This window comes from Bacillus luti (assembly GCF_009739945.1).
In the GTDB taxonomy this organism is placed as follows: domain Bacteria; phylum Bacillota; class Bacilli; order Bacillales; family Bacillaceae_G; genus Bacillus_A; species Bacillus_A luti.
The window spans coordinates 4,855,001-5,027,500 of sequence record NZ_CP040336.1; the positions used below are offsets into that span (position 1 = coordinate 4,855,001).

General features: G+C 38.1%; 174 protein-coding genes, 23 tRNA genes, 8 rRNA genes, 3 pseudogenes, 5 riboswitches and 2 other annotated features (2 of these 215 only partly in view). Of the genes and pseudogenes, 32 read left to right on the forward strand and 176 right to left on the reverse strand.

Annotated features, from left to right (window positions below; all coding sequences use genetic code 11):
• From EUC40_RS24385 to groES, 5 genes are all read right to left on the reverse strand, one after another.
• Positions 1-508 carry the 5' portion of a response regulator transcription factor gene (locus tag EUC40_RS24385; RefSeq protein ID WP_156576808.1) on the reverse strand. 194 nt of this gene lie to the left of the window's left edge, so 508 of the gene's 702 nt are visible here — the first part of the coding sequence; the start codon lies at positions 506-508; its stop codon lies off the left edge, out of view.
• Between the two features lie 144 nt (positions 509-652).
• Positions 653-1,978, reverse strand: coding sequence for an NCS2 family permease (locus EUC40_RS24390; RefSeq protein ID WP_156576809.1), 1,326 nt, complete (start codon positions 1,976-1,978; stop codon positions 653-655).
• A gap of 127 nt (positions 1,979-2,105) precedes the next feature.
• Positions 2,106-2,207, reverse strand: a riboswitch (purine riboswitch).
• 153 nt (positions 2,208-2,360) lie between these two features.
• Positions 2,361-3,899 (reverse strand): glutamine-hydrolyzing GMP synthase, encoded by a 1,539-nt coding sequence (gene guaA, locus EUC40_RS24395; RefSeq protein WP_131800843.1) that lies wholly within the window; start codon positions 3,897-3,899, stop codon positions 2,361-2,363.
• Positions 3,900-4,063: 164 nt separating this feature from the next.
• A riboswitch (purine riboswitch) is annotated at positions 4,064-4,165 on the reverse strand.
• 140 nt (positions 4,166-4,305) lie between these two features.
• Complete coding sequence (gene groL / locus EUC40_RS24400) at positions 4,306-5,943, reverse strand: chaperonin GroEL (protein WP_071710570.1); 1,638 nt, start codon at positions 5,941-5,943, stop codon at positions 4,306-4,308.
• A 38-nt stretch (positions 5,944-5,981) separates the two neighbouring features.
• Positions 5,982-6,266: a co-chaperone GroES gene (groES, locus tag EUC40_RS24405; RefSeq protein ID WP_000917307.1), complete on the reverse strand. Its 285-nt coding sequence runs from the start codon at positions 6,264-6,266 to the stop codon at positions 5,982-5,984.
• 400 nt (positions 6,267-6,666) lie between these two features.
• Here groES and EUC40_RS24410 point away from each other — a divergent pair, with 400 nt between their 5' ends.
• Both EUC40_RS24410 and EUC40_RS24415 read left to right on the forward strand, forming a co-directional pair.
• Entirely contained in the window at positions 6,667-7,416 is a 750-nt protein-coding gene (locus EUC40_RS24410; protein ID WP_000745331.1) for a CPBP family intramembrane glutamic endopeptidase, read from the forward strand.
• Positions 7,413-7,601 carry a YdiK family protein gene (locus EUC40_RS24415; protein WP_001246202.1) on the forward strand — a complete coding sequence of 63 codons (189 nt, stop codon included), beginning with the start codon at positions 7,413-7,415 and terminating at the stop codon, positions 7,599-7,601. Before EUC40_RS24410 ends, EUC40_RS24415 begins: the two co-directional genes overlap by 4 nt.
• Before the next feature lie 29 nt (positions 7,602-7,630).
• Here the strand turns inward: EUC40_RS24415 and EUC40_RS24420 are convergent, their stop codons facing one another.
• Positions 7,631-8,260 (reverse strand): redox-sensing transcriptional repressor Rex, encoded by a 630-nt coding sequence (locus tag EUC40_RS24420; protein WP_000372704.1) that lies wholly within the window; start codon positions 8,258-8,260, stop codon positions 7,631-7,633.
• A 187-nt stretch (positions 8,261-8,447) separates the two neighbouring features.
• On the opposite strand from EUC40_RS24420, the gene EUC40_RS24425 reads away from it, so the two are divergent.
• Entirely contained in the window at positions 8,448-10,373 is a 1,926-nt protein-coding gene (locus tag EUC40_RS24425; RefSeq protein ID WP_208814632.1) for an ABC-F family ATP-binding cassette domain-containing protein, read from the forward strand.
• Positions 10,374-10,838: 465 nt separating this feature from the next.
• Here the strand turns inward: EUC40_RS24425 and tsaD are convergent, their stop codons facing one another.
• The 22 genes from tsaD to EUC40_RS24535 form a co-directional block, all read right to left on the reverse strand.
• The gene (gene tsaD / locus EUC40_RS24430; protein ID WP_071710568.1) at positions 10,839-11,855 is read right to left on the reverse strand and encodes a tRNA (adenosine(37)-N6)-threonylcarbamoyltransferase complex transferase subunit TsaD; all 1,017 of its coding nucleotides are present in this window, start codon (positions 11,853-11,855) and stop codon (positions 10,839-10,841) included.
• The gene (rimI, locus tag EUC40_RS24435; protein ID WP_156576811.1) at positions 11,855-12,298 is read right to left on the reverse strand and encodes a ribosomal protein S18-alanine N-acetyltransferase; all 444 of its coding nucleotides are present in this window, start codon (positions 12,296-12,298) and stop codon (positions 11,855-11,857) included. The genes tsaD and rimI overlap by 1 nt, the downstream gene beginning before the upstream one ends.
• 13 nt (positions 12,299-12,311) lie before the next feature.
• On the reverse strand, positions 12,312-13,004 hold the full coding sequence (gene tsaB, locus EUC40_RS24440; RefSeq protein WP_071710567.1) for a tRNA (adenosine(37)-N6)-threonylcarbamoyltransferase complex dimerization subunit type 1 TsaB: 693 nt from the start codon (positions 13,002-13,004) through the stop codon (positions 12,312-12,314).
• A complete protein-coding gene (tsaE, locus tag EUC40_RS24445) occupies positions 12,985-13,458 on the reverse strand; it encodes a tRNA (adenosine(37)-N6)-threonylcarbamoyltransferase complex ATPase subunit type 1 TsaE (RefSeq protein ID WP_156576812.1) in 474 nt (157 codons plus the stop codon). The genes tsaB and tsaE overlap by 20 nt, the downstream gene beginning before the upstream one ends.
• Before the next feature lie 174 nt (positions 13,459-13,632).
• Positions 13,633-13,708: transfer RNA gene (locus tag EUC40_RS24450), tRNA-Asp, on the reverse strand.
• Between the two features lie 2 nt (positions 13,709-13,710).
• Positions 13,711-13,787: transfer RNA gene (locus EUC40_RS24455), tRNA-Met, on the reverse strand.
• A gap of 12 nt (positions 13,788-13,799) precedes the next feature.
• A 5S ribosomal RNA gene (gene rrf / locus EUC40_RS24460) occupies positions 13,800-13,915 on the reverse strand.
• A 50-nt stretch (positions 13,916-13,965) separates the two neighbouring features.
• Positions 13,966-16,887 (reverse strand): 23S ribosomal RNA (locus EUC40_RS24465).
• A gap of 146 nt (positions 16,888-17,033) precedes the next feature.
• Positions 17,034-18,585: ribosomal RNA gene (locus EUC40_RS24470) — 16S ribosomal RNA — on the reverse strand.
• The 16S, 23S and 5S rRNA genes sit together here with 14 tRNA genes alongside, the layout of an rRNA operon.
• A gap of 77 nt (positions 18,586-18,662) precedes the next feature.
• A tRNA-Gly gene (locus tag EUC40_RS24475) sits at positions 18,663-18,733 on the reverse strand.
• A gap of 1 nt (position 18,734) precedes the next feature.
• Positions 18,735-18,811: transfer RNA gene (locus tag EUC40_RS24480), tRNA-Pro, on the reverse strand.
• Between the two features lie 4 nt (positions 18,812-18,815).
• Positions 18,816-18,892, reverse strand: a tRNA-Arg gene (locus EUC40_RS24485).
• Between the two features lie 98 nt (positions 18,893-18,990).
• A tRNA-Leu gene (locus tag EUC40_RS24490) sits at positions 18,991-19,073 on the reverse strand.
• Between the two features lie 16 nt (positions 19,074-19,089).
• Positions 19,090-19,162, reverse strand: a tRNA-Lys gene (locus EUC40_RS24495).
• Positions 19,163-19,167: 5 nt separating this feature from the next.
• Positions 19,168-19,242 (reverse strand) — tRNA-Gln (locus EUC40_RS24500).
• Positions 19,243-19,329: 87 nt separating this feature from the next.
• Positions 19,330-19,405: transfer RNA gene (locus tag EUC40_RS24505), tRNA-Asp, on the reverse strand.
• Positions 19,406-19,407: 2 nt separating this feature from the next.
• Positions 19,408-19,484: transfer RNA gene (locus EUC40_RS24510), tRNA-Met, on the reverse strand.
• Between the two features lie 24 nt (positions 19,485-19,508).
• A tRNA-Val gene (locus tag EUC40_RS24515) sits at positions 19,509-19,584 on the reverse strand.
• Positions 19,585-19,588: 4 nt separating this feature from the next.
• Positions 19,589-19,663 (reverse strand) — tRNA-Glu (locus tag EUC40_RS24520).
• A gap of 8 nt (positions 19,664-19,671) precedes the next feature.
• Positions 19,672-19,762, reverse strand: a tRNA-Ser gene (locus tag EUC40_RS24525).
• 3 nt (positions 19,763-19,765) lie between these two features.
• Positions 19,766-19,840 (reverse strand) — tRNA-Asn (locus tag EUC40_RS24530).
• A 114-nt stretch (positions 19,841-19,954) separates the two neighbouring features.
• The gene (locus EUC40_RS24535; protein ID WP_278248834.1) at positions 19,955-20,419 is read right to left on the reverse strand and encodes a SprT family protein; all 465 of its coding nucleotides are present in this window, start codon (positions 20,417-20,419) and stop codon (positions 19,955-19,957) included.
• A gap of 201 nt (positions 20,420-20,620) precedes the next feature.
• Between EUC40_RS24535 and cmpA the strand changes: the two genes are divergently transcribed.
• Positions 20,621-20,734 (forward strand): cortex morphogenetic protein CmpA, encoded by a 114-nt coding sequence (gene cmpA, locus EUC40_RS24540; RefSeq protein ID WP_001143641.1) that lies wholly within the window; start codon positions 20,621-20,623, stop codon positions 20,732-20,734.
• Between the two features lie 61 nt (positions 20,735-20,795).
• On the opposite strand, the gene EUC40_RS24545 is transcribed toward cmpA, so the two are convergent.
• From EUC40_RS24545 to acpS, 6 genes are all read right to left on the reverse strand, one after another.
• The gene (locus tag EUC40_RS24545) at positions 20,796-22,964 is read right to left on the reverse strand and encodes a Tex family protein (RefSeq protein WP_156576813.1); all 2,169 of its coding nucleotides are present in this window, start codon (positions 22,962-22,964) and stop codon (positions 20,796-20,798) included.
• 67 nt (positions 22,965-23,031) lie between these two features.
• Positions 23,032-23,382, reverse strand: coding sequence for a type II toxin-antitoxin system endoribonuclease NdoA (gene ndoA / locus EUC40_RS24550; protein ID WP_000635965.1), 351 nt, complete (start codon positions 23,380-23,382; stop codon positions 23,032-23,034).
• Between the two features lie 4 nt (positions 23,383-23,386).
• The gene (locus tag EUC40_RS24555; protein ID WP_000004570.1) at positions 23,387-23,674 is read right to left on the reverse strand and encodes an antitoxin EndoAI; all 288 of its coding nucleotides are present in this window, start codon (positions 23,672-23,674) and stop codon (positions 23,387-23,389) included.
• A 300-nt stretch (positions 23,675-23,974) separates the two neighbouring features.
• A complete protein-coding gene (gene alr, locus EUC40_RS24560) occupies positions 23,975-25,144 on the reverse strand; it encodes an alanine racemase (RefSeq protein ID WP_071712633.1) in 1,170 nt (389 codons plus the stop codon).
• A gap of 118 nt (positions 25,145-25,262) precedes the next feature.
• On the reverse strand, positions 25,263-26,213 hold the full coding sequence (locus EUC40_RS24565) for a LolA family protein (protein WP_071712636.1): 951 nt from the start codon (positions 26,211-26,213) through the stop codon (positions 25,263-25,265).
• Positions 26,214-26,369: 156 nt separating this feature from the next.
• Positions 26,370-26,729, reverse strand: a complete 360-nt coding sequence (acpS, locus tag EUC40_RS24570; protein ID WP_000635046.1) for a holo-ACP synthase — start codon at positions 26,727-26,729, stop codon at positions 26,370-26,372.
• 92 nt (positions 26,730-26,821) lie between these two features.
• Between acpS and EUC40_RS24575 the strand changes: the two genes are divergently transcribed.
• Positions 26,822-27,394 (forward strand): rhomboid family intramembrane serine protease, encoded by a 573-nt coding sequence (locus EUC40_RS24575; RefSeq protein ID WP_156576814.1) that lies wholly within the window; start codon positions 26,822-26,824, stop codon positions 27,392-27,394.
• Here the strand turns inward: EUC40_RS24575 and uvsE are convergent.
• The 14 genes from uvsE to EUC40_RS24645 form a co-directional block, all read right to left on the reverse strand.
• On the reverse strand, positions 27,387-28,349 hold the full coding sequence (gene uvsE / locus EUC40_RS24580) for a UV DNA damage repair endonuclease UvsE (RefSeq protein ID WP_156576815.1): 963 nt from the start codon (positions 28,347-28,349) through the stop codon (positions 27,387-27,389). The genes EUC40_RS24575 and uvsE overlap by 8 nt on opposite strands.
• A 96-nt stretch (positions 28,350-28,445) precedes the next feature.
• Positions 28,446-30,032, reverse strand: coding sequence for a degradosome RNA helicase CshA (gene cshA / locus EUC40_RS24585; protein ID WP_071712630.1), 1,587 nt, complete (start codon positions 30,030-30,032; stop codon positions 28,446-28,448).
• A gap of 305 nt (positions 30,033-30,337) precedes the next feature.
• On the reverse strand, positions 30,338-31,714 hold the full coding sequence (gene murF / locus EUC40_RS24590) for a UDP-N-acetylmuramoyl-tripeptide--D-alanyl-D-alanine ligase (protein ID WP_156576816.1): 1,377 nt from the start codon (positions 31,712-31,714) through the stop codon (positions 30,338-30,340).
• A 60-nt stretch (positions 31,715-31,774) separates the two neighbouring features.
• Positions 31,775-32,860 (reverse strand): D-alanine--D-alanine ligase, encoded by a 1,086-nt coding sequence (locus tag EUC40_RS24595; RefSeq protein ID WP_071712628.1) that lies wholly within the window; start codon positions 32,858-32,860, stop codon positions 31,775-31,777.
• Between the two features lie 251 nt (positions 32,861-33,111).
• Positions 33,112-34,383, reverse strand: a complete 1,272-nt coding sequence (locus EUC40_RS24600; RefSeq protein ID WP_000843523.1) for an MDR family MFS transporter — start codon at positions 34,381-34,383, stop codon at positions 33,112-33,114.
• 108 nt (positions 34,384-34,491) lie between these two features.
• Positions 34,492-35,907, reverse strand: a complete 1,416-nt coding sequence (gene bcaP, locus EUC40_RS24605; protein ID WP_156576817.1) for a branched-chain amino acid transporter BcaP — start codon at positions 35,905-35,907, stop codon at positions 34,492-34,494.
• Positions 35,908-36,138: 231 nt separating this feature from the next.
• Positions 36,139-37,311 (reverse strand): homogentisate 1,2-dioxygenase, encoded by a 1,173-nt coding sequence (locus EUC40_RS24610; protein WP_156576818.1) that lies wholly within the window; start codon positions 37,309-37,311, stop codon positions 36,139-36,141.
• Positions 37,277-38,233: a fumarylacetoacetate hydrolase family protein gene (locus EUC40_RS24615; protein ID WP_156576819.1), complete on the reverse strand. Its 957-nt coding sequence runs from the start codon at positions 38,231-38,233 to the stop codon at positions 37,277-37,279. Before EUC40_RS24615 ends, EUC40_RS24610 begins: the two co-directional genes overlap by 35 nt.
• A 66-nt stretch (positions 38,234-38,299) precedes the next feature.
• Positions 38,300-39,418, reverse strand: a complete 1,119-nt coding sequence (hppD, locus tag EUC40_RS24620; RefSeq protein ID WP_000810912.1) for a 4-hydroxyphenylpyruvate dioxygenase — start codon at positions 39,416-39,418, stop codon at positions 38,300-38,302.
• A 336-nt stretch (positions 39,419-39,754) separates the two neighbouring features.
• Positions 39,755-39,865: a DUF3948 family protein gene (locus tag EUC40_RS24625; RefSeq protein WP_001083682.1), complete on the reverse strand. Its 111-nt coding sequence runs from the start codon at positions 39,863-39,865 to the stop codon at positions 39,755-39,757.
• 49 nt (positions 39,866-39,914) lie between these two features.
• Positions 39,915-40,031: a DUF3948 family protein gene (locus tag EUC40_RS24630; protein ID WP_156576820.1), complete on the reverse strand. Its 117-nt coding sequence runs from the start codon at positions 40,029-40,031 to the stop codon at positions 39,915-39,917.
• 34 nt (positions 40,032-40,065) lie between these two features.
• A complete protein-coding gene (locus tag EUC40_RS24635) occupies positions 40,066-40,173 on the reverse strand; it encodes a DUF3948 family protein (protein ID WP_000664237.1) in 108 nt (35 codons plus the stop codon).
• Positions 40,174-40,216: 43 nt separating this feature from the next.
• The gene (locus EUC40_RS24640) at positions 40,217-40,333 is read right to left on the reverse strand and encodes a DUF3948 family protein (RefSeq protein ID WP_000654250.1); all 117 of its coding nucleotides are present in this window, start codon (positions 40,331-40,333) and stop codon (positions 40,217-40,219) included.
• A 34-nt stretch (positions 40,334-40,367) separates the two neighbouring features.
• Positions 40,368-40,475, reverse strand: a complete 108-nt coding sequence (locus tag EUC40_RS24645) for a DUF3948 family protein (RefSeq protein ID WP_000664237.1) — start codon at positions 40,473-40,475, stop codon at positions 40,368-40,370.
• A 451-nt stretch (positions 40,476-40,926) separates the two neighbouring features.
• Between EUC40_RS24645 and EUC40_RS24650 the strand changes: the two genes are divergently transcribed.
• Positions 40,927-41,799 carry a Cof-type HAD-IIB family hydrolase gene (locus EUC40_RS24650; RefSeq protein WP_156576821.1) on the forward strand — a complete coding sequence of 291 codons (873 nt, stop codon included), beginning with the start codon at positions 40,927-40,929 and terminating at the stop codon, positions 41,797-41,799.
• A gap of 39 nt (positions 41,800-41,838) precedes the next feature.
• Here EUC40_RS24650 and EUC40_RS24655 read toward each other — a convergent pair whose 3' ends face one another.
• The 6 genes from EUC40_RS24655 to EUC40_RS24680 all read right to left on the reverse strand — a co-directional run bounded on the left by EUC40_RS24655 (position 41,839) and on the right by EUC40_RS24680 (position 49,456).
• Entirely contained in the window at positions 41,839-42,804 is a 966-nt protein-coding gene (locus EUC40_RS24655; RefSeq protein WP_156576822.1) for an ABC transporter ATP-binding protein, read from the reverse strand.
• Positions 42,801-43,781: an ABC transporter ATP-binding protein gene (locus EUC40_RS24660; protein ID WP_156576823.1), complete on the reverse strand. Its 981-nt coding sequence runs from the start codon at positions 43,779-43,781 to the stop codon at positions 42,801-42,803. The genes EUC40_RS24655 and EUC40_RS24660 overlap by 4 nt, the downstream gene beginning before the upstream one ends.
• 10 nt (positions 43,782-43,791) lie before the next feature.
• The gene (gene opp4C / locus EUC40_RS24665) at positions 43,792-44,712 is read right to left on the reverse strand and encodes an oligopeptide ABC transporter permease (protein WP_071712779.1); all 921 of its coding nucleotides are present in this window, start codon (positions 44,710-44,712) and stop codon (positions 43,792-43,794) included.
• Between the two features lie 12 nt (positions 44,713-44,724).
• The gene (locus EUC40_RS24670; protein ID WP_156576824.1) at positions 44,725-45,681 is read right to left on the reverse strand and encodes an ABC transporter permease; all 957 of its coding nucleotides are present in this window, start codon (positions 45,679-45,681) and stop codon (positions 44,725-44,727) included.
• A gap of 103 nt (positions 45,682-45,784) precedes the next feature.
• A complete protein-coding gene (locus EUC40_RS24675) occupies positions 45,785-47,512 on the reverse strand; it encodes an ABC transporter substrate-binding protein (protein WP_156576825.1) in 1,728 nt (575 codons plus the stop codon).
• A gap of 240 nt (positions 47,513-47,752) precedes the next feature.
• On the reverse strand, positions 47,753-49,456 hold the full coding sequence (locus tag EUC40_RS24680) for an ABC transporter substrate-binding protein (RefSeq protein WP_156576826.1): 1,704 nt from the start codon (positions 49,454-49,456) through the stop codon (positions 47,753-47,755).
• A gap of 238 nt (positions 49,457-49,694) precedes the next feature.
• On the opposite strand from EUC40_RS24680, the gene EUC40_RS24685 reads away from it, so the two are divergent.
• Positions 49,695-49,892, forward strand: coding sequence for a hypothetical protein (locus EUC40_RS24685; RefSeq protein ID WP_000369257.1), 198 nt, complete (start codon positions 49,695-49,697; stop codon positions 49,890-49,892).
• A 243-nt stretch (positions 49,893-50,135) separates the two neighbouring features.
• On the opposite strand, the gene abc-f is transcribed toward EUC40_RS24685, so the two are convergent.
• Both abc-f and EUC40_RS27140 read right to left on the reverse strand, forming a co-directional pair.
• Complete coding sequence (gene abc-f, locus EUC40_RS24690) at positions 50,136-52,067, reverse strand: ribosomal protection-like ABC-F family protein (RefSeq protein WP_156576973.1); 1,932 nt, start codon at positions 52,065-52,067, stop codon at positions 50,136-50,138.
• 73 nt (positions 52,068-52,140) lie between these two features.
• Positions 52,141-52,275 (reverse strand): RAxF-45 family protein, encoded by a 135-nt coding sequence (locus EUC40_RS27140; RefSeq protein ID WP_278248848.1) that lies wholly within the window; start codon positions 52,273-52,275, stop codon positions 52,141-52,143.
• 420 nt (positions 52,276-52,695) lie between these two features.
• Here EUC40_RS27140 and EUC40_RS24695 point away from each other — a divergent pair, with 420 nt between their 5' ends.
• Both EUC40_RS24695 and EUC40_RS24700 read left to right on the forward strand, forming a co-directional pair.
• Positions 52,696-52,824 carry a hypothetical protein gene (locus EUC40_RS24695; RefSeq protein ID WP_002017273.1) on the forward strand — a complete coding sequence of 43 codons (129 nt, stop codon included), beginning with the start codon at positions 52,696-52,698 and terminating at the stop codon, positions 52,822-52,824.
• 135 nt (positions 52,825-52,959) lie between these two features.
• A complete protein-coding gene (locus EUC40_RS24700) occupies positions 52,960-53,754 on the forward strand; it encodes a DUF4931 domain-containing protein (protein ID WP_431181107.1) in 795 nt (264 codons plus the stop codon).
• Between the two features lie 104 nt (positions 53,755-53,858).
• Here EUC40_RS24700 and EUC40_RS24705 read toward each other — a convergent pair whose 3' ends face one another.
• The gene (locus tag EUC40_RS24705) at positions 53,859-54,389 is read right to left on the reverse strand and encodes a transglycosylase SLT domain-containing protein (RefSeq protein WP_098915748.1); all 531 of its coding nucleotides are present in this window, start codon (positions 54,387-54,389) and stop codon (positions 53,859-53,861) included.
• Between the two features lie 250 nt (positions 54,390-54,639).
• Here EUC40_RS24705 and EUC40_RS24710 point away from each other — a divergent pair, with 250 nt between their 5' ends.
• A complete protein-coding gene (locus EUC40_RS24710) occupies positions 54,640-56,289 on the forward strand; it encodes a DUF2334 domain-containing protein (protein WP_156576828.1) in 1,650 nt (549 codons plus the stop codon).
• A 139-nt stretch (positions 56,290-56,428) separates the two neighbouring features.
• Here the strand turns inward: EUC40_RS24710 and EUC40_RS24715 are convergent, their stop codons facing one another.
• From EUC40_RS24715 to EUC40_RS24735, 5 genes are all read right to left on the reverse strand, one after another.
• Complete coding sequence (locus EUC40_RS24715) at positions 56,429-57,193, reverse strand: TatD family hydrolase (protein ID WP_098915774.1); 765 nt, start codon at positions 57,191-57,193, stop codon at positions 56,429-56,431.
• A gap of 743 nt (positions 57,194-57,936) precedes the next feature.
• Complete coding sequence (locus EUC40_RS24720) at positions 57,937-58,293, reverse strand: YxeA family protein (protein WP_000728438.1); 357 nt, start codon at positions 58,291-58,293, stop codon at positions 57,937-57,939.
• A 135-nt stretch (positions 58,294-58,428) separates the two neighbouring features.
• Complete coding sequence (locus EUC40_RS24725) at positions 58,429-59,265, reverse strand: YitT family protein (RefSeq protein WP_000248058.1); 837 nt, start codon at positions 59,263-59,265, stop codon at positions 58,429-58,431.
• A 118-nt stretch (positions 59,266-59,383) separates the two neighbouring features.
• Positions 59,384-59,713 carry a PH domain-containing protein gene (locus EUC40_RS24730; protein WP_156576829.1) on the reverse strand — a complete coding sequence of 110 codons (330 nt, stop codon included), beginning with the start codon at positions 59,711-59,713 and terminating at the stop codon, positions 59,384-59,386.
• 161 nt (positions 59,714-59,874) lie between these two features.
• A complete protein-coding gene (locus EUC40_RS24735) occupies positions 59,875-60,852 on the reverse strand; it encodes a LacI family DNA-binding transcriptional regulator (protein ID WP_156576830.1) in 978 nt (325 codons plus the stop codon).
• Between the two features lie 305 nt (positions 60,853-61,157).
• On the opposite strand from EUC40_RS24735, the gene EUC40_RS24740 reads away from it, so the two are divergent.
• Positions 61,158-61,253 (forward strand): DUF3948 family protein, encoded by a 96-nt coding sequence (locus EUC40_RS24740; RefSeq protein WP_001059999.1) that lies wholly within the window; start codon positions 61,158-61,160, stop codon positions 61,251-61,253.
• Positions 61,254-61,315: 62 nt separating this feature from the next.
• On the opposite strand, the gene EUC40_RS24745 is transcribed toward EUC40_RS24740, so the two are convergent.
• Positions 61,316-61,921: a lysophospholipid acyltransferase family protein gene (locus EUC40_RS24745; protein ID WP_000277789.1), complete on the reverse strand. Its 606-nt coding sequence runs from the start codon at positions 61,919-61,921 to the stop codon at positions 61,316-61,318.
• Positions 61,922-62,132: 211 nt separating this feature from the next.
• On the opposite strand from EUC40_RS24745, the gene EUC40_RS24750 reads away from it, so the two are divergent.
• Entirely contained in the window at positions 62,133-62,228 is a 96-nt protein-coding gene (locus tag EUC40_RS24750; protein WP_156576831.1) for a DUF3948 family protein, read from the forward strand.
• 60 nt (positions 62,229-62,288) lie between these two features.
• On the opposite strand, the gene EUC40_RS24755 is transcribed toward EUC40_RS24750, so the two are convergent.
• Positions 62,289-62,429 carry a YrzO family protein gene (locus EUC40_RS24755; RefSeq protein WP_000894071.1) on the reverse strand — a complete coding sequence of 47 codons (141 nt, stop codon included), beginning with the start codon at positions 62,427-62,429 and terminating at the stop codon, positions 62,289-62,291.
• 21 nt (positions 62,430-62,450) lie between these two features.
• Positions 62,451-63,419: a DMT family transporter gene (locus EUC40_RS24760; protein ID WP_001252502.1), complete on the reverse strand. Its 969-nt coding sequence runs from the start codon at positions 63,417-63,419 to the stop codon at positions 62,451-62,453.
• Between the two features lie 127 nt (positions 63,420-63,546).
• Here EUC40_RS24760 and EUC40_RS24765 point away from each other — a divergent pair, with 127 nt between their 5' ends.
• On the forward strand, positions 63,547-64,413 hold the full coding sequence (locus EUC40_RS24765; RefSeq protein ID WP_000423067.1) for a LysR family transcriptional regulator: 867 nt from the start codon (positions 63,547-63,549) through the stop codon (positions 64,411-64,413).
• Between the two features lie 255 nt (positions 64,414-64,668).
• Positions 64,669-64,770, forward strand: coding sequence for a DUF3948 family protein (locus tag EUC40_RS24770; protein ID WP_001060013.1), 102 nt, complete (start codon positions 64,669-64,671; stop codon positions 64,768-64,770).
• Between the two features lie 65 nt (positions 64,771-64,835).
• On the opposite strand, the gene EUC40_RS24775 is transcribed toward EUC40_RS24770, so the two are convergent.
• Positions 64,836-65,783: a substrate-binding domain-containing protein gene (locus tag EUC40_RS24775; RefSeq protein WP_098663583.1), complete on the reverse strand. Its 948-nt coding sequence runs from the start codon at positions 65,781-65,783 to the stop codon at positions 64,836-64,838.
• Positions 65,784-65,917: 134 nt separating this feature from the next.
• Here EUC40_RS24775 and modA point away from each other — a divergent pair, with 134 nt between their 5' ends.
• From modA to EUC40_RS24810, 7 genes and pseudogenes are all read left to right on the forward strand, one after another.
• Positions 65,918-66,724 (forward strand): molybdate ABC transporter substrate-binding protein, encoded by an 807-nt coding sequence (gene modA, locus EUC40_RS24780; protein ID WP_156576832.1) that lies wholly within the window; start codon positions 65,918-65,920, stop codon positions 66,722-66,724.
• Between the two features lie 5 nt (positions 66,725-66,729).
• On the forward strand, positions 66,730-67,404 hold the full coding sequence (modB, locus tag EUC40_RS24785) for a molybdate ABC transporter permease subunit (RefSeq protein ID WP_156576833.1): 675 nt from the start codon (positions 66,730-66,732) through the stop codon (positions 67,402-67,404).
• A gap of 300 nt (positions 67,405-67,704) precedes the next feature.
• Complete coding sequence (locus tag EUC40_RS24790) at positions 67,705-68,556, forward strand: GRP family sugar transporter (RefSeq protein WP_000353549.1); 852 nt, start codon at positions 67,705-67,707, stop codon at positions 68,554-68,556.
• Between the two features lie 212 nt (positions 68,557-68,768).
• Positions 68,769-69,572, forward strand: a complete 804-nt coding sequence (gene proC / locus EUC40_RS24795; RefSeq protein ID WP_156576834.1) for a pyrroline-5-carboxylate reductase — start codon at positions 68,769-68,771, stop codon at positions 69,570-69,572.
• Between the two features lies 1 nt (position 69,573).
• Entirely contained in the window at positions 69,574-70,407 is an 834-nt protein-coding gene (locus EUC40_RS24800) for an aldo/keto reductase (RefSeq protein WP_156576835.1), read from the forward strand.
• Positions 70,408-70,559: 152 nt separating this feature from the next.
• Positions 70,560-70,665, forward strand: a riboswitch (SAM riboswitch).
• A 132-nt stretch (positions 70,666-70,797) separates the two neighbouring features.
• Positions 70,798-72,438, forward strand: a pseudogene (locus tag EUC40_RS24805) (peptide ABC transporter substrate-binding protein).
• A 381-nt stretch (positions 72,439-72,819) separates the two neighbouring features.
• On the forward strand, positions 72,820-74,460 hold the full coding sequence (locus tag EUC40_RS24810) for a peptide ABC transporter substrate-binding protein (RefSeq protein WP_156576836.1): 1,641 nt from the start codon (positions 72,820-72,822) through the stop codon (positions 74,458-74,460).
• Between the two features lie 40 nt (positions 74,461-74,500).
• On the opposite strand, the gene EUC40_RS24815 is transcribed toward EUC40_RS24810, so the two are convergent.
• The 3 genes from EUC40_RS24815 to EUC40_RS24825 are packed head-to-tail and all read right to left on the reverse strand — an operon-like array spanning position 74,501 to position 75,954.
• Positions 74,501-74,848, reverse strand: coding sequence for an ABC-2 transporter permease (locus tag EUC40_RS24815; RefSeq protein ID WP_156576837.1), 348 nt, complete (start codon positions 74,846-74,848; stop codon positions 74,501-74,503).
• Positions 74,845-75,036 carry a hypothetical protein gene (locus EUC40_RS24820; RefSeq protein WP_000922547.1) on the reverse strand — a complete coding sequence of 64 codons (192 nt, stop codon included), beginning with the start codon at positions 75,034-75,036 and terminating at the stop codon, positions 74,845-74,847. Before EUC40_RS24820 ends, EUC40_RS24815 begins: the two co-directional genes overlap by 4 nt.
• Before the next feature lie 18 nt (positions 75,037-75,054).
• Complete coding sequence (locus tag EUC40_RS24825; protein WP_156576838.1) at positions 75,055-75,954, reverse strand: helix-turn-helix transcriptional regulator; 900 nt, start codon at positions 75,952-75,954, stop codon at positions 75,055-75,057.
• Positions 75,955-76,126: 172 nt separating this feature from the next.
• Here EUC40_RS24825 and EUC40_RS24830 point away from each other — a divergent pair, with 172 nt between their 5' ends.
• Positions 76,127-76,594, forward strand: coding sequence for a YusW family protein (locus EUC40_RS24830; RefSeq protein WP_151626289.1), 468 nt, complete (start codon positions 76,127-76,129; stop codon positions 76,592-76,594).
• Between the two features lie 29 nt (positions 76,595-76,623).
• On the opposite strand, the gene EUC40_RS24835 is transcribed toward EUC40_RS24830, so the two are convergent.
• Genes EUC40_RS24835 through EUC40_RS24855 form a run of 5 tightly spaced genes read right to left on the reverse strand, consistent with a single transcriptional unit; the run spans position 76,624 to position 81,904 of the window.
• A complete protein-coding gene (locus EUC40_RS24835) occupies positions 76,624-78,213 on the reverse strand; it encodes a peptide ABC transporter substrate-binding protein (RefSeq protein WP_071712805.1) in 1,590 nt (529 codons plus the stop codon).
• Between the two features lie 13 nt (positions 78,214-78,226).
• Positions 78,227-79,000 (reverse strand): ABC transporter ATP-binding protein, encoded by a 774-nt coding sequence (locus EUC40_RS24840; RefSeq protein WP_071712806.1) that lies wholly within the window; start codon positions 78,998-79,000, stop codon positions 78,227-78,229.
• Complete coding sequence (locus tag EUC40_RS24845; protein ID WP_156576839.1) at positions 78,997-80,007, reverse strand: ABC transporter ATP-binding protein; 1,011 nt, start codon at positions 80,005-80,007, stop codon at positions 78,997-78,999. The genes EUC40_RS24840 and EUC40_RS24845 overlap by 4 nt, the downstream gene beginning before the upstream one ends.
• Positions 79,964-80,968 carry an ABC transporter permease gene (locus tag EUC40_RS24850; RefSeq protein WP_071712808.1) on the reverse strand — a complete coding sequence of 335 codons (1,005 nt, stop codon included), beginning with the start codon at positions 80,966-80,968 and terminating at the stop codon, positions 79,964-79,966. The genes EUC40_RS24845 and EUC40_RS24850 overlap by 44 nt, the downstream gene beginning before the upstream one ends.
• An 18-nt stretch (positions 80,969-80,986) precedes the next feature.
• Positions 80,987-81,904 (reverse strand): ABC transporter permease, encoded by a 918-nt coding sequence (locus tag EUC40_RS24855; protein WP_156576840.1) that lies wholly within the window; start codon positions 81,902-81,904, stop codon positions 80,987-80,989.
• A gap of 136 nt (positions 81,905-82,040) precedes the next feature.
• Positions 82,041-82,146, reverse strand: a riboswitch (SAM riboswitch).
• Between the two features lie 173 nt (positions 82,147-82,319).
• Here EUC40_RS24855 and EUC40_RS24860 point away from each other — a divergent pair.
• Positions 82,320-82,535 carry a DUF3951 domain-containing protein gene (locus EUC40_RS24860; protein ID WP_071712810.1) on the forward strand — a complete coding sequence of 72 codons (216 nt, stop codon included), beginning with the start codon at positions 82,320-82,322 and terminating at the stop codon, positions 82,533-82,535.
• 16 nt (positions 82,536-82,551) lie between these two features.
• On the opposite strand, the gene EUC40_RS24865 is transcribed toward EUC40_RS24860, so the two are convergent.
• From EUC40_RS24865 to EUC40_RS24890, 6 genes are all read right to left on the reverse strand, one after another.
• Positions 82,552-83,055, reverse strand: coding sequence for a hypothetical protein (locus EUC40_RS24865; RefSeq protein WP_156576841.1), 504 nt, complete (start codon positions 83,053-83,055; stop codon positions 82,552-82,554).
• Positions 83,056-83,315: 260 nt separating this feature from the next.
• Positions 83,316-84,566 (reverse strand): multidrug effflux MFS transporter, encoded by a 1,251-nt coding sequence (locus EUC40_RS24870; protein WP_084064994.1) that lies wholly within the window; start codon positions 84,564-84,566, stop codon positions 83,316-83,318.
• Between the two features lie 129 nt (positions 84,567-84,695).
• Positions 84,696-86,417: a DUF3981 domain-containing protein gene (locus tag EUC40_RS24875; RefSeq protein WP_000670919.1), complete on the reverse strand. Its 1,722-nt coding sequence runs from the start codon at positions 86,415-86,417 to the stop codon at positions 84,696-84,698.
• Positions 86,418-86,495: 78 nt separating this feature from the next.
• Positions 86,496-87,029 (reverse strand): MFS transporter, encoded by a 534-nt coding sequence (locus tag EUC40_RS24880; protein ID WP_156576842.1) that lies wholly within the window; start codon positions 87,027-87,029, stop codon positions 86,496-86,498.
• Complete coding sequence (locus EUC40_RS24885; RefSeq protein WP_156576843.1) at positions 87,026-88,462, reverse strand: FAD-binding oxidoreductase; 1,437 nt, start codon at positions 88,460-88,462, stop codon at positions 87,026-87,028. Before EUC40_RS24885 ends, EUC40_RS24880 begins: the two co-directional genes overlap by 4 nt.
• A 66-nt stretch (positions 88,463-88,528) precedes the next feature.
• Positions 88,529-89,293, reverse strand: coding sequence for a hypothetical protein (locus EUC40_RS24890; RefSeq protein WP_033665394.1), 765 nt, complete (start codon positions 89,291-89,293; stop codon positions 88,529-88,531).
• Between the two features lie 155 nt (positions 89,294-89,448).
• Between EUC40_RS24890 and EUC40_RS24895 the strand changes: the two genes are divergently transcribed.
• The 4 genes from EUC40_RS24895 to EUC40_RS24910 all read left to right on the forward strand — a co-directional run bounded on the left by EUC40_RS24895 (position 89,449) and on the right by EUC40_RS24910 (position 93,145).
• Complete coding sequence (locus EUC40_RS24895; protein ID WP_156576844.1) at positions 89,449-90,357, forward strand: NAD(P)-dependent alcohol dehydrogenase; 909 nt, start codon at positions 89,449-89,451, stop codon at positions 90,355-90,357.
• An 80-nt stretch (positions 90,358-90,437) separates the two neighbouring features.
• Positions 90,438-90,552, forward strand: a riboswitch (SAM riboswitch).
• 84 nt (positions 90,553-90,636) lie between these two features.
• A complete protein-coding gene (locus tag EUC40_RS24900; RefSeq protein WP_071712815.1) occupies positions 90,637-91,449 on the forward strand; it encodes a MetQ/NlpA family ABC transporter substrate-binding protein in 813 nt (270 codons plus the stop codon).
• Between the two features lie 12 nt (positions 91,450-91,461).
• Positions 91,462-92,502: a methionine ABC transporter ATP-binding protein gene (locus EUC40_RS24905; protein WP_156576845.1), complete on the forward strand. Its 1,041-nt coding sequence runs from the start codon at positions 91,462-91,464 to the stop codon at positions 92,500-92,502.
• Positions 92,477-93,145 (forward strand): methionine ABC transporter permease, encoded by a 669-nt coding sequence (locus EUC40_RS24910; protein WP_156576846.1) that lies wholly within the window; start codon positions 92,477-92,479, stop codon positions 93,143-93,145. The genes EUC40_RS24905 and EUC40_RS24910 overlap by 26 nt, the downstream gene beginning before the upstream one ends.
• A gap of 37 nt (positions 93,146-93,182) precedes the next feature.
• On the opposite strand, the gene EUC40_RS24915 is transcribed toward EUC40_RS24910, so the two are convergent.
• Complete coding sequence (locus tag EUC40_RS24915) at positions 93,183-93,959, reverse strand: SDR family oxidoreductase (RefSeq protein ID WP_156576847.1); 777 nt, start codon at positions 93,957-93,959, stop codon at positions 93,183-93,185.
• Positions 93,960-94,349: 390 nt separating this feature from the next.
• On the opposite strand from EUC40_RS24915, the gene EUC40_RS24920 reads away from it, so the two are divergent.
• The 3 genes from EUC40_RS24920 (at position 94,350) to EUC40_RS24930 (ending at position 96,503) form a co-directional block, all read left to right on the forward strand.
• A complete protein-coding gene (locus EUC40_RS24920; RefSeq protein WP_071712818.1) occupies positions 94,350-94,841 on the forward strand; it encodes an RNA polymerase sigma factor in 492 nt (163 codons plus the stop codon).
• A complete protein-coding gene (locus EUC40_RS24925; RefSeq protein WP_156576848.1) occupies positions 94,841-95,758 on the forward strand; it encodes a sigma factor regulator N-terminal domain-containing protein in 918 nt (305 codons plus the stop codon). The genes EUC40_RS24920 and EUC40_RS24925 overlap by 1 nt, the downstream gene beginning before the upstream one ends.
• Positions 95,759-95,996: 238 nt before the next feature.
• Positions 95,997-96,503 carry a DoxX family membrane protein gene (locus EUC40_RS24930; RefSeq protein WP_071712820.1) on the forward strand — a complete coding sequence of 169 codons (507 nt, stop codon included), beginning with the start codon at positions 95,997-95,999 and terminating at the stop codon, positions 96,501-96,503.
• Positions 96,504-96,575: 72 nt separating this feature from the next.
• Here EUC40_RS24930 and EUC40_RS24935 read toward each other — a convergent pair whose 3' ends face one another.
• From EUC40_RS24935 to EUC40_RS25040, 22 genes and pseudogenes are all read right to left on the reverse strand, one after another.
• Complete coding sequence (locus tag EUC40_RS24935; RefSeq protein ID WP_071712821.1) at positions 96,576-97,142, reverse strand: DUF4256 domain-containing protein; 567 nt, start codon at positions 97,140-97,142, stop codon at positions 96,576-96,578.
• A 136-nt stretch (positions 97,143-97,278) separates the two neighbouring features.
• Positions 97,279-99,234, reverse strand: coding sequence for a S9 family peptidase (locus EUC40_RS24940; protein ID WP_156576849.1), 1,956 nt, complete (start codon positions 99,232-99,234; stop codon positions 97,279-97,281).
• A gap of 247 nt (positions 99,235-99,481) precedes the next feature.
• Positions 99,482-101,284, reverse strand: a complete 1,803-nt coding sequence (gene glmS, locus EUC40_RS24945) for a glutamine--fructose-6-phosphate transaminase (isomerizing) (protein WP_000334147.1) — start codon at positions 101,282-101,284, stop codon at positions 99,482-99,484.
• 12 nt (positions 101,285-101,296) lie between these two features.
• Positions 101,297-101,484, reverse strand: a pseudogene (locus EUC40_RS24950) (hypothetical protein).
• Positions 101,485-101,770: 286 nt separating this feature from the next.
• Positions 101,771-103,117 carry a phosphoglucosamine mutase gene (gene glmM / locus EUC40_RS24955; RefSeq protein WP_000521488.1) on the reverse strand — a complete coding sequence of 449 codons (1,347 nt, stop codon included), beginning with the start codon at positions 103,115-103,117 and terminating at the stop codon, positions 101,771-101,773.
• A complete protein-coding gene (locus EUC40_RS24960; RefSeq protein WP_156576850.1) occupies positions 103,110-104,579 on the reverse strand; it encodes a CdaR family protein in 1,470 nt (489 codons plus the stop codon). The genes glmM and EUC40_RS24960 overlap by 8 nt, the downstream gene beginning before the upstream one ends.
• The gene (gene cdaA, locus EUC40_RS24965; RefSeq protein ID WP_071712824.1) at positions 104,572-105,393 is read right to left on the reverse strand and encodes a diadenylate cyclase CdaA; all 822 of its coding nucleotides are present in this window, start codon (positions 105,391-105,393) and stop codon (positions 104,572-104,574) included. The genes EUC40_RS24960 and cdaA overlap by 8 nt, the downstream gene beginning before the upstream one ends.
• 247 nt (positions 105,394-105,640) lie before the next feature.
• Entirely contained in the window at positions 105,641-106,534 is an 894-nt protein-coding gene (gene rocF, locus EUC40_RS24970) for an arginase (RefSeq protein ID WP_000711585.1), read from the reverse strand.
• Positions 106,535-106,743: 209 nt separating this feature from the next.
• Positions 106,744-107,890 (reverse strand): annotated as a pseudogene (locus tag EUC40_RS24975) (glycerate kinase).
• A gap of 117 nt (positions 107,891-108,007) precedes the next feature.
• A tRNA-Ala gene (locus tag EUC40_RS24980) sits at positions 108,008-108,080 on the reverse strand.
• Positions 108,081-108,090: 10 nt separating this feature from the next.
• Positions 108,091-108,162 (reverse strand) — tRNA-Gly (locus tag EUC40_RS24985).
• A 5-nt stretch (positions 108,163-108,167) separates the two neighbouring features.
• Positions 108,168-108,243: transfer RNA gene (locus tag EUC40_RS24990), tRNA-Lys, on the reverse strand.
• 5 nt (positions 108,244-108,248) lie between these two features.
• Positions 108,249-108,323: transfer RNA gene (locus tag EUC40_RS24995), tRNA-Gln, on the reverse strand.
• A gap of 65 nt (positions 108,324-108,388) precedes the next feature.
• Positions 108,389-108,472: transfer RNA gene (locus EUC40_RS25000), tRNA-Tyr, on the reverse strand.
• A 16-nt stretch (positions 108,473-108,488) separates the two neighbouring features.
• A tRNA-Val gene (locus EUC40_RS25005) sits at positions 108,489-108,564 on the reverse strand.
• 5 nt (positions 108,565-108,569) lie between these two features.
• Positions 108,570-108,644, reverse strand: a tRNA-Glu gene (locus EUC40_RS25010).
• Between the two features lie 24 nt (positions 108,645-108,668).
• Positions 108,669-108,741 (reverse strand) — tRNA-Thr (locus EUC40_RS25015).
• Between the two features lie 4 nt (positions 108,742-108,745).
• A tRNA-Asn gene (locus tag EUC40_RS25020) sits at positions 108,746-108,820 on the reverse strand.
• A 9-nt stretch (positions 108,821-108,829) separates the two neighbouring features.
• Positions 108,830-108,945: ribosomal RNA gene (rrf, locus tag EUC40_RS25025) — 5S ribosomal RNA — on the reverse strand.
• 91 nt (positions 108,946-109,036) lie between these two features.
• Positions 109,037-111,958: ribosomal RNA gene (locus EUC40_RS25030) — 23S ribosomal RNA — on the reverse strand.
• Between the two features lie 146 nt (positions 111,959-112,104).
• Positions 112,105-113,656, reverse strand: a 16S ribosomal RNA gene (locus EUC40_RS25035).
• A 225-nt stretch (positions 113,657-113,881) separates the two neighbouring features.
• The gene (locus EUC40_RS25040) at positions 113,882-114,100 is read right to left on the reverse strand and encodes a hypothetical protein (protein ID WP_000900684.1); all 219 of its coding nucleotides are present in this window, start codon (positions 114,098-114,100) and stop codon (positions 113,882-113,884) included.
• Between the two features lie 170 nt (positions 114,101-114,270).
• Here EUC40_RS25040 and pdaB point away from each other — a divergent pair, with 170 nt between their 5' ends.
• Positions 114,271-115,035 (forward strand): polysaccharide deacetylase family sporulation protein PdaB, encoded by a 765-nt coding sequence (gene pdaB / locus EUC40_RS25045; protein WP_000464715.1) that lies wholly within the window; start codon positions 114,271-114,273, stop codon positions 115,033-115,035.
• A 127-nt stretch (positions 115,036-115,162) separates the two neighbouring features.
• Here the strand turns inward: pdaB and kbaA are convergent, their stop codons facing one another.
• On the reverse strand, positions 115,163-115,774 hold the full coding sequence (gene kbaA / locus EUC40_RS25050; protein ID WP_001088521.1) for a KinB signaling pathway activation protein KbaA: 612 nt from the start codon (positions 115,772-115,774) through the stop codon (positions 115,163-115,165).
• A 138-nt stretch (positions 115,775-115,912) separates the two neighbouring features.
• On the opposite strand from kbaA, the gene gerD reads away from it, so the two are divergent.
• Positions 115,913-116,530: a spore germination protein GerD gene (gerD, locus tag EUC40_RS25055; protein WP_071711509.1), complete on the forward strand. Its 618-nt coding sequence runs from the start codon at positions 115,913-115,915 to the stop codon at positions 116,528-116,530.
• Between the two features lie 56 nt (positions 116,531-116,586).
• Here the strand turns inward: gerD and EUC40_RS25060 are convergent, their stop codons facing one another.
• The 72 genes from EUC40_RS25060 to EUC40_RS25415 all read right to left on the reverse strand — a co-directional run.
• Positions 116,587-117,654 carry an Mrp/NBP35 family ATP-binding protein gene (locus EUC40_RS25060; RefSeq protein ID WP_156576851.1) on the reverse strand — a complete coding sequence of 356 codons (1,068 nt, stop codon included), beginning with the start codon at positions 117,652-117,654 and terminating at the stop codon, positions 116,587-116,589.
• A 144-nt stretch (positions 117,655-117,798) separates the two neighbouring features.
• Complete coding sequence (cwlD, locus tag EUC40_RS25065) at positions 117,799-118,512, reverse strand: N-acetylmuramoyl-L-alanine amidase CwlD (protein WP_156576852.1); 714 nt, start codon at positions 118,510-118,512, stop codon at positions 117,799-117,801.
• Positions 118,513-118,578: 66 nt separating this feature from the next.
• A complete protein-coding gene (locus EUC40_RS25070; protein WP_001101006.1) occupies positions 118,579-119,007 on the reverse strand; it encodes a YbaK family protein in 429 nt (142 codons plus the stop codon).
• Between the two features lie 162 nt (positions 119,008-119,169).
• Positions 119,170-119,562 carry a 30S ribosomal protein S9 gene (rpsI, locus tag EUC40_RS25075; RefSeq protein WP_000079986.1) on the reverse strand — a complete coding sequence of 131 codons (393 nt, stop codon included), beginning with the start codon at positions 119,560-119,562 and terminating at the stop codon, positions 119,170-119,172.
• 21 nt (positions 119,563-119,583) lie between these two features.
• A complete protein-coding gene (rplM, locus tag EUC40_RS25080) occupies positions 119,584-120,021 on the reverse strand; it encodes a 50S ribosomal protein L13 (protein ID WP_001260795.1) in 438 nt (145 codons plus the stop codon).
• Positions 120,022-120,173: 152 nt separating this feature from the next.
• On the reverse strand, positions 120,174-120,917 hold the full coding sequence (truA, locus tag EUC40_RS25085) for a tRNA pseudouridine(38-40) synthase TruA (protein WP_060633077.1): 744 nt from the start codon (positions 120,915-120,917) through the stop codon (positions 120,174-120,176).
• Positions 120,918-120,931: 14 nt separating this feature from the next.
• On the reverse strand, positions 120,932-121,726 hold the full coding sequence (locus EUC40_RS25090) for an energy-coupling factor transporter transmembrane component T family protein (protein WP_001186522.1): 795 nt from the start codon (positions 121,724-121,726) through the stop codon (positions 120,932-120,934).
• Positions 121,714-122,595, reverse strand: a complete 882-nt coding sequence (locus tag EUC40_RS25095) for an energy-coupling factor ABC transporter ATP-binding protein (protein ID WP_156576853.1) — start codon at positions 122,593-122,595, stop codon at positions 121,714-121,716. Before EUC40_RS25095 ends, EUC40_RS25090 begins: the two co-directional genes overlap by 13 nt.
• Positions 122,571-123,413, reverse strand: coding sequence for an energy-coupling factor ABC transporter ATP-binding protein (locus EUC40_RS25100; protein WP_000711779.1), 843 nt, complete (start codon positions 123,411-123,413; stop codon positions 122,571-122,573). The genes EUC40_RS25095 and EUC40_RS25100 overlap by 25 nt, the downstream gene beginning before the upstream one ends.
• A 103-nt stretch (positions 123,414-123,516) precedes the next feature.
• Positions 123,517-123,879 (reverse strand): 50S ribosomal protein L17, encoded by a 363-nt coding sequence (rplQ, locus tag EUC40_RS25105; protein ID WP_000331490.1) that lies wholly within the window; start codon positions 123,877-123,879, stop codon positions 123,517-123,519.
• A 35-nt stretch (positions 123,880-123,914) separates the two neighbouring features.
• Positions 123,915-124,859 (reverse strand): DNA-directed RNA polymerase subunit alpha, encoded by a 945-nt coding sequence (locus EUC40_RS25110; RefSeq protein WP_000569643.1) that lies wholly within the window; start codon positions 124,857-124,859, stop codon positions 123,915-123,917.
• A 181-nt stretch (positions 124,860-125,040) separates the two neighbouring features.
• Complete coding sequence (gene rpsK, locus EUC40_RS25115; protein ID WP_000101798.1) at positions 125,041-125,430, reverse strand: 30S ribosomal protein S11; 390 nt, start codon at positions 125,428-125,430, stop codon at positions 125,041-125,043.
• A gap of 24 nt (positions 125,431-125,454) precedes the next feature.
• Positions 125,455-125,820, reverse strand: coding sequence for a 30S ribosomal protein S13 (gene rpsM / locus EUC40_RS25120; RefSeq protein ID WP_000090790.1), 366 nt, complete (start codon positions 125,818-125,820; stop codon positions 125,455-125,457).
• Between the two features lie 21 nt (positions 125,821-125,841).
• Complete coding sequence (rpmJ, locus tag EUC40_RS25125) at positions 125,842-125,955, reverse strand: 50S ribosomal protein L36 (RefSeq protein WP_000868344.1); 114 nt, start codon at positions 125,953-125,955, stop codon at positions 125,842-125,844.
• Between the two features lie 35 nt (positions 125,956-125,990).
• A complete protein-coding gene (gene infA / locus EUC40_RS25130; RefSeq protein ID WP_001029884.1) occupies positions 125,991-126,209 on the reverse strand; it encodes a translation initiation factor IF-1 in 219 nt (72 codons plus the stop codon).
• A 68-nt stretch (positions 126,210-126,277) separates the two neighbouring features.
• A complete protein-coding gene (map, locus tag EUC40_RS25135; RefSeq protein ID WP_000582539.1) occupies positions 126,278-127,024 on the reverse strand; it encodes a type I methionyl aminopeptidase in 747 nt (248 codons plus the stop codon).
• Entirely contained in the window at positions 127,024-127,674 is a 651-nt protein-coding gene (locus tag EUC40_RS25140; RefSeq protein WP_001048996.1) for an adenylate kinase, read from the reverse strand. Before EUC40_RS25140 ends, map begins: the two co-directional genes overlap by 1 nt.
• A 56-nt stretch (positions 127,675-127,730) precedes the next feature.
• Positions 127,731-129,032 (reverse strand): preprotein translocase subunit SecY, encoded by a 1,302-nt coding sequence (gene secY, locus EUC40_RS25145; RefSeq protein WP_000490116.1) that lies wholly within the window; start codon positions 129,030-129,032, stop codon positions 127,731-127,733.
• Positions 129,032-129,472, reverse strand: coding sequence for a 50S ribosomal protein L15 (gene rplO, locus EUC40_RS25150; protein ID WP_000766083.1), 441 nt, complete (start codon positions 129,470-129,472; stop codon positions 129,032-129,034). The genes secY and rplO overlap by 1 nt, the downstream gene beginning before the upstream one ends.
• Before the next feature lie 33 nt (positions 129,473-129,505).
• Entirely contained in the window at positions 129,506-129,688 is a 183-nt protein-coding gene (gene rpmD, locus EUC40_RS25155; RefSeq protein ID WP_001085231.1) for a 50S ribosomal protein L30, read from the reverse strand.
• 13 nt (positions 129,689-129,701) lie between these two features.
• Entirely contained in the window at positions 129,702-130,202 is a 501-nt protein-coding gene (gene rpsE / locus EUC40_RS25160; RefSeq protein WP_000554646.1) for a 30S ribosomal protein S5, read from the reverse strand.
• A gap of 21 nt (positions 130,203-130,223) precedes the next feature.
• Positions 130,224-130,586, reverse strand: a complete 363-nt coding sequence (gene rplR, locus EUC40_RS25165) for a 50S ribosomal protein L18 (protein ID WP_000628818.1) — start codon at positions 130,584-130,586, stop codon at positions 130,224-130,226.
• Positions 130,587-130,619: 33 nt separating this feature from the next.
• Complete coding sequence (rplF, locus tag EUC40_RS25170; RefSeq protein WP_000086557.1) at positions 130,620-131,159, reverse strand: 50S ribosomal protein L6; 540 nt, start codon at positions 131,157-131,159, stop codon at positions 130,620-130,622.
• 32 nt (positions 131,160-131,191) lie between these two features.
• Positions 131,192-131,590, reverse strand: a complete 399-nt coding sequence (rpsH, locus tag EUC40_RS25175; protein ID WP_000245511.1) for a 30S ribosomal protein S8 — start codon at positions 131,588-131,590, stop codon at positions 131,192-131,194.
• A 29-nt stretch (positions 131,591-131,619) separates the two neighbouring features.
• A complete protein-coding gene (gene rpsN / locus EUC40_RS25180; protein ID WP_001085700.1) occupies positions 131,620-131,805 on the reverse strand; it encodes a 30S ribosomal protein S14 in 186 nt (61 codons plus the stop codon).
• Between the two features lie 33 nt (positions 131,806-131,838).
• Positions 131,839-132,378, reverse strand: a complete 540-nt coding sequence (gene rplE, locus EUC40_RS25185) for a 50S ribosomal protein L5 (RefSeq protein WP_001080829.1) — start codon at positions 132,376-132,378, stop codon at positions 131,839-131,841.
• 26 nt (positions 132,379-132,404) lie between these two features.
• Complete coding sequence (gene rplX, locus EUC40_RS25190) at positions 132,405-132,716, reverse strand: 50S ribosomal protein L24 (protein WP_000558200.1); 312 nt, start codon at positions 132,714-132,716, stop codon at positions 132,405-132,407.
• A gap of 38 nt (positions 132,717-132,754) precedes the next feature.
• A complete protein-coding gene (gene rplN / locus EUC40_RS25195) occupies positions 132,755-133,123 on the reverse strand; it encodes a 50S ribosomal protein L14 (protein ID WP_000615912.1) in 369 nt (122 codons plus the stop codon).
• A gap of 43 nt (positions 133,124-133,166) precedes the next feature.
• Entirely contained in the window at positions 133,167-133,430 is a 264-nt protein-coding gene (rpsQ, locus tag EUC40_RS25200) for a 30S ribosomal protein S17 (protein ID WP_000004106.1), read from the reverse strand.
• A 20-nt stretch (positions 133,431-133,450) separates the two neighbouring features.
• Complete coding sequence (rpmC, locus tag EUC40_RS25205) at positions 133,451-133,651, reverse strand: 50S ribosomal protein L29 (RefSeq protein ID WP_000855718.1); 201 nt, start codon at positions 133,649-133,651, stop codon at positions 133,451-133,453.
• The gene (gene rplP / locus EUC40_RS25210) at positions 133,641-134,075 is read right to left on the reverse strand and encodes a 50S ribosomal protein L16 (protein ID WP_000928969.1); all 435 of its coding nucleotides are present in this window, start codon (positions 134,073-134,075) and stop codon (positions 133,641-133,643) included. The genes rpmC and rplP overlap by 11 nt, the downstream gene beginning before the upstream one ends.
• 1 nt (position 134,076) lies before the next feature.
• Positions 134,077-134,736: a 30S ribosomal protein S3 gene (rpsC, locus tag EUC40_RS25215; protein ID WP_000529956.1), complete on the reverse strand. Its 660-nt coding sequence runs from the start codon at positions 134,734-134,736 to the stop codon at positions 134,077-134,079.
• A 3-nt stretch (positions 134,737-134,739) separates the two neighbouring features.
• Positions 134,740-135,081 (reverse strand): 50S ribosomal protein L22, encoded by a 342-nt coding sequence (gene rplV / locus EUC40_RS25220; RefSeq protein WP_001148024.1) that lies wholly within the window; start codon positions 135,079-135,081, stop codon positions 134,740-134,742.
• A gap of 17 nt (positions 135,082-135,098) precedes the next feature.
• Entirely contained in the window at positions 135,099-135,377 is a 279-nt protein-coding gene (gene rpsS, locus EUC40_RS25225) for a 30S ribosomal protein S19 (RefSeq protein WP_000124454.1), read from the reverse strand.
• Between the two features lie 60 nt (positions 135,378-135,437).
• A complete protein-coding gene (gene rplB / locus EUC40_RS25230; protein ID WP_000511585.1) occupies positions 135,438-136,268 on the reverse strand; it encodes a 50S ribosomal protein L2 in 831 nt (276 codons plus the stop codon).
• 28 nt (positions 136,269-136,296) lie between these two features.
• Complete coding sequence (gene rplW / locus EUC40_RS25235) at positions 136,297-136,587, reverse strand: 50S ribosomal protein L23 (RefSeq protein ID WP_001205558.1); 291 nt, start codon at positions 136,585-136,587, stop codon at positions 136,297-136,299.
• Positions 136,587-137,210 carry a 50S ribosomal protein L4 gene (gene rplD, locus EUC40_RS25240; protein ID WP_001127258.1) on the reverse strand — a complete coding sequence of 208 codons (624 nt, stop codon included), beginning with the start codon at positions 137,208-137,210 and terminating at the stop codon, positions 136,587-136,589. The genes rplW and rplD overlap by 1 nt, the downstream gene beginning before the upstream one ends.
• 25 nt (positions 137,211-137,235) lie before the next feature.
• Positions 137,236-137,868 carry a 50S ribosomal protein L3 gene (gene rplC, locus EUC40_RS25245; protein ID WP_000160207.1) on the reverse strand — a complete coding sequence of 211 codons (633 nt, stop codon included), beginning with the start codon at positions 137,866-137,868 and terminating at the stop codon, positions 137,236-137,238.
• A 34-nt stretch (positions 137,869-137,902) separates the two neighbouring features.
• The gene (gene rpsJ, locus EUC40_RS25250; protein ID WP_001040596.1) at positions 137,903-138,211 is read right to left on the reverse strand and encodes a 30S ribosomal protein S10; all 309 of its coding nucleotides are present in this window, start codon (positions 138,209-138,211) and stop codon (positions 137,903-137,905) included.
• Positions 138,212-138,612: 401 nt separating this feature from the next.
• Positions 138,613-139,803, reverse strand: a complete 1,191-nt coding sequence (gene tuf / locus EUC40_RS25255; protein WP_001029613.1) for an elongation factor Tu — start codon at positions 139,801-139,803, stop codon at positions 138,613-138,615.
• 117 nt (positions 139,804-139,920) lie between these two features.
• Positions 139,921-141,999, reverse strand: coding sequence for an elongation factor G (gene fusA / locus EUC40_RS25260; RefSeq protein ID WP_071711513.1), 2,079 nt, complete (start codon positions 141,997-141,999; stop codon positions 139,921-139,923).
• 207 nt (positions 142,000-142,206) lie between these two features.
• Entirely contained in the window at positions 142,207-142,677 is a 471-nt protein-coding gene (gene rpsG, locus EUC40_RS25265; protein ID WP_001137492.1) for a 30S ribosomal protein S7, read from the reverse strand.
• Positions 142,678-142,706: 29 nt separating this feature from the next.
• Positions 142,707-143,129, reverse strand: coding sequence for a 30S ribosomal protein S12 (gene rpsL / locus EUC40_RS25270; protein WP_001142341.1), 423 nt, complete (start codon positions 143,127-143,129; stop codon positions 142,707-142,709).
• Positions 143,130-143,243: 114 nt separating this feature from the next.
• Entirely contained in the window at positions 143,244-143,492 is a 249-nt protein-coding gene (locus tag EUC40_RS25275; RefSeq protein ID WP_000121827.1) for a 50S ribosomal protein L7ae-like protein, read from the reverse strand.
• A gap of 113 nt (positions 143,493-143,605) precedes the next feature.
• Positions 143,606-147,217: a DNA-directed RNA polymerase subunit beta' gene (gene rpoC, locus EUC40_RS25280; protein ID WP_000567935.1), complete on the reverse strand. Its 3,612-nt coding sequence runs from the start codon at positions 147,215-147,217 to the stop codon at positions 143,606-143,608.
• A 37-nt stretch (positions 147,218-147,254) separates the two neighbouring features.
• On the reverse strand, positions 147,255-150,788 hold the full coding sequence (rpoB, locus tag EUC40_RS25285) for a DNA-directed RNA polymerase subunit beta (RefSeq protein ID WP_149176124.1): 3,534 nt from the start codon (positions 150,786-150,788) through the stop codon (positions 147,255-147,257).
• Positions 150,789-151,079: 291 nt separating this feature from the next.
• Positions 151,080-151,679 (reverse strand): class I SAM-dependent methyltransferase, encoded by a 600-nt coding sequence (locus EUC40_RS25290; protein WP_000763285.1) that lies wholly within the window; start codon positions 151,677-151,679, stop codon positions 151,080-151,082.
• Positions 151,680-151,755: 76 nt separating this feature from the next.
• On the reverse strand, positions 151,756-152,115 hold the full coding sequence (gene rplL / locus EUC40_RS25295; protein WP_000159737.1) for a 50S ribosomal protein L7/L12: 360 nt from the start codon (positions 152,113-152,115) through the stop codon (positions 151,756-151,758).
• 67 nt (positions 152,116-152,182) lie between these two features.
• On the reverse strand, positions 152,183-152,683 hold the full coding sequence (rplJ, locus tag EUC40_RS25300) for a 50S ribosomal protein L10 (RefSeq protein WP_000048723.1): 501 nt from the start codon (positions 152,681-152,683) through the stop codon (positions 152,183-152,185).
• Positions 152,684-152,722: 39 nt separating this feature from the next.
• Positions 152,723-152,866: a sequence feature (ribosomal protein L10 leader region), on the reverse strand.
• A gap of 49 nt (positions 152,867-152,915) precedes the next feature.
• The gene (rplA, locus tag EUC40_RS25305; protein ID WP_002020168.1) at positions 152,916-153,608 is read right to left on the reverse strand and encodes a 50S ribosomal protein L1; all 693 of its coding nucleotides are present in this window, start codon (positions 153,606-153,608) and stop codon (positions 152,916-152,918) included.
• Positions 153,609-153,785: 177 nt separating this feature from the next.
• Complete coding sequence (gene rplK, locus EUC40_RS25310) at positions 153,786-154,211, reverse strand: 50S ribosomal protein L11 (protein ID WP_001085872.1); 426 nt, start codon at positions 154,209-154,211, stop codon at positions 153,786-153,788.
• A 166-nt stretch (positions 154,212-154,377) separates the two neighbouring features.
• Positions 154,378-154,911: a transcription termination/antitermination protein NusG gene (gene nusG, locus EUC40_RS25315; RefSeq protein WP_000415794.1), complete on the reverse strand. Its 534-nt coding sequence runs from the start codon at positions 154,909-154,911 to the stop codon at positions 154,378-154,380.
• Between the two features lie 131 nt (positions 154,912-155,042).
• Positions 155,043-155,222 carry a preprotein translocase subunit SecE gene (secE, locus tag EUC40_RS25320; RefSeq protein WP_001241321.1) on the reverse strand — a complete coding sequence of 60 codons (180 nt, stop codon included), beginning with the start codon at positions 155,220-155,222 and terminating at the stop codon, positions 155,043-155,045.
• Between the two features lie 32 nt (positions 155,223-155,254).
• Entirely contained in the window at positions 155,255-155,401 is a 147-nt protein-coding gene (gene rpmG, locus EUC40_RS25325; protein WP_002070160.1) for a 50S ribosomal protein L33, read from the reverse strand.
• 130 nt (positions 155,402-155,531) lie between these two features.
• Complete coding sequence (locus tag EUC40_RS25330; RefSeq protein WP_000387198.1) at positions 155,532-156,191, reverse strand: RNA polymerase factor sigma-70; 660 nt, start codon at positions 156,189-156,191, stop codon at positions 155,532-155,534.
• A gap of 67 nt (positions 156,192-156,258) precedes the next feature.
• The gene (locus EUC40_RS25335; RefSeq protein WP_000997881.1) at positions 156,259-156,771 is read right to left on the reverse strand and encodes an NYN domain-containing protein; all 513 of its coding nucleotides are present in this window, start codon (positions 156,769-156,771) and stop codon (positions 156,259-156,261) included.
• A 3-nt stretch (positions 156,772-156,774) separates the two neighbouring features.
• Positions 156,775-157,518 carry a 23S rRNA (guanosine(2251)-2'-O)-methyltransferase RlmB gene (rlmB, locus tag EUC40_RS25340; protein ID WP_000093767.1) on the reverse strand — a complete coding sequence of 248 codons (744 nt, stop codon included), beginning with the start codon at positions 157,516-157,518 and terminating at the stop codon, positions 156,775-156,777.
• Positions 157,515-157,922: a Mini-ribonuclease 3 gene (locus EUC40_RS25345; RefSeq protein ID WP_000564261.1), complete on the reverse strand. Its 408-nt coding sequence runs from the start codon at positions 157,920-157,922 to the stop codon at positions 157,515-157,517. The genes rlmB and EUC40_RS25345 overlap by 4 nt, the downstream gene beginning before the upstream one ends.
• A gap of 2 nt (positions 157,923-157,924) precedes the next feature.
• Positions 157,925-159,322, reverse strand: coding sequence for a cysteine--tRNA ligase (gene cysS / locus EUC40_RS25350; RefSeq protein ID WP_071711515.1), 1,398 nt, complete (start codon positions 159,320-159,322; stop codon positions 157,925-157,927).
• A complete protein-coding gene (cysE, locus tag EUC40_RS25355; protein ID WP_000476499.1) occupies positions 159,303-159,968 on the reverse strand; it encodes a serine O-acetyltransferase in 666 nt (221 codons plus the stop codon). The genes cysS and cysE overlap by 20 nt, the downstream gene beginning before the upstream one ends.
• A 148-nt stretch (positions 159,969-160,116) precedes the next feature.
• Positions 160,117-160,364 (reverse strand) — a binding site (T-box leader).
• Positions 160,365-160,411: 47 nt separating this feature from the next.
• Complete coding sequence (gltX, locus tag EUC40_RS25360; RefSeq protein ID WP_071711517.1) at positions 160,412-161,869, reverse strand: glutamate--tRNA ligase; 1,458 nt, start codon at positions 161,867-161,869, stop codon at positions 160,412-160,414.
• 89 nt (positions 161,870-161,958) lie between these two features.
• Positions 161,959-162,435, reverse strand: a complete 477-nt coding sequence (gene ispF, locus EUC40_RS25365; RefSeq protein WP_156576854.1) for a 2-C-methyl-D-erythritol 2,4-cyclodiphosphate synthase — start codon at positions 162,433-162,435, stop codon at positions 161,959-161,961.
• Between the two features lie 116 nt (positions 162,436-162,551).
• Positions 162,552-163,232, reverse strand: coding sequence for a 2-C-methyl-D-erythritol 4-phosphate cytidylyltransferase (gene ispD, locus EUC40_RS25370; RefSeq protein ID WP_156576855.1), 681 nt, complete (start codon positions 163,230-163,232; stop codon positions 162,552-162,554).
• A gap of 16 nt (positions 163,233-163,248) precedes the next feature.
• Complete coding sequence (locus EUC40_RS25375; protein WP_000919690.1) at positions 163,249-164,358, reverse strand: PIN/TRAM domain-containing protein; 1,110 nt, start codon at positions 164,356-164,358, stop codon at positions 163,249-163,251.
• A gap of 160 nt (positions 164,359-164,518) precedes the next feature.
• Entirely contained in the window at positions 164,519-165,592 is a 1,074-nt protein-coding gene (disA, locus tag EUC40_RS25380) for a DNA integrity scanning diadenylate cyclase DisA (RefSeq protein ID WP_000392167.1), read from the reverse strand.
• Between the two features lie 3 nt (positions 165,593-165,595).
• On the reverse strand, positions 165,596-166,972 hold the full coding sequence (gene radA, locus EUC40_RS25385; RefSeq protein ID WP_060629200.1) for a DNA repair protein RadA: 1,377 nt from the start codon (positions 166,970-166,972) through the stop codon (positions 165,596-165,598).
• A gap of 96 nt (positions 166,973-167,068) precedes the next feature.
• Positions 167,069-169,504 (reverse strand): ATP-dependent protease ATP-binding subunit ClpC, encoded by a 2,436-nt coding sequence (clpC, locus tag EUC40_RS25390; RefSeq protein WP_000971178.1) that lies wholly within the window; start codon positions 169,502-169,504, stop codon positions 167,069-167,071.
• Positions 169,505-169,526: 22 nt separating this feature from the next.
• Positions 169,527-170,591, reverse strand: a complete 1,065-nt coding sequence (mcsB, locus tag EUC40_RS25395; RefSeq protein ID WP_071711520.1) for a protein-arginine kinase McsB — start codon at positions 170,589-170,591, stop codon at positions 169,527-169,529.
• 4 nt (positions 170,592-170,595) lie between these two features.
• On the reverse strand, positions 170,596-171,144 hold the full coding sequence (gene mcsA / locus EUC40_RS25400; RefSeq protein ID WP_156576856.1) for a protein-arginine kinase activator protein McsA: 549 nt from the start codon (positions 171,142-171,144) through the stop codon (positions 170,596-170,598).
• A gap of 170 nt (positions 171,145-171,314) precedes the next feature.
• Positions 171,315-171,776 (reverse strand): transcriptional regulator CtsR, encoded by a 462-nt coding sequence (ctsR, locus tag EUC40_RS25405; protein ID WP_001244562.1) that lies wholly within the window; start codon positions 171,774-171,776, stop codon positions 171,315-171,317.
• Between the two features lie 172 nt (positions 171,777-171,948).
• A 5S ribosomal RNA gene (gene rrf, locus EUC40_RS25410) occupies positions 171,949-172,064 on the reverse strand.
• Positions 172,065-172,112: 48 nt separating this feature from the next.
• Positions 172,113-172,500 (reverse strand): 23S ribosomal RNA (locus tag EUC40_RS25415); it runs 2,534 nt beyond the window's last position.

Below are 172,500 nucleotides of genomic sequence, written 5' to 3' on the forward strand. Positions count from 1 at the left end.
CTAGTAACTCTAAAATTGAAAATTCTCTCGGGGTCAATTTCACTTCTTCCCCATCCACAATAACTTTATGGGTTGAGATGTTTATTTTCATCTCTCCAATTTCTAACTCGTCCTCATTTTGAATAGCGAAACCATTCATTTTCATATAACGACGTAACTGGGATTTAATTCTTGCGATTAACTCTAACGGATTAAATGGTTTCGTTACGTAATCATCTGCACCTGTTGTTAATCCTAAAATTTTATCCATATCTTGCGTTTTTGCCGAAAGCATAATAATTGGCATTTCTTTCGATTCTCTTACTTTCATACACATATGAATACCATCTACTTTCGGCATCATAATATCTAATACGACTAAGTGCACTTCATTTTCTTCTAATAGACGTAACCCTTCTTCTCCGTCTCCTGCTTGCAATACTGTATATCCTTCATTCTTTAAATAGATTGTAATTAAATTTCGAATTTCTTTTTCATCATCTACGACTAGTATTGTTTCACGTGACACAATATCTCCCCCATCACTTTTTTAATCCCTAACTTCTATTATAGGAAAACTTCTGAAGAAAAACGTTCGGAAATCCTTAAGATTTTCTGAAGACGCAAAAAAGGTCTAGACTCCCCTTAAGTCTAGACCTTTCAAAAACCCCTTTTATTTACGAACGTAGATGAAATATAGTACGAATAAAACTCCCATAACATACATAACTGGATGAATCTCTTTACGACGACCACTCACAACCATTGTAATTGGATAGAAGATAAATCCGATTGCAATTCCTGTTGCGATACTATACGTAAGTGGCATTGAAATGATAGTAAAGAATGCTGGTACTGCAATCTCAAATTTCTTCCAATCAATCTCTCCTAAAGAAGAAACCATCAAAATCCCTACAATAATTAAAGCTGGCGCCGTTACTGCTGGTGTAACAACACTTAGTAATGGCGAGAAGAATAGTGCCAGTAAGAAGAATCCTGCTGTTACAACTGCTGTAAATCCAGAACGTCCTCCCGCTGCTACCCCTGCAGACGACTCAATGTAAGACGTTGTTGTTGATGTACCTAAGATCGCACCGATTACAGTTGCAATCGCATCCGCAAATAACGCTTTCCCTGCACGTGGTAATTTATTGTTCTTCATTAATCCTGCTTGATTCGCAACCGCCACAAGCGTACCTGCTGTATCAAAGAAATCAATAAAGAAGAACGTTATAATAACAATACCCATTTCAATAGTGAAAATGTCTCCGAAGTGAGTTAACGCCACCCCGAACGTTGGTTCTAGACTAGGAATTGCTCCCACTACAGCTTTCGGAGTATCAATTAATCCTGTTGCCACTCCTAAGATTGCTGTAAGAATCATACCGTAAAATACTGCACCGTTGATTTTCTTAATCATGAAGATAATTGTAGTAACAACTCCGAAAATCGCTAGTAACGTTGTGCCCTTTGTTAAATCCCCCAACCCAACAAGAACAGCATCATTTTTCACGATAATTCCGGCATTTTGGAATCCAAGGAAAGCAATGAATAATCCGATACCTGCCGCTACTGCAAACTTTAACTCCGATGGAATTGCATTAATGATTTTTTCACGAATACCTGAAGCTGTAAGAATGATAAAGATAATACCTGACATTAATGTTCCAGCAATCGCTGTTTGCCACGGAATACCCATCGTTAACACTGCTGTATAAGCAAAGAACGCGTTAATCCCCATACCTGGTGCTAAAGCAATTGGATACTTTGCGAAAATCCCCATAATTAACGAACCAATTGCTGCTGCTAATGCTGTAGCAACGAATACTGCGCCTGGATCCATTCCTGTACCTGCCGGTAACCCTTTAACATTACCAAGCGACAGCGTAGCAGGATTGACAAATAGTACGTAAGCCATAGATAGAAATGTCGTTAACCCTGCTATGAACTCTGTTTTATAATTTGTACCGAGTTCATCAAACTGAAAATAGCGTTTCATCTTACGTTTCCCCCGTTATATGATTACTCGCCGTATTTCCCCTAGCCCTCTTTTATCTATAAAAATAAAAAAGGCTTCCATTACATATACATGGAAGCGTTCTATAAATAAAGACAAGTTTCCCCTCATCTTTATACAAACGCCTCGTAGTCAAGCCATTTACGGTAGCTAGGTAGAAACTTTCGGGCCATATTCCCGATATTATACGACGGCATAATATTCACTTTTCGTTTGAATTACATACTCATATTAACTCGATGAAGTAGTTTTGTCAATTTAAAAACGAACATTTTTATAAAAATATATATTTTCGTTCGTATTAAGGTTGGAATTAAAAAATATCCATCTATGCATAAGCAATAGATGGATATTTTTCACAATACTATTCCCACTCAATCGTTGCTGGTGGCTTACTTGTTATATCATACACGATACGGTTAACGTGTTTTACTTCGTTTACGATACGTACAGAGATTTTCTCTAATACGTCCCAAGGGATACGTGCCCAGTCAGCTGTCATACCGTCGATAGATGTTACCGCGCGGATACCTACTGTGTAATCGTAAGTACGCTCGTCACCCATAACACCTACGCTACGCATACCAGGAAGCGCAGTGAAGTATTGCCAAACTTCGCGGTCTAAGCCCGCTTTAATAATTTCTTCACGTAAAATCGCATCAGATTCACGAACGATTTCTAATTTCTCTTCTGTGATTTCACCTAATACACGAATACCAAGACCAGGGCCTGGGAATGGTTGACGCCATACGATTTCATCAGGAATTCCTAGTTCAGATCCTAATACACGTACTTCATCTTTAAATAACGTGTTTAAAGGCTCAATTAATTTGAACTGCATGTCTTCTGGAAGTCCACCAACATTATGGTGAGATTTAATTGTTTGTGCAGTTGCTGTACCACTCTCAACGATGTCCGTGTAAAGTGTACCTTGTGCTAGGAAGTCCATTCCTTGTAATTTAGACGCTTCATCATCGAATACGTAAATAAATTCGTTACCGATGATTTTACGTTTTTGTTCTGGATCTTCTACACCTTTTAACTTGTTCATGAAGCGTTCTTGTGCATCCACTTTAATAACGTTCATGTGGAAGCCTTCGCTAAATGTTTTCATAACGCCTTCTGCTTCGCCTTTACGAAGTAAACCGTGATCAACGAAAATACATGTTAACTGGTCGCCGATTGCTTTATGAATTAATACCGCTACAACAGAAGAGTCTACACCGCCACTAAGTGCGCATAGTACTTTTTTGTCTCCAACAGTTTCACGGATTTTCTCTAATTCTACTTCGATAAAGTTCTCCATGTTCCATCCTTCAGAACAACCACATACGCCGAATACGAAGTTTTTAATTAAATCGTTACCATGCTCAGAGTGACGTACTTCTGGGTGGAATTGTACACCGTATAAGTTTTTCGCTTCATTGCTCATACCAGCAATTGGGCAAGACTCACTTGTTGCATCTACTACGAATCCTTCAGGTAAACCAGTTACTAAGTCGCCATGGCTCATCCATACAACTTGCTCTTCTGGAAGGTTCGCATATAATTTTGATTCGTTCTCTACTTTAAGAACAGCTTTTCCGTACTCACGGTGGTTTGCACGTTCTACTTTACCACCGAATTGTTGTGTCATAAGCTGCATACCGTAACAAATACCGAAAATCGGTAATCCTAGGTCAAAGATTTTTTCATCACAATGTAATGCACCTTCACCGTATACACTATTTGGTCCACCAGAGAAAATAATCCCTTTTGGATTCATTGCTTTAATTTCTTCTGCAGTAATTGTATGTGGATGAAGTTCACTGTATACACCGAACTCACGAATTCGACGTGCTATTAACTGATTGTACTGACTCCCAAAATCTAAAACGATAATTGTATCATGCTGCTTCTTCAAAATAATCACCCCAACGTTAGTTCTCGTATATAAATATTTTCACCAATTTGGCAAAAAGCATTACTAATATAATAAAAAAAGCCAGTCCTCCGCCTCTAGTCTCATAACAAAGAAAAGGCAGGGGTCTGGCTTTATAAAGAAAGATAGTCTCCGCTCTTTATAAATATAAGACACACTGCCTTCATAGTCAGGTTGTTTACGGTAACCCGGTAGAGACTCTCAAACCATATCATTGAGGATATATGAAGGATCGTTTTATATTATCTTCCTAGATTCTAACAATGAATTGTCGGTATGGTCAAGAGAGAAAGCGACAAAATTCTACAGAAATTAATTTCCTTCCCTCAAAAACATAAAAAAACATCCATTTCTATATAGAAATGGATGTTTTTTCGAGCAAACGGAATTACATCATTCCGCCCATACCGCCCATGCCCATGCCGCCCATGTCAGGCATTCCAGCAGCACCAGCTGGTTCTGGCTTGTCAGCTACTACAGCTTCAGTTGTTAAGAACATAGCTGCAACAGATGCTGCGTTTTGAAGTGCAGAGCGAGTTACTTTAGCTGGATCTACGATACCAGTTTCAAGCATGTTAACCCACTCGCCAGTAGCTGCGTTGAAACCAACGCCTACTTTTTCGCCTTTTAGACGCTCTACAACTACAGATCCTTCTAGACCAGCGTTGATTGCGATTTGACGAACTGGCTCTTCTAGTGCACGAAGTACGATGTTGATACCTGTTGCTTCGTCGCCTTCAGCTACGATAGAAGCTACTTTCGTGTATACGTTCATAAGTGAAGTACCACCACCTGCAACGATACCTTCTTCTACTGCTGCACGAGTTGAGTTAAGTGCATCTTCAATGCGAAGTTTGCGCTCTTTTAACTCAGTTTCAGTTGCTGCACCTACTTTAATTACTGCTACGCCACCTGCAAGTTTTGCAAGACGCTCTTGTAATTTTTCACGATCGAATTCAGAAGTTGTTTCTTCTAATTGCGCACGGATTTGACCGATGCGAGCTTCGATTTGTTGTGTATTTCCAATACCTTCAACTACAGTTGTGTTTTCTTTCGTTACAACGATTTTACCAGCGCGTCCTAAAGATTCAACTGTAGCAGATTTTAAGTCACGGCCTAATTCTTCAGTGATTACTTCGCCACCAGTTAAGATTGCGATATCTTCTAGCATTGCTTTACGACGGTCACCAAATCCAGGAGCTTTAACAGCTACTACATTGAATGTACCACGAAGTTTGTTCACTACTAATGTAGCTAAAGCTTCGCCTTCTACATCTTCAGCAATGATAAGAAGTGGTTTACCTTGTTGTACCACTTGCTCTAATACTGGTAAGATTTCTTGGATGTTAGAAATCTTTTTGTCAGTAATTAAGATGTATGGGTTATCAAGAACTGCTTCCATTTTGTCAGAATCAGTAATCATGTAAGGAGATGCATATCCACGGTCAAATTGCATACCTTCTACTACATCTAGCTCTGTTGTGAATCCTTTAGATTCTTCTAAAGTAATAACGCCGTCGTTACCAACGCGCTCCATTGCTTCAGCAATTAATTCACCTACTTCTTCGTCAGCAGCAGAAATAGCAGCTACTTGTGCGATTGAAGATTTACCTTCGATTGGTTTAGAAATCGTTTTTAATTCTTCAATTGCAGCAGTAACAGCTTTTTCGATCCCTTTACGAAGACCCATTGGATTAGCGCCAGCTGTTACGTTTTTAAGACCTTCACGAATCATAGCTTGTGCTAATACAGTTGCAGTTGTTGTTCCGTCACCAGCTACATCGTTTGTTTTGCTAGCAACTTCTGCTACTAATTTTGCACCCATGTTTTCGAATGCATCTTCTAATTCGATTTCTTTTGCGATCGTTACACCATCATTAGTAATAAGTGGTGAACCGAATTTTTTTTCAAGTACAACGTTACGACCTTTTGGTCCAAGCGTTACTTTTACTGCGTTTGCAAGAGTGTCGACACCGCGAAGCATCGAACGACGTGCTTCTTCACTAAATTTAATATCTTTTGCCATAATAATTGACCCCCTTGGATTGTTTAAGATTTATATAATTAACCGATAACCGCTAAAATGTCACTTTCACGTAAAATCAAGTACTCTTTACCTTCGTATTTCACTTCAGTACCTGCATATTTTGAGAAGATGATAAGATCACCTGCTGCTACCTCTAAAGCAACACGCTCACCATTTTCAAGCACTCGACCAGTACCTGCTGCAACAACTTTACCCTCTTGTGGTTTTTCCTTTGCAGTGTCTGGTAATACAATACCACTTGCTGTTTTTTCTTCTGCTTGAACAAGCTCAATTACAACGCGATCACCTAATGGCTTTAGCATGAACAATAACCTCCTCATTGTGTTATGTAAATTTTATTTATTAGCACTCAAGTCACCCGAGTGCTAACACACTTATAATAATAAATAATCTCAATTTCTTTTGCAAGTAAAAAAATCATAATTTTTTCGCAAATTACTATATATACTTTTCTATATAAAATCCTTCTTCTACTAGCTTTATCATATGAATCGTTGTTTCTACTCCTCGTATGTTACAATATGAAAGACACCCTAAGTTGTTTTCGCTATACACACAACTTTTTCCTGTCTTCTACTTTAATTTCCAATACAAATTTACAAAAAAATCATAATTCAAATGAAAGTTTATATCGTAGGTAGCATATTACATGTTATCCTGCCTTATCTCATACACTAGAGTTAGAAAGGATGGTTAAACCATTTGAAGAAACAATATTGGTGGATTATCGTTACATACATTTTAATGCAGTTATCATCAATTGCTGGATTACCACTTCTCCTAAAAACTGGACTTTATGATAACAGGGGATTTACTAGAGAGGAGAAATTCCAGCTCATAACTGGCCACTGGGCAATCATTAGCTTCTTTATTGCATTATGTATCGTACTTTGGTTACTTAGAACAGACATTCGCGACAGGCATTTAGATACGATGCGCTCTTCTGTTCCAGCTACAGTTGGATGGATTTTCATCGGGTTCTTCTTAGCCTTTTTCTCACAAAGTATCGCTGGTATGATTGAAATGTATTTACTAGGTATTAAACCTGGATCTGAAAATACAGCAAGGCTTATGGACATCGCAAGAACAACACCTTGGTTCCTTATTGTTGTATCTATTATAGGACCAATTTTAGAAGAAATCGTATTTAGAAAAATTTTATTTGGTACACTTTATAAGAAGTTTAACTTCTTTATTGCCGCTATCATTAGTTCTCTTGTATTTGCGGCGATTCATTTTGATTTTACTCACTTATTGGTATACACTGCTATGGGACTCGTATTCGCCTTTTTATATGTAAAAACGAAACGTATTATCGTTCCAATTGCAGCTCATGTTGCGATGAATACATTCGTCGCACTCGCTCAAATTGCAGTAAGCAATGAGCAAATTCAAGAAATGATTAAAGAAGCTGAAAAAATGCAAGGCTTTATCGGAGGATTTTTAGTATGAGAAACTCACCATTGTTCATGGCTGCATTGTACTTCCTTCTCGGATGTATCTTTACACGTTTCGCCATTACGAACGTAACAGATACAATCTGGAATATGTGGACAATACTATTTGCAGTTATGGCGACAATTGATTTTAATTTGGCGCTTCGCCTTATATTAGTTAAATTCACACAGAAGAAATAATAAAACGCAGAGGTCGCTTCCTCTGCGTTTTATTGTGGATAATTTTTCAAAAAGTAAACGAGTGTTTGTAACTCTACAGCTAAATCAATATGATGAATTCTTATATTCTCTGACACATTTAAGCGTGCTGGTGTAAAATTTAAAATACCGTGCACGTTTGTTTCTGCCAATCTATCTGCTACAGATTGCGCTACTGTAGCGGGTACTGTTAATATCGCCACTTGTATATCAGTTGATAAACGTTCTTCTAATTCATCTAAATGATATACAGGAATGCCTCCGATTTCTGTTCCAACTTTCTCTTCACTAACATCAAATGCCATTTCAATCTTTGTATTATTGTTTTTCGTGAAATTATAATGTAAGAAAGCGGTCCCTAAATTACCTACTCCAATAAGCGCTACACGTGTTATATCATCTTGATCGAGTGTTTCCCGGAAAAATGATAATAAATAATTTACATTATATCCATATCCTTTTTTCCCTAACGCTCCAAAATACGAGAAATCTCTTCGAATCGTTGCGGAATCAACCTTTACCGCTTCACTCAATTCGGCTGATGAAACACGTTGCTTACCAGAAAGAGATAAGTTTTGGATAAATCGATAGTATAGAGGCAATCGCTTAGCAGTGGCTTGTGGAATTTTCTGCTGATCCATATAACCTCTCCTCTCTTCCTATCTTGATTCATATACTTTAATCAAATACAGAAGTTTAGCACTCATTAAATTCCTTGTATAATAGAAAGAAGAAGTATTCTCTCTGTATTTTAAACTATACACTATTTTTAGTATGATTGAGAAATATAAACATGGCAAAGTTAAGAAATTATTTGAGGTGAAAACATTGATTTTATTACAAGTAAATGGACTTTCGAAATTATACGGTGCAGAAACGATTCTTGCAAACATAAAATTGGAAGTGCAAACGAAAGATCGTATCGCATTAGTCGGACGAAATGGAGCCGGGAAATCTACATTATTAAAAATAATTGCTGGGGAGTTATCTCATGATGGCGGTGAAATTATAAAACCGAAAGATGTCTCAATGGGATATTTAGCTCAAAATACCGGATTAGAAACGTCGTTAACAATTTGGGATGAAATGTTAACCGTCTTTACGCACTTGCAGCAAATGGAGACAAAACTTCGAAGGCTTGAGCAAGAGATGGGAAAAGAAGAAAACTTTTCAAACGCAGCTATATACGAAAAATTATTAGCTGATTATGATCAATTGCAATTAGACTATAAAGACAAAGGTGGTTATCAGTACGAAGCAGACATTCGCTCGATTTTAAGCGGTCTTGGCTTCCCAGTTGAAACACATCAGACGACAATCTCTACTTTAAGCGGTGGACAAAAAACACGATTAGCTCTCGGTAAACTATTATTAACGAAACCAGACTTACTTATTTTGGACGAGCCTACAAACCATTTAGACATCGAAACATTAACATGGCTTGAACAATATTTACAAGGCTATCCTGGCGCGATACTAATCGTTTCACATGACCGTTATTTCTTAGACAAACTCGTTACACAAGTATATGAAATTTCGAATAAAGAAAGCAGACGATTTGTTGGGAACTACAGTAAATATTTAGACTTAAAATCAGCTTTATACGAGCAAGAAATGAAGCGTTACGAAAAACAACAAGATGAAATCGCTAAGCTTGAAGACTTCGTCCAAAAGAATATAGCTCGTGCATCTACGACGAAGCGCGCACAAAGCCGCCGTAAACAATTGGATCGAATGGAATTATTAACAAGACCATTAGGTGATTCTAAGTCAGCATCATTCCACTTCGACATCGAAAAACAAAGTGGGAATGATGTTTTACAAGTAAAAGATGCAACTATTGGCTATGATGCAGATCCGATCATTGAACATGTAACTATGCGCTTAACACGCGGGGATAGCGTTGCTTTAGTTGGACCAAACGGAATTGGGAAATCCACATTGTTAAAGTCCATTGTGAATAAGTTACCATTATTAAATGGTGATGTTTCTTTCGGATCTAATGTATCTGTTGGTTATTACGATCAAGAACAAGCCAATTTGACATCTTCTAAGCGCGTGTTAAATGAACTATGGGATGAATATCCACTGCAACCTGAAAAAGAAATTCGCACAATACTAGGCAACTTTTTATTCACAGGGGATGATGTACTGAAGCCAGTATCTTCTCTTAGTGGTGGACAAAAGGCTCGATTAGCTCTCGCAAAACTTATGATGCAAAAATCCAATTTATTAATTCTCGATGAGCCGACAAACCATCTTGATTTAAATAGTAAAGAGATTTTGGAGAATGCTTTAATTGATTACCCTGGAACTCTTCTATTCGTTTCACATGACCGCTACTTTATTAATCGCGTAACAACAACTGTTGTTGAGTTATCAACAGAAGGTGCACAGGAGTATTTAGGGGATTACGATTACTACGTTGAAAAGAAAAATGAAATGATTGAACGTGCAGAGCTTGAACAGGAAGAAAATGACGTACCTGTTCAAAAGGTCGTTGCACAAGAAAAGTTAAATTATCTAGAAGAAAAAGAACGTAAAAAACTAGAGCGTCAACGCACTAGAAAAATTGAAGAACTGGAACAAAGTATCGTAGAATTTGAAGAAGAAATTGCTACGTTAGAAGATCAGCTTTGCTTACCAGAAATATATGCTGATTATGAAAAGGCTAGTGAAATTACAACTAAAAAACAAACACTACAAGAACAACTTGAAGCTTGTATGGCAGAATGGGAAGAACTACATTTATAAAAGCATTTCAATAAGAAGGGTGTCTCATAAGTCGAGATTTTTGACTATGCGACATCCTTTTTGTTTTCTAGCAGAAATCAACTTCATCGTACATAAACATTTTTTTGAATATGTCTATCGTAACTTGAACTATATCAACGATTCGACACCAAGTATCGATTTACCGACAAAGTTTGACATCCGTACCAATTCGCAAATTAAAAGAAGATTATCTCGAAATATCTTTTCAGATATTCACCATCATTTTATTTCCCGAAAAAGGATATATTCAAAGGTCAGACTTCATTCCGTTTATCCACAATGTTATACACATATCCACCTTTAATATATAAACATAGAAACAACTTTTCCACATTATCCACAACCCAAGAAAAAGTTATTAACATTTTATATACACAGTAAAAGCCACATTATCAACAGATAATATGGCTTTTATCCACAAGCTGTGGTTAATTTTGTGTATAACTATGCTTCAATATCTAATCCTGGATTTGCATTTAAAGCTAATGTCGCACGTTTTCCTTGTTCATATGCAATTGTACCTGCCGCTGCAATCATTGCTGCATTATCTGTGCATAAGAATAATGGCGGAATAATTAGCTCAATGTTTTCTTTTTGTGCAAATTCTGCTTCTAAACGTGCACGAAGCCCTTTATTTGCGGCCACTCCACCAGCAAGAAGCACTTGCTTTACGTTATATGCATCCGCTGCACGAGACGCTTTCGTTACTAGTACGTCAATTACACTCTCCTGAAAACTTGCTGCTAAATCTTCTGGTGCAATTTCTATACCGCGTTGTTTTGCGTTATGCACAGTGTTGATAACTGCTGATTTCAATCCACTAAAGCTGAAATCATATGAATCAGGTTCTAGCCATGCACGTGGTAAATCAATGGTTGGCTCTCCTTCATGTGCAAGACGATCAATATGAGGCCCCCCTGGATAAGGCATAGATAACGTACGAGCTACTTTATCATATGCTTCTCCTGCTGCATCATCTCGTGTTTCACCAATTACTTCAAATGAACCGTGTTCTTTCATATAAACAAGCTCTGTATGCCCACCAGATACAACAAGTGATAGTAGAGGGAATTGAACTTCTTTTACTAAACGATTCGCATAAATATGGCCAGCTATATGATGGACACCAACTAGAGGAATATCATGCGCAAAGGCCACCGCCTTCGCTGCATTTACTCCAATTAGAAGTGCTCCAACTAAACCAGGCCCTTCAGTTACAGCAATTGCATCAATATCATCAAATGTGATATTTGCTTCTTTTAAAGCTTCTTCTAATACAACTGTAATTTCTTCTACATGATGACGAGATGCAATCTCTGGTACAACCCCGCCAAAACGTTTATGACTTTCAATTTGTGATGCAACGACATTCGCAATAATTTCCGTTCCATTTTTAACAACCGCTACTGCTGTTTCATCACAACTTGTTTCAATACCAAGTATAATCGTATTTTTTTCCATTATATATTCACCCACATTACGAGACCATCTTCCTGATTGTCTGCATAGTATCGTTTACGAATTCCACCATTTTGAAATCCGTATTTTCTGTATAACTGTTTTGCTACTTCATTTGATACACGTACTTCAAGTGTCATCGTTTTTACCCCTAGATCTTTCGCTTCAGAAATAACTTCTTTCAATAAAGCATCCCCTAGCTTTTGACCTCTGTATTCTGGCAAAATAGCTATGTTTGTTATATGTGATTCATCAATAATTATCCACAATCCACAATAACCAATTACACGACCATCTTTTTCTAACACAACATAATGTGCATGTTCATTCATCGTTAACTCACGGCGAAAGGCATCTGCAGTCCAAGGAGTTGCAAAAGATGCTTCTTCAATAGCTACAATTTGAGCGATATCATCGAGTTTCATCTTTCTAAGTATCATATCCATCCTCTGCAGGCTCCTACTTATTTTGACTTTCTAACCACTTTGTTTCAGCTTCAGCTAAACGAAGATAACTAGGAACAAATGAATGTACATCTTGTTCTTCTTTTTGTAATCCTAAGAACGCTAGCTCACTCGGTCTTGGGTTATTTTTAGTGAAAGGAGCAAATACAGCTTGATCACCTAAATGTTCTATGATGGTTTCTTTATGCAACTTAACATCATTACCAATAAATAAAACACGCTTTCCTGTATCTTTTAACATTTGCAACCAGTCTACAATAAGGATGATTCGGTCTTCTTCTATAGAAGTCAAATTCTCTCCTTCATATGTATATAAACCCGTATAAATTTGTCCACGTCTTCCATCGAATAAAGGACAGATTAACCCATTAAAATTGGCTCCATTTGCAGCGACTACTTCTAAGCTTGATACACCTACAATTGGTATTTGAAGAGACCACGCTAATGTTTTTGCGGCTGTGACCCCTATGCGAACACCTGTATATGAACCAGGTCCGGCGGCTACAACAATTTTAGTTAATTCTTTCGGTTTTACACCACATTCTTTTAATAGTTGCTCCACAGCTGGCATAAGACGTACAGAATGGTTTTTTGTTAAATTTGTAATGATTTCCCCAATCACGTTTCCTTCCTCAATAAGGGATACACCCATTACGTAATTTGAAGTATCAATTGCTAGTACTTTCATCTTGTAATAGCTCCTCACATAATCTAATATAGCGATCTCCAATTGGCTCGAGTACAATTTTTCTCGTGTCATCTCCAGCATGGAATAAACTAATTTGTAACTTTTCATTTGGTAAATATGCTTCTATTAAATGAGCCCATTCTACTACTGTGATTCCTTCACCATAGAAATACTCATCAAAACCTAAGTCCTCTTCACTTTCCGCTAAACGATACACGTCCATATGATATAACGGTAATCTTCCTCTATATTCTTTAATAATATTAAAGGTAGGACTATTTACAACTCTTTTCACTCCAAGACCTTTTGCTAACCCTTTTGTAAAGGTCGTCTTGCCAGCTCCAAGATCTCCTTCTAAAATAATTACATCTTGTGCCTTTACAAGTTCACCTAATCTTTCTGATAATCTTTGTGTTTCCTCAGAAGATTTTGTTTTTACTTCATATTTACTCACAGACTTCACCTACTTTATTCACAATGTTCTCTGCTCTTTATTATACAGGTTTTAAATATATAAAAAAGTCCTTAGGAGTAGTCCTAAGGATAGTTTGACTGTCTTTATTAGTTTTTTGTTAAAACAAATAAAAAAATACGAAACAACTTGTTTCGTTCTTTTCTTTATATAAAATGGCGGTCCCGACCGGGGTCGAACCGGCGATCTCCTGCGTGACAGGCAGGCATGTTAACCACTACACCACGGGACCATTGGTTGCGGGGACAGGATTTGAACCTGCGACCTTCGGGTTATGAGCCCGACGAGCTACCGTGCTGCTCCACCCCGCGATGATATAAATAGCTTGGCGACGTCCTACTCTCACAGGGACAAGGTCCCAACTACCATCGGCGCTAGAGAGCTTAACTTCCGTGTTCGGTATGGGAACGGGTGTGACCTCTCTGCCATCATCACCAAACTATTGAAGGCATATTCCTTCAAAACTAGATAACATTTGCTACATATTATATGGTTAAGTCCTCGATCTATTAGTATTCGTCAGCTCCACATGTCACCATGCTTCCACCTCGAACCTATCAACCTGATCATCTTTCAGGGATCTTACTAGCTTACGCTATGGGAAATCTCATCTTGAGGGGGGCTTCATGCTTAGATGCTTTCAGCACTTATCCCTTCCGCACATAGCTACCCAGCTATGCCCTTGGCAGAACAACTGGTACACCAGCGGTGCGTCCATCCCGGTCCTCTCGTACTAAGGACAGCTCCTCTCAAATTTCCTACGCCCACGACGGATAGGGACCGAACTGTCTCACGACGTTCTGAACCCAGCTCGCGTACCGCTTTAATGGGCGAACAGCCCAACCCTTGGGACCGACTACAGCCCCAGGATGCGATGAGCCGACATCGAGGTGCCAAACCTCCCCGTCGATGTGGACTCTTGGGGGAGATAAGCCTGTTATCCCCGGGGTAGCTTTTATCCGTTGAGCGATGGCCCTTCCATGCGGAACCACCGGATCACTAAGCCCGACTTTCGTCCCTGCTCGACTTGTAGGTCTCGCAGTCAAGCTCCCTTATGCCTTTGCACTCTACGAATGATTTCCAACCATTCTGAGGGAACCTTTGGGCGCCTCCGTTACACTTTAGGAGGCGACCGCCCCAGTCAAACTGCCCACCTGACACTGTCTCCCGGGTCGATAAGACCCGTAGGTTAGAATTTCAATACAGTCAGGGCGGTATCCCACCAGCGCCTCCACCGAAGCTAGCGCTCCGGTTTCAATGGCTCCCGCCTATCCTGTACAAACTGTACCAAAATTCAATATCAGGCTACAGTAAAGCTCCACGGGGTCTTTCCGTCCTGTCGCGGGTAACCTGCATCTTCACAGGTACTATAATTTCACCGAGTCTCTGGTTGAGACAGTGCCCAAATCGTTACACCTTTCGTGCGGGTCGGAACTTACCCGACAAGGAATTTCGCTACCTTAGGACCGTTATAGTTACGGCCGCCGTTTACTGGGGCTTCAGTTCAGAGCTTCGCTTACGCTAACCCCTCTCCTTAACCTTCCAGCACCGGGCAGGTGTCACCCCCTATACTTCGCCTTACGGCTTCGCAGAGAGCTGTGTTTTTGCTAAACAGTCGCTTGGGCCTATTCACTGCGGCTTTCCGTTAAGAAAGCACCCCTTCTCCCGAAGTTACGGGGTCATTTTGCCGAGTTCCTTAACCAGAGTTCTCTCGCACACCTTAGGATTCTCTCCTCGCCTACCTGTGTCGGTTTGCGGTACAGGCACCTTTTATCTCGCTAGAAGCTTTTCTTGGCAGCGGGGAATCAAAGACTTCGCTCCATGAGGAGCTTCCCCATCACAGCTCAGCCTTCACGATAAGCGGATTTGCCTACTTATCAGCCTAACTGCTTGGACGTGCACAACCAATCGCACGCTTCTTCTATCCTTCTGCGTCCCTCCATTGCTCAAACGATAAAGAGGTGGTACAGGAATATCAACCTGTTGTCCATCGCCTACGCCTGTCGGCCTCGGCTTAGGTCCTGACTAACCCTGAGCGGACGAGCCTTCCTCAGGAAACCTTAGGCATTCGGTGGACGGGATTCTCACCCGTCTTTCGCTACTCATACCGGCATTCTCACTTCTAAGCACTCCACCAGTCCTTACGGTCTGACTTCACTGTCCTTAGAACGCTCCCCTACCACTGATACCATTGGTATCAATCCGCAGCTTCGGTGGTGTATTTAGCCCCGGTACATTTTCGGCGCAGAGTCACTCGACTAGTGAGCTATTACGCACTCTTTAAATGGTGGCTGCTTCTAAGCCAACATCCTAGTTGTCTAAGCAACTCCACATCCTTTTCCACTTAATACACACTTTGGGACCTTAGCTGGCGGTCTGGGCTGTTTCCCTTTTGACTACGGATCTTATCACTCGCAGTCTGACTCCTAAGTATAAGTCGTTGGCATTCGGAGTTTGACTGAATTCGGTAATCCGATGAGGACCCCTAGTCCAATCAGTGCTCTACCTCCAAGACTCTTAAACTTAAGGCTAGCCCTAAAGCTATTTCGGGGAGAACCAGCTATCTCCAGGTTCGATTGGAATTTCTCCGCTACCCACACCTCATCCCCGCACTTTTCAACGTGCGTGGGTTCGGGCCTCCATTCAGTGTTACCTGAACTTCACCCTGGACATGGGTAGATCACCTGGTTTCGGGTCTACGACCACGTACTAAACGCCCTATTCAGACTCGCTTTCGCTGCGGCTCCGCCTCTTCAGCTTAACCTTGCACGGGATCGTAACTCGCCGGTTCATTCTACAAAAGGCACGCCATCACCCATTAACGGGCTCTGACTATTTGTAGGCACACGGTTTCAGGATCTCTTTCACTCCCCTTCCGGGGTGCTTTTCACCTTTCCCTCACGGTACTGGTTCACTATCGATCACTAGGGAGTATTTAGCCTTGGGAGATGGTCCTCCCAGATTCCGACGGAATTTCACGTGTTCCGCCGTACTCAGGATACATTCAAGAGAGAATGAAGTTTCGACTACGGGGTTGTTACCCTCTACGACGGACCTTTCCAGGTCGCTTCGTCTACCTCATTCCTTTGTAACTCCGTATAGAATGTCCTACAACCCCAAGAGGCAAGCCTCTTGGTTTGGGCTATGTTCCGTTTCGCTCGCCGCTACTCAGGAAATCGCATTTGCTTTCTCTTCCTCCAGGTACTTAGATGTTTCAGTTCCCTGGGTCTGTCTTCCTTACCCTATGTATTCAGATAAGGATACCATACCATTACGTATGGTGGGTTTCCCCATTCGGAAATCTTCGGATCAAAGCTTACTTACAGCTCCCCGAAGCATATCGGCGTTAGTCCCGTCCTTCATCGACTCCTAGTGTCAAGGCATCCACCGTGCGCCCTTTCTAACTTAACCAAACTAAAAATTAAAAAATATGAGCTACACTGTTATCTAGTTTTCAAAGAACATACATTTATATATGAGAGATAGTTCTCTCAAAACTGAACAAAACGAAACACGGAAACTTATATTGATGAACAGCGTTCATCAATTCTCCATAGAAAGGAGGTGATCCAGCCGCACCTTCCGATACGGCTACCTTGTTACGACTTCACCCCAATCATCTGTCCCACCTTAGGCGGCTGGCTCCAAAAAGGTTACCCCACCGACTTCGGGTGTTACAAACTCTCGTGGTGTGACGGGCGGTGTGTACAAGGCCCGGGAACGTATTCACCGCGGCATGCTGATCCGCGATTACTAGCGATTCCAGCTTCATGTAGGCGAGTTGCAGCCTACAATCCGAACTGAGAACGGTTTTATGAGATTAGCTCCACCTCGCGGTCTTGCAGCTCTTTGTACCGTCCATTGTAGCACGTGTGTAGCCCAGGTCATAAGGGGCATGATGATTTGACGTCATCCCCACCTTCCTCCGGTTTGTCACCGGCAGTCACCTTAGAGTGCCCAACTTAATGATGGCAACTAAGATCAAGGGTTGCGCTCGTTGCGGGACTTAACCCAACATCTCACGACACGAGCTGACGACAACCATGCACCACCTGTCACTCTGCTCCCGAAGGAGAAGCCCTATCTCTAGGGTTTTCAGAGGATGTCAAGACCTGGTAAGGTTCTTCGCGTTGCTTCGAATTAAACCACATGCTCCACCGCTTGTGCGGGCCCCCGTCAATTCCTTTGAGTTTCAGCCTTGCGGCCGTACTCCCCAGGCGGAGTGCTTAATGCGTTAACTTCAGCACTAAAGGGCGGAAACCCTCTAACACTTAGCACTCATCGTTTACGGCGTGGACTACCAGGGTATCTAATCCTGTTTGCTCCCCACGCTTTCGCGCCTCAGTGTCAGTTACAGACCAGAAAGTCGCCTTCGCCACTGGTGTTCCTCCATATCTCTACGCATTTCACCGCTACACATGGAATTCCACTTTCCTCTTCTGCACTCAAGTCTCCCAGTTTCCAATGACCCTCCACGGTTGAGCCGTGGGCTTTCACATCAGACTTAAGAAACCACCTGCGCGCGCTTTACGCCCAATAATTCCGGATAACGCTTGCCACCTACGTATTACCGCGGCTGCTGGCACGTAGTTAGCCGTGGCTTTCTGGTTAGGTACCGTCAAGGTGCCAGCTTATTCAACTAGCACTTGTTCTTCCCTAACAACAGAGTTTTACGACCCGAAAGCCTTCATCACTCACGCGGCGTTGCTCCGTCAGACTTTCGTCCATTGCGGAAGATTCCCTACTGCTGCCTCCCGTAGGAGTCTGGGCCGTGTCTCAGTCCCAGTGTGGCCGATCACCCTCTCAGGTCGGCTACGCATCGTTGCCTTGGTGAGCCGTTACCTCACCAACTAGCTAATGCGACGCGGGTCCATCCATAAGTGACAGCCGAAGCCGCCTTTCAATTTCGAACCATGCAGTTCAAAATGTTATCCGGTATTAGCCCCGGTTTCCCGGAGTTATCCCAGTCTTATGGGCAGGTTACCCACGTGTTACTCACCCGTCCGCCGCTAACTTCATAAGAGCAAGCTCTTAATCCATTCGCTCGACTTGCATGTATTAGGCACGCCGCCAGCGTTCATCCTGAGCCAGGATCAAACTCTCCAATAAAGTTAGTTTGTCTAGCATCTAAAAATAAAAATTGACGTTTCACGTTGTTTGTTTCGTTCAGTTTTCAAAGAACTAAAAGCGGGTGAAGAGAATCGAACTCTCGACCAGAGCTTGGAAGGCTCTTGTTTTACCACTAAACTACACCCGCGTGGTCGGGAAGACAGGATTTGAACCTGCGACCCCCTGGTCCCAAACCAGGTGCTCTACCAAGCTGAGCCACTTCCCGTAATTGGCGCGCCCGAGAGGAGTCGAACCCCTAACCTCTTGATCCGTAGTCAAACGCTCTATCCAATTGAGCTACGGGCGCTTATTCATGATGTTTTTTCGTCGTTGTATTTTGGCGACTCAATTATCTTATCATACTACATTTTTAAATGCAAGTACTTTTTTAAAAAGATTTTTTGATGCGGCCGAGAGGACTTGAACCTCCACGGGGTTTCCCCCACTAGGCCCTCAACCTAGCGCGTCTGCCGTTCCGCCACGACCGCGCGGAAAAAACAAAAGTGAGCCATGAAGGACTCGAACCTTCGACCCTCTGATTAAAAGTCAGATGCTCTACCAACTGAGCTAATGGCTCGTAAATGGCTGGGCTAGCTGGATTCGAACCAGCGCATGACGGAGTCAAAGTCCGTTGCCTTACCGCTTGGCTATAGCCCATCGAAATAATTATCTTCTTTTCAAAGACAAATGTTATTGTACCATAATGACCAATAAAAAACAACTGCCAATTAGCAGAAGTTAAAATGGCGGTCCCGACCGGGGTCGAACCGGCGATCTCCTGCGTGACAGGCAGGCATGTTAACCACTACACCACGGGACCATTGGTTGCGGGGACAGGATTTGAACCTGCGACCTTCGGGTTATGAGCCCGACGAGCTACCGTGCTGCTCCACCCCGCGATGATATCACTTATATATTTTATATGGTGGAGGATGACGGGATCGAACCGCCGACCCCCTGCTTGTAAGGCAGGTGCTCTCCCAGCTGAGCTAATCCTCCGAAGTGGTGACCCGTACGGGATTCGAACCCGTGTTACCGCCGTGAAAGGGCGGTGTCTTAACCACTTGACCAACGGGCCAATATGAATGGCAGAGAAGAAGGGATTCGAACCCTCGCACCGCGTTAGCGATCTACTCCCTTAGCAGGGGAGCCCCTTGAGCCACTTGGGTACTTCTCTGTATGGCTCCGCAGGTAGGACTCGAACCTACGACCGATCGGTTAACAGCCGATAGCTCTACCACTGAGCTACTGCGGAATAATAAAGACAATTTGTATCTTATAAAACTTATCATCGTAAGTCAAGAAGTTTTTTCACAACATCTTGTACAAACGTGACATGTTTATAATATACTGGATTGCGTTTTCACTGTCAAGATGTTTTCTTTATCAGAATTAGTTTCCCTTTACATTTTCCACAGACATATCTTTTTGTATTTATTTGACGTCTCCTTACATATTGAAATGAGCACTCCACACATTCATACACATAAACCTTCTGTTCCTTCTCTTCATTAATCATTCGTTTACAAAAACGTGGTGCACCGACTTCTTTTAACAATTCACGAAAATCTCTATCCCGGTGCTTATACCCTCTTCCTGCAATATGTAAGTGATAATGACAAAGTTCATGTTTAACAATCCCGACTAACTCTTCTTTACCATACATTTTATAATATTGATAATTCAGTTCGATATTGTGGCTCTTCAACAGATAACGCCCACCAGTTGTACGTAATCTATTATTAAACATCGCTTTATGTAAGAACGGCATACCAAAGTATCTTAACGACACTTCCTCTACTAGCTGTTGGATTTCTCGCTCATCCATTCTCATTCCTCCTAAACAAAAAAATATTTTTACACTTTTCTCCCTTCTTATACATATATTAAATAGTACATATACCCATCCTCATTCAAGAAGCGTGGTTTCTAACAATACAATATGAATAGAAATCCACTCACCAACCTCTCATCAATAGTACCTTAGCGAAAAGGGAAGATTTTTGAGAGTAGGATTAAACAAGGAGGGATTCCTATGCCCACATGGCTAAAAAAACAGATGCAACGTGCATATTTCGAAAAAAACCGGTATCAAATTAAATTACTAAATGAATGCTGGTTTTATTATAGCAAAATCCATCAAAGCTAATAATCCATTATACTTCTTACCCAATAAAAAAAAGAGCAGTTTCATCTGCTCTCTTCTCTTATTATTCAATCGGCAACATGGATAATGCGACACGACCTTTTTTTGTATCAATATCATCGACCCATACCTTTACAATTTGCCCGACAGATACAATATCTAACGGATGCTTCACATATTGTGTACTTAGCTTAGAAATATGTACTAAACCATCTTGCTTTACACCAACATCAACAAAAGCACCAAAATCAACAACGTTACGAACGGTTCCTTCTAGTTCCATACCACGTTTTAAATCTTCTAATTTCAAAATCCCTTTTTTCAGAAGTGGTTTAGGCAACTCATCTCTCATGTCTCGCTCTGGACTAATAAGCGCATCTATAATATCCACTAATGTCGGTTCCCCAACTCCCGTTTCTTGAGACAACTTAGAAATCTCTACTTCTTCTAAGCTCTTTTGTAAATGCAATTGTCCTACATCATCTTTTGATAAACCTAAACTCTTCAATAACAATTCAACATTTTTATATTGTTCTGGATGAATTCCTGTTCGATCTAATGGATTCGCCCCTTCTAATATACGTAAGAAACCTATACATTGTTCGTACGTCTTTGCACCTAAGCGCGGGATTTTCTTTAATTCCGTGCGTTTCGTAAATTTCCCATCTTCTTCTCTCTTTGCCACAATATTTTTCGCAACAGTTTTCGATAAACCAGAAACATATTGTAATAATGCAACTGAAGCCGTATTTACATTAACACCAACTTGGTTAACTGCCGTCTCAACTACAAATGTTAATGATTCATTCAATCTCTTTTGAGATACATCATGTTGGTACTGTCCAACCCCAACTGATTTAGGATCAATCTTCACAAGTTCAGCAAGCGGATCTTGCAGACGTCTACCGATAGAAACCGCACTTCTTTCTTCAACCTGTAAATCCGGGAATTCCTCACGGGCTAAATCAGAAGCCGAATACACACTCGCACCAGCTTCGTTCACAATAATATAGAAGACTTCTCGTTTCACATTTTGTAATACATCAACTATAAATTCTTCTGATTCTCTAGAAGCTGTACCATTCCCAATCGCAATCATTTCAACTTCATATTTATCTATAATAGAAAGAACTTCCGCTTTTGCAGCTTCATATTTACGAACTGGCGGATGGGGATAAATAACACCAATATGTAGAACCTTCCCTGTATCATCTACTACAGCTAATTTACAACCCGTTCTATATGCAGGGTCTACAGCTAACACCACTTTCCCTTTCATAGGAGGTTGTAATAGTAAGTTACGTAAATTCTCAGAGAAAATATGTATCGCTTGTTCCTCAGCTGTTTCTGTTAATTCTTTTCGAATCTCTCTTTCAATTGAAGATTGAATTAATCGTTTATAGCTATCTTCAATCGCTAATTGTACATAATGTGCACTTTTAGACTCGTTATCACGAATTACTTTCTTATATAAGAAACTTAATATCTCATCTACTGGCGGAACAACAGCAATTCTCAATATATCTTCTTTCTCACCACGATTCATCGCTAGTACACGATGCGGCACTACTTTCTGCAACGGTTCTTCATAACTGTAATACATTTCATATATATTCTTTTCATCTTTTTCTTCATCTTTTACAGCCGAAGACATAATGCCTTTTCTAAACGTAACATTCCGAATCCAACTACGATATGCAGCTTCATCTGAAACGATTTCTGCGATAATGTCTTGAGCACCTTGTAATGCCTCTTCTGCAGTTTGTACTTCTTTCTCGACATCAATAAATTCTATCGCCTTTTTATTTGGATCTTCTTTTTTATATAACAATAACCATTCAGCTAACGGTTCTAATCCTTTTTCTTTTGCAATCGTCGCTTTCGTTCTTCTTTTTTCTTTATATGGACGATATAAATCTTCTACTTCTTGCAACTTTGTAGCTTTAACAATTTGCTGACGTAACTCTTCTGTCAGTTTCCCCTTCTCATCAATAAGACGAAGAACCTCTTCCTTCCTACCTTCAAGTTGCAGCATATATTGCCATCTCTCTAAAATCGCACGAATTTGCACTTCATCTAAAGAGCCTGTCCATTCTTTTCGGTAACGAGCAATAAATGGAACTGTGTTACCTTCTTCTGTTAATTGAATAACATGACGAACCTGCTTTTCGGTAAAGCCTAATTCTTTCACTAACATTTTCATTAACGCTTGTCGATTATCTACCATTTCCATATACAACCGTAACCTCCTCTATAATAAAAAAAGTTGCCCTGCAAAGAGAGCAACTTAAACTGCCGATTTAAAAATCTATTAGTCCTAAACTAATTTGTAACGCTTCATCTACACGACTCATCATCACTTCATCCAAATGAGTGATTTTGTCCGTTAAGCGTTGCTTATCGATTGTTCGAATCTGCTCAAGTAAAATAACAGAATCTCTCTCAAAACCGTACTTTTTCGCATCAATTTCCACATGAGTGGGTAATTTCGCTTTTTGAATCTGTGCAGTAATAGCCGCTACAATCACCGTTGGACTAAAACGATTTCCGATGTCATTTTGAATGACAAGAACCGGACGAACGCCTCCTTGCTCAGAACCAACAACTGGGGAAAGGTCTGCAAAATACACGTCGCCGCGTTTTACAATCAAAATATTACCCCCCGCTAACTAAGCGTTCTACTGTATGAGCTGCTTCATACTCTGCTAAGAAAGCTTCAGATGCAATACCAAGATTAATTTTTCCCATTTCAATGTACCCACGTCGCATTGATTCATGTTGGTAGCGTTTCTTCGTCTTATGTTGACGCAATAACAGTTGTGTTGCCTGGCAAATTAGTTCATGGCGATTCTTATTCTCTTGTTTTCCAATTCCGTCCAATTCCGTTACCATTTGCTTTGGCAACCGAACCACGATTTCAGTAGTTACACTTGATTCGGACACAAAAATACACCTCCACCGTCAACTACACACCCAAATATATATATGACACCTATTGTAATAATACCATTGTATGGAGCCTGTTGCAAAGACTTCCTTATTCCTTGCTTATGTTTTCCAATTCACAAGCAAAACATTCATCTTCCATTATTTTTTATCTCATTTTAAACAAGAATCAAAAGAATTCCTCTGCAAAACTTATATGAAAAGCGATTATAAGTAAAAAGCTTTTCGTCAAAAAAGAGCTTATTCTCCAACAATGAAAAACCCCCTCAAATGACAAAAAGCAAATCACACTACCTTCTATATACTATTTAAATAATTAATTACCTCTACAACCTTTCCATGCCGTATAAATATTCTCGGTACACGGAAACTTATCGTTGCGATAATTTCATAATTAATAGTCCCGGAGTATTCAGCAACCTCAGTAGCGCTAATATACTCATCACCTTGTCTTCCGATGAGTGTAACTCTCGTACCAAGCGGCACTTCACAAGGAAGATGTATCATAAATTGATCCATCGTTACTCGCCCTACAATCGGTACTCTTTTACCATTTACAAGCACTTCAAATCCTTGTAATCTTCTAAGCCAGCCATCTGCATAGCCAATTGCAACAGTCGCAATCCATTCTTCAGTTTTTGTTCGGTACGTGACGTTATAACTAATCCCATCCCCTTTAATCACCTGTTTAATATGAGCAACCTTCGTATGAAGCGACAACGCTGGTTCTAATTCAAACGGTAAAAAAGGACGTATTTCTACAGAAGGGGATAACCCATACATCGCAATACCAACTCGCACCGCATTAAATGTAATTCCTTGAAAACGTAACGTTGCAGCACTATTAGCCGTGTGGACAAATTTAGGATCCACTCCGAATTCTTTCAACCAACTTAACTGCTCTAAGAATGTGTTATATTGCTTATCAAAGTAAGAAGTCTCCACTTCATCTGCTGTTGCAAAATGTGTATAAACCCCTTCTAACTCTAAAAACGGTGCACCTTCTAAACTCTTCAAGAATCCTTTTAATTCTTTGCGTTCTCGTATTCCGATTCTTCCCATACCACTATCAAAATTAATGTGGAATTTCATTATAGATGAACCGTCCCAAAGTTTTATTGCTTCGTCCACCCATTCTTTTTGAAAAACAGTTAGTGCTACATCATTTTCAGCGGCTACATTTACATCACGGGGCGGAGAAGGGCCTAACACTAAAATCGGAGCAGTAATACCAGCTCTCCGAAGCACTAATGCTTCATCTAAAAAAGCAACTGCTAACCTTGTCGCTCCTGCTTCTAATGCAGTTTTAGCCACCGGTACATAATCGTGTCCATATGCATTCGCTTTAACTACAGCAAAAATCTCTACATCACTTGGAATAAATTCTTTAATGTGCGTAATATTGTTATAAATCGCGTCTAAATCTACTTCTACCCAAGTGTCACGGTAAAATGGTGCTTCTTCCATAAATACACTTCCTTATACACGATATGCGAAGCTTATTCTTTTATATGCTTCTTTTATGAAATCCAGCCTTCAAACTAAGAAAAGACGTGGTGCATATATAGCACCACGTCTAAAAAGTTTACTTCACCTGCTTCGCTGTAACTGAACGAGCAACCATTAACAGCTCCTTCGGCTCTAAACCTTTAGACACGAGCATATATTCTACTCCGTTATGCGACCACGTTAGAGAATCTTTCGTCAATGCGCCAATCGTGAAACCAAGATCAACCAATTCCCCACTTACACTTATCGCCGACGAAGCCTCTGCAACTTTTGCCTTTTCTTGTATTAAAGTAAAGGATTTCTTATTTCCAGTGTATGTGAGTATCGCACGCTTGCCACTGTCTGTCTGCAACTCTTTTTCGTCTTTCAATGTCACACCTTGTGGCGTATCTCTTGGATACAAAATAGCAAATGGTTTGTCTTCTTTTGCTGTTGTTGGTACATCCACTTGCGCTCTAGACATATTTTGCTTTGTATCAAATGCACCTTTATCAAATTTTGCATCGAACTTCACTTTAGAGAAATCTACTTTTACAAGAACGTTTTGATCATTATCCATTAACTTCACCGAAACCGGTGTTAGATCACTCTTCTTCAATGTAATCTCTTGCTTCGGTAACATATTTTGATGTTGATAGTTTGTTTTGGTCTTAAAAATATAATACTTATCTGTTTTCTCGAAAGTAAGATTTTTCTTATCCTGCAAAATATCTCTCACAAGCGATTCATATAAATAAGCCTGGCTACTATTTTGCGGCCAATCACTTTGAAAACGGAAACTCTTATTAAGCGCCGGCGTTAATACAAATACACCTTCTTCATTTCTTAAAATAATTTGACTTTGATCTTTTTTCGCATTCTGTAAATTCACACGATAAAAAGAAGGTTCTTTATGCCAAATTTCCACTTTATACTCCTGAGGCTCATTCCCTGTTTTAATAGACAATTTCGCTTCAGCTTGATAACTTTTCATCCCTTTCACTTTCGCCTCTAAATCTCTCACGACATCATCCTGTTTCTTCTCCATACAACCCGCCAACACAAAAACGGTTAATAAACCGACAAGAACTAAAAACAGACGCCTTTTCATCACTTCAGCCCCTTTGCCCCTATAAATGAATGGAAGATATGCCTTCCTTATCGCTACCTCAAATATATGAGACAAAGATATAAAATATGCAGACTAGCGTGACGAGCTTTCTAAAACAACTTGAGCGACAGCAAATTCCTTACTATGACTAATTGATAAATGAACAATATGCTCTGTATTTGCAATAAGAATCGGCTTACCTCTATCATCATTTCTTACTTCAACATCTAAAAAACTCACTTCTTTCCCGATACCAGTCCCTACCGCTTTTGAATACGCCTCTTTCGCTGCAAATCTTCCAGCTACAAATTCCGTAAGGCGACTTCCTTTCATTTCCTTAGCAACATTACGTTCACTTTCAGTTAAAATACGTTCCATAAATTTAAGCTTTCCATCTAGCATTTTTTCAATTCTATTCAATTCAATAATATCGATTCCAATCCCTACAATCATTTCGAAATCCCCTTCTTCTATTTAGCTTTACTCTTTCATACTGTAAGAATAACAGAGATTCTTTATGATGCAAAAGGAGTGATACTAACAACATGCTATTACGATTTGCACGCATTCCCTTACAACCAATTATCATCTCTTTACTTCTTATACAGTTAGTCATGTTTATGTTAAGCGACTTTTCTCTATTTCCTCTGGCAGCCTATAATGAATATATCTCTAAAGGAGAATGGTGGCGTCTCATAACTTCCCTACTTGTACATGTAGACTTACAACATTTTCTTTCTAATAGTATTTGTTTATTTGTACTTGGTTCTTCTATTGAAAGGCAGCTAGGACATTTTTCCTTCATCATTATTTTTTTCCTTTCTGGCATTCTCGGAAATATTTCTACTTATATTATTATGCCTCTTGAATATATTCACGCCGGAGCATCCGGCGGTATTTTTGGATTGCTAGGTGCACAATTATTCCTATTGTATAGTCGATATCGTTCTTCCAACCCAAGAGACATCGCTATTTTTTCAATCATGATATTTATATTACTACTATTTACTTTCTTTAATCCCTCTGCCAATCCTATAAGCCACTTAACAGGATTGATCATTGGTGGTATTTGCACCCCTTTATTAACAAAAAAATTCGATGGTGCAGAGCTCATTTAATATAAAAGCTCGCACCATCGACAATTTCTACATCTGTTTGTTTACTTAAATCTCTCATGAGTTGGAATAAAGACTCATCCTTCTTCTTCGCCTCAATCATACAATCAATTTGTCCAACACTACCCTTTATCCTTCTTAAAAAAGATACAAATGCCTCAACATCAATAAAATCAGCATGCGCTCTTGGATCTTTCTCGTCCCTAGGGCTAGAAATGTGCATTTTCACTGGTAACAAAGACGATTCCCACGTATGTACAACACGCGCCCAATCTTCATGCCAATCTTCTCGATCATTATTCATCATATGGTGATGTAAATCAAATACAACGGGAATGTCCAATTTTTCTCCTAAATATAATGTTTCCTCGAGCGTAAAAGTTGTATCATCATTTTCTAACATAATCATTTCCTGAATACCTCTTGGTACATTAGACCAATTCTCTATAAAACGCTCTAATGCGAGCTCTTTATCTTTATATCCACCCCCAACATGCATTACACATCGTTGCTTATGTTCAATCCCCATACCTTTTAATAATTTTCTATGCATTTGTAATGTCTTTACAGATTGTTTAAAAATATTCTCCTCAGCCGAATTGAGTACAACAAAATGATCTGGATGAAAATCAATACGCATATTCATTCGAATGGCGTAATCACCTAGCGCTTTTAAATTTTCTTTTAAGGGACGAATGTAGTTCCACTCTAACAACTCCTCATGATTCGCTAAAGGAATCAGCTTAGAACTAAGTCGAAAAAAGGATATATCATGGCCTTTATTATGTTTTAATAACCGTAAGCAATTTTCCAAATTCGAATTAGCAATCCTTTCAAGTTTACGAATCGCCGCTTCCCGATCATCTATTTTTTGAAACTGCGCGTACGTCATCGTTTGAGATGGAGATGCATTTTTCAAATGTACACTCATCGCAACATACCCAAGTCTTACAAGCATGTAACACCTCATTTCTACACAAGTTATTATGTAGTATGTACAATTACAGAAATAAAAAAAGAGAATGCCGGAAAAGGGCATTCTCTTTTTTTGCTATTAAGCTTGTGGCTTACGGCTATGATGTTTTCTTTCGCCGCGTCCAGTTGAAGAACCTGGGCGACCTTGACCTTCGCCTCTGCGACCACGGTTACCATCACGGCTACCCTCGCGATTGCGATCACGGTTACCGTCACGATTACGGCCATCACGATTACGGTCACGGTTACGACCATCGCCACTGCGTCCGTCACGACTACGATTACGGTTACCATCACGGTATCCGCCTCCGTTACCACCGCGTTTTTTAGAACCGCCACCTCTTGAAACAACTGGTGGTTCTGATGTTAAAGCGATTGGAGTTGTATCCGGCTCTTTTGTCATCATTTTTAAAGCAGCAGCTACTACTGTTACAGAGTCATTCTCTTCTAACATTTCTTCTGCAATACGCTTGTAGTATGATAAGTTATCACTTTCAATTGTGCTTTGAAGTTTTTCAGCGATTAAACGTTGTTGACCTTCTAGTGCCTCGTCAAGTGTCGGTGCTTCCATACGATCAACTTTACGTTTTGTTGTACGCTCGATATTTTTCAATTGTCCTGATTCACGTGGTGTTACAAATAGCATTGCAATACCTTTTTTACCTGCACGACCAGTACGGCCGATACGGTGAACGTATGATTCTGGATCTTGAGGAATATCGAAGTTGTATACGTGAGTTACGCCTGAAATATCAAGACCACGTGCAGCAACGTCTGTTGCAACAAGAACTTCGATAGCACCTTCTTTAAATTTACGTAATACAGACATACGTTTCGCCTGCGTTAAATCACCATGGATACCTTCTGCTGCATAACCACGTAAGTTTAATGCTTCTGATAATTCATCAACACGACGCTTTGTACGACCGAATACGATTGCAAGCTCTGGAGATTGAATATCTAGTAAGCGTGTTAACACGTCAAACTTTTTCTTTTCTTGCACTTCTAAATAGAACTGCTGAATGTTTGGCATTGTTACTTCTTTTGCTTTTACTTTAATGTGTTGAGGCTCAGTCATGAAACGCTCAGCAATACGACGGATTGGATCTGGCATTGTCGCTGAGAATAGTAATGTTTGATGTGTTTCTGGCACATCTGTTAAAATTGCTTCAATATCTTCAATGAAGCCCATGTTTAACATTTCATCCGCTTCGTCAAGAACAACTGTCTCTACGTTTTGTAGGCGAAGTGTTTTACGGTTAATATGATCTAAAATACGACCCGGCGTACCAACAATAATGTGTGGGTGTTTTTTTAGAGCACGAATTTGGCGGTTAATATCTTGACCACCATAGATTGGTAAAATACGAACACGTTTATGTTTACCAATTTTGTATAGCTCTTCTCCAACTTGAATTGCTAATTCACGCGTTGGCGCGATAACAATACCTTGAACTGCTTCTTTATTTGTATCCACTTTATCTAATAGTGGTAATCCGAATGCTGCCGTTTTCCCTGTACCTGTTTGTGCTTGCCCAATAATATCTTTACCTTGCAATGCATGTGGAATTGTTTCAGCTTGAATCGGCGTAGCCTCTTCAAAGCCCATACTTTCAACTGATTGCAGTAAAGACTCACTTAATCCTAATTCTCGAAATGTTGTCAATGTTACTTCTCCTTTTCTATCCTATACTTATCATTTAAAAAAAGGCGTTTTCCGAATTTGCGGAAAAGCCCTTTTCCTGAATACTCACGTATATAACCGGGCGTATATTCTTCACGAAAATACTTCTAAACGTTATTACACTTTATCAATTATAAGTTTTGTATGTGCAAAAAGCAAACCCAACTGTTACCTTATTTCATATTCAGGGCCTTTTTCTTTACTTTTATTTTTTTATCATTTACTGTAAGCGCTTATTATAAGTTTCTTCCATTTTCGTAACTATCATCCCTATTTATATACGCCAATTATTTCAACATCGTAATTACTTCCTCTAATTTCATGCCACGAGATGCTTTTACTAATACAACATCTTTCACATCAACTACTGCTTGTAAATCCTTTACTAGCGCTTCTTTATTATCATACGCCTTTACACGTTCGCTAGGGAAGTTAATTTTCGCTCCTTCAGCAATTTGAGCCCCTAATCTACCATATGTGAATACAAATGCGATTTTTGCTGGATCGATTAATTTCCCTACCTCATAATGAAATTGCACTTCTTGATCTCCAAGTTCTAACATATCTCCAAGTACAACGATTTTTTTAGCGAATCCATCTAAACCATTCATTAAATGGAATGCTGCTTCCATAGCTGTCGGACTTGCATTGTACGCATCATTGATAATAGTTAATCCACTATCTGTTTTTACAATTTCCATACGCATGCCCGTCATTTGAAGTGTTACTAATCCTTGTTTCATTTCTTCCCACGTTACACCAAAATGTTTCGCAATTGCCATTGAAGCAAGTGTATTATACACATTATGTTTCCCTAACACCGGTAGGTAGAATGAAATATTTTCATCTTTATTCATCTTAAAGTGTGTCCCAGTCGCCTGTAATGTTACAGTCGTTGGATAATAATCATTTGCTCTAGCATCACCGAAAGTAACTGTTTCAGCCATTAAATTCATTTCAGGAACACGATTTGTTAATAATGGCTCATCTCCGTTATATACGAATACTCCACCTTCCTGTAATCCTGTCACAATCTCTAACTTCGCTTCAGCAATTGCCTCACGAGAACCTAAATCCATTAAATGTGCTTCACCAATATTCGTAATGATAGCTGCATTAGGACGAGCTAACTTAGATAAGAATTCAATTTCCCCTCGGCTTGACATACCCATTTCTAATACCGCTACTTCTGTATTTTCTTCTAGGTTTAAAATCGTAAGAGGTAAGCCAATATGGTTATTGAAGTTTCCTTCTGTTTTTTGAACTTTAAATTTAGTTGCAAGAAGACTCGTTACAATATCTTTCGTAGATGTTTTACCGTTACTACCTGTCACACCTACAACTTTAACATCCAATTGATCACGATAGCTTTTCGCTAACATTTGTAATGCCGATAGCGTATCTTCTACAAAGATAACTGGAAGATTCTCAGGCGGATTTGCTACATCTTTCATCCATAATGTAGCAACAGCTCCACTTTCAACAGCTTTATCTACAAAAGCATGTCCATCGAAACGTTCCCCTTGAATCGGAACATATAAATTTCCTTTTTCAATTTTTCTCGTATCAATAGACACCCCTTGTATAATAATTCCCTCATATTGCTCTGCTAATCCCGTACCATTTATCATCTGTTCTACTTGTTTTAACGTTCGATTTATCATGAAAACACTCCTTACATAGAGGAAGCACTATTCCTATGAATAGTGCCTCCTCCTTTATTGTTAGATTGTATATTTAATTTTTTGTTTTTCTTCGTGACGTTCAATCGCGAAACGAATTAGCTCTTCAATTAATTGAGGATACGGTAATCCAGTATGTTGCCATAATAGAGGGAACATACTAAACGGCGTAAATCCTGGCATCGTATTTACTTCGTTAATATATACTTCGCCATCTTTCGTTAAGAAGAAATCAGCTCGCGTTAAACCAGCACCGTCTAAAGATTGGAACGCAATGATCGCATCTCGCTTAATGACATTAGACTCTTCTTCTGTCATTTCAGCTGGAATAATTAATGCTGTATCGCCATCGATGTATTTTGACTTGTAATCATAGAAATCTTTTTTCGGTACAATTTCACCTACAACTGAACATTTTGGTTCATCATTACCTAATACACCAACTTCTACTTCACGTCCAACAATATTTTCTTCTACAATAATTTTGCGGTCAAATTGGAATGCCTCTTCAAATGCGTTCTCAAGTTCTTCACGATCTTTACACTTATTAATACCAACACTTGAACCAAGGTTTGCTGGTTTTACGAAGCAAGGATATCCTAATACTTCTTCTACTTTTTCATATGCTGTTTCACGCTCTTTTTCCCATGCGCTACGAATGAAAGATGCATATTTCGCTTGTTTCAATCCAGCTTCTGCAAAGATATTTTTCATAACAACTTTATCCATACCAGCAGCTGATGCTAGCACACCATTTCCTACATAAGGAATGTTCATTAATTCTAATAATCCTTGAACCGTTCCATCTTCACCGTTTGGTCCATGTAGTAATGGGAAAATAACGTCGATAGCATTTTCCTCAGAAGTTGCAGATGGAATAATTTCTGTGCTTAATGATAACGGAGAAATCGCATGTTCTGCACCGCTCATTTTTAAAGCTTCTACCTCTGTTACTTCACCTTCAATACGCTCACCGCGTACCCATTGACCTTGCTCTGTAATATAAATTGGATGAATCTCGAATTTATCTTGATTTAATGCTTTAATAGCAGCAAGAGCCGTTTGTAGCGAAACTTGATGCTCAGCTGATTTTCCACCATATAATAAACCTAATTTAATTTTTGTCACTGAAATCACCCTAACCAATTGTTTTCATTTTTCTATTTTAGCACTTTTTATAAAAATAGGTAGTTCCTATTTGAAATAAAATGCAACTTCCACAAATAATTAAATGACACCACTTATTGGTTTTCTACACTTTTTCTATTTCACTTTCTTCATAACTATACAGAAGTGAATTTTAAAATAAAATCATAATCCAATCTAGTTATGTACCTAAAATATGTAGAAATCCCCTTTTTGTGTATGTCATCTACTCATTAAGAAGACTGTTTGGTTAGTGTGTCTTTTTGCCTTTGTTCAACGAGACGATCTAAAGAAACATATACAATACCCGCAACTACACACCCTACAGCTAAAATTGTAAATAGAAAGTGACCAAGTAATCGATCTAATAAAAACCCTCCTAAAAGTGGGCCGAATGCACTTCCTGTAATCCACTGCAAACTGGCAGCTCCCATATAAGTCCCTCTCAAATGTTCAGGGGCCAAATTCGCTACAAACGTCATCTGGACAGGCGACATAATCATCTCACCTAACGTATATATGGCATAAACGAACAGCAACGTTATTAAAATAACTGTAGCATTTGTATCGAATTCTCCAAACCACTTTGGTAACCACCCTATAAAAAATAATCCAATGCCGAATAAACATGCACCATATAACATCGTTTTTCCGACAGGTTTATCTGCGGCCCATTTTGAAATTTGAAATTGGAACAACACAACTAACAGTCCATTTAGAGCCATTAAATATGGGTATGGATTGTTAACCCCAAAAATACCATTCATTTCATTATCAAAGTGTAGCGGCAACATACCTTCTGTTTGAGAAAAACCCATCGAAATAACGATACCTGCCAATAAGTAAATCATTAATGCCTTATCTCGCATTACAATTTTCCAAACTGCCCCAGATTCCTTTTCTATATTCTCTTCTTTATTTGTATCCTTCGGCATTGTCTCTTGAATAAGAAGTAATACTAGTAATGCATAAAAAAGCATCGTAGAAGAGGCAATAATAAACACAAGGTTCTTTGACAACACAACTACTGATGCTCCCATTATCGGACCAATCGCAGCACCTATATTGTGTCCCATTCGCAATAAACCATATGCTTCTGTTCTTTTTTCTGGTGCCGTTACATCCGCAACCATCGCTGATGCAGCTGGATGAAATAGCGAATTACTTAATCCTAAAAAAACAGATAAAATCGCATACGGAATAAATCCTTCTATAAATAAAAAACCGAGCATCAATAATGCATTACTCACCATCGAAAATATCATAATTGGCTTTCTTCCATATATATCAGCAATTCTCCCGCCTATAATAGCTCCAAAGCTTGCAGCAATTGGAGAAAGCGCCATAATAACTCCGACCTGTAATAATGAATCTACCTTATCTTTTAAATATAATGCGAAAAAGGGCATTAACATCATCATTGCAATTCCATTCAACGTCTCGCCGACAAATCGAATCCATACGTTACGATCCATCGCCCTTAACTCATGCCACGTACTTTTCATAATCCCACCCCTTTATTTAACCAACAATTATCTTATAACAATTTCAGAACAATGTAAATTTTCAGAATAAAAAATCCATCCTAAAATAATTAGAATGGATTTTCCCTCTTATAAATTCGCTACATCATCTTCTTCTTTACTATTATTTAAAGCGCTATGCTTTCGGCTATATAGGAAGTAAACTGCTATACCGATAACCATCCACACTCCAAAACTAATCCACGCTGTCCCTGATAATTGAAGCATTAAGTATAAACAAAAAATTACTGTTAATGCTGGCAAAACTGGTACAAGTGGCGCCTTAAATGCTCTTGGTAAATCAGGATGAGTTCTTCTCATTACAATAACAGCAACAGCTACAAGTGCAAAAGCTGATAAAGTCCCCATATTTACAAGATGTGCTAACACATTTAAATCTATTAATCCTGAAATAAGTGCTGCAATAATTCCCGTTGTCCATGTATTTAAAAACGGTGTTTTAAACTTCGGATGAACTTTAGCAAGACGCTTCGGCAATAACCCATCACGGCTCATCGCATAGGAAACGCGAACTTGCCCGTACATCATAACTAGCATTACAGTTGTAATTCCTGTGATCGCCCCTACTGAAATTACCCCCGCTAAACTATCTTGTCCAATAAATTGAAGTGCAAAAGCAACCGGATCTGATATATTTAGCTGTCCGTATGGAACTATTCCTGTCAAAATAAGCGAAACAACGATATAAAGTATCGTACAAATTAATAATGATGCAATAATACCGATTGGTAAATCACGTTGCGGGCGCTTCACTTCTTCTGCAGCTGTTGAAACTGCATCAAACCCTATAAATGCGAAAAATACTGTAGCCGCCCCAGCCATTACACCATCTAAACCAAATGGCATAAAAGGCGTCCAGTTTTCAGGTTTCACATAATTAAAACCAGCAAAAATAAAAATAAGAACAACTGCTATTTTAATAAATACCATAATATTATTTATGCGTGCACTTTCACGAACACCTCTAGATAAAAGAACTGTCATCAATAAAATAATGAGAACAGCAGGTAAATCAATTATTCCACCCTTTCCTGTACCGGGTGCCGAGGAGAGAATGGTCGGAATATGAATCCCGAATCCTTTTAATAAAGATTGAAAATACGCGGACCATCCATTCGCCACAGCAGATGTGGCAAGTAAATATTCAAGCATCAAATCCCATCCAATTAAAAATGCAAATACCTCTCCCATCGTCGCATATGTGTACGTATACACACTACCAGAGACAGGAACTGAAGAAGCGAATTCAGCATAACAAAATGCAGCAAAGGCACAAGCTAACGCGGCTATTGCAAATGATAATATAATAGCTGGTCCAGAATGTTTTGCTGCTACCACGCCCGTTAGAACAAAAATGCCTGTTCCAACAATTGCCCCAATTCCAAGCATAGTTAAATCTAATGCGCCCAATGTTCTTGCTAATGTCTTTTGCTTGCTTTCTTGCATTAACTTTTCAATAGGCTTCTTTTGAAATATTTGCTTCATAGCTTGCTCCTCCAAGTTTTAAATTTTCTGAAAATTTTTAATTTGCTTTTTCATTTTACTCATAACACTTTTGTCAGTCAATACTTTTGTCGAAATAAGTAGAAATTCTTCTGAATATTCACTATTTTTATCGTTCATTCTATATATCTTTCTATATGTTTTTTTGGTATTATTATACATGTCGATTCCATAAAAGAGGCATACTCACTTAGTGAGTATGCCTCTTTTCACTTATTTTACAGTATATGAGCCCTCTTCAATCCAGCTATACATATACTTTTCATCTTCTGTTTCATGTGCTTGTTTTACAATACGTAGCGGACGGAATGTATCTATCATAACAGCTAATTCGAGCGTTTCTTTCTTTCCTATACTTGCCTCTGTTTTCCCAGGATGTGGTCCATGCGGAATACCGCTCGGATGAAGTGTAATAGACCCTTCCTCCACACCTTTTCGGCTCATAAAGTTTCCTTCTACATAGTACAGTACTTCATCACTATTCACGTTACTATGATAATATGGTGCCGGAATAGATTCTGGATGATAATCGTATAAACGTGGTACGAAAGAACAGATGACGAAATTGTGTCCCTCGAACGTTTGATGTACTGGCGGCGGCTGATGAATACGACCTGTAATTGGTTCAAAATCCTCTACATTAAACACCCAAGGATATAAATAACCATCCCATCCAACAACATCTAATGGATGATGTCCTAGAACATGTTTATGCATATACCCTCTCGACTTTGTCATTACGACAAACTCACCTTTTTCATCATACGTCTCTAATTTTTCTGGACCACGAATATCTCTTTCACAAAACGGACTATGTTCTAACAATTGTCCATACTCATTACGATAACGACGTGGCGTTGTAATTTGGCTATTAGCCTCTACAACAAGAAACTTTGTCTCTCCTGCACCTGGAATAACACGATAAATCGTTCCAATTGGGATCGTTACATAGTCACCTTTTCTATAGTGAATCGTTCCAAACATCGTTTCAATTTTCCCTGTTCCATAATGAACAAATAGCATTTCATCGCCATCACCATTACGGTAGAAATAATCCATTTTTTCTGTTGGGCTCACTACTCCAATTAATACATCTTCATTTCCAAGTATGAAGTTTCTCCCACTTACTGCATCGCCAGTTTTTTTGTTTTCCTTCGTACGAAAATGACGATGAGCAAGAGCTACATCTTCTTCATACTGCAACTGACAAGAATGAGATAATGCCGCATGACCTACTTCTGTTGGCATATAATGATGGTACAAAATAGACTGCGTACCAGAGAAACCTTTTGTTCCCATTACCTGTTCACGATAAAGCGATCCATCTTTCTTACGGAATTGTACATGTCGTTTATGAGGTAGCTCCCCCATGTGACGATAAAACATGCCCATCACCTGCTTTCCTTTCTTTTTTGACCGTATTACATAATGTACCTAAACCAGTAATCGCAAGTTCTACAACATCACCATCTTGTAGCCACTCTTCCGTGCCAAGTTCTAAAACACAACCTGTCCCTACTGTTCCAGACCCAATCACATCACCAGGATATAACGTAACATCCTCCGAAGCTCGTTCAATCATCTCTGCGAATGTATAGTAAATATCTTGAAAATTACCCTTCGATAATAGCTTTCCATTTACATGAGCAGTCATCTCTAAATCATACCGATTTCCATTACGATACACGTCTAATTCTTCTTTCGTAACGAGATATGCTCCTAATGAAGTTGCAAAGTCTTTTCCCTTCGCTGGACCAAGCCCAACTTTCATTTCAGTTGCTTGTAAATCCCTTGCACTCCAGTCGTTCATAATACAATAACCAAAAATATATTCCTCTGCTTGCTCACGAGAAATATTCCGTCCTTCTTTTCCAATTACACAAGCAATCTCTAACTCATAATCAAGCTTTTTAGACTTATCCGGACCCATTACAAAATCATTTGGTCCAATAACAGCACGATGGTTAGTAAAATAAAAAACCGGGATATCATACCATTCAGGTACCACATCTAACCCTCTTCGCCCGCGCGCTGTTTTTACATGCTGTTCAAACGCATAAAAATCTCGAATGCTGCTTGGATTAGGAAGAGCAGCCGTCAACTGTACTTCCTCTAAAGAATATATACCCTTGTTTGGATTCGTAATATTACGCACTACTTCTACATACTCATCTGCTTTCTCTAAAAAGGCGAACATAGAAGAAGGTAATTTCCCATCACTCGCGAGATTCATATCGATTACTTTGTCACCTTCAATCCACCCAGCTCGCATTTCTTTTGAAGGGAGACGAAATGTAACAAATTTCATCATGATTCCTCCCTATGAAAATGAAATTTCCACCAGCAATAGGAATTTTGCTGGTGGATACAAACCTTATAAGTTTCCGCGACGCTCTTGTTCTCTTTCAATTGATTCAAACAATGCTTTAAAATTACCTTCACCGAATCCACGAGAACCTTTACGTTGGATAATTTCAATAAATAAAGTCGGACGGTCTACAATTGGTTTCGTAAAGATTTGTAGTAAATAACCTTCATCATCACGATCCACTAAAATTTTCAATTCTTTTAGCCTATCAATTTCTTCATCAATTTTTCCAACTCGTGCAGTTAACTCATCATAATACGTATCTGGTGTATCTAAAAACTCCACACCATTTGCGCGAAGCGCTTCGACTGTTTTCACAATATCATTTGTTAATAACGCCAGATGTTGCACACCTGCTCCATTATAGAATTCTAGATATTCTTGAATTTGCGATTTTCTCTTTCCATCTGCCGGTTCGTTAATAGGAAACTTAATACGACTTCCATTCGTCATAACTTTCGACATTAACGCTGAGTACTCTGTACTAATATCATCATCATCGAAATGGATCATTTGTTTAAAGCCCATAACGTTCTCATAATAACTAACCCATTCCTCCATTTTCTCAACATTACCAACTACATGGTCTACAGCAATTAACCCAGACTCCTCAAACGGAATATTAAACTCCACCTTTTGGAATCCTGGCATAAATGTCCCTTTATAATTTTTACGCTCTACAAGCGTATGAATTGTATCACCATACGTACCAATAACTGCTTTTTTCAATGTACCGTTCTCATCTGTTAACTCCTCAGGTGGAGCAATCGCGACAGCACCACGTTTCACTGCCTCCGAGTATGCTTTATCAACGTCATCAACAAGTAAAGCCACGTCTTTCACTCCGTCACCATGAGTCTTTACAAACTCTGCGATACGATTATCGCTACCTAGAGCTCCAGACACAACGAAACGCATATTTTTTTGCACAAGAACATAGGATACCTTTTCACGGTTTCCAGTCTCTAATCCAGAATAAGCCACAATTTTGAATCCGAAAGCTCTAGCAAGATAATAGCTTGATTGCTTTGCATTTCCTACGTAAAATTCCAAATGATCTACATCACGTACCGGGAAAAAATCCTCCATTTGTGCAGCTAGCGTATCCATAGATTTTTGTTTCATAAAATACTCATCCCCCTGTAAATAGATTAAATGATTCATACTTAAACCAACCAGAAAACGCTTCCAACATTCATTAATAAAATTAGTTAGCAAGCTAACAAATTATGACCTTTAAAATTTTCTATCTTTTCTGTCAAATTCCTCTTTTTTCTTCCAGATAAAATTCGACTTTTTTCTTTTTAAAGTAAAACTTTACTCATTGGGGATTTACGGGATAATGGGATAACATGAATACTTGAGGGTATGTACGAGGAAAATAAAAAAGACCCCAACATATTAACTATTTACTAATACGTTAGAGTCTTTATTTTTTTTGAATGATTGTATTTATATATCTCATACTAATATATTTGCAAGGAATAGAATAAATGATGTTAATACTACCGCTCCACCTAATGATCCTAATAAATCTGTTTTTGTTACTTGTAACATTTGTTCACTGTTCATATTCCTCATTCTCCCTTCGTTTATCTTGTGTTACAAAACAAAACTTCTATTATACTAATACGCTTGATAAAAATACGATTAATGCTGTTAATACTACTGCTCCACTTGCTGATCCTACGAAATCACCTTTTGTTACTTGTAATACTTGCTCTTTCATATCTTCCATTCTCCCTTCCTTTGTTTTTGTTACAAAACTTCTATTATACTAATACACTTGATAGAAATACGATTAATGCTGTTAATACTACTGCTCCACTTGCTGATCCTACGAAGTCACCTTTTGTTACTTGTAATACTTGCTCTTTCATATCTTCCATTCTCCCTTCCTTTGTTTTTGTTACAAAACCTCTATTATACTAATACGCTTGATAGAAACACGATTAATGCTGTTAATACTACTGCTCCACTTGCTGATCCTACGAAGTCACCTTTTGTTACTTGTAATACTTGCTCTTTCATATCTTTCATTCTCCCTTCCTTTGTTTTTGTTACAAAGCTTCTATTATACTAATACACTTGATAGAAATACGATTAATGCCGTTAATACTACTGCTCCGCTTGCTGATCCTACGAAGTCACCTTTTGTTACTTGTAATACTTGCTCTTTCATATCATGTATCCTCCCTTTTAATAAGTTATCTATATGTAATTCCTAAGAAATGTTTATTTCATAGTTTTTATATTAACGTTACATTGAATTTAATAACGTAACGTTTGTAACATTAATGTAACATAACTATTATTACGTTGCAATATAATTACGTAAATTTTATTACACTTTTTTTACGTTTTTTTATAACATCCTCAAAAAACCCTGTTTTAATGCACTTTCTACTAGATTCATGTTTGTAACATTCATGTAATATTACAGTCATAAAACGAAATATAATCCTCTCCCTACCTACTTCTGTTACAAATCAAAGGAAAACCCTACTAAATAACGGTGAACCTATTGAATTTTTCACTAACAGTTGCTACGAGATAAAATACCATCTTTCCAAGATAAGTTTATATGTTTCCTCTATATAACTATGTATAATAAAAACAAAGAGGTGGTCATTTTGAAATTAATCGCATTAGATATGGATGGTACACTACTGTCATCTAATCTTGAAATCTCCAAAGAGAACTTACAAGCAATCCAAAATGCAAAAGAAGCTGGGCACATTGTAATGATTTGTTCTGGCCGCGCAAAAGAGGATGCTTTAAAACTATTGGAAGAATACCAATTATCTCTTCCAGTTGGAGCAAGCAATGGGGCAATTGTTTATGTGGATGGAAAAGTAATTAACTCGCGTTGTTTACAAAACGATAAAGTATACAAGCTTGCAAAATTACTAGAATCTGAAGGTTTTCCTTATAAGCTATATACGAATAAAGGAGTTTATTCTCCATATACATGGCAAGATCAAGTCATGCAAGCGTTCGAAGAGAACAAGCATGCACTAGATGTTACACTTGAGGAACTTGAAAGAATTACAGAAAAACAAAAGAAATCAAACTTAATCACTGATTTCCAAAAAATTGAAGACGTTGTGAATAATTCAGAATTAGAAATATCTAAATTCTTCATTTTGACATTTAACGCAGAGCATCGTGCACAGCTATTAAGTATGTTACAAGAAGACACTGCTATTTCAGTTACAGCATCAGCTCCTACTAATGTAGAAATTATGGATAAAAATGGGCATAAAGGGAATGGCATAAAGCAGATGGCTGCTCATTTTAACATTCCAATGGAAGATACAGTTGCTATCGGTGACAATTTTAATGATGTACCAATGTTAGAGGTTGCTGGTTTATCTGTTGCAATGGGTAATGCTGAAGATGATGTAAAGAAATTATGTGATGTTGTAACATTAACGAATAATGAGCATGGTGTTGCTCACGCAATTGAACAATTTGTATTAAAACAAACTTCATCTAATAAATAAAAAAAGGACTCTTTCATATTTTGAAAGGGTCCTTTTCTTTTATACGTGATGGCAAGCAACAAAGTGCTCTTCACCAACATTACGAAATTCCGGTACCGTTTTTTTACAAACCTCTGTAGCAAACGGGCAGCGTGTATGAAAGCGACAACCTGAAGGTGGATTCGCTGGACTTGGAATATCCCCCTCTAATATAATTCGCTCTCGCTTCACTGTTGGATCTGGTATTGGCACAGCTGATAACAATGCTTTTGTATACGGATGAAGTGGATTCGTAAATAACTCATCGCGCGGTGCAGTCTCTACAATCGTTCCTAAATACATAATCCCGATTTTCGTACATAAATGTTCTACCACACTTAAATCATGCGAAATAAATAAATAAGATAATCCCTTCTTCTCCTGTAACTCACTAAATAAATTAATGATTTGTGCTTGAATAGATACATCTAGTGCTGCCACAGGTTCGTCAGCTACAATAAATTCTGGATTTAATACCATAGCTCTTGCAATAACGATACGCTGACGTTGTCCACCAGAAAACTCATGAGGGTACCGATCAACGTGATATGGAGCTAAGCCGCATAACTCCAATACTTCTATCACTTTTTCACGAACATTTTCTTTCGTCGCTAGCCCATGAGCCAACATCGGTTCACCAAGCGCTTCTCCAATTCTCATTCTTGGATTTAACGAGCTAAATGGATCTTGGAACACAAGCTGCATGTTAGGACGATGTTTTCTCAATTCCTCCTTGGATAGAGAATAAACATCCTTTCCTTTAAACTTCACTTCCCCTTCCGTTTTTTGAACGAGACGTAAAATTGTTTTTCCTATCGTTGTTTTTCCGCTTCCTGATTCGCCAACAAGGCCAAATACTTCACCTTTATTAATAGTAAAGCTTACTCCATCAACTGCTTTTACATGTCCAATTGTTCTACTAAATATGCCGCCTTTAATCGGGAAATACGTCTTCAAGTTTTGTACTTCTAATAATGGTTCGTTCATTGTTCCGCACGCTCCTCATATAACCAGCAAGCTACTTTATGATTCTCATCATGTACATTCAGATTCGGTGCTTCTTCTTTACATATTTCCATACAATGCTCACAACGACCGCTAAAGTAGCAAAATTCTCCTAGGCCAACTAAATTAGGAACTTGCCCTGGAATGGAATAAAGTTTATCTATTCGTTTCCCCATTACTGGTTTTGATTTTAGCAATCCTTTCGTATATGGATGTTTCGGATTTTGGAATATTTCTAGTACTGGTGCTTCTTCGATAACTTTTCCGCCATACATAACAACAACGTAATCAGCCATTTCTGCTACAACACCTAAATCATGTGTAATTAATAAGATAGATGTTTTAAATTCCTCTTTTATTTGCCTTAATAAATCTAATATTTGTGCTTGAATCGTAACATCAAGGGCCGTTGTTGGCTCATCCGCAATTAATAACTTCGGATTACAACTAAGTGCAACAGCAATCATAATACGTTGTAACATCCCGCCGCTTAGTTCATGCGGATAAGAATGGACAATTTCATCTGCACGAGCTATACCAACTTTACGAATTAATTCGATTGCCTTCTTATACGCTTCATTTTTACTAAGTAATTCATGCTCTCTTAACGTTTCTACGATTTGTTCTCCTACAGTGAAGACTGGATTTAGCGATGTCATCGGCTCTTGGAAAATCATCGCAATATCATTCCCTCGTAAACTACGAAGATCTTTCTCTTTCATTCCTAAAAGACTTTTTCCTTCATATAGAATATCACCGCCTACTACACTGCCCGATTCAGCAATAAGTCCCATAATAGATAAAGCCGTTACACTCTTCCCGCACCCTGATTCACCTACAACACAAACCGTTTCACCTTCTCGAACTGCAAAGCTAACATGGTTTACAGCCTTTACTGTCCCTTCCTCCGTTTGAAAGTGTGTTTGTAAATCTTTCAGCTCTACTACTGCCTTGCTCATATCTTCTCACCTACCGTCTCATCTTTGGATCTAACGCATCACGAAGTGCATCACCAAGTAAGTTAATTGATACAACTGTTATAAAGATTGCAAAACCGGGCGGAATCCATAGCCACGGACGCTTTTGGAAATCGATTAATGAGTTAGCTGCGCTAATCATATTCCCCCATGATGGTGTAGGCGGGACAACGCCGAGACCTAGGTAACTTAGTGCGGACTCCCCTAGAATTGAACCGGCAACACCTAATGTAGATACAACAATTAAAATTGGTAAAACATTAGGGATTAAGTGATATATAATTTTCCGGTAATCTTTTATTCCTAGCACATCAGCAGCTTGCATAAACGCTTGCTCCCTAAGTGATAAAATTTGACCTCTTACAAGACGTGCAAGCCCTGGCCAACCTACCAAACTTAAAATAATCATAATGACATACAGACGATAATCAGACGGTACTTTCCACTCCGATAAAATCGCCCCCATTATAATAAGTAACGGTAATCCTGGCATCGACATTAAAATATCTGCAAGACGCATAATAATATTATCAACGATACCACGATAAAACCCTGCAATAGCTCCTAATACAGCTCCTAGTATCACTGATAAAACCATTGAAGCTAATCCAATCGTTAATGAAATCCGTCCCGCTTGCATGAGCCTCGTTAAAATATCTCTTCCTAACTGGTCTGTACCAAGCCAATGAGAGAAACTAGGTGGTTTGTTAATTAGTGCAACTTGTATTTTTCCTGATGCATATGGCGAAAAAAACGGTCCGATAAAACAAAATACAAACATAAAAATTAATGCATACAACCCTACTAGTGCCATCTTATTTTTCTTTATCTTTTTAAGAGCTTGTCGCCATGGTGATGATTCATTTTTTCTCTTTTTTCCTTTTCTCTCTGTAATCTCTGTAACAGTTTCCATCTCATTCCCCCCTTACTTCAACCGAATACGTGGATCAACAACTGCATATACAATGTCTGCGAAAAAGTTCGATACGATTGTTAAACAAGAAAGAAACATCGTAAATGCCATTAACACTGTATAATCACGGAAATTAAGTGCTTCTAATTGAACATTACCGATACCTGGCCAATTAAAAATTTGTTCAATAATAATGGCTCCTGAAAATAAACCGGGTAATTCAAATGCTAATAAAGTAATTGCCGGTAAAATTGCGTTTTTTAATGCATGCTTATAAATAACAGTCTTTTCCTTTAAACCTTTTGCTCGTGCTGTTCGTATGTAATCTTGTCTCACAACCTCTAACATGCTCGTTCTAAAATAACGAGTCAATGAACCTACTCCAAGAAGAGTCAAAATAAATACTGGTAAAACCATATGTTTTGCAACTTCTATCACATAAGCAACCCCAGTGGAATTACTACCAACATCAATCATTCCACCTATCGGTAATAACTTAAAGTCAACCGCGAACACTTTAATTAAAAACAAACCGATAAAGAAGGAAGGGAATGACATCGCTGCAAAGACACCAATTGTTACAAGCTTATCGAATAAAGAATGTTGCTTTGTCGCTGAAAATACACCGATAATAAGTGCAATTAACCAAATAAAAAACAATGCAATAATGGCTACACTAAACGAATTCCAAATAAACTTATTTAATAATGACGTTACAGGTTCTTGATACTGCAGCGAAAAACCAAAATCCCCTTGCAACGCATTACCTAACCAATGAAAATAACGCTCAACAATTGGTTTGTTCAATCCATACAATTCCCTAAGCTCAGCTGCTCTTTCCGGTGTAATCTTTGGATTTGAATCAATATAATCACCCGGAAGAAGTGCGAACAGGAAGAAAATAATAATTGATGTTCCAAACAGTGTAGGAATCATTTGTAGCAACCTACGAACAATATATGTTTTCACCCTTTTTCTCTCCAATCTAATGCTTAAAATAGAAGAACATTTTTTCAAATCGGCACATTTCTAACCGAATGAAAAAATGTCTTCTGTTTATACATTCTTCTCGTTATTTTTCAAATGATAATACTGGTAAGTTTGCGCTAATACTATTGTATTTTTCAGGGTCAATTCCTTTTATATTCCCGTTATAACCAGTAATTGTTCTGCGATAGTTTAATAGAATTACTGGCGGATCATCACTTAACTCTTTATAAAGTTCTTTATAGATTGGTTTACGTTTTTCAATATCTACCGTTTCAATACCTTTTTGAATTAACTCATCTACTTTTGAATTTTTATAGCCAAGACTCTTCTCATTGGCACTAGATAAATATTCACCAGCTGTTTCACTCGGGTCACTTGTAATTGGTGTCGAAACAGAAGCCAAATCATAATCACCTTTGTTAACTTTTGAAAGCATTGTATTAAAGTCCATGAATTCAGGGTTAAATTCTACACCTATCTCTTTATAATTCTCTTTCGCAATTGGAATTAATAAATCACTATCTTTAGCCGAACTTGGACCGAAATAAGAAAGTTTTAATTTTTGACCATCTTTTTCCCGGATTCCATCCGAACCAACTTTCCACCCTGCTTCATCTAGTAACTTTTTCGCTTTTTCTTTGTCATACTCATATTTATTAACGCCTTCTTCTGTGTAAGCCCAAGAAGTCGGATGAATTGGTACATTCGCTACCGTACCGTATCCTTTGTATGCTGTATCAACATATTTTTTACGATCTAATCCGTAGATAAGCGCTTGGCGAACCTTTTTATCCTTTAAGTACGGCTTATTATGATTCATATAAACATAACTAAATGATGGTGCTGTTTCGATTTGGATATTTGCGAATTCTAAAGCCTTAGCCTGTTCAAGAACTTCGTCACCAGTACCTAAGCCAGTGTGGTCAACCTCACCTGTTTGGAATAACTGAAGCTTCGTATCGCCAGAAGTAATTTTATAAATGAAGTTTTGAATTTTTGGTTTACCCGCATAGTAATTTTCATTTGCTACAAAACGAACTTCTTGACCTGGAATATACTTTTCAAATTTATATGGACCCGCAGCTAGTGGTTTGCCATATAAATCTTTTAAGTAATCTAAACTTGTATTTTGTTTGTAATCTTTTCCGTAATAAGCTTTTGATAGTACTGTGCTACCAAAAACAAATATAGCTTGTGAATTAACCTTTTCAGTCGTAATTTTTATTGTTTGTGGATCGACAACTTGAATACCTTCAATTGAAGTTGCTTTTCCTTCTTTATATTCTTTACCACCTTTAACTGCATATTGAGAGATGTCCACTTCGCCTTCATATGCCTTATCGTGTAAAAGTGTCAACGTGAACGCTACATCATCCGCTGTTAATGGCGAGCCATCGCTAAATTTCAAATCTTTACGTAAATGGAATGTATATGTTAACTGATCAGAAGAAACGTCCCACTTCTCAGCTAATTCTGGAATTGGTTTCCCTTGTTTATCGGTTGATATGAGAGATGCAAAAATAACTGAAGTTACGTTTCCATCCCAACCATTTTGTTGGAAATATGGTAAAAATACGCCCCCTGGTTTATTAATCCCAACTACTAACGTATCTTTTCTATTCTTCGCTTTATCTGGCACTTTCGTTTTATCTGTCGCAGCGATCTTTTCAATTTTTATATTTTTTAAATCTTGTTGTTTAACCGGTTCTGTAGAAGCCGTCTCCTCCTGTCCCCCACAAGCGGATAACACAAGCGAACTACTCAGTAATACCGAAAATACACCAGCCCATTTTTTCGTCTTTGTCTTCATTGTCCCCACCCTAACTTTTTTATGATTATACCCTCTGAACTACTTACCTTATGTATGCCTCCCACAGCAACATTTATAGCCAATCGGAAAAGTCGGTTTTAATCGTAAAAAAATAGATGTTTTTTGAGGGGTAACAATCCTATTCCGACCTTTCCGGTAGACTTTATGGTTATTAGCTTATATCGTCCGCTATATTTTGTCAATTCTTTCTAAAAAAATATTTTGATAATTCCTTCAAAGTTATTGTTCTATCTTTAATTTAGGTAAACTTAATAAAATACCGTTATAGTTATCTTCTTGTAATCCTTGGATTCGTGCATGATGTGCAGACACAACTTTGCTATTATTCAAGAAGATTACAGGTGGGTCTTCGCTTAACTCTTGATATAGCTTTTTATAGATTTCTTTTCGCTTTTCAATATCCAACGTTTCTAATGCTTGCTTAGCTAATTCATCTACTTTCGGATTATAATATCCATCATAGTTTCGTTTACTTGTCGAAACAAACTCCTCAATTGTTCCACTTGGATCATCAATCATTGGCGTAGATACCATTGCTAAATCATAATCACCTTTTATCACTTTTGAAATCATCGTATTAAAATCTATATATTCTGGGCTAAACTCTACACCAAGCTTTTTATAATCTTCTTTCATCACAGGAATCATTACATCATTTATTTTACTTGCCGATGAAGCAAAATAACTTACTTTCAATTTTTGGCCGTCTTTTTCACGAACTCCATCCGAACCAGCTTTCCATCCAGCCTCATCCAGTAATTTCTTCGCCTTCTCTAAATTATACTCATATTTATTAATGCCATCCTCTTTATACGCCCAAGAAACTGGCGTAATCGGCACATTAACAAGTGACGCATAACCTTGGAAATACGTATCAATGACCTTTTGACGCTCTAATCCATAAATAAATGCTTGGCGAACACGTTTATCTTTAAAGTATGGTTTTTTATAATTCATTTTAATATAGCCGTAAGAACTTCCTGTATATACATTCACATTAGCAAAGCCTAACTCTTTTAATTGCTCAATCGTTTCTGCATTTGTAGAAAACCCATCGTAATCTACTTCACCAGCTTGGAATTGCTGCAACTTCGTATCGCCTTTTGAAATCTTATAAATAAAATGCTCAATCTTCGGTTTTCCTTCAAAATAATTTTCATTCGCTACAAATCGAACTTCTTGTCCTGGAATATATTTATCTAACTTATAAGCACCGGCTCCCATTGGCTTGCCATATAAATCTTTTAAATATTCTAAATGACCTTGCTTATACTCTTTACCGTAATACGCCTTTGAAATTACTTCTCCGCCAATTAACGATAATGTTTGGGCATTTACCTTTTCAGTTGTAATTGTAATGGTTTTCGGATCAACGACCTGTATTCCCTCAATAGATGTTGCTTTTCCTTCTTTATATGCTTGCCCACCTTTTATTGCTGTTTGGCTTATATCAGTCGCACCACTATAAGTTGGATCGTGTAATAGCGTTAATGTAAATGCTACATCATCTGCAGTTAACGGTGAACCATCACTAAACTTTACATCATCTTTCAAATAGAACGTGTATGTAAGCTGCTCCTCCGAAATATCCCACTTCTTCGCCAAAATAGGAATTGGTTTTCCTTCCTTATCGAGTCCAACAAGAGGTGCAAAGATAGCTTGCGTTATATTACCATCCCATCCATTCTCCATAAAATGCGGAAGAAATATCCCTCCAGGACTCGGCATGCCAACTACGAAAGTATCTTTTCTTTCTTTTGCCTTTGCTGGACTTTTCGCTTTGTCACTTGCTTTAATAAATTCATCCTTCACCTTTGGTAATTTTGTTGCTTCATTTGTACTTGCTTCTTCTTGCCCACATCCGGCTAATAATACTGAAACACTAAAAAACGTAGCAAGTACTCCTTTAAAAGCGTTTTTCATCGTTCAATCACCTTTGCTCTCCTAATGTTTAATAATGTAGCAACATGGACCTCCTCCCTGTAACTATCTTTACTTTCCCTATAAAAATAGTATGAATTAATTTCAAGATTATTCCTTTTCCTTACACATGTCAATCGTTCTCCTTTATTTCCTTATAAAAATCATAAAAAACTGATTCTATTTGTTCATCATAGAACATAGAATACTAATAACCAATTACCAAAAAGGGGGCGAAAATATGGACAACCTATTCCAATATGTCCTGCACTATGTACTGTTAACAATTATGATAGTCGGGGCACTATTACTATTCCCGTTCTTCCCCAAGTTCGTCCTCTTTTTAGCTTTTTTTATTATGCTCGGGATCGCTATTATCATTTCAACAAGGGAAGATACCACAAAAAAAGAAAGCAGAGTTCAGCGCGTAAAGCTGTAACTCTGCTTTTTTCAATCTTAACTCTCTGTTACATATAGTTATGTCTTGGGAAATAATTAACCTATATTTTGTAATTCCCCTTACCATTTCACATATTCCACGCCCCATACAAATGGCGTGACAAATATTTATCGAATTTACTGTTTCACGTGAAACACAATTTTTATTTATCACTTAAAATATCGTTATAAAAAAAGAAAGTTAATTCCTTCAGCAAAACTGAAAGAATTAACTTTCTATCCTTTACTCCACAATATTCTCTAACTCGTTATATAACTCTACTCGTAACAACTCTTTCTTCGTTTTTTCCTCATATAATTTTTCAAGTCTTTCAACATCAGCTACATGTTCCATTTCACATTCTATCGCATATATACTTTCTTCTATATGCATTAACTCGGTTTCAATTTCCTCAAAACTTCTAGAGACTTTCTTTTTTATAGGGGATATTTCAACGCTTTTTCTTCCTTGGCGTTTTTGTTTTATTACTTGTTTCTCAAGTTTTTCTTCCCACTTTTGACGCGCCCATGCATAGTTCCCAGCAAACTCAAATAATTTACGCTCATCAATCCAATACGTCTTTTCAAATAACTTATTTAAAAAGTAACGATCATGCGAAACAGCTAGAATCGTTCCATTATATTGTTCAAGGGCCTCCTCTAAAACTTCTCTTGATTCAATGTCGAGATGGTTTGTCGGCTCATCTAAAATTAAAAAATTGATATCTTGATACATAAGTTGCGCAAGTCTTAGCCTCATTTTTTCTCCACCGCTCAGTTGCGTTACTTTCTTAAACACCGCTGGGCCACAAAATAAAAACTTAGCTAATATATGCCTTGCGTCTCCCTCTGTTACAGCTACACACTCTCTGAATGCTTCCAATACATTACTCTTCATATTTCCGTACGCGTGCTGCGATAAATAACCGATTTTAACACTACTACCAATACGAATTTCACCAGCATCTGGTTCTATTTCTTCTAATAATAACTTTAGTAGCGTTGTTTTTCCCGTACCATTACGACCAACGATAGCCGCACGCTCTTGAAAACGAACATGTAGATTCGCTTGCTCAAATAAAGGTTGGTCTGCAAAACCTTTACTCACTTCTTTCATGATAACAACATCTTTCCCGCTTCTCTCTTGCCCTTCAAACTCTAACCCCATTTGTTTTCTTTCCAAAATCGGTCTCTTTAATTTCTCCATGCGCTCTAGCGCACGTTCCATATTTCTCGCTCTCTTATGCAATCCTTCGTTCGGCGGATTCGCTTGGTTTGCCCATTCACGTAGACGCTTAATGGCTTCTTTCATTTTCTTTATTTTCTTTTGCTGTTCTTGATAAGCCTGAAACTCCTGAAGCAACCGTTCTTCCTTTTCCTCAACAAACTGAGAATAGTTTGTATGATACACGTGAATCTCTCCATCTTCTAAATCAAAAATCTTCGTTACAACTTCATCAAGGAAATAGCGATCATGTGAAATAACTACAACTGTTCCAGTGTATTCTTTTAAAAATTGCTCTAGCCATTCTACGGCGAACAAATCTAGATGATTGGTTGGCTCATCTAGCAGAAGTAAATCTGGTTTCTGCAATAGCATGTATGCAAGGCTTACTTTTGTTTGTTCCCCACCACTTAACTCCAAAAACGATCGAGGAAATAGTTCTGTCACCTGTAGGCCATTTGCTACCTTCATAATATTCGCTTCTATTTCATAACCACCAAGAAACGCAAAGTTTTCTTGAATTACTCCGTACCTCTCCATTAATTTTTGTAATGCAGACGGTTCCCGTTCTTCCACCATATTTTTTTCTAAAGCATGCATTTCCTTTTCTAATTCCTTTTCCACTTTAAAAGCGGAACTCAATACATCATATACAGTCATATCCTCATCAAATTTTGGGATTTGTGCCACATGACCAATACGTGTACCTTTCTTCATATGAATGGCTCCTGCATCCAAACTCTCCATTCCTGTTAGAAGCTGAAAGATCGTTGTCTTCCCGCTACCGTTACGACCAACTAATCCAACACGTTCACCGTTCTTTATTTCAAGCGATATATTTTCAAATATGATGTTTCCACCAAAAGATTTCGTTACATTATTTACACTACAAATTGTCATTTTCCGTACTCCTTTCAATATAAAAAACCATGGGAAAGAAACATTCCCCATGGTTTTCGGCATAGAAAAAGGAAGCCAAATAGCTCCCTTTTCACACGTTTATAAAAAATGGGTGAAGAGATTTCTATCGTTCAATAGCTACTATGCAATTGTTAAAAAAGGACAGACGTATCCCGTTAACAACTACATCATGAAAAATCGCACGACAATAATAGATAAAATCTAAAAATTTGGCACGTGCAGCTAAAGAACGTTTCATCTCATTCACTCCTTTCGTACGGAATTTAATACTTACTTCTTTATTATACTTTCCCATTTCATGTTTGAATAGTCATTTTTCTGAAAATAATGAAGATAGACTAAACATTTCAATAAGTGACATCAAATCTTACAAAACTGTTATGTTCACGTAATGGAAAGCGATAGTACGAAAAGATGCCTCCCTATACAATAAAGATGTAAACAAGAGAGACAAACAAAAGGAGGAAACAATCATGATGAAAGAAATCGTAAAAACAATCTTTGAGGTATTAGTGAACGGACAAGCAGTTGTAAAAGAACTCAACGAACTATAAAAAGGAGTGAAGAAATATGATGAACATGGTAAAAATGATTTTGCACGCTTTAGTTGATGCAAAAGCGGTTAGCCAAGAATTAAACCAACAATAAAAAGGGGTATATGAATATGAAGAAAGCCATTATTGTAATCGCAAGTACAGCAATTGCCTTATACACAATGAAAAATAGAAAAAAGAAGCGTAATGAAAATACTCTATATTATCCATACACATTATTAAAGAAAAAATAAAAGACAAGGTACCCTATCATAATGAGGATATCTTGTCTTTTATTTTTCCCTACCCTTTTTAAAGGATTTCCTCCTCCTTGTCCCGAATGTATTAAGCGGGATTTTTACACATATTTTAAAGGGGCATATAGAAAAATGGATACACAACAACTATATTTTTTAAACGATATCGGTAAACAAAAACCAGAAAGCATTCGGAATAGAAACGCTGCCTGTCCATTTTGCGATAAAGAAAATTTAACGGATATTTTAGCAACTGAGGGCTCAATTATTTGGTTGAAAAATAAATTCCCTACATTAAAAGACACATTTCAAACCGTATTAATCGAAACAGATAATTGTGAAGATCATATCGGAACATATACAGAAGAACATATGAGAAAACTAATTCGTTTCTCTATTCACCATTGGTTAAGCTTACAGAGTAACGAAGAATTCACATCTGTGATTTTATATAAAAATCACGGTCCATTCTCAGGTGGGAGTTTGCATCATGCACACATGCAAATTATCGGAATGAAACATGTAAACTATCTCGAAAATATTGAAGAAGAAAATTTCCAAGGGGTACTTGTTCAAAAAAATGAACGCATTGAACTTAATATTTCAGAGCGTCCTATTATTGGCTTTACTGAATTTAACATAGTCATTGAAAATATTGCATTTATAGATGAAATGGCAAATTATATTCAGCAAACTGTACGCTACATACTAACAGATTTCCATAAAGGATGCAGTAGCTATAACTTATTCTTCTATCACTTAAATGGAAAAATCATTTGTAAGGTTGTTCCGCGCTTTGTCGTTTCACCATTATATGTAGGATATAAAATACCACAAGTTTCTACAAAACTAGAAGAGGTGAAAATACAACTAGCGCAGTACTTCACGAAAGAAAAGAATGAAATGATTCATAAAAAAACAGAGTAGGTATAGAAAACCTACTCTGTTTTACCGCTATTTCGGGGCAGTAGCCCGATTGATAAAGGCTAATAATCAGCGATGGATGAGCATACTCCCCGCTGATTAAAGCCTTACTTTATTACACCTTTATTTCGATAGTATACGTCCTCTAATCCAACGTTATACTTCATGTTATTATCCGTCCACTCTGGTCCTAAATTCCCTGGCCATCCAGATGTATTCGCTACATATTTTAGTAATGCAAAATCAGTTAAACCTTTTTGCACCCCGCGCTTATATCCTTTCACTAAATGTGGCATTGCAATTTGTGCATTTGTACGTGGATCTTTCAGCTCATCATCAGTTAAATGATCCGGCGCAAGTCCGCCACCGCGGTGCAATTGAAACAATCCGAATGAAGTTCCATTATCTCCAACACTTCTTGGATTTAACCGACTTTCATGTTCGGCAATTGTAAGAGGTATCCATTCCGGAAGATTTACTTTCTTTGCTTCCTCTATAATAATTTGTTTCATCTGTTTCGCTTCTTCTGAATCAACATAACTTGTCTCATTCACTAGCTTATCCATTCCTTCAGACTTTCCTTGGAAATATAAATATACTCCAAGAACAACTAAAAATCCTACAAAGAATTTCTTCACTATCTCTACCTCTTTCTCCGCTGAAATTTGTCCCCTTTCAGCCTTCTTCCCTTTACAATTACCTACATTCTATCATTCTCTTACTCTTTCATCATAGCAAATAACTATACATATTATCATCATGCTTTAGACTGATTTTGCAAATAAAACAATGGTAAATACGTGTAAAAATGTAACATAATTGGACTACAGCTTATTTCTTCTATATAATTGTAAATTGAATTCCATATATAGAATAGGAGAACACAAAATGAAAAAATACCTACTACTCTTGTTCAGCATTGTACTACTCATTCCTATACATGCCTCTGCACAAACATCATCAAAACCAAAGGTACTTGTTCTATATAGTACAAAAGAAGATACGGTTACAAATAATATCCAAATCCTTAATACTCAATTAGGGCATTTTACAAATGATATAACTGTGAAAAGTTTGAAAGAAGCAACTACAACTACTAACTCCTCTTCTTTTACACATGTTGTTTACATCGGTGAAAAAAAAGAAGAATTTTCTACTGAAACGAAACAATTTCTAGAAAACTTCTCAGGTCCTGTATTAGCGCTAGGGCAAAACGTTGAACAATTATCTAGCCGTTTTTCTTTCATTACATTGAAGGGCAATGATATACGTGTTAACAAAATTAAATATCCAAGCAAGAAGCTAGAAAATACTTTAGAAGGAGAGCGATTAATTCAATCCATTGATACAAATGGGACGGTTCTCGCTAACGCTTCAAGCGCAAATAACACCAATCCACTAATCGTTCAACACGGAACATCTTATTATGTTGCAACGCCAAATCTCTTTGATTGGATGTCTCATTATGTTGGTGAAATGTTATTTTCTTACTTTGGACAAAAACCAAAAACTGATAAAGTTTCAGCTTATCTACGGCTTGAGGACGTTCATCCTGCTGCAGATATAAATCAATTAAAAGAAATTGCTGCATTACTAAAAGAAAAACAAATCCCTTACATGATTACAGTCATTCCAGTATATAAAGATCCACATACAGGGAAAAATATACAATTAAAAGACAAACCAGAATTAGTTGATCTTTTACGTTCTATGCAAGACGATGGGGCAGCCATTATTATGCATGGTTATACTCACCAATTTTATGATACGGAAACTGGTGAGGGCTTTGAATTTTGGGATGTAAAAACTGATCAACCAATTCGCCAACCTAATCATGAAAAACCGAAAACACAAAACGATTTTCCAAATATAGAAGCCTATAATCAATACGTAGAAAAAGGTAAAGAATTTGAAGAAAAATATACGACAGATCATATCGAAAAAGGCATTCAAGAACTTGTAGATGCTAAGCTATATCCTGTCGCATTTGAAGCACCTCATTACACAATGTCTCAAAAAGGGTATGAAATATTATCAAGGTACTTCTCAACTTATGTAGGACAAATACAGTTAAGTGATACAACTTGGAAATCGATGCATTCTCCAGCATACGGAAGTACACCATCATTTTTACATGGAATGAAATTAATGCCTGAAACAGTTGGATTTATTGAAGAAGATAAACCACAGGCTTTTGCTAAAATGAAAGAACGCGCTTTATCTGTTGCTAAATTATCCGATGGAGTTATTGGTGCATTCTATCACCCTTACTTAGGTGTGGAACCCTTAAAAGAAGTTTTAAAAAATCTAGAAAGCATTCCAAACATGGAATGGATTGATTTACAAAAAGAAACAAATGAAGTAAAAATGAAAGATATTCATATTACTACGAATAAAGATGGCATTCACGTAGAAAAACCAACAAGTACAGATGACATAATGGATTATGTAAAACAATATGGTTTCCTTCTTATACTTGGGTTCCTTGTCATTGTCTTTCTTTTATTATTAAGACGCGGTAAAAAATTAGAGTCCTAATACAAAACCACTAAGCGAAATGCTTGGTGGTTTTTTAACCTAAATCAAAACACAGCATGTTATTAACGCCCCATTGATTATTTTCATAAATAAATTCAATTCCTATTTCTCCATAATAAAAAGGACCAGAATAACGCTTCTACCCTTTCAAATAAAACTGAATTGTATTTTCATATATTGTTTCTGCAACCTTATCAACAGATATGTTTTTTATGACACTGATTTCTTTAAGTACCTCTCGGATCATGCTTGGATGCGTCATAACATCGTCTTGAAATTCCCACGGTCCATCGGTTTCTACCATCATATATTCAAGCGGATAATATGAAACAACTTTTTTAATTTTCTCCTTATATAAAACATCCGGTGTGATAGAGATATAATAGCCATTCCTCATCATCCGTTTCATTGTTGCTTCACTTCCTTTAAACCAATGAAAGTGTGCACGCGAAACTTTATATTTCTCCAATAAATCACATACAATATCAGCATCTTCATACACTGCATGCAATATAATTGGTAAATCATATTTACTAGCTAGTTCAACAAACTGTTGTAACACTGATATATACGAATTGATAGCAACGTGCTCATCTTCTTTTCTTAAATAATATGGTAAGCCTACTTCACCAATCGCAACTATTTCCTCTACATGATCTTCAATTAGTTTATAAATTTTCTCACATTCTTCTTTATGGATCGGTTGCTCCGGATGAAAACCTATTGCTGGATGTACAAAAGGATATCGCTTTGCTAAAGATAAAGTTTCTAGACATGATTGATAATTCATAGATACTGCAATAAGCCCTTGTATCTCTTTGCCATTTTCCACATCTATAAATAATCTATGTTTCTCTTCACCCTCATATTGATCAACATGTATATGGCTATCAATCCATTTCATATTTATGCCCCCATAAAAAAACAAGAAAGGAACCCCCTTCTTGTTTTATCATCTATATTATTTAACAATTAAATTTGTTATGATATCAAATAATCCAATACACACTGCGACAACAGTAAAGTAGCTACAGAAATCTTTAATTGGAAACTTCACTACTTCTTCTTTAAACATCCCACTTTTCTCCCTTCTTACTAAATCCCTAATTATTTTTATCTATTTGTATCTATTATGCAAAAAATATGACAAATTTACTATCGAATTAACTTACGTAAACCTTACAATATTGTAAGGTTTAAAAAAATGGCCTCATCTAAATAAAGATGAGGTCTATTACAAATTAGTTGGTTTTTCATTCTTCATTACATTACAAACAAAAAGTAATATATTAAGACTTCCTACTCATACTATATTAAATTTACTATCTTTTAACTATCGAATTGCATTACAGAAGTCTTACATGTTTGTAAGCTATGTGTAATGTAATTCGATAGTTCTCCTTACCTATATTTCGTACAATAAGTTTAGAAAGTAAGCTAAATAAGAAGAACACTCACATAACCAAATTACATTGCTAGTAGCTACTCTTCTTATACCTTTCACTCATGCTACTACAATGTACCCCCTTCCCCTTTATATAATAAAAAAAGCCTTAGTCCATATGGACTAAGGCTTTTTCACGAAACGCAAAATACCCCTACCTAGTATTTTTATTTTCGACAAAAAATAGGCGGGGGTATAATTCGCTATCTCATCGCTAAAAGTTTACTCTTCGCATTAATAGGAATATTTACAGATTCAATTTCTTCAATCGCCTCGCCATAGCGTCCTTTTGCGTACACCTTTAATGCTTCATCTCTCTTTAACATATGCTTAACAGTCTTCTTTATTTTTTGCTCTCTTCCACGTTCGTCAAATGCAATAAATTCATATTCATACCACTCATCACCGATATGCTGACCAATTGTATTCACAACCGTATAATATTCTTTCGTCTTATAAAGTGGATTATATTTATCGATAACCGGTCCAAGTTTTGTAGGCAGTAACATTACTACTATTACTACTATCGCTACTACAGTAGTGATCATTTTTTTCTTCATAATAAACCTTCCTCCTCTGCAGGATATCTATACATCTATTTTAAAAAGAAGGAATACAATCTACCATTGAATCCTATTACACTACCCTTACATTTTTGTAATAAAAAAAGATGAACGAATTTATTCGTTCATCTTTTAGCTTGCTTTAAAGCCACCGCCAAGTACATCACGTACGTCGTGGATAACAACAAAAGCATCTTCATCTACTCGACTAATGACTTGTTTTAACCTAACAAGTTCTTGTTTATTTATAACAACATATAACACTTCTTTATTTCTACCTGTATATCCGCCGCGCCCTTCCAATACAGTAACGCCACGTGTCATGCTTTTCGTAATAGCCTCGCGAATCAAGTCTGGTTGATTCGAAATAATCGTAACAGCCGTTTTTGTATCCATCCCTTCTACGATGAAATCAATCACTTTCGCTCCGATGAATACAGCTACAAGCGTATACATTGCCTTTTCTTGCCCTATTATAAATACAGAACCAGCAATTACAACGATATCAATAATAAGTACGCCTTTTCCGACGCTCCATCCTAAATATTGATTTGCTAACTGTGCTAAAATTGCCGATCCTCCTGATGTACCTCCGGCCTTGAACATACAACCTAATCCAACACCGACAAATACACCAGCAAATAGTGCCGCCAATAACGTATCACTATTCACATGATACTCAATATGTTCCGTAACATATAAAAACAAAGATGTTTCTACAATCCCTAAAATTGTATAAACCATCGTTTTCTTATCAAAAAATTTATACCCAATAGCCAGTAGGATTGCATTTATAGCAAAATTCACAACCCCCGGCGACCAACCAAATAAATAATACGTAACAACCGTTACACCAATAATGCCACCCTCTGATAAACGGTTTGGAATTGCAAAATAATTAATACCAATTGCGAATAATAATGAACCAATTGTAATTAGTGTTATTTCCTTTATACGTTGATTAACCATAGTTCATACCCTCCCCCCATTTGACATTGTATCACTATCTCCTAGAGGTTTAGAAGTGGTTTTTATTCCGCATTTTTCCTCATAAAAATCAAGATATTATGTTTAAACAAAGGGGTGATTAATTATTCATATTTGCTCTAACTATACGGACAAATCGCTCCACATTCCCTTTCTGGATATGCTTAGCTCTAACCATTTCATGATTACACGTAAACTCAAAGTACGGATGAAAATCTATGCTATCTATATGCAAATATGAGTACTCTTTAAATATTGAAGGATAGTACGGAAATTTCCCGTAAAACAGGAGACGTCTAGTAGTGGCAACAAAAATTCCATATTGATACGATAACGTAAAATTATCCTTCTCAAATATCCCTACTACAAAAGCCAAAACCTTTTCATCGTCCTCTACATACTTTTTCATACTCAATAAAAGTTCACTCATGCATATCCCTCCAAATACTATTCATCGCTTTAACACTTGAAAAGAATCCGCGGATTATTACAGACCGGTTTAATTCCTTTATAAAGTATGAAACGCGTTTCCTGTCAAAGATATTTCAAAAAAATAATCCGTTATGCGATTATACACATAACGGATTAAAACTAAACGGTAGAGCGTTCCACAAGTTCATATGGAATTTCCACCTTTTCTTGTTTAGAACTTTCATCACTTATTTGCCTATAAAACATTTCAAAGGCCTTTTTACCTATCACCTTTAAATTTTGATCAATGGTTGTAAGTTGTAACACTTGCGAAATAGGTTGATTATCAAAGCCAATAATCGCTAAATCCTCAGGAACTTGAATACCTAATTTTTCAGCTTCTGTCATAACCCCAATCGCAACTTCATCTCCCGCTACTATTAACGCTTCAGGAAGATCCTGCATCCCCTTTAACTTATGAGCAGTTCTCACACCATCTTCTAACGTAAAACATTCTGTAAAAATCCATTCCTCATTAACTTCTTCATCTATAGATTGCAATTGCTGTTTATAAACATCAAAACGCTTTTGACTACTCGGCCCTAATTTCCTTCCCGTACAATAGCCAATTTTTTTATAACCTTTCTCAATCAAATAATCCATTCCTAATTGAAAGGCCGCCGAATGATTCGTATATACACTTGAGATATTTGAAATATCATTATCTTCACAAGCAACAATCGTCCCGTAGGAAGCATATGGCTCTATCGTTTCCCAATCATTCGCACGAGAACAAATAATAAGGCCATCCAATTGCTTTGTTTTTAACATATGTAAACTTTTCATTTCTTCTTTTTTATTATAGTTTGTTTGGCAAAGTAGCACCTTATAGTTATGAGCTAACGCAACCTCCATCATTCCGCCCACCATCGCATCAAAACACGGATGATTAATATATGGTAGAATCACACCCACAATATTCGTCTTCCCTTTTGATAAATGAACAGCATTTGCATTTTGTGAGTAATTCAATTTCTCAACTATTTCTAAAACAACTCTCCTTTTTTCTTCACTTACGTATGGATGATCATTTAGCACCCTCGAAACAGTTGTAACTGAAACCCCAGCCATCTTTGCGATATCTTTAATATTAGCCATACACTCACCTCTACTCCTAACTTAATGAATGCAATGAACATATGTCAATTCTTCTTATCATTACACCTTCATTCGTTTTTCTTACAAAAGTGTAATTTTCCTGTAAGCTAATTCGATAGTGACTCTCCGCAATATTTCATACAATTAAGTCAGAAACAGGGCAACAACTATTCGAAAAGGAGCGGATTCATATGATGAACAAAATGAAAACAAACAATTTCTTAAATACAATGGGCATGGTATTATCCGCTCTTATCGATGCAAAATCTGTTGCTTCTACATTAAACAAGTAAGGAGAATGTATTATGAATAACATCACTTTTAACAAATTAGATTTTTTAGGACTAGCTAGCGGCTCGATTCTTCTTACTGCTTTTATTTACGCTGCTACGCTTGTATAACTTTGTGTCCCCTTTCCCCTTTATATAGAAAAAGACGACCGCCTATGCCCGGTCGTCTTTTCTTATTTTTGATTCGATTGCAAAGTTTCCTTTAGCTCCTCAAACTTCTCATTTAATTGATCTGTCATCATTTTCATAGCTGTTTTTCGATCTATTTGTTCTTCAGCATCAATTTGAATTGGATCACCAAAAATCAATTGCGCCTTTTTCCCTTTTATTAATTCTTTTACACTTGATGGACCAACATAAGCTGCTGGCACTAATGGAACGTTAGAACGTAGCGCAATCGTAACAGCCCCAGCTTTTAATGAAACATCTTCTGTTGATCTCGTACCACTCGGAAAAATCCCTACAACCTTTCCTTCTTTTAATAAGCGTGATGGAATTTTAAGTGTACTCGGCCCTGGATTTGCGCGATCTACAGGGAATGCATTTACATTTTTAAAGAACCAATTTTTGAATTTCCCTTCAAATAACTCTTTTTTTGCCATGTAATGGATTTGGGTCGGATACATCCCTGTCGCTAACATTAGTACATCCATAAAACTTGTATGCGTGCATGCAACAACATACGGACCACCTTCTGGTAACTTTTCTCTCCCTTGCACTTCTACTTTCCCAGCTGTTTTAAATATATATTTCAACAAAAATGTAATTGGTTTATACATTTGTTTCGTTCCTTTCTGAACATCCGAAGTATAATCATTTTCTTACAACGATTATAACACTAAGTTTTAGGAGTTGGTAATAAATTTAAGTATTAATTGTTAAATTTCAATTCTTACAAAAGTGTAATTTTCTTGTAAGCTAATTCGATAGTTACTTCTTACGATATGTCATACAATTAAGTCAGAAAGAAACAAGTAAGGAGAATACATTATGAATAACATCACTTTTAACAAATTAGATTTTTTAGAATTAGCTAGTGGCTCGATTCTTCTTACTGCTTTTATTTACGCTGCTACGCTTGTATAACTTTGTGTCCCCTTTCCCCTTTATATAGAAAAAGACGACCGTCTATGCCCGGTCGTCTTTTTAAATTTTTCTTTCCTTTAATTCTTTTAATAGCTGTATCAGTTCAGCTTGTTGTTTTACCTTCTTACGACCATTTCGATTAATCGCTGCAAGCTCGCAAGCAACTCCAACGGCGAAGAAAAACAATAAACTTTCTAACATGTTAAATCCTCCAATTGCCTATTAAACCGCTTGGCGTAATTGCTCTTCTTGTAAAATCTTCTTATTTATATTTTCTTCTTTTCTCTGACAAACGTTATTGCGAATAAGTGCTGCAATAACAAGTAAGGTTCCCATAATATCAAACATCGTTATTTGATACCCTTGCATCATCATAATAACTAAAGTCGTAATAGGTACAAAGTTAATAAATAAAATACCATTAATAGATGATAAAATTTTCACACCGTAGTTCCAAGCGAGTAATGCTATAATCCCTGGTAATGTCATCATAAATAACAAATCATATTTCACAATAGAAATCGTTTCCATACTAGGAACTGAAACATATCCAAGTGCCGTAATAATTACCGTTATAATTCCTGTAACAGTCGTACCGAATACACAAGTCAATGTAGAATAACGTAATGTTGACCAATCGCTACACGTTTGACCACCCATCGTATAAATAACCCAACCTACAACCCCAACAAATATAAATGCTAGTGAAAATATGTTATCTTTCAATGTTAAAAAGAAACTCATATCACCTTTCGTAATAACAAATACAGCTCCTACAAAAGCAATAACCATACTCGTTATCATATATTTTTTCGGTTTCACATGCTTATATCCCCATAGAATACAAATCGAAATCATCGGCATAAGTGCTTCCATAATAGAGGCTACCATCACGCCTGATTTCCCCATTAACATTTGACCTAAAAATATAAGTACATTATATACAGTAAACGCCATCGTTCCGAAAAAGACGAGTAACTTCCCCCTTCCTTCTAAACGAAATGCCTGTTTCCCTTCTTTCATTAACAACAATACAATCAGTACGATCGCCACCGCTCCATAGCGAATAAGCGAAAAATAAAACGGATCTATGTATTCTAGCGCATGATCAGCAACTGGAAACATTGCTCCCCATGACATACTTGCAATTAAACACGCTAAAGCCCCTATTATCATTTGACCTCTTCTCACCACAATCCCCCGCTTCTTTCTATTTGCACAAAGAGAATTGTAAAAGAAAAAATATATCACGTAAAATGATTCAAAATGATGTTAACTATCATTTATAATGATAGTTAACATCAAGGAGGACCGTATTATGGAATTAAGAGATTTACAAATCTTCCAGAGCGTTGCCGAACAAGGTAGTGTAAGTAGCGCAGCAAAGGAATTAAATTACGTACAATCAAATGTAACTGCACGTATTAAACAACTAGAAAACGAGCTAAAAACACCGCTCTTTTATCGTCATAAACGAGGCATGACTTTAACAGCTGAAGGAAGGAAAATGCTCGTTTATGTTCATAAAATTTTGCAAGATGTCGACGAGCTAAAACAAGTATTTTTAGATAGTGAAACACCCTCCGGCATATTAAAAATCGGTACCGTCGAAACAGTAAGTACACTACCTACCATTTTATCTTCTTACTATAAAAGCTATCCGAACGTCGATTTGTCATTACAAGCAGGTCTAACAGAAGAATTAATTAGAGAAGTACTCGATCATCAATTAGATGGTGCTTTTATATCAGGGCCAATAAAACATCCCCTTATTGAACAATACGATGTTAGTACAGAAAAATTAATGCTTATAACACAAAATAAAGCTTTTCATATAGAAGAATTTACAACAACGCCTCTACTCGTTTTTAACCAAGGTTGTGGATACCGTTCCAAACTAGAACGATGGCTGAAAGACGAAGGTTTGCTACCAAAAAGAATTATGGAATTTAATATATTAGAAACAATATTAAACAGCGTTGCACTCGGCCTTGGAATTACACTCGTACCACAGTCTGCTGTCCACCATCTTTCTAAGGCTGGCAAGGTGCATTGCCATGCAATCCCTGAAAAATATGGTAGTATTTCAACGGTTTTCATACGCCGTAAAGATAGCTATATGACGAATTCGATGCGTAGCTTTTTAAAAACAATTGAAGAGCATCATCATATCAATATGCTTTAAAAGACATTCTTACACGAATGTCTTTTTTTCTTACAAAAGTGTAAGTCTTTCGTAAGCTAATTCGATAGTTGCAGGCGATCATATTTCCTATAATTAAGACATAAAGCAGGGCAACAACAATTCGAAAAGGAGCGGATACGCATGATGAACAAAATGAAATCAAATAATTTTTTAAATACAATGGGCATGGTGCTATCCGCACTTGTCGATGCAAAAGCAGTTGCAACTACATTAAACAAATAAGGAGAGATTATAATGAACAACATTACTTTCAACAAATCAGACTTTTTCGGACTTGCAAGTGGAGCTACTCTTCTTACAGCTTTCATTTACACACTTGCCCAAGGTCTTGTTTAATACTTTGTTTCCCCAAACCCCTTTATATATAGAAAAAGCTGCTCGTCTTATGGACAAGCAGCTTTTTAGTTTGTTTCATATATAATTTGACCTGTTTTCGTCATATCGTATCCGCCAATCGCTTTTAATTCATTATGAAATTCTTCCGATTGCAGAATATCTTTCACAACTTCAATCAGCTCTTCATTTTCTTTATTCTTCAAAATCACTAAATCATACTGTTCTTTCATGATTGGAATAAAGTCTACATTTACAATCTGTGAAAACTTTTCTGATCCTACTCCCACGTCAGCTTTTCCATTCGCGACTTGCGTGGCAACACCAAGATGATTCGATTCTTCCCATTCATATCCACTAATATGTTCTTTATTTAACTTTTGAATGCGCAATTGCTCATCCACCAGCACCCTAATACCAGAACCTTTTTCTCGATTTACAAATCGTATAGATGAATGAGATAAATCAGCCCATGTTTTTATATTTTTTGGATTCCCCTTTTGCACATAAAACCCAACGTTCCTTGATAATAAATTAATCATAATACATGGTTGTCCAACTAAAATACGTTTTACGTAAGGAACATTATATGTACCAGTTTCGCCATCAAATAAATGCAAGCTAACGATGCTTCCTTCGCCTTGATACATTTTTACTAAACTCGTTAAACTACCTTGATATGCCCGTAATATATTAGAACTTGGCAGACCATTTTCTATACGCTTTGCCAACATATCTAACGTTAGTTCTTGTCCGCTAATAATGCATGTATTCGAGATACTATTGCCGTCATTCTTTACAGGGGCAACTTGTACCTTTCCTGTTTTCATTTGCTTAATATATTGTTCTAAATCTGCTGCATCAATGCGCATCTGTCTACCAACTCTATAAGAAGGAAGTTCTCCTTTTTTAATTAAGTCGTATACAGTTAGTTTTGATACTTTTAATCGCTTTGCTACCTCTTCCGTTGTGTAGGAATGATGATCCATAGACGATTCCTCACTTTCTCCCTTCATTGTAACAAAGAAAAGAATATTTCTCCTATTTTTTTAAAAACATCTACATGTTCAAATTATATTCAATTATAACTAGTTATATTTAGTTATAATTAGTTATAATTGAATATGTCAAAACGAAAGGGGATTTTTTTATGAATAAGTTTACATTACGATCCATCGGGGCACTTATACTTTCTTTTCTTCTTATCTTTAGTGTTGCATGTACAAGCGGAGATAAGAAAGAGAAATCAACCGCTAAAGAAGAAAAAGCAGTTGAACTTACTATATCAGCAGCTGCAAGCTTACAAGATGCGCTAAAGGAGATTGAAACAAAATATAAAGAAAAAGAACCTAATATTAAACTTTCTTTTAACTTCGGCGCTTCTGGTGCACTTCAACAACAAATTGAACAAGGTGCACCTGCTGATTTATTCTTCTCAGCAGCCGAAGATAAATTCCAAACTCTTGTTAAAAAAGGATTCATTAATGAAAAAGAAGGGAAAAATCTTCTTGGAAATGAACTAGTTCTAGTCATCCCTAAGGATAGCTCTCTTACAAAATTTCAAGATTTAAAAGACGAGGAAATCAAAAAAATCGCACTTGGTACACCTGAATCTGTACCTGCCGGAAAATACGCAAAGGCTTCTCTAACACATGAAAACCTTTGGAATGATGTTCAAAATAAAATCGTATTTACAAAAGACGTTCGCCAAGTGTTAACATATGTAGAAACAGGTAATGTCGATGCGGGTATCGTATACAAAACAGATGCTCTCATTTCAGAAAAAGTAAAAATTGGTGAGACAGCAGCTGCTACATCTCATGAGCCAATCCACTATCCTTTAGGCGTTATAAAGGAATCTAAGCATAAGAAAGAGGCGACTTCATTTTATGAATATTTGCAGTCAAAAGATGCACAATCTACCTTTAAGAAATATGGATTTACAGTCCTGTCATAATTGCCATGAGCTTTGATGCTATTTTGTCGCCAATCTTTCTATCTTTACGGGTAGCTGCATGTGCCACCATAATCGTTACAATTTTAGGAACGATTATCGGACGAGCGTTAGCACGCTCCTCATGGAGATATAAAGTAATATTAGAAACTATTTTCTTATTACCAATGGTACTTCCGCCAACTGTAATTGGCTTTTTTCTCATTATCATTTTTGGAAATAACAGTCCCATTGGAACTTGGATAGAATCAATATTTCAGCAATCTATTATGTTCACATCTACTGCTGCTATCATTGCTTCTACAGTTGTTGCATTTCCGCTTATGTACCAATCGGCAAAGACAGGATTTTCTATCGCGAATGTACAAATTGAAGAGAGCGCCCGCGATCTTGGTGCAAGTGAATATCAAGTTTTTCTACACGTCACACTTCCTCTTGCATTTCCTGCCTTACTAAGCGGAATGATTTTGAGCTTTGTTCGTGCGCTCGGTGAGTTTGGTGCTACACTCATGTTTGCCGGAAACATTCCTGGTAAAACACAGACTATCCCAACTGCAATTTACATGGCCATTGATGCAAGCAATATGCAGCTCGCCTGGACGCTTGTAGTTATCACTATTAGTATGTCACTCCTATTTCTGCTATGTATTCAGCTTATTAACAAAAGAATTACTCACTCTTAAAGCAGCTTTTTTCGAAGCTGCTTCTTTATTTCTTAGGAAATAAAATATACCGTCGGGAAATAACTGAATTTTACCTTTTATTAAAATATACATTTTATTTGAATTCACTTTCTAAAATAGGCAATTTCCTGTTATTATATGGAGGTGTTTCAAAAAATGAAGAAATGAAAACGCATTTATATTGTGAATTCTTCATCCTGTTTTAGCGATCGGTAATCTTCTACTCTATTAGTGGGGCATTACCGATCGTTAGAACGATATGTAATTATATTGGTATAGGAACTCGAAGGGAGTCTTGTAATGGACATTTTATTAGCGCTTCTTCCTGCAATTGCATGGGGAAACATCTTATTAGTAAGCGTAAAAATGGGCGGTGGTGCATATAGCCAAACGGTAGGTATGACAATCGGTGCTCTATTCTTCGCAACAATTATGTATGTATTTACTCAACCAGCTTTAACAATGACAGTCTTGATTGTTGGTTTTATTTCAGGTTTATTCTGGGCTTTAGGACAAGTAAACCAATTAAAAACAGTTGAAAAACTAGGTGTTTCAACTACTGTAACGATTTCTACTGGTATGCAACTTGTTGCAACTTCTATCTTTGGGGTTATCGCTTTCCGTGAGTGGACTACTACAACAACGATTGTTCTGGGAACGATTGCAATCCTATTAATCGTAGTTGGTGTTGTATTCACATCATTAGATGATAAAGAAAATGCTCAGCCACCAGGACAATTGAAAAAAGGACTTCTTACTTTAATTGTTTCTACTTTTGGCTATCTTGTATATGTAATTATTATTCGTTGGTATAATATCGACGGTTGGTCTGCTATTTTACCACAAGCAGTTGGTATGTTTGTTGGTGCGGTTGTACTGACATCTAAACATAAACCATTTAACAAATATGCAATCCGTAATGCTCTATCTGGTTTACTATGGGGAACAGGAAACTTATTCTTACTTCTTTCCTTACCACGTGTCGGAGTTGCGACAAGCTTCCCGTTATCTCAAACTGGAATCGTTATCTCAACATTCGGTGCGATTGTCTTCTTAGGTGAAAAGAAAACAAAACGTCAATTGATCTTTATTGCACTAGGTAGTGTTTTAATTATCGGCGGCGCTGTATTACTAGGTATGACAAAAGCATAAATTTATAATCTATTAATCCCTGAAGCATAACTGCTTCAGGGATTTTTTATTACAACTATTTTTTAAGTATAATAATTTTTATAACCTTATTTGTATTAACCCTCCTCCCTCCATTTTCATCCTTCTCGCGATAAGCCTTTTCTTTTTACAAAATTCTCTTAAAAATGGTATCGTTTTTTATAACATATTCTCATCAGAAAGGAATAAAGGATATGCTAACTAAACATCGAATTTTATTTATTGGTGCTGGTCGTATGGCAGAAGCTATATTTTCCGGATTACTGAAAACAAGTAAAGAATACATCGAAGAAATTATCATTTCCAACCGAAGCAACGTAGCAAAATTAGAACAATTACAAGGGCAATATGATGTGTCTATTACAACCGATTGGAAGCATCATGTTACATCTGTTGATACGATTGTTTTAGCAATGCCACCTTCTGCACATGAAGAATTATTAGCAGAGTTATCTCCGTTACTATCGAATCAACTTGTCGTAACGGTAGCTGCTGGCATTGGTCCATCTTATTTAGAAGCGAGACTTCCCGGGGGGACGCCTGTTGCTTGGATTATGCCAAATACAGCTGCTGAAATTGGAAAGTCTATCTCCTTATATACAATGGGACAATCAGTAACCGAGATGCATCAAGAAACCCTGCAACTGCTTTTAAGAGGAATTGGTACTTCGCAACTTTGCACTGAGGAAGAAGTGCATCAACTTACTGCAGTTACTGGAAGTGCACCAGCCTTCCTTTATTACTTTGCCGAAAGCTTAATTGAAGCAACAATAAGTTATGGAGTCGATGAGGCAACTGCAAAACATCTCGTCATTCAAATGATTTCTGGCTCTGCTTCTATGCTTGAACAAACGCAAGATCCAGCTAACCTCCGCGAACAAGTAACAACACCAGGTGGTTCCACAGCTGAAGGTCTCAAAACTTTATATGAGTATAATTTTTCAGAAGCAATTCAAAAAGCAGTAGAAGCAACAAACAAAAAAGCTAGGGGGAAATAATATGAGTTTAACAAGTTTAAAAGACTATACAACATTACATAACGGTGTAAAAATGCCTTGGTTCGGTTTAGGTGTTTTTAAAGTAGAAGATGGTTCAGAAGTAATTGATTCTGTAAAAGCAGCAATTAAAAATGGCTACCGTAGCATCGATACTGCTGCAATCTATCAAAACGAAGAAGGCGTTGGACAAGCGATCCGTGAATCAGGTGTTTCACGTGAAGAATTATTCATTACATCAAAAGTGTGGAATAGCGATCAAGGCTATGAAACAACACTTCAAGCATTTGAAACTACATTAGAAAAATTAGGTCTAGAATATTTAGATTTATATTTAGTACATTGGCCTGTAAAAGGAAAATATACTGAATCATGGAAAGCGTTAGAAAAGCTTTATAAAGACGGCCGTGTTCGCGCTATTGGTGTGAGTAATTTCCACATTCACCATTTGCAAGATGTATTTGAAATCGCTGAAATTAAACCAATGGTTAACCAAGTAGAATACCATCCACGTTTAGCTCAAGAAGAATTACACACTTTCTGTAAAGAACATAACATCCAACTTGAAGCTTGGTCACCATTAATGCAAGGACAACTACTTGATAATCCAACGTTACAAGAAATTGCGACAAAATATAATAAATCAACTGCGCAAATTATTTTACGCTGGGATTTACAAAACGAAGTTGTAACAATCCCTAAATCTATTAAAGAACATCGCATTATTGAAAATGCAAATATATTCGATTTTGAATTAAGCGCTGATGACATGAAAGCAATTCAAGCACTCAATGAAGATCGTCGCGTTGGTCCAGATCCAGATAACTTTAACTTCTAGTAGAAAAACCACTGCCATATGCAGTGGTTTTTTCGTTAAAGAAAACTGAAAATTTAAACTATATTTCATTAGGTTGACACTTCATTATCCAAGGTGTAAGATTTTGAATTATCAAAGAAACACAAAAATTAATAAAATTTATTCGTTTACTCATTGTATCAAGAGAGGTGGAGGGACTGGCCCTTTGAAACCTCGGCAACAGGTTCATTTTGAATACTGTGCCACTTCCTGCAAGCTTTATGGCTTGAAAGATAGAATGAGGGAATTCGTTTATATACGGGTGCATAACTTGTACGTAAAAATCCCTCTTTCTCAATATGAAAAGAGGGATTTTTTATTTTTCATTTCCCTCATCATCATCCAAACTTAATTATTTAGGAGGAAAATCAAATGAAAAAGAAGTTTGTACCCGGTATTGCATCAGTTGTAGGAGTAAGTATTTTATTAACTGGTTGCGGTAGTTATAAAAACGAAGCAAGCGGAGCAAATGCAAAAGACGAGGCACCTAGTAAACAGGTTTTAAACTTATCTTCACCTACTGAAATACGAACAATGGATACAGCTCGAGCTACAGATACTGATTCTGGTCAAGTAATGAGAAACGTATTTGAAGGTTTGTATAATCTTGGTGAAGGTAACAAACCTGTCCCTGGCGTTGCAAAATCTCATGAAGTAAATAGCGATAAAACGAAATACACATTCCATTTACGAGATTCAAAATGGTCAAACGGTACTCCTGTTACCGCGAAAGATTTTGTCTTCGCTTGGCAAAGAGCTGTCGATCCAGCAACAGCCTCTGAATATGCATTTCTATTCTTTGATATTAAAAATGCAACAAAGATTAACAACAAAGAGCTTCCAGCCGATCAACTTGGTGTAAAAGCAATTGATGACCATACGTTTGAGGTAGAATTAGAGCGTCCTGTTCCGTATTTTATTAGCTTAACAGCGTTCCCAACATTTCTACCAATTAACGAGGAATTCTTTAAAGCACAAGGTGATAAGTACGCTTTAGAAGATAATACAATCTTGTACAACGGAGCTTTTACACTAAGCGATTGGAAGCACGAACAAAGCTTTAAATTCAAGAAAAACCCTACCTATTGGGATAAAGATGCTGTCAAACTAGAAGAAATCAATTTTAACGTCGTGAAAGAAAAATCAACAGAAGTAAATTTATTTGAATCTAAACAATTAGACCGTATAAAATTAACGTCTGATTTCGTTGATAAATATAAAAAGGATGGTAACTTTAAAGAACGTCCGAACGTAGGCGTACAATTTTTACGTATGAATCAGCAAAACAAAGTGCTGCAAAACGTTTCTGCACGCCAAGCAATTGATCAAACGATCGATCGAAAATCCTTTGTAAATACGTTATTAAATGATGGCTCTACACCAACCTTTAGTCTCGTTCCAAAAAACTTTGCAAAAGGACCTGACGGAACAGACTTCCGCGTTGCAAACAGCGATTTAACAAAGGTTGATACAAAATCGGCACAAGAATTATGGAAAAAAGCAAAACAAGAACTTGGATCTGAAAAAATAACGTTAGAATTATTAACAAGTGATGGTGACCTTGAGAAGAAAACTGGTGAATTCTTAAAAGGACAACTAGAAAAGAATTTAGATGGCTTAACAGTAAATATAAAACCGCAACCGCGTAAGCAATAAGTTTCGCTTTTATTAAAAGGTGACTACGAAATCGGTATTGATGGCTGGAGCCCTGACTTTGCGGATCCAATTACATTCCTTGAGCTATTTACAACGAATAACCCTTATAACTTAGATCATTACTCTAATAAGGAGTTCGATGAAACAATAGCAAAAGTGAAAACAACTTTAGCTGGTGATGAAAAAGCTCGCTGGGAAGCATTACTAGCATCCGAGAAAATATTATTTAAAGACTCTGTTATCGCTCCTCTTTATCAAAAGGGAGAATCTTATTTAGAACGTTCTTATGTGAAAGGAATTGTGCAAGTAGACTTTGCAGGTCAATTAAACTTCAAATGGGCAAAAATTGAAAAATAAATTGTAACTTTGACCAACGTTATTCCACCATATTAATTATTTTTTCACAAAACGTATTAAAAGTAGGTTCCTTAATACATGGGAATCTACTTTTTTAATATATTATTTCAAGAAATTAACATTCTGTTTTTATTATTGACATATAGTTCTTTCCAGTGTTAATATTCTAAATAATCAAAGAAACGAAATATTTCACCATCAAAATATAATGTCTCTATGTTGAAACATATAACGATAGATTATAGTTCAACATGTATATACATATAGAACACCTGATTACCTATAAACAAATATTCATAATAGGTTTTATCTCCTTCTATAGCTACTTCAAGACATGGACATTATGACGTTACGAACAACACATTTAGGGAGGAAAGAACAATGAAGAAAAAAGTCGTACCTGTTGTTGCATCTGTTTTAGGAGCAAGTCTACTACTAACTGCTTGCGGGGGAAATAAAGATAATGCAAGCGGAGCGAAAGCAAATGATAAAGCACCTGATAAACAGGCAATTAACTTATCATTCGCTTCAGAAATTCCAACAATGGATGTTGCAAAAGCAACGGATGGGGAATCCATGAACGTAATGCGCAATGTTTTTGAAGGGTTATATGCAATGGGAGAAGATAACACACCGATTCCTGGTGTTGCTGAGTCGGTTGACGTTAGTCCCGATAAGACAAAATATACATTCCACCTGCGTGATTCAAAATGGTCAAACGGTACTCCTGTTACAGCAAAAGACTTCGTCTTCGCTTGGCAACGTGCCGTAAATCCTGATACAGCAGCTGAATATGCATTCTTATTCTTCGATATACAGAATGCGAAACAAATAAACCAAAAACAATTGCCAATTGATCAACTAGGAGTTAAAGCTCTTGATGATAAAACGTTAGAAGTACAACTAGACCGTCCTGTTCCCTACTTCTTAAGCTTAACGACATTCTCGACATTCTTACCAGTTAATGAAGCGTACTTAAAATCTCAAGGTGATAAATACGGTTTAGAAACAAATCATTTAATTTACAACGGTGCTTTCACATTAGATAACTGGAAACACGAGCAAAGCTTCCAATTGAAGAAGAATCCTAACTATTGGGATGCTAAAACGGTAAAATTAGAAGAAATCAACTTCAATGTCGTTAAAGATAAGTCTACAGAAGTGAACTTATATGATTCAGGACAAATTGATCGTGTTGCTTTAACTGCGGAGTTTGTTGATAAATATAAGGGCGATCCAAACTTCAAAGAACGCGCTGAAGTTGGCATTCAATTTTTACGACTAAATCAAAAGAATGAAACATTAAAAAATCAACATGCACGCCTTGCTATTAACGGAGCAATGAATAAAAAAGCATACGTAGAAACAATTTTAAATAACGGTGCTGTTCCAGCTGAAGGAATGGTTCCTGTGAAATTCGCAAAGAGTCCAGAAGGCAATGACTTCCGTAAAGAAAATGGAAACCTAGTCAAAGATGATGTGAAAACAGCAAAAGAAAACTGGAAAAAAGCAAAACAAGAACTTGGTACCGACAAAGTAACAATCGAACTATTAACAAGTGATAATGCTTTAGCTAAAAAGACTGGTGAATATTTAAAAGGTGAACTCGAAAAGAATCTAGATGGCTTAACAGTGAATTTAAAACCACAACCACGTAAACAACAGTTGAAACTACTATTAAGTGGTGATTATGAAATCGGTATTGACGGTTGGGGCCCTGACTTCGCGGATCCAATTACATTCTTAGATTTATTTACAACAGATAGTGCTTATAACTTCGATAAATACTCTAACAAAGAGTACGATGAGCTCATTCATAAAGTGAAAACAGATTTAGCTGGCGATGAAAAAGCACGCTTTGAAGCAATGAAGCAAGCTGAAAAAATCTTATTACAAGACGGTGCTGTCGCTCCTTTATACCAACAAGGTCGTTCTTACTTACAACGCTCTTTCATTAAAGGACTTGTAACAACTGACTTCGGCGGTGAATTTAACTATAAGTGGACAGAAGTTGCAAAATAATAAATAAAAAGGTATCCAATCACAGGATACCTTTTTTATTTTATACTTCTTTAACTACATGACTTCTTCTCTCTACTATTCCTTTTACAGATACAGTAATGACTGCTACCAATTGCGTGACTAATATAATGACTAATAATGAAATAATATTTTTCTCTAAACTAACTCCCCAAAATATTATTGTATAATAGCCATTCGCTGCATATGTTGCGGGAAATAATTCGCCGATTGTTTGATATGTTTTAGAAAACATTTCATGCGGTACAATTACACCCGAACTTACGAGTTGTAACGATAGCGAAATTATATTAAAGATCATACCTGCATTTCCGAAAACAGCTATGAACATTTGTGTTAATGAAAGAAAGGCGAAGAAGACTATCGTCAATAATCCTCTTTTCCTTCTTTTTGCATTGAACCAAAACTCATCATAAATATAAAAACAAACATCAAATATGTTCTCCACGTCAAAGAAGGTATATGCCCTGACCAAAGATAGCTAACTAAATAGTTAATTCCCATAATACAAGACGATATTACTAAACTAATACTTATTAGTTTTACATATTTGAGCATATCTTTTCTCCTTGTTTTTTATTTTTCTACTTCTTCAAATTGTAGATTCACCGGCTCTTCTAAAAGTGTTTCATAAAAGTTTTCTGCCAAATCTGTTGAAGGAATTTTTTCATCTACTTCATCAAATCGAATACTATCTAGCCACACACAACCTTCTCCTGATAATAAAACACCAAATGCAATACCAAGTGCTTCTTCTTTTATATCTAATACAACCGAGTACGATTGCCAGTTATTCGTATTTTTAATTGGACGATTTTGCATATTATCCATAGCGAGCGGTTCTGTATCTTTTCCATCTACTCGCATCCACAATCCCGCCCAATCTCTTACGTTTTCACTCTTAACAAATGCTGTAAACCGCAACCTCTTCCCTACATATTTATCCGCTCGGAACATTTGCATTAATGTTGAAAATCCTCCGTGCGTAACATTCTCTTTTGTTTTTATGTATGCAGATACTTTCCCTTGATGGACAACTTCATAATCTAAACCCATCTCATATTCAGCAGGATGGCTTCCACTTAAGATCCATCCTTTCGGTATACCCTTTTGCATTGAAACACCCTCTCTTTCTATATAAAATGACTGGAAGTACTTTCGATATTTCTTTGGTGGCAATTGAAACATTCTTTTAAAAGCTCTCGTAAATGCCTCTTGTGAGGAAAAACCATATTGCATTGCAATATCAATAACAGCTCTTTCAGTCGATACTAAAGCCTGTGCAGCATGAGTTAATCTTCTCTTTCGAATGTAATCCGTTACACTCATCCCAATATAACTTTGAAAAATACGATGAAAATGGTACATCGACACCGCACTGTGAGATGCCACTCTTTCTGTTGTAAGCTCTTCATGTAAGTGATTCTCTATATAATCAATTGATTTTTTTATTATCTCTTTATATTCTTCATGCATTTTAGTCCCTCCTCACGACTTCAATTTACCATATACATACAAATTGTTTTTGATTTAAATTGCGGATTAGCCCTTGTGACTACAGAATAATAATTTATTTTCAACACATACATAATTACTCGTTTTTTGGAAAAACTTGTATAGAACAAATTTACATAAGGAGGAATTTATAATGAGAACTCTACTATCAATTTTATTAGCTCTTATGCTAGTACCTGCATTAACAGGATGTAAAGCTCCTGCAAAAGAAGATACAACTTCTAATAAGAAAACGACAGAAGAAGCAAAAAATGAGGCTCCTGCAGATTTAAAACTTAATTTTAATGAATTTAGTTTAGATGCAGACTATCAAGATACGAAGAAAGACTATGAAGCTGATTATAAAAATATAGCAGCTGATAAGAAAATGGAAGCAAAGCTTGAAGACCATAAAACAAATGCAAAGTTCACAGGTGACGAGGCTATTACAAAATTAAGCCCACTTCTACAAGAATTAAAATTTGATAAAGATACTCCTGACCAAGAAGTAATCGATCAAGTAGTAAACGTGTTTAAACTTGATAAGGACTATCAAAAATTCGATTTAGAAGTTGTTTTCTCTGATGGAACGAAAAAAGAATATAAACGAGAAATAAAATAAAGAAGTAGGCGATTGCCTACTTCTTTATTTTATTTCTTAGCATATCGTAAGCTTGGTTGAGATCCTACGTAGTATTCTAATCCAGATACAGATGACTTTTGTAAATAAGAGTCTGTTGGGAATACAAGTGGGATTAAAGGATATTCTGTAAACATAATATCTTCTGCTTGATGTAATAAATCAAAGCGTTTATTTTCATCTTGTTCTAATTTTGCTTGATTAATTAAATTATCGAAGTCTTTGTTAAACCATTTCGCATAGTTATTTGGTCCATCACCTGCATAAATTTCTAATTGAGCAGCTGGATCTAATGTAGATCCTCCCCATCCCATGTATGCAATTTGGAAGTCACTTTGTTTGTACATATCAATATAACTTTTCCACTCTTTACCTTCTATTTTCACATCTACACCAAGATTTTTCTTGAACATTTCTTGAAGTGTTTCAGCTATTTTCTTCTTATCTGAATATTTTACTGTTACTTCTGGAAGAGTAGCCCATCCTTCTTCCTTCATACCTTCTTCTAATAGATTCTTAGCTACTGCAGGATCATATTTAAAATAATCACCTTTCTCTTTACGGAAGTCGCGGCCACCTTCTGTTTTTGCTCCTTCTGGAACAAAGCCATATGCTTCTTTTGCATTATTCTTTAATATTTTCTCTACGATAAATTTACGATCTACAGCTAATGCAAAAGCTTTACGAATTTTAGCATTTGTAAATGGTGGTTTCTCTGAATTAAATGAGTAAATATGAGTTGAGTAGTCTTGCATTTTTTTAAACTCTTTATTGTTTTGTTCCTTCTCAACTAAATCAGTTGGTATGTGAGATAATAAATCTAGTTCTCCAGATTTGTATAATTGATACGCTGTTTTACCTTCTGGAATAATACGGAATTCAATTTCTTTTGATGCTACTTTTTTATCATGGAACTCTTTGTTTTTTTCTAGAATAATCGCTTGATTATGCTTCCATTCTTTCAATGTGAAAGGACCATTTGTAATTAATTCTTTTGGATCTACTTTTAATTTACCTTTTTCATCAATAGATTTTTTATTCAGCGGAATATATAACGACTGGGATAATGTTCTTTTAATAGATGTCACTGGGTGTTCAAATTGTAACTTTAGAGTTACATCATCTACTGCTTGAATTCCTACTGCATCTTCTTCACCTTTCCCTGTATTAAATGCTTCTCCACCTTTAATGAAATATAGTTCTGTTGCATTCATAGAGCCTGTTTTAGGGTTTAATATTCTCTTCCAAGCAAATTCAAAATCTTTTGCTGTTAATGGGGAACCATCAGACCATTTTAATCCTTTTTTCAAATAGAACGTATACTCTTTTCCATCTGCCCCAGCTTCCTCTTTCTCTACTAAATCCTTTTCAAATTTCCCATCACTTGTCTGTCTATACAAAGTTGCAAATAAGTGCTCAATTACATAATTAGAGTTATTATCTGTTGAAATTGCTGAATCTAGCGTATAAGGATCACTACCAAGATTCGTTACGAAACGCTCTCCTTTACTAGCACTTGCTTTTGAAGTGTCTTTCTTACCGCAAGCGACAGAAGTAATTGCTAATACGGTCATAATGACAAATAATAAAAACTTCTTCATCCTACATTCCCCTTTACCCTGAAATTTTTGGTGTTGATGCTAATAATGTTTTTGTATAAGAATGTTGTGGATTACGGAATACTTCGTCCGTATTTCCAAATTCAACAAGTTCTCCTTTATATAGGACAGCCACTTTTTCACATAAATAGTGAACCATCGGTAAATCATGTGCGATAAATAAATATGTATAGCCTTGCTCCTTTTGAATTTTTTGCAGCAAATGCACAATTTGAATTTGCAGTGAAACATCTAATGCTGAAATTGGTTCATCAAGGATCAATACTTCCGGCTCACATAATAACGCTCTTGCAATAGCAATACGTTGGCGTTGTCCTCCACTAAATTCATGTGGATAGCGATCAATATATCGTCTATCTAATCCAACACGCTCTAGCGCATCACCTGCTACTTTATCCTTCAATCCTTTATCACCGAGTCCAAATGAAATATAGCCTTCTGTTACGCTATCGCGTACTTTCCAGCGTGGATTTAATGCAGCTGTCGAATCTTGAAAAATAAACTGTACTTTCTGCAAGAAATCACGCTTATGAGCTGCCTTCAGCTTGTGAACAACTTGACCGTTATAATCAATTTCACCAGACGTTGGACTCTCGATCCCAGCTATGAGCTTTCCAAGTGTTGTTTTTCCTGAACCACTTTCACCAATAATGCCAAGTGTTGTTCCTTTAGGAATAGAAAGTGATATATCTTTTAACGCTGTAATTTCTTTATTTTTACTTCCATACGTTTTCCTTACTTGCTCTACAGTAATTAAGTCTGTCGTCATGAGGCATTCACCTTCTCTTTTGATTTCGCTTTATCATGCTCCAGAATATGCTGCCAGCAATGTGAGCTATGCTCCCCAGAATATGTTGTTCTCTCCGGGAAACGATGCATACATTCTTTTATTGCTACCGGGCAACGATTTACAAAAGGACAACCAAAGCTATTTAATGTTTCAATGGAAGGTGTCGTTCCTTCGATTGCACGTAATACTTTTTCGGAATCGTCCATATTCGGAATTGCTTGTAATAAGCTTTTCGTGTATGGATGTTTAGGGGAACCTATCACTTCCTGTATCGTTCCTTTTTCAACAACACGTCCCCCGTACATCACAACTACTCGATCCGCTACTTCACGTACAAGCGCCAAATCGTGAGTAATTAATAAAATACTCGTATTTTGCTTTTCCTTTCTTTCCTTTAATAACTCCATAATTTGTTTTTGAATCGTTACATCTAATGCTGTCGTAGGTTCATCCGCAATAACGAGCTTTGGGTGGCAAGCAAATGCAATTGCTAAACAAATACGTTGCCTCATACCTCCGCTTAATTGATGTGGGTACTGTTCAAAGCGTTTCTCCGGTTCATGTATCCCTAAATCTGTTAACAAGTTAATCGCTATTTTCTTTGCTTCTCTTTTCGATTTTTTCTCATGTTGCAAAATTACTTCTGTAATTTGCCGTCCCACCTTCATCGTCGGATTTAAAGATGAAAGTGGGTCTTGAAAGATAAAAGAAATATCTTTCCCACGAATTTGATTCCATTCTGACTCTTGTAGATTAGTTAATTCCTCTGATTCAAAAGATATATTTCCATCATCAATGTGAATAGATTCTTGATTTAATCCGATAATGGATTGTGCTGTAACACTTTTCCCTGAACCACTTTCTCCTACAAGTGCAACTATTTCACCTTCGCTAATAGAAAAGGAAACATGCTTAACAATTGCTTGCTTACTATTCTCTTTTTCAACGGCTAACGTTACGTTTTCTAAAGATAAGAGCTGTCCCATGTTTTTTCTCCTTTCGATTCCGTTTTACGATTTTTGGATCAATTGCATCTTGTAAACCATCACCAATTGCATTAAATGCGAACATGATGAGAGCAATCATTAGCGATGGGAAAAATAGTTGCCACCACTCCCCGCTCAATAATGTCCCAAGCGCATCATTTGTCATCGTCCCCCAGCTCGCTGCCGGTGATTGCACCCCAAGTCCGATAAAACTTAAAAATGATTCCGAGAAAATTGCTGCTGGGATTGTGAATGATAAATTCACGATAATAATGCCAGTTAGGTTCGGAATGATATGTCCGTATATAATTTTCATATGTGATGTGCCTAATCGCTCCGCTGCAATAACAAATTCTCTTTGCTTTAAAGATAAGACTTGCGCCCTAACAAGACGTGCCATACCAATCCATCCTGTTAATGCAAGAGCAATAATGATTGTAAAAAGTCCTGGTTTCATAATGATTAATAGTAAAATAACAATTAATAAATATGGGATACCGTATAATACTTCAATCCCTCTTACAATCCACTCATCAATTAACGTGCCAAGGCGATTACGCCCTCTCACATATCCACTAAATCCTCCGATCAGTACACCAAGTCCTATATCAAGAACAGCTGCTACTAATCCAACTACTAGTGAAATTTTCCCACCAGCCCAAGTACGCGCCCAAATATCTCTACCTAAATCATCTGTTCCAAACCAATGCTCACTACTAGGTGGTAAGTTTGTCGCCTCTTTTATTTGTTCACTTGCAGTGAAAGGAGTTAAACTTTCACCAATAAGAGAGAAAATAATAATGAGCAATAATGTTACCGTCCCTAGAACCGCGATTGGATTTGATACAAATTTACGAAACACTTCTTTTTTCTGGCTAATCTTTTGCTGCTCTTTATGTATCGTTAGTTCTTTTTTCTCTTCATTCGTTAATAACTGTTTATTGATTTCATAAGCTCCCATTTAGATATGCCCCCCTCCTTACGTAATAGAACGAATACGCGGATCAACAATACGATGAATAATATCTGTAATGAAAATACAAGAAATTAATAATGCACTATAGAAAATTGTCGTTCCCATAATCACCGGATAATCCCTGTTAAAAATACTGTCTACAAAATATTTTCCGAGACCAGGAATTGCAAAGATCTTTTCAATAATGAAAGTCCCTGTTAAAAGTCCAGCCATTAACGGTCCAACAAATGTAAGTACTGGAACAATTGCATTTCGAAGGGCATGCCTCATAATAATCTTCTTAATCGGTATACCTTTTGCTCTTGCTAGCTTAATATAATCACTCTGTAGTACTTCGATCATATTAGAACGAACAAACCTTGTAATAACCGCGATTGGCCCTAACGCTAATGCAAAGGATGGCAACACCGTATGTTCGAATGTGCCCCAAGACGCTACTGGTAAGAGCTCGAATTGAATAGCGAATATTTGTATAAATAGTGGTGCTAAAATAAAACTCGGAATAGAAATACCAAGGATGGCAAGTAAACTCACACCATAATCAATTACCCTCCCATGATAGAGAGCAGCAAATGTACCTGCAGCAATTCCGACTAGCAACGAAATAACAAGTGCTTGTAGACCAATAATTGCTGATGGACCAAAGCCAGTTGTTATAATTTCTGATACACCTTGCCCGGTTGATTGAACAGATTCACCAAAATCAAAATGAACTACGCCGTCTAAATACGCAACATATTGATTCCATAACGGTTCATCCAGGTGATACTTCGCTCTCATATTTTGCACAACTTCTGCTGGAAAGATCTTTGCATCTGATGAAAATGGATCCCCCGGAATAATGTGCATAATCAAAAATGTTACTGTTGTAATAATCCATAGTGTAAATACCATAACTGATAGTTTTTTAACAACATACACTCCAATAACCCCCTAAACTCATAAATTTACTTTGTTTTATTCATGTACTTTTTCCATTACTCCCTTTTCTCTTTTTAGAATACAAAAAGCCTTGATCTTAAAAAATAAGATCAAGGCTTAATAAACAAAGGCCCATCACTTATCTTTCAAGACTTGCTTGCTGGAATTAGCACGGTGTTCCTGTTACAGAACCCGCTGCTGAGGTGTCATAGGGCCAGTCCCTCTACCTCTCTGGATAAGTAAATTGCTATATTATTATTTGGTTCAAATTGTATATTTCGAATTATAATTCTGAAAAAATGAAAAGTCAATCAAATTGGATATATTTAGAAAAATCAGTTTTTGATAGAGCCCTTTATCTAAATCGCAGTTTTTCACTTATAATAAAAAGAAATTATATTAAAGGAGTTATACGATGGATCCGATACTTCTGGCAACTATAGGATTACCGTTAACAATCGTCATCCTTGTTATCATTGGATTTTATAAACTTTTCATTAAGAAGAAAAGTATCACCTCTTTTTACACACCCTTCGATAACATTACTGGACAAACTATTTCAGAATTTCATGAAGAACAGAAAGTATTAGTATCTGAGGATGAAGACGGAGATGGCAAGAAGAAAAAATAACCTTGCACACGCAAGGTTATTTTTTCGCTTCTGTTTGAAAACGTTTATAGTATGTCGATGCTGTTGCAAAGTTAATTTCTATATCACGAATCAATGATGAATCTTCTTCTTTAGCTAACTTTTGTAATTTTTTCATCGCTTGTTCCGATTCCTTTAAGAAGCCAACATATAACTCATGTTCTTCCTCTTTCGATTTTGGAACATGAATTTCTTTACGTATATTCTCAATATCTTCTAACATGCTCGTTGTTACCTTTTGCACGTCTTCTTTATATGTAGCATTCGTTATTTCCTTACCGCCCTTTTCTTTTGCCACTTCAAATAACTGCAGTGCTTTATTAATTTCTTTATTCATTTTCAAATCGTATTTTTCATGTACTGCACGGTATTCTTTCATCTCTTCGGTTTGTTCAGTAGACTGCTCCACCTTTTCTTTTGGTTCTTTCGTATCTTTATTTCCATTACATCCTGCTAGAAGGATCATACTTCCCATTACAGCAATACCCAAAACCTTCTTCATCTCTAATTCTCCTTTTATCTACAGCTATTACTCATTATAGTTTCTTTTATCTCCACTTGTTATTATACCGAGAACATCCTACTTTTTACACTTAAGACGATATCGTAATATATATACCAACATTTTTGTCACAGTATCGTCACTTTATGCAAATAACTTTTGCATCACTTTACTCTATCAACTTACACATAGATAAGAGTTATTTCAAAAAAATTAAAAAAGAGCTGATTCAAATATTCCCTTTGAATCAGCTCTTTTTATTAAGCTTCTACATTTTGTTTTTGTTGCAGTTCAAACTGCTTTTCACTTCTTCTTGCCATAAATAAATAACATAGCACAGCACCAATTTCACAAAGAGCTATCACAACTCCCATCGGCAATGCTGTATCACTTCCACCAATACCTACTAGCGGCGCTACAAGTGCTCCTGAAATGAACTGTAATAAACCTAATAAAGCCGATGCTGTTCCTGCTGCTTGTTTTTGATTTCTCATCGCTAAAGAGAAACCAGTTGTTGATACAACCCCAACACTTGATACAACGAGGAATAACGAGCATAACACACCAATTAATCCTATTCCTAATAAGATTGTCAGTAGTAAAGATAAACCACCAACAGCTGCAATAATAATACCGGCAACAAATAATGTCTTCTCATTCACTTTCCCCGCTAAACGACCCGTTACCTGACTAGCAATAATAATACCGATGCCGTTGATTGCAAAGAATAAACTAAATTGCTGTGGTGATGCTCCGTATATGTTCTGTAACACAAATGGTGAGCCCGAAATGTACGCAAACATTGCCGCCGTTACTAATCCCTGTGACAATGCATATCCCATAAACAAGCGATCTTTCAGAAGCTTTCCGTATGTTGCCAATGTCCCTGACAAACCACCTGTCTCTCTTTCTTCAGGAGGTAACGTTTCACGCAATACGAACGTCGCTGATATTAACATGAATACACTAATTGCTCCAAGAACGATAAAGACACCGCGCCATGTTGTGAACTGTAACAATTGTCCTCCAATAATCGGCGCCAAAATAGGTGCTGCTCCATTTACTAACATGAGCAGCGAGAAGAACTTCGTCATTTCAGAACCTGAGTACATATCACGTACCATTGCACGTGATATAACGATACCGGCAGACCCTGAAGCACCTTGTAAGAAACGTAAAAGCACTAAACTCCAAATAGATGGCGCTACAGCACAAAGTAAAGAAGAAGCTACATAAATAATAAGAGCAATAATAAGAGGTTTGCGCCTTCCGTAAATATCACTAATTGAACCGATGAATAATTGTCCTACTGAAAGCCCAAGCAAACAAGCCGTCAATGTAAGCTGCGCTAGGGATGCACCTGTTTGCAAGTCATCCGTTAATTTCGGTAACGAAGGCAAATACATATCAATAGATAATGGCCCAATCGCCGTAAGTGTCCCTAGTACAAGAATCATCCATAACCTGTTTGTCTTTACAGGCTTATATATTTCCTGATTAACTCCATTCACTTTTTCCGTTCACCCTTTCCTATACATACTGAATCGTAACAATTATAGTTACAACATAAACATACGTCAAGTATAGCGCATTTTCCTGTTTAATTCTGTAAAAAAAAAAGCGATAGAATCTCTATCGCTTTACTTGTTCAAATTACTATTTGTAAATTTAGATACGGAAGACATCGCCTCTCCTGTATCTAAATATGTGATTTGAATTGGATCTCCCACTTCTGTAAACATAGCATACGGGAATTTTTTCGCAGGTATCATAAATACTTTTTGTTCATTTTCTAACAGTACGTATACGATCGTATTTTCACCTGATTTTTCTTTATATACTCGTTGTACAATACCTTCTTTTTGCGCTTCTTTTCCATTTGAAGTCGGTCTAAATGAATCTCCACTTCCGCTCAGCGCATTTTTATAATTCTCCAGCGCCTCTTTTTGCGTCGAACCAGTTGCAAATATTTTTGCATTAGAAGCATAGATAACTGTATGAGCACGTACTAATCCGCCGTCATCAATAACAGGTACAATCCAAGAAGGTTTACCGTAAACGTTATAAATAACCGGCATCGTTCCATGCCATTTCTCTCTCTTAAAGGAATTATCCACTACTTCCGAAGCAGCTGAACCATCCATAATTCCCTTTACTTCTTTTCCGTTATAGTAATACAACTTACCTGTACGCGCATCAATAAGCGAGTAACCTAATGCAGAATCTACCCCTTCTTTCGGAGAGGTGAAATCAGTAAAGTAATATAATGTTCCATCCTTACCGAAGATTGGTGTAACTCCTTCTTTCGTTCCCCACTCAGTCGGGATCTTCATATCAGTTTGCGAGAATTTCGTGTTCCAAAATCCGTGAATATATTTACCGAAATACGTATTTAATGTAGATGCGGTCTCGTGATTTAATACGCCATCAACAAATTTAGGCGCCTTTCCTTTGTCGTATCTTTTTACTTCGCCTGTCTGTGCGTCTACTACTACAACGCCCTCTACTTCAAATCCAGATCTTCCTGAAATAAATTCACCATACGTCATTGTATAATACGGTTTCCCTTTATCATCAACTTCAAATTTAGGTTTCCCTTTAAAGATTAAATTCGGTTCCGCTTGCCTTACAACACGCTCTAAATTATTACCGAAGAACATGCTTGGCACATATTTCATTTTATAACCAAGGTGCAGTTTCGCTTCAGCATCAGGATTCGTACCTGACATCGTTACGTACCCTGGGATTGTTTCAGCTTTACGCGCTTTAAAAAATCCTGAAACTTCAATCGGCGCTACATATAAAGCCTCACCATTTACCATTTGTGGCGTTAATTCTCCTAGCTCAAAATAAGCTACTTTCGGAATATCCCCAAATACTTTTTTCATCTTATTCTCCGCTGTCTTTGGCGGTACTGTAAACGGCTGATCATTTTCAGTAAATGGCTCCGAAATCTCTTTCTCTATCTTAACAACCGAATCATATTTCGTTTGCGTGATTACTATATCATGCAAATAACCAAAATAGCCGTAACTTGCTAGTAAAATAAACATTAGAAGTCCTTTTAACGTGCCTTCTAATTTCCCTATCTTATCTTGTGAAAATAAAACAAGCCCAATTAAAATTGCTACTGCAACAGAATAATGAGTAAGAATCGAATCTACTCGATCATCAATTAACCAAAGATATTCATAGATTGCTATACCTATCCAAAATAAAATAGGGATAACTAAAATGGATGATTTCTTACCCTTTACAACCTTCTCATCCCCTTTCTTATCCACCGCTCGAAGTTTATTACTACCGCTTCGTGTCCATGGAATCAAAAACAAAGTGAGAATAGCTAAAACTAAAAATTTCATCAAAGGCAATGTCCCCTTTTCTTTTATTTTCCCTTTCAGTATAACAAATAAAGGTTAATCAGGTAAAAATGGGAATGATTATATTTTTTTACTACTTAATACAACGCCACTCACTACATATAAGATAGATGCAATGTAAAAAATCGTACCAATCGTAAAGAAATCTACTAAATATCCCGTTGCAATAATCGCTAATGCCCCACCAATCGATGTCCACACATGGTATTTTCCAATCTCATAACCAGCCTTTTCCTGTGCAACCTTTCGTGCTAGTGACGTTTTTTCTGTATTACGCTGCACAGCACCTAAAACCCCCATCACAATTTGAAGAATATATACATGCCAAACTTCACTCGCAATAGGAAAACAAAGCATTACTATTGCCATGGACCAAGCGTATGTGATTAATAACTTTCTATCTCCTACTCTATCAGACACCTTTCCTACTAGTGGATATACAAGTGCTGCAGTTAAAGCAAATAAGCCATAAGCCCATCCAAACTGCGAGAAACTATTTCCAACATTTCGAAGCAGTAGAATGTAAAAAGGAAATACCATACTTCCTGCCATCATAATGATGCTTTGTGAGGCTACAAATCTTCTATATGTCATTTCGTATACTCCCTATAAAATAAATTCACAAATCTCTCTTCTGGATCTATGTCCTTTTTCTTCTGAAGAAATTCTTCTATACGAGGATATGCCTTCTTTAACTGATCTTTCGTTGGATAAGAATAATACGGTAAATAGTAACTACCGTGATATTTTAAAGTAACATCGATCATCTTCCGAATGATACCTTCTGTTTGCTTTATCTCATTTTCAGAGCGCCCTTGATTAATTAAAAGAACTAACGCAAACATATCATCTTTCGCATAGGATAAAACTGCATTTTCATTCTTTTCCACGTAACGAATCGTAATATTGAGCAAATTCAGTTCTTCTTCACTTAATATGGTACGTAAATCATCTATATATTCTGTGAAGGAATCTATAGGAACAAAGTATTCTTGTAACACTTCTGTGCGATTCGGATTTTCATATTCCATAAAGGCACTATCTGATCTCATAACATTATTTCGTGTCTCAAACTGTCCGTCTGTACGTTCAAAATAACTTCTTTGTATATCCCAAAATGTATTCTTTCCCCACTCACTATAACGTGATAACCCAAGCAAAAATTTCGGTGCAGCTATAATATTTTCTTCTTTTAACTCACTGTATTCTTCCAGCCTCTGCTGACTTTCTGCCAATACATAATCTGTCACATACATTTCTTTTAAAAATGAATTTGGAGCAACAGAAATACGAGCTAAGTGCATACGAACATTTTCATCTTTTTTCACTTTCTCTTTGAAATAAGACGTGTATTCTTTATAATCTAGCATTTTCGTATGCATTTCATATAATTCATCATCTGTTAACTTCAAGGTCACATCTAAAATGACACCAAATAACCCGTAACCGCCAATGACATAAGGAAATAATTCCGCATTCTCTTCTCTACTTACATTGCGTACAGTACCATCTGCCATTAATAGTCGAAATGATTCAACTGTATCAATCAATGCTTCATGACGAATATCACGACCATGTACATTAACACTTAATGAACCTCCAACCGTAAAAATATTTTGCGACTGCATCACCTGAACCGCAAGACCATATGGATTTATTTTCTTTTGAATATCATTCCATGTAACACCGCTTTGTACCCTAATCCTCTTTTTCTCTGGATCAAACTCTAATATTTCATTATATCCTTTCATATCAAGCATCGTACCGTTCGGATAATACGTCTGTCCGCCTTGGCTATGTTGCATACCTGCAATAGAGATCTTCTCTCCTGAAACTTTTGCATCTCGCACTAAATTTATTAACGACTGCTCCTCTGTAGCACTTTCAACACGTTTTATTTTTGTCGGAAGTAATTTACCTACATCACTCATAGTAGGATGATTGAGCTGTTTTTTATACGTATGTATAGATGCTGTTAACAACACCGTATACGCTATAACGACAACTACTATCTTTCTTTTTTTCAAATGGCACTCTCCTTATTGGCAACAAAAAGAGATACCCTTTCTTTCAGGTACCTCTCTTACAAGTCTTTACTTTGCTGCTGGCAGCTGTATTGGATCAAATTTCTCATACGATGTGAATTTTGCATCCGTAATAATGTGTGCTTTATCCTCACCATTACTACTCATAACCATATCTATCTTTGCTGATTCATATTTAAAGTCTTTTGTAATAATATATTCTGCATCCACTTCTGCTATCTTTGCGTTTTGTGCTTGTAACATTTTCTTCTGCGTTTCATCCATGCTAGTTAACATACTTTCTGTTTCTTGTCCTTTTAATGTGAATTTCAGTTTATATTTATCTCCGCTTTTCTCCATCTTCATTTTATCTAAAACTACTGCTGGCACTTCTAAATTATCTACAATATCTTGCGTTGCTTTCATTCCGCCCGCATTTAATTGCTCCTCCGGTACAGATATAACTTCTCCTGTATTAGGATTTTTCACCTGACCAGCAACTTTGCCATCCACCGTATAAACTACAATATCTGTACCAGACACATTCATTTCAGAACGAGAATTCTTTTTCTTCGGCTCTAATTGCATTTTCGCCTTCATTACATTCATCTCTGTTCCTTCAGCTTTTATCCCCACATCATATGTCATCGTTACATTTTCTTCATTTTTAAAAGCATCATTCGCTTTCTTGAAAACATCCTTTGCTGCTACTTCCTTTTCTTTCTGAACTGATTCTTTCTTCGGTTCATCAGTTTTTGTCGTTTTCTCATTACTACACCCTACTCCTAGACCAACTGTAAGTGCTAAGCTTGAAATTAAAATAAGTTTCTTCATAACGTCCCCTCCTTCCAAAAATAATATCATCCCTTTTCCTACGAAATCCATATAATTCGTAATATTTCTCCTTAAATTTATTGGCTATATAACAACATGTTTGAGGAAAATTTCAAATATGATGTAAAGAAAACAACTAATTTCAGGAGGTCATTATGAAAGCGATTATTTGCACAAAGTATGGACCACCTAATGTTCTAAAGCTCCAAAATGTAGAAAAACCTACACCTAAAAAGAACGAAGTATTAGTTAAAATTCATGCAACAAGTGTAACGACTGGAGATTGTAGAATACGCGGTTTTAATAGCCCACCCTTATTTTGGATTCCTATGCGGATTATATTAGGTTTAAAAAAACCGAGAAAACCTATACTCGGCGTAGAATTATCCGGTGAAATCGAAGAAGTTGGAACGGATGTAACTCTATTTAAAAAAGGAGACCAAGTTTTTGCATTAACAGAGCTTAATGTCGGTGGTTATGCAGAATATACATGTGTACATGAAAGTGGATTAATAGCATTAAAACCTAATAATGTGACGTATGAGGAAGCAGCAGTTATTCCCTTTGGCGGAACTTCGGCACTACACTTCCTAAGAAAGGCCCGGATAAAAAGGGGGCAACAAGTGCTAATATACGGCGCATCTGGATCAGTAGGAACAGCTGCCGTACAACTTGCTAAATATTTCGGCGCAACCGTTACAGCTGTTTGTAGTCATTCAAATTTTGAACTAGTGCAATCTTTAGGAGCGGATAAAGTAATCGATTATACGAAAGAGGATTTTACTAAGCAGGGGATAAACTATGATATTATATTTGATGCAGTTGGAAAACATAATAAATCCCTTGGAAAAAAGGTATTAACGCCTAATGGTATATATGTATCTGTTAATGGCATGATGGCAAAAGTAAGTAAAGAAGATATGTTTCTACTAAAAAGACTAACTGAAACAGAAAATTTAAAGCCCGTTATTGATAGAACTTACCCGTTAGAAGGAATTTCAGAAGCCCATATGTACGTAGAGACAGGGCGCAAAAAAGGGAACGTTTCGATTACCATAAAATAAAATATTTTCTGAAAATAACATTGACAATTCTTTTTGTAAGATTTACTATTAGTACCATATTAAAAAACTACATACACATACTCTTATCAAGAGTGGCGGAGGGACTGGCCCGATGATGCCCGGCAACCGAGCTTATAACGTATAAGCTAAGGTGCTAATTCCTGCAAAACGAGTTTTCGTTTTGGAAGATAAGAGAGGAACCTATTTCGTCTATTCGGCACCTCTCTTATTTTGAGAGGTGCTTTTTATTTTGGAACGTATATTAAGGGGGAATTATAGATGAAAAAAGTATTACTAAGCATTGTAAGTGGAGCTGTACTATTATTAGGTGCCTGTAGCGCAGGTTCAGATAAAGAAGTCAAAGCATTAGATGAGAAAAAGATTACTGTCGGTGTAACAGGTGGACCGCACGAACAAATTTTTGAAAAGGTAAAAGAAGTTGCAGCAAAAGATGGTCTCGAAATTGAGGTAAAAGTATTTAATGATTATGTAGCACCAAACGTATCTTTAGATGAAAAAAGCCTTGATGTAAATAGCTATCAAACGAAATCTTATTTGGATGTATTTAAAGCCGAACGCAATATGAAATTAACTGAAGTATTTTCAACAGTAACATTCCCTATGGGTGTATATTCTAAAAGCTTAAAAGATATAAAAGAATTAAAAGAGGGCGATGCGATTGCTGTACCAAACGATCCGACGAATGAACTTCGAGCTTTGAAACTATTCGAAAAAGCAGGGGTTTTAAAGGTTGATCCAAAGGCTACAGAAAAGGCAACTGCGAAAGATGTAATTGAAAATCCAAAAAAATTAAAGATTGTTGAATTAGAGGCATCTCAATTACCAACACAACTAAGTGAAGTGAAAGCAGCTGCAATCAATACAAACTTTGCATTAGGTGCAAAGTTAAGTCCAGCGAAAGATTCTATTTTCCGTGAGGGAAAAGATTCACCATATGTGAACTGGGTCGTTGTTCGTACTGAAAATAAAGATGATGCTGTTGTAAATAAATTAAAGAAAGCTTATCAATCTAAAGAAGTAAAAGAATTTATCGAGAAAAAATTTGATGGTTCTGTTTTACCGTCTTGGTAGGAGCTGACTATAATGATCGAATTAAAAAATATTTCCAAAGTATTTTCAACAAAAAAGGGGAATGTCGAAGCTCTTAAGTCAACTTCTATTAAAGTGGCAAAGGGCGAAGTATTTGGAATCATCGGATATAGCGGTGCTGGTAAAAGTACATTAATCCGCTGTGTAAATTTATTAGAAAAACCAACAACAGGAAATATCATTATAAACAATCAAGACTTAACAACTTTATCGGCAAAAGAACTAGCAAAAGCAAGACAAAAAATCGGGATGATTTTTCAAGGATTCAATTTACTTAAAACTGTTACCGTCTATGAAAATATCGCATTACCGTTACGCCTTGCTGGCATTCCAAAAACAGAGATTGAAAAAAGAGTAGAAAAGTATTTACGCATTGTCGATCTTTTTAATCGAAAAGATGCATATCCAAGTGAACTTTCTGGCGGTCAAAAACAGCGTGTTGCAATTGCTCGTGCACTATCACATGAACCTGAAGTGTTATTAAGTGACGAGGCAACGAGTGCATTAGATCCAGAAACAACCGATTCCATCCTTGATTTGCTATTAAAGATTAACGAAGAAATCGGAATTACGATTTTACTCATTACACATGAAATGAATGTCATCCAGCGTATATGTGACCGTGTCGCTGTTATGGAACATGGAACTGTAGTCGAAAGCGGGACTGTAAAAGATATTTTCACAAGCCCACAACATGTAACGACGAAGAAATTTGTAAATAGCGCATTTGCAGCAAAAATTCCAGAAGAAGTACAAAAAGAACTACAGACTACTGGTGAAATTGTAACACTTTCTTTTATAGGACATTCTTCAGGTGAGCCAGCATTAGCTGTCGCTACGAAACGTTTCCAAGTATATCCGAATATTTTGTCCGGTAATATTACACAGTTAAAACATGAGGCATATGGGAAACTTGTTGTTCATATGCAGGGTGAAAAAAACGAGGTAAAACGTGCTTTATCATTTTTACAAGAGCAAGGAATCATCGTAGAAGGAGGTAGAACAGACTATGGGAAACAAGTCCTTTTTGGATGAATGGGGTAAAGTCATATGGGAAGCAACAATCCAAACATTTCAAATGACATCTATTTCATTACTCATCTCGATCCTTATTGCACTGCCACTTGGTGTCACACTTGTTTTAACGAGACCTGGTGGACAGCATGAAAATAAAATCATCTATCCTATTCTTAATACCGTTATTAATGTCATTCGCTCTCTTCCATTTATCATTCTATTATTCTTTATTTTACCTTTCACAAAGTTTCTAATGGGAACATCCATTGGCGTGCAAGGTGTTATCGTACCACTTGTCGTCTTCACAGCTCCTTATATCGCACGTTTAATGGAGACAGCTTTACTAGAAGTAGATCGCGGTGTTATTGAAGCTTATCAAGCGATGGGCATTTCTACTATAAAAATCATTTGGCACGTTATGGTGAAAGAAGCACGTCCCTCCCTTGTACTCGGGTTAACAATTGCAACGATTGGCTTAATCGGCGCAACAGCAATGGCTGGTCTTGTAGGTGCTGGCGGGCTAGGTGACTTAGCATATCGCTTCGGGCATTTACGCTACGAACCTGAAGTAATGTATGCAACAGTCTTTATTCTAATTATCCTCGTTCAAGGATTACAGTCTTTAGGGAATGGCGTTGCACGAAGACTGAAAAAAGATTAAAAAAGAAGGTATCTCACCCTGGTGAGATACCTTCTTTTTATCTTTTAAATCCACCTTCTGAATGAATCACTTGTCCAGTAATCCACTCTGCTTCTTCGCTTACTAAAAACTTAATAAGTCTTGCTGCATCCTTTGGCTCACCAATTCTGCCGAAAGGAAACATCGGTCTTAATCCTTGTTTTATCTCTTCAGTCATCCACCCTGTACTAGTTGGACCTGGATTAATTGCATTCACTGTTATTCCTAAATGAGCTACCTCAGCTGACAACGAACTAGTAAGAGCGTCAATAGCTCCCTTCGTTGTTGCATACGCCAATTCTCCAACCATAGGCCCTTGAAATTGTCCCGAAGTCATATTTACAATTCTACCACCAGATTTTTTATCAAATCCTCGGGCAAATTGACTACTGAGCAATGTAGTCGCACGAATATTTACCATATAATGCTTATCTAGTTCTTCGGCAGTCAAATTAGAGAAATCATTATTCGTAGAATACGCTGCATTATTAATTAATATATGAGGGTATCCTAGTTGTTCAGTAACTTTATTTATAAGCTGCTGTGGTGCATCGTTCCGAGTTAAGTCTAACTCCATGCTCGATACTTTAACACCGTTTTGCAATAGCTCTTCTTTTAATCGTATTTGTTCATTTCGCTCAACGCCCCAAGGCATCTCTTTATCGTATTCTGTCCAATACGTAAAAAATATATTGTATCCACCCTCAGCTAACTCTTTACAAATAGCTGCCCCAATACCATCGAGACGACTTACACCTGTAACAACTGCTACTTTATGTTTTAATTGGTTCATCATATACTCCTCCAAGTTTAAAGGACGCATATTTTCTATAAGAGATATAAAATTTTCCCACAGAGGCATCTATCCTTACAAAGGGATGTACAAGCTAAATATGCAGTCCTTGCATGATTTACAGATAACTAAATAAACCCTCACTTATGAGAGAAAAATTCATCTATCTACTTTCGAATCATTACAAGTTCATCCACATATTAAGTCCTTGTCTCCTCTCCATATATCTCCAATTTTATTTTAACATTAAAGATTTAATATTTCAAAAAACGAAATAATTACGCCTATTCATGAAGTATCATGTACTATAAACCGTAGTTAATAACGAATTTGAATTTAAGTGTATACATTTACTATTACCTATTCGTTGTATAAGTGTAGGGAGGAAAAATGATGGGAAAAGAAAATATATTGACCTCCTATCTTATCAATTTAGGAGAGGAAGTGTTCAAACTATTATTAGCGAAAGGGGCTATAAAAGAAGATGCAGAAGACATCATCCAAAATACTTTCTATAAAGTATATACGTTGCTAGATGACCTAACCGAGAGTAGCATACGACCATGGTTTTTTAGGGTCGCATTAAATGAATACATTGACTTGAAGAGAAAAAAAGAGCAACAAAATATCTATTTAACTGAAGAAATTTATTCAAAACTACAATATACAGACCGAGAATTGGATGCTGTTTTAAATAAAGATGAGATTTTCTATTTATTAAAAGATATAAAACTAGAATATAAAGAAGCCTTCTTTTTAAAATATTATTATGATTTTTCATATGAAGAAATCGCCCTAATACTAGATATTCAAGTGAACAGTGTTAAACAAAAATTACATCGTGCACGTAAAACAATTCATTCTACAGTAGGAGGAAAACCTTAATGGATACTTCTTTAAAAGATGCATTAAAAAAAGCTAAAAGAAAACAGTTACTAAAAATCATCATTACTTCTATTATCGTTGTAATCATGCTGATCCCTATAATGTACAAGGTTGGCAATTACTTCGCAGCGAAAAGCTCTACGAAGCTTCACGAAAATCTCTTTTTACATAACGCAATTGCAGAACCGAATGTGCAAATTGATTCTCAAGTAACGAGTAATTCATCTATGTTTGGCGGCAATATTATATCAAACCGTTCCAAAAATGTTAACGGTTATGTAGTCCCATGGAACACATTAACAAGCTCTTATGGTTGGTTCCTGACTCATATTGACTTCAATGAGTTAACTCCTGGTTTCTATTGGTCCAGGTCCAATGCAGAATTTTATGAGTACGATAAACAAACAAAGAATAAATTTGCGACATTTTATAACCCGAATATTAAAGATTATCATGATGGTGTCCAAAATGAATTAGGTGAAGTTTCACAAATGAACAACTATGTTGCCGAAGTTGCCATCTCTTTCAATCAACCCTATACATTAAAAGAAGTTCAAACAAAAATACCAGATAACTTAAATATCGTATGGCTATATATGACCTCACCCATTGGAGATGAAAGTAAAGGACCTGCCGGTATGCCAGTTTACGGATTCAATCCAGACACATCCCCTAAAGAAGCGTACAAAGAGTTCGTTGATTCACTCAACCAATACGATGACGGTGGGCATGACGAAGATATCCAGAAATTCTTAAAAGCAAACAAAAACAAACCATTCGATCAAGTAAAAATTTTAGGTGTTATGCTAACAGGAAAAACGGAAAACTTTAAAGCATTAGAAAATCAAGATTTTATTCGCGGTGCTTCTGTAGGGGTGACTGCGCAAGTTGTTCCTTATATAAAACCAGAGAAATAATACGTAATGCCCAGATACACAAAAAAACTACATGAATCTGTTTACTCTGGGGGCTCTCTACTCAAATAGATAGCTCCCATACCACATTTATTCTTCACCTTCCAAAAATAAATTTCAAAATGCTTTATGTACAATTTTACAAATAAAAAATCATAAACTTGTTCACATTATATCCATTGTGAATTTTTTCACATTGGATATATAATAAACTTGTAAATACAATATTGGAGGGATTTCAATGGTTATCAATTTTTTAAGAACTGATAAACGTGCTACTTTCATATTATTACTTTTACGGCTTTACATAGGATATACATGGCTCGCTGCTGGGATAGGCAAAGTCTTCGGACAATCTTTTGACGCAAGTGGTTTTCTAAAGGGCGCTATCGCTCAAGCATCAGGTGATCACCCTGCAGTACAAAGTTGGTGGGCAGATTTTCTTCAACATTTTGTCCTTCCAAACGCAGACCTATTTAGCTTTTTAGTTCAATGGGGAGAAATTTTAGTAGGTCTAGGTTTAATTTTAGGCGGATTAACAAAAACAGCTGCATTTTTCGGAATCATAATGAATCTTTCATTTTTATTAAGCGGAACTGTTAGTGTAAACCCAAACCTGCTTATTTTGACTATGTTCATTTTAGTTGCAGGGCAGAACGCTGGACGTATTGGATTAGATGGCTATGTTTTCCCTAAAATTTTCCGTAAAAACAACCACGGAACATATAAATTAAGTAAAACTGCGTAGTAACAGTTTACTCTTAAAATATAAATAAGAAAAAGAGCCTGAGTATAGGCTCTTTTTCTTATTCATCCTAATTTAAACTTTTAACGAGCCACGGAATCCTCTGGCAGCATAATAGGAGTCTGCTCCATTGTGGTACACGAAAACGTGCCCGAAGCGGTAATCGCAAAATAGAGCACCACCGAGTTCTCTAATATCTGAAGGTGTTTGTACCCAACTCGATGATTTCATATCAAAATCTCCGAGTTGTTGTAACTCCCGATATTGTTCTTCAGTTAATAGTTCAATACCCATAGCGGCTGCCACATCAATAGCGTTATTTTCTGGTTTATGCTTCTTTCTTGATTCTAACGCTTCAAGATCATAACAAAGGCTTCTGCGGCCTTTAGGACTCTCCTTTGAGCAATCGCAGAAAATATACTCGTCCTTCTCTTCATCGTAACCAACAACATCCGGTTCACCGCCCGTTACTTCCATTTCGTTAAGTGACCATAACTTTTCAGGGCTAGCATTCAGCTTTACCTCAACTTTAGCCCATTCAAGACCTTCATGGCGATTCATGCTTTTCTCAAAACGAGCTTGTAATACTTTTATTAGTTCTTCACGTTGTTCTACTGGTAGCACATTTTTATTCTCTGTCATATTAGTCCTCCGAATTACATTTCCTTATAATCATAATAGTTTGCATGCAATTTACAACAAATTATATAATTTGTTGTATCTCTTTTTCAACAATCTGACCCGATTGCACAACGAAAAATCCCTGTGCGGATATCTATTATATAGTACTAAAACCCTCCATACTTTCTCCAAGAATATAGTGTGAAAACCACATCAAATTCTGCTTCATAATAGCTACATTCATTCCCGGCTGATCAGGACTATATGCCATTCCTCTAAATATAATTAATTCTGTATCAACTTCCATATCCATTAAGCCTTGATATAGGTCATATGCATTTGTAACTGGAATTCTTGCATCCTTTTCGCCATGTTGAATTAAGGTAGGCGTACAGGCTGATTTAATATACGTCATTGGTGATGTTTTCGTATATATCTCTGGATCATTCCATGGAGTATTTCCTAAATGCATCCTAATGAAGTAAGGGATATCTGTATTTACGTAATGAGTACTCCAGTTCGTAATTCCGCCTCCAACTGAAATAGCTTTAAATCTATTGCTAAATGTAGAACAGAAAGCTGATATATATCCTCCGTTACTCCATCCCATAACTCCTACTCTATCTTTATCTACCATCCCTTGATCAACTAGCTTATCCACCCCTGATATAACATCATCGTAGTCAGCGATTCCCTGTTTTCTATAGTTTGCTTTTAAAAATTCATTACCATAACCAGAACTTCCCCTGTAGTTTGGTTCTAAAACGATAAAGCCTTTTTCAACAAACTGTTCAATCGGATATTTCTCATTGAAGCAGTCTGAAAATATCGGAAAAGATGCCCAAGCCGGACCGCCGTGAATTACTACTAATAAAGGATATTTTTTATTTGCGTCAAACTCTACTGGAGTTGATAAAACACCCTCTATTTCAAGACCATCACTACTTTTCCATGAGATGATTTCCCTGTTACTCTTAAGCTTCCCTTCGAAAAAGCTATTTTCATTTGTTATTTTTTTATCGTCCAAATAGATTTCAAAGGTTTCATTTGTTATAGCCTTACTATAGGTTATATGATTTCCATCCTTTGTTATAGAGGCATCCATTATACAACCATCTACGTTGTCACTTAATGCTTTCATAGTGCCATCTTCAGCTAGTAATCCAATACGATAATTCATTTTATCCTGCCATCTAATTAAAATCCCTTTAGCTGTCCACTGTAATGGCGTAACCGTACTATCAAAGTTTGTTAGAGGCTGAAGTACCTCTCCAGTATTCATATCATATATCTCTAACGTACTTTCTTGTATATGGTTTCTATAGTAATCCTTCTCTCTTATGCTTGCTGAGTAACATATTTTACTACCTTCAGGAGAAAAACAAATGCTCCCTCCCAACAACTTGCCTATATTCATTTTTTGTAGTTCCCTAGCTTCAACATCTAATATGTATAGATCACCATTCATATGATCGCTCGGGCTTGGTGTAGCCATAAATACAACCTTTGTCCCATCATTTGAAATATCAAATCCATGGATATAAAAAGCCTTACCATCAGTTAATGGATAACCACCGCTAACCTCTCGTTCCTCTTTATCATTTTGTATCTCTTTTTCCATTTCAATGTAATATAAACAATTATTCTGATGTTCCTTACCTACATATTGGAAATCTCCATATCGTTCCTTACGTTTCTGTATCTCCTCACATTCTTTTGATTGTGCAATATAATAAAAGCCTTTACCAGTAGGCTCCCATTTGAATGTACTGATCCCTTCTTCCTCATCAGTAATTTGCACCCCACCGTAACCATCTAGTGACTTAACAAAGATTTGATTCCCATTACTAACAGGGCTAAGGTATGCAATATCCCTAGAATTTGGAGACCATAAAGGGCATGTGCTATCTATATCCTCATTTGTTAATGAGAAACTCTGCTCCTTATCTTTTTCATATACCCATACATGATTCCTATATGTATTGCCTTTCCAGTTAGTCGTCTTCTTAACAAATGCTACATTCTTACCATCATCACTTATATTTGTACTTAATACGGTTGGTAACGAAATAATCTCTTCTATACTTAAATATGTTTTTTCTTTCACGTTCATTAATAAGCCCCCTTGTAATACCTAGTAATCTATCCTCTCTTCTTTTCATAATAAAGGAAATTGTTCACGAATACTTAAAATGATAATGAAAAATTCAGAAAAATCAAAGTGATACGTTAGTGGAGTACGGGCAGCCTGACTTCCTCCTATCGATTTTAGATGTTCTTTTTAACACAAAAATACCCCTTTAGATAGCTATATCTAAAGGGGTAAAACATCGTATCTTTATTTCAAATCCACCAATCTCCTACTCAACCGTAACAGATTTAGCTAAGTTACGTGGCTTATCGACGTCACACTCGCGGTGAAGTGCTGCATAGTATGAGATAAGTTGGAATGGAATAACTGCTACTAGCGGTGCTAGTGCTTCGTGTACAGCTGGTAGTACGAAGCTGTCACCTTCCATTTCTAAGCCTTTCATTGAGATGATACATGGGTTAGCTCCGCGTGCTACTACCTCTTTCACGTTACCACGAATTCCAAGGTTTACGTGCTCTTGTGTAGCAAGTGCGATAACTGGTGTACCATTTTCGATTAAGGCGATTGTACCGTGTTTTAATTCTCCTCCAGCAAATCCTTCTGCTTGGATGTAAGAGATTTCTTTTAGCTTTAACGCACCTTCTAATCCTACGTAGAAGTCTACGCTACGTCCGATAAAGAAACAGTTACGAGTTGTTGCTAAAAATTGTTTTGCTAATGCATCCATTTCTTCTTTTTGATCACAAAGTTCTACCATTGCATTTGCTACAAGTCCTAGTTCATGTGTTAAGTCGAAATCAAGAACTTCACCTTTCGCTTTTGCAATGTCAGCAGCTAAAATTGAAAGTACTGCAAGCTGTGCTGTGTAAGCTTTCGTTGATGCAACTGCAATTTCTGGTCCCGCGTATAACGGAAGTGTATAATCAGCTTCACGAGAAAGTGTAGAACCAGGTACATTTGTAATCGTTAATGCTTTATGACCCATTTCATTTGTTTGTACAAGTACTGCACGGCTATCAGCTGTTTCACCACTTTGTGAAATGTAAATGAAGAATGGTCTTTCTGTTAATAATGGCATGTTATAAGAGAATTCACTTGCTACATGCACTTCAACTGGCATTTTTGCAAATTTCTCGATAAATTGTTTTCCAACAAGACCTGCATGATAACTCGTTCCACATGCAATGATGTAAATACGATCGCTATCTAAAATCGCATTGCGGATGTCTTGATCTAATTCAATTTCACCATTTTCATCTTGATACTTTTGAATAATATTACGGATTACAAGTGGTTGCTCATCGATTTCTTTAAGCATGAAATGAGGATATGTTCCTTTTTCAATATCACTTGCGTCTAATTCCGCTGTAAACGGTGCACGTTCAATCGTTTCACCTTGTAAGTTTTTAATTGTAATGCTTTCTTTCGTTACGATTACGATTTCTTTATCCATTAACTCAATAAATTGATCTGTAACTTGTAACATCGCCATAGCGTCGCTCGCCACAACATTAAAGTTGTCACCAACACCTACTAATAGCGGGCTTTTGTTTTTAGCAACATAAATCATGTTTGGATTTTCAGCATCAAGTAGTCCGATTGCATAAGAGCCATGTAAAAGAGATAGCGTATTACGGAACGCTTCTTCTACACTTAATCCTGTGCTCACTTGTTGTTCCATAAGCTGTACGATAATCTCTGTATCTGTTTCACTTACGAACGTTACATCTTGTAAATATTCCTTTTTCACTAATTCATAGTTTTCAATTACACCGTTATGAACTAGTGTAAAGCGTTTTGATGTACTTTGATGCGGATGCGCGTTTAATTTACTTGGAACACCGTGTGTAGCCCAGCGTGTGTGTCCGATACCTACGCTTGCTGCTACGTTCTCGTCTACGATTTCACGAAGTTTTGCGATACGGCCTTTTTCTTTGTATACAACAACACCGTTCTCTGCTTGTACTGCAATACCTGCTGAATCATATCCACGATATTCTAGCTTTTCTAAACCTTTTAATAAAATTTCCTTTGCATCTTGCTCTCCAATAAATCCTACGATTCCACACATGTTTAGTCGCCGCTACAAATGCTTACACTGCTCTGCGAACATGTAACGACATAGTCCGATACCATTTTTATTTATACTAAAAAACGGATTACATATTGCTAGCCCTGTAAGCTTGTAACGGCTTTCACCTTCCTTTCGATTGGGGGTTTAAGTCCGTATATACTTATACAGCTAGTTTGTATCCGTTCCTTTTCTCTCATCACACTTTCACCTTTGTCCACTAAGTCACCTTAATGATTTAAGTAAAAGCTTGCGGTTGTGATGAACAACCGGGAGTCATCCGCCGAAATCTCGATAAACCCCACCTCGTCAACTACACTACTTGTAGTTCTGGCGCTTTTATAATTTACAATATTTACTTTGAGAAAAAGAACAAGACAATCTTATAACAAACCTGATAAACCGTCAATGAAATTTTTTTCATCGTCTATAAAACATATGAAAAAGGAGCACTTCTTGTGCTCCTTTTAAAACAAATTCAGCAAATTATTCAGCGCCAACTTCAGCTTTCACAACTTCTACAATACGGTGTACATAAGCATCACACACTTCTTGTGTTGGTGCTTCTGCCATTACACGAATTAGCGGCTCTGTTCCAGATGGGCGAACAAGAATACGACCATCTCCGTTCATTTCTTCCTCTACAACACGAATAATTTCTTTAATTTTTTCGTTTTCAAGTGCTAATTTTTTATCTGTTACACGAACGTTTACTAGTAATTGCGGGAATTTCGTCATCTCACCTGCAAGCTCAGATAATGGTTTTTTCGTCATTTTCATGATATTTACAAGTTGAAGTGCACTTAACATTCCATCACCAGTTGTAATGTAATCAAGTAAGATAATATGACCTGATTGTTCTCCGCCCAGGTTGTAACCACCGCGCTTCATTTCTTCCATTACGTAGCGGTCACCAACAGCTGTTTTATCACTTGTAATATTGTTTGCTTCAAGTGCTTTATAGAAACCTAAGTTACTCATAACAGTTGAAACAACTGTATTATGTTTTAGCTGACCAGTTTCTTTCATGTACTTCGCACAAATAAACATAATTTGATCGCCATCAACGATGTTTCCTTTTTCATCTACAGCGATTAAACGGTCACCGTCACCATCAAAAGCAAGACCGATGTCAGCACCTTTTTCTTTTACTAATTCAGCTAATACTTCTGGATGCGTAGAACCTACTCCATCGTTAATGTTCATACCATTCGGTGAAGTTCCCATTGTCGAAATATCAGCTTCCAAGTCTGCAAATAAGTATGGAGCTAAAGAAGACGTAGCACCATGTGCGCAATCTAAAGCAATATGTAAACCTGAGAAATCTTCCTCTACAGTTTGTTTAATATATTGTAAATATTTTTGTCCACCTTCAAAGTAATCGCTCACTTGTCCAAGGTTCGTACCTGTTGGACGTGGCAATTCATCAACTTCTTTGTCTAATAAAGCTTCGATTTCTGCTTCTTGCTCGTCTGTTAATTTAAAACCATCTGAACCAAAGAACTTAATTCCGTTATCTTGTACCGGATTATGAGATGCAGAAATCATCACACCTGCTTGTGCACCTAACGCTTTTGTTAAATACGCAACACCTGGTGTAGAAATAACACCAAGGCGCATTACTTCTGCTCCAGTCGATAATAGACCAGCTACTAAAGCTCCTTCTAGCATATGACCAGATACACGTGTATCACGACCGATAATTACTTTTGGACGATCTGTATCTTTTGTTAATACATATCCCCCAAAACGTCCAATTTTGAACGCTAATTCAGGTGTTAACTCCTGATTCGCAACTCCGCGTACTCCATCTGTACCAAAATATTTACCCATTATGATTCGCTCCTTTTTCTTGCTCTTTTTGATTATCTACTGTTGGTTCTTGACTAGTTTCTTTATCTTTATCTTTTTCTTTTTCCTTTTCCTTTTCGGGATCAGGTTCAGGTTCAGGATTTTTTGGTTTTTCAGTTTGATTATCTTGCTCATTATTTGAATTTGGTTGTTCACCGTTACCCTGTACTTCTTTATCTGGATTTTCTTTCTTCACAATTGTGACTTTAGCACTTTTTTGTTTTGGCTCTATTGAAATATTACCAGGACCGCTCACTTGGATCGAAATATCTTTCGTTCCTGGAGATACATTTTGTAAATTAATTACCGCTGTTATTTGAGCAGCTGTTATTTTATCTACTATACTTGCTTCTCCTGAAATATCAACGCTTATCTTTCCATCTTGCGGCGAAAGTAGCTGGGCAGTAACATCTTTAGTAACTCCATTTTTTTGAATCGGGATACCATCAATCGTTCTGGTTTTCGTCTGTTTCGTTTTTTGTACTCCTACAGAAACCTTCACTTGATTTGGTTTTGCACTAATTACACCCTTTGGCAATAAAACAGAGGTATCGAATGTTGTAGAATCTGTCAATTGACTAAGATCTACTTCGACCCCCTCTATAGATTGTATATTATCCAAAATATCTTTCGGACCCGCTATCGTTACTTCCTTCGGCTCAACACTGATATTTGTAACGGCCAATCCTTCTGGTAAACTACCCTTCTTCATATATGTTACAGGAACAGTTTTTTCAGTATTATTTGCTGTAGGTTGCGTCGCTACATTCAACGTTACACTAATTTTAGATGGATTCGTTTTTACATTTAAACGTTTTCCTTCTTTATTGTACAATGTAACTTCGGCTGTTTTTGTAACAGTTTTATTAACACCTTTTAAATCGATATATGCCTTAGCAGATGAAATACTTTCTATTTCTTCTTTCGTTCCCACTACCTCAACAGTATCAGGCTTAATATTTGATTTTTCCAGGGTAGCACCTACTGGCATTTGATCTTCATTTGATAATTTCAAATCTACATGAACATACTTTTTCGCTTTTTCATGAAGAGTGACCTTAATTTTTGATGGTTGAACTGTTCCTTTCACATCATCTGGAAGACCATTTGCTTTTAAAGAAACTTCATAAGTTCCCTCTGGACGATCTCTTAAATCAACTGGTATGTCAAATTGGTTTTTGGCTTTTGCTGTAGCAACCGCTGCTTTTGGACCTTCTAACTTCACCTTGACTCCCTCTGATGGGATACCGCTGACAATATATTTCTCTTCATCATACTTAAGGTTAATATCATAATTAGTTAATGTTTCTTTCGCTTCATTTACAAAAGGTAATATAGCCGATGTCGTATTTTTTTCAGTCAAAGTCGCTGACATAAAAAGCATACACGCCAATAGTAATGAGATCCCTTTTAAAAACCAATGATTCTCCATTAACTTATCCATGACGCTTTCTCCTCCAATTCCATAAAGACGAAGAAGTCGTTTTTTCATTCGTACTAAATTCAGCTAACAGCATATCCTTCAGCTGTTCTGTCTTCAAATCACGATGCAACTTACCATTTTTCGTTAAAGAAATTTGGCCGGTTTCTTCTGACACAACTACTGTAATACTATCAGTAACTTCACTAACTCCCATTGCAGCACGATGCCTAGTTCCTAAATCCTTAGAAATAAACGGACTTTCCGATAACGGAAGATAACATGCTGCTGCTTTAATGGTACTTCCTTGCATAATTACTGCTCCGTCGTGAAGAGGCGTATTTGGAATGAAAATATTAATGAGTAGTTCCGATGATACGTTTGCATTTAGCGGAATACCCGTTTCTACATAATCGCCCATACCGGTCTCTTTTGACAAAGTAATTAATGCACCAATTCTACGTTTTCCCATATATTCCGTCGCTTTTGCTACCGCTGTTGCAACCATTTCAGGTTCATCATCTTCATGAGCCCCAACACGCGAAAATAAACTCCCGCGTCCTAGCTGCTCAAGTGCCCTTCGCAATTCTGGTTGAAAGATAATAATAACGGCTAAAAATCCCCACGTTAATACTTGTTCAGTTAACCAATAAAGCGTATGCAATCCAAGGAAAATACTAATCATCCGAACGACAATAATAACTGTAATCCCCTTTAAAAGTTGAACAGCTTTTGTCCCTCGGATTATAAGAATTAGCTTATATATAATAAACCATACAACGGCAATATCTAATACCGTACTAAGATATTTCAAAATGGTCGTATCTTCAAAAGGCATGCTAACCCTTCCTCCTACTTACGAGCAATTCTATCCATATATTGAAATATTGTTTTATGCTCTATCTGTATGTATTTCCAACAACTAGTTAATTATACCATACATGAAACAAACAACAATTACAAACAGCCCCCTTTAGTTTAATTGGTAAGATGTCAAACATTCTTATCGTACAGTATAATATAAATCATAATTATACGCCTATTTTCAAATAAAAAAAGCAACTTCTCAGTTGCTTTTCTTACATTTATTTTAGTTTTTCACCGAATAAAGAACCCATTAAAGCAACTGCTGTTGTTGCTGTTCTGTTTCTCTCATCTAAAATTGTATTTACTTCAACAAACTCAGCAGATGTAACAATATCAGCTTCTGCTAACATCTCCATCGCTAAGTGACTTTCACGATAAGATAAACCGCCAATTACAGGTGTTCCAACTCCTGGTGCATCATGAGGATCAAGACCATCTAAATCTAATGATAAATGAACACCATCCGTATGAGATAAATACGCAATTGTTTCTTCCATAACAGCTGTCATACCCATACGATCAATCTCGTGCATTGAGAATACTTTAATGCCTTCATTGCGAATGAAGTCTTTTTCTCCTTCATCTAATGCACGTGCACCGATAATTACAACGTTCTCTTTCTTCACCTTTGGGTACGCTCCGTATAAGTCTACAAGTGCGGGATGTCCGTAACCTAAACTTGCTGCAAGTGACATACCGTGAATATTTCCAGACGGTGAAGTTTCTTCAGTATTTAAGTCACCGTGTGCATCATACCAAATAACACCTAAATTTTTATAATGTTTCGCTACACCAGCTAGCGTACCGATAGCAATACTATGGTCACCGCCTAATACAAGTGGAAAACGACCTTCTTCTATAATATGATCCACCTTACTCGCTAATTCATTACATACAGTTGCAACTTGTGTAAGGTTTCTTAACTTTGTATTTTCATCTACTTCTTTTTCTCTCTCTATACATATATCTCCCATATCTTTAACGTCATATCCAATTTCTTTAATTCTTTCAATTACCCCTGCATAACGGATCGCGCTCGGTCCCATATCAACCCCGCGACGCATCTGTCCTAAATCCATTGGAACTCCAATAACCGAGATTTCTTTTTTCATAGATAGTATCCCCCTTTTATGCCTTCACTAAATATTTTAAATCTTTTATATAGTCTGACTCAACTCAACATTTTTCTGCATGGATATACATTTTATTCACTTATACTGAAGGAAGAATCCAAATTTTAAGACTATTATATGTATAAAATTAACTTAGTGAAACAACTACCATTACTATTATTAAATAATAATAAAAAACACTCCTACATTTAGAAGTGTTTTTTCGATGCTATTTTCCACACTGCTGCAATATTCTTCACTGTCATTTCGATATTCTCTTCTGCTACTTTATATGCTTTTTCTAATGTCATCGGACTCGATGTAACACTAAATACTGCATCGATTCCTTTTTCGTAAACTGCCGAATAATTCGGAGATACAGATCCTCCAATAGCAATCACAGGAATATGAAAATGTTTCGCGCGCTCCGCAACACCTACAGGGGCCTTTCCATATGCTGTTTGTTCATCTATTCTACCTTCACCAGTTATAATTAAATCCGCACCTTCTATATGCTTATCAAAGTTTGTATAATCTAATACAATTTCAATTCCCCTCCGCAAGTTTCCCTTTAACACTGCAATAACAGCTGCTCCCATTCCTCCTGCAGCTCCTGCACCAGCCATTTTAGATACGTCGCAAGATAAGTATTGTTTAAGGATATTCGCATAATGCTTTAAATTCTCATCTAGCTCTTTCATCATCTCTAGATTCGCACCCTTTTGCCTCCCAAATACGAAAGATGCTCCCCTTATTCCAACTAACGGATTGTCTACATCACATGCCGCTTCTATCTTTATATGTGTTAAACGTGAATCCATTCGCGAAAAATCAATTGTTGCAATCGAATGTAATGTTCCTCCAGATGGCTCTATAACTTCCCCCTCTCCATTTATAAACCTGACTCCCAAAGCGGACAACATACCTGCTCCACCATCATTTGTCGCACTTCCTCCGAGCCCCAAAATAATATGCTCAGCCCCTTGTTCTAGCGCATGTAAATATAAGTTCTCCTGTCCCTTTTGTCGTTGTAATAAGTGGATTTCTTTTTTCAATCGGAACGTGTTGTAATCCTGATGCTGCTGCCATTTCAATAAACGCTGTTTTATTATCCTTAGACATACCGTAAAAGGCTTGTACACGTTCTCTAAGCGGTCCTGTCACATGAAGTGATATAATTCTTCCCCCTGTAGCATCCACAAGTGAATCAACCGTTCCTTCTCCTCCATCTCCAATTGGCATTTTTACATACTCTGCTTTAGGAAAAATTTCTCTAAAACCTCTTTCAATGGCCTCACATACTTCAATAGCTTTTAAGCTTTCTTTATATGAATCAGATGCAATGACAACTTTCACAATTATCCCTCACCCTTTATTTTTACATTTTCTTCATTGTAAACGACAAATACGAAGGTTGTCTTTTTAAACACAAAAAAAGCTTACATCATATGATGTAAGCTTTCTCTATTTAGATGGAGCCTAGCGGGATCGAACCGCTGACCTCCTGCGTGCAAGGCAGGCGCTCTCCCAGCTGAGCTAAGGCCCCTTAGTAATTAAGCGGAAGACGGGATTCGAACCCGCGACCCCAACCTTGGCAAGGTTGTATTCTACCACTGAACTACTTCCGCGAAAATGGTGAGCCATGAAGGACTCGAACCTTCGACCCTCTGATTAAAAGTCAGATGCTCTACCAACTGAGCTAATGGCTCGTAAATGGCTGGGCTAGCTGGATTCGAACCAGCGCATGACGGAGTCAAAGTCCGTTGCCTTACCGCTTGGCTATAGCCCATTAATATTTACTAGTATGGTTATCTTTTCAAAAAAATAAACCCTCTCAGGTTATTTTAAAGAAAATGGTGGAGGGGGGCAGATTCGAACTGCCGAACCCGAAGGAGCGGATTTACAGTCCGCCGCGTTTAGCCACTTCGCTACCCCTCCGACATTTAAATATATATGGTGGAGGATGACGGGATCGAACCGCCGACCCCCTGCTTGTAAGGCAGGTGCTCTCCCAGCTGAGCTAATCCTCCAAAAGTGGTGACCCGTACGGGATTCGAACCCGTGTTACCGCCGTGAAAGGGCGGTGTCTTAACCACTTGACCAACGGGCCAAAAAAGTTTTAAACCTATTCCCAAGCTTCCAACCGGGCTTGAACCGGTGACCTCTTCCTTACCATGGAAGTGCTCTACCAGCTGAGCTATGGAAGCATAATGGCTCCGCAGGTAGGACTCGAACCTACGACCGATCGGTTAACAGCCGATAGCTCTACCACTGAGCTACTGCGGAATAATATTAGCCTGGCAACGTCCTACTCTCACAGGGACAAGGTCCCAACTACCATCGGCGCTAGAGAGCTTAACTTCCGTGTTCGGTATGGGAACGGGTGTGACCTCTCTGCCATCATTACCAGACTTTTATCATTATCAACATTTCCAAGGAAATGTCAAGAAGAAATTTAAACATATATTCCTTCAAAACTAGATAACATTTGCTACATATTATATGGTTAAGTCCTCGATCTATTAGTATTCGTCAGCTCCACATGTCACCATGCTTCCACCTCGAACCTATCAACCTGATCATCTTTCAGGGATCTTACTAGCTTACGCTATGGGAAATCTCATCTTGAGGGGGGCTTCATGCTTAGATGCTTTCAGCACTTATCCCTTCCGCACATAGCTACCCAGCTATGCCCTTGGCAGAACAACTGGTACACCAGCGGTGCGTCCATCCCGGTCCTCTCGTACTAAGGACAGCTCCTCTCAAATTTCCTACGCCCACGACGGATAGGGACCGAACTGTCTCACGACGTTCTGAACCCAGCTCGCGTACCGCTTTAATGGGCGAACAGCCCAACCCTTGGGACCGACTACAGCCCCAGGATGCGATGAGCCGACATCGAGGTGCCAAACCTCCCCGTCGATGTGGACTCTTGGGGGAGATAAGCCTGTTATCCCCGGGGTAGCTTTTATCCGTTGAGCGATGGCCCTTCCATGCGGAACCACCGGATCACTAAGCCCGACTTTCGTCCCTGCTCGACTTGTAGGTCTCGCAGTCAAGCTCCCTTATGCCTTTGCACTCTACGAATGATTTCCAACCATTCTGAGGGAACCTTTGGGCGCCTCCGTTACACTTTAGGAGGCGACCGCCCCAGTCAAACTGCCCACCTGACACTGTCTCCCGGGTCGATAAGACCCGTAGGTTAGAATTTCAATACAGTCAGGGCGGTATCCCACCAGCGCCTCCACCGAAGCTAGCGCTCCGGTTTCAATGGCTCCCGCCTATCCTGTACAAACTGTACCAAAATTCAATATCAGGCTACAGTAAAGCTCCACGGGGTCTTTCCGTCCTGTCGCGGGTAACCTGCATCTTCACAGGTACTATAATTTCACCGAGTCTCTGGTTGAGACAGTGCCCAAATCGTTACACCTTTCGTGCGGGTCGGAACTTACCCGACAAGGAATTTCGCTACCTTAGGACCGTTATAGTTACGGCCGCCGTTTACTGGGGCTTCAGTTCAGAGCTTCGCTTACGCTAACCCCTCTCCTTAACCTTCCAGCACCGGGCAGGTGTCACCCCCTATACTTCGCCTTACGGCTTCGCAGAGAGCTGTGTTTTTGCTAAACAGTCGCTTGGGCCTATTCACTGCGGCTTTCCGTTAAGAAAGCACCCCTTCTCCCGAAGTTACGGGGTCATTTTGCCGAGTTCCTTAACCAGAGTTCTCTCGCACACCTTAGGATTCTCTCCTCGCCTACCTGTGTCGGTTTGCGGTACAGGCACCTTTTATCTCGCTAGAAGCTTTTCTTGGCAGCGGGGAATCAAAGACTTCGCTCCATAAGGAGCTTCCCCATCACAGCTCAGCCTTCACGATAAGCGGATTTGCCTACTTATCAGCCTAACTGCTTGGACGTGCACAACCAATCGCACGCTTCTTCTATCCTTCTGCGTCCCTCCATTGCTCAAACGATAAAGAGGTGGTACAGGAATATCAACCTGTTGTCCATCGCCTACGCCTGTCGGCCTCGGCTTAGGTCCTGACTAACCCTGAGCGGACGAGCCTTCCTCAGGAAACCTTAGGCATTCGGTGGACGGGATTCTCACCCGTCTTTCGCTACTCATACCGGCATTCTCACTTCTAAGCACTCCACCAGTCCTTACGGTCTGACTTCACTGTCCTTAGAACGCTCCCCTACCACTGATACCATTGGTATCAATCCGCAGCTTCGGTGGTGTATTTAGCCCCGGTACATTTTCGGCGCAGAGTCACTCGACTAGTGAGCTATTACGCACTCTTTAAATGGTGGCTGCTTCTAAGCCAACATCCTAGTTGTCTAAGCAACTCCACATCCTTTTCCACTTAATACACACTTTGGGACCTTAGCTGGCGGTCTGGGCTGTTTCCCTTTTGACTACGGATCTTATCACTCGCAGTCTGACTCCTAAGGATAAGTCATTGGCATTCGGAGTTTGACTGAATTCGGTAATCCGATGAGGACCCCTAGTCCAATCAGTGCTCTACCTCCAAGACTCTTACACTTAAGGCTAGCCCTAAAGCTATTTCGGGGAGAACCAGCTATCTCCAGGTTCGATTGGAATTTCTCCGCTACCCACACCTCATCCCCGCACTTTTCAACGTGCGTGGGTTCGGGCCTCCATTCAGTGTTACCTGAACTTCACCCTGGACATGGGTAGATCACCTGGTTTCGGGTCTACGACCACGTACTAAACGCCCTATTCAGACTCGCTTTCGCTGCGGCTCCGCCTCTTCAGCTTAACCTTGCACGGGATCGTAACTCGCCGGTTCATTCTACAAAAGGCACGCCATCACCCATTAACGGGCTCTGACTATTTGTAGGCACACGGTTTCAGGATCTCTTTCACTCCCCTTCCGGGGTGCTTTTCACCTTTCCCTCACGGTACTGGTTCACTATCGATCACTAGGGAGTATTTAGCCTTGGGAGATGGTCCTCCCAGATTCCGACGGAATTTCACGTGTTCCGCCGTACTCAGGATACATTCAAGAGAGAATGAAGTTTCGACTACGGGGTTGTTACCCTCTACGACGGACCTTTCCAGGTCGCTTCGTCTACCTCATTCCTTTGTAACTCCGTATAGAATGTCCTACAACCCCAAGAGGCTTGCCTCTTGGTTTGGGCTATGTTCCGTTTCGCTCGCCGCTACTCAGGAAATCGCATTTGCTTTCTCTTCCTCCAGGTACTTAGATGTTTCAGTTCCCTGGGTCTGTCTTCCTTACCCTATGTATTCAGATAAGGATACCATACCATTACGTATGGTGGGTTTCCCCATTCGGAAATCTTCGGATCAAAGCTTACTTACAGCTCCCCGAAGCATATCGGCGTTAGTCCCGTCCTTCATCGACTCCTAGTGTCAAGGCATCCACCGTGCGCCCTTTCTAACTTAACCAAACTAAAAATTAAAAAATATGAGCTACACTGTTATCTAGTTTTCAAAGAACATACATTTATATATGAGAGATAGTTCTCTCAAAACTGAACAAAACGAAACACGGAAACTTATATTGATGAACAGCGTTCATCAATTCTCCATAGAAAGGAGGTGATCCAGCCGCACCTTCCGATACGGCTACCTTGTTACGACTTCACCCCAATCATCTGTCCCACCTTAGGCGGCTGGCTCCAAAAAGGTTACCCCACCGACTTCGGGTGTTACAAACTCTCGTGGTGTGACGGGCGGTGTGTACAAGGCCCGGGAACGTATTCACCGCGGCATGCTGATCCGCGATTACTAGCGATTCCAGCTTCATGTAGGCGAGTTGCAGCCTACAATCCGAACTGAGAACGGTTTTATGAGATTAGCTCCACCTCGCGGTCTTGCAGCTCTTTGTACCGTCCATTGTAGCACGTGTGTAGCCCAGGTCATAAGGGGCATGATGATTTGACGTCATCCCCACCTTCCTCCGGTTTGTCACCGGCAGTCACCTTAGAGTGCCCAACTTAATGATGGCAACTAAGATCAAGGGTTGCGCTCGTTGCGGGACTTAACCCAACATCTCACGACACGAGCTGACGACAACCATGCACCACCTGTCACTCTGCTCCCGAAGGAGAAGCCCTATCTCTAGGGTTTTCAGAGGATGTCAAGACCTGGTAAGGTTCTTCGCGTTGCTTCGAATTAAACCACATGCTCCACCGCTTGTGCGGGCCCCCGTCAATTCCTTTGAGTTTCAGCCTTGCGGCCGTACTCCCCAGGCGGAGTGCTTAATGCGTTAACTTCAGCACTAAAGGGCGGAAACCCTCTAACACTTAGCACTCATCGTTTACGGCGTGGACTACCAGGGTATCTAATCCTGTTTGCTCCCCACGCTTTCGCGCCTCAGTGTCAGTTACAGACCAGAAAGTCGCCTTCGCCACTGGTGTTCCTCCATATCTCTACGCATTTCACCGCTACACATGGAATTCCACTTTCCTCTTCTGCACTCAAGTCTCCCAGTTTCCAATGACCCTCCACGGTTGAGCCGTGGGCTTTCACATCAGACTTAAGAAACCACCTGCGCGCGCTTTACGCCCAATAATTCCGGATAACGCTTGCCACCTACGTATTACCGCGGCTGCTGGCACGTAGTTAGCCGTGGCTTTCTGGTTAGGTACCGTCAAGGTGCCAGCTTATTCAACTAGCACTTGTTCTTCCCTAACAACAGAGTTTTACGACCCGAAAGCCTTCATCACTCACGCGGCGTTGCTCCGTCAGACTTTCGTCCATTGCGGAAGATTCCCTACTGCTGCCTCCCGTAGGAGTCTGGGCCGTGTCTCAGTCCCAGTGTGGCCGATCACCCTCTCAGGTCGGCTACGCATCGTTGCCTTGGTGAGCCGTTACCTCACCAACTAGCTAATGCGACGCGGGTCCATCCATAAGTGACAGCCGAAGCCGCCTTTCAATTTCGAACCATGCAGTTCAAAATATTATCCGGTATTAGCCCCGGTTTCCCGGAGTTATCCCAGTCTTATGGGCAGGTTACCCACGTGTTACTCACCCGTCCGCCGCTAACTTCATAAGAGCAAGCTCTTAATCCATTCGCTCGACTTGCATGTATTAGGCACGCCGCCAGCGTTCATCCTGAGCCAGGATCAAACTCTCCAATAAAGTTAGTTTGTCTAGCATCTAAAAATAAAAATTGACGTTTCACGTTGTTTGTTTCGTTCAGTTTTCAAAGAACTACTTGGTCGCTCATTTGCGACTTCCTTATGTTAACATTTTCGTTTTTCAATGTCAACTAAGTTTTTCAATTTCTTTTTTGTCGTTTTCTGCGTTTCTGCATCAGCGACGGTTATTAATTTATCATACATTAACTATTAACGTCAACACTTTTTAATAAAAACTTCTTTTTCTCACATAACGAATACATTCCTCTGCATTAGCGACTCTCCGAAATAAACAAAAAACGATTTTATATCTTTCTTCCATCGCTTTTTTTACAACGTCATGAATACGCTCATCTTCAAAATCAAATAAAAGTTCCTCTAACTCTCTCTTCAATATGTACTCCATTTCTTTTCTCTCTTCTTTCGTCAACATAATCCCAAGCAAATCATCACCTCAATAATCCCTTACGGGGCAATAAACGTTCCGCTCATTTTCACTTATCAAAATCCTCTCATTCATTATATCCACTACTTACGATGTTAATCACTTGTTCTCTTTTTTATATTTTAAGCATATATGTAACTGAAAAGGATTGGACAAAGGGGCGTAATATTATGTTTTTCTTTTTTATTACGAGTAAAAGAACTTTTAAACACATTAGCTTAATAGTAATACTTTCCTTATTTACAGCATGGCTTCTCTTTTTAAAAACATATTCACATGAGTCTGCTTTTTCAACAGCTACAGGACCTAAGGTAATTTACAAAGGAGACACGGCTAAAAAACAAGTTGCATTCACGTTTGATATTAGTTGGGGAGACAAAAAAGCTATTCCAATCCTTGATACACTTAAAGAAAGAGATATTAAGAATGCAACCTTCTTCCTTTCTGCTGCATGGGCAGAAAGACACCCTGATATTGTTGAACGCATCCTGAAAGATGGACATGAAATCGGTAGTATGGGCTATAATTACACGTCCTACACTTCTCTAGAGACAAATGAAATACGAAGAGATCTTTTGCGTGCACAAGATGTTTTTACGAAACTCGGCGTGAAACAAGTCAAGCTATTACGTCCACCTAGTGGCGACTTTAACAAAGCAACACTTAAAATAGCTGAATCACTCGGATATACTATCGTTCACTGGAGTAATAATTCGAACGATTGGAAAAACCCAGGTGTAAATAATATCGTTTCGACCGTCTCTAATAATTTAAAAGGTGGAGATATCGTCTTATTACACGCATCCGACTCTGCCCTCCAAACAAATAAAGCTTTACCACTACTTCTGCAAAAGTTAAAGAGTGATGGATATGAACAAATATCCGTTTCACAACTTATTTCCAACACAAGTACAAAAAGTGAAGATGTAAAGTAATGTCCCTACTACCCTTCACACATAAAAAGCTCTATTATCTTAATAAAAGATAATAGAGCTTTTTTCTATCCTGATATTCACAGTAATATAACTACCACTACGTAAAAACCAAAGATAATTTTCTTAATTAAACAGTTTTACTCGCTCTTCCAATTAAACGATGTAATATAAGTAACTGATATGCATTACATAATAAAAGTGGTATAACCATTAAATACAACCAATCTGTGTCATTAATCCGAAGCGCCGGTACCCACTCAAGAATTGTTACCACAACCATAAAGAACAGGGCGGGCACAAATGCTTTTTTATTCGTTTCTTTACTTTTTACATAAGCAACAATCGCTCCAAACACAAATAACACCCCAGCAACAAGTATGTTATTCCCTAATGAAACCTCTCCATTTGCAATCAGTACAGATCTTAAATACACAAAATCAAATAATACAAATGCAATAAAGAAGAGTTGTACTGCATTCCATAAAGAGGATGAACGAAACATCCCAAGTCCAAAACGATGGATTGTTAAATATGCAAAGAACCCCATTTGACTTATAACACTAAAAATAAATCCTACTCCCATTAACCAGAAAGAAATCGCTAGAATCTCCTTAACGTCGAAATTTTGAAAAAATTTAGCGTACTCGTCCCACTCTAAAACAAACCCGATAAAGACCGTACTAATTCCACCAAGAAACAACGTCGTTAAAAATAGGCGTACCCACTTGCGGCTATTCACAACACATCCCCCATTATTCGTATATTTCTAATTAAATTGTATCAATGACAATTTCAAAAAGCTAGCCATGTTCATGTATAAATTCCTTAAAGATATTTATATTAAAAAAGAGAACTGTGTTGAAAGGAGTTCGAATTTATGAAACGGATGCTACTCGTTTTGATTTCTTCTTTTCTATTTATCGCACTTGTAGCATGTGCACAAGAAAAAGAAGCTAAATCCGAACTAGATTATGATCAAACGAAGAAAATGATTATTGATATTTTAAAAACCGACCAAGGAAAGAAAGCCATTCAAGATGTATTAACAGATGAAAAAATGAAACAAGCACTCATACTAGATGAAACAGTAGTAAAGAAAACGATTGAAGATGCAATGGTATCCGACAAAGGGCAACAATTCTGGGAAAAGCTCTTTAAAGACCCTGAGTTCTCATCGAAATTTGCTAAAAGTATGGGGAAAGAACAGACAAACTTAATGAAAACTCTCCTAAAAGATCCTGAATACCAATCAGGTGTTATAGAAATTATGAAGAACCCTGAAGTAGAAAAAATGATGCTGCAAACAATGAAAAGTAAAGAATACCGTCAATATTTACAACAAGTACTAACAGAAACCGCTGAAAGCCCTCTCTTCCAGGCCAAGATGATTGACATCATTAGTAAAGGTGTGCAAAAAGCTGAAAAAGGCGGGTCTGATAAAAAAGAAGCAGGCGGTGAAGGTGGTTCCCAAGATGGGAATAAGGAACAGCAGTAAAAATAATAACTATAATAATGAGTGGACGATATATGTATCATCCACTCATTATTACTTTACTTTTGCGCGACAGCTGTTTTGTCAATCACTGTCTCAGCTATCGTACGATAAATAAGACCCGTTGTATGTGTATCTTCATATACTGACGGTGCAAAGTCTTCTTTATTCCAATCAGGTTGTTGGAGTGGAATTCGGCCAAGTACATCCGTTTGGAGTTCTGTAGCTAATTTATCTCCTCCACCTCTTCCAAATACATACTCTTTCTCTCCAGTTACTTTACTTTCAAAATAAGCCATATTTTCAACAACACCAAGAATACTATGTTCTGTACGTAAAGCCATTGCTCCAGCACGTGCTGCTACGAATGCAGCTGTTGGATGAGGCGTCGTTACAATAATTTCTTTACAAGCCGGTAACATCGAATGTAGGTCTAGCGCAACATCACCTGTACCTGGAGGTAAATCTAATACTAAATAATCTAAATCGCCCCATTCTACTTCTGTGAAGAAGTGATTTAACATCTTCCCAAGCATTGGCCCTCTCCAAATAACCGGTGCATTATCTTCTACAAAGAATCCCATTGAGATTACCTTTACACCTAGACGCTCTACTGGAATGATTTTATCGCCTCTTACGATAGGACGTTTTTCTATCCCCATCATATCCGGTACGCTAAAACCGTAAATATCCGCATCAATAATACCAACCTTTTTTCCTAGACGAGCTAAAGCAATTGCAAGGTTAACAGAAACCGTTGATTTTCCCACTCCACCTTTTCCACTCGCCACTGCTAAAAATGTCGTTTTTGAGTTTGGTGACAATAAAGATTCCGTTTGCTCTTCTTCTTGTTCTGGTGCAAACTGAGCTAATTCCCCTTCTGTGAATTCCGCAAAGCGAAGCCCAACTGTTGCTGCTCCTAGTTCTTTTACTAACTTTACAATTCCAGATTGCAATTGCATTTGTTCTGCTGTACCAGTTTTTACGATTGCAATTTTAACACTTACATGTTCCTTATCAGGTTTGACTGTTACCTCTTTAATTGCCCCTGTTTCTTTTAACGTTTTATGTAAAAACGGATCTACAATCCCTTCTAACGCTTCCACTACTTGCTCTTTTGTTACCATAATTAGCCCAGCCCCCTGTATGCAAAATAACATAATGTTAATTAAATATATCTCTTTTCATTCCTGAAATAAATGCGTTTACATTTCCAGTATAACATATTTTCGGAAAACTTCGTTAACGAGAGAAACTCAAAAAAATCCTCCTTATTCTGGAGGATTTCCTTTTTCCGTGAAATAACGTAATATACCACGATATATAGCCGCAGCTACCTTCTGTTGGTATTTCTCCGAATTCAACATATACCTTTCGTTCACATCCGATAAAAAGCCTGCTTCAATTAAAGCACCTGGTGTTTTCGCATGCTTTAATAAGTACACATGAGAAATCGTTTTAGCGGAACGATTCGTATTTTCTAAACTCGTTCTCAATTCAGCTTGTATAAATTTCGCAGCACGCTCATTTTCAAGTAACGAACGGTAGTAGAACGTTTGTGCGCCTTTCGATCCACTACTTGTTAAAGCATTTAAATGGATACTTGCAAAAAAGTCTACATCAGGTTTATTAATGATCTCTACACGCTTTTTTAAATCCTCTGCTTTACGTCTACTATAGGACTTTGTATCTTTGTGAGCTAAATCATAGTCTCCCTCACGCGTTAAAATAACTAACGCACCTTGTTCTTGTAAATAATCTTGTACTTTCTTTGTAATCTCAAGTGTAATATCTTTTTCTATAATATCCTTTCCACCAACAGCTCCTCCGTCTGGCCCACCATGCCCAGCATCTAGTACAATTACTTTCCCTGATAAGGGTAAATTCCAAGCTCGCCACGATTTTGTAATTTGAAACTCTTGTCTAACTAAAAAAAACAAAACAACCGCAGCGAGTGCAAAAGAGATAATTCGAATTCTCTTCATACCTTTCCTCCTCCAGCTAGTCCCTCTAATTACTTATATGGGACAAGAGGAAAGTTTATGCTTGTCTTAATGAAGCTTTAATCGATATCTTCTTTCACCTTTTTCATATCCTTCCTGCCACCATAAGCCGATAAACTGCTGGCAAGATTCAAAAAGTAATTCCTCATCTTGTAACTTAATTTCTCGCATAGTCATGCTCGTTAAAAATTGAAATAGTGTTTCTGTTAATTGTTGCTCTTCTTCTAAAGCTCTATATTTCACGTCAAAGAACGATTCACCATAATAACCAAATTTACTATATCTTGCTCCTAATAAATACGATTCTATCCCTAATTCAATGCAGTAATCTTCATACTGACGATGAAGCTCCTGCATCTGAAAGGCATCTCTAATATTTGAACGTAATGTTTTTAATGATAATTCCCGCAGCATCTTTCGTTCATATTTCAACTGCTTTTCTTTTTGTTTTTCTTGTAAGCTGACAATGACATTCATAGTACTTATAAACCTCCCTACTACGTATTAGTCTAAACTTCTAGAGAAGAAGCATACGCGAGCGGATAGCACTAAAATATTCCAAGCAACAAAAATTATAAAAGAGGAATGAAACATAAAAAAACCCCAACCAAAATGGTTGGGGTTTGTAGTTCGCAAAAATTAACGTTTTGAGAACTGAGGTGCACGACGTGCGCCTTTAAGACCGTATTTTTTACGCTCTTTCATACGTGCGTCACGAGTTAATAGACCTGCACGTTTTAGTGTTAGACGGTATTCTGGATCAGCTTTTAATAAAGCGCGAGAAATACCGTGACGAATAGCACCAGCTTGACCAGTGTATCCACCACCATTTACGTTTACAAGTACATCGTAGTTACCTAAAGTTTCTGTTGCAACTAGAGGTTGTTTCACTACTTCACGTAATGCAGCAAATGGGATATAGTTTTCAAAATCACGACCGTTAATGATAACGCGTCCTTCGCCTGGAACTAGGCGTACGCGCGCTACTGAACTCTTACGACGTCCAGTGCCATAGTATTGAACCTGTGCCAAAGTAAGCCCTCCTTTAATTGATTATCCGCGAAGTTCGTAAACTTCTGGTTTTTGTGCTTGGTGTGGATGCTCTGCTCCAGCATACACGTTTAGTTTCTTAGAAACTTGACGGCCTAAGCGTCCTTTTGGAAGCATGCCTTTAATTGCAAGCTCTAACATTTGTACAGGGTAGTTTGTACGCATTTCTAGAGCTGTTCTTTGCTTAAGTCCACCTGGGTGGTTAGTGTGACGGTAGTAAATTTTATCGTTTAATTTATTACCTGTTAAATGAATTTTCTCAGCGTTAATAATAATTACATGATCACCCGTGTCAACGTGTGGTGTAAATGTAGGTTTGTTTTTACCGCGTAAAATAGATGCTACTTCCGTAGATAGGCGACCTAAAGTTTGACCTTCAGCATCAACCACATACCATTTACGCTCAACTTCGTTAGCTTTTGCCATAAAAGTCGTACGCATGTGTTTCCCTCCTCGTTATCTTTTCCATAGAAAAAATCTATTGTTTATCTTAAACACGATTTCCTTCCGGGGCTAATCGTGGTTTTAGAAACAATACCATATGTTATGATATACTTTTGAGTTTCTAATGTCAAGCAAATGTTACACCAGGATTAGTTGTTATAGTTTACCTGCCATAAGTAAAGCCCATGACCTGGAGCCATCTTTCCAGCAAACTGACGATTTTGTTTCGCGAGAATCTCTGGAATGCTATCAGGATCAAGCTTTCCTTGCCCTACGCTCAGTAACGTACCAACAATAATTCTGACCATATTATATAAAAATCCATTACCTACAAAACGAAAAATTAATTCATCATCTTGCTCAATTAGCTCAATTTCATAAATTGTTCTCACTTTATCCTTTTTGTCAGTTTTTGCCGAACAAAAAGAAGTGAAATCATGCGTCCCAATAAAATACGGGATCGCTTTTCTTATCGAGTTGATTTCGAGTGGATATGGATATTGATATACGTAATTTCTACGGAATACATCCGCAGTCTTTGATAATAATACACGATAACGATATTCTTTTCTCTCAACACCGTAACGTGCGTGAAATTCTTCTGTTTTTTTCTCTACCTGTCTGATAACAATATCATCTGGTAACATTGTGTTTAATGCATTGCTCCATTGCCACTCTTCAAGAGACAACGGTGTATCAAAATGTATCACTTGTCCTTTAGCATGAACAGTAGAATCCGTTCTGCCCGATGCCTGAACACGAACAAGTTCTCCTTTATGCAATTTCTGCAATGCTTTCTCTATCTCTTGTTGAACAGTACGATGCTGCGGCTGAATTTGATAACCACAAAAATGCATGCCATCATATGCAACCGTACATTTTATTCTATCCATTTCTCTATTCTCCATTACGATCGCACCCATGCCAAAATACAAGCTAAACAAAGTAAGCTTATAATCGTTACTGTATCGCTTGTTTTCCAGCGCAGTTGCCTAAATTTAGTACGTCCTTCGCCACTTTGATATCCACGAGCTTCCATAGCAATTGCTAAGTCCTCTGCACGCTTAAAAGCACTGATAAATAGAGGAACGAGTAATGAAATGATAGCTTTCATCCTATCCTTTATCGGGCCCCCTGCGAAATCAATACCACGTGACGCTTGTGCCTTCATTATTTTACTCGTTTCATCCATTAGTGTCGGGATAAAACGAAGAGAAATTGACATCATTAATGCGATTTCATGAACAGGAACTTTTATACGCTTCAATGGCTTTAATAACGTCTCCAGCCCATCTGTAATCTCAATAGGTGTCGTCGTTAACGTTAATAATGTCGTCATTAGAATAATAACGAAGAATCGTATAGAAATGTATATCCCTTGCTCTAATCCTTTTTCATGTATAGAAAACCAACCAAGTTGGAATAGTACATCCCCTTCTTTATTTGTAAAAATATGCAGGAAAAATGTAAAAAGAAAAATCCATAAAATTGGTTTTAAGCCCGAAAGTACATAACGAATCGGCACTTTTGCAAAAAATAAAGCAATGAGTGCATATAAAAATAAAAATCCATATGAAATCGCATTATTTGCCAAGAAAACAACAAATACATATAAAAAGACAATCAGCAGCTTCGTACGTGGATCAAGTTGATGAATAAGTGAATTCCCTGGGATATATCTCCCAATAATCAACTGCTGCATGATTCATGACCACCTTTTCGTAACACCTGCACAACTTCATGAGTAAGATCCTCTAAAGATAAGGTAGCCTTTGGAATTGAAATGCCAAACTTCTCTTCAATTGCACGTTTATACTTTAAAGACATAGGAAGATCAACGCCAATTTTTTCTAATTCATCAGCATGTGAAAATACTTCCTCTGCACTTCCTTGCAAAAAGACCGTTCCTTTATGCATGACTACAACATGCTCTGCATACTTAGCAGCATCCTCCATATTATGCGTTACAAGGATAACTGTAAGACCTTTCTCCTTATGTAGCTTATAAAACATCTCCATAAGTTCATTCTGCCCTTTAGGATCTAGCCCTGCTGTAGGTTCATCTAATACAAGCACTTCGGGTTCCATAGCCAGTACGCCCGCTATCGCAACACGCCTCATTTGCCCACCACTTAACTCGAACGGAGAACGTGTTAATAGTTCTGTATCTAATCCTACAAGTTCAATTGCCTCTCTGGCCTTTTGCTTCGCTTCTTCTACAGAAACCCCAAAGTTTGTAGGGCCGAAACAAATATCTTTCTCCACAGTCTCTTCAAACAACTGATGTTCTGGGAATTGAAAGACAACCCCTACTTTTTTACGTAGTGGCTTTAGCTTCTTTTCTTTCTTTCCTGCCGAAATGAGATGTTCACCAATTTGAACTGTACCATTTGTCGGCTGCAATAAACCATTTAAATGTTGAATCATCGTCGACTTACCTGAACCAGTATGACCGATAATGGCATAATAGCCCCCACTTGGAAACGACACGTCTACATCATAAAGTGCGAGTCTTTCAAATGGAGTTTTATATTGATAACGATGTTCTACTTTTTGGAATGTAATCTCCAAAGTTCGTTCACCAAGCTTTCCATTGTAAGGTGCGTATTTTGCAAGAGAATTTCATTTCTTTTTAATAATTCTGCTATTTTTACTGAAAAAGGTACATCTAATCCAATTTCTTGGAGCATATGAGAGGATTTGAAGATTTGCTCTGGAGTCCCTTCCTCTAATATTTCTCCCTTGTTTAAAATAATAACCCGGTCTGACTGTGCCGCCTCTTCTAAATCATGCGTAATTGATAACACAGTGATACCTTTTTGATTAACAAGCTGTCTAACCGTTTCTACTACTTCACGTCTTCCTTGAGGGTCTAGCATTGACGTTGCTTCGTCTAGTATTAAAATAGATGGCTGAAGCGCTAAAACGCCTGCTATTGCGACTCGCTGTTTTTGTCCACCAGATAACGAATGGGGTTCATCATTAAGAAAATCTTCCATACGGACAAGTTGCAGAGCCTGTTCTAATCTTTCTATCATCTGCTCCCTTGGCATTCCGATATTCTCTAAGCCAAATACAATATCATCTTGTACTGTCGTTCCAACAAATTGATTATCCGGATTTTGAAATACCATCCCAATTTGTTTTCGAACATCCCATACCGTTTCCTCTGATAAAACTATTGTATCATTTACAGTAATAGTCCCTGCTTCTGGTAAAAACAAACCATTCAATAATTTTGCAAGTGTAGACTTACCTGAACCGTTTTGTCCAATAACAGATACCCATTCTCCTTCATATAAGGAAAATGAAACATCTTTTAATGCATAAGTGGCTGCCCCAGGATATTGAAATGATATATTTTCTGTCCGAAGTTTCTCTTTTTTCAATACAAGGCACCCTTTCTTTTGCCAAGTTAGCCTATTTTTATATTTAAAAAAAAGGGCCATGACCAGTTTCTTGAAAAGAACTGTCCTGCCCTTTTAATTATCATTATACTAACTCGATAATTACCATTGGTGCTGCGTCTCCGCGACGTGGACCAATTTTTGCAATACGAGTGTATCCGCCTTGGCGCTCAGCATAGCGTGGAGCTACATCAGCGAATAATTTTTGAAGTGCATCTTGACCAGTCTCAGCGTTAGCTACTTCATTGCGAATGAAAGCTGCTGCTTGACGACGAGCATGAAGATCTCCGCGTTTACCTAAAGTGATCATTTTTTCCACTACAGAACGAAGTTCTTTTGCACGAGTTTCTGTCGTTTGGATGCGCTCGTTGATAATTAAATCAGTAGCTAAGTCACGTAACATAGCTTTACGTTGCGCACTTGTACGGCCTAATTTTCTGTATGCCATTCGTAGTTCCCTCCTTTGTTGATGGGTTTAAATCCTCAGTCGTCTTTACGTAAACCTAAACCTAATTCCTCAAGTTTATGTTTAACTTCTTCTAAGGATTTACGTCCTAAGTTACGAACTTTCATCATATCTTCTTCTGTTTTGTTCGCAAGCTCTTGTACAGTATTAATTCCTGCACGTTTTAGGCAATTATAAGAACGAACAGAAAGGTCTAGTTCTTCGATAGTCATCTCAAGAACTTTCTCTTTTTGATCTTCTTCCTTCTCGACCATAATCTCAGCATTTTGTGCTTCATCAGTTAAACCAACAAAGATATTTAAATGCTCAGTTAAGATTTTGGCACCTAAAGAGATAGCTTCTTTTGGCCCGATGCTTCCATCCGTCCATACATCAAGCGTAAGCTTATCATAATTAGCCACTTGTCCGACACGTGTCTTTTCCACTTGGTAAGTCACACGTGATACTGGAGTATAAATAGAATCAATAGGAATTACTCCTATTGGTTGATCTTCGCTTTTATTTGCATCAGCTGGCGTATACCCACGGCCACGCTTTGCAGTTAAACGCACGCGGAAATGCGCATCTTTTGCTAACGTTGCAATGTGTAAATCTGGATTTAAGATTTCTACATCACTATCGTGAGTAATATCAGCAGCTGTGACAATACCTTCGCCCTGCACATCAATTTCCAACGTCTTCTCTTCTTCAGAGTAGATTTTAAGAGCTAACTTTTTCAAGTTTAAGATGATCGTCGTAACGTCTTCTACTACGCCCTCAACTGTTGAAAATTCATGTAATACGCCATCGATTTGGATAGCAGTAACAGCGGCACCAGGGAGTGAGGATAAAAGAATACGACGTAAGGAGTTACCCAAAGTAGTACCATATCCACGCTCAAGCGGTTCAATTACGAATTTACCATATTTAGCATCTTCGTTAAGTTCAACCGTTTCGATTTTCGGCTTTTCGATTTCAATCATTAACTAAACCCTCCTTCAAAACGTCGAAACCCCGGTTAAACAAAGGCATAAACCCCTGTCTAACCGAAAGTCCCCCTTAGGCAGTTCCCGATTGTGCACAACAAGCGATGTTTCTGTACGAAATTTCTCGATAATGCATCATATCCATTATAGACAAAAGGGAAAATTCTATACAGAAAAATTACACACGACGACGTTTTGGTGGACGACATCCATTATGAGGAACTGGAGTAACATCTCTAATTGCTGTTACTTCTAGACCTGCAGCTTGAAGAGCACGAATTGCAGCTTCACGACCAGCACCAGGACCTTTAACAGTAACCTCTAAAGTTTTTAAACCGTGTTCCATTGCAGCTTTAGCAGCAGTTTCAGCAGCCATTTGCGCAGCGAATGGAGTAGATTTACGAGATCCACGGAAACCAAGTGCACCAGCACTAGACCAAGAAAGTGCGTTACCGTGAGTATCTGTAAGTGTTACGATTGTGTTGTTGAAAGTAGAACGAATATGAGCTATACCAGCTTCAATATTCTTTTTCACACGTTTTTTACGAGTGTTTGTTTTACGTGCCATTGTTAGTTCAACCTCCTTTACTTATTATTTCTTTTTATTTGCTACTGTACGACGTGGACCTTTACGTGTACGAGCATTGTTTTTAGAATTTTGACCACGAACTGGTAAGCCACGACGGTGACGAAGACCACGGTAAGAACCGATCTCCATTAGACGTTTAATGTTAAGAGATACTTCACGACGAAGGTCTCCCTCAACTTTAATACGATCGATGATATCACGGATACGTCCTAATTCGTCTTCCGTTAAATCACGAACTCGTGTTTCTGAAGAAATACCAGCTTCAGTTAGAATTTTTTCAGCAGTTGTGCGACCAATGCCGAATACGTAAGTTAAAGAAATAACAACGCGTTTGTCTCGAGGAATATCTACACCTGCGATACGTGCCATTACGAATGCACCTCCTTCTGATTAACCTTGTTTTTGTTTATGTTTAGGGTTTTCACAAATAACCATTACTTTTCCACGTCTACGAATAACTTTACATTTTTCGCAGATTGGTTTAACTGACGGTCTTACTTTCATGTCTCGAACCTCCTTAAAGATTACGGAGTGCTATATTATTTAAAACGGTACGTAATACGACCACGATTTAAATCGTACGGAGATAATTCTACCGTAACTTTGTCTCCTGGTAAAATACGAATGAAGTTCATACGGATTTTACCAGAAACGTGAGCCAATACGACATGCCCATTCTCTAATTCTACTTTGAACATAGCATTTGGCAACGTTTCAAGAACGGTACCTTCGACTTCAATTACATCATCTTTAGCCATTCAATAGTTCTCCCTTCATCAAATCAGTAACATTTTACACTGCTCTGAAATCCCGGAGAGCCAGCTACTTATAAAGTGGTAAGGATTTCGTATCCTGCTTCTGTAAGAGCAATCGTGTGCTCAAAATGGGCACACCATTTACCATCTACCGTTACCACTGTCCAGTCATCAGATAGTGTTTTTACATATCGTCTTCCTTGATTCACCATCGGCTCAACACAGATGACCATTCCCGGCTTTAATCTAGGGCCTCTATTTGGTGGACCATAGTGCGGGATTTGAGGGTCCTCATGTAAGTCTTGCCCGATTCCGTGACCAACATACTCCCTAACGATCGAGAATCCATTCTCTTCAGCATGGGTTTGAACCGCATGTGAGATATTTGATAATCTCTCGCCTGGTTTTACTTGTTCTAGACCAAGATACAACGATTTTTCTGTGACATCAAGTAGCTTTTGAACAGATTCAGAAATGTTTCCAACTGGATACGTCCATGCAGAATCTCCATGGTACCCATTGTATTTCGCACCAATATCGATACTGATGATATCGCCCTCTTTGAGCTTGCGCTTCCCTGGAATTCCGTGTACAAGCTCTTCATTTACAGAAGCACATATGCTCCCCGGAAATCCGTTGTATCCTTTAAAAGATGGCGTAGCACCATATTTTTGAATCGTCTTTTCCGCTATTTGATCGAGCTCTTTCGTTGTAATTCCTGGAGTAATGTGTTGTTTCAACTCTTGATGAGTTAAAGCAACGATCCTGCCAGCTTCTCGCATGATTTCTATCTCGCGAGGAGTTTTGCAGATTATCATTACGCTAAGCCTCCGATGAGAACATCGATATCAGCAAATACTTTATTGATATCTTGCTCACCATTAATGCTTTGTAGGTAACCAAGCTCCTCGTAGAAATCAAGCAAAGGTTTTGTTTGCTTAATATTTACATCTAAACGATTTGCTACAGTTTCTTCATTGTCATCAGAGCGTTGATATAATTCGCCACCACATTTATCGCACACATCAGCTTTTGCTGGTGGATTGAATTCTAAGTGGTAAGTCGCACCGCACTCTTTACAAATGCGACGGCCTGTAAGGCGTTTTAATAACAACCCTGAATCCACATTAATGTTTAAAACATAGTCGATTTTTTTGCCAAGATCTTTCATAATTTCTTCAAGAGCTGATGCCTGTGCAACAGTTCGTGGGAAACCGTCTAGTAAGAAACCTCTTACGCAGTCTTCTTGACTTAAACGTTCACGAACGATTCCGATTGTAACTTCATCTGGAACAAGTGCACCTTTATCAATAAAAGATTTTGCTTGTAGACCCATTTCAGTTTCAGCCTTCATAGCTGCACGGAACATATCTCCTGTTGAAATGTGAGGGATGTTATACTTGGCAACAATCTGTTCGGCTTGTGTACCTTTACCAGCACCAGGAAGCCCCATTAAAATTAAGTTCATCCTTGTTCCCCCTCAGAGTACATGAGCATGTAGGGAAGACGATTCTTCCCACTTACTCACTGCTTGATAAACCCTTTGTAATGGCGTTTTACCAGTTGGCTTTCTAGCTGCTTCATTGTTTCTAAAGCAACGCCGACAACGATTAACATACTCGTTCCACCAATCTGTGCAGACGGAGGAAGATTTCCCAGTTTCGTAAAGATAACTGGTAAGATTGCAATCGCTGCTAGGAAAATTGATCCTACAAAGGTCAAACGATACAAGATTTTTGTTAGATATTGTTCTGTATTCTTACCCGGACGAATACCTGGAACATATCCACCTTGCTTGTTTAGATTCTCTGACATTTGCTCTGGATTAACCTGAACAAATGCATAGAAATATGTGAAGGCTACAATGAGCGCAACATATATGATCATTCCCACTGGGTGAGAATAGTTAAAGTTTGCAATAATCCACTGCGATACATCATGATCCGGGAAGAACTGTGCAATAGTCGGAGGCGTAATTAAGAATGAAACAGCAAAAATTACTGGAATAACACCAGCACTATTTACCTTAAGCGGTAAATGTGTGTTTTGTGCTCCAGCATAACCACCATTTCCTCCTGTTACACGCTTCGCATATTGAATTGGGATCTTTCTAACAGCCTGTTGGATGAAAATAACACCCACAATAACTGCTAGCACAGCTAGTAAAATCAATGCAACTTTAACGATACTCATGAACAATTGATCTCCGATATTTTGAAACTGTTGCTGATACACTTGAGATATAACACTTGGGATCGCTGCGGCAATACCACCAAAGATAAGGATGGAAATACCATTACCTACACCTTTAGCTGTAATCTGTTCACCTAACCACATTAAAAATGCAGTACCAGCAGTCAGTACCGTAGCAATGTATAAATAAGTGCTCCAACCAGGATTCAAAATTAATTGCCCACCTACCATACCGTTAAAACCGATTGACATACCAAACCCCTGAATAAACGCAAGAACAATTGTAAAATAACGCGTGAATTGCGTTAGTTTACGACGGCCCATTTCACCTTGCTTCGACCATTCCGAAAATTTAGGAACAACATCCATCTGCAATAATTGCACGATGATGGATGCTGTAATATACGGCATGATTCCCATCGCAAAGATGGAGAAGTTTTTCAAGGCTCCACCGCCAAATGTATTTAGAATACCTAAAGCATTTAATTGATCTTGTGCCTTCAGTACGTCTCCATTTGTAAATGGCACGGGGATAAACGTGCCAATCCTGAATACGATTAACATCGCTAAAGTGAATAATATTTTACGTCTTATCTCAGCAACGCGCATAAAGTTGGAGATTGTACGAAACATTAGATCACCTCAACTGATCCGCCAGCTGCTTCAATTGCTTCTTTAGCACTTGAAGAGAACTTGTGCGCTTTAACAGTTAGTTTTTTCTCTACTGCTCCGCTTGCAAGAATTTTAACACCGTCGTTTAACTTGCTGATAACGCCAGTTTCCAGCAATAATTCAGGTGTTACTTCTGTACCATCTTCAAAACGATTTAACGTTGATAAGTTTACAATAGTAAACTCTTTACGGTTAATGTTTGTGAAGCCGCGTTTTGGTAAACGACGGAATAATGGAGTTTGACCACCTTCGAAGCCAAGACGAACACCGCCACCAGAACGTGCGTTTTGTCCTTTATGACCTTTACCAGCAGTTTTACCGTTACCAGAACCGATACCACGACCGACACGGTTACGTACTTTACGAGAACCTTCTGCAGGTTTTAATTCATGAAGTTTCATTCCCAGGCACCTCCTTATATTAATGAGTTATCCTTAAGCTTCTTTTACAGTTATAAGGTGAGAAACTTTGTTGATCATACCAAGAATAGCAGGAGTTTCTTCCTTAACTACAGTTGAATTCAACTTTTTAAGACCTAAAGCTTCTACCGTCGCACGTTGATCTTGTGGACGACCAATTACACTACGAGTGAGGGTAATTTCTAACTTTTTCGCCATTTGTTTTCCCTCCTTAACCTAGTAGCTCTTCTACAGATTTACCGCGTAATTTTGCAACATCTTCAGCGCGCTTAAGTTCGCTTAATCCGTTCACAGTAGCGCGAATCATGTTGATTGGTGTGTTAGAACCAAGAGATTTCGAAAGAATATCTTGTACACCAGCTAATTCAAGTACCGCACGAACAGGTCCACCAGCAATAACACCAGTACCCTCAGCAGCAGGTTTTAAGAATACTTCACCAGCTCCAAAGTGACCGTTGATTGTGTGTGGAATTGTTGTACCAACTAATGGTACAGCGATTAAGTTTTTCTTAGCGTCTTCGATAGCTTTGCGGATTGCGTCTGGTACCTCTTGTGCTTTACCAGTACCGAATCCAACATGACCGTTTTTATCGCCAACTACAACTAGTGCAGCAAAGCGGAAACGACGACCACCCTTAACAACTTTCGCGACACGATTTATCGTAACTACACGTTCTTCAAGTTCTAATTTACTTGGGTCAATGCGATGCATCAATTTTCCCTCCTTTGACCATTAAAATTGTAATCCAGCCTCACGAGCAGCTTCAGCTAGAGCTTTAACACGGCCATGGTATAAGTAACCACCGCGATCAAATACTACTTCTTTAACGCCTTTCTCTACAGCACGCTTAGCAACTGATTCTCCAACTTTCGTAGCAGCTTCAGTATTGCTAGTACCGTTAAGAGCAAGGTCTTTATCAAGAGTAGATGCACTTACTAACGTTACACCATTCACATCATCAATAACTTGAGCGTAAATATGTTGGTTAGAACGGAACACGTTTAAACGTGGACGCTCTGCAGTACCAGTAAGTTTAGCACGTACACGTGCATGTCTTTTCTTACGAGTCGCATTTTTATCAGCTTTAGTGATCATTTTCTTGTCACTCCTTTCTCTCACCTAACGGGTTTACTTAGCAGTTTTACCTTCTTTACGACGAACAACTTCGCCTTCGTAACGAATACCTTTACCTTTATAAGGCTCAGGAGCACGTACAGCGCGGATGTTAGCAGCGAATTCGCCAACACGTTGCTTGTCGATACCTTTGATTACGATCTTTGTTGGTACAGGTACTTCAACTTCAAGACCTGCTTCCGGAGTCATTTCTACTGGATGAGAATAACCTACGCTTAATACAAGTTTATCACCTTGTTTTTGGGCACGGTAACCAACACCGACTAATTCAAGTCCGCGTGCGAAACCTGCAGTTACACCTTCAACCATGTTTCCGATTAAAGCACGAGTTGTACCGTGTAATGCACGGTGTTCCTTCTGTTCAGATGGACGCTCAACTGTTAATGTATTCTCTTCAATTTTGATAAGCATATCAGCATTGAAAGTACGAGTTAATTCACCTTTAGGGCCTTTTACTGTTACAGTATTGTCTTCTGCAACTGTAATTGTAACACCTGCAGGGATTTCAAGAATCTTTTTACCAATACGAGACATGTGGTCACACCTCCGTTCGTTTTAAATATATATTACCAAACGTATGCTACTACTTCTCCACCAGTTTGTAATTGACGAGCGTCTTTGTCCGTCATTACTCCCTTAGATGTAGAAACAAGAGCGATACCTAATCCGTTAAGTACACGTGGTACTTCATCAGCTTTAGCGTAAACGCGTAAGCCAGGTTTACTGATACGTTTTAATCCAGTGATTACACGTTCATTGTTTGCACCATATTTCAGGAAAATACGAAGGATACCTTGTTTGTTATCCTCGATGTATTCTACATCACGAATGAAACCTTCACGTTTTAAAAGTTCAGCGATCTCTTTTTTGATTTTAGAAGCAGGAACCTCTAATTTCTCATGACGTACCATGTTCGCATTACGGATGCGAGTAAGCATGTCTGCAATTGGATCTGTCATCACCATGTGTTTTACCTCCTTCCCATTTGTGGGTTTTACCAACTAGCTTTTTTAACACCAGGAATTTGACCTTTATATGCAAGTTCACGGAAACAAATACGGCAAAGTTTAAATTTGCGGTATACAGAATGCGGACGACCGCAGCGTTCGCAACGTGTATACTCTTGTACTTTAAACTTAGGAGTACGCTTTTGTTTCGCTATCATAGATTTTTTAGCCACGTTTTCGCCTCCTCTACTTAGCGTTGGCTTCCATTATTTTTGGAATGGCATACCGAATTGTGTTAAAAGTTCACGAGCTTCTTCATCAGTTTTCGCTGTAGTAACGATTACGATGTCCATACCGCGGACTTTGCTTACTTTATCATAGTCGATCTCAGGGAAAATAAGTTGCTCTTTAACACCTAATGTGTAGTTTCCACGACCATCGAATGATTTCTTAGAAACACCACGGAAATCACGTACACGTGGTAAAGAAACTGACACTAATTTGTCGAAGAACTCATACATTTGCTCGCCGCGTAAAGTTACTTTCGCACCGATTGGCATACCTTCACGAAGACGGAAACCAGCGATTGATTTTTTAGCACGAGTTACAACAGGTTTTTGACCTGCGATTTGTGTTAATTCTTCTACTGCATTGTCTAAAGCTTTTGAGTTAGATACCGCGTCACCAACACCAGTGTTGATTACGATCTTTTCGATTTTCGGTACTTCCATCACAGATTTATAGTTAAACTTGCTCACTAGAGCAGGAGTAATTTCCTTTTGGAACTTCTCTTTAAGGCGATTCAATGAAGTGACCTCCTTTCTTAAGAAAATTATTTATCTAATAATTCACCAGATTTTTTTGCAATACGAACTTTTTTACCATCTTCTACTTTGAAGCCTACACGAGTAGGTTCACCTGTTTTCGGATCTAAAATCATAACGTTAGAAACGTGAATAGGTGCTTCTTTAGTAATAATTCCACCTTGTGGATTTAATTGAGATGGCTTAGAGTGCTTCTTAACGATATTGACACCCTCAACGATAACACGGTTTTGCTTTGGGAAAGCCACAAGGATAACGCCTTGTTTTCCTTTGTCTTTACCAGTGATTACCTGTACTTTATCACCTTTTTTTACATGCATCTTAATTCTGCACCTCCTTAGCAAGGCAATACCTTAAATTATAGAACTTCTGGAGCTAAAGAAACGATCTTCATGAAGTTGCTATCACGTAATTCACGAGCTACTGGTCCGAAGATACGAGTACCACGTGGGCTCTTATCGTCTTTAATGATAACCGCTGCGTTTTCATCAAATTTGATGTAAGAACCGTCCGGACGACGAGCTCCGCTCTTCGTACGTACTACTACTGCTTTAACAACGTCACCTTTTTTAACAACGCCACCTGGTGTTGCTTGTTTTACCGTAGCAACGATAATATCACCAATGTTAGCATATTTACGACCAGAGCCGCCTAATACTTTAATTGTTAAAAGTTCACGTGCACCAGAGTTGTCAGCAACTTTCAAACGAGATTCTTGTTGGATCATGTTATGAAACCTCCCTTCGGACTAAAAATTCCGATTCGTCTATTTAGATAATAACCGCTTCTTCAACGATTTCAACTAAACGGAAACGCTTAGTAGCAGAAAGCGGGCGAGTTTCCATGATTTTAACGATATCGCCAAGTTTCGCTTGGTTTTGCTCATCATGGGCTTTGTACTTCTTAGAATACTTAACACGTTTTCCGTACAAGGAATGAGTTTTGTAAGTTTCAACTAAAACTGTAATCGTTTTGTCCATTTTGTCAGACACTACACGACCAGTATAAACTTTGCGTTGGTTACGTTCGCTCACTATGCAAACCTCCCCTCAATTTATCGATTAATTCCGATCTCTCTTTCACGAACTACAGTTTTCATACGAGCAATTGCTTTACGCACTTCACGAATGCGAGTTGGATTCTCTAATTGTCCTGTAGCAAGTTGGAAGCGAAGATTAAACAACTCTTCCTTTAAAGCTTTAACTTTTGTTTCGATTTCGGCAGTGGTTAATTCACGAATATCATTAGTTTTCATTAGATTCACCACCATTTTCTTCACGTTTTACGAATTTACATTTCACAGGTAACTTGTGAGCTGCAAGACGTAATGCTTCGCGTGCTACCTCTTCAGATACACCCGCGATTTCGAACATAATTTTCCCAGGTTTTACTACTGCTACCCAGCCTTCTGGTGCCCCTTTACCGGAACCCATACGTACTTCTAGAGGTTTTGCAGTGTAAGGTTTAGAAGGGAAAATTTTAATCCATACTTTACCGCCACGTTTCATGTAACGAGTCATTGCACGACGAGCAGCTTCGATTTGACGGTTTGTAATCCATGAAGCAGCTTGTGCTTGTAAACCGAATTCACCGAAAGCAATTTCAGTTCCACCTTTTGCACGACCACGCATTTTACCACGATGCTCTCTACGATATTTTACGCGTTTTGGCATTAACATATTATTTTCCTCCTTCCTCAGAAGCTTTCTTTTTTGTAGGAAGGACTTCTCCACGGTAGATCCATACTTTTACGCCTAATTTACCGTATGTTGTATCAGCTTCAACTGCTGCATAGTCAATATCAGCGCGAAGTGTATGAAGTGGAACAGTTCCTTCACTGTAAGATTCTGCACGAGCGATATCAGCTCCGCCAAGACGACCAGAAACCTGTGTTTTAATACCTTTAGCACCTGCACGCATAGCACGTTGAATAACTTGCTTTTGTGCACGACGGAATGATACACGGTTTTCTAATTGACGAGCGATGTTTTCGCCTACTAATTTAGCGTTAAGATCAGCTCTCTTAACTTCTAAAATGTTGATGTGTACACGCTTGCCTGTTAATTGGTTAAGAGCTTTACGAAGTGCTTCAACTTCAGTACCACCTTTACCAATTACCATACCAGGTTTTGCAGTGTGAATTGTAACATTTACACGATTTGCTGCACGTTCGATTTCTACTTTAGCAACAGCAGAATCTTTTAAGCGTACATTAATGTACTCACGGATTTTGATGTCTTCATGTAATAATGTAGCGTAATCTTTCTCAGCGAACCAACGAGATTCCCAATCACGAATAACGCCGACACGAAGACCAATTGGATTAACCTTTTGACCCATCGATTATCCCTCCTTCTTTTCTGATACCACAACTGTGATGTGGCTTGTGCGCTTGTTAATTTGGCTTGCACGACCCATTGCACGTGGACGGAAACGTTTTAACGTTGGACCTTCGTCAACGAAAACTTTTTCAACAACTAGGTTGTTAATATCCATCTCATAATTGTGCTCTGCATTTGCGATTGCAGATTTTAAAACTTTTTCTACAACTGGAGAAGCAGTTTTTGGTGTGTGGTTAAGGATAGCAATCGCTTCACCCACTTGCTTACCTCGGATTAAGTCTACTACTAAACGAACTTTACGAGGAGCAATACGAACTGTTCTCGCTACTGCTTTAGCTTGCATTGAAGTGCCTCCTCTCATTATCTTCTAGTTTTCTTATCGTCAGCAAGGTGACCTTTATACGTACGAGTTGGTGCGAATTCACCTAACTTATGGCCAACCATATCCTCAGTGATGTACACAGGTACGTGTTTACGACCATCATATACAGCGATTGTGTGTCCGATGAACTGAGGGAAGATTGTTGAACGGCGAGACCAAGTTTTAACAACTTGTTTTTGCTCAGATGCAACTAATTTTTCCATTTTGCTCATTAAGTGATCATCGACAAATGGTCCTTTTTTTAAGCTACGAGCCATTTTGGTGCCTCCCTTCGTGATTGGCGTACGGTTCTAGAAATGAACCGTACTACAATCCCATTATTTTTTACGACGACGAACGATAAATTTGTCAGACGCTTTGTTTTTCTTACGAGTCTTGAATCCAAGAGTTGGTTTACCCCATGGAGACATTGGAGACTTACGTCCGATTGGAGAACGTCCTTCACCACCACCGTGTGGGTGATCAACCGGGTTCATTACAGAACCACGAACTGTTGGGCGTTTACCTAACCAGCGAGAGCGACCTGCTTTACCGATTTTGATAAGTTCGTGTTGTTCGTTACCTACTTGACCGATTGAAGCGCGACAAGCAGATAATACAAGACGTACTTCACCAGAAGTTAAACGTACAAGTACGTATTTACCTTCTTTACCAAGTACTTGAGCAGATGTACCAGCAGAACGAACTAATTGTCCGCCACGACCAGGCTTAAGCTCGATGTTATGAACAACAGTACCTACTGGAATGTTGATTAATGGTAATGCGTTACCGACTTTGATGTCAGCCTCTGGGCCAGACATAACTTCCATACCTACTTCTAAAGTTTTAGGAGCAAGAATGTAACGTTTTTCACCGTCAACGTAGTTAATTAATGCGATATTCGCAGAGCGGTTTGGATCGTATTCGATCGTAGCAACGCGTCCTGGAATTCCATCTTTGTTACGCTTAAAGTCGATGATACGGTATTGACGCTTATGTCCGCCACCTTGATGACGTACAGTAATTTTACCTTGGTTATTACGACCAGCCTTCTTGCTTAAAGGAGCAAGTAATGACTTTTCGGGTCTGTCAGTCGTGATTTCAGCGAAATCATTCGTAGTCATATTACGACGACCGTTAGTAGTTGGATTATACTTTTTAATTCCCATCTCAATTTCCCTCCTTCTTTAGTAAGAATTAAACGCCTTGGAAGATTTCGATTTCTTTGCTGTCAGCAGTTAGCTTAACGATTGCTTTACGACGACGGCTAGTAAAACCAGCGTGACGACCAACGCGTTTTGCTTTCGGCTTGTAGTTCATGATGTTCACTTTTTCTACTTTAACACCAAAGATCGCTTCAAGAGCATCTTTAACTTCTGTTTTATTAGATTTAACGTCCACATCGAACGTGTATTTTTTTTCAGCCATCATTTCCATAGAACGTTCAGTGATAACTGGGCGCTTAATGATATCACGAGGATCTCTCATTATGCAAGCACCTCCTCTACTTTTTCCACTGCCGCTTTTGTCATGATTAGCTTATCATGATGAAGCACGTCTAAAACGTTTACGCCATCAGCAGTGATTACTGTTACTCCAGGGATATTGCGAGCAGATAACTCTACAGATTCGTTTGCATCAGCAGTTACGATAAGAGCTTTCTTCTCAACAGTTAATCCTTTAAGTACTGCTAGCATGTCTTTTGTTTTTGGTGCATTTAACACTAGGTCTTCAAGAACTACAATGTTGTTCTCAACTACTTTAGTAGCTAATGCAGATTTGATTGCTAAACGACGAACTTTCTTAGGAAGTTTGTACGCATAGCTTCTTGGTGTAGGTCCGAATACCGTACCACCACCACGCCATTGAGGAGAGCGGATAGACCCTTGACGAGCACGTCCAGTTCCTTTTTGACGCCATGGTTTACGACCACCACCGCGAACTTCAGAGCGAGTTTTTACTTTGTGTGTACCTTGACGTAAAGATGCACGTTGCATCATTACAGCTTCGAAAAGTACAGCTTCATTTGGTTCGATACCGAAAATAGCTTCAGCTAATTCGATTTCACCAACCTGTGAACCAGTTTGGTTATATACAGTAACTTTTGGCATTGGAATTCCTCCTTCCTATTGTGAATTATTTGCTAACTTTCACAGCGCCTTGAACAACTACAAGAGATTTCTTAGCACCTGGAACGTTACCTTTTACTAGTAATAAGTTGCGCTCAGTGTCAACTTGAACGATTTCTAAGTTTTGGATAGTAACTTGGTCTCCACCCATACGTCCAGCAAGTTTTTTGCCTTTGAATACACGGTTCGGAGCAACTGGGCCCATTGAACCTGGACGACGGTGATAGCGAGAACCATGAGACATAGGTCCGCGAGATTGTCCGTGGCGTTTGATAACACCTTGGAAACCTTTACCTTTAGAAATTCCTGTTACATCAACGATTTCACCTGTAGCGAATACGTCAACTTTTACCTCTTGACCAACCTCTAATCCGTCCACGTCTGCATCGCGGATTTCGCGAATGAAGCGCTTAGGAGTTGTAGATGCTTTGGCAGTGTGGCCTTGTTCAGGTTTGTTAGTTAACTTTTCACGTTTATCTTCAAATCCTAACTGGATTGCATTGTAGCCATCAGTTTCAGTTGTTTTCTTTTGAAGAACAACGTTTGGATTAGCAGCGATAACTGTTACTGGGATTAACTCACCGTTCTCAGCAAATACTTGAGTCATACCGATCTTTCTTCCTAAGATTCCTTTGGTCATGAGTTACACCTCCTACATTTTTAAGTTATATAAATTATAGTTTGATTTCGATATCTACACCAGATGGTAAGTCTAAACGCATTAATGAATCTACTGTTTGTGGAGTAGGACTCACGATGTCGATTAGACGTTTGTGCGTGCGCATTTCGAATTGCTCACGAGAATCTTTGTACTTATGAACAGCACGAAGAATTGTGTAAACAGTCTTCTCAGTTGGTAATGGGATCGGACCAGAAACTGTTGCCCCAGAACGCTTAGCTGTTTCTACAATTTTCTCAGCTGACTGATCAAGAATACGGTGATCGTAAGCTTTTAAACGGATACGAATTTTTTCTTTTGCCATTATTTTCCCTCCTTCGTTCGCCTATTTCTAAAATAGACCTTCTCCATGGAAATTTCCCCACACCATGCCATGGCAAAGCGGCCGGGTGTGTCAGCAACCTTCCACTTCATCGCAGTCAAAGACCAACATTGTCTATTATACAATGTTATTCGTCTAGATGCAAGCATCTTTTTGTTTGCATCTGCTTTTCTCTACTTTTGCTATTATACATGGCACTTTAAAGAATTTCAAGTTTTCATCTGTTCTTATTCAACTTACAGTTTTTGGATGCTGTTTTTCGTTTTATATACTATAGAAGAAACTCATTCAAAAATAGAAAACACGCCTCTTTCTTCTATATTAATAAGCAATAAAAAAACTCAAGGGAGAATCCCTTGAGTTTTTAATAATCTATTTAAAGATTACTCAGCAACGATTGTAGCAACTACACCGTAACCTACTGTACGTCCACCTTCACGAATAGAGAATTTAGTTCCCTCTTCGATAGCGATTGGAGCGATAAGTTCGATAGTCATTTCGATGTTGTCACCAGGCATTACCATTTCAGTACCTTCTGGTAATTGGATGATACCAGTTACGTCAGTTGTACGGAAGTAGAACTGAGGACGGTAGTTAGCGAAGAATGGAGTATGACGTCCACCTTCTTCTTTAGATAATACGAAAACTTCAGCTTTGAATTTAGCGTGAGCTTTTACAGAACCGCTTTTTGCAAGTACTTGTCCACGTTGGATGTCTTCACGAGCAACCCCACGAAGTAAAGCACCGATGTTGTCTCCAGCTTGAGCTTGGTCAAGAAGTTTACGGAACATCTCTACACCAGTTACAGTTGTAGAAGCATTTTCTTCAGCAAGACCGATGATTTCTACTACGTCACCAACTTTAACGATACCGCGCTCAACACGACCAGTAGCAACTGTACCACGACCTGTGATAGAGAATACATCCTCTACAGGCATTAAGAATGGTTTGTCAGTTTCACGTTCTGGAGTTGGGATGTAAGCATCAACTTCAGCCATTAATTCAATGATTTTTGCTTCCCAATCAGCTTCTCCTTGAAGAGCTTTAAGAGCAGAACCTTTGATTACAGGAATGTCGTCGCCTGGGAATCCGTATTCAGATAATAGGTCGCGAACTTCCATTTCTACTAATTCTAATAATTCTTCGTCGTCTACCATGTCGCATTTGTTTAAGAATACAACGATGTAAGGAACACCTACTTGACGAGAAAGAAGGATGTGCTCACGTGTTTGAGGCATTGGGCCATCAGCAGCAGATACTACTAAGATACCGCCGTCCATTTGAGCAGCACCAGTGATCATGTTTTTAACATAGTCAGCGTGACCTGGGCAGTCAACGTGTGCATAGTGACGAGTTTCAGTTTCGTACTCAACGTGTGCAGTTGAGATTGTGATACCGCGCTCTCTTTCTTCTGGAGCAGCATCGATTTGATCGTATCCGCGTGCTTCAGCACCACCAGCTTTTGCAAGAACTGTAGTGATCGCAGCAGTTAATGTAGTTTTACCATGGTCAACGTGGCCGATTGTACCGATGTTAACATGGGGTTTAGAACGTTCGAATTTAGCTTTAGCCATTCTAAATTCCTCCTTAGTTTATATAGGTTATTTTATATTTAGTCTAGAAAGTGAAACTTGCGCCCCACTTTCTAAGCTTACATAAGTAGTTATACTTGAACAATCGATAAAAATCAATTATTCACCTTTATTTTTTTTAATAATTTCTTCTGAAACAGACTTTGGTACTTCTTCATAATGATCAAATGTCATTGAGAATGTTCCGCGTCCTTGAGTGTTAGAACGTAATGCTGTCGCATAACCGAACATTTCAGAAAGTGGAACCATAGCGCGAACAACTTGTGCGTTACCGCGAGCTTCCATACCTTCTACACGTCCACGACGAGATGTTACGTCACCCATGATGTCTCCCATGTACTCTTCAGGAATTACAACTTCAACTTTCATCATTGGCTCAAGAATTACTGGGTTACATTTAGAAACCGCAGCTTTAAGTGCCATAGATGCAGCGATTTTGAACGCCATCTCAGATGAATCGACATCATGGTAAGAACCGTCAACTAATGCTGCTTTAATGTCAACTAGTGGGTAACCAGCTAGTACACCATTTTTAAGTGAGTCTTCAAGACCCGCTCCAACAGCTGGGATGTATTCACGAGGAACTACACCACCGACGATTTTGTTTTCGAATTCGAAACCTTTACCTTCTTCGTTAGGTGCAAACTCAATCCAAACGTGACCGAATTGTCCACGTCCACCAGATTGACGAGCAAACTTACCTTCAACTTTCGCAGCAGCGCGGAAAGTCTCACGGTATGCTACCTGAGGAGCACCAACGTTTGCTTCAACTTTGAATTCACGGCGCATACGGTCAACGATGATATCAAGGTGAAGTTCACCCATACCAGCGATGATTGTTTGGCCAGTTTCTTGGTCAGTGTGAGCACGGAATGTTGGATCTTCTTCAGAAAGCTTAGATAAAGCTGTACCCATTTTATCTTGGTCAGCTTTTGATTTTGGTTCGATAGCTACAGAGATAACTGGCTCTGGGAATTCCATAGACTCAAGGATAACAAGGCTCTTCTCGTCACAAAGAGTATCACCAGTAGTAGTATCTTTTAAACCTACAGCAGCAGCGATATCACCAGCGTAAACTGTTGAAATCTCTTCACGGCTGTTAGCGTGCATTTGTAGGATACGACCTACACGCTCACGCTTACCTTTAGTTGAGTTTTTCACGTATGATCCAGAGTTTAACACACCAGAGTACACACGGAAGAACGTTAACTTACCAACATAAGGGTCAGTCATGATTTTGAATGCTAAAGCTGCGAATGGTTCTTCATCGCTAGACTTACGTTCTACTTCTTCATCTGTATCCGGAAGAGTACCTTTGATAGCAGGTACATCTAATGGAGATGGTAGGTAGTCGATAACTGCGTCTAACAGAATTTGAACACCTTTGTTTTTGAATGCAGAACCACAGATTACTGGGAAGAATTCTACAGAAGTTGTAGCCTTACGGATACCAGCTTTAAGCTCTTCTACAGTGATTTCTTCGCCTTCTAGGTACTTCATCATCATTTCTTCATCAAGCTCAGCTACCGCTTCAATAAGCTTTCCACGGTATTCTTCAGCTAGTTCTTTGTGCTCTTCAGGAATTTCAACACGTTGAATGTCTGTTCCTAAATCGTTACCGTACATGTAAGCACATTCTTCAACAAGGTCAATGATACCATTGAACTCATCTTCAGCACCGATTGGTAACTGAATTGGGTGTGCGTTTGCTTGTAAACGATCGTGGATTGTTCCTACAGAGTATAAGAAATCTGCACCGATTTTATCCATTTTGTTAACGAATACGATACGAGGTACGCCGTAAGTAGTAGCCTGACGCCAAACAGTTTCTGTTTGTGGTTCTACACCAGATTGTGCATCAAGTACTGCTACTGCGCCATCAAGTACGCGTAAAGAACGTTCTACTTCTACTGTGAAATCTACGTGACCTGGAGTGTCAATGATGTTTACACGGTGACCTTTCCATTGTGCTGTAGTTGCAGCAGAAGTAATTGTGATACCACGCTCTTGCTCTTGCTCCATCCAGTCCATCTGAGATGCACCTTCGTGAGTTTCACCGATTTTATGAATACGTCCTGTGTAATACAGAATACGCTCAGTTGCTGTTGTTTTACCAGCATCGATGTGAGCCATGATACCAATATTACGAGTGTTTTCTAAAGAGAACTCTCTTGCCATTTGGTGTCTTGCTCCTTCCATATATGGATTGGATTTTTTATTTTAAGTAGCAAAAAAGCCACTTTATATTGTTACACATGTCAGTATGTCCAGTACCCTCATTATGTAAAACGAGCGCCCAACGAAAGGGAGAGGCATTCTCCCTCTCCACACTTCCATAAGCGACAAATAAAGCGGTTTATGCTTACATTTATTTTACGTTGAATCCTACCAACGGTAATGAGCAAATGCTTTGTTAGCTTCTGCCATTTTATGAGTGTCTTCACGTTTCTTAACAGATGCACCAGCGTTGTTAGCTGCATCTAAGATTTCGTAAGCTAGACGCTCTTCCATAGTTTTTTCACCACGAAGACGAGCATAGTTTACTAACCAGCGAAGACCTAAAGTTGTACGGCGTTCTGGACGAACCTCAACTGGAACTTGGTAGTTAGCACCACCAACACGACGAGCACGTACTTCAAGAACAGGCATGATGTTCTTAAGAGCTTGCTCGAATACTTCCATTGGTTCTTTATCTGAACGTTCACGAACGATATCGAAAGCGTTATAAAGAATTGTTTGAGATTTACCTTTTTTACCGTCAACCATCATTTTGTTGATTAGGCGTGTTACAAGTTTCGAATTGTACATTGGATCTGGTAACACGTCACGTTTTGCAACAGGTCCTTTACGAGGCATATTGAGTTCCTCCTTTCATTTTAAAGTTATTATTTTTTAGCAGGTTTTGGTCTCTTAGTACCATATTTAGAACGTCCTTGCATACGTTTGTCAACACCAGCTGTGTCAAGCGCACCACGAACGATGTGGTAACGTACCCCCGGTAAATCCTTTACACGACCACCGCGAATTAATACTACGCTATGCTCTTGTAGGTTATGACCGATACCTGGGATGTAAGCTGTAACCTCGATACCGTTTGTTAAACGTACACGAGCGTATTTACGTAACGCTGAGTTAGGTTTCTTTGGAGTCATTGTACCAACACGAGTACATACACCACGTTTTTGAGGTGCAGAGATATCAGTTGATTTTTTCTTTAAAGAGTTGAACCCTTTGTTTAACGCAGGTGATTTAGATTTCCATACTTTATCAGTACGACCATTTCTCACTAATTGGTTAATAGTAGGCATTTGATTATCCTCCCTTCGCATGTTTGTATGACCACATATCCAGGTGGTTCATTATTAGTTGAAAACAAAGTTTTTGCAAGGGAGAGCAAATGCTCTCTCCTCACAAAAACAGTTTTAACTTATTATTCCTATTGCTGAAGCTCCTACTTGAATCCCCGAAACTTTTCCAAGTTTACGAACTGATTCAACTTTTGTTATGGGTATGTTATGTTGCAGAGCAGTACGAGTGATAATATGGGTTAACCGCATATCAGCATCTTCTGCAATAACAACTTCTTTAACTATACCGTTTTTGATTGCTTCCAATGTACGTTTATGACCAACGACTACATTTTCAGCATTTGACACTTTTTGATAAGACATATAAATATCCTCCAAAGCATCGTTCAGGAGCAACCTTGCTTATAGTAACATTTTGACTCATACAATGTCAACTAGGATTAACTGTTTTTATACAAAATTTACGACGGAAAATTTTACTGTTCCACATAAACTTCATCGTTCTCTACATTCATGTCATCTTGTGTTGTTTTTACAAGATCCACTTTGCGATAACGATTCATACCTGTTCCAGCAGGAACAAGTTTACCGATAATAACATTTTCTTTCAATCCTAGAAGTTCATCGCGTTTACCTTTAATTGCTGCATCAGTTAAGACACGAGTTGTTTCTTGGAACGATGCTGCAGATAAGAATGAATCTGTTTCAAGTGAAGCTTTTGTAATACCAAGTAGAACAGGTCTAGCTGTTGCTGGTTGTTTACCTTTCAGTAACACCTTCGCATTCGCATCAGTAAACTGATGGATATCTAGTAACGTTCCTGGTAATACATCTGTTTCACCTGCATCACTTACACGAACTTTACGTAGCATCTGACGTACCATTACTTCTACGTGTTTGTCACCAATTTCTACCCCTTGCATACGGTATACTTTTTGAACTTCACGTAATAAGTATTCTTGTACTGCTGTAATGTCCGTTACTTTTAGTAATTCTTTCGGATCAATAGAACCTTCTGTTAACTCTTTACCGTGGCTAATTGGCTGTCCTAGAGTTACTTTCAGACGAGCACCGTAAGGAATAGCATACGTACGAGCTTCTACTTCACCCTGTACAACTACTTCTTGACGATCTTTAACATCGTTGATCGCTGCGATAACACCGTCGATTTCACTGATAACTGCCTGACCTTTCGGATTACGAGCTTCGAAGATCTCTTGGATACGAGGTAAACCTTGAGTGATATCATCTCCGGCAACCCCACCTGTATGGAACGTACGCATCGTTAACTGTGTACCTGGCTCACCGATAGATTGAGCTGCGATAATACCTACCGCTTCTCCTACTTCTACGTCTGTTCCAGTTGCTAAGTTACGACCGTAACACTTCTTACATACACCATGGCGAGTGTTACACGTAAACGCTGAACGAATGTTTACAGTTTCAACACCCGAATTTTCAACGATATGAGCGATATCTTCAGTAATTAATTGATTTTCACCAACTAATACTTCACCTGTTTCAGGATGTTTTACAGTTTTTCTTGCAAAACGTCCAACAAGACGATCATATAACGACTCAATAACTTCATTACCCTCTTTAATCGCACCGATTAGTAAACCACGATCTGTTCCACAATCATCTTCACGAACGATTACATCTTGTGCAACGTCAACTAGACGACGTGTTAAGTAACCAGAATCGGCAGTTTTAAGTGCTGTATCGGCAAGACCTTTACGCGCACCATGCGTAGAAATGAAGTACTCAAGTACTGTTAAACCTTCACGGAAACTTGATTTGATCGGAAGTTCGATGATACGACCAGATGGATTGGCCATCAGACCACGCATACCAGCAAGCTGAGTAAAGTTCGATGCGTTACCACGGGCACCGGAATCACTCATCATGAAGATCGGGTTGCGTTTATTCAAGGACTTCATCAGTTTTCCTTGGATAACATCTTTTGCATTACTCCAAATAGAGATAACGCGATCGTAACGTTCTTCTTCCGTGATTAAACCGCGACGGAATTGTTTAATTACATTATCTACTTTTGCTTGTGCTTCGTGGAGAATTTCATCTTTTTCACCTAATACAAGAATGTCAGATACCCCAACTGTAATACCAGCTTTTGTAGAGTACTTAAATCCTAAGTTTTTCATACGGTCAAGCATGCGAGACGTTTCTGTAATTTGGAAACGTTTGAACACTTCCGCAATGATGTTACCAAGGATCTTCTTGCTAAATGGTGCCACTTCTTCGCGACTAGCAATAATTTCTTTAATGTTCGCACCTTTTTCAACGAAATATTTCGCTGGTGTTTCTTTTTCAAGGTTTGAGTTTGTTGGCTCATTAATATAAGGGAACGACTCTGGTAAGATTTCGTTGAATATTAATTTACCAACTGTTGTTAATAGAAGCTTACTCTTTTGCTCTTCAGTAAACGTTACATTATTTACTGAGCTTGCAGCAACTGCAACACGTGTGTGCAGATGTACATATCCATTTTGATATGCAAGTATTGCTTCGTTTGCATCTTTGAAGACCATACCTTCACCGATTGCGCCTTCACGCTCAAGTGTTAAGTAGTAGTTACCTAATACCATATCCTGAGATGGAGTAACAACTGGTTTACCGTCTTTCGGGTTCAAGATGTTTTGTGCCGCTAACATAAGAAGACGAGCTTCAGCTTGTGCTTCTGATGATAAAGGTACGTGAACGGCCATTTGGTCACCGTCAAAGTCCGCGTTGTATGCAGTACATACAAGTGGGTGAAGACGGATTGCGCGACCTTCTACTAATGTAGGTTCAAACGCCTGGATACCAAGACGGTGAAGTGTTGGTGCGCGGTTTAGAAGTACCGGATGCTCTTTGATCACAGACTCTAAAACGTCCCAAACTTCAGGTTGTACACGCTCGATTTTACGTTTCGCACTCTTAATGTTGTGTGCTAATCCTTTTTCAACTAACTCTTTCATAACGAAAGGCTTGAACAGTTCAAGCGCCATTTCTTTCGGTAATCCACATTGGTACATCTTTAAGTTCGGTCCTACAACGATTACAGAACGGCCAGAGTAGTCAACACGTTTACCTAATAGGTTTTGACGGAAACGTCCTTGTTTACCTTTAAGCATGTGAGATAGTGATTTTAATGGACGGTTACCTGGTCCAGTTACCGGACGGCCACGACGACCATTATCGATTAATGCGTCTACAGCTTCTTGTAACATACGTTTTTCGTTTTGAACGATGATGCTTGGTGCACCTAAGTCCAATAGACGTTTTAAACGGTTGTTACGGTTAATTACACGACGGTATAAGTCGTTTAAGTCAGAAGTAGCAAAACGTCCACCATCTAACTGTACCATTGGGCGAAGTTCTGGTGGGATAACTGGTAGAACATCTAAGATCATCCAAGATGGTTCATTTCCAGAGTTACGGAATGCTTCTAATACTTCTAGACGTTTAATAGCACGAGTACGGCGTTGTCCTTGTGCTGTTTTTAATTCTTCTTTTAAGAAGTCTACTTCTTTATCTAAATCGATATCTTGTAGTAGTTTTTTAATCGCTTCTGCACCCATAGCAGCTTGGAATGTGCTACCATATCGGTCACGATATGCACGGTATTCTTTTTCAGAAAGTAATTGCTTCTTATCAAGTGGTGTATCTCCACTTTCTGTTACAACATAAGAAGCGAAATAAATTACTTCTTCAAGCGCGCGAGGGGACATGTCTAAGACAAGTCCCATGCGGCTCGGGATACCTTTGAAATACCAAATATGAGATACAGGAGCAGCTAATTCGATATGACCCATACGTTCACGACGAACTTTTGCACGCGTTACTTCAACGCCACATCGATCACAAACTACACCTTTATAACGTACACGTTTGTATTTTCCGCAATGACATTCCCAGTCCTTTTGTGGTCCGAAAATACGCTCACAGAACAAGCCATCTTTTTCAGGCTTTAACGTACGATAGTTAATAGTTTCTGGTTTCTTAACTTCACCGTATGACCAAGAACGAATCTTGTCAGGTGAAGCAAGTCCAATCTTCATATATTCAAAGTTATTTACATCTATCAAGGGGCCTACCTCCCTTTTAGTCTACAGGTTATCCCAATTATTCCTTAGTTGTCTCAACTTCAACATTCAATTTATCTGCTGATTGATGATCATCATCATCTTCCGTATCACGCATTTCAATTTCTGTATCGTCGCTAGACATCATTTTAACGTCCATACCTAAACTTTGAAGCTCTTTAATCAATACTTTGAATGATTCTGGAACTCCTGGTTCTGGAACATTTTCGCCTTTAACAATTGCTTCATACGTCTTAACACGTCCAACAACGTCATCAGACTTCACAGTTAAGATTTCTTGAAGAGTATAAGCAGCACCGTAAGCTTCAAGTGCCCAAACCTCCATCTCACCGAAACGCTGTCCACCGAACTGAGCTTTACCTCCAAGAGGTTGCTGCGTTACAAGTGAGTATGGTCCAGTAGAACGAGCATGAAGTTTATCGTCAACCATGTGCGCAAGTTTGATCATATACATGACACCAACAGATACACGGTTATCGAATGGTTCACCAGTACGTCCGTCATACAGGATTGTTTTCGCGTCATTTGCCATACCAGCTTCTTCAATCGTGCCCCAAACATCTTCCTCACGAGCACCATCGAATACTGGTGTTGCAATGTGAATACCAAGGTATCTTGCTGCCATACCAAGATGAAGCTCTAATACCTGACCGATATTCATACGAGATGGTACCCCTAATGGGTTTAACATGATATCGATTGGCGTACCGTCTGGTAAGTAAGGCATATCTTCTTCTGGTAAAATACGAGAGATAACACCTTTGTTACCGTGACGTCCGGCCATCTTGTCACCTTCAGAAATTTTACGTTTTTGAACGATATATGCACGTACAAGTTGATTCACGCCTGGTGGCAATTCATCGCCATCTTCACGGTTGAATACTTTTACGTCTAAGATAATACCGCCACCACCGTGTGGTACACGTAGTGATGTATCACGTACTTCACGTGCTTTTTCCCCAAAGATAGCGTGTAATAGACGTTCTTCAGCTGTTAATTCTGTTACACCTTTAGGTGTTACTTTACCAACAAGTAAGTCTCCATCTTTTACTTCAGCACCAACGCGAATGATACCGCGCTCGTCAAGGTTGCGCAATGCATCTTCCCCAACGTTTGGAATGTCACGTGTAATTTCTTCTGGTCCAAGCTTCGTATCACGAGCTTCTGACTCATATTCTTCAATATGAATAGAAGTGTACACATCATCTTTTACAAGGCGCTCACTCATAATGATCGCATCCTCGTAGTTATAACCGTCCCAAGTCATGAAGCCAACAAGCACGTTACGTCCAAGTGCTAGTTCACCTAATTCCATAGAAGGACCATCCGCAAGGATTTCACCTTTTACAACTTCATTTCCGACACTTACGATTGGACGTTGGTTGTAGCAAGTTCCTTGGTTAGAACGAATGAATTTTTGCATTTTGTAGCGATCTAAGTCGCCTTTTACTGTTTGACCGTCAACTTCTACATAACGACGTACCCAAACTTCACGTGCTTCTACGCGTTCAACAACACCAGGGTGTTTACAGATTACTGCAGCACCTGAGTCTTTTGCTGATACGTACTCCATACCTGTACCTACAATCGGAGATTCCGGATTCATTAACGGAACCGCCTGACGTTGCATGTTCGCTCCCATAAGTGCGCGGTTAGAGTCATCGTTTTCTAAGAACGGAATACAAGCTGTCGCTGCCGACACTACTTGTTTTGGAGATACATCCATGTAGTCGATGCGTTCTTTATTTGTGACAATGTTTTCACCACGGAAACGAGCTACGATATCTTCACTTAGGAATTCACCTTCATCAGATAATTTCATATTCGCTTGGGCTACAACATAGTTATCTTCTTCATCTGCCGTTAAGTAATCAACCTGCCCTGTTACTAAACCAGTTTCTGGGTCAACACGACGGTATGGTGTTTCAATGAAACCAAACTCATTTACTTTCGCGAACGAAGATAACGAGTTAATCAAACCGATGTTTGGTCCCTCTGGTGTTTCAATCGGACACATACGACCATAGTGAGAGTAATGAACGTCACGCACTTCAAAGCCTGCGCGCTCACGCGTTAAACCACCGGGTCCTAATGCAGATAGTCTTCGTTTGTGAGTTAACTCTGCTAATGGGTTTGTTTGGTCCATGAACTGAGATAACTGAGAACTTCCGAAGAACTCTTTAATAGATGCAATAACAGGACGAATATTAATTAGTGCCTGTGGTGTAATTGCATTTGTATCTTGAATCGACATTCTCTCACGAACAACACGTTCCATACGAGAAAGACCGATACGGAATTGATTTTGTAATAATTCTCCAACAGAACGCAGACGACGGTTTCCTAAGTGGTCAATATCATCTGTATCCCCTACTTTGTATAGTAGGTTGAAGAAGTAACTGATAGAAGCAAGGATATCACCTGGTGTGATGTGTTTGATATCACGAGTAATATTTGCATTACCAATTACATTAATTACGCGTTCGCCTTCTGACTCAGGAGCATAAATCTTAATAGATTGCAGCTCAACATCGCCTTCTACCACTCCACCCATTGGTTTCGCTGTTTTGAATCCAATGTTTTTCTCTAAGTAAGGTAAAATGCGATCAAGTGTACGACGATCTAAGATTGTTCCTTCTGCCGCTAAAATTTCACCAGTTTCTGGATCCACTAATGTTTCAGCTAAACGTTGATTAAACAATCTGTTTTTAATGTGTAACTTTTTGTTGATCTTATAGCGACCTACATTTGCTAAATCGTAGCGCTTTGGATCGAAGAAACGAGACACAAGTAAGCTCTTTGCATTTTCTACTGTTGGTGGTTCACCAGGGCGTAGACGCTCGTAAATTTCAAGCAATGCTTTTTCTGTGCTATCTGTGTTGTCTTTTTCTAATGTGTTGCTTAAGTATTCGTTATCACCTAAAAGCTCGGTGATTTCTTGATCAGAGCCAAACCCTAATGCGCGTAACAAAACAGTTACAGGAAGTTTACGCGTACGGTCAATACGCACATATACAACATCCTTAGCATCTGTCTCATACTCTAACCAAGCTCCGCGGTTTGGAATTACAGTAGCAGTAAAACCACGTTTTCCGTTTTTATCCACTTTGCCACTATAGTATACGCTTGGAGAGCGAACTAACTGGGAAACGATAACACGTTCTGCACCGTTAATTACGAATGTTCCAGTCTCTGTCATGAGTGGGAAATCTCCCATGAACACATCTTGTTCTTTTACTTCACCAGTTTCCTTGTTGATTAGACGCACTTTTACACGAAGTGGTGCTGCATACGTCACATCACGCTCTTTGCATTCGTCTACAGAGTATTTAGGTTCACCTAAGCTGTAGTCGATAAATTCAAGCGATAGATTTCCCGTAAAGTCTTCAATCGGAGAAATGTCTTGGAACATTTCTCGCAAACCCTCATCAAGAAACCACTGATAAGAAGAGGTTTGAATTTCGATAAGATTTGGTAACTCTAATACTTCACTAATACGGGCATAACTTCTTCGTTGGCGGTGGCGTCCGTATTGAACTAGTTGACCTGTCAACTGCTTCACCCCTCAAATCATGAGTATTATAAATGCACAAAAAAATTTGTGCAAAATCACAAATAAATACAACTACTGCTATTCGCGTAGTCTTTTTCTCTTAAAGATAAATACGTTGAGTCTTTCTACCTGCTCAAAAAAGAAAAATGGCTTCTATAAGAAAACCATCATTCTGTTTCATAATCTGCTGATTTTACTATCTTTTCCAAGAGAAACAAAAATATACATCTTTCTCAACGCAGAAAATCATATATTGGCATTGTATAATGTTAACATAGCCAAAAATAACCGTCAACGTTTTTTTGATTTTATGATATAATATCCTTTTTTCTTTTCTACAACTTCAACTTCAGAAAACACTTCTTCTAGTTTCTTCAGTGCAGATGGTGCACCTTGCTTCTTTTGAATAACAATCCACAGTTCTCCACCTGGAACTAAATACTCCACAGCTTTTTCTAAAATCTCGTGCACGATGTCTTTCCCTGCACGAATTGGAGGATTAGATAGAATAGCAGCGTACTTGCCATCTACATTTTCATAGACGCTACTTTGAAAAATACGTATATTCTCGATTCTGTTATTAGCGGCGTTTTCTTTCGCAAGCCCAAGCGCTCTTTCATTCACATCCACCATGTGAACGTTACAGCCTTGAAACTCTTTCGCTAACGACAAACCAATAGGACCGTATCCGCAACCTACGTCTAATATATCACCTTTAATATCCGGCATTTGAAACGCTTCAATTAAAAGACGAGAACCAAAGTCCACCTCGTTTTTCGAAAACACCCCATGGTCAGATAAAAAAGTAAATCGAGATCCACGAAGGGTAAATTCCCATCGTTTACGATCACTTTTACTAGAAGGGTCGTTAGAAAAATAATGGTCTGCCATATGGCCACCTCTTTTCTTTACAGTTAAAAAAAAAGCTCGCATGAGAGCGAGCTTTTTTTAAAGCATCAAAAGTTAATTACTTAACTTCTACAGCAGCGCCAACTTCTTCAAGTTTAGCTTTCATTTCTTCAGCTTCCTCTTTAGAAACGCCTTCTTTGATTGCTTTTGGAGTGTTGTCAACTAATTCTTTAGCTTCTTTTAAGCCAAGACCAGTGATTTCACGTACAGCTTTGATAACTTTGATTTTTTGAGCGCCAGCACTTGCAAGTACTACGTCAAATTCAGTTTTCTCAGCAGCAGCTTCACCAGCGCCACCAGCTACAGCTACAGGAGCAGCAGCAGTTACGCCGAATTCTTCCTCGATAGCTTTTACTAAGTCGTTAAGTTCTAATACAGTCATAGATTTAACTGCTTCAATGATTTGTTCTTTAGTCATTGTAAATATCCTCCCTTAAATAGGTTTGTATTGTTTTATAGATAACAAGTAATTATCTTTTAAAAAATTAAGCGCCTTGCTCTTCCTTTTGATCTGCAACTGCTTTAGTAGCAAGTGCAAGGTTACGGATTGGAGCTTGAAGAACGCTAAGAAGCATAGAAAGTAAGCCTTCACGTGATGGAAGAGTAGCGATAGCTTTAACCTCATCAAGTGTTACAAGTTTACCTTCGATTACACCAGCTTTAATTTCTAAAGCTTCATGTTTTGTAGCGAAGTCGTTTAATACTTTCGCAGGAGCAACTACATCCTCGTTACTGAACGCGATTGCGTTTGGTCCTGTTAAGAATTCGTTTAACTCAGCCATTTCAGCAGACTCTGCAGCACGACGAGTTAAAGAGTTTTTGTAAACTTTGAACTCAACGCCAGCTTCACGTAAGTTTTTACGTAATTCTGTTACTTCAGAAACTGTTAAACCACGGTAGTCAACAACGATTGTAGATTTACTTTCGCGAAGTTTTTCAGCGATTTCAGTTACAACTTGTTGTTTAGTTTCGATTACTTTGCTCATGTTATTACACCTCCTGTAGATTATATAGAAGATGTACCGAAAGTGCACTAAAAACCTCCATGCCCAACTTGTAGACATGGAGGCATATAGTCACAGAAAAAAATTCCGTTTCGTATATTAACACCTAGGTAGGAAATTAAGTCTATTGACACCTACTGTCTACGGTACACTAATTAAATTCACAACATAAATGATTATATAAAAACTTCTTTATGAAGTCAACTTCCAAAATTTACGCTAATGTAGAAACGTCTACACGTACGCCAGGTCCCATTGTAGAAGCAACTGTTACGTTCTTCATGTAAGTACCTTTTGCAGCAGCTGGCTTAACTTTTTGTAAAGTGTCAGCAATTGTTCTGAAGTTTTCTACTAATTTAGCATCTTCGAAAGATACTTTACCGATTGGAACGTGGATGTTACCAGCTTTATCAACGCGGTATTCAACTTTACCAGCTTTGATTTCGTTAACAGCTTTAGTTACATCGAAAGTAACTGTTCCAGTTTTAGGGTTTGGCATTAAACCTTTAGGTCCTAATACGCGACCAAGTTTACCAACTTCACCCATCATGTCAGGAGTTGCTACTACTACATCGAAATCGAACCAACCTTGTTGGATTTTACCGATGTAATCAGCATCGCCTACGAAGTCAGCTCCAGCAGCTTCAGCTTCTTTAGCTTTTTCGCCTTTAGCGAATACTAATACACGTTGTACTTTACCAGTACCGTGTGGAAGAACAACTGCACCACGGATTTGTTGGTCAGCTTTCTTAGGGTCAACACCTAAACGGAATGCAGCTTCTACAGTTGCATCAAATTTAGCTGTGTTTGTTTTCTTTACTAATTCTACTGCTTCTGTTGCAGAGTAAGCAGCTGCACGATCAACAAGCTTCGCAGCTTCTACGTACTTTTTACCTCTTTTAGCCATTTTTATTTCCTCCTCGAATGTGGTTTTAGCGGAATAACCTCCCACGTTTACGCTTATTTTCAGGTATAACCTGAGGATGCGCGCCATCCATTTATTTAAAAACGATAATCATTTACGATAATAAAGGTTGCGAATTGGAATTCCAGACCCGCAACCTTTTTTTAAAAACAAATCGAATTAGTCTTCGATAACGATGCCCATACTGCGTGCAGTACCTTCAACCATACGCATTGCAGCTTCTACGCTAGCAGCGTTTAGGTCAGGCATTTTAGTTTCAGCGATTTCGCGTACTTTATCACGCTTAACAGTTGCCACTTTATTACGGTTTGGTTCACCAGAACCAGACTCAATACCAGCTACTTTCTTAAGAAGAACAGCAGCAGGAGGAGTTTTAGTAATGAAAGTGAATGAACGGTCCTCAAATACCGTAATTTCAACAGGGATGATAAGACCAGCTTGATCTGCTGTACGAGCGTTGAACTCTTTACAGAAGCCCATGATGTTAACACCTGCTTGTCCTAATGCTGGACCAACTGGTGGAGCTGGGTTAGCTTTACCTGCAGGAATTTGAAGCTTTACCATTTTAATTACCTTTTTAGCCACGAGACACACCTCCTTAAGTCCGTGATGTGGTCAATTGGACAGTGATTTGCCCTCCCACGTCATATTTTATCGTAGTGATAAAATCTTTCAAAAAACGTCTCCGATAACGAAGACGTACTGACTTAAAAGATATTATCACTTTTTACAATTCATTTCAAGTTTCATTTTATAATTTTTCAATTTGATGGAAGTCAAGTTCAACTGGAGTCTCGCGACCAAACATGTCCACAAGCACGCTAACCTTCTTCTTCTCCACATCAATTTCTTCAATAGCACCTGTATAATCTGCGAATGGTCCCTCATTTACACGTACTGTCTCATGAAGTTCAAAGTCGAAATCAACCACTTCGTTGTCCATTCCCATATGCTTCATAATGGTAACAACTTCCTCTTCTAATAGAGGTGATGGTTTAGAACCAGAACCAGAAGAACCAACGAACCCAGTTACACCCGGCGTGTTACGTACAACATACCAAGAGTCATCAGTCATGATTAGTTCTACTAATACATAACCTGGGAACACTTTTCTTTTCATTAATTTTTCTTTACCGTTTTTCATTTCTACTTCTACTTCTTCCGGGACAACAACACGGAAAATTTTATCTTGCATACCCATTGATTCTACACGTTTCTCTAGGTTTGCTTTTACTTTATTTTCATATCCAGAATAAGTATGGACAACATACCAACTTTTTTCCATTCATTTAGGACGAGCGTCCTTCCCTCCCTGACGTACATTTTTTTGCGCAAATGAAAAAACCCGTTCACCGGGCTTTTACACAGTTCTTATAAATAACATTATATCATGGATAAGTGCTTCTTATTCAAGAATTAACCAAGAATTAACCGAATTAAAGAAGAAATGCCCATATCAACTACTGCGAAGAAAATCGCAAAGAAGACAACTGTAGCAATAACTGTCGCTGTTGAGCGGAGTAATTCATCTTTTTTAGGCCAACTTACTTTTTTCATTTCGCGACCTACATCGCCGAAAAAGTTCGTTAAACGCATCTACGGGACCTCCAATTTAGTATTTCAATTATTTATTTTGTTTCCTTGTGAACTGTATGCTGATTGCATGTTTTACAAAACTTCTTTATCTCAAGTCGCTCTACTGAGCTCGTATCTTTCATCGTAGAGTAGTTTCGATTTTTACACTCTTCACATGAGAGTACAACTTTTTTCCTCATTAGTTACACCAACCTTGTAACATTATGTCCCTAAAAATGTATCATACAACAAAAGACAATGTCAATGTCATGACTCTTACTCTCTTTACAAAAAGAAAACAGGTGAATTACTTTACACCTGCGATACTTGTTATGAATTTAAGGTTGTACTCTCTCTCATCTCCATATACCTTTCCAATTTCCTTTTCACACGCTGTAACGCATTATCAATAGATTTCACATGCCTGTTTAACTGTTCTGAAATCTCTTGATAGGAACGACCATCTAAGTATAGAGATAGTACCTTTCTTTCTAAATCGCTTAATAATTCAGATATTTTTGATTCTATGTCTGTATATTCTTCCTGACTTATAATCATTTCCTCAGGATCAGTTACTTTTGCTTCCGAAATAACGTCTAATAATGTTCGATCAGATTCCTCATCATAAATCGGTTTATCTAAAGATACATATGAATTTAATGGAATATGTTTTTGCCTGGTTGCTGTTTTAATAGCGGTAATAATTTGTCGAGTGATACACAGTTCAGCAAATGCTTTGAATGAAGACAGCTTGTCCTCTTTATAATCACGAATTGCTTTAAACAACCCAATCATACCTTCTTGAACAATATCTTCTCGATCGGCACCCACCAAGAAATAAGATCTTGATTTCGCGCGAACAAAGTTCTTATATTTGTGAATCAAATATTCTAGAGCGTCAGTATTACCTTTTCGAACTAACTCAACGATTGCCTCATCCTCTAAATCACGAAATGTAACGTCGCCTACACTTACGAAGCCTGCTTCCACCTTGATCCCTCCGACCGCTATTTATTTAGCAATATTATACAGTAAAAAGATAAAGAGCGTCAATGCTTCAACGCTCTCCTCTTCTTAATTTTTCTAATTTTTCTGTAATATCTTTACTAAATATCTTCCGCATGGCGGGTTGCTTTTCTTTCGTGTCTTTTGTACGTCTTCTCACTTGTTGTTCCATCGCTTGTACTTCCAACTCGAGTTCACGTGCAGATTTCCGAAGAGCACCTTGTGCAAATATAACCCACTGCTCCGTATAATCAGAAGTCGCAACATATATTTGTGTATTTATATTTCTAAGTTCAATCGCAAGTTGCTCTATCTTTTCATCCGCAGTCTGATTCTTTCTCGTGAATATTACTTCCACACGCGATTGTTTCATCTTTTTTTCAATACCATGAACTGTATAGGCATCAAAGACTATCATTACCTTTGTGCCTGTATAACCTTGATAATCCGCCATCTTATCAATGAGTGCATCTCTTGATGATTGCAAATCTACATCCCGCAGTTTCTTCAAATCTCCCCAAGCTCCGATAATGTTGTAGCCATCAACGATCAGAATATCGTTCATTTTTTATTTACCAATTTCGTGACGTTTACGATATACCTCATACATTAACAGACTTGCGGCTACTGAAGCATTTAAGGATGTAACTTTTCCAACCATTGGCAAAGTGATCAGGAAATCACACTTTTCACCAATAATACGACTCATACCTTTTCCTTCACTTCCAATTACTAATCCAATTGGCATATTCCCATCTAAATTACGATAATCCGTTTTCCCTTTGGCATCTGTACCAGCAATCCAAAGTCCACGTTCTTTTAATTCATCAATTGTACGAGATAAATTTGTCACGCGCGCAACAGGAATGTATTCAATTGCCCCAGTCGATGCTTTTGCAACTGATGCAGTAAGTCCTACAGCTCTTCTTTTCGGAATAATAATCCCATGAGCTCCTGTTGCATCAGCAGTACGCATAATAGAACCTAGGTTATGCGGATCTTCAATTTCATCTAAGATTAAGAAGAATGGATCTTCATTACGCTTCTCTGCTACCTTAAATAAATCTTCTAACTCAGCATATTGATATGCAGCTACTTGAGCAATTACACCTTGATGATTACCCTCAACTAATTGATCTAACTTCTTCTTTGGTGCATGTTGTAAAATAATTTTATTCTCTTTCGCTAATGCCAGTACAATTTGCACCTGACCTTTGGCAGCACCTTCTGCGACCCAAATTTTATTAATATCTCTCCCTGATCGTAACGCCTCAATTACAGGGTTACGTCCGATAATATATTCACTACTCATGATGATGTGCCCCCTTCCTTTTCTTCTAAAACAGCAATTGCTTTATATACAATTTCATCTAATCTTTCACGATTATTTAACAAGTGATGATAACCAATTAGGGCTTCAAAGGCTGTACTATGTCGGTATGTTTGTACATCCGTATTCTTTGGAACAGTGCCGGAATTTGCATTACGCCCTCTTCTTAATACTGCCTCTTCTTCCTCTGTCAAAAATGCGGTCTCTAATAAATGATAAACAACTTTCGCCTGTGCTTTTGCCGAAACAAAGCTCGTCCCTAATCGATGTAATTGATTAGGGCGGACTTTTCCTTTTTGAAGGAGGTGATAGCGGATATATTGTTCATATACCGCATCACCCATATATGCTAACGCTAAGCTGTTTAATTGCTTTGCATCAATCATTCTTATCCTCTTTTCCATCTTGTACCTTGAGCGGTATCTTCTAAAATAATATTACGTTCTTTTAAATCATCGCGAATTTGATCCGATAATGCGAAATCACGATTTTTACGAGCTTCAATACGCTTTTGGATAAGTGCCTCGATTTCTTCATCAAGCAATTCTTCTTGTGCTAATTCTAATCCTAAAATATCAAATAATGTTTCAAGTTGTTTTACATATGCCTCAATCACAACTTTAGAAGTATGTTCTTCCAGTAAATATTGATTCGCGTGATTTGCTACATTATATAATTCAGTAATCGCATTAGCCGTGTTGAAATCATCATCCATCGCTTCTTCGAATGCAGCTTGGAACTTTTCCATTTCAGCTAGCCATTTCTCATTATGATCTGTTAAATCTGTGCTACTTTCCATACGATGCTTCAAGTTACCGTAAGCTGTTTTAATTCTTTCTAGCCCGTTATTTGTGCTTTGTAATAACTCTTCACTGAAGTTAATTGGATGACGGTAATGCACTGACAACATAAAGAATCTAATTAACTGCGGGTCATATTGCTTAATAATATCGTGAACTAAAATGAAGTTTCCAAGCGACTTAGACATCTTCTCATTATTAATATTAATATATCCATTATGCATCCAGTAACGTGCAAATGTTTTTCCTGTTAATGCCTCTGACTGTGCAATTTCATTTTCATGATGAGGAAATGCTAAATCTTGACCACCAGCATGAATATCAATTGTATCCCCTAAGTACTTACGTGCCATCGCTGAGCATTCAATATGCCAGCCTGGACGTCCTTTACCCCAAGGGCTTTCCCAGAAGATTTCTCCCTCTTTCGCAGCTTTCCATAAAGCAAAATCAAGAGGATCTTGTTTCTTTTCTCCTACTTCAATACGCGCACCGTGACGTAAATCTGCAATTGGTTGATGCGATAATTTACCGTAGCCTTCGAATTCTTTCGTTCTAAAATACACATCGCCTTCTGATTCATATGCGTACCCTTTATTCACAAGTTCTTGAATAAATTCAATGATAATATCCATATTTTCTGTTACACGCGGATGAACCGTTGCATGTTTGCAACCTAACGCTGTTACATCTTCAAAGTAAGCTTCTACAAAGCGATCTGCAATTGTCGGCACATCTTCGCCTAATTCATTTGCCGCCTTAATTAATTTATCATCTACGTCAGTAAAGTTAGATACATACTGTACATCATACCCTTTATATTCTAAATAACGACGTACTGTATCAAACACCATAGGTGGTCTTGCATTCCCAATGTGAATGTAGTTATATACTGTAGGTCCGCACACATACATCTTTACCTTATTTTCTTCTAATGGAATAAACTCTTCCTTTTGACGTGTTAACGTATTATAAATGTGAATAGTCATTTTTATCCTTCCTTTCTACCTTTACTTCAAGTTGCTTTTTCAATTTATCAAGTTCTGCTTCCATAACTTTTAATTTATCAAAAATTGGGTCTGGAAGATCAGAATGATTTAATTCTTGACCAATCTTCACTCCATTTTGAATAACGACTCGGCCAGGTATACCTACAACTGTAGAATGCGCAGGAACTTCTTTTAATACGACAGATCCTGCTCCAATTTTAGAATTCTCTCCAACTGTAATAGAACCTAGTACTTTAGCACCTGTTGCAATTAACACATTATCTTGAATCGTAGGGTGCCTCTTTCCCTTTTCTTTACCTGTACCACCTAATGTAACTCCTTGATAAATTGTTACATTATCACCAATTTCGCACGTTTCTCCAATTACAACCCCCATTCCATGGTCGATGAAAAAACGACGACCAATAGTTGCCCCTGGATGAATCTCAATGCCAGTAAAGAAACGACTAACTTGCGAGATCCAACGTGCAATAAAGAAGAAATTCTTTTTATAAAAAGCATGTGCAATTCGATGAGCCCAAACTGCATGTAATCCAGAGTAAGTCAAAATAACTTCGAAATAACTTCGTGCCGCTGGATCCTGTTCAAAAACGACTTCAATATCTTCCCGAAGCCTCTTAAACATTGATGTTCCCTCCCCTTTATGGGCTGCTTTTTCGAGCGAACTAACTTCCTTTAACTCCCCACTTATCCCCCTAAATCTCTATACGAGGAGATAAACTTTATACTCATATCCATTTATATGGTATAAAAAAAGACGCCTCTGTCATATTGACAGAGACGCCTTTTAAGCGCGGTTCCACTCTGTTTAGGCTAAAGAAAGCCTCAAACTCTTCCATGATAACGGTTTACACCGCTTCTGTTTACTTTGCCGCCCAAAGACGTTCCGCGAAATACTTCGCTGTTCAACAGAAGACTCGAAGGGGCATTTCAAAAATCCGCTTATAAACCACTCCCAGCCTAAAGGTGGTTCTCTCTGTAAAAAGCCTGATCTTCTACTTCTCCTTCTCGTCGCTTTTCCTTATTAGGTTTTAAGTATACTTATTATATTTCTAAACCTAGAAAATGTTAACCAATTACTTTCTGAATACGATTTAAAACTTTTTCTTTTCCAAGAAGAGCAATCGCATTAGGCAGTTCTGGACCATGTGTTTGTCCAGTAGTCGCAACACGGATTGGCATAAATAAATTTTTACCTTTATGTCCTGTTTCCTTTTGAACCGCTTTAATAGCTGCCTTAACTGCTGCTGGTTCCATTGCTTCTAGAGCTTCTACTTGACCCGCAAATGCACGAAGTACTTCTGGTACTTGCTCACCATTTAATACTTCTTGTCCTTCTTCTTCGTGATCAACGTGATCTTTAAAGAACATTTCAGAAAGCTCTACAATTTCAGCTCCAAAGCTCATTTGGTCATGATATAAAGCAATAACATCACGAACCCAAGCCTGTTCCTGTTCGCTTAAGTTTTCACCCACGCGACCTGCTTTCACTAAATGCGGTAAGCTTAGTTCAACAACCGTATCTAAATCTTGTTTTTTCATATATTGGTTGTTCATCCATTTTAGTTTTTGAGAATCAAATAATGCAGGCGATTTTGATAAACGAGCTGCATCAAACATTTTGATAAACTCATCTTGAGAGAAGATTTCTTCTTCTCCTACTGGCGACCAACCTAGTAATGCAATAAAGTTAAAGATTGCTTCCGGAAGATATCCAAGCTCTTTATATTGCTCAATAAATTGAATAATAGATTCATCACGTTTACTTAACTTTTTACGGCTTTCATTTACAATTAAAGTCATATGACCAAATTGCGGGATATCCCAACCGAAAGCTTCATAAATCATCATTTGTTTTGGCGTGTTTGAAATATGGTCATCACCACGAAGTACATGTGTAATCTCCATTAAGTGATCATCCACTGCTACCGCAAAGTTATAAGTTGGAATTCCATCTTTTTTCACGATAACAAAATCGCCAAAATCATTCGAATGGAATGCAACTTCGTCTTTTACGATATCTTTAAATGTGTAATCACGATCTGCTGGTACACGAAAACGAATACTTGGAATACGTCCCTCAGCTTCAAATTCCTTAACTTGTTCTTCAGTTAAATCACGGTGGTTACCAGCGTAACGAGGTGTCTCACCACGAGCAATTTGCCCTTCACGCTCTGCTTCTAGCTCTTCTTCTGTCATATAACATTTGTAAGCTAAACCACGCTCTAATAAATCTAGATATAATTTTTTATAAATATCTAAACGCTCTGTTTGACGATATGGTCCAAATTCACCACCAACATCAACACCTTCATCCCAGTCCATACCGAGCCATTTCAAGTATTTTAATTGGCTTTCTTCTCCACCTGCAACATTACGTTTTACATCAGTATCTTCAATACGAATAATAAACTTACCATCTTGATGACGAGCAAATAAATAATTAAATAATGCCGTACGCGCATTTCCGATATGTAAGTGTCCTGTTGGACTTGGCGCATAGCGCACTCTCACTTGCTTTTCCATAATTGGTACACCTTCCATTCTTAATGTCAACACATTCTATAATTGTACACCAAAAAAATGTGATTATCCATCTTACGAATTAAAAACCATTATTTTTTCTGTAATAAAACAACTGCTTGAGAAGCAATTCCTTCTTCCCTACCTGTAAATCCTAACTTTTCTGTTGTTGTTGCCTTTACATTGATAGTATCAATAGACGTTTCTAATAGTTCACTAATACGTTTACGCATACTTTCAATATGTGGTGCCATTTTTGGTCTTTGAGCAATAATTGTACAATCTAAATTCCCTAATTCATAACCTTGTTCACGCACAAATTCCCAAACCTTTTGCAGTAATACAGCTGAATCAGCATCCTTAAACGCTGGGTCTGTATCAGGAAAATGCTTTCCAATATCGCCTGCTGCAATTGCACCTAAACATGCGTCCGCAATCGTATGTAATAATACATCCGCATCCGAATGACCAATTAATCCTTTTTCGTAAGGGATTGTAATTCCGCCAATAATTAACGGTCTTCCTTCCGCGAATTCATGTACATCAAAACCTTGTCCAATTCGAAACATTTTTATATCCTCCTCAAGCTAAACTACTGAGCTTTATGACTCTATATTATATCGCTATCCTTATAAAGAAAAGCCCGGCTTTTGCCGAGCTTTTCTTTGTTATCATACCATCACGGCTATTTCTTCTGAGCATGAAGGAAACTTTCAGCAATTAGTAAATCCTCTGGAGTCGTCACTTTAATATTATAGTAACTCCCCTCTACTACACCAACTGGCTTCCCAATACGCTCTACAAGACTTGCATCATCTGTACCAAGATAGCAACTCTGTTTCGCGCTTCTATGAGCTTCTAGTAACAAGGGAACAGAGAATCCTTGTGGTGTTTGTACAGCTTTAAGCTGAGATCTTTCTACCGTTTCAACAACAACACCCTGCTCTACCTTCTTAACGGTATCTTTCACTGATACCGCACAAATGGAAGCCCCATATTTTTCTGTTGCTGTTAATACATCTTGAATCACTTTGTTCGTTACGAACGGGCGCGCACCGTCATGCACAAGAACATACTCAACATCACTTGTATGCTGAATCGCGTTATATACACTATCTTGTCTTTCTGCTCCACCCTTAATAAATTGTACTGGCTTTTCAACCGGATACTTCTGCATTAGCTCTTCAAAATACGGGCGTTCTTCTTCATTAATTGCCATAACAATACTTTTACACGCCTTATCTTTTTCAAAAGCACGTAATGTATGCACAATAATTGGTACTTCATTTATAAGTAAGAACAACTTATTTTTGCCGGCACCCATCCGCTTTCCTTGACCAGCTGCTGGAATAATTAATGTATACATATTAATAATCCTCTACTTATAATGCTTTTTCTAATAATTTACGTTTAGCGAAAATCATACGCCCTGCCGATGTTTGTAACACACTAGTAACAAGTACATCGAGCTGTGAACCTACAAATTCTCTACCATCTTCTACTACAATCATTGTGCCATCATCTAAATATGCAACACCTTGATTTTGTTCTTTTCCGTCTTTTACAACATAAACACTTAGTTCTTCACCTGGGAGTACAACTGGTTTAATCGCATTAGCTAAATCATTAATGTTTAACACCGTTACCCCTTGTAATTCAGACACTTTGTTTAAGTTGAAATCATTCGTTACCACAGTTCCACCAGTGATTTTCGCCAACTTTACAAGTTTGCTATCCACTTCTTGAATATCCTCAAAATCACCTTCATAAATTTCTACCGGAATCGGCATCTCTTTTTGAATACGATTTAAAATATCTAAACCTCTGCGACCACGATTACGCTTTAACGCATCGGAAGAGTCGGCAATATGCTGTAATTCTTCTAATACGAATTGTGGAATCACAATGGTTCCTTCTAAAAACTTTGTTTGACAAATATCAGCAATACGTCCATCAATAATTACACTCGTATCAAGAATCTTCCAATGAGTTGTAGATTTTTCTACCTCTCCCTCGGCCTCTTCGCTCTCACTATTGTTCTTCTTCTTACCTCCGCGTTGGGGCAATGTAAATAAACCTAATAATTCATTTCTCTTTTTAAACCCTACTTGGAATCCTAAATAACCAAGTAAAAGAGTAAAGAATACTTGTAATACCGTGCTAATAACTGGAATCGTAAATTCACGAATTGGTATCAAAATTAAATATGCAACAATAAGACCAGAAATTAACCCTAGAGTACCGAATAAAACATCCGCTACAGGTGCCTTTACAAGTGCTTCCTCAATATGCTTAATAAGTTGAACAATGTAATCTACAAGCCAAAATGTTGTTAAAAATAAAATAATTGCACCAATAATTGCACGAACATACGATCCTTCTAACCAGGGAACCGCACCGATATCCATTACATTAATAACTTTTGGGATTAAGTAAATCCCTAACGCTCCTCCGATTACTAAAAAGAAGAGCTGTACGATCCGTTTTAACATCCAACCACCTCCTACTCATTATTAACCATTGTTTCGCTAATCAAAACGCCGAATGCAAAAGCGGACGTGTTTTTTTATAAATAGTTTTATTTACCAATATACCATATCATATACCAAAAATGCTCTAGTGTCGTTATATTATAGAATCAATGTAATATTCTTAATTGTGTCTACTCATATAGAGATGCTCTTGAATTCTTTTTAGGCCTTCTCGTATTTTCTTCGCCCTGACTTCTCCAATTCCTTCCACATCATCCAATTCATTGATAGTTGCACGACAAACACCTTGCAGCGTTTTAAATCGGTTAATTAAATTTTCGATGATAAGTGGCGGAACGCGCGAAATTTTACTTGTGATTCGGTATCCTCTCGGTGTTACACTTTCTTCTAAACTCGTTTGTCCTGGGTAGCCAAGTAATTTAACTAAATCGCTATCCTCTAGAAGTTGTGTATTCGCAAGATCTTGTAACTTTTTCAAAATTTGATGATGATCTTGTGTTTTTTCTTGATAATAATCTTTAATTAATAACGCTGCCTCTGCCTCTAAATCGGCTAGTAATTCTGTAAGTTGTAAACGAATTAACCTGCCTTCTGTTCCTAGTTCATGAATATAGCTCAATATTTCATTCTTAATACGCAACACCATTTCAACACTATGTAAAACATGAACCACCTCGGACATTGTAACGACCTCTTCAAATTCTAGAATGCCCAAATTCGTAATACCATCATTCCATACAGCCTTATATTTTTCTAACGTTTGAATAGCTTGATTTGCCTTTGTTAAAATAACCCCTATATCCTTTAGTGTATAACGTAAATTCCCTTGATATAGTGTAATTACGTTACGTCTTTGTGAAATAGCCACAACAAGGCTACCCGTCTGTTTTGCTACACGCTCTGCCGTTCGGTGACGCATACCTGTTTCAATAGAATCAATAGATGACTCTGGAACTAGTTGTGCATTCGCAATTAAAATTTTGCTTCCAGTTTCATTTAAAATAAGTGCCCCATCCATTTTTGCTAATTCATATAAACTAGCAGGAGAGAATGCACAATTAATATGAAAACCTCCATCAACAATGCTTTTAATCTGCTCATTATATCCAAGAACAATTAATCCCCCCGTTTGTGCACGAAGTACATTATCTATCCCTTCGCGCAGTGGTGTTCCTGGGGCCACGAGCTGTAAAATATTAATCATACTTTTGACACGTTGCTTATTTTCTTCCATAGCCTAGCCTCCTAATGTCAAACGAAGCGCTTCTCCTAAATTAGATACACCTACTACCTCAATCCCATCCGGAATTGTCCACCCTCCCAAATTTTTTCTAGGAATAATAGCTCGTTGGAACCCTAATTTAGCTGCTTCTTGTACACGTTGTTCAATTCTTGATACTCTTCTTATTTCTCCAGTTAATCCTACTTCTCCTATTACTGCATCAGTTGGTGCCGTAGATTTATCTCTAAAACTTGAAGCTATACTCAAAGCTACAGCTAAATCAATTGCTGGTTCATCTAATTTCAAACCACCTGCTACTTTTAAATATGCATCTTGATTTTGCAATAATAAACCTGTTCTTTTTTCTAACACTGCCATAATAAGCGATACACGGTTATGGTCAATTCCCGTCGCCATTCTTCGAGGGTTTCCAAAACTAGTAGGGGAGATTAATGCTTGTATTTCTACTAAAACTGGTCTTGTTCCTTCCATTGAGGCAACCACTGTTGATCCTGCGACCCCAACCGGTCTTTCCTCAAGGAAAATTTCTGACGGGTTTAAGACCTCCGCAAGACCAAGTTCTTTCATTTCAAAAATACCCATTTCATTCGTAGAACCAAAACGATTCTTCACAGCTCGTAAAATACGATATGTATGATGACGGTCTCCTTCAAAGTAAAGAACTGCATCGACCATATGTTCTAACATACGCGGTCCTGCAATTGCACCTTCTTTTGTCACGTGTCCGACGATAAAAATAGGGATTCCTTTCGTTTTTGCAAGTTTCATTAATTCTGCCGTACATTCACGTACTTGTGCCACGCTTCCTGGCGCTGATGTCACCTCTGGTAAATGTATCGTTTGAATGGAATCAATAACAACAAAGGCTGGATTCATCTCTTCAATGTGTGTTGCAATTCGCTGCAAATCCGTCTCTGCTACAACAAATAAATTACTACCCTTTACATCCAAACGATCTGCACGAAGTTTTATCTGCTTTGCTGACTCCTCACCCGATATGTAGAGTACATCATATGAAGAATCTGCTAATTGCGATGAAATCTGTAATAACAACGTGGATTTTCCAATCCCAGGGTCCCCGCCGATAAGTACTAAAGATCCATCTACGATTCCACCACCAAGTACACGGTTAAATTCTTGAAATTTTGTTTCAATACGCGCCTCAGACTTTGTTTCTACCTCTGTAAGACGTCTTGGTTTTGTTACTTCTGTTTGAATTGCATTTGCATAATTAAGGCGTCTGGATGATACAACCGGTTCCATTTCTTCAACAAGTGTATTCCATTGACCACATCCAGGGCATTTACCCATATATTTTGGTGACTGATAACCGCACTCTTGACATGTGAATTTTGTTTTCTTTTTAGCCATATCTTTTTATAGTTCACTTCACTTTCATCTATAAACATTTTATCCTTCTCGTACAAGAAAGAGGGCTATCTCGTAGCCCTCTTAGTTTGTCTATACTTATTTTACCTTTTCGGCACTATGGATGACAAATGTTTCCCCTTCTACATCAAAGATAACTTTTTGTCCTTTCTCAATAGCACCTTTTAAAAGTTCTTCCGATAGTCTGTCTTCTACGTGCTTCTGAATTGCTCTACGAAGCGGACGAGCACCATACTCTCGATCAAATCCTTTATCAGCAATAGCTGAAATCGCTCCTTCTGTTAAATGCAATTCAATTTCTTGCTCTTTCAAGCGATTTACTAGCTGATTTACCATAAGATTTACAATCTCTTGAATATGTTTTTTCTCAAGCATATGGAACACGATAATTTCATCAATACGGTTTAAGAACTCTGGACGAAATGCCTTTTTCAGTTCATCCATTACTTTGCCTTTCATATCTGAATAATCGCGGCTCTCATCTTGTACGTTAAATCCAAGATGTTTATTACGTTTTAACGCCTCTGCACCAACGTTAGATGTCATAATAACAATTGTATTACGGAAATCAACTGTACGCCCTTTAGAATCTGTTAAGCGACCATCTTCTAATACTTGTAGTAAAATGTTAAACACATCAGGATGAGCTTTCTCTACTTCATCTAATAAGACAACTGAATATGGCTTACGGCGAACCTTTTCTGTTAATTGTCCACCTTCTTCATATCCAACATATCCTGGAGGAGATCCAACTAAACGAGAAGTAGAATGCTTCTCCATGTACTCAGACATATCGATGCGAATCATTGCATCCTCATCACCGAACATAGATTCTGCTAACGCTCTTGCTAGCTCCGTTTTACCCACGCCTGTTGGTCCTAAGAAAATGAATGAACCAATCGGACGTTTCGGATCTTTCAATCCTGCTCTAGCACGGCGAACAGCTTTCGCTACAGCTACTACCGCTTCATCTTGACCAATAACACGATCGTGAAGAATGGATTCTAAGTTTAATAACTTATCAGTCTCTGTTTGTGCAAGTTTAGAAACCGGGATACGAGTCCACGTAGAAACAACATTTGCAATATCTTCTACTGTCACTTCTGAGTTTTCTTTTCCTTGTTGCTCTTTCCATTGACGCTTCGTATCTTCTAACTTCTCGCGTAAGCGTTGTTCCATATCACGTAAGGAAGCAGCTTTTTCAAACTCTTGACTCTGTACAGCTGCATCTTTTTCTTTTCTAATTTCCTCAAGCTTCACTTCAAGCTCTTTTAGATTTGGTGGTGTTGTATAAGAGCGTAAGCGAACCTTTGAAGCAGCTTCATCAATTAAATCAATTGCTTTATCTGGTAAGAAACGATCTGTAATATAACGATCTGAAAGCTTTACAGCTGCATCAATTGCATCATCTGTAATAGACACGCGGTGATGTGCCTCATAACGATCGCGTAAACCTTTCAAAATTTGAGTTGATTCGTCTAAACTTGGCTCATCAACGTGAATTGGTTGGAAACGTCTCTCTAAAGCTGCGTCTTTTTCAATATATTTGCGATATTCATCTAACGTTGTCGCCCCAATACATTGCAATTCCCCACGAGCTAAAGATGGTTTTAAAATGTTCGATGCGTCAATAGCACCTTCCGCTCCGCCTGCACCAATTAATGTATGAAGTTCATCAATAAATAGAATGATATTTCCTGCTTGGCGGATTTCATCCATTACTTTCTTCAAACGATCTTCAAATTCACCACGATATTTCGTTCCAGCTACCACTGTACCCATATCTAGTGTCATAACACGCTTATCTCTTAAAGTTTCAGGAACTTCATTATTTACGATTTGTTGTGCTAATCCTTCTGCAATTGCTGTTTTACCTACACCAGGCTCCCCAATTAACACAGGATTGTTTTTTGTTCTACGGCTTAACACTTCAATTACACGTTGAATTTCTTTACCACGTCCAATAACAGGGTCTAAACGATTTTCACGTGCAACAACTGTTAAATCACGTGCTAAGCTATCAAGTGTTGGTGTATTTGCATTTGTTGAAGAACCACCTTGGTGACCTGAACTTGCTTCATTACTTCCAAGAAGTTGCAATACTTGTTGTCTTGCCTTATTTAGGCTAACACCTAAGTTATTTAAAACACGTGCTGCTACCCCTTCACCTTCGCGGATTAAACCAAGTAAAATATGTTCTGTTCCAACGTAAGAGTGACCTAATTTACGAGCTTCATCCATAGACAACTCAATAACCTTTTTAGCACGCGGTGTATAATGTACCGTTTGAGAAGCTTCTGTTCCGCGTCCAATTAACGCTTCTACCTCTTTTTGAACCTTCTCTGGACTTAATCCAAGAGCAATCAACGCTTTTGCTGCAATTCCTTCACCTTCGCGTACAAGCCCAAGTAAAATGTGTTCTGTTCCAATATTGTTATGCCCAATACGAATTGCTTCCTCTTGAGATAAAGCTAATACTTTCTGTGCTCTTTCTGTAAATCTTCCAAACATCATAGAAATCGCCTCCTACTTGCGCTTAGTTTTTTTCAATACGTAATCGCTCACGGATTAAGGTTGCTCTTCGATAATCTCTTTCTTCTGGTCCTAAAGGTCCTCCTGCATATTGTTGTAAAATGCCTGGTTGTGTAAGAACCATTAGCTCAGTCAAAATGTTTCTCGATATACCTTTTATATATCCTAAATCAATACCAAGTCGTAAATCTGATAAGCAATTGGCTGCTTCAGCAGATTGAATTAAACGACTGTTGGCTAGTATGCCATAAGAGCGATAAACTTTATCTTCAAGCTCAATACTTGAATTTTGTACAATTAATTCTCTAGCCATTTTTTCTTGCTGTATGATTTGTTGAATGACACTCTTTAAATCTGCAATAATATCTTCTTCGGATTTCCCTAGCGTCATTTGATTTGACACTTGAAATATATTACCTAACGCTTCGCTACCTTCACCGTATATTCCTCTTACTACTAACCCTAATTTTTGAATTACTTGTATAATACGGCTAATTCTTTTCGTTAAGACTAGTCCTGGTAAATGAATCATTACAGAAGCTCTTAATCCTGTACCAACGTTAGTAGGGCAACTCGTAATATATCCAAGAGATTCATCAAAAGCATATTCAACCTTTTCCTCAATCCAATTATCTATTTGATTAGCACTTTGAAGAGCCTCTGATAATTGTAATCCTGAAAATAAGCACTGAATTCTAATGTGGTCTTCTTCATTAAGCATAACACTAATATGTTCACTTTCTGATAATAGGCATGCTCCATATTCTGTTCCTGCAAGATTAGGACTAATTAAATGCTTTTCTACCAAAACTCTCCTTTGAAGAGGGGTTAATTCATTCATTTTTAATAGCTCAAACTCTCCAAAAGGTTCTACCGCTTTATTTATAAATTCCTTTTTAAATAATTCATGAATTTGTTTAGCTTCTTCTTCGCTTTGCATAGTAGAGAATTGATATTTTTTAAAATTACGAGCCAAACGAATTCGACTACTTAAAACAATATCAGAATCAGGGCCATCTCCCTTCATCCATGGACTAATCGCTTCATTCATAATTTTGTCCAGTGACATAGAACTATTCCCCCTCTCTATGCTCACTAAGCTGATTTTCAAGACTTCGGATTTGATCTCTTACTTCAGCAGCTTTCTCAAATTCCTCATTCTGCACGTATTGTTTCAGAATGAGTTTTAGTTCATCTAATTCTTTCTTTAAGTGGATATTTCCTTCTATACGTTCCGGAATTTTTCCACAATGATCTGTATGTCCCCCGTGAAGACGTTTTAACAATGGCCTTAAATGTTCCTTAAATGTATCGTAACAGGAAGCACACCCAAAGCGCCCCACTTTTGTAAATTGCTCAGATGTCATCTTACAATCTGGACATCTTACTATATTTTTATTCGAAAGTTCATTTTTTCCTTCTTCAAACATTGTTGATTCACCGTGTAATAACCCAGCAAATAAATCATGGAATGAAAAGTTAGACTGCGATGATTGAAAGAAAGACGTATAGCCACTTTGTTCTGCACATTGCTCACAAAGATGAACTTCCGCCTTCTTCTCGTTGACTACTTTTGTATAATGTAAAGTTGCTGGTCTTATATTACAGTTTTGACAAGTCATCACTATCCCCACCTTTACAACAGGAACGATCTATCTCATAGTACTTTTCATACATTACTAGATTGTTCGCTTTTCTTAATCCGTTAGATAAAAGTGCATGTTCTTTTTCAAAACCTCTACAATATTTAACTGCCTTATCTTAGTTATCATTCTTTTACAAAAGCTGTAATTTATTTATATTTCAGTGTTCTTAACATTGCGCATAATATTCGAGCCCTAAGTTCATCTCGAGAAGGGATATCCATTGATAACACAGAACGATCTAGTACACTTAACATAAGTTTTGCTTCACGATTCGTTATGATTCCCTCTTCTATCAAACGTATAATCATACTCTCTGCATTCCCTTGTGCAACGCTATGATCAATCATATGAAGCATTTGATCAATAATGTCTATATCATCATGCAGTTTGACTTTTATAATGCGAATGTAACCCCCTCCACCACGTTTACTTTCTACTACAAATCCTCTTTCTAACGTAAAACGGGTATTGATTACATAATTGATTTGAGATGGTACGCACTCGAATCGATCCGCAATCTCATTTCTTTTGATTTCAATCACATTATTATTGCTTAAGTCAATAACTTGCTTTAGATATTGCTCAATGATATCAGATATATTTCTCATTTATCCGCCACCTTTATTGACTTTGACTATCTTTGACTTTAATTATATACGTATTAATAAAATTTGCAACTCTTTTGCTTATTCACTATCCTAGCCACATTTCCCTGTATTTAATCAAAATTATAAAATAAAATACGAAAAAACACGAGTCAAATGACTCGTGTTTTAAGTTGCTTGGCGACGTCCTACTCTCACAGGGACAAGGTCCCAACTACCATCGGCGCTAGAGAGCTTAACTTCCGTGTTCGATATGGGAACGGGTGTGACCTCTCTGCCATCATCACCAAACTATGAAGGCATATTCCTTCAAAACTAGATAACATTGCTACATATTATATGGTTAAGTCCTCGATCTATTAGTATTCGTCAGCTCCACATGTCACCATGCTTCCACCTCGAACCTATCAACCTGATCATCTTTCAGGGATCTTACTAGCTTATGCTATGGGAAATCTCATCTTGAGGGGGGCTTCATGCTTAGATGCTTTCAGCACTTATCCCTTCCGCACATAGCTACCCAGCTATGCCCTTGGCAGAACAACTGGTACACCAGCGGTGCGTCCATCCCGGTCCTCTCGTACTAAGGACAGCTCCTCTCAAATTTCCTACGCCCACGACGGATAGGGACCGAACTGTCTCACGACGTTCTGAACCCAGCTCGCGTACCGCTTTAATGGGCGAACAGCCCAACCCTTGGGACCGACTACAGCCCCAGGATGCGATG

Coding starts and splice junctions, on each gene's coding strand:
- EUC40_RS24390 (WP_156576809.1), bottom strand. CDS start 1,978: ATGAAACGCTATTTTCAGTTTGATGAACTCGGTACAAATTATAAAACA.
- groL (WP_071710570.1), bottom strand. CDS start 5,943: ATGGCAAAAGATATTAAATTTAGTGAAGAAGCACGTCGTTCGATGCTT.
- groES (WP_000917307.1), bottom strand. CDS start 6,266: ATGCTAAAGCCATTAGGTGATCGCGTTGTAATTGAGCTTGTTCAAGCA.
- EUC40_RS24415 (WP_001246202.1), top strand. CDS start 7,413: ATGAGAAACTCACCATTGTTCATGGCTGCATTGTACTTCCTTCTCGGA.
- EUC40_RS24420 (WP_000372704.1), bottom strand. CDS start 8,260: ATGGATCAGCAGAAAATTCCACAAGCCACTGCTAAGCGATTGCCTCTA.
- tsaD (WP_071710568.1), bottom strand. CDS start 11,855: ATGGAAAAAAATACGATTATACTTGGTATTGAAACAAGTTGTGATGAA.
- rimI (WP_156576811.1), bottom strand. CDS start 12,298: ATGGATATGATACTTAGAAAGATGAAACTCGATGATATCGCTCAAATT.
- tsaB (WP_071710567.1), bottom strand. CDS start 13,004: ATGAAAGTACTAGCAATTGATACTTCAAATTACGTAATGGGTGTATCC.
- EUC40_RS24535 (WP_278248834.1), bottom strand. CDS start 20,419: ATGAGAATGGATGAGCGAGAAATCCAACAGCTAGTAGAGGAAGTGTCG.
- cmpA (WP_001143641.1), top strand. CDS start 20,621: ATGCCCACATGGCTAAAAAAACAGATGCAACGTGCATATTTCGAAAAA.
- EUC40_RS24545 (WP_156576813.1), bottom strand. CDS start 22,964: ATGGAAATGGTAGATAATCGACAAGCGTTAATGAAAATGTTAGTGAAA.
- alr (WP_071712633.1), bottom strand. CDS start 25,144: ATGGAAGAAGCACCATTTTACCGTGACACTTGGGTAGAAGTAGATTTA.
- EUC40_RS24565 (WP_071712636.1), bottom strand. CDS start 26,213: ATGGAGAAGAAACAGGATGATGTCGTGAGAGATTTAGAGGCGAAAGTG.
- acpS (WP_000635046.1), bottom strand. CDS start 26,729: ATGATTGTAGGGATTGGAATCGATATTATTGAATTGAATAGAATTGAA.
- EUC40_RS24575 (WP_156576814.1), top strand. CDS start 26,822: ATGCTATTACGATTTGCACGCATTCCCTTACAACCAATTATCATCTCT.
- uvsE (WP_156576815.1), bottom strand. CDS start 28,349: ATGCTTGTAAGACTTGGGTATGTTGCGATGAGTGTACATTTGAAAAAT.
- murF (WP_156576816.1), bottom strand. CDS start 31,714: ATGATAAATCGAACGTTAAAACAAGTAGAACAGATGATAAATGGTACG.
- EUC40_RS24600 (WP_000843523.1), bottom strand. CDS start 34,383: ATGAAAAGTACGTGGCATGAGTTAAGGGCGATGGATCGTAACGTATGG.
- bcaP (WP_156576817.1), bottom strand. CDS start 35,907: ATGAAGCAAATATTTCAAAAGAAGCCTATTGAAAAGTTAATGCAAGAA.
- EUC40_RS24610 (WP_156576818.1), bottom strand. CDS start 37,311: ATGTTTTATCGTCACATGGGGGAGCTACCTCATAAACGACATGTACAA.
- EUC40_RS24615 (WP_156576819.1), bottom strand. CDS start 38,233: ATGAAATTTGTTACATTTCGTCTCCCTTCAAAAGAAATGCGAGCTGGG.
- hppD (WP_000810912.1), bottom strand. CDS start 39,418: ATGAAACAAAAATCTATGGATACGCTAGCTGCACAAATGGAGGATTTT.
- EUC40_RS24625 (WP_001083682.1), bottom strand. CDS start 39,865: ATGAACAGTGAACAAATGTTACAAGTAACAAAAACAGATTTATTAGGA.
- EUC40_RS24630 (WP_156576820.1), bottom strand. CDS start 40,031: ATGGAAGATATGAAAGAGCAAGTATTACAAGTAACAAAAGGTGATTTC.
- EUC40_RS24635 (WP_000664237.1), bottom strand. CDS start 40,173: ATGAAAGAGCAAGTATTACAAGTAACAAAAGGTGACTTCGTAGGATCA.
- EUC40_RS24640 (WP_000654250.1), bottom strand. CDS start 40,333: ATGAAAGATATGAAAGAGCAAGTATTACAAGTAACAAAAGGTGACTTC.
- EUC40_RS24645 (WP_000664237.1), bottom strand. CDS start 40,475: ATGAAAGAGCAAGTATTACAAGTAACAAAAGGTGACTTCGTAGGATCA.
- EUC40_RS24655 (WP_156576822.1), bottom strand. CDS start 42,804: ATGAACGAACCATTATTAGAAGTACAAAACTTGAAGACGTATTTCCCG.
- EUC40_RS24660 (WP_156576823.1), bottom strand. CDS start 43,781: ATGAGCAAGGCAGTAGTAGAGCTGAAAGATTTACAAACACACTTTCAA.
- opp4C (WP_071712779.1), bottom strand. CDS start 44,712: ATGGAAACTGTTACAGAGATTACAGAGAGAAAAGGAAAAAAGAGAAAA.
- EUC40_RS24675 (WP_156576825.1), bottom strand. CDS start 47,512: ATGAAGACAAAGACGAAAAAATGGGCTGGTGTATTTTCGGTATTACTG.
- EUC40_RS24680 (WP_156576826.1), bottom strand. CDS start 49,456: ATGAAAAACGCTTTTAAAGGAGTACTTGCTACGTTTTTTAGTGTTTCA.
- EUC40_RS24685 (WP_000369257.1), top strand. CDS start 49,695: ATGGACAACCTATTCCAATATGTCCTGCACTATGTACTGTTAACAATT.
- abc-f (WP_156576973.1), bottom strand. CDS start 52,067: ATGGGGAATGTTTCTTTCCCATGGTTTTTTATATTGAAAGGAGTACGG.
- EUC40_RS27140 (WP_278248848.1), bottom strand. CDS start 52,275: ATGAAACGTTCTTTAGCTGCACGTGCCAAATTTTTAGATTTTATCTAT.
- EUC40_RS24695 (WP_002017273.1), top strand. CDS start 52,696: ATGAATATGAAGAAAGCCATTATTGTAATCGCAAGTACAGCAATTGCC.
- EUC40_RS24700 (WP_431181107.1), top strand. CDS start 52,960: ATGGATACACAACAACTATATTTTTTAAACGATATCGGTAAACAAAAA.
- EUC40_RS24710 (WP_156576828.1), top strand. CDS start 54,640: ATGAAAAAATACCTACTACTCTTGTTCAGCATTGTACTACTCATTCCT.
- EUC40_RS24715 (WP_098915774.1), bottom strand. CDS start 57,193: ATGAAATGGATTGATAGCCATATACATGTTGATCAATATGAGGGTGAA.
- EUC40_RS24720 (WP_000728438.1), bottom strand. CDS start 58,293: ATGAAGAAAAAAATGATCACTACTGTAGTAGCGATAGTAGTAATAGTA.
- EUC40_RS24725 (WP_000248058.1), bottom strand. CDS start 59,265: ATGGTTAATCAACGTATAAAGGAAATAACACTAATTACAATTGGTTCA.
- EUC40_RS24730 (WP_156576829.1), bottom strand. CDS start 59,713: ATGAGTGAACTTTTATTGAGTATGAAAAAGTATGTAGAGGACGATGAA.
- EUC40_RS24735 (WP_156576830.1), bottom strand. CDS start 60,852: ATGGCTAATATTAAAGATATCGCAAAGATGGCTGGGGTTTCAGTTACA.
- EUC40_RS24740 (WP_001059999.1), top strand. CDS start 61,158: ATGAATAACATCACTTTTAACAAATTAGATTTTTTAGGACTAGCTAGC.
- EUC40_RS24745 (WP_000277789.1), bottom strand. CDS start 61,921: ATGTATAAACCAATTACATTTTTGTTGAAATATATATTTAAAACAGCT.
- EUC40_RS24750 (WP_156576831.1), top strand. CDS start 62,133: ATGAATAACATCACTTTTAACAAATTAGATTTTTTAGAATTAGCTAGT.
- EUC40_RS24755 (WP_000894071.1), bottom strand. CDS start 62,429: ATGTTAGAAAGTTTATTGTTTTTCTTCGCCGTTGGAGTTGCTTGCGAG.
- EUC40_RS24765 (WP_000423067.1), top strand. CDS start 63,547: ATGGAATTAAGAGATTTACAAATCTTCCAGAGCGTTGCCGAACAAGGT.
- EUC40_RS24770 (WP_001060013.1), top strand. CDS start 64,669: ATGAACAACATTACTTTCAACAAATCAGACTTTTTCGGACTTGCAAGT.
- EUC40_RS24775 (WP_098663583.1), bottom strand. CDS start 65,783: ATGAAGGGAGAAAGTGAGGAATCGTCTATGGATCATCATTCCTACACA.
- modA (WP_156576832.1), top strand. CDS start 65,918: ATGAATAAGTTTACATTACGATCCATCGGGGCACTTATACTTTCTTTT.
- modB (WP_156576833.1), top strand. CDS start 66,730: ATGAGCTTTGATGCTATTTTGTCGCCAATCTTTCTATCTTTACGGGTA.
- EUC40_RS24790 (WP_000353549.1), top strand. CDS start 67,705: ATGGACATTTTATTAGCGCTTCTTCCTGCAATTGCATGGGGAAACATC.
- proC (WP_156576834.1), top strand. CDS start 68,769: ATGCTAACTAAACATCGAATTTTATTTATTGGTGCTGGTCGTATGGCA.
- EUC40_RS24800 (WP_156576835.1), top strand. CDS start 69,574: ATGAGTTTAACAAGTTTAAAAGACTATACAACATTACATAACGGTGTA.
- EUC40_RS24810 (WP_156576836.1), top strand. CDS start 72,820: ATGAAGAAAAAAGTCGTACCTGTTGTTGCATCTGTTTTAGGAGCAAGT.
- EUC40_RS24820 (WP_000922547.1), bottom strand. CDS start 75,036: ATGCTCAAATATGTAAAACTAATAAGTATTAGTTTAGTAATATCGTCT.
- EUC40_RS24825 (WP_156576838.1), bottom strand. CDS start 75,954: ATGCATGAAGAATATAAAGAGATAATAAAAAAATCAATTGATTATATA.
- EUC40_RS24830 (WP_151626289.1), top strand. CDS start 76,127: ATGAGAACTCTACTATCAATTTTATTAGCTCTTATGCTAGTACCTGCA.
- EUC40_RS24835 (WP_071712805.1), bottom strand. CDS start 78,213: ATGAAGAAGTTTTTATTATTTGTCATTATGACCGTATTAGCAATTACT.
- EUC40_RS24840 (WP_071712806.1), bottom strand. CDS start 79,000: ATGACGACAGACTTAATTACTGTAGAGCAAGTAAGGAAAACGTATGGA.
- EUC40_RS24845 (WP_156576839.1), bottom strand. CDS start 80,007: ATGGGACAGCTCTTATCTTTAGAAAACGTAACGTTAGCCGTTGAAAAA.
- EUC40_RS24850 (WP_071712808.1), bottom strand. CDS start 80,968: ATGGGAGCTTATGAAATCAATAAACAGTTATTAACGAATGAAGAGAAA.
- EUC40_RS24860 (WP_071712810.1), top strand. CDS start 82,320: ATGGATCCGATACTTCTGGCAACTATAGGATTACCGTTAACAATCGTC.
- EUC40_RS24865 (WP_156576841.1), bottom strand. CDS start 83,055: ATGAAGAAGGTTTTGGGTATTGCTGTAATGGGAAGTATGATCCTTCTA.
- EUC40_RS24875 (WP_000670919.1), bottom strand. CDS start 86,417: ATGAAATTTTTAGTTTTAGCTATTCTCACTTTGTTTTTGATTCCATGG.
- EUC40_RS24880 (WP_156576842.1), bottom strand. CDS start 87,029: ATGACATATAGAAGATTTGTAGCCTCACAAAGCATCATTATGATGGCA.
- EUC40_RS24890 (WP_033665394.1), bottom strand. CDS start 89,293: ATGAAGAAACTTATTTTAATTTCAAGCTTAGCACTTACAGTTGGTCTA.
- EUC40_RS24895 (WP_156576844.1), top strand. CDS start 89,449: ATGAAAGCGATTATTTGCACAAAGTATGGACCACCTAATGTTCTAAAG.
- EUC40_RS24900 (WP_071712815.1), top strand. CDS start 90,637: ATGAAAAAAGTATTACTAAGCATTGTAAGTGGAGCTGTACTATTATTA.
- EUC40_RS24905 (WP_156576845.1), top strand. CDS start 91,462: ATGATCGAATTAAAAAATATTTCCAAAGTATTTTCAACAAAAAAGGGG.
- EUC40_RS24910 (WP_156576846.1), top strand. CDS start 92,477: ATGGGAAACAAGTCCTTTTTGGATGAATGGGGTAAAGTCATATGGGAA.
- EUC40_RS24915 (WP_156576847.1), bottom strand. CDS start 93,959: ATGATGAACCAATTAAAACATAAAGTAGCAGTTGTTACAGGTGTAAGT.
- EUC40_RS24920 (WP_071712818.1), top strand. CDS start 94,350: ATGGGAAAAGAAAATATATTGACCTCCTATCTTATCAATTTAGGAGAG.
- EUC40_RS24925 (WP_156576848.1), top strand. CDS start 94,841: ATGGATACTTCTTTAAAAGATGCATTAAAAAAAGCTAAAAGAAAACAG.
- EUC40_RS24930 (WP_071712820.1), top strand. CDS start 95,997: ATGGTTATCAATTTTTTAAGAACTGATAAACGTGCTACTTTCATATTA.
- EUC40_RS24935 (WP_071712821.1), bottom strand. CDS start 97,142: ATGACAGAGAATAAAAATGTGCTACCAGTAGAACAACGTGAAGAACTA.
- EUC40_RS24940 (WP_156576849.1), bottom strand. CDS start 99,234: ATGAACGTGAAAGAAAAAACATATTTAAGTATAGAAGAGATTATTTCG.
- glmS (WP_000334147.1), bottom strand. CDS start 101,284: ATGTGTGGAATCGTAGGATTTATTGGAGAGCAAGATGCAAAGGAAATT.
- glmM (WP_000521488.1), bottom strand. CDS start 103,117: ATGGGTAAATATTTTGGTACAGATGGAGTACGCGGAGTTGCGAATCAG.
- EUC40_RS24960 (WP_156576850.1), bottom strand. CDS start 104,579: ATGGATAAGTTAATGGAGAATCATTGGTTTTTAAAAGGGATCTCATTA.
- cdaA (WP_071712824.1), bottom strand. CDS start 105,393: ATGCCTTTTGAAGATACGACCATTTTGAAATATCTTAGTACGGTATTA.
- rocF (WP_000711585.1), bottom strand. CDS start 106,534: ATGAAAAAAGAAATCTCGGTTATTGGAGTTCCAATGGATTTAGGACAG.
- pdaB (WP_000464715.1), top strand. CDS start 114,271: ATGTTTTTCTTTTTTATTACGAGTAAAAGAACTTTTAAACACATTAGC.
- gerD (WP_071711509.1), top strand. CDS start 115,913: ATGAAACGGATGCTACTCGTTTTGATTTCTTCTTTTCTATTTATCGCA.
- EUC40_RS25060 (WP_156576851.1), bottom strand. CDS start 117,654: ATGGTAACAAAAGAGCAAGTAGTGGAAGCGTTAGAAGGGATTGTAGAT.
- cwlD (WP_156576852.1), bottom strand. CDS start 118,512: ATGAAGAGAATTCGAATTATCTCTTTTGCACTCGCTGCGGTTGTTTTG.
- EUC40_RS25070 (WP_001101006.1), bottom strand. CDS start 119,007: ATGAATGTCATTGTCAGCTTACAAGAAAAACAAAAAGAAAAGCAGTTG.
- rplM (WP_001260795.1), bottom strand. CDS start 120,021: ATGCGTACGACTTTTATGGCAAAAGCTAACGAAGTTGAGCGTAAATGG.
- truA (WP_060633077.1), bottom strand. CDS start 120,917: ATGGATAGAATAAAATGTACGGTTGCATATGATGGCATGCATTTTTGT.
- EUC40_RS25090 (WP_001186522.1), bottom strand. CDS start 121,726: ATGCAGCAGTTGATTATTGGGAGATATATCCCAGGGAATTCACTTATT.
- rplQ (WP_000331490.1), bottom strand. CDS start 123,879: ATGGCATACAGAAAATTAGGCCGTACAAGTGCGCAACGTAAAGCTATG.
- EUC40_RS25110 (WP_000569643.1), bottom strand. CDS start 124,859: ATGATTGAAATCGAAAAGCCGAAAATCGAAACGGTTGAACTTAACGAA.
- rpsK (WP_000101798.1), bottom strand. CDS start 125,430: ATGGCACGTAAAACAAACACTCGTAAAAAACGTGTGAAAAAGAATATT.
- rpsM (WP_000090790.1), bottom strand. CDS start 125,820: ATGGCACGTATCGCAGGTGTAGATATTCCTCGAGACAAACGCGTTGTT.
- rpmJ (WP_000868344.1), bottom strand. CDS start 125,955: ATGAAAGTAAGACCGTCAGTTAAACCAATCTGCGAAAAATGTAAAGTT.
- infA (WP_001029884.1), bottom strand. CDS start 126,209: ATGGCTAAAGATGATGTAATTGAAGTCGAAGGTACCGTTCTTGAAACG.
- map (WP_000582539.1), bottom strand. CDS start 127,024: ATGATAATCTGCAAAACTCCTCGCGAGATAGAAATCATGCGAGAAGCT.
- EUC40_RS25140 (WP_001048996.1), bottom strand. CDS start 127,674: ATGAACTTAATTTTAATGGGGCTTCCTGGTGCTGGTAAAGGTACACAA.
- secY (WP_000490116.1), bottom strand. CDS start 129,032: ATGTTTCGTACAATCTCCAACTTTATGCGCGTTGCTGAGATAAGACGT.
- rplO (WP_000766083.1), bottom strand. CDS start 129,472: ATGAAACTTCATGAATTAAAACCTGCAGAAGGTTCTCGTAAAGTACGT.
- rpmD (WP_001085231.1), bottom strand. CDS start 129,688: ATGGCGAAAAAGTTAGAAATTACCCTCACTCGTAGTGTAATTGGTCGT.
- rpsE (WP_000554646.1), bottom strand. CDS start 130,202: ATGCATCGCATTGACCCAAGTAAATTAGAACTTGAAGAACGTGTAGTT.
- rplR (WP_000628818.1), bottom strand. CDS start 130,586: ATGATCACTAAAGCTGATAAAAATGCGACTCGTAAGAAAAGACATGCA.
- rplF (WP_000086557.1), bottom strand. CDS start 131,159: ATGTCTCGTATTGGTAAAAAGATTCTTGAAATCCCTGCAGGTGTTACA.
- rpsH (WP_000245511.1), bottom strand. CDS start 131,590: ATGGTGATGACAGATCCAATTGCAGACATGCTTACTCGCATCCGTAAT.
- rplX (WP_000558200.1), bottom strand. CDS start 132,716: ATGCATGTAAAAAAAGGTGATAAAGTACAGGTAATCACTGGTAAAGAC.
- rplN (WP_000615912.1), bottom strand. CDS start 133,123: ATGATCCAACAAGAATCTCGTTTGAAAGTTGCTGACAACTCTGGTGCA.
- rpmC (WP_000855718.1), bottom strand. CDS start 133,651: ATGAAAACTAATGATATTCGTGAATTAACCACTGCCGAAATCGAAACA.
- rplP (WP_000928969.1), bottom strand. CDS start 134,075: ATGTTAATGCCAAAACGCGTAAAATATCGTAGAGAGCATCGTGGTAAA.
- rpsC (WP_000529956.1), bottom strand. CDS start 134,736: ATGGGTCAAAAGGTTAATCCAATTGGTCTTCGTGTCGGCGTTATTCGT.
- rplV (WP_001148024.1), bottom strand. CDS start 135,081: ATGCAAGCTAAAGCAGTAGCGAGAACAGTTCGTATTGCTCCTCGTAAA.
- rpsS (WP_000124454.1), bottom strand. CDS start 135,377: ATGGCTCGTAGCTTAAAAAAAGGACCATTTGTCGATGATCACTTAATG.
- rplB (WP_000511585.1), bottom strand. CDS start 136,268: ATGGGAATTAAAAAGTATAATCCAACTACTAACGGTCGTCGTAATATG.
- rplW (WP_001205558.1), bottom strand. CDS start 136,587: ATGAGAGATCCTCGTGATATCATTAAGCGCCCAGTTATCACTGAACGT.
- rplD (WP_001127258.1), bottom strand. CDS start 137,210: ATGCCAAAAGTTACTGTATATAACCAAACTGGTTCACAGGTTGGTGAA.
- rplC (WP_000160207.1), bottom strand. CDS start 137,868: ATGACCAAAGGAATCTTAGGAAGAAAGATCGGTATGACTCAAGTATTT.
- rpsJ (WP_001040596.1), bottom strand. CDS start 138,211: ATGGCAAAAGAAAAAATTCGTATCCGTTTAAAAGCTTACGATCACCGT.
- tuf (WP_001029613.1), bottom strand. CDS start 139,803: ATGGCTAAAGCTAAATTCGAACGTTCTAAACCCCATGTTAACATCGGT.
- fusA (WP_071711513.1), bottom strand. CDS start 141,999: ATGGCAAGAGAGTTCTCTTTAGAAAACACTCGTAATATTGGTATCATG.
- rpsG (WP_001137492.1), bottom strand. CDS start 142,677: ATGCCTCGTAAAGGACCTGTTGCAAAACGTGACGTGTTACCAGATCCA.
- rpsL (WP_001142341.1), bottom strand. CDS start 143,129: ATGCCTACTATTAACCAATTAGTGAGAAATGGTCGTACTGATAAAGTA.
- EUC40_RS25275 (WP_000121827.1), bottom strand. CDS start 143,492: ATGTCTTATCAAAAAGTGTCAAATGCTGAAAATGTAGTCGTTGGTCAT.
- EUC40_RS25290 (WP_000763285.1), bottom strand. CDS start 151,679: ATGGCAGACCATTATTTTTCTAACGACCCTTCTAGTAAAAGTGATCGT.
- rplL (WP_000159737.1), bottom strand. CDS start 152,115: ATGACTAAAGAACAAATCATTGAAGCAGTTAAATCTATGACTGTATTA.
- rplJ (WP_000048723.1), bottom strand. CDS start 152,683: ATGAGCAAAGTAATCGAAACTAAACAACAAGTTGTAACTGAAATCGCT.
- rplA (WP_002020168.1), bottom strand. CDS start 153,608: ATGGCTAAAAGAGGTAAAAAGTACGTAGAAGCTGCGAAGCTTGTTGAT.
- nusG (WP_000415794.1), bottom strand. CDS start 154,911: ATGGAAAAAAGTTGGTATGTTGTCCATACTTATTCTGGATATGAAAAT.
- secE (WP_001241321.1), bottom strand. CDS start 155,222: ATGCGTTTAACGAACTTTTTCGGCGATGTAGGTCGCGAAATGAAAAAA.
- rpmG (WP_002070160.1), bottom strand. CDS start 155,401: ATGAGGAAAAAAGTTGTACTCTCATGTGAAGAGTGTAAAAATCGAAAC.
- EUC40_RS25335 (WP_000997881.1), bottom strand. CDS start 156,771: ATGAACGATATTCTGATCGTTGATGGCTACAACATTATCGGAGCTTGG.
- rlmB (WP_000093767.1), bottom strand. CDS start 157,518: ATGAGTAGTGAATATATTATCGGACGTAACCCTGTAATTGAGGCGTTA.
- EUC40_RS25345 (WP_000564261.1), bottom strand. CDS start 157,922: ATGATTGATGCAAAGCAATTAAACAGCTTAGCGTTAGCATATATGGGT.
- cysS (WP_071711515.1), bottom strand. CDS start 159,322: ATGACTATTCACATTTATAATACGTTAACACGTCAAAAGGAAGAGTTT.
- cysE (WP_000476499.1), bottom strand. CDS start 159,968: ATGTTTAAGAGGCTTCGGGAAGATATTGAAGTCGTTTTTGAACAGGAT.
- gltX (WP_071711517.1), bottom strand. CDS start 161,869: ATGGAAAAGCAAGTGAGAGTGCGCTATGCGCCAAGTCCAACAGGACAC.
- ispF (WP_156576854.1), bottom strand. CDS start 162,435: ATGTTTCGAATTGGACAAGGTTTTGATGTACATGAATTCGCGGAAGGA.
- ispD (WP_156576855.1), bottom strand. CDS start 163,232: ATGTATACATTAATTATTCCAGCAGCTGGTCAAGGAAAGCGGATGGGT.
- EUC40_RS25375 (WP_000919690.1), bottom strand. CDS start 164,358: ATGTTAAAACGGATCGTACAGCTCTTCTTTTTAGTAATCGGAGGAGCG.
- disA (WP_000392167.1), bottom strand. CDS start 165,592: ATGGAAGAAAATAAGCAACGTGTCAAAAGTATGATTAATATTTTACAG.
- radA (WP_060629200.1), bottom strand. CDS start 166,972: ATGGCTAAAAAGAAAACAAAATTCACATGTCAAGAGTGCGGTTATCAG.
- clpC (WP_000971178.1), bottom strand. CDS start 169,504: ATGATGTTTGGAAGATTTACAGAAAGAGCACAGAAAGTATTAGCTTTA.
- mcsB (WP_071711520.1), bottom strand. CDS start 170,591: ATGTCACTGGACAAAATTATGAATGAAGCGATTAGTCCATGGATGAAG.
- mcsA (WP_156576856.1), bottom strand. CDS start 171,144: ATGACTTGTCAAAACTGTAATATAAGACCAGCAACTTTACATTATACA.
- ctsR (WP_001244562.1), bottom strand. CDS start 171,776: ATGAGAAATATATCTGATATCATTGAGCAATATCTAAAGCAAGTTATT.